The sequence below is a fragment of the Streptomyces broussonetiae genome, assembly GCF_009796285.1.
Classification (GTDB): Bacteria; Actinomycetota; Actinomycetes; order Streptomycetales; family Streptomycetaceae; genus Streptomyces; species Streptomyces broussonetiae.
This window is the reverse complement of sequence record NZ_CP047020.1, coordinates 397098-623618: the sequence shown is the minus strand read 5'-3', so window position 1 is coordinate 623618 and position 226521 is coordinate 397098. Positions and strand designations below refer to the sequence as shown.

Genomic DNA, 226521 nt, shown 5'->3' with positions numbered 1-226521 from the left:
GCAGCGGCCCGCCTCGTCGCCGCCGACGAGGGTGTCACCTGGACCGACCTGGCCGCGCGCTGCGCGCCCGGATCCGAACCGCGGCTGCGCACCTTCGTGTGGCGGCTGCTGGTCAACCGGCTCCTGTCCGTCGAAACGCCGGACAGGTCACGCAACCCACTGGCCGAGAGGAGGTGAACCGCATGGCAGAGGAGCAGCTCAACACCGCGGAGGCGGAGGCGGAGGTGGAGTTCGAGGACGACGGATTCTTCGAGCCCACCATCGAGGAGGCCATCATGGCATCCGGCCTGCACAAGCAGTTCGTCGTGGACTGACCCGCCCGCACGGGCCGGGGCCGGTGCACCGGGGCCAAGCCGGTGCACCGGACCCGCACCCATCATCGCGCACACCACGCCCCGAGGGCGCGCACGGAAGGACACCGATGACGCAGAGCCCCGCCCGCCTGCCGCTGCTGCCGGTGGCCCGCACGGCACCCGCGGCGAACGTGGCCGTGATCTCGCTGCCCTTCTTCACGCCTTTCGCGACCTGTTATCCGGGCGTCCTCATCACCCGGCGGCTGCGCGAACTGGGCTGCCGGGCCCGGTTCCTGCCGGCCCACATGGAGTTCTACGCCCACGCCCGGAGCCGGGGCCTGACGGAGAACGCGTACAAGCTGTTCACCAACCGGCACTTCGCCGCCGACGTCGCGCTGCTGCCGCTGTGGTCGGTGCCGACCGCCGCGCTCCGGGCGGAACGCGAGGACCTGGCCCACAAGGAGTTCCTCGCCCCGGCCGAGGACGAGGCGCGGCTGCGGGAGCTGTTCGACGGCTACCTCGACCGGCTTGCCGAGCGTGTCGTCGCAACCGAGGTGCTCTGCCTGACGAGCACGCATTTCCAGCTGCTGTCCAGCCTGTTGCTGGCCCGCCGCGTCGCGCGCCTGGCACGGGAGAGGGGTGTGCCCCGGCCGCGTGTGATCCTCGGCGGCTACTTCGGCTCCCTCCACATCGCCCGCGACATCCTCACGCTGCACGAGGAGGTGGACCTCGTGGTGTACGGCGAGGCCGAGGACGTACTCGGCGACGCCGTACACCACGCCCTGGACGGCCGGCGCCGGCTCGTCACCGGACGGGCACACACCTTCAAGGACGCCTACGCGGAGCAGTCCGCCCTCGTGGAGGCGGGCCTGCGGCGGCCGTGGCTGCGCGACCGGCTGGTGGTGAGCATGGAGGTATCGCGTGGCTGCTACTGGGACCGCTGCGACTTCTGCAACTTCAACGACTCCTACGACGCCCGGTTCAAGATGCACGACCCCGGGCGCGTCCTGGCGGAGATGGCACATCTGGCACGGACCTACGGGCAGCGCCGGTTCCAGTTCCTCGACACCGCCCTGCCCCCGCGACTGGTCCAGGCGGTGGCCGACACCGGAGAGCGGCACGACTACCGCGTGTTCTGCGAGATCAGGCCTGACTTCGGCAGGGAGCGGCTGCGCCGCCTGGCCGCGCTGGGCCGGGTGACCGTCCAGCTCGGCATCGAGACCCTGCTCGATGACCACCTCGACCTGATGAACAAACGGCAGACCGTCGAGGAGGGCGTCCGCATGCTCCATGCGGCCCGGGAGTTCGGGATGCACAGCGTGTGGGGCGTGATGATCGGACACCCGAAGGAGACGCCCGACCACCGCCGACGGCTGCTCGGCGAGATCCGCGCCCACCGCAGGGCGGGGCTGCCGGCGCCCAAGTACCTCACCGAGTGCGAGCTGCGTCCCGGCAGCGGACTGTGGGACGAGCGCGCCGACCTCGGGCTGAGCGTCGAGTTCCCCTGGCGGATGTTCGACAGCCTCCTCAGCCCGCAGGAGCATGCCTGCTCCCTGATTCCGAGCCGGGTCCGGGGCATGCCCTTCGAGGAGCCGGACTACCAGGCGGACCGGCGGGAAATCAGCGAGGAACTCACCGCGTGGCAGCGGGAACAGGGGATGGAGGTCGGCCTCGATGCCTGATCACGACGGCACGGCCGTGCTCGCCCGATTCCTGGACGTCACCGTGGAGTTCCGCTGCCCGGACCCCGCCGACGCCGCCCACCTGCGCTACTACCTCAGCGATCACCTCGTACCGGAAGACTCCCGCGCCGCGCTGACAGTGCATCTGGAGACCGAGGACGGCCGTGCCTTCACCACTGCGCTCGGTACGGCCACCACCAAACGTGTCCGGTGGCGCACGCCCCCCGGTCCGTGGCGGCTGTACGAGGAGTGGGGCACGCGTGCCCGGCTGCCCTCACCCGTGCCGCCCTTCGGCCTGCCCCCGCTGCGCGACCTCGTACGCATCCGGCACGGGGCCGCACTCGCCGCACCCGACGGCAGCGCCCGAGCACTCGCGGTCACCGGGGCCAGCGGAGCCGGCAAGTCGGTGGTCCTCGTGCATCTCCTGCGCCGGAATTGGCAGTTCGTCTCCGACGACCTGCTGGTGACGGACCGGCGGGACCAGCGGCTGTACTACTACGGCCGACCGGTCGGCGTGCGCGAGCGCAGTCTGCCCCTGCTGCCGTGGCTGGATGCCGCCCAGCTGGCCGACGCGCCGCGCCTGCCCACCCGGTGGGGCCACACCTGGATGGTGCGGCCCGAGCGCCTCGGCCGGTGCGCCCCGGACGGCCGACCGCTCCGCCTGGCCTGGCGTCTGCACCTGACGCACGGCGACCGTTTCACCGTACAGACCGACGGCCCCACCTCGCGCGTCACCTGGAATCCCCACCGGCACCTGGAAGAACTCCTGGCCGTGTGCCGACAGCACACCGGAGACGGAGACGCCCATGCCGCCTGATCCGCCGCGGGACCCCTGGGGCGCCGAGCGGCTGCTCGACTTCTTCGGCACCGTGGTGTGCGTCCGATGTGCCCCCGCGGACGCCACCGACCTCGACTTCTTCTTCGGTCCGCATCGCGCGGAGCCCGGCGCGCGACCGCGGTGCCGGGTCGAACTGTCCGCCGGCGAGGGCGGCTTCCTTCGGTCACTGCTGGCCAAGGACGACGCGCCCAAGTCGTTCCGGTTGAGCGCCGAGCCGGGTGGCGAGCTGATCGAGGAGCGGCGGTTCACCCGCTGGTCGTCGGTGCCGTCACCGCTGCCGCCGTTCCGGGCCATGCGTGAGAGCGTCGCCGCCGTACAGGCCACCGTGCTCGAGCGCGAAGGGTGCTGTCTGGCCTTCCACGGCGAACCGCACAGCGGCAAGACCAGCCTCGGCCTGGCGCTCCTGGCCCGCGGATGGGCCCTCGCCTCGGACCAACTGCTCGTCGTGGAGCGCGCCACGGGTGCGGCACGGCCGTATCTCACGCCGACCGGGGTGCGGGGCCGTACGCTGGCCGCGATGCGCGAGGGGACACTGGCCGGGCTGGAACAGCGCCGCTCCTTCTGCACGGTGAGCGGCGAAGTGGTGCTCGCCCGGCCGGAGAGCCTGGGTGCGGTGGTGCCCGTCGGACGCCGTCTCCAGCCGGTGCGCCTGGTCGCGGTACGGCGCTCGCGCGCGGCGGCGCCGGCCCTCACCACCGGCGGCCCCGCACCGCGTGTGTGGCCGGCCGGGGCCTGGTCCTGGCTCAGCGGCGCGCTCGCGCCCGACCGAGCACGGAGCCTGCTGACACTGCCCGCCGAGGGCGGCGAACAGGCGGGCGCTGACCTTGTGGAGGAGTACTTCGGTGCCTAGCCTGACCGTCGATCAGATCACCAAGCGCTACCGTACGGGGACGGAGGCCCTGTCCGGCGTCTCCTTCGCCGTGGAACCCGGCACCCTGCTGGCCGTGGTGGGCCACAACGGAGCGGGCAAGTCGACGCTGCTGAACATCGTCTCGGGGCTGATCCGTCCCACGTCCGGCACGGTCGCCACCGACATCGGGCGTGGCAGGCTGATGTGGTCACCGCAGCGCACCATGATCGACTGGTCGCTGACGGTCCGGCAGAACATCGAGCTGGTCGCCCGGCTGACCGGCACGCCGTCGTCGTCCATCGACCGGGTGCTGGAACTGCTCGACCTGGACAAGGTCAGTTCCCAGCAGGCGGAGTACATCTCCGGCGGGCAGCTGCAGCGGGTGCAGATCGGCCGCGCCCTGGTGGCCGACGCCGCGGTCTATGTGCTGGACGAGCCGACGGCGGGCCTGGACCCTGCGGCCGGTGAGGTCGTGATGGAGTATCTGCGCGAGCGCGCCGCCGCGGGTGCCACGGTGCTGGTCTCCTCGCACGACCTGGATGCCGTCGAACGCACCGCTTCCGACCTCGTGCTGCTGGACGAGGGCCGGCTGCGCGCGCATCTGCCGATCCAGGAGTTCGTTCGCCGGGCGGGGGCCACCATGAAGGTGAGCGTGGTGTTCGCCGAGCCGATGCCGGAGCCGTACCCGGACCGACTCGCCCGCGACCTGCCCCCGCAGTGGACCCTGGAGACCGACGCGGACCGGGCCGGCCTGTCCGTGCAGGTGCCGCTCGCCACCGGACTGCGCCCGGTCCTCGCCTGGCTGCCGTCCGAACTCCAGGTGCAGGACCTCAGCGCCGAGAAGCAGTCCCTGCGCGATGTCTATCTCGCGCGCTACGCCGAACGGATCCCCGCCCCCGAGAGTGTGATGGTGCAGCAGTGAAGACGTCCCTGACACTGGCCCGCTTCCACCTGCTCAGTGTGTGGAACTGGCGCACCAGCCATCTCAGCCGGGTCATCGAGGCCCCCGCCTACTTCCTGTTCATGGTCACCGGCCTCAACACGCTCGTGGCCGGCGCCCGCATCGACGGCATGCCGTACGACGACTTCGCCTACGCGGGCGTACTCGTCGTGATCGCCATCCGCGCCCTGTTCTGGTGCATGGGCGATGTGGCCAACGACCGCAAGTGGGGCGTGTACGCCGTCGCCCGGACCACCGATGTCTCGTTCCCGCAGTACATCGGCTCGATCCTCGCGGCCAACACCCTGGTCGCCACCGTGCAGATCGCGGCCATCCTCGTGCTCAAGCAACTGCTCGGACGGGGCAGCCCCGTCCAGGACCTGCGGATGGCCGGCCTGGCCGTGCTGGTGTGCGTGCTGACCGTGCTGACGGGCTGCGCCCTGGGGTTCGGAATCAACAGTTACAGCAAGCGTGACCTGATGACGTCGTTGTTCAGTCTGCCGCTGGTCATGACGGCGCCCCTGTTCTACTCCCTGGACGACCTTCCGGCCTTCATGCGGGTGCTCGCGGCCGTGAACCCCTTCACCTACTGTGTGCTGCTGGTCCGTTCCCCCGCCACCGACAGCTTCCCGGGACAGGCCGTCGCGGGGTGTCTGGCGGCCGCGCTGCTGGTGGCGGGCGCCCTGCGTCTGGCCTCCGGGCGGCACGAACTGGCCTCCAACGAGCAGGGGTGAGCGGGATGCGGGCGATCGACGAGAGTCCCGGCGGGCCGGTGGCCGTGCACGGCCTGGTGACCGTCGGCACGGCGGGCTACTGGTGGCTGGACACGCACGCGGGGGCCCGCCTGCTGCGCGGGGACGCGACGGGAGTCCACGCCGTCGACCTCCCGGAGGGGCCCGACGGCCTCACCCCGCTGGCCGTCCACCCGGCCGACACGGGTCCGTCGGCCGTCCTGTACGGCCATCCCGGCGGAGACTACGGCTACCTCCGGGAGCCCGCCGCCCCGGACGCAGTGCTCGCACGCCGCCCCAGCCTGGTACACCTGGAGCGCGTGCCGTCGGCCACCGGCGGTACGGCGGGGCCCGGGTTCGTGTACACGGGCTTCGCACCGGGTGCCCGGCTGGACGACCCTCCGGTGGACGGGCTCAGGGTGGCGGTGCACCGTACCGGTGAACCCTTCGCGTACGACCGCGCCGTGGCCCTGGACGACGGCCCCCTTGCCCTGGTGAGCGTGGAGGCTACGGGGGATCCCGCAGCCGTACTGGTCCGCTCGACCGCGCACGGCCGCACGACGCAGCGCCTGCTGCGTCTGGACCCGGCCACCGGACGGCCCGGACTCACCACTGTGTCGGCGGCGTCGACCCCGCGCACCCGCATGCTGCCGGGCGCGGACCGCTGGTGGCACGGTGAGGCGCTGGGCACGCCCAGGGCCGTACTGCGCGCGGGGCTGCCCGGCGGCAAGGAGGGAGGCGAGCGCGTCGTCCTTCCCGAAGGGACGGCAGTGGCCTGGGCCTGGGCCACGCGGCGCGCCCTGCTCGTCCGCACGGTCGCCGGGCGCGGGGCGGAGGCCCTGTACCGGGTCGACGGTGACACGCTCCAGGCGCGTCTGGTGGCCGGAGGGCGGCCCGGTGACTCGTTCCCGGAGGTGGCCGCCTCGCCCGCCGGGGACTGCGCCCTGTGGCTGCGGGTCTCCCGGCGGCCGGACGGCACCGCGGAAGGCAGGATGGAACTGTTGCTGGACGGCGAGGACCGGCCGCGCGCGCTGAGTGCGACCGAGTGGCCCGCACCGGTGCCGCGCACCACCCGGTACTGCCGGGCGGGCGACGGCAACCGGCTCCCGGTGCAGCTGTCCGGCACCGCGGGCCCCGTCCTGCTCCTGGAGCACGGCGGGCTGACCGCTCTGGCCAACGCGCCCCTGGAACGCGCCCTGGAGGAACTGGCCCGCGCGGGGCAGCTGACGCTCGCCCGGGTGGGCACACGGTCGCTGGTGCCCGCCCATCGGGTTCCCGGCGGGGAACGCGGCTACAACGACCTCCTGCACGCGGCCCGTCTGCTGCGTGAGGAGAGCGGGGCGCGGCGCCCGCTTCTGGTGCTCGGGCACAGCATGGGTGCGGTCGGGGCCGCACGCGCGGTGTTGCTGGAGCCCGAACTGTTCGACGGCTGGATCCTGCGCTTCCCGGTCACCGACCTGGTGGGCTTCCCGTATCTCGGCATCGGCCGGCACTGGACGGGCATGCTCGGCGACCCGTCCCGCACCGACCAGCTGAGCGCGCTCACCGCGCTGTCCCCCCTGCATCTGCCGCTGCCCGCCGGCCCGTTGCCGCCGTTGCTGATCCAGACCGGAACGTACGACACCCGGGCCGACGCCCGGCACGGCCTGCGGCTGGCCGACCGCCTGCGCGAGCTGGCGGCCGTGACCCACAGCAGTTACCCGGTCGGCCATGTGGAGCGGTTCTGCCAGGCCGCCTCCCGCCGGGCCGTGGCGGAGGTGACGGAGTTCATCCGCAGGTGCCCGGCCGTCGTCGTCCATGACCTCGAAGGAGCCTCGCAGTGACCGTCACCGGCATCGACCACGCCTCCGTCGTCGTCGTGGACGACGTGTACGCCGATTTCGACCGCGCCCGGGCGGCCGCCCTGGGCTGTGACTTCACCCCGCGGACGGACAGCGCCTTCGCCTACCGCACGGCGCAGGCACCCCGCTGGATGGAGGAGGCGGCCATCGGCCGGATCTGCGAGGTGCTCGGCCCCGGGAGCCGGAAGGAACTGATCGCCAACCATCTGCACATGTCCTCGGCGATGGACTGGAAGGTCAACCTGCACCGAGGTGCCCGCATCCACGTGGACGAGGCCCGCTGGGCGGGTGTGCTGTATCTCAACACGGCGGAACAATGTCGCGGCGGCACCTCCCTCTATGCCCACCGGCGCACGGGCGTACGGCACTTCTTCGAGCTGCGGGGCCGTCCGGACGCCCAGGAGATACTGGCCGATGGCGGGGACGTCGCCCGCTGGCGGGAGCTGGTCTCGGTGGCGATGGTGCCGAACCGGCTCGTGCTGTTCGACCCCGGCCAGTTCCACCAGGCCCAGGAGTACTTCGGGGACAGCAAGTCCTCGGCCCGCCTGATCCACAACTTCTTCTTCCGGCACATCCCGGCCCACTTCGACCCCGACCGCAAGGGCACCGGCGCGCCCGGTGTCATGGGACAGGCCGCGAACAGCTGATGCCCGGGCCGGAAGGCGCCGACAGCGGTCGTCAGCGCCCGTACCCAGCTACAAGCTCCCATTGTTTTGATCTGGGACGATCTCAACACCCGCCGGCCGCCGGGACGTGAGACCACGCGGCCGCACACGACTGGCCGGCCATCGTCCAACTCGCCTCGAACACACCGGCGTCGAACTCCGTCGAGGGCGTCCGGTCGCTGTTACGGCACAGCCCACTGGCCAACACCGCGTTCAACGACGACGAGCACCTCGAACGCACCCTCCGCCTGGGCCTTTGCCACATCCAGCTCCACCCCGAACGTATCGCCGGCCGCCCCACCGGCACCGGACCCGCACTCACCCAACGGCCGACATCAATCCTGGGAACTCAGCAGGGAGTCGTCGCCGAACCGCTACCACCAACGCCCCGCCCACCGTGCGAGTTGAATCCGGACCGCGCTCACGGTGCAGCACGCAGCCGGGCATACAGTGCGCTCATCCTGTTGCAACCGAATCCAGAAGGGACCAAGGTGAACAGACGCCTCAGACAGCTGGTCGTGACGGCGGGGAGCCTGGCTCTGGCCGCGGTGACGCCCGCCGTGCCCGCGCAGGCCGCCACCACGTCGGCGAGCGCCTGCCCGTCCGGCTACCTGTGCGGGTGGAGCGGTACGAGCGAGACCGGCTCCATGGTGAAGGCCCGCGCCGACATGCCCACGATGGGCTCGTGGGACAACAGAATCCGCTCGTTCTGGAACCGCACGCCCAGCTTTGCCTGCCTCTACACCGACCCGAACTTCGGCGGCGCCGGCACCTTCTTCAGCGACGCTCCGGGCCAGGGCGCCACCAGCTACTCTCAGGACCTCGACAGGAACATCAGTTCCCTCAAGTTCGTTCCCAACGAGCGGGAATGCGACGACACCCCCTACGCCGGGTGGTACGCGGAGCCCGCCCCGAGCGCGCCCGGGTTCGGCGACCTGAACGGCGACGGCCGCGCGGACCTGCTGTCCCGGGACCGCAGCGGCCGGCTCTGGTTCGTCTCCGGCACCGGGGACGGCGCGCTGGTCAGCGGCGGCTGGAACTCCATGACCGCCCTCACCCGGCACGGCGACCTCAACGGCGACGGCACCGAAGACCTGATAGCCCGCGACTCCTCGGGCACGCTGTGGTTCTACCCGGGCACCGGCAAGGGCAGGTTCGGCGCCCGAAAGGACCTCGGCGGCGGCTGGAAGTCGATGGCCACCATCACCGCCACCGGCGACCTGGGGCACGATGGCCACGGCGACCTCCTCGCCCGCGACTCCTCCGGCACCCTGTGGCTCTACCCGGGCACCGGCCACGGCACCTTCGGCACCCGTACGTCCATGGGCGGCGGCTGGAAGTCCGTCAACGCCTTGACCGCACCGGGCGACCTCAACGGTGACGGCCACGGCGACCTGATCGCTCGTGACACCTCGGGCAGGCTGTGGCTGTACCCCGGCAACGGACGCGGGTCCCTCGGCACCCGGAAGCTCATCGGCAGCAGCGGCTGGGGCCAGATGTCGGCCCTCCTCGGCATCGGTGACGTCGACGGTGACGGGCGACTTGACCTGGTCGCCGCCACTCAGGACGGATTCGAGAACCCCGACGCCGGGCCGACGTCGAACCAGCTGCGGCTGTACGTGGGCAATGGCAAGGGCTCCCTGGCCAAGTACCGGGTGCTGCAGCGGGACTGGTACGACCTCAACGGGGGCTTCTGACCCAGGACTGGGCCAACGGCGAGGCGGGTTTGATGCTCCGGCGCAGCTTTTCCCGGCCCGCATCGCGCTGTCTCGGGGCGGGGGATGAGGTAGAGGCCTTGGGTGGCCGGTCCCGCCGCACTTTGCTCGGGGCCGGGGCGCTCGGCGAATCAGTCCTCGGACAGGAGCCAGCCGATGTGCAGTTCTTGCGCACCCGGGCGGAACGTCCGCATGAGCTCGGCGCGTTCGGGGTCGTCTTCGGGGAGGTTGTCGGTGAGGAGAGCCTGCGCGGCGATTGTCCGGGGCCGGGCGCCGAGCGCGGCGCGCAGGTGGAGTGAGCGGCGCAGCATCGCGATCCGCCCGGCAGGGTCCTTGTGGGGTGCGAGGTGCCGGATGATGTAGGACTCGAAGTAGCCGTCACCGGACTTCGTAGCGATCTCGAGAGCTGTCTCGTAGCGAGGGAGGGCGCCGGCGGGGTCCTTGTCGATGTCGTCCAGCAGGACGGCCCAGTGGTACTCGGCCCAACCGCGGGCGGTACTTGTCGAAGTCGTAGCCCCGGTCGGCTTGGAGCCGCCGGGACTCGGGTCGGGGGCACCGCACTGCGGCTCGCCTGCGATGTGTGCCGCCCGGGGGTACGGCTGTGGTGGCGCTGCTTCTGAGCTGCGGCGTGGAGCCGAGGCCGGCTCAGCTGTCGGTCATGCTCCGGGGCTCAGCGGCCGTTCGTGCCACTGGCCCACAGCACTTGGTGGGAGGAGCCGTAGATCACGAGGTTGCCGTCCTGCTGGAAGGCGAATGTCGAGCCAGGGTTGCCGTAGGTACCCGAGGCCCACAGTGCCGGGCCGCCGTTCGGTGCGTAGACGACGAGGTTGCCGTCGGTCTGGAACGTGGCGGTCGCGCCGGAGTGGTTCCAGGTGCCTGAGGCCCAGATGGGGCTGGCGTTGCGGTTGTAGAGGACAAAGTTGCCGTCGGTCTGCGTGGCGAGTTCGTAGGTGTCGTTGACGCAGATGGTCTCGCCGGAGGCGGTCCCGAAGCCCCCACTGAACACCCAGTCGCTGTTGTACTTGCTGTACTGGCACTGGTAGGGGAACGGGTATCCGGCGTACGCCGCGGGCGCGACGAACATCGCGGCGACGCTCGCGGCGATCGTGAGGCCGGCGGCCAGGGTTTTACGCATGCGCATGACGGGTCTCCGCGGTCAGTCACGTACAGCAGACGGCATTGTCATGATCATATATGCGTGCCTGGCTCTCCAGGGAGGTCGACCTGAAAGCCCGTCGGTTCTTGGCGGGTGTCCGGTCGGCCGCACCGGTCAGTGCTGGGACAGTGCGCTGGCCGAGTCGTTCTTTGCCACCCTCAAGAACGAATTCAACGGCGAACGCCCCTGGCCGAGCCGGGCCGTCGCCCACACCGCGGTGTTCGAGCGGATCGAGGGCTGGCGCATCGTGCAGCCACTGGACAGCAGCCTCGGATATCGCAGTCCCTCCGACCGCGAGGCCACCTTGGCGGCCTGTCGCTGAAGCAGCCGGGAACGACCGTTCAGAGCAGGCGAGTGGAAATCGAGGCCGGCTTCAGCGGAACATGGATCAAGAACGAGCCGCGGCGCTATCGTTACTCGCCGTTCGCACCCGTCTGGGGTGTGCTGACGGAAGGCCCACGGTGTTCACGAGCGTTCTGATGGTCGAGCAGCCGGTGTCCGCAGCGGATGTCGAGTTCGTCACCACCCTCCACGACGACGAAGTGTCCTTCGTCGTCCTGATGCAGCCACGAGGCGCCGAGGACCGGTTGCTGCGCGCCATTGACGACGTCGCGCTCGGAGAACTTCAGCAAGCGATTCATGAGGCTGATGAACCCGAAGGCGAGGAGGCCCGCCGACCCGCCGCCCTGGCTCTGGAGCACACGCTCCTGAGCCTGCGGGCTGCCGGCAGCGAGGCCGTGGGCCAGCTGGTCGACGGCCACGCCCTGGATCTCCTCAGGTCGGTGGTGGAAGAGACGCACGCCGACGAGGTGATCGTCCTGACCGCCCCGCATCTTGTCGAGGAGTTCTTGCATCGGGACTGGGCGAGCCGGGCCCGCCACAAGGTCGGCGTTCCCGTGCTGAAGGTCTACGCCCACAACGACGAGGAGCAGTGATCCGCTTGGACGGAGTGGGCCACGTGATCTCCGCTGGGGAGCCGTGCACGGTTCAGTGATGACTCTGCGGGTCCCTGAACTCCGGGCCGGGCGCCACGAGCAAGAGGCCAACGCACCGCCGTTCAGTGGCAGCTGCCGCTTGGGGAACGCCGCTGGCGACGAGCAGCCCGCCGCGCTGGGGCCAAGCACTGGGGGAAGGGCGCAGCCATGTCGAGTTCCGCATCCGCAACACCGCCGGCAGTGGTCGCCCGGTCTGGTCGTACGACAGGACGGTTGACCGAGTCCGGGATCGCGTGGGAACGGGGAGGGGCCGTCCTGCACCACATCCCGTACGGCTCTGTCCTCAGGGTGTCGGCCGTGCGTGAACGCGGCCTGAGGTACACCCTGCGTGTCGAGTCCACCGTCCCCGAGTCCGAGAAACCGTCGGTGTTCGTCCTGCGCTGCAGAAGCAACGACGCCGTCGCCTTCGCGACTGCCGTCAACCGCCACCTGGCGCCCGCCACGGCAGTGGAGGCGGTCTCTGCCACGCCCGAGAAGGTGCGGAGCGCTGTGGCCGTATGGTGGTCGGCGGGCGGACTGGTGGCGGTCTGCCTCACGCAGTTCGTATACCTGCTGTCCGTCCACCGTGGCGCAGCGGCCCTGGTGACCGTGATGGGCCTCGCCCTCTGGTTGGCGACCGGCACGATGCTCTTGGGCGCCGTCAGTCTCCTGAGCAACATGTGGCGGGCGTGGCGGCACGGCGTCCACTTCGAGGCCCGCTATGTGAACGCCGAGATGCGCACCACCGTGCCTACAACGCCTCCAGCCACTCCTACCGAACCACGACCTCGACCGTCCACGTCTATGAGTTCACCGATGTGCAGGGGCGCGTGCGGTACCACGAGAGCACGGAGAAGCCCAGACCGAGCCGCACGGTCTGGGCGGTGCCCGGCGAGGGGAACACCACGGACACGTCTCTCGACGCGTTCCTGATACCCGTGGTGCTGGTCGTGGTTGTGTCCCCCGTCGCATGCGCGCTGGCCGGGTTGGCCGTGCTGTGCGTGCCGGGACTCGCATGCGGATGGTTCTAGCATCCCGCGAACGGAGGCTGGGCCGGCGCCTGGCGGCCGTTCAGGGCGGCATGGGCGAGGTGGAGTGCCCGGAGCGCGGGGCTCGGTGGATGGCCGGCGTCGACCACTGCTCGGACGCGGTGTTCTGTTCGCCGCGGTGCAAGGTGAGGGGCCGACCCGGGACCACCTTCGGCCCCGGGAGTCCGTGGTCGGTGTGTGAAGCAGCGATCTCGACTCCCTAGCTACCGCTGTGCATGCGAAGACCGGAGACCTGTTGAATGTGTCGCCGCAACTCGCCCCCTGGCACGTGGAACCGTTCCGGGACCCGGGTGGCGATTCAGGGAGCGACGGGCCTGTGAATGAAGCCGGTCAGCGGTGCGAGGACCTTCCAGTCGAGCGTTTCGTAGAGCGCCCGGCCTTGGACGGTCGCGCCCAGGAGGCCGGTGGCCACACCGTTCTCGATGGCCGCGTTGGTGAGTGTGCCCATCACGACCGTCCCGAGGCCGAGGCGCTGGTGAGCCTCCTCGGTGATGATCTGGTCGAAGACGCAGGCGGTGCCTGTCAGGCCGATTTGACCGCGCGCGGCGAGCTTCCCGTCGGCGGTCAGAATGCGCACGCTTGTGACATCGTCGGCGGTCTCGGTGGTGGCTGTGTAACCGCCGGGCACGCGCACGGCGGACGGGCGCAGGTCGGCGGCCATCAGGAAGCCGGGATCGGTCGGCTCCCACTCGGGCGAGAACCACGGCTCCATGACGTCCGGTTCCAGAAAGGCCTTGATGCAGGTGGTCGGTTCGGTGATTGCGGCGACGAGTCCGCGGGCGGTCTCGACATCGGCGTCGAGCAGGACGTGACGGACCGCCTGGGCCGGCAGCCCGACCCGGATGCTCAGCCCCCACGGCTCGTCCACCGGCTTCGGTGCTCCCCGCGAGACGGTCCATCCGTCGACCCATGAGCGCGCGAGTTCCAGCATCCAGACACCTCTCCGAGTAATGACCAGTGACCGCATTTGGATATTACACAAGCGTGGTGACATCCATCGACGGATCGTCACATGAGTCCAAGCCGGTGTTGTCGCTGCGACGGGCTTCGACGTGGACGCCGTAGTGGGCGGGGATCACGCCGACGTTCTTGGGGAGGGGGCAGGCCGGTGACGGCGTGGGGGAGTATCGCGTAGGCGGGCTGCCGGATGCCGAGGATCGTGGCCGTCTCGCAGCGCGGCCAACCCTTGGTGGTGTAGCCGAGCTTGTCGCCGTGGAGGTAGGCCTCGGCGTGCAGGGCATCGGGGCGGACCAGGGCGACGGCGATCGGGTCGGGGCCGTGGTCGTCGCCCGGGGAGGGGGTGCGCGCGCTCGATGAACGGGTCGACGCGTACGGCGACGTCCTGGTTGCGGCTCGGCGTCCACGGCCGCCGGTTGTTGCGGGCGGCGAACATCGTGCGGACTGCGTCGACGACGCTCGATCCTCGGGGGGCGCCGGGCGCGTTGGCGCAGCGGCGAAAGAGGGAGGGACGATTCATGGGGTGGGCTCCTGTTCGCGGGTGGGGTCGGTCCAGGGAAGGGCGAGGCCGTCGCCGGCGGCGCGGGGAACGAGGTGGCCGTGCTGGTGTTCTTCGTGACGTACATGTCTCGCGAGACGGCTCCTTTGAGGTGGGCGACCTGAAGCTGCAGTGGCCGAAATTCCGCCCTCTGAGGTACTGACGAGCCGGTTCAGCGGCATCGCGCAAGACAGCCACCCGCCGGGACGCACGACAGGAATCGTCCGCCCTGGTCGGCCTGGCTCCGCTGGCCGCCACGACGGTACGGGGCCTGCTCACCGAAGCCGCACCGCCCGTGATCATCGTCGGCACCATGTGGCCGGACGTCTACGAGCGGCTGCGCGCGGTCGGCCCGGGGCCCGAGGGCGGCGGCCGCGGCGACGACCCGGCCGGGAGCCTCCTGGAGGAGGTCCGCGCGTCCTCCCGCAACGCCCGCGAGGTACTCGCCATGGCCCAGCGGTTCGACCTCGCGGCGTTCCGGTCGGCCGAGTGGGAGCGAGCCGCGGCCGCGGCCGCCATCGACCCGCGTATCGCCAACGCGCTACGGCACAAAGGCGACTTCAGCCTGCCCCAGGCCCTCGCCGGTGTCCCGGAACTGCTGCACCGCTGGAACACCGCCGACCAGCCATGCGGCAAGGCGCTGATCACGGCGGCCGTCACCGCCCGCAGCGCCGGGCACCGGCTCACTGTGCCCGCCGGCTTCCTGGAGGCGGTGGCGCCCGCGTTCCTCAACGGAAGGCAGCGGGCCGCGGCGGACGGCGCCTGGTTCGATGACGCCCTCGCGTGGGCGTGCGAACCCGTCTTCCCGCACACCGAAATCGCGCTGCTGAGCCCGTACGGGCAGGCCATGGGCCGCGTCGACGCCTACCGGGCCTCCGATGTCCTCGCCGGCCACCTGGACATCAACTGGGGCACTATTCCGCCGGAGGTCTGGCCGGTGATGGTCGCGGCGGCCGACCTGGGGGCGCGTCGGCAGATCGGCTTCAACGCCGAGCAGGCGGGCTACCCGGACGTGGCCCGCGCCGCCTGGCAGGACGAGGCGGACCAGGGCAACCTCAACGCCATGTTCGACCTGGGACTGCTCGCCTCCACATCCTGATCGAGCCGTACGTTCTGCGGCTCCTCAGCTCAACCCCAGACAACTGCCTCATCTGGAGGTCTCGTTGGTAAGCGCAGCTTACGGGCCACAGGTATGACGCGACCGCTGCGCTCGCGTCGGCGTTGCCGGGCCTTGGTGCGGACCGAGCCGGGCGCGTTCAGCGTCGAAAGGGTCATCCGCTTCGAGCGAGTCCTGTCACGGTCATGCGCCTTGCGGCACACACGCTTCCGAATGCGGGGTCGCGAGTACTCCGCATCCTCTCGACGACCGGCCGACGGCGGTGCCACGCCCATCCCGCGCCCAGCTCCGTGGACGCGGTGCTCTGCCACCTGTCCTGGCCTCGTCAACGCCCGCTGCACCGCGTGATCAACGACCACCCCACCTCTGGTCACTGATCATGCAGCTTCTCCTCCCGGTGATCGGCCGTCGGGACGAGGACTGCTGCCACGAGTTGGCGGGCGTACGCGGCGTCGAGTCCGTCCGGACGGAAGAGGATGCGGTACATCAGGGGGGCCACAACGTGGTCCATGACCGTCTCGACGCCCGGTGCCTCCTCCCCGCGCGCGGTCGCGCGGCTGAGGATGACGTCGACCTGTTCGGCGGCGTAGGCGGAGCAAAGACCGGCGTTGCCGCCGTCCGGGTCGCCGAGCAGGGCGTCGCGGATGTAGGCGCGGCCGGAGGGGGAGGACATCTCGTCGAGGAACTGTTCGGCCCAGGCCGCCAGATCGGAGGGCAGCGCACCGTGGTCCCCGGGTGCGGTGTCCGGCCGCAACCGCTCGACCGCCACGTCCGACAACAACTCCTGCAGGTCCCCCCAGCGACGGTAGATGGTCGACGGGGTCACCCCCGCGCGCTGGGCGATCATCGGTACCGTCAGCGCGTCGCGGCCCACCTCCGAGGCGAGTTCGCGCACGGCGGCGTGCACTGCCGCCTGGACCCGGGCACTGCGCCCACCGGGGCGCACCATCTGCCTGCTCATGGGACCCACCTTAAAGCAAAGACATTGCGTCTAGCGATCCGTGCACCCCTGTGTGACCAACGGGCCACCCTCCGGCGGCCTTCCCTTCGTGTGTCGTCTTCTTCCGTGCCGCCTCGGTACGCGCCCGTGCAGGCTCCCTCGTCGAGGGCGGGCGGCTGCCCGACGGCTGTGTCAGAGCTGTCGGGCACCTTCCTCTTGCTTCAGGTGGAGCCGGCGGCGCTGTCGAGCCGGTCGGAGTGCTGCTGCCGGGCTTCGTCATTCGTTCATGCGGCGTGCGCGAGGTCACGGGCGGGCTGGGTCTGCTCGTAGGCGTGGCCGACGCGCAGGAGCGTGCTCTCGCCGAGCGGTCGCCCGAGGAGTTGCATGCCGATCGGCAGGCCCGCCGTGTCGTGGCCCACCGGTAGGGACAAGGACGGCACTCCTGTGATGTTGGCGGGGGACGACAGGCGTACGTAGGCGTCGGAGACGCTCTCGACGGTGCCGTCGGTCCAGGTGATCGTCTCCTGGCCGGCCTCGACGGCGGTTGCGGGGACGGAGGGGGCGGCGATCACGTCGACCTCCCGCAGCATGCGGGCCCATTCCTGCCGCATGAGGGTGCGGGAGCGCTGGGCGCGCAGGTAGTCACCGGCGGGCATCAGTTCGCCGGCCTCCAGGAGGATGCGGACGTCGTCCCGGTAGAGCTCGGGGACCGTGCGCAGAGTCGCCTCGTGATAGGCGGTGGCCTCGGGCACCATCAGGCCCCACTGGGTGGCCTGGACGTAGCGGGTCATGGGGATCTCGACCTCGACGATGCGTGCGCCGAGGGCCTGGAGCTGGTCGATGGCACGCCGGACGGAGGCTTCGATCTCCGGGCCGATGTGGTCGAAGTAGTAGTTGCGTGGCACGCCGACCCGCAGCCCCGTCAGGTTCGTGCCTGCGTCCGGCCGGTAGTCCCTGACGGGTGTGGTCAGGGAGGCGGGGTCGCGGGGATCGTGTCCGGCCAGGGCGGTCAGGACCACGGCCGCGTCCTCGACGGTGCGGGCGATCGGGCCGACGTGGTCCAGTGACCAGGACAGGGACGTGACGCCGTGACGGGGTACGAGGCCGTAGGTCGGCTTGAGGCCGACGACCCCGTTGAGCGCGGCGGGCACCCGGATCGACCCGCCCGTGTCGGTGCCCAGGGCGAAGGTCGCCATGCCCGAGGCCACGGCGACGGCTGATCCGCCGCTGGAGCCGCCGGCGACCCTGCTCCGGTCCCAGGCGTTGTGGGTCTGCGGGGTGGTCAACCCGTAGGCGAACTCGTGGGTATGGGTCTTGCCGACCAGGACGGCTCCGGCCTCCTCCAGGCGCGCGGCGACGGTGCTGTCCGCCTGCGCCCGATGGCCGGCTCTGACCCGGGAGCTGGCCGATGTGGCTGTGCCGGCGACGTCGATCAGGTCCTTGAGTCCCATGGGGATGCCGTGCAGTGGGCCGCGGTGACGACCTGCCGCGATGTCGCGTTCGGCCGCACGCGCGGCCCGGCGGGTGTGCTCGGCGGTGACGCTGACATAGGCCTGAAGGTGCGGCTCCGCCTGGGCGACGCGCCGAAGGACGGAGTCCGTCAGCTCGACGGGGGACAGCTGCCGTTGCCGGATCGCGTCGGCGGCTGCGGTCAGGGACAGTTCATACGGCTGCATCGTGCTTCTCCTGTCCCGCGCGGTAGGCGGGGGCGGGCGGGGTGTCCCCGAGGTCCAGCTCCCGCAGGACCGCGACGACGGAGCGGATGTGGTTGGCGGTGGCCGCGACCGCGGCGTGGCGGCTGGCAGGTAGTTGGAGCCCGGCGCGGGCGGTCCAGCGGGCCGCCTCCGGCGGGGTGAACTCTGCGGCGGACATGGACATCTCTCTCCTCCGGCTGAAGTGGCGGAGCGCACCCTCCAGCCCAAAAGCCAAGGGTTTGCGTTAGGTGACTGTAGGGTCTACGGTGACTTAAAGCAAACCAATAGCGTTTAGTGCTGCGGAGTCCCATGTCGACCGTCACACCCCGAGCCCCCGCTCAGTGCCCCTACCAAGCCGTCCGCACCTGCAGGACCGACCACGCGGCGCCCTTCGTGCTCAACGCCTCGATCCTGGCCGCCCTCCTTGCGGCATCCAGTGCACCCACCCCGCTCTACCCCCACTACCAGGACGCCTGGCACCTGTCCGCGCTCACCATCACCGTGGTCTTCAGCGCCTACTCCCTCACCCTGCTGCTGGGCCTGCTCACCACCGGGGCAATCTCCGACCACCTGGGACGACGCCCCGTCCTGGTGGGCGCCCTGCTGGTGGAGGCCGCCTCCATGGTGCTGCTGGCCTCGGCGGACGGCGCCGGTGCACTGATCGCCGCCCGCGTCCTGCAGGGAGCGGCCACCGGCGCGGCCACCAGTGCCGCGGGCGCGGCCCTCCTCGACCTGGAGGACCCCCGGCGGCCGGGCCGATCCGCCCTGACGAACAGCATCGCTCCGGTGGCGGGCATGGCCGCCGGCGTCCTGGCCTCCACCCTCCTCATCCGTTTCGCACCCGCCCCCACGGTCATCACGTACGTCGTTCTGGCGATCCTCTTCGCAGCCCAGGCGATCGCGGTCACGTTCACCGCGGAGACGGCCCGCCCGCACGCCGGCGCCCTGCGGTCGCTGCGCCCCCGGCTCGCCGTGCCACCGTCGGCGCGTCGTGCCCTCCTGGCGGTCGGCACCGGTGTCGTCGCCATCTGGGCCCTGGGCGGCTTCTACTCCTCCCTCGGGCCGTCGCTCGTGCACCTCGTGGCGCCCGGCGCCCCGCAGGCGGCCGGTGGAATGGTCTTCTTCACGCTCACCGCCGCGGCCGCGCTCACCGTGTGGACCCTGCGGCGCACAGCGCCGCACGCCGCCGCCGGCGGCGGAAGCCTGACCGTCGTCCCCGCCGCGGCCTTGACGCTGAGCGGTCTGCACGGAGCCGGCCTGCCTGCCGTCTTCGGCGGCGCGGCGCTGGCCGGGACCGCTTTCGGCGCCGTCTCCCAAGGGGCGTTGCGCATGACACTCGCCTCACTCGCCGCCCAGGACCGCGCCGCGACCTTGGCCGCCTACTACGTCCTCAGCTACCTCTCCATGAGCCTGCCCGCCATCGCTGCGGGCGCCGCCACTCAGCAGTACGGGCTGCGCACCACCGCCCACGCCTACGCTGTCGCGGCAGCCCTGCTCGCCGTCACGGCTGTGGCAGCACTCGCCGTGTCAAGGGGCAGGACAGCGCACAGCGCACACGACGACCTTCCATAACGAGACCAAAGGGAACGACTGATCATGAGCACTCCGCCGGCCACCGCCCCGACCGCCACGCCTTCCTGGACCGTGGGCGACGTCACCGTCCACCGCATCGACGAGGTCCCCCTGCCGCCCGCCACCGGGCCGTGGCTGCTGCCCGGCGCCACCCCGGACGTCGTTGCCGGGCAGGACTGGCTGCGCCCCCACTTCGCCGACGACGAGGGCACCCTCCGCATCGACAGTCACAGTTTCGCGTTCACCATCGGCGGGCTGCGCGTCCTGGTCGACACCGGCATCGGCAACGGCAAGGAGCGGGCCAACCCCGCCTGGCACGACCTGGATACCGACTACCTTCGGGGCCTCACCGCCGCCGGGTTCCCCCCGGACTCGGTCGACCTGGTGATCCTCACCCACCTGCACGCCGACCACGTCGGCTGGAACACGCAGAAGGTGGGCGGTGACTGGGTGCCCACCTTCCCCCACGCCCGATACCTGACCTCGCGCACCGAGCGGGAGTTCTGGGCCGGGTACGACATGGAGGAAGCGCGCGTGCAAATGTTCCGGGACTCCGTGATCCCCGTGGAGGAGGCGGGGCTGCTCGACCTCGTCGACGTTCCCGCCGAGGGCGCCGACGTCGTTCCGGGCCTGCGTCTGCTCCCCACGCCCGGCCACACGCCCGGCCATGTCGCCGTCGAGCTGACCAGCCGCGGCCGGACGGCTGTGATCACCGGCGACTGCATTCACCACCCCGTGCAGCTCGCCCACCCCACCATCGGAGCCTGCGTCGACATCGACCCGCAGCAGTCCGAGACCTCGCGCCGGACACTGCTCGGCTCACTCGCCGACACGGACACTCTCGTCCTGGGCACCCACTTCGCACCGCCCACAGCCGGCCATGTCGTTCTCCATGAGGGCGGCTACCGGCTCTCGCCCGTCCGCACAGGCTCGTACTGACCGCCGACCGTCCGCGCCATGTCAGGACCGTGCTCCTGTGGCGATCTGAACTCCTCGCGCTTGCCGTAGGGACCTTCTGACACGGCGATCGCCGACGTCACCGGTCAGGTCCAGGTTCGCTACCTGCCTCAGACTGCTCGAACAACGTGACTGCGCCCCTCCGACGCGGACTACTTCTTCGTTGCGCCGGACAAGGTCCGCCACCGCGAGCCGGTCGTACCCGGTGTAGAGCTGGATTGGGGCTGGTGGCGCATCCAGCGGCCCTGCCTGAGGGGACGCCGTTCTTCATTGGCCCGGACATGAGACCGCGGAAGCCGCTGACGTCGTACTTCTTCGATCTTTCGAAGTACGTCGGCGCGTCGAGTCTGCAGGACCACACCTATGACTTGATGGCGCTGGAGTCGTTCCTGGGCGCGGTTTTGGAACCACCGACCGATCTCCTGTCCGTCACCGAGGAAGACTTGGTCGCGTACCGGCGATCCCGGACCTCACTTCAGTCAGTGCCCGTCGGTGCGGCGACGTGGCGGCGCAATCGGGTGTCGATCGACGGCTTTTACGACTGGACTGTGGACTGCGGGCTGCTTCCGCAACGACCCTGTCGGCCGCGTCGGAACGGTCGCGATGCACTGTCCCGGGAATCTGCGCAGGACCTGGATGTGCGCCATCTGACCTACCGGCAGTGGCAGTTGCTGCACCGGGTCGGCCTCGGCGGCGATCTGCCGGATGGCAGTCCGGATCCACGGTTTCGGGGGCGGGACCGCCTACGAAACATGTCGGCCGCCGAGGCGACAGTGACGAGCGGAATGCGGCTGCGGGAGTTCAGCTGCCTGTTCGACATTGAGGTCCCCGGGACGCGACCGGGAAGGGAGCCGGCCGCAGTGCAGTTGCAGGCGGTAGCCAAGTACGGTTTCGCCCGCGAAGTGTGGCTACAGCATGCGGTGTTGCGGTCGATTGACCTGTACCGCAGGACGGAGCGGACCACGGTGGTGGCCCGTGCGCACCGCACGTTGTGGCGACGGCGCGCGGAGTGTTCGTGGTGACCGATGTTGCTCTGCAGAGGATGCGGGTGGCGGGGTGGCTGCATGGGCAGCGTCGTTCGTACGCGGTCGCGGCGATGCCTCCGCCCCTGCGCCGGATCACCGTGCGGGAGGGCTGCCGGGGACTGGAGCCGATGGCTTTGTTCGTGGGGCGGGGAGGGCTCATGCTCGGCAAGTCGCGGTGGGAGCAGGTCTTCGGTGATGCCGCGCAGCGCGCCCGGCAGCTGTCGGCCGAGTTCGAAGACGTGGTGATGCCGCGGTGCTCAGCGGGCGGCCGGGGATCCGGACGTGCCCGAGACGTTGCGGGCGTAGGCGGCTGCCCCCGCCACCATGTCCAAACCGATCTACGGCTGGGCACCTTGAACCACTGCCAGCGGCAGCCGGAGACGGCCGCCTGCCAGGATGTCCTGCCGCCCGTACAGAGAGGGCAAGAACCGCTGCTCGGCGCCTGCCAGCCCGCCCGGTGCCGCAACTCCGTCGTCACCGAGGCCCACGCCCCGATCTGGCTCGCCGAGCAAGCAGACCTCACCCGCACCCTCGGCGACAAACGTCTTGCCCCGGCCCGGCGAGCTGCCCTGCGCGAACGCCTCGCCGAGGTCACCCGGATCTCCACCAACTCACCCAGGAATCCTGATGGCCGTCTCTTCCCGCACCGAGACCAAACTCCGTCAGGCCATGGACCGGCTCCTGGCCGGGACGCCTCTGCACACCGACGGTGCCCTCACCAAAGCGAACCTCGCCCGCGAAGCCCAGGTCAGCCAGCCACCGTTCACCGCGCTCAGCAGATCCTCGCAGAATGGGACACCCGCGTCCCGCGCCCGGTCCGACGCCGCGCGCCACCGCTCAAGACACCGAACTCGCCGAGTTGCGGCGCCGGCTGCGTACCGCGAACAGCCGGATCACCGCCCTCGAAGGACAACTCGACGCACTCGCCACGGTGACTGCGAATCTCTACCGCGAGAATCTCGAGCTGAAGCGGAAGGCGACTGCACGGCCTCAGGGACGAATCACAGCCCTACCCGCGCCCGGCCCCTGGGCGGAGTGACTACCCGCCTGCTCAGAGCGCCTTCAGAACCGGCGGGACGGAGTCACACCTCTCTATGCCACGCGCTCCACCGCACAGGCGGCCACCGCGAGTCATCATCGACCAGAACCCGGACAGGTACTGCTCCTCCTTGCCGGCCGTGAGCATGGCCGCCAGCTCGCTCTGCGCGTGAAACCGAAGTGCCATGAGCCACCGGCTGTCCGGCTTCATATACGGCGGCCCGGTCAGTACTTCCATGACCGGGCAGTGGTTCGCCGCCGCCGGGGCAGGAACCGCTGTCTGACACGGCCAAGCGGTGGAGCTGGGTCCATGTCGACGACCTCGCCGACGCCTACGTCCGCATCCTCGACAACCCCCGGGCCGTCGACGAACGGACGTTCGCCGTCACCGACGACCAGTCCATCAGCGCACTGGACATGCAGCGCACGGCCGTACGGACTGCCGGCTGCACCGGTGAGATCATGCTGGAGAGCGCGGAGGCGGGCGGCATGATGCAGATGGCCGCCGACCAGGACGAACTCGTCAGCAGCGCCAAGGCCCACCGCCTGCTCGGCTGGCGCCCGCGTCACCTCGCCTTCGCCGACCACCCTGAACTCCACTGCCAGCACGGAAGTCCGCCCAGCCCTCTTCCTGACCCGCCCCGCCGCGTCAGCCGCCTGTCGTCAAACGATGGCGGGTGACGCGTCCAATGCGCCTTCAGTGAAGATCCGACTGGACCTCGGTCAGTCGATGCCTTCGACGATGCGGAAGTCGCGCTCGACGCCGTCGGAGAGGGCGACCAACGCCTCCTGGTAGGCCGCACTCTCGTGCGCCGCGACGGCCTGCTCGAAGCTGTCGAACTCGATCAGGACGGTGCGCTCGGCGATTCCGGCGTCATGCGTCACGACCCGACCGCCACGGACGAGGACCCGGCCGCCCCCGGCCTCGACGGCCAGGCGGGCCAGCTTGTTGTAAGCAGCCAGCTTCTCAGGGTCCGAAATGGTGCGGTAGACGCTGACCCAGTAGCCCTGGGGCATGGGACCTCCAGTGTTGGGATGAGTGCATCTGACTTACGGGTTGGTCTCGGACGAGAGCCCTCGGCCGGCCGAGAACGGCGCTCGATCTCGGACCGGCCGAAGGCGAGCATGCCGCCTACCTCGCCCGCGCCGGCGTCGGGTGAGCGTGGTCGACTTCTCGCCGGTCGAGATCGAGTGCCCCTGGGATTCTGGGCCGACCTGCCCTACCTCCACGACGGTTCACCATCGCCCATGGGGGCGTGGGCGTCCTGGCCGTACACGTTCGGGTTGTTGTAGCCGCGACGAGAGCGGGAGACATCGTTGTCGAAGGCGCGGCCTGCCAAGTTGCGGGCCTACGGGGTGCAGCAAGCGCCAAGGGGGCACCGGACGCCGGGGGCAGCGGTCGGCCTACGGCGTGTAGACGGCGTCACTGCCGTACAGCTCCCTGGTGAACGCGGAGACGTCGGCGCTGCGGTCGGCGCCGTCGAGGTTGTACGTCAGATAGACGCCGTACCCCTCATCGACCGTGCGGCGGGCTAGGTCGGCGGCAGTGCTCTGCGAGGTCCCGCCGATTTCGACGGCCGCCGGCGACAGCTTCGACTTGGGCAGTGCGATGCCGGGGACCTGCCAGGTGCCGTAGTACGGGTTCCAGGCGTAGTCGAACTTGGACGTGACGTCGACGCCGCCGTAGGACAGGCGCGACGCGGCCGGGCCGATGTTGTAGAGGCTGATGATCTTGTCCGGCATGTCGGCGCGCAGTGCCGACACCAGGTACACGAACGAGCTGTCGTTGGGCTGGCCGGTGCCGTTGTTGCCGTACTCGGCGTACTCGTCGTCGAAGTCGATGCCGTCGAGGCCGTACTTGGCCACGGTGTCCGACAGCTGTTGTGCGAACGCCGAAGCCGCCTGCTGGGACGGGAAGTTGGCGAAGCCCGCGCCCTGGTGGTTGCCGAGCACCGAGAGGACGACCTTGATGCCCTTCTGCTGCAACGGCCGTATCTGCGTGGCGGCGTTGTCGAGGACGCGTTGCACGTTGTCGTTGAAGTACAGGGTCGCCGCCTTCGTGCCCGTGTCGTAGTTGATGTTCGCCGCGAAGATCACGGCGACGTCGAAGACGTTGCCACCGCCGTTGGCGAGGGTGTACTTGCCGACGTTCAGCATGCTGTTGTTGTTCACCTCGACGTACGCCACCGAGGTTGGTCCTTGTTTCGCGGGAGCGGAGGCCGCTGCCGCGCCGGTCGCGGCGGTCACGCCGGAGGCGAGGGCCGTAACGGCCGAGAGCGCGAGCACGGCCGTCCGTACTCTGCTCCGCACAAGAGTGAACATCGTTGATCGGTCTCCCATCGCATGGAGCGGCGCCCGGCCTGTTCGCAAGCGCCGAGTGAGCCCCCGATCTTTCCCCTCCCGTGACCGAATCCCCAGAACCGTGCGAGAACTCTTCACGACTCCCACGCACGTCGCGCCGTAACCTTCGGCGCAGGGCCAGATGACCTCAGTAGACGAGTAGATCCGATTGTCCTGATGGAGTACGAGTGAAGCCAGCGCGGTGGGCTGCGCCGCGTCGGAGGCGGTCGAGCCCAGCAGCAGGCCGGCCAGGTCATGGGCTTGTGCCTGCTCGCTGGTCGGAGCCGCCGCTGTGATGCGATCCAGTCGGAAGCCTCGGCAGGCCCGCCGGGTGCGGCACCAGGCGATGAGGTACCACCTGCCGTCGGCGGTGAGCAGCCCGGCCGGCTCCACTACGCGGTCGCTCTCCTGTCCTGCCGCGTCGACGTAGGACAGTCGCAGCACCGTGTTGTTGGCGAGGGCCTGTTCCACTGCGGTTCGGACCGAATCCGCGATCCGGTCCGGCAGCGTGACGATCCGTGCGGCAAGTCTCTGAGCCGCTACCGCGACGGGACCGGTCATCGAGGCCGCGATCTTCTGGGATGCCGTGCGGGCTGCCCCGGCGTAGGGGGCCGAGGCGTCGGCCATGGCGAGCGCGGCGACCAACGCCGATGCTTCATCGGCGGTGAGACGGATCGGGGGCAGAGTCATCGCCGGATCGATCGACCAGCCCCCGCCTCGCCCGGGTGTGGTGCGCACTGGGACGCCGGCCTCCATCAGTGCCTGAAGGTCACGCTGCACGGTGCGTGTGCTGATCTCGAACCGCGCAGCGAGCGCCGCGACCGTCCGCGGTCGCGGCGCTGCCGCGCGCAACTCTTCCACCAGGGCATATAGCCGAGCAGTGCGGTTCACCAGGTCGACGCTACCGTCAAGCGCCGGCCAGGAAGTCCCGCTCCCGCTGCAGTTCCCGCTCGGTGATGGTCAGGGGGAACAGGGTGAAGCCGTGCATTGCGCCGGCGACGACGCCGAGCTGCACGGGCGCCCCTGCCGCCTGCCACCTGGCGGCCAGGAACAGCGAGTCGTCCAGCAGCGGATCCTCGGTACCGACGATGATCCGGGCGGGCGGCAGGCCGGCCAGATCAGCGAACAGCGGCGAGACCCCGGGTTCGCGGCGCTGCTCCGTCCCCATCTTCGGTGTGAAGAGTTCGTAGCTGCCCCGCACCGAGTCGGTATTGCTCAGCAGCCGCCTGGAGCCGAACAGCCGCTGGCTCGGTGTCATCGACAGGTCGTACGGGCCGAAAAGGAGGTTGGCCGCCCGGAAGGCGCCGGTGATGCCGTGCCGGTCGCGAAGGCGTAGGAGTGTCAGGACACTCAGGTGGGCACCGGCCGATTCTCCTCCGATCAGCAGCCGTCGGGTACCGAACTCCGCTGCGGAGTGGTCCACCAGCCACCGGGCGGCCACTTCGCAGTCGTCGGGTCCGGCCGGGAACGGGTGCTCAGGCGCCAGGCGGTATTCCACGCTCACCACGGCCAGCCGTGCCTGCACGGCGAGCCGCCACAGCCTCTCATCCTGCCCGTCGGCAGAGCCGAACGCCCAGCCACCGCCGTGTATGTGCAGGTACACGCCGTCGACCTGATCCGGCACGAACACCCGGACGTTCACCCCGCCCGCGACGAGGCGCCCCTGGCCCTGAGGCAGTTGCACGGGGGGCGTGTCGCCGCCGAGCCGGTTGCGCCGCAAAAGCGCCAGCACGTCTGCATCCGGCGCCTGCCCTCGAGGTGGACGGCTCGCGGCAGCGGCCTCGAACTGGGCGTTGAATGCCAGGGTCTCGGCGAGGCAGTCCTCGTCTGTCATCGTCATACGCTGACGGTCGCAGCTGTCCGCGACAACACCCTGTCACCCTTTCCTCGTGAACTGCATCACGTCCCTGCCCTTGCACCCGCCCCCCGATGTCCTGGACGCGCAACGCCATGAGCGTGCCCGCAGCCGCAAGCGAAAGGCACCTGATCGCTGGGCTGACCGCTCGCTGGCGCAGGCGTCTGCTGTGCTTACGCTGTTACGCCTGTTGCCGACGAGCGACCGGGCCAAGGACGTCGGGATTCTGGTGTTGCGGCTGCCGGCCTGGGGCTTCTCAGAAGGGCATCAGAAGGGCATCAGCTTCAGTACTCCTCGGTCTCGGCGAAGCCCGTGTCCGTGTCGTCGCCGCCGAAGGCGGCGGCAGCGGCCGTGGGGTCGAATCCGGGCGGGCTGTCCTTGAGCGCCAGGCCCATCCCGGCCAGCTTCGCCTTGACCTCGTCGATGGACTTCGCACCGAAGTTGCGGATGTCCAGCAGGTCGGCCTCGGAGCGGGCCAGGAGTTCTCCCACGGAGTGGACGCCCTCACGCTTGAGGCAGTTGTAGGAGCGGACGGTGAGTTCCAGCTCCTCGATCGGCAGCGCGAGGTCGGCGGCCAGGGCGGCGTCCGTGGGGGACGGGCCCATGTCGATGCCCTCGGCGTCGATGTTCAGCTCGCGGGCGAGACCGAACAGCTCGACCAGGGTCTTGCCGGCGGACGCCATGGCGTCGCGCGGGCGCATGGCCTGCTTGGTCTCGACGTCGACGATCAGCTTGTCGAAGTCGGTGCGCTGCTCGACACGCGTGGCCTCGACCTTGTACGTGACCTTGAGCACCGGCGAGTAGATGGAGTCGACCGGGACACGGCCGATCTCCTGGCCCACCTGCTTGTTCTGCACGGCGGAGACGTAGCCGCGACCGCGCTCGACGGTCAGCTCCATCTCCAGCTTGCCCTTGCCGTTGAGCGTGGCGAGGACGAGGTCGGGGTTGTGCACCTCGACACCGGCCGGGGGCGCGATGTCGGCGGCGGTGACCAGACCCGGACCCTGCTTGCGCAGGTACATCACGACCGGCTCGTCCTGCTCGCTGCTCACGACCAGCTGCTTGATGTTGAGGATCAGGTCGGTGACGTCCTCCTTGACGCCGGGCACGGTGGTGAACTCGTGCAGGACACCGTCGATGCGGATGCTGGTGACAGCAGCGCCGGGGATCGAGGACAGGAGGGTACGGCGCAGGGAGTTGCCGAGGGTGTAGCCGAAGCCGGGCTCCAGCGGCTCGATCACGAACCGGGAGCGGAACTCGTCGACGACCTCTTCGGTCAACGAGGGACGCTGAGCGATCAGCATGTGTGGATCAGATCCTTCTTTCGTGGACGCCCGCCATTTGACGTCGTAGACACCACGAAGAGTACGGGCGTTTCGGCCTCCTGCAAGGCCGACCCGCCCGGCCGCCTGTTCGTCGTCCGGCCGGTAGGTCGACAGCAAGCGCCGCGGCAGCGCGGATGCTCCGTAGTGGGTCCGGGGCCCGGGGATCTGCGGCTGCGCCGTGTGGGCGGCGAGTGACCGGAAGCGATGCCACGCGCAGGCAGGCAGCGGCGGGGGCCCGAGGGCCCCGGCTGCGTGCCCGCCGGGACGGTGTGTCAGAGCCTGGCGAGTCGGTCCACCAGCAGCTCCAGCCTCCGCTCGGCGTACTCCGGCGGTAGCCGTCCCGCCCGGGTCAGGGTCGCCAGCCCGTGCAGAGCCGCCCAGAACACCTCGGTGAACAGTCCCGGGTGGACGCCGTCCCCGGCGACCTCGCCGAGGCTTTCCAGCAGGGCGGCGAAGGCGTCTTTCAGCGGCTCCGGGGTGTCCTCGTGCGCGAATGCCAGGCCGCCGTCGAGCTCGAACATGGCGTCGTAGACCGCCGGGTTGCGCTCGGCGAAGTCGAGGTAGGCGCGGGCGAGGGCAGTGACCCGGGCGCGCGGGCCGCCCGCGGCGGCGGTCGCGGCCCGTAGCGCCGCGGCCATCTCGGTGGCGCCCTGGAGGGCGACGGCGCCGATGATCTCGCGTTTGCCGCGGAAGTGGCTGTAGAGGACGGGCTGGCTGTACTCGATGCGCTCGGCGAGCCGGCGAGTGGTGACTGCGTCCCAGCCCTGCTGCTCGGCGAGTTCGCGGGCCGTCGCCACGATGAGGCGTTCGCGCTCCGCCCGTTCGCGCTGCTTGCGTTCCTGTACCGACATGATTCGATCCTAGCATCGCTAGACAATCGAGCGGCAGTAGTACTAGCGTTGCCTCATCGGCTAGCGGCGCTAGATCCTAGGAGGGGTCATCATGCTCAACGCACTCGAGGTCTTCACCACCGTTGTCGTCGGCCTGATGGTGGGGGTGGAGTTCTCCGTCGCCTTCGTCCTCAATCCGATCCTCAACGCGCTCCCCGAGGACAGTGGCCAACTCGGCCACGCCCACGGGGGTCGGATGCTCGGCGCCGTGATGCCGGTCTGGTACATCGGCTCGCTCGTCCTGAGCGCGCTCTGGGCCATCGCCGCATGGCATCACCACGGCGTCGCCCTCGTCGTCATCGCCGCCGCGCTGCTGATCCTGAGCGTGATCATGTCGCTCCTGTTGCTCGTCCCGATCAACAACCGGAACAAGACGTGGACCCCCGAGAACCGGCCCGAGGACTGGAAGGAGCAGATGAACCGCTGGGAGCGCTTTCACTACGTCCGCGTCGCCGTCATCATCGCCGCCTTCGCCCTGCTGGTCGCCGCCCTCGCCTGAGGCCGCGGGCCGACACCGCGCTGGTGGCGCACGATCCCCACTCCCCGGGCGGCAGCGGGCCACCGAAATCCCGGCATCCGGGAATGCGGCTGCCGCTGAGGGCCCGCAACTGCGATCCCGACACGCTACGTCCCTCGATGACCTGCGCGGCTCTCGGCTCTGGTTCGGGCGGGGTCTTTGATCCAGATCGCCGAGGCACGCAGGTGAAGCCCGGCGAGGTAGCTATCCGGGTCACCGCGGAACACCTCCCGTCACCGACTGGACAAGGGCGACAGGGCGAGCGTTGCCGAGGCCGTTCACCGCAGGGATCTGCGCACGACGCCAGGCCACTGAGTTGGCGTCCTTGACGCGGATCGCGGCACCGGTGCTCTCACGGGGTACGTCGTCCGGTCCGGGCGGTGCGCCGGCGGCGTACTCGTCGGTCAGTGGCGGCGGCGGAACGAACGGTGCGACGCGGTGGTCATGCTCGGCGCAGAGCCCGATGGGGGATTCCCTGCCCAGCGGCTTGGCCACCTCCTCTGCGAAGAACTGGGGCCGTCCCGGGTTCCCATTCGGGGTCCTGCGTAGCTAGCTCTATCGTCACGTACCTCCACCGTCACGTTCTCCCAGTCGTAGAGGTACGTGACCGCCGTCAGCCCGGACGGGTCCGGCAGCCCCGCGGTATGGGACAGCACGTGCCGTACCAGCACGTCCTCCTTGCCGGTCGCGGCGAACTCGGGCCAGTAGGCGGCGACCCACGGTCCCTGTCCGAGCGCGCTCCAGGAACTGTGGCGGGACGTGTGCACACAGTGGTTCCCCTCGAACCCCTACACGCGCCGGCCAGGTCCGGAGTTCCTTCGGACGCAGCCGGTGGAGATCGGCCCGGAGACCGACTCCCGGCTGTGGATCCCGGTCGAGCGGGGCAGTGGGCGCGCCGGGGCGTGAACACCGGTACCTGGACGTTGCCCTCCGCGCGGCCGGGCCGCCCGCCGGTAGAGGACGGTGAGGGCGCCGCGCGGGGAATTTAGCGCCACACTCAAGGAGCGTCCCGTTGCCCACGCGCGCCGGGAGTCAAGGGTGCGTCAGCCCGGGACGTTCTCGTCGTTGCAGCCCCCGTACGGGCCCGCCTCGTCGTACCCGTTGTAGTTGTGCAGGGTGCCCCAGGCGACGCAGCCGGACTCGTCGAGCATCGCCCCGGCCCGCCAGTCGTCGTTGCCCGCCCACCCGTGGTAAAGGCCGTAGTTCTCGCCGGGCTCGTTGATGAACCACGCATCCTTGCCCTGGCTGGGGGTGACAATGTCCGTCCAGAACGGGAGATCGTACTCGTAGGTGGGGGAGCCGACGGCGACGCGAAGCTTACGGCCGGGGAAGCGTTGCATGAAGTCGTTGCTCCACTGCCAGTGCGCGTACACGTCGCCGTTGCACGAGTCATAGACCTGTTCGACCTGCCCGGCGTAGCCGTCGGGGGTCTGGTAGTTGCCGGGCGAGCCGATGTTGAGCAAGCAGTCGGCGGCGACCTTCGGGGCGGTGTTCCCTATGGATGTGAGGTGGAACCCGGCCGGGGTGGCGTGCCCGGTGGCCACCGGGGTGGCCTGGGAGTGGATCGCCTGCGCCGCGTTGGACGTGCCTGCGGTGCCGAGCGTCAGTGCGGCCGCTGCGGTGGCGACGGCCGCGATGGTCTTGATGCGCATGTTTCTCCTTGTGAGAGTGGAAGGTTGGTGGTCCCGGCGACCTTCTCGACACCGAGTTGGTCGCAGAGGCCGTGTCGCTGGGGGGAGAAGTCGATGAGCGACACCTTCTGGCCTGCTCCAACGAAGGCCTGACCGGCCCCAGCTGCGACGGAGGTCTTGCTCATGGAAGTTCCGGATCGGCGCTAGGCCACCCAGAGTTGGTCGAATTCGAGGTTGGGGCCCGCGAGGTGATCGAACGCGCAAGAGAATGTCGAGTACTTGCCGCTGGCGACGGCCTGGTTGCCGAGGTAGTAGCACTGCGGCTCTGTGTACACGCCGAGTTCGATACCGCCGCCGCCTCCAGGGCCGACCGCCGAGGCGCTCGCGGAGCCGGCGAACAGGGTGGTTGCGCAGGCGGCAAGCAAGCCTGCGGCGGCGAGGCGGACGATGCGCGTTTTCGGCTTCATCGCTCTTACCCCTTCCTGACGTCCGAGGTTGGGGCTTCCCCGAACTCACGGACGAGCATGCGTTGCTGCTCATATGTGATCTGCGGCGAGTTGAGCGGAAACGAGTAGAACCTCCCCGCTGCTTCAGGCTCATCTTCGCCGCCGAGTCGGCCGGCGGACCATGACGTTGACCTGACGTTAGCCCGACGCTCTTGATACGAAGCGGCAGCACCGGGGCCCTCGCTGGGGGTTGTCCCGGAATTGATTTTCGCGTTTGCTTGGAGGCCTTGGGGGAACCTGCCCCGGCGGCTCAGCCGCCCTGATTGTGGAGGCCGGCCTTTTCGAGGACGGCGTGGTGCACGCCGCCTCCGTGCCGGCGGCAGCGAGAGCGGTCGACGAAGCCGCAAGCCCCGCATGCCTGGTGCTCGGCCCCGATCAGCCCTACCTCCACCACGTGTTCGGCCGGGAGCCGCTCGCCGGAATCAACTTCCACCCCACCTGCCGCGGCATGGCAGGCGTCGGGCTGACCAGTGCAGGTGAACCGGCCGACTCGATGGCACAGCAGCCCTCCGGAGTCCTTGTCGTAGCCCGGTACCACGAGCCGATCTCATCGCGCCCGCAGCCACCGCGACCACTGCCTGCCCCCGTGGGAGCACCACCTTCGACCGGGTGGGGCTCGGGCGCGTAGGCGCCGACGATCTAGGCCCCGAGCGCCGCCGCGGAGCTACCGCCTGCGGTGAGGTCTCCTTCCCCCGGCCGTGGATTGCCTCCTCGTCGCGTTCGACGGCCCCTCTGGCCGGCACCTGAGGGGAGAAACCGTGCCGGATCAGCAGCTTGCGCATGCCCTGGAGGGTGTAGCTCTCGTGGAAGCGCCGCCCGATCAGGGTCTTGACTCGCGCAGGCGTTCACCGCTGATCGGCGCAGCCACGCGCGATGGGGCCCTTGGTCGACTCAGGCTCCAGTACGGCAAACTGGGCATCGCTCACCCGGAGAAGCGAGGCCGAACCCGCCGACCGCAGAGCGCGCGGGCCGCCCCCGTCCCAGGCCCGCCACCGCTGGACCGAGCGGACGCCGACTCGTAACTCCCTCGCGATTGCTGAGCCGGGCTCGCCCACGGCGAACCGCTCGGTGGCCATCCTGCGGATCCCCTCGCGGAACTGTCAGCGCTCCTTCGTCAGCCCGCCGCCCCGCGCGTACCTCCACCGCCGCCTTTCAAGCTGTCTCGTCTCGAACGACCTGGCCCGGCCGGACCTTTGGCCGGACCTTTGACCTGGAGCGATCAGGTCAGTCAGACGTGGGCATGCCGAGGTTCTCGATTGTTCAGGTCCTGGGTGACCGGATGCCCGACGTTGTCTCTCAGCTGACCTGGTTCGGTCCCATGGGTCCGACGGCGCGGTTGACGACAGCCGTGGGCGGGGAGGAACTGCACCGCTACCTCACCACCCTGGCAGGGCGATCCCGAAGCTGATGGACCACTTCCTGAGCCACCTGTCCACCGAGAACGGCACGGGGAGGCTTGCACTGCGGTCCCGCGGTTGCCGAGCAGGACCTGTCACGAAGCGATCGGAGTCATCACTGTGCGCGGCAGAGCAGTGCGATCCCGTGTGACCAGGTTGTTGTGGGCGGTCTCCCTGATCATTGTTGCGGTCGCGGGGTGTGCGTCACCGAAGGTGTGCAACGGGCCGAACAAACCAGCTCCGGACGTACTGTTGGAAGTCGCACCGTGGACGGCCGCACATCAACAGGCCACCGTGCGGGCCTGCGTCAACGATCGGTGCCAGGCGACATCGGGCGTGTCTCCCTACGCACACTCCCTCTTCCTGCCAACACCGGCCGGGCCGGACGCCGGACGTACCGTCACGGTGACCGTCACGGCGGACGAGAGCGACAGGCAGGTACTCCGGGTGAGCAGACGCGTCCGGCCAGTGCATCAAGCGGAGAATGGGCCGTGCGGCAGGGTCACGTGGTGGCAGACCCCCATGACACTGACGGCTGCCGGGGAGCTTGAGGTGCACTCACGATGATTCGATCGGGACGCGGACTCCAGCGTTCGGCGAACCAGATCACCTGGCACGAACGAGTGAGTCGGTCCAGATCACTTGAGACGGAGACCGGCTCGGCGGAGACGGGACACAAGCGGCAGTCGTGAAGGATCTTTCGGCTCTCTGCCCTCTGACGACGAAGTTGGCTTGCCCGCCATCGAAGTCGGACCGTTCAGACGGTTGCAGTGAGCCGTGACGCGCTGGTTGGAACCTTGCCATGATTGCTGGAATCGCATCCGCCTCCGAGCGAGGGTGGGTGCGGGCACCGGTTGCAGGAGTTGAGCTGCGATCGTGCCGGCGTGGGTATCGACACAGCGTTCCTCATCGCTCCTGACGACGAGACCGCCGCCGCGACGCATCGAGGAGGCCCTGGGCATGTCTTCATGTCTGCGACCTGCCATGACTTCGAACTGCGAGGACGGAGACGACATGACCGACGATGATCAGCCTCTCGCGAAGGGGCGGCCCACATGCGTCCACCGACGGGATTCCACCTCGGCCGGCCCTGGTGACTCGCAGGGCCGGTAAGGGGTGGCGGTCACAAGCTGTGGCCCCGTCCAGGCCGGAGTGCCCGGGCGGCCCCATGGTCAGCCGCGCCAGCCTGTGCCGGCACGCCTGGTCGGCGAGGCCATCAGCCAGCCGTGCGAGACTGTCCGGTACCGGACCACGCCGCTGCCGGACCACCAGCGGGTCAGGGAACCGATCAACCCACACCCTCGCCCGGGCCGCGATAATCCGGCTGACGGCCCCACCCGCGATTGATCGTGGATGCTGCGCCTTGAGGGGCGAGGGCTAGGCTCGTGGCTGATCACGGTTACTGACGAGGGGGTTCCGAGGCATGAGCGGGAGAGTGACGGCGGTCAGCAGCAACGGGGAGTACTCGTTCACCAAGCCGAACCGGGACAGCGTCAGACTGCTCGTCGGACTCGGTGTGGAGGGGGACGTGCACTCCGGTGTGACGGTCAAGCACCGCTCACGCGTCGCGCAGGATCCCACCCAGCCGAATCTGCGCCAGGTCCACCTCATTCATGAAGAGCTCTTCGCCGAGGTCGGCGAAGAAGGGTTCAAGGTGGCGCCCGGCGAACTCGGCGAAAACATCACCACGCGCGGCATCGATCTGCTCGGTCTGCCGGTCGGCACATTGCTGCGCATCGGCGACTCCGCGGTCCTGGAAGTCACCGGCCTCCGCAATCCCTGCCTGCAGATCGACAACTTCCAGGACGGGCTGCTGAAGCATGTCGTCGGCCGCGACGAGGCGGGGAACATCGTGCGCAAAGCCGGAATCATGAGCATCGTGAGGGAAGGCGGCGTGGTGCGCCCTGGCGACACGATCGAAATGGAACTTCCCAGCGGTCCGCAGCGACCTCTGGACCGGGTCTGACCGTCCTCCCGGGCAGGCCGTGACATGGCGATGGCCGCGCGGGTACTTGAGGTGTGAAGATCAAGCAGGCCCGCGCGGCCATGGCCCATCCTGCCTTCTGTGGCGTCGCGCGCCAACATCTCGGCGAGTTGATCGAAGAACTCGCGCCGCGTTGGGAAGCGCGCTGCGAGTCCGCGCGGCACGAGCGGCGCCGGGGCGCCCGCCGACGGCAGGCCGGGGCGGGGCCGAAGTACGAACTGGTCTTCACCGACCGGCTGCTGGCCACCCTGGTTCACCTGCGCACCGGCCTCACCCACGAGGCCCTCGGCGTGATCTACGAGGTGGACTCCTCCACCATCGGCCGCGCCATCAGCGAGATCCGCCCGCTCCTGGCGGAGCGCGGATTCGCCGTCCCAGACCGGCCCGGCCCGGCCCGGCCTGCGACTGCACACCCTGGAGGACGTGTTCGCCTACGCCGCCGCCGAGAACATCACCCTGCGCATCGACGGCACCGAGACCCAGGTCCGGCGCTCCAGGGCCAACCGGCCCGGCAGGCGGGCCTTCGTCTCCGGCAAGCGCAGGCAGAACACCATCAAGACCACCACGATCAGCGATCACCAGGGCTGCACCCTGTGGTCCGGCGCGATGCGTCCCGGCCGGATGCACGACCAGACCTGTGTGCGCACCGAGGGCATTGCCGAGCAGTTCCGCTTGCAGCCCAGCGTGAAAGCCGAGGTCGACGAGGGTTACCGGGGACTGGCCAACGAGTTCCCCGACCAGGTCAGCGCCCCGCCGAGAAAACCGAAAGGCGTTGACGAGGCGCCACTGACCGAACGGTACGGGTGGCGCGAGCAGCGGCGTCGTCAGTCCTCCCGACGGATCTGCGTCGAGCACGCCAACGCCGAACACCGGCAATGGCGCACGCTGCAGCGGTACACCGGACGGCGCGACACCGGGCCATCGCCGGCCTGGTCTCCGACCGCGCCGCCAAGCGCGCCACCCGGCACAAGCCGAGCACCGAACTCGTGCTCGTCCGCACAACGGCCTGCTGAATCACCCACCAGCCGAACCCCCAGGCCGGCACGGCCCGCCACCATTCGTGGGGCAGCCCGTAAGCCGTCGTGAGATCGGCCGTCGTGCTGTTCGAGGTAGAAGGTTGCTGCGGCCGGTACTGGGCCAGACCGCCCGCTCAGCGGTGAGTTGGCGGGGGCGAAGGGGGCGGCGAGAGCGGTGCGTGCGGCGCACTCGGATCGTGCGTGTGGGCCGTCCGGTGACCGGCTGGGCAAGTTCCGACGCCCCCGGTCAGGCTCGGAGCAGACCGGCATCCGTCACTGACGTCAACGGCGCCAGACGGGGGAAGCGGTGACGGTCCGGTACGACCAGGGTCACCGGCCCGGGACCACCCTCACCAGGGCGTCCGTCGTTGTGATGAGAACACGCCGATGCCACACCCGGTGAATCCGCGGACGAAGTGAAGCGTGCGGGCTGGATTGTTGACTCCAACCCTGATAGATGACTTTGTCATGGCCATGAATGCGATTGAACTGCACAGTATCAATCGTTGGGAGGCGTCCTTCCTCCGCGAGGAGGTTGGCGGCTACTTCGCCCATGGCGTCGAGTGCATGCCGGGCGCGACGGTACTCGACGTGGGCGCCAACATCGGTGTGTTCTCGGCAGCCGTCTATGAGCGGTTGGACGGGGACGTGCGGATCTACGCCTTCGAGCCGGTGCCGCCACTCCACGCGACGCTTGAACGCAATGCTCGCGAATTCTTCAACGGACGCCTTACCGCGCTCCCTTACGGCCTGGCGTCCCGTGACGACGAACTCGATTTCAGCTACGTACCGGCTGCCACCATCTTCTCGTCCTCCTCGCGGGATCAGGGGAACATCGAGGCAGAGCGGAGGCGGGTCACCGCCAGCGTTGTCGAAATGATCCGTCAGGGCGGCCTGGGACCGGTCCTGCGCCGCGTACCCGCTCCCGTCCTCACTCTCCTCGTCGGCCGCAAGCTGCGGGTGATGCGGCGGCTCGAGACGCACCGGGTGGAGGTCAGGCCGCTGTCATCAGCGCTCGACGAGCATGGCATCGACCACATCGACCTGCTGAAGGTCGATGTGGAAGGCGGCGAACTCGACGTACTCAGAGGCATCGAGGGACGGCATTGGCCGCTGGTCCGCCAGGCCGTCGTCGAGGTGGAGCGCTGGCAGCAGAACGGCGACGCGGTCTGCGAGGTCTTCCTCACGCACGGCTTCACGGTCAGCACCGAGCAGGACCCGGTGCAGCGGGCCGGTGACATCGGCATGGTGTTCGCGGTCAGGCCCTGACCACGCGCAGCCCCCGGCACTCGATCGCGCCCTGCAACCTACCGTCCCGGCCGGACTTGAGACCTGGCCGAGGACGTATCAGAGATCGGCCACCCAGCCGGAGAGCCCGACGGCCTCCGGCACCGGCACCGGCACCGGCACCGACATCGCGTTCGTCCACTCCCTCTGGCAGAGTGCATGGATGATCGGCACTGCGCTGTCGACGCCATCCGGAGCGTCAGGGGCGATGTGTTGTCGTCCATGGTCGAACCGGAAAGCGTGCAGTCGCCTGCGGCACCGGGTCCGGGCTGAGCCGATCACTTCGGCATCCGCAACTGACGAGCGCGCCGCCAGGCCCCCGCACTTTCGCGGATCGAGAACGTCGGCACCGTGTCGGGACGTTTACCCGACGCGTTCGGTGGAAGAGTCGAGTCCAGCGACCGGCCGATCCCGCCGCGGCAACGGCGGCCCGCCCGGTTGGAGCCTGCCCTCTCCGCTCCATCACCGGAACAGGAGTACGCCCATGCGCCTCTACGCTCAGACTCCGGCACGCAGGAGCCGGCAGGTGGTCGCTGACCTGGTGGCCTTGGCCCTCATCGCGGTGGCGGTGGCGTTCGCGTTGACCGTGCACGGCGTGATCATGCGGCTGGCCGAGCCGGGGCGCCAGGCGCAGAACGCGGGCGTCAGCCTCTCCTCCAGCCTCCAGGACGCCGGAGCCGCGGCCTCGAAAGTACCGCTGATCGGGGGCTCCCTGAAGAAGCCGCTCCAGGCCGCCGCCGGGGCAGGTGACGGCCTGTCCGACGCCGGGCAGTCGCTGCAGCACGTCGTGGGCCAGGTGGCCGACCTCACCGCGCTCGCCCTGATCGTTCTGCCCGTGGCCTTCGTCCTGGTGTTGTGGCTCCCCCCGCGCCTGTGCTGGATCAGGCACAGCGCCACCACCCGGGGCCTTTTCGACGGCCCCGGCGGCGCCGACCTGCTCGCCCTGCGCGCTCTGACGGGCCCACAGCGTGACCTCGCAGCAGTGCCGGTCCCGCCGGGTGGCCTGGCCGACGCCTGGCGTCGCGGAGACGAGGAGGCCATCGCCGCGTTGTCCGAGGTGGCTCTCAGGCGGGCGGGACTGCGGGCCTGACGGGCAGGCGGGCGTGACGGCCTCTGGCGGCCCCGGCCACGGAGGGGGCAGGGCCCGGTGGCTGTCTTCCCGATTGCAGGACATCGCCTCGGCGCGACGACCGAGGCGCCGGTGGCTCGATTCGCGCAAACTGCACGTCAGTCGACGGCACACCCGAACCGACGATCCGATGATCTGGACGAAACTGCCTGGTCCATGTTCTGGTCCGGGCGCCCGATTCGAGAACGGAGTCCTTGTCGAGCGACCCGATGAGGAAGCCGCATGAACAGGTATCGGCCCGGCTCGTCGCCGTTGCGGAGCCCGCGAACGGGTAGGCTCGCACGTGGATCGGTCCGGCGGAGGGTGAACGATCGTGTCCAGTGGGAACATGTTCAGTGTCTACGGACGAATGACCGCACTGCCTGGTCGGCGTGACGAGTTGATCACCCTGCTCCTTGATGGATTCCGTGCCGGCGGCGAGGACAGCGGCCTACTTGCCTACAGCGTCAACACTGCCCTTGACGAGCCGGACACGGTTTGGCTGACCCAGCTGTGGATCGATAAGGAAGCACACGACGCCGTCACCCGTTCCGAGCCGGTCGCGGCGGTGACTCGCCGGGTGTTACCACTCCTGGCTCAGCAACCCGAGGGCTCCTACGGCCACGCCGTTCATGTGCACGGCCGAATCACAGAGTCTTGAATCATTACTCCGCACTTGTCGCACGACCGGTCGACCCGCCACCTGCGGAAGAAGCCGCTTGAAGCCAAGCTGTCCAAAGGTCTTGTCGCAGAAGTACCGGCACACCCGCAGCCGGACCATGATCCGGCGCGAGCCCAACGGCCACTCGCTGAAGGGGCGTTGGCAAATGCTGTGTACGTGCCTCGCCTGCTTCCGGCAGTCCGGGCACCGACACGGCCGAGCGGTGGACACCACCTCCACCACCAGGACGACGCCGGAGGCATCGCCCACCCGCTCCACGCGCACACCGATCCCGGGGAAACAGCACATCCTCGACCGCTTTGCTCGCCACGGCGGGGAACACCCCGCTCGTCCAGCGCACCGCGGAAGCCCTCCGCGGCCGCCTCGATGTTCCGGGCGACGAGGGTGTGGGCGCGCGTCCGCTCGTACCAGTGGCCGATGCTCTTCTGGTCTGTCTCAGCGGCGTTGCCCGCATGGACGCGCGGCGAAGCGCTTCGCCTGATCAACTGCCTGGCTGTCAGCCTCCCCATGCTCCAGGGGTTGAGAGTGCCGGTCAGAGTCTCCCGGCCGTCATGGCCATCAGGCGTGACAGCACGACGTCCCCCGATGCGTTCACACCGTCGTGCTCCCACTCGTTGGTCACCCACGCGCGAGCCGACCCCACTTCTCGAAGGGTGCGCAGGGACAGTTCGGCGTCGACGTACATGTCGTCGTGGTAGATGGCTGCCGCCAGCGGTACCTGGTTGGTGGCGAGCCTGGCCGGGTCGTACAACGGGGGCCACTCGGTCCACGCGGCGAGGGTCTCGGCGGCCTCGGCGAAGGGGCGCAGCGCTCTGATGTCCTCGAACATCCACGGGTAGATCATCTCGCCGGTGAACAGCAACGGATCGGCGTCTTCCGCGAACCTCGGATGCTCGATCGCGATGCGTTGCGCGGCCCAGTTCGTCGGCGTCGAGTCGTGGGCGAAGCACGGCTCCTGGAGGATCGTGAAGAGTGGGTTGTCCACGAACCCGGTCTGCTGCATGACCTGGAGCAGGAAGGTGTCGCTGAGTCGTCCGGCCGCGTCGAACGCCTCGTCGAGCATCCAGTGGACGCGTTCGTAACCGTCGCTCATCCCGAACGCCAGCCCGAGGGTCCGCAGTCGCCGTGATGTCAGCCTGTCACCGTCGGGAAGCAGGACGCGGCCGCTTTCGGCGAGGTCGGCGATCTGGTGGGCCTTCTCGACGTCCCCCGGGTAGCGGTCGTAGTACTCGCCGTTCTTGGCCTCGACACGGGGATAGGTGAGGCGGTAGACGTCCTCGGCCCTGGTGTTGAGGCCCGGGAGACCGCCGGTGACATGGCAGGCGCGCAGTCCCTCGGGCGCCAGGGACAGATAGGTCAGGGTGGTGAACCCGCCGTAGCTCTGGCCGAGAGTCTCCCATGGTTCGTCGGCGCACAACTGCCGCCGGATCAGCTCGGCGTCGCGGACGATGGCGTCGGCCCGGTGCAGCGAGAGGTAACGGGCGAGGTCCTTGCCCGAGCCGAACGCCGCGGCGAAGGCCGGTGTCACTGGAGTGCTGCGTCCGGTGCCGCGCTGGTCGAGCAGCAGTACCCGGTGGGTCTGTAGCGCCCGTGCCAGCCAGCCGGGGGCGCGCCCGCTCGGCCGAGGGGATTTGCCGCCCGGTCCGCCTTGCAGGAACACCAGCCACGGCAGCCTCTCCGCGGCGCGGGGCGGGTCGACGACCTCGCGGGCGAACACTTCGATGGTTGCCCCGGTGGGATCGTCGTGGTCCAGGGGAACAGTGAAGACGTGGTCGGTCATTGCCATGCGCGGATTCATGGAGACGGTTCACCTCAGGTGGATTGGCCGAGGGCCGTGCCCGGTCGGCCTGTGATCGACCGGGCACGGCCCGCAGCGGCGGGTCAGTAGGTGGTGGTGACGGTGACTCCGCTGAAGCTGGTCGCGGCGTACAGGCTGATGTACCGGTAGCCGGCCGCGGTGTTGGTGACGCTGATGCTCTCGGTGTTGCCGGAGTTGGTGGACTTGTCGGTGTAGGCGGATGGGCCCGCCCACGTGGTCGGGTTGTAGTAGAGGTCGGCGTTGCCGGTGCCGCCGCTGGTGGTGACCTTCAGCGTGGTTGTCCCGGCGGGCAGGTAGATCCACAGGTAGTCGGTGTCACCGGCGGCCGCGGACTGGTTGGCGCGGTAGCAGTTCTGGCCCATGGCTTGGGTGTTGGAGTCCGTGCACGCGGTGGCCGAGCTGCCACCGCCGCCCCGGGCGAGGTCGGTGAGCCAAGCGTCGAAGTCGGCGTCGTAGCGGGTGCCTATGGTGGTGTTGTAGATGGCGTACGCCCCGCTGTAGTCACCGGTGCGGAACTTGGCGAGTATGGCCTGGATGTCCGACGGGTGCTTTTCGGTCATGTAGCGGACGGCCAGGTAGCCCCACGGGTAGGTGCGGGTCACGTCGTCGATCGCGTAAGTGTTCTGCCACAGGTCGCTGAGCTTGTACGTGTGCTTCGCGGCCTCGGCTATCGCGCCGTCGTCCGTGATTCCGCGGTAGCTGTACGAGACGTACTCCGCCTGACCCTCGATCCACCAGACGTCCGGAACCGAGATCTGGGTGCCGAAGTCGCCCTTCATGTCGTAGATGGACTGCAGGATGTGCGCGAACTCGTGGTTGAGGTTCCAGGCGTTGGCGGGGAACCCGTCGTCGGACGGCTTCTGGTAGAGGATGGAATAGGCGACGTTCTTCGGGTCCGTCGGATTGCCGGTCAGCGTCTCGCCGCCGTTGTCGGTCGAGTTGCCGAAGATCGCCCAGGAGTAGGTCGCGTAGTCGGCCTTGCTTCCGTAGATGACCATCTTCACGTTGAAGTACTCGCCCGGGATCGGCCCGTTGTCCTTCACCAGGCTGTGGTAGTACGGCACTTCGCCCTTCAGGCTGTTGCACACGTCGCTCTGCTGCGCCGCCGTCAGCGACTGCGCCATGATGGTGAAGTTGCCGCAGCCGTACGAGATCGGCAGCGAGGCCCTGGTGAGCTGCGCGGCCAGGTCGCAGACGCCGTAGTACGAGCACTGTGCCGCGTCGTCGTTGTCGGCCCGGTAGGCGACGTGGACCCACAGGCTGGCGGTGGGCCCGGTGATGGACGAGGCGTCCATCAGCCCCTTGATCAGCGGGCGTATCCTGCCCTGCAACGCCGGTATCTGGACCAGGTGCGCCAGGTCGTTGCCCGCGTTGGAGTCCAGGACGTCGTTGTCCCCGCCGAGCAGGTCGCGGTGGTTGAGCGTGAACGTGTACAGCGTGTCGGCGATGCTGGGGTCGGCGGTGACCGCGGTCACGAAGTCCGTGATGCCGGGGCCGCGCCACAGCGGTGTGTAGATCGCGTTGAGCGCCCGGTCCATCGCCGGGTACGCGTCCCACGCACTGCTGTAGGCAGTGAGGTACCGCTTGTAGACGCCGAGGAGGCTGCCCTGTATTTGCGCGCTGTCGGAGGTGACGAACGCCTGCTCCAGGATGTCGCCGTTGCCCGCGCTGACGTCGTTTGAGTGGGAGCTGTTGAAGAGCGTGGTGAACCCGGACCCGACGGCGCTGGTGAGCGTGGAGTCGTACGTGCCGACGTCGGCGGGGTGCAGTGACTGCACGTAGTAGCCGGCGCGCAGGAAGTACAGCAGTTCGTGCAGGCCGCCGGAGTCGTCACCGGTGTACGAAGCGGCCGTACCGGCGAAGCCGTTGGCCACCGCGAGCATCTGCGACTCCTTGAACACCGCGTTCGCGTTCGCGCCGGTCAAGTCGAACAGCGGGTTGATGCAGGTGTGCCAGTCCACTGTCTTGATGTACGCCACCAGCGCGGCGCCGGTCCGGCCGGCGAAGTCCGCCGTTGTACACGACGTCACGGCCGCCGGCGCCCTCTTGGGTTCGGCGCGGCCGGTCGTCGCGGGCTTGCTCCGGGGCGTCCGTGCCGGCGAAGCGGCAGGCGCCACATCGGCGGGCGCGCCCCGCAACGCGGCCGGCAGCGGCTTGGACCGCGCGGCGGGGAGTTCGGTGCTCGGGCCGGTGTCGGCACCGGACGGCTTGGCGACCGCGGTGGTCGCCTGGGCGTGGGCCGCCGGACTCTGCCCTGGATGTGGCGCCGCGGTCGCCTGAGTGGTCAACAGACCCAAGGCCAGGCTTCCGGCCGCCAGGCCGACGGCTAGGAATTTGGGCAGGGGTGGTCTGAGGAGCATTGCATCTCCCTTGGTGGGGGTGGGGAGCCGCCCGAGCCCTACGGGGCGGTGCAATGCAACCTGGCACTGGAGTTGACGGGTGAGCAACGCCCTGGGGTACTGCGTTTTCACTGAAGGGTCCACAACATCAGAGATGTTGGTAAAGCCTTGTTGATTGGTTCGTATAGTGGACTGTTCAGCGCGAAGCCGGATTCTCAGGATCGGCTTGGTCGATACACCCTCGACAGCCACGCCTGCGCGTGTGGCGACGACGCGATCAGATCCCCGTAGGCCGCCGAGGCAACACTCAGGACCAGGTCCACCAACTGCTCGGAGAGGCTCTCGCGCCGCCAGGCCAACAGGTAGCGGCACCACAACGGCGTACCGGCCAAAGGTTTCACCAGCACGCCGGGACTCGGCCGAGTCGTCGCCTGAACCATGGACACCCCCAGCCCATTGGCGATCATCTCCTGGAGTTGTCTCCGATCGCCGAGGTATTCGTGAACCGTGGTCGGAGTGAATCCTGCGGTATGGCAGGCGGTGTAAAACACCTCAGGCCAGCCCGCACCGTCATTCGGCGTCAGAAACCATGCCTCATCGGCCAGGTCACCCAGGACGATCTCGCTTCGGTGCCCGAGTCGATGACCCGTCGGCAGCGCGACAAATGTGGGTTCTGTGACGATTCCCCGATGCGCTACGGCGTCGGAGTGCTGCAATTCCATGCCTGGGTAGTCCACGCCGAGCGCGATGTCCAACTCGTCCCGCTCCAGCAGTTCCACGATCTCCGAGGACGAGTAGACACTGCTGACCTTGATCGCCACGCCCGGTAGTCGCGTCTTGAGCCGCGCCACCATGCCCGGAAGGATGGGTGTGTTGGTGGCGGCCAGTCGCACAGCCGACGGCAGCGGGTCGGCATCCTTCGGGCAGTGGCGTCCGAGCACCTCCATCCGGGCCAGCACGTCCCTTGCCTGGGACAGGACGTCGACACCGAACGAGGTCGGCTCCACACCCGACGACCCGCGCGCGAACACCGGCAGACCGAAGTGCCGCTCGATCCGCTGAAGCTGCGCGCTGACCGACTGCTGCGAGTAGCCGAGGACCGCGGCGGCGCGACTGATGCTTCCCACCTCGGCGACCGTGCGCAGCAAGCGAAGGTGACGCAGTTCCAGTTCCATCTGCACTCCTCGCGTATCACGGGCAACCACCCGGTTCCTAAGCTGAGGTGCTGCGACAGCGCATCGCAGAGGGGCTGGGCACATGGAGTCGCCGGGTGCGAAGTCCCTCGGCCTTCGCGTGGACCGCCGCTTCCCAGCGTTCCAGCTCTTCACTCAACGACCCATCACCGCACCGTGGTTGTCTACTCGAAAGATAGAAGACACGACGACCACCAGCCACAGGCCCCCGGCACAGCCACCGAAGCGATCACCAGACCGGCCGCTCTCACCCGACCGAGACAAAGGTGAGGTTGCGTCCAATTCGCCGAGGACAACCTCGCCGCGGCGAGTCCCGATCTGCTGCGCGCGACGATCGCGACATTCACCGAGGCGCTGATGTCCGCGGAGGCCGACACCCTCTGCGGCGCCGAGGCCGAGCAGGCTCTCGTTCCGGTGGTCGCGACCGACTGTCTGCTGGGTGTCTGCACTCGCCGGGTTGAGAAGCTCACCGAGTCCCTCGACGCGATGCCGGGCCGTATGCGTTCGTCCGGGTGGACGCGCTGACCCGGAAGGTCCGCGAGGGCAGCCGCACCCACTACGCCGGAAACCTGCTGAGTCAGGTCCCCGAGTCGGCCCAGTCATGGGCGGCCACCCTGCCGGGGGCCGTCTTAGGACAACCCGACGCCGACGCCGTTCAGGCCCGGATGTGGCACGCCCTGGACGCGCTGGAAGCCAAGTTCCCCAAGGCCGCAGGCCACCTGGTCGCCGCCCAGCACGACCTACTGGCCTTGACCGTCTTCCCGCGCGAGATCTGGTGCCTGATCTGGTCCAACAACCTGTGGGAACGAAACCTACGAGACCGCCCTGCCCACCGAACTCACGGAACTCACCGAACTCGTGATCACGGCCGCGCCGAGTGCCGGCGTCCAGCTGACCGGCGCCGAAGGGTAGGCGAAGATCACGGTGGCGTCCAGGCCCGCGGCGCAGGCGAGCGCGGCGAGGAGAGGGGGTGGATACCGCACCGAAACCGACGAATTGGTGCGATGTAATGCGCCCCGACTACGCCCAGGACGGTCAGGGCGAGGCACGCGCCCATGCTCCCGAGGATCATACTCAGGCTGAGCAGGTCCGAGAACGTGCCATGGACATTCCCCGGTCGGGCACCGAGGTCGGGTCGGCTCGGGGCGAAGATGACCGTGACTTTGTCACTCACTGCCGGCGGGTCGAACTGGAACCACTGGTTCTTGTGGGTGAGCGGGCGTGGGCCGGAGCGGTAGGGCACCTCGACCTGGACGTCGGCTGCGTACGTCACCTTGTGGTTCCTGGTGACCTCGGCCTGCCGCGGTGTCGTGAGCATCTTCGAGACGGGAAGGTCGTGCTCGCCGCCACCGGCCCGCTGGATGCCGGCCCTCTAGCGGACGTCGTCGCCGTGCGGTCCGAGAGCCGGCGCCGGTGCGGCCATGCACAGCAGGCCCAGGGTCAGTGCGAGTACGGCTGCGACGAGGCGGGCGTCGCGGCGCCCGGGCGGGCGAGGCTGATGGCGGGTGGCCAGTGACGCCAGGATCCACAGCAGAGTGCAGCCGGCTGCTCCGGCGACGGCCCACGAGGCCGGCCGTACCCCGTGGGGAAGTTGGCCGCGGGCTCGGGCAAGAGCAGGAGGCGGGCCCCGAGTCCGGTGAGGACAGCGAGCCAGCCGAAGAGTGTGGTCAGATGCCGGGCCGCGCTCACCTCGCGGCCTTGGGACCCCGGCGAGTCACGAGGGAAGCCTGCAGTCCGCAATCACTGTTGTGGACCCCGGCCCTGCCACCCTGTACGGCCATCGCGAATCCCCCATCCCTCGTGGCTCCTTGAAGATCTTGGTGAAGGCCATGCGCGCGAGGTCAGCGCGATGGCCTCGGCGGGTGATCCGCCTGGCTGCGGGCGGCTGCCGCGCGTCCGCTGTGGTTCCGTTTCCTGCTCGGCCGACCGGGCAGGCCAAGGGCGATTGTGTTGCCGGGGATCATCCGGCTGGTGACTGGATGTAGTCTTCCAGGCGCGCTACGGCGAATCCCTGCTCCTGGATGCGCCTGAGCAGGTTGGCGAACATCTGCGTCATCGTGGCACCTTTGAGTTCGCTGGGCCCGCGGAAGTGGGCCAGGATGATGTCACCGTCATGCAGCTTCTTGTCCCCTGCCTGGTACTGCATGTTGCGGATCTGCATGGATTCTCGCCACCACACGATCGCACGCGGTCCGCACTCACCCACCGCGATTTTGGTGTTGCTGTTGTACGCGCCGTACGGCGGGCGGAACAGCAGCGGTGCGGTGCCGTATTCCTTGGTGAGGATCTTCTGGTCACCGCACACCTCCTCCTTCTGGCGGGCCAGGGGGATGGTGCTCATGACGGGGTGGTGCAAGGTGTGGTTCTGGATGTGGTTGCCGAGCGCCTGCAGGGACCTGAAGTACGCGTAGTCCGGCTTGATGGCGTCGTTCATCAAGAACATGGTGATCGGGATCTTCAGATCCCGCATCATCTCGATGAACTTCGGGTCCTTCTCCTGTCCGTCGTCCACAGTGATGAAGACGACCTTCTGCGAGGTCGGGAGGTGGGTGAAGACCGGAACGGTTCCGGTGGCGGAGAGTTTCACCGGCTTGTCGGCCGGCGGCTGCGGGGGGACCGGCAGCGGCGTCAGGCCCCACTTGTGCCAGAGCGCGGTGTCACGAGCACCGGCCGCGGTGCTGGTGGCGCCGCTCGGCGAGGCAGAGGTGGCAGCGGTATGACCGGTTCCGCTGCCGCTGCTCGAGCTGCACCCCCCGACCGCCAGGACTGCCGCGACCGTTCCCATCACCGGCCGGTACCACCGGCCCCGACCCGTATTCCGCTTCATTGCGCCGACCCCAGTTGACGTATGACCATGATCCACTGAGAATTTAACCTGATCGCGTATAAAATCCGGCAATAGCCAGGTGTGAATTCAGTACGCAGTGCGGAGCTGCAGTCGGTGGGACGGTGAGCCGTGCCGTCGTGTGAACCGTCGGTTCGGCCCGGATGGGGGCGTTGCCGGGGACGGAGATCATGCCGGGTGCGGGGGGGGGCAGCTTCCTGGTTCTGGGGGCCGACAGGCGTCAAGCGGCATGTCGTGCTCGTTCGTCTGCCGGGGCGGCCCTGTTCGGACCGTCCTTCAACTCGGTGAACTGCCCTTTCGGCCGTGCTTCGTGGGTGCATCGACAAGAACGTCGATCTTTGCTTCGGATGACGGTTCTGACGCGGTGGTGGCTCAGGCTGCGTCGTCGCGGTCTCGTTCGATGGCAGCGGGCCGGTTCTTGAGGCGGTACCTGGGGCCGTTGACGGAGATGACGCCGCAGCGGTGGGGGAGGCGGTCGAGGATGGCGGCGGGCGGGACCTCATCGTCGAACACGTGTCGGCAACACCCACATCGCTCAGGCCCTCGGTCACCTCGCCGAATGCCAGGGCGCCCACGTCCGTTTCGCCAAGACCAGCCGCACCCTCGCCGACCTCGCCGGCGGCCATGCCGACCGCGCCTGGGGGAGACGGATCCGCGAACCTGTCCGATCCGACGTCTTCATCCTCGATGACTTCGCCATGCGTCAGCTCTCCGTGGCCCAGGTGGGCGACCTCGACGAACTCGTCTCCGAACGGCAGGGCAGGTCCCCGGTCATCACCAGCAACCGGGCGCCCGGCGACTGGTATCCCCTCTTCCCCAACCCTGTCGTCGCCGAGTCCGTCCAGGACCGGCTCATCAACGCCAGCCACCAGGTCATCATGAACGGTCCCGGCTACCGGCCGAACAAACGACCTGGGAATCCCGCAGGCAAGAACGGAACGGCAAGCTCGCAGGGCGGCTGGCCATAATCATCGAGTCGGCGCCTGGGTAACGCCCGGGCTCCGACCCCAGCCGACTTCGCCGACGCTAGTTGATATCGATGTTGAAGGTGGAGACGCTGCTGTCCGCATTGGTCAGGGTGACCGGTCCAAAAGTGATGATCACGGAGGAGCTGCTTCCCGTGCCTTTGTAATAGCCGGTCGCCTCGGTGACCCGGACGGCCAAGGCCACGAGGGTCGAAGCAGCCTGGGCATCGGCGTTGATCTCCGGCTGGGCAAGGGCGGGATGCCCGTTGGCTTCTGCCCAGTCCCGGAAGCTGCGGGCGTCGCGGCTCATGTCAGGGAGGATGCTCTTGTTGGCCCAGGCCCACACCCATGAGCCCGAGCCCGGGCTGAAACTTCCGAGAATCTGCGCAGGTGCCGTCGCAGTCTTATCGGGGAAGGTCCAGGTGATGATGCCGGTCGTCTGGTCCAGATCCCAGCGGTCCGCCGATCCCAGCCCCCAGGACATGTGCGCACGAGCCAGCCGCCCGATCATGTCTTCGCCCTGCAGCAGTAGCACGCTCAGGTCGGCTCTCTCCCTGGCCTGGCCAGCACTCTCCGCCTTGTCGGCCCGCTTGGACATTCCCATGCCGCGGAGTTTGCCAGACGCTCCTGACCAGTCGACGATGCCCCCTCACTCCGGTCACCTTGCCACCGACAAGGTGGGGAATTACGTGACCAACCGGCTGGGGAATCCTGTGATCGTCCATAGTTGGCCTGCTTCGCGTACTCGCTGGTCTGGAACCTTGGCCGGACGCGGCCGAGGTAGGGATACGATCACGCCCTGAGCGTGCGGGGTTAGGGGTGGGACCTGGTGAAGCGGCAGCTGATTGGGATGACCTGCGGTGGAATTTCGGCTCTGGCGCTGCTGGCGGGTTGCAGCGACGCCCCCGCTGAGCCGAATCCTCACCGAGCCGCTTCACCGGCCGCGTCCGCAGGCCAGGCGGAGGCTCCCCAGTCTTCCAAGGCGGCTGTGGCCGATCATGTCAAGACGGTCATGGAGGGCCGGCTCTCTCCTGACGAGACGCGGTTCGGTTCGGGCACGGGATCGCCCTGCTCAACCTCGTCAGCGGGGATGTTCACTGCCAAGTGCGGCTCCGCAGCAAAGGCTACGGGAGCGGATGCATCGTTTGCTCTGGAGCAGATCGAGCGGCACGAGGGCTTTGCGACGCTGCGCGATGTCGCGGAGAAACTCCGGATCGCTGTCACCAGGTATCAGCAGCTTGGCTGCGCTGACAACCCGACCGAAGCGGCAACTCGTCATGCCTGCCTTGAGCCCGCGGCCCTCATCGCTCAGGGTTTCCCGGATCTTCGCGGCGGTGCCAACCTCGGCCTGCGGGGTGCATAGGATACGTATGCCTGGTCCCTGGGCCGTCCGGGGCTGCTCACCTCCTCGGCAGAGGTTGTGGTCGGCGGGGTCTTTACTGGGAGTTGCCGCTGGAGGAGCCAGGGGCAACCAGTGCCGCTGTAGCAGGGCGAAACCCCTCTTGGCGGCGAGTGGATGGGTCCCGGCAAGGACGCAGGCGGCTCGCTGTACTACTCGGCATCGAAGTCGAAGGCGGCGACGTATCGGTGTGGGGCGGCTTGAGCGTCGAGATGCTTCGCGTTCACGGGATGCCAGGTGAAATAGACGGCCTGGGTCATTTCGTCGTTCCTGAACGGCTTGCTGCCGGAGTAACGGGTGGTGCAGTCCTCCCAGTTGTGGCCGGTGCTCGGGAGCGCGGGCGTCTGCTGGACCGTAATACTCAAGCGGGGTTGTGCGGCGTGCCCGCGGGTGACATGCACGTCGACCAAGGCCGGCCTCGCTGCGGCCTCCGTCGACTGTGAGGGGTTGGCGTCGTCGGGCGGCTGGTGCATGTAGGTTCCTGGGCGACCAGCCCTGACGGTCCCGGAGATGTCCGGCCGAGCGAGGCGATCGTCTTGTCGAGATCAGCCAGGCGCGCATGGGTGTCGTCGTCGAATGCGACATACATGACGGTGGTCCGTCGGCAGGTCACTGGCGGCCAGTGCGGTAACGCGCCGAACGAGCCCGGGAGGAGCCGGGATTGGCACAGGTCGACGACAGAGGTGCCGAGTCGGTCGACCCGGGGCGTCCGCTCACGCAGTCTCGTGAGCTGGTTGACCGTCAGGTGGCCGGCTGCCCGGCCCGCCGCTCTCGTCCCAGGCGCGTTCGCCGGCGCCGCGATGTCCCGGGGCGTGGGGCGCATGCTCAGGTCAAAGGACCACGCCCACCACCCAAGCACCGCGACCACCATCGCCGGCGCTCCGACCACGATGCGCACCGCAAGGCCCGTCGGCCTGCTGCCCTGCGCCTGAGCCATGGCTGAGGCGCTCGTGAGCAGTGGCCCGCGAAAGCGCATCCAAGGAGCCAGACATCATCGCCTCCAGCGCAGCTGACGGCCTCGTCAGTGAGAGAGGGGAGACTCGGCGCCCCACGGCACCAATCAGTTTGTGAAGCGTCGGCAGGGTCACGTCATGCCGTCCCCGACAGCCCGCCGCTGTCTCCTGTCTGCCCCACCGGTCGTGGCGCTGATCGCATTCGGCTACTACGCTCTGCAGCCCTTTCGAGAAGCCTGCGCGCTCGAATCCGGGCGCCGCCGGCCGTCCCCATGGCTCCACCTTCACCCGATACAAGGTCTACGTTTCCGGCGATGGCCAGTGCGATGAAGAGCGCACGCGGTTCCTGACCTGGCTGGGGCGATAGGCGCCCGCGACCGGTCGAGGCCGACGGCTTCGGATTGCCACTGGGCAGGCACTGTTTGACAGCCGCTGTATGCCGGTGGGTGGACCCTCGATTCAGTGGCTCCGTGGCTCGTGACCTTCACGCCGCCCTGACAAGGCGGTTGGCGAGCGTCGACATCGTGTACGTACCGACGCCCAGGACGACTTCCAGTGCGTTGCGCTCGGTGTACCCGTGTGCCAGCAGGGCCTTGAGGGTGTCATCGTCCACTCCGCCGGCGGTGGACAGGACGTCGAGCGTGAACGTACGGATTGCTTCGAGCCGTTCGTCGGCCAACTCCCGCCCCTCGCGCAAGGCAGCGATCAGGTTCGTTTCCGCACCGAGTTTGCGGAGCTTGCCGGTGTGCATGGCGACGCAGATGTGGCACTGGTTGCGTACGGCGACCGTCATGATGACGACCTCCCGCGCCAACGGATCAAGCGTGCAGCGCTCGAAACTCGCGCTCAGGGCCAGGAATCCGTTGAGCAGCTCGGGCGATGCAGCCAGCCGCGCCACCGCGTCCGGCATCGTGCCGCCCGATGCTTCGGCCACGGCCAGCATCGCCGGTTGCGACGCCTGCGGAGCGCTCTCCATGCTGTGCGCTTCGAACATGACACTCTCCTAAGATGGACAACATGGTTGACGATAAGATGGTAAACCAGGTTGCCTTTCCGGCCAAGGGTGCTGGAGCGAAGGGAGCGGACCCCAGCCCAGCCAGGGCCGGCTACGAACTCCCGCTGCTGCTGTTCGCGGGATTCCGCACGCTCATCGACGAGGTACACATCGAACTGGCCCGGCAGGGCCATCCGGATGTGCGTCCGGCGTACGGCTTCGCCCTGCAGGCGATCGGCCTTGAAGGCAGTGCCGCCAGCGACATCGCACGACGACTGGGAATCTCCAAACAGGCGGCGGGCAAGACCGTCGACCGCCTGGTCGCTCTCGGCTACGCCGAACGCGCCGACGACCCCGCCGACGCCCGGCGCAGGCTTGTACGGCTGACCGAGCGAGGGCGCGACCTGCTCGCCCGCTCAGCTGCGATCTTCGACCGGTTGCGGGCGGATTGGGCCGCCATCCTGGGCGAGGAACGCCTGCGCACAATCGAGGACGGCCTGCACGCCGTAGCAGCGCCGGGAGCGTTCCGGCTCGACGCAGCAGGATGGATCGGTGGAATGGGCTGACCAGGGCTCCCGGACGCCTTGAACCGAACCAGGAACACGCCCTTCTCGCATCCGAGGCCTGAGAACTGCCGTGGGCTACGGCAGCACGCTGTCCAGCCCCTCGTCCCGGTCGGCCAGCCATCCGATTCCCTCACACACAGGCACCCCCACACGCACAGCGAAGACCAACGCCAGGCAGCGTATCCGCGGCCACTGACAACCGCTGCCCGCCGTATCGCGCCGCCTGGCCCCAGAAGGCCTGCCTCAGCACTCATGAAGTCGGAAGGCGTTCAGTCGCTGCACCACTCGGCGGGACGCCCCCCTCACAGTCTCCGATGTCAATGAACGCAGAACTCGTTGCCCTCTGAGCCGTGCATCACGACGAAGGAGGAACCCGAACCCTCCGAGTCCTCGATACGCAACCGGTGTCGGCGGTCTTCGAAAGCTGACCCGGTGCTCGACTCCGAAGATGGACCCCCGCTGCGTCAGTTGATGTTGGTCATTCCCCGGTGTTGGCCGCGGGAACCCGTCCGAGGTCGCGGCCGCGCATGCGGTAGCTGTCGCCCTTCAACGAGATGACCTCTGCGTGGTGGACGAGGCGGTCGATCATCGCGGCGGCAACCGTGTCGTCGCCGAATACCTCGCCCCAGCGTCCGAAGGGCTTGTTGCTGGTCACGATTACGGAGGCGCGTTCGTAGCGGCCGGAGATGAACTGGAAGAACAGGTTCGCGGCCTCGGGTTCGAAGGGGATGTATCCGACCTCGTCGACCACGATCAGGGGGATCCGCCCGAGCCGGGTGAGTTCGTCGCTCAGGCGGCCGGCTTGATGGGCGTCGGCGAGGCGGGCGACCCACTGGGCGGCGGTGGCGAAGGCGACCCGGTGGCCAGCCTGGCAGGCCCGGATCCCGAGCCCGGTGGCGAGGTGGGTCTTGCCGGTGCCGGGCGGCCCCAGAAAGATCACGTTCTCCTTCCCGACGACGAAGTCCAGCGTCCCGAGATGGGCGATGACCTCGCGTTTCACGGACCGCTGGTGATCGAAGTCGAAGTCCTCCAGCGACTTGCGGGAGGGGAAACGGGCCGCCCGGATGCGTCCCTCGGCGCCGTGACTGTCGCGGGCGGCGACCTCCCGCTGCAGGCAGGCGGCCAGATACTCCTCATGACTCCAGCCCTCATCCCGGGCCCGATCGGCCAGCCGCACGGCTGCGTCCCGCAATGCTGGGGCCTTCAACGCCTTGGTGAGATAGGCCAGTTCGGAGGAGACGTCGCGGGCTTTCGAGGTCTGCTTGCTGGTGGCCATCAGGCGACTCCCTCGCCCGTGCTCAGGCCGCCGTCGATGACGCCGAAGATCCGGTCGTAGGTGTCGAGCGGTCGCTGTTCGACGTCGAGCTGGTCGGCTGCGACCGGCTGCTGCCGGGCCCGTTCGCGGCCGGCCTTCGCGGCGGCCGCGTGGGAGGGGTCGGTGAGGGACTGGTGGCGGGCCCAGCAGCGGGCATGCCGGGCGACTTCGGTGCCCTCGCAGAAGGCCAGGACCTGGTCCAGGTCGGCCTTCACCTCGATGCGGCGGCCGATCGCCAGGGGATGGATGGAGTAGTCGTTGGTGTCGATGCGGACGTAGTGGTCGCGTGGCAGTCGGAGCGAGGTTCGCCACCAGCCCGGTGGATCGACCGGCGGCAGCGACAGCATCCTGGCCTTGTCCGTCTCGACCCGGTCGGCCGGGCGGGCCTGCAGGGTGCGGTGGATGCGCCGGTTGGCCTTGGTCAGCCAGTCGGCGAGCTGGATGTTGAAGTCGGTCGGCGAGGCGAAGATGCGGCCGGGCAGGAAGCTGGTTTCCAGATAGCCGTTGGCCCGCTCGACCAGGCCCTTGGCCTCCGGGTCGCCCGGCCTGCACTGGATGATGTGGATGCCCAGCAGTCCGGCGAACGCTGCGAAGTCTTCGGTGAGTTGGGGCCGTCCGCCCCGCCAGGAACCCACGGCGGCTTCGTTGTCCCAGACGAGCGCCTTGGGCACCGCCCCGAGCCCGGTCAACAGCCGCCAGTGCCCGGCAATCAGGTCGGCCGCGGTCTTCGTCGGCAGCATCCTGGCCGTGATCCAGCGCGAGTAGCCGGCCACCATCACCAGCACCGGCGGGCTGCCGGTCTGCCCGAACCCGAGCGGGATCTCTGCCGGCGGGAACCACAAGTCGCACTGGGCCAGCTCGCCCGGCTCATAGCCGGTCCGCGAGACCGGGTCCGCCGCCTGATAGACCGGCCGCAGTTCCCGCACCCGCCGCCGGACCACCGCATAGGAGCGACTCCAGCCGATCCGTTCGGCAATCACCGTCGCGGGCATCTCCGGGAACCGCTGCAGCAGCTCGCGGATCTGCGGCTCGACCGCATCGACGATCGAGCCCTTCGGCTCCCGCTGATACTTCGGCGCTGCCTCGCTCTTCAGGGCCCGCCGCACCGTGTTCCGCGAGATTCCCAGATGCCTCGCGATCGCCCGGATCGGCATCTGCTCGGCCCGGTGCAACCGGCGGATCTCCGCCCAGTCCTCCACGTCGATCACCCTTCCTCCCGGCCTGACTCAACGAGTCAGACCACTGGAGGGGGTCAACATTCAAAGTCGGAGAGTGGTCCCCTTTTCGAAGTCCACCGACAACCGGGATGCCCCCGCGGTCTCCAGCCGCATCACCTCGGCGGGAACTCGCTCCTTGCGAGTGGCAAACGGGACGCTACGCCCTCCGCTCACGCCCAGATCAAGGTGGAGCCGATTCTTGACGACCTTCAGCTCGGGTACCTGCTGGAACCAGATCCGTGGGCCGGTGCCATCCGGATCGATGACGGAGTCACTGCAGTCACCTTCGCCCAGCTCTTCCTCCGGCAGGCCTTGGTCCAACCAGTACGCGCGCCAGGTAGCGAACGGTGCAGACGGCGGCTCGACTTTGTACCCCAGTGCAGCGGCCCAGAACGCCGCGAGCCGCTCGGGCTCAGCACAGTCAATGGTCAGTTGGAGTTTGGGATCAGTGATCACCAACTGACTGTCCTGCCATATGAGTGCTGGGTCTCCGCCTCGTGGCCAAGGACTGGCGGGTGCCGCTGGACACCAGAACGGGCTCGCTCGTTGAAGGGCTGAATCGACGTCAAGAAGCTCGGCCGGATCCCCGACGGCGGCGGTCACAGGGTCGCGGTTGCCCAGGTCCGCGACGAAGCGGTGGACGTGCTCACCGCGTAGCACGGACGGATCGTGCCCGCCGCCCGGCGCCTCCGCCTCCAAGAACGCGGCGGACGCGTGCGACCGAGCCTGCCGACTCCGCCCCGCCACCCCGGCATCTGACCAAACGCCAGCCACTGCACCGACCGAATGTCCGCCCCCGAAGGACTTCTACGGACTCGACCACTAAGTGACAGGTGCTGCTCGACTCGGCGCGAACGTCTCGTCAACCCCAACGCCGAACAGGGCAACCACGTCATCCATCGGTTCGCCGCCTGGGCAGTAGGCCGTTCGTTTCGGACTGGCGGAACTCCACCACGGCCCCACCGTGCTCGTGGGCCCACTCGGTCAGCACGGCGATCGGCCTCACCAACGTCCGGCCCAGGTCCGTCAGTACGTACTCGACCTTCCCGGCCTCGGCATGACGGCCCACGAGGCCATAGCCCTGCAATCGCCGCAGCGTCTGAGTCAGCACCTTCCGGGAGATGCCGCCGATCAGGTTGACCAACTCACCGTGCCGGCACGGTTCCCGGCTCAACGCGAACAACACGACCACCGCCCACTTGTCGGCGATGATCTCGACCGCCAGCCGAGCCGGGCAGTCGGCGAGGAAGACGCTGCCGGAGTACTCACCCACGCCCCGATGCTAGCCCGCTGTCAGGAACCTGGAGGTACCTACCGCCTCACTAGCGTCCACGGCGGAAGCCACCGAAACAGGGGAACCGAATGAGTACAGAGATCGACTGGCCGGGCGGACGGAAGATCGCCGCGCTGGTCACCGTCGCGTTGGAGCTGTGGTCACCAGGACACCGGCCCGCCTACGCGCCGATGGCCGCGGCGTGGCCGCTGCCCGGCGCCGACGACACGCACAGCACCTCCTGGGTGGACTACGGCCTCACCACTGGTATCTGGCGGCTGCTCGACGTCCTCGGTGACCTGCCCGCCACCGTCGGCATCAACGGCCTCGTCGCCGAGCGGCACCCCGACACAGTGGTGGCCGTACATGATGCGGGGCACGAGATCGCGGGACACTCCTGGACCCAGGACGTCGTACCCGCCCTGCTCGACGTGGACACCGAGCGGGACAACATCCGCCGCTGCACCGACGTCCTCGAGCGGGTCACCGGCGTTCGCCCGACCGGATGGATGAGCCCACGCGCCACCGGTTCGAAGCACACCTCCGATCTGCTCGCCGAGGCCGGTTACCGCTGGACCGGCGACCACAGCGACCACGACATCCCCCAGATCCTGTCCACCGCCCACGGTCCTCTGGTCTCCCTCATGCACAGCGACCACTCCGACGTCCGCAGCGCCGCGGCAGGCCCGTACGCCTATCGGGACCTGCACCTTGCCCTGCTGGACCAGTTGTTCGCCGCCCCCGGCCCAGCCGTCTTCCACTTCACCGTCCACGCCCACGTCGCAGGCCGACCGCTCCTCGCGGGCATGGTCGGCCAGGTGCTCGACCACATCCGTGAGTCCGGCGACGTCTGGGTCGCCACCCACGCCCAGGTGGCCGAACACGTCCTGACACACCAGGGAGGAACGCCATGACCCACGTCCTGGTCGTCGGCGGCACCGGAGCCATGGGCCGCCACGTGGTCCAGCACCTGTTGGCCACCACCGACGCCATCATCACCGTCCCCACCCGCCACCCGCAGTCCGCCCACGCCACCGAACTCGTCGCCACCGCACCCGACCGCGTGGGACTGGTCCGCTCCGACCCGGCGGCCCTCGAGGTCCTGATCGGGCGGGCCGAACGCGTCTACGCCAACACCGACTTCTTCGCGACGGGCAGCGCCGTGGGTGAGTACCGGCAAGGGCTCGACTTGCTGGCCGGCGTGGAGCGTTTCATCTGGTCCTCGTTGGACAGCGCGGCGTCCCTGACCGGCCACCCCGTCCCGCACTTCGACAGCAAAGCCGCCGTCGCCGCCCACATCGACCTGATGCGGTCGGAGGAAATGCTCCGCAAGGAGACCGACGGCTGGTACACGGACCACGTCTCGGTACTGACCACGGCGCCGTACTTCGAGAACCTGCGGGACCGACTCACCCCGCGACCGGAGGGCCGGGGCGGCCTGACCTTCAGGCTCCCGCTCGGCGCCGCCCGCTACCCGCTCGTCGCCCTCGACGACATCGCCTGGTTCGCCTGCCACATGTTCGACAACTGGCAGTCCTGGGGCACCCGCGACCTCGCGGTGATCGGCGACAGCCTCACCGGAGACGAGATCGCCGCCACCTTCGCCCAGGTCACGGGCACCCCCAGCACCTACGTCCCGATGCCGCATGACGACCTGCGTGCCGCCGTCCCCGACTTCGGCCACGACTATGCAGCGATGTTCCAGTTCTTCGCCGACCGTGACCTCTACGCCCGAGACCGGGACATCCCCCTTCTACGCCGCCTGCACCCCGACTTGATGACCTTCGAAGACTGGCTGCACCACACCGGATGGACGGGATGACCACCCACCACGGATCCATGAGCGGCGCTGAGCTTGAGCGAGTCCTCAGCGGGCCAGCGGCGCACCATGGAGTTCGACACGAACGCGGCGATGCCCCGCTCGGAGTGGCCTGCCAGGTCCGCACCGACCAGTTGGCGAGCGGTACCCCGCTTCCGGCCGGAGCGCGGGGCCGGCCGCGCACCGTGCGCGAGTTTGACGTTCCGCATCGAGCACAGGCCGCACCAGGGGCTCGCGAACGCCCGCCCCCTCCACCCACTTCCCCCCGATAGAGGACCCGGACAGGATCACCCGCCCGAGCATGCGACGACGAGCGCGACTCGGCGGCACCCTTCACGCGTACCAACTTGCGGCCTGAGCAGCATGGATGAGGTATTCGGCAGCCATTGTGACCGCCCTTCGACAGATCACGATCGTGGCGTAGGTCGAAGCCTGAGCAGCGAGCAGCAGTGCTCGTGGTCGCTTCTACGACCGTGATCGTGCCGAAATCTCCGGGGCGGGCATACCGTAGTCGGCGACACGTTCACCGTCGTCCTGGCAATCGACGGCCCAATGGACATTGCCGTTGTGAACGGCGGTGATTTCGTGCGGGCCGGGAACACCGAACGCCGTCGTGATGGTCCCCGGTGGTGGTGGCCGTCGGTGACTCACCGCCGGCGGGAGATGGCGATACCGGTAAGGCAGAGCACGCCGCCGAGGAGCCCGTACGCCGTCGGGATCTCGGCGAGCAGCAGCCACGACAACAGCACCGACACAGCCGGAACGGCGTACGTCACCGCGGAGAGCCGACCGGCGTTCATGCGGCGCAGTGCGTAAGCCCAAGCGGTGAAGCCGATCGCTGTGGGGAACACGCCCAGGTAGATGGCGCCGAGCACCGCTCCGGTCGACGCTACCTGCACCTGGGCGACCAACTGCGGCGTCCAGGGCAGCAGGACCACGGTGGCGATGACACAGCCGAGCCAAATCGCGGTGAGCCCGTCGACGTGACGCAATGTGACCTTCTGGATCATGACGCCCGCGGCGTAGAGCACGGCGGCCAGCAGGCACAGCAGAACGCCTGCCCAGTCACGCTGTGCGGTGGCCCCGGTCGCGATGATCGCGGTTCCGCCCAGCGCGACGAGCGAGCCGACGATGAGAGATCGTGAGAAGCCTTCACCGAGAAACCTCCCGGCAGTGACAGCGACAAGCAGCGGCGCGAGGTTCACCAGCAGTGCCGCGGTCCCGGCGTCGACGTGCCGTTCCCCTGCGTTGAGGGCGACGGTGTAACCGGCGAGCCACAGTACGGCGTACGCCGCGATCAGCAGGAAGCCCTTGCGGGACAGGCGGACGCGGACCGCCCGTTTGGCCACCGCGATCACTGTGAGCGTGACGGCCGCGACGCCCAGCCGGAGCAGTGCCAGGGGCGCGGGGGACAGCGCGTTCCCAATGCCGCGGATGGCGACGAATGCCGAGGCCCACAGCACTACCGCGAGCCCGGCGGAGGCTGCGATCTTGCCAATGTCTGTTTTGCCGGCGCCGGTGGGCCGGGCGGTCTGAACTAGATCGGTCACCCAGGTATCGTCATGCCGCTTTCTGTACAGCACAAGCGACGAGTTCTATACGTACGTTAAGCATGGCTGTACATTCACAGCATGTTGGACATTCCACGGCTCCGCGTCCTGAGGGCGGTCGTCGCGACGGGTTCGATCCGCGCGAGCGCCTCCGCGCTCGGCTACACACCGTCCGCGGTGAGTCAGCAGCTCGCCACACTGCAACGGGAGACCGGGCTGCAGTTGTTCGAACGATCCGGTCGCGGCATCGAGCCCACTGAGGCCGGCCGGACCCTCGCTGCCGAGGCCGACACGTTGTTCGAGGCGTTCAGCCACGTCGAGCGGGTGGTCGGCGATCTGCGCGCCGGCCGGGTCGGCAGCCTTTCCATCGGCTACTTCGGTTCGGCCGGCGTGGCGTGGCTGGCGCCGACCGTTGCCGCGCTGCGTGCAGAGTTCCCGGACCTCCGGCTGGACCTGCTGCTGACCGAGTTCACGCCGGGCGACCCGGACGTTGACATCTTCGTGGAGGAGGCGGGTGTCGAGCGCTCCGGGTCCGTCGATGTGCACAGGCTCACCGAGGACCCCTACCTCGCCGTCGTCCGCGTCGACGACCCCCTCGCCGAGATGGCGAAGGTGTCGTTGGCGGATCTCGCCGAGAGGCATTGGGTGGACAACGACCTCCGTGAAGGGGCGTGCCGCCAGGTGCTCCTCAACGCCTGCGCGCAAGCCGGGTTCTCCCCGAGTTTTGTGGTGGAAACACACGACTACCGGACTGCGATGTCCTTCGTGGCAACGGGAATCGGGCTGACGGTGGTGCCGGCGCTCGGTATCGGTGAGCTGCCGGAGGGCCTGACGACGGTCGCACTGGTGTCCCCCACCCCAGTCCGGAAGCTCAGTCTCGCGGTGAAGAAGTCGATTGCCCGGCACCCCGCCGCCCAGCGTGCTGTCGAGCTGCTGGAAGGCCTGGTGTTCGCGGGCAAATCCCGAGCGGGCTGACGGGCCTTGAGGCTGCCCTTGCCGATAACCGCATCGTCCTGGTGGAGGCGCCACGGCACCGTTCGGGGGGCACGGCGTGCCGACCTCGTCGGTCGGGCCGGTGCTCTGGCGGGGGAGGGTTCATCAGACCACGGTGCTGAGGCGACAACTCGGAATGGACCGGGACCGGTTCACTCCGAGTGATCGAGAGTTCCTGGCGGCATTGCTGCACCGGCTCCCGGGCGATGCACTACGTCGACTGCGGCTGCGGCTGCGGCTGCTGGGTGCGCGCCGATACGGTGCTGCGATGGCACCGCGACCTGGTCGCGCGTCGGCAGGCGGTCGTTCCCGGCCGAAGCGATTGGGCCGACCCAGCACTGTGCCCTCCATCCGCGTCGTGGTGGTGCGCCTGGCTCGGGCGAATCCCACGTGGGGCTACAGAGGGTGCATGGCGAACTGCTGGTGCTGGGGATCGAGATGGCCGCTTCCACGGTATGGGAGACCTTGGGGGAGGGCCGGGATCGGACCCTCGCCCGAAGGCAGCTCCGGATCCTGGGCGCTACTGCGCACCCGTCAGCAGCCTGGGCGGTCCAGGCCGCGAAGAGTCTCGTCATGGACATCGAGGAGGAGGGCTGCCGGGCAGGATTCCTGATCCGGGACAGGGCGGCAAGTTCCCTGCCCTCTTCGACGCCCTGCTCAACGATGCCGGCATCGAGGTCGTGCTCAGCGGTATCCCCATGCCGCGCAGGAACGCGTTCATGGAACGCTGGGTGCAGACCTGCCGCCCTCAGCGCCTGAACCGCCTGCTGGTCTGGAACCACCGCCACCTGCTCCACGCCCTGCGCGAGTTCGAGTAACGGCGACGATGCGGCGCAAGCTCGGCTCCGCACTGGTTCCGCCAGGTCGATGTTCCGCCCGTCAGGCTGCAAAGAGCCAGCAAAGACGTGACCCGCAGTTCGCGTGGCGCCACGGAAACCCAACACCTCGAAGACGGCCACGGATCGGAACCTGCCTGCGATTTGCAAGGTCAACACCGCTTCATTGCTTCGGATTTCGTTGATCCTCAGGGGTTGTGGCCATGTTTTCGTCATGCCACGCTCCACCACGTCGCGACACCGGAATCCATCGCCTGACCAGACGCAACCGCGAAGGGCCATCGTGTATTTCGAGACGCTCAAAGCCAAGATCCACCGCGCCACCGTCACCCAGTCCCACCTCAACTACGTCGGATCCATCACGATCGACCTCGATCTGATGGAGGCGGCGGGCCTGCGCCGCCACGAGAAGGTCGACCTGGTCAACGTCACCAACGGCGCCCGTCTGTCGACCTATGTGATCGAAGGGCCCAGGGGCTCCGGCGTCATCGGCGTCAACGGCCCGTCGGCGCGTCAGGCCCAGGTGGGCGACCTGGTCCTGATCGTGTCGTATGCCGCTGTCACGCCGCAGGAAGCCGACGAGTTCGAGCCGAGGGTCGTCTTTGTCGACGGCAAGAACAAGATCACCGGATTCGGCGGGGACGCGGCCGAAGTGCCGCCCGGGAGCGGCCTCGTCCGCGGAGACCGGGTAGCCGGCGCCTGACCGGACGGGCCCCGGGGCCGCACCCCGCGCCGGGGCCCGTGCCGTACTCCCTCTCCCCTCACGGAGATCTCCCCGCCTCCCCGCTCCTCTTCGGCTGCAACTCGACCTGAACGGTAATGAATTGACCACCGCGCTCTCCGCATCCACGGTCCTCACGAACGCCCTCACGCACTACCACGAGGAACTGCAGCACGCACTGTCCGCTCTCGAACGCGACCGCGCCGGCAGCGGAGAAGCGTTCTCGCCCGCGTTTCGTCTGCCCGAGCCCAGCCTCGCCCTTGAGGAGTTCTTCTCGGTGTCGGACATCGGCATCGCCGAACTGGGCACCTATCGCGGTCACTTCCTGCGCCTGCTCGACCTGATGCGGAACCCCGGCACGCGTACCACCAAGACGTTCGCCTCGCTGACCATCGTCGCCCGGGCGGTGCGGCACATCACCGAGACCGGCGAGCGCATCCTGATCGTCACCCCCTCGTCCGCGAACAAAGCCACGGCTCTGCGCGACGCAGTGCATCGAGCCATCGTCGCCGGTCTGGTGACGGCGGGTCAGCTGCAGATCACCAGCGTTGTTCCCGATGTGTCCGCCGCCAAGCTGTGGTCGTCACCGTTGAGCGAGGACGCCCTGCTCCGGCGCCGCAACCCGCTGGTGGTGCACGGTTCCGCGGAGCCGGCCTCGGTCAAGGAACTGGCCGCCGCGTTCACCGCCGAGCACGCCGAACGCCTGTGGCGGCAATACGGGGTCCGTGTCTGGTACACCCTGGGGCTGGACAACTACCGGGCCGCGGACATGATCCGCGCATTTGCCGAACGGGACCTGTTGCCCGAGACGGACAGCGGCACCGGCACCCGGACCCATGTGCACTCCGTCTCCAGCGCCTTCGGGCTACTCGGTCACGACCTCGGGCACCGCGGGGTCACGGAGAGCGGTGGACGAACACTGCCACGGGCCCGCTACTTCCTCGTCCAGCACCTCGGCACCCCCGACATGGTGCTCAGCCTCCGCCATGGCAGCCACGACCGCGGAAATCTGCCCGCCTACCGCTTCGTACCGTCCGAGGGACTGTACCGGCAGGAGGACGACCCGCACTTCCCGGCGACGACCTTCGATCCCGAGGAACAGCTCGATCCCACCTTCTACACCCGCCGCCCGGTCACCTCCGCGCAGATGGATCCCCTCATCACGACGCAGGGCGGAGGCGGCCTCGTCGTGTCGCTGCACGAGTGCCTGAGCCGGTACGCCGAAGTGCGCGGCCTCCTGGCTGCCGCCGACGTCTCGCTGCCCGCCGATCCTCGGCGCCTGCGCGAGTGGTCGCTCGTCATGGCCGTCACCGGAACCCTCAACGCCGCCGATCGAGGGCTGCTCCCGGACAGCGAGGACGTACTGATCCACGGCTCCGGCAGTTACGGCGACCAGGACTACCGCCCGGTGCCGGACCATCACCGTCTCACCGCCGCCGACGCGAGCGCCCTCGCCGGCCACGTGGAGGACGCGGTACGCGCAGCGACCAGCCACTGACATCGCCCCGCCTGTCGGAACCAGGAACCCGTACGAACAGGAGCAGTCATGCCCAGGCACCCGGACAGTCTGCTGTCCCTCACCGACTTCAACGGCGCACCGCTGGCCGACGACATGGTGTGGAAGAGCTTCCACGGCCTGATGGAGCGTCACGGCTACGTCTTCATGAGCAGCGTGCCCGAAACCTTCGACCCGGTGGCCTTCTGCAAACGGCTCGGCGATTTCGTGCCCCAGTACACCGGGGTCCTGGTCGGCGACGTCCGGCCGGAGCCGGGAATGGAGGAGTTCTACCACGCGGGCAACACCAAACCCCTCTATCCGCACTCCGAAGGATATGACTTCGAGGGGCTGCCCCCGCGCTACCTCGCCCTGTGGTGCGAAACCCCCAACACCGGCGCGGGGGGCGAAACCACGATCGCCGACGCCCGCGCCTGGGCCGAGACGCTGGCCGAGGCCGACCGTGCGTACCTGCGCGAGCGCATCTGGCGCTGGGAAACCACCGACGCGATGCGGCACCTGGGCCTCGACCTGCACCCCGAGCATCCGGTCATCGAGGACCACCCCGACGGCACCATCGTCCGCTACTCCTTCAACAACCTGGTGCGCGGTGAGGACGACCGGATCGGACCACTGCTCGAAGATGCCAAGAACCACTTCGAGCGCGAGCACGTGGGCATCCAGTACGAGCGGCGGGACATGCTCGTCTTCGACAACTGGCGCATGCTGCACGCCCGCAACGCGTTCACCGACGCCGGCCGCCACCTCCGCCGCATCCAGATCGCTCATCGGGTCACGCAGTGACCGCTACCGCACCTGCGGGCATCGTCGTGCTGGGCGGCGGCTCACTGGCCCGCAGCATCTGCTATTCGCTGGCTGTCGCTGCCCAACCGCAGCCCGGCACGGTGACCGTGCTCGCCCGCTCCGTCCGGGCGGCGGACGAGATCGCCTGCATCGCGAGCGCACGTGCCGCGACCTCCGCTTCCACCACCCGGTTCACGGCCGAGGCCCTCGACGTCTCGGACCGAGGCGCCGTCGCGGGGGTACTGCTGCGGATACGGCCACGTGTCGTCATCAACTGCGCCTCGATGCAATCGCCGTGGGAGAGTACACGCGCTCCCTCGGCCTGGACCGCGCTGCTCACCGCCGGCGGGTTCGGTATCGGTCTGCCGTTGCACGCGGTACTCGCCCGGGAAGCGGCCCACGCGATCCAGGACAGCGGCAGCACGGCACTGTTCGTCAACGCCTGCTATCCGGACGCGGTCAACCCCCTGCTGCATGCCGAGGGTCTGCCCGTGTTCTGCGGCGTGGGTAACTCCGCCACGCTGTCCGCCTCGCTCCACGCCGCCGTGCGACCACAGAACGGTGAGCGACTCCGGGTCCTGGCCCACCACGCCCACCTGTACGCTCCCGCCCACCCGTCGGACGAGGCCCGGGTATGGCTCGACGACCGGCCGTTGGAGGGCGTGGGGGAACTGCTCGCCGGTCACCGTGCGTGCTCCCGCGAGGAGCTGAACGCGGTGACCGGCCATACCGCGGCCGTGCTCGCCGCGCGCCTGGCCGCCGGTGCCGAGGTACGCGCCGACCTTCCCGGGCCTCTGGGGCTGCCGGGCGGCTACCCCGTCCACATCCACGGCGACCTGATCGCACTCGACCTGCCCGACGGCCTCACCACCGAGGACGCGGTGGCCTGGCAGATGCGGATGGCCGAGCGTGACGGCGTCGTGGTCACGCCCTCCGGCGACGTCCGCTTCGGCGAGCGGGCCCGTCACGTCCTGTCCGCACAAGGTGCCGACATACCGCGGGTGTACGAAGCGCAGGACATGGAGGCACTGGCGCGGCAACTGCTCGGCCTTCGCGAGAAGTTGCGGGCAGTGCCGACCGCTTGAGACAGCCGGGCTGCGCGCCGGACGGGGCGCGCGGCCCGGCGCCACACCCATCGCCCGGATCGAAAAGCCCGTGCGCCATGCGACGTACCGACGCTCAAGGAGGCCACCCATCAGTCAGCTTCACACCCGCCGTGAGCACGCTGTCGCAGCGATCAGCCGAGGACTGGGCGCCGTGCCCGCCCCCGGGCTGGTCATGGGCGGCGTGGTCGGCCTGCAGTGCGGGGCCGCCCTCACCACCCGGCTCTACCCGACCGTGGGGCCGGCGGGAGTGGTGACCTTGCGCCTGTGCATCGCCGCAGTCGTCCTCACCGCCCTGTGGCGGCCGGGACTGCGATGGGACCGGGCCACCCTCGGCACCGCGGCCGCCGCCGGCACCCTGCTCGCCGTCCATCACCTCAGCTACTACGAAGCGGTCGACCGCATCCCGCTGGGTGCCGCCACGACCATGGAGTTCCTCGGCCCCTTCGCCATCGCGCTGTTCGGCTCGCGCCGTGCCACCGACCTGCTGTGGGCCTGCCTGGCCGCCGCCGGTGTCGTGCTGCTCAGCCACTCCGGCATCCCGCTCAACACCTCGGGACTCGCCTTCGCCTCTCTCGCCGGGTGCTGCTGGGGCGGCTACATCCTCGTCGGCAAACGTCTGGCCGAACGCGTCCCCGACGGGCGCGGACTGGCCCTCGCCGTCATGTGGGGATCCCTGCTGAGCCTGCCCTGCGGCATCGCACAGGCCGGCACCCGGCTCCTGGCCCCTGGCAGCCTCGCCCTGGCCACCGCCGTCGCTGTACTCTCCAGCGTCTTCCCGTACACCTTCCACCTCGAAGCCCTCCGCCGCCTGCCACCCCGCACCTTCGGCATCCTTACGAGCCTCGAACCCGCAGTCGGAGCACTTGTCGGCCTGCTCCTGCTCGGCCAGCACCTCGCCACCCCGCAATGGGCCGGGGTGCTCGCCGTAGCCCTCGCTTCCATCGGCGCCACCCGCACCCCGGGCCGCCCCCGCAAGCCAACCACGCCCGGCTCGCCGAACGACACGTCACACGAGCCGACGGCCGGAGCACCTGCCGACTAGCTGGTGCGAATTCCGTCAGCTACCCGGTTGAGCAGAGGCTGGGAAGGCCGACGCCGTGAGCCGGGCTGGTTCCCAGCTCTCCTGGGAACCAGCCCGGCTCACCCCGGCCGCTGGCTGCGCGTCGGCCTGCTGTGTTGCCGGCCGGTGGGTGCGCGGCCGGTTGCTCGCCTGCTCGGCGATTTTCGCCTACTGCCGTGAGGGGCGAGCCGATGGCGAGATGCCCTGGGGCGGGGCCGCACCCCGCGAAGGTGCTCCACGTCCGTGATCTGCACGAGTACCTGGTCAGAACTCCTGATCGCTGAGCGCTTCAGTTGGCGCGTGAGCGGTGATGTCGGTTGCGGCCCGGGCCGCAGACCGACAAGAGCCGGGGGCGGGTCGGTGGCTATGCCGAGACAGCGCCCGGGCGGGCACGGGCATACGCGGCCCGCAGCCGCCGGCACTCGTCCCCGCCCCGAGCCTGGCGTCAGCGAAGCGTGGCGGTCATCGCCGATCTCGGACAGTACCCGGGCGCTGGACGCCGAGGCCCGGGAGGCTCAAGGTCACTTCAGCGTCCGGGTGCTGAGGGAAAGCCTCTTCAACCGCCCTGGCAAGGTCGTCGGCAGCGCGGCAGGTCGCCCCCAACTGACCCAGCAGAGCGTGCATTTGTCTGTCCAAGGAGTCCTCGGCCAGCGGCGGCTGGTGGTCATAGTCGCCGAGGAGTCATGCCAACAATGTCAGAGGACGGCCGGATGCAGGAACACCGGACCAGCGCACTGATGCGCCGGCGCGGTCCGGTGGGTGGGCTCGCCGAGCGTACTCAGCGGCACAGGGTGTGCAGGGCGGTGAGGCAGTCCGTGGCCCGGCGCTGCGGGTCGGTGTCGGTGCTGGCCCAGGCGATCCGGGCGTCCGGTCGGATCAGGACGGCGGTGACATCGCGCCAGATCTGATGCGAGGCTGCGGTGTTGACGGTGACGGCCCGCTGTTCCAGGGCGTCCGCGGAACACGGCGTCCGTGTCCCGTCGAGGTCCAGAAGCAGTGGCCGGCCGCGGTGCATCAGCGGGTGGGCGGTGGGTGCCTCGGCGGTGGCCAGGGCGAGGCCGGCCAGGCGCGTGCCGTCCAGCGGGTGCGCGCCGGGTGCGGTGTCGGCGGAGAGTGGGTCGTCGAAGCCGGCAATCCTCCTGGCCCACTGGCGGTTGGTCTGCGGTTCGGCCAGCGCGGTGGACCAGACCTCGCGCAGCGCGATCTGTTCCGGGCTCGCCGCGGCGAACAGGGCGAGCTGTGCACGGGTGTTGTCGATGACGGAGCGCGCGGCCGGCCGGCGCTCCGTGTCGTAGCTGTCGAGCAGTCCCTCGGGCGCCCGGCCCTGGAGAGTGGCGGCCAGCTTCCAGCCCAGGTTGGTGGCGTCCTGGATTCCGAGGTTCATGCCCTGCCCGCCGGCCGGGAAGAACATGTGCGCCGCGTCCCCGGCCACCAGCACCCGTCCGGCCCGGTACCGCGCGGCCTGGCGGGTGGCGTTGCCGTAGCGCGACAGCCAGTGGGGGTTGCGCAGGCCCAGGTCCCGTCCCAGGAGCGTACGGGTCTGCTCGCGTACCTCCTCCAGAGTCAGCGGTTCGCCGGCGCCGCGGTGCATGGTGGCGATGGACAGGCCCGCCAGCCGGTGGACACCGTCGCCGATCGGGGCCGCCAGGAACGAGCCGGCCGGCCCGGTGGCGGCGAGCGGGGAGGTGGGCGGATCGTCGAGTTCGACGTCGGCGAGCCACCCGGTCAGGGTGGTGTCCTGACCGGGGAAGTCGATGCCGGCCGCCTGGCGCACCGCGCTGCGGGTGCCGTCGCAGCCCACCACCCAGCGGGCCCGCACGGTCCGGTGGGTGCCGCCGGCCCGGACCACTGCTTCGACGGCGTCCGGCCCCTGGGTGAGCGAGACGACCTCCTCCCCGCGCAGCACCCGGGCTCCCACGGCCAGCGCGTGCTCCTCCAGGAGTTGTTCGGTGACGGACTGACCGAGCGCCAGCATGAACGGGTGCACCGCTCCGACCGTGGAGAAGTCCAGCCGGGTGGTCGCCGCCCCGAAGTGGCCGGTCGGCACCGAGGTGCCCCGTTCGATGAACCGCTCCGCGAGTCCGCGGGTGGCGAAGGTGTCCAGCGTGCCGGCCTGCATACCGACCGCGCGCGACCGTCCGTCCGGTGCCGCCCGGCGTTCCACGACGGTCACCTCCACCCCATGCAGGCGCAGCTCTGCGGCCAGCCAGAGCCCCACCGGGCCGGCCCCGGCGATGAGTACGTCGAGCACAACGATCACTTCCTCTCGCTCTTGTCCGTTGGACAAGAGCGAGCATGCCCTAGAATTGTCCATTGGACAACACGGGTTGGACAACAGGGCGCGGAAGCCGACCGGAGAGGCGCATCGGATGGGTACGACACGGGGCGAGATCGTCGCCGCCACACTGGCAGTCCTCGACGAGCACGGGCTGGACGGCGTGACCATGCGCGCCGTCGCGGCCCGGCTCGGCGTGCAGCACAACACCGTCCGCTGGCACGCCTCCAGCAAGGGCCGCCTGCTCGAACTGGCCTCCGACGAACTCCTCGCGCACTGTCTCGACGAGCCGCTGCCCGAGGCGTTCCCCGACCGGCTCAAGGAACTGAGCCGCCGCTGCCGCACGGCACTGCTCTCCCACCGCGACGCTGCCAGGATGGTCGCGGGCGTCTTCGCGGCCGAGCCCCGCACGCTGCGCTACGCCGACACCGTGATCGCCACCCTGCTGGCGGCCGGCCACTCGCGGCGCACGGCCGCGTGGACCCACTGGACGATCTTCTACCTGACCCTGGGTCTCACCCAGGAACAGCAGGCCGCCCAGGAAACCGCACCGGCTCTCCTTCCGGACCAGGTCGCGGCCGACAGCTACCCGGCCCTGGCCGAGGTCCTCCCGTACGTCGGCCCCGACAGCTTCGACGAGCGATTCGAATTCGCCCTGGACCTGTTCATCGCCGGTCTTCCCCGGGTCGAGGAGCCCCTCGGCCCGGGGCGCCAGCGGTGATCTGGTTGGACTTCAGGCCGGTCGACACGGCGATCGCACTCGACGAGTCGCCGCAGGCCGAGCAGGGTGCCCGCACTCTACGGGGATGACTTGCTGTCAGTCCCGCGCGCCGCTGACCTGCTGCTCCGCTGCCCGGTCGTACGCTGCGAAAGGGACCCACTGCTGACGGCCTGTCGGAGATCGACGGTCGTCGCACCATGCCTGACCTGCGGGGACGTGCGCTCGCCTGGGCCTGCTCGGCGAGGCCGCGCAGGGCGGTGATGGCCTCCTCGTGACCGCCCTCCGTGAGCCGGACCCGGTTGCGCAGCGTGTTCGACAGCCACGGCGGCGTCTACGAGGTCGACAGCCTCACCCGGCGCTCCGCTTCACTCTCGAGGACGTCAACGTGGACGACACGGTACAGGGCACCGTCGAGGTCCGACCGAGCCTCGCGCACAAGGTGGTCCGGGCCGGACTCATAGGTAATGAATCCGGCCCGGCCGCTTTGGACGGTACGGGCGCGGCTACTCGTCGTCGCCGTCGTCCGTAGCGTCGTCGCTGTTCAGGTTGCGCAGGTGCCCCAGGCCCGGCCCCGGCGCCGGGTGACGCCGCCGCTGTTCGGGGGCGGCCTCGGCGGTTCGGCCGGCGAGGGTCAGTTGACGGTGTAGCTGTAGGGGATCGCCGCCAGCACCGAACCGGTTGTCCCGATCTGGTTGTTGGCGGTGGCCACGCCACCCGGAGCGGTCACCAGGTACAGCACGCCGTGCACGGTGCTGCCCTTCGCGCCGCGCGGGGTGATGGTCACCTCGAGCGAGCCGGTGGCGCCCGGCCTGACGGTGACCGGGCTGAGCCTCGGGGCCGAGGCGTTCACCGCGAGCGTGAACGGGTCGTTGGTGCTGGAGGTCAGCGCCGGGTCGAATGCCTGGGTATGGGCGCTGGTGGTGATGGTCGACGTACCGGCCGGAGCGCCGGCGGCCGGGAACGGGCCGATCTGCTGGACGTAGCTGCTCCAGAAGCCCGGGACCACCGGCTGCGTGGCACTGCCCTGCGCCTTGACGACTGAGACGGTGGAGCCGTCCTGCGCCTGCCTCAGGTCGCCGAAGGAGTCCGGCGAACCGGCGGTGGCGCTCAACTCCAGTTGCGCGGGCGTCGAGGAGGCCGCGACCGAGGTCAGACTGTCGGTGCCCGGGGGCACCAGGAAGCCGGGTGTGGTCGACGTCGGGTGCAGCGGCAGCGCGACGGTGGCCGAGGCGCCCTGCGGAACCAGTGGGACGTCCACCTTCTCGGTGAGCCGACCGTCGGCCTGCACCAACTGGGTGGCCGCGGTGTTGTTGGTGTACGTCACGCGCACCGTGGTGGGCTTGTCCGCCGCCAGCTTGGCGCTGGTGCTGTTGGGCAGGCCGGTGGCGGTCGCGCGGTCCTGGTCCAGGCCGACGGTGCCGCGGAACGGCTCGTTCAGCTCGGCGCCGCTGACCGGGTTGAGGACGATCAGCACGAACCGCCAGCGCCCGGCCGCCGGGTTGACACCGGTGGCCGACACGCCGGGCGCGGTACCTGTCAGCGCACCGGAGGGGCCGAGCAGCGCATTGCTCTCGATGTCGACGGCAGTGCCGTTGGGGCTGATCAGCGCCCCCTGCACCAGCACGTTCGGGTCGCTGAGGGTGACCCCGGCGCGGATGTCGCGGTGACCGGACGGGACGTCGAAGGCGTAGCTGAACGACTGCGCGGGCGAGGCGTCACGGGCGTTGCCGCCGGTGATGGTGCCAGTGAAGGCACCGCCCCAGCGGGAGAGCGGGACCACGCTGCGCAGGATCACCGGAACGCTGGTGGTGTGACCGCTGGACCCGGCCACGGTGATCGACTCGGCGCTGTCACCGCTGGTCTTCGGGGTGGTGAGGTGGACGTGCAGGGTGGTGCTGCGGCCCGGCGCCAGCCTGGTCACCGGCGGGCTGACCGAACCGGCCTGCACCGCGCGCTGGGTGGCGGTGTCCAGCAGCACCGGACCGGTGAAGCCGTTGTTGCCGGCCGGGGTGTAGAGGATGCCGGTCCACTGACCCGCGACCGGGTGCGGTACGTCCACGATGCCGAAGTTGGCGGACACCGGGCCCCCTTGCGGGCGGGTGTTGGTCTCCAGCCGCCCGGACGGATCGAGCAGGGTGAGCCGGACCACCGGGGTCACGGTGGCCGAGCCGGACTTCTGTGGTCTGCCCTGCCATGCGATCGAGGCGGCCAGCCGGTCGGCGCCCGGCGGCACCGTGAACTTCACCTCGTGGTGCACCCAGGTCGCGCCGTTGGTGGCGTACGCGAACTGCGGGTCGGTGGCGGAGTTCAGCCGCACGGTCTGCCGGGAGTTCGCCAGTGGCGCGAAGATACGGGTGGCGCCGGTCACCGTCTGGGTGGTGTGCCCGGTGTTGACCACGGTGACGTTGGCGGTGTGGCTGGACCCAGGGTTGCCGGAGATGTCCTGCTGGCCGGTGGTGACAGCGAGGGTGTCGCTCTGCTTGGCGCCCGAAGGGCTGTGGTAGCCGCGGGCGGCCTCCACCGCGCCGCGCACGTTCAGCAGACCGGCACCCTGCTCCTGGGCGGGCAGGCCGAGGTCCTGGGCGCTGCCGGTCAGGAACTGCTTCACCAGCACGGGAGTTGGCGACTGGCCGTGGTGGCCGTCCCGGTAGGCCTGGATCACCAGGGCGGCCGCACCGGCGGTCAGCGGGGCGGACTGGCTGGTGCCGCCGAACGGCTGGACCGGGCTGCCGGTTCCGTTGTAGTTGGTGCACTCGGTGTACTCGCTGATCTTCGGCGAGCACAGCGCCCAGTCCGCCTCACCCGGGGCGACCAGGTCGACGGTGCGTCCGGCCTGGGTGAAGCCGCCGGAGGACAGCGCCGAGATGCGGTTGTCGGCCCAGGTGCCGTTGGAGAACTGGGACGCCGCGTAGCCGGTTTGCAGATAGCTCTGGTTGTCCGTCGAGGCGCCCGTGGAGATCACGTGCGGGTCGGTGGACGGGGTGCCGATGGTGCTGTTGATGCCGGCGTCACCGCTGGAGACGGTCACCGTGACACCGGCGGCCGCCGCCTCGTCGTTGAACAGCGTGATCGTGTCGTGGGCACCGCTGTCCGGGGTGATGTTGCTGCCGAACGACTCGTTGAGCACGTCGACATGGGCGACCGAGACGGCGTAGTCGATGGACTGGAGGATCGCCGAGTTGGGGAACGTGGTGCCCCCGGCCTTTAGCGCCACCAGGGACGCGTCGGGCGCGAAGCCCTCGATCCGGATGTTGCATCCGGCGGGCAGCGGGTGGGTGGGGTTGACGAACTTCGACAGGTCGTAACTCTGCCGGCCCTGCGCAATCATCGCCGAGGCGTCCCCGAACGCCTCCGCGGCGCCGCTCGGCGCGTCCCAGCCGTCGCCCGAGAAGTCCTGATGGTCCACGACCGCGTGCGTGCCGTCGGGGCGTATGAAGTCAGGGTCGTCGGGGTCGAGGCCGTCCGCGATGTAGGCGACCTTCACGCCCTTGCCGGTGGCGATCTGATGGGCGCCCGGCGAACCCGGGGTCCCCTCGACGTGCGTCGAGTAGAGAGCCTCGGGCTCCAGCAGTGGCTTGGACGGGTCGCTGGGGCAGATGGCGTACGGGTTCTTCCCATTGCCGTCGCCGCGGGCGCCGGGCGTGACGGACTTAGGTCCCTTGGCGCCGCCCTGGGCGCCGGGTTCGGTGGCGCCCGGCGGGGTCACGGTCACCGTCTCGTCCGGGACGACCGAGGCGACCGCGGGGTCGGCGGTCAGGGCCGCGCGCAGTGCCGGACTGACCGTCGCGGCGAAGGCGTTGCCGACCACGAAGCTCTTGATGTGCGTGCCGCCGTCCGCCCTGACCTTCGCCAGCAGCGGGGCCTGGGCGGCGGTGGCCGCCTTGGCCCGGGCCTGCAAGTGCCCGGAGTCAGCGGGGGTGGCGGGTATCTGGTCCTTGAGAACAACGATCACAGGTGTCGGCGCTCTGTTGTCCGAGAGCGCCTGTGCGTTCGGTGCAGAAGTCAACGGTGTGCCGTTCGCGGTGGTCCCGAAGGTCAGGACCATGCACGCGGCGGCCAGGGTGACGCCTGCCAGCTGCGGGTTGCGCCAGCTGAACATCGACATCCTTTCGTCTGATGAGACGTCAGGGGGCACGCCAGGCACACGCGTTCCGGTGTCGGACGCGTGCATGCCGCTGGAACACCCGTCCCGACAAGCTCACGCATTCCAACGCATCGCCGCCTCCCCGACAAGGGGGAAATCGCGCAGTTGTGCCGCGACCAGTTCCACCACACGGCCCAGCGCTTCACCCGCCTCACCGAGCGCGACGTCCTGGATGTCATCCCGCTCTACCACCCCATCCGAGCCGATGCCGATCCCGACGACATCGCCTTCGCTGACCATCGCGCCGTTCACGGCAACTTCCGTAACCGGGCCCGCCCGACCGCCCACTCGTACAGGGTGTGAGGGTGTTCTGCGGCTGGTGCTGATGGGGCGGGGGTAAGGCCTACGAGACAGCCCGGGGGCGCGTGCTGCTCACGGAGGTCCGCCGCCTGATCACCGGCGCCATCACCCCGTACGCCGCCCCGGGCCCGGACGACAGACGCCTGCGCCGCATCGTCGCCCAGCTCAACTCCGGCGAGTCCACCTTCGACCTGGTCGCCCCGTGTCCGGATCCTTCACCAGGGGTTCGTCGTTCTGCTGAGGCGTTGCGTGGTGGAGAGGTCACCCGGGTCCGGAAAGGTGGACCGTCCGTGGTCGGTATCGACCCCACCACTGCGCGCGCCCACCACGAGGTCGCCGGGATGCACTTGGGTGAAGACCTCCTGACCGCTCGCGGCGAGTGCCGAGGCAGCATCGCGGAGTCCCACGCGTTGTGGCAGGCGTGGAGCAGCCAACTACCTCGCCGGCCTCCACTTACGCGCATCGATGATCTGGATCAAAGAACGTGCTTTCGCCACTCATTGATCACGACTCAATGCCCACCCTGGTACGGGCCTACAGCCAGCGGTCATACCAGGCGCGGATACGCCGGAGGGCGTCGAGTTGATGGGCGCGCTCGTGAAGCCCGTGGCCCTCTCGGGGGTAGACGACGAACTCGTGCTCGACGCCGAAGTGGCGCAGCGCGCGATGGAAGTGGACCGCTTGGCCGAGTGGGACGTTGGTGTCCTCCTCGCCGTGCAGGATCAGGACCGGGGTGCGGATTCTGGACGCGTAGGAGATCGGGCTGTTCCGGTCGTGGACGTGCGGTCCCGGCCCGTTCCATCCGGTGCTGCCGCCGAGCGCCGCGTCCATGATTCCCCACTCGCCGGTCCCGGCCTGCATGCCCCAGTCGCTGATGCCGGCGCCCATCATGGCGGCCTTGAACCGTTCGGTTTGGCCGATGGCCCAGGCCGCCATGAAACCGCCGTGGCTCCAGCCGGAGATGCCCAAGCGTTCGGGATCGGCGACTCCCTCGGCGACCAGCAGGTCGATCCCGGCGAGGACGTCGGTCCACTCGTCGCCGCCCACCGCGCCCGTCACCACGGCGGCGAATTCATGGCCGTGGCCCGACCCGCCCCGGGGATTGGGCAGGAAGACCGCGTATCCGGCGGTCGCCAGCCACTGGCCGCAGTCGACCGCATTGAGCGTGAACTCGTCGGCATGGCGGAAGTAAGGGCCGCCGTGGACCATGGTGACGAGCGGGAATGGACCCTCGTCCCGAGTCCGGCCGGCAGGCAGGACCAGCAGGCCGTCCAGCTGGAGTCCGTCGGACGCCTGGTAGCTGAGCCGTTCCTGGACACCCCAGCGGATCCTGCGCAGTTCGGGACTGGTGTCGCTGAGCCGGAGCAGTGGCCCGCCCGTGACTCCCGCGTGGACGTTCTTGGGCTCGCGCGCGGTGCCCATCAGCACAGCGACGGTCTCTCCGGAGTGACTCGCAGTGAGCCCGGCGAGCGTGCCGGGCGCGCGGGACAATCGGTGGAACCGCAGAGACTGCGGATCGAGCCGGTAAAGCGCGGTATCCAGCCCGTCGGCGAACAGCGCCAGCGGCGGCCCGTCGGCAACCTGCACCAGTTCGGTGGGGCAGGCGGACATGCCGACCGTGAGATTGCGCTGTTCGACGGTCTGGCCGGTCGCCGGCGGGACCGTGTCGATCACGGCGAGCGCGCCTACCAAGTGCCCAGGGGTCACCGCAAGGTGGGCCAGATGCCATTCACCCTGGTGATTCCACCAGACCGGGGACCGGGCCTCGAATCCGACTGGGCCCAGGTCCTGGACGGCTCCCGTCTCCGGGGTGACCAGATGCAGTCTTGCCGTCGTGACGCCGGGGTCGAGTTCGGGGGTGGCCCAGCTCAGCACGGCCAGCGGGCCGCCGTCCGGACGCTGGGTCACCTCCGCGACATGGCGGTCCCCGAGGCTGTCCACGGTGCGGACCACGCCGGTCGCCAGGTCGAGCAGGCGCAGCCGGCTGACCGGGAGGTGCCGGCCCCAGACCTTCGCGTCGTCACCCTCGGCCGCCCGGCGTTCGTCCTCCGCGGTGGGCTCGTCCTCGGCGAGCAGCGCGACGGTGCGGCCGTCGGCTAGCGGATAGTGGTCGCAGATGCCCCCGCGCCACCTGGTCATGGACTCCGGCTTGGCGATGTCCTCGCTGCCGTCCGGAAGGATCCGCTGGAGTTGAGCGGTGCCCCGCTCCTCGCGGTCGGAGGTGAAACACAGAAAGGCCGAGTCCGGCGCCCACTTCGGGGCGGCGTCGCGGGCCGTGCCGTCGGTCAGCCTGCGCGGGGCTGCGCTGCCATCGGTGGCGGCGACCCAGACAGAGCTGTGCGGACGTCCGTCCCTTCCGTTGTTCGCGACCACGCCGTACGCGACCAGGCGACCGTCCGGCGAGATGGCCGGCGCCACGGGGGCGGCCATGTCCACCACCAGTTCCGCGGTGAGCAGGTCGGTCGTCTCGGGAATCGGTCGCGGTGCAGGGTGCGGCATGCGGACTGCCTTTCACTCGCCAGTACAATAAACGGACATGCTGTCGCACTGACGAGGCTGTGTCAGGCGGGTTTCGGAGAGTCGGGCCGCACGCGACCCTGCCCCGAATGCCTGCCGCAGCCCATGGCCGGCACTGGACACGTCCCGTCGGAGGGATGCGAGCTGCAGGCTTGATCATCAGTTCTAGACCTAGCCGCGATGAGTCCTGTGGCGTTCGGCGGTCCTACTGTCGAACCCGTTACCGAGGAGGGCTTCTGATGCGCAGCGTGACCTATTCGATGAACGTCTCACTCGACGGCTACATCGTTGGGCCGGACGGCGGCTTCGACTGGACGGCGCCCAACGACGAGGTGTTTCGCTTCTGGATCGACGAGATCCGCGAGATCGGCGTCCACCTGTTGGGACGACGGCTGTACGAGACGATGCTGTACTGGGAGACCGCCGATCAGGATCCATCGCTCGACGACTCCATGCTCGAGTGGGCCGCGCTCTGGAAGCCGCTGCCAAAGGTGGTGTTCTCCACCACTCTGTCGGCGGTGCAGGGCCATGCCCGTCTGGCTTCCGGCGGTCTGGCGGAGGAGATCGAGCGGTTGCGGGCCGAGCAGGGCGAGGGCGACATCGCGATCGGCGGCGCGACCCTCGCCGCCGAAGCGGCCGCATTGGGTCTGATCGACGAGTACCGGGCCATGGTCCACCCGGTGCTGGTTGGCGGTGGCATTCCGTTCTTCCCTCAGCACGAGCGCCGGGTGGATCTCGAACTCGTCGAGACCCGCACGTTCAGCTCAAGAGTCGTCTACCTCCGCCACCGCGTGGCGCGCTAGGAGTTGTCGTCAAATGTCACGCCCACATCAGGAGTGATGCGAGGGTGACGGCTGCTTGGTAGGACTCGGCGGTCTTGTCGTACCGGGTCGCGATGCCGCGCCACTGCTTCAAGCGGGTGAAGCACCGTTCCACGATGTTGCGACGCTTGTAGAGTTGCTTGTCGAAGGCCGGCGGCCGCCCGCCGTGGCTGCCGCGCCGGAGCCGGTTGCGGACTTGGTCGGCCCGCTCGGGGATGGTGTGGCCGATGCCGCGCCGTCGCAGCCAGGTGCGGATGGCTTTGGAGCTGTAGCCCTTGTCGCCCAGGACATGGGCGCGCCGCGCGCACGGCCGTCCCGGGCCGATACGGGGCACCCGTATCGCTTCCATCACGGCGGTGAACTGGGTGCAGTCGTTGGTGTTGCCGCCCGTGACGACGAACGCGAGCGGGCGGCGGAACGCGTCGCAAGGGAGATGAATCCTGCTGGTCAGGCCGCCTCGGGAGCGTCCGAGGCCGGGGCTGAAAAGCCCCCCCTTTTCGGGCCCCGGCGGCGTGCTGGTGGGCGCGGACGATGGTGGAGTCGACCGACACCAGCCAGTCGACCTCCCCCCACTGCGTCCGCCTGCGCCTGGGCGGCCTTGAGGGGTCCGCTCGAAGGTGCCGTCTGCCGCCCACCGCCGGAAGCGGGTGTGCAGCGTGGCCCGCGGCCCGTACCGCTCGGGCACATCCCGCCAGGCTCCCGGTGCGGAACTTCCACACGATCCCGTTGAGGACCCTTCGGTCGTCCAACCTCTTCCGCCCCCGCAAGGACGCGGGCAGCAGCGGTCGGACGAACTCCCACTCGGCATCGGACAGTTCATGGCGACGTATCACCCAACCGTGATCCACTACTCAAGATCATTTGAAGACGCGACCTGGCAGGCTCGTCCGCCGAGCCCCGGGAAGAACGGGTCGGCCAGTGAGGTTCTCTCGGAGATCATTTCCACTGGCCGTCGAGAACAAGTGCGGCGCGGGCTATGTCGCCGATTGTGCTGGGGCTGAGGGTGACGTGCTTGAGGGCTCGCCGGCGTTCCTCCAGTTCCGCCGCGGTCCGCTCGCCGCGCGCCCTCACGTGTCTGATCAGCGCATCCGTGGAGCGGGTTCCTCGATCCAGGGCGGTCTCGGAGCGGCCTTCGGGGCGGCGTACGGGCGCGCGAATGCCGATGCCAGGGCCGGTGTAGGCCTTGTCGGCGAGCGCGGGAAGCCCGTCGGCGGCGGCTTTGTACGGCGCGGGCAGCACGTGGATACGGACAGAGGTGATGTCCGGGGTGGAACCCGGCTCGACGTCGGAGACCCACAACGGGGTGCCGTCCGGCGCGGACAGGAACTGAATGTTGCCGCCGAAGCTCTTGTGCTTCTGGGAGAACCACAGGTCGTTGCCGTTCTCCCGGCCCCCGGGCCCCGGCCAGCCGGCCGCAGGCGATCAGCGTGCCGTCCAGCACCACGTGTGTCATCCCCCTGGCGCGGCAGAGGGCCAACACCTCGTGCAGTTCAGGAGCTTGGGTGGTCAGCACACCGATGCCCTCATGGAGGGAGCGGTAACCGGTGGCCTGCGAGGTCCCGGCGTCCCGGGCCAGGCAGTACATGCAGCCGTGTTCCCGGAACCGGCGCAGCACCAGTACCGCCTGGTGGAACGGGCCCAGGGCTCGAGAGCCCTTCGGCGTGCCGATCCCGCGCCGATGGGCGGCCGGCAACCGGGCGAGGAACTCGACGACGTGGTGTGGGACGTGGAGCGCGGCAGCACAGGTGACGAACGTGAAGCCTCTGATCCGAGCGGACATGGTCTTGGCAGACCAGTCCTTGGCCAGCGCGATCTCCAGGTTGATCGCGCCCATCTGCCGACCCGGCCGGACACGCGCTCATGGACCTGCCGACCCCGGTGTGACTCCCTACCGGCGAAGGACGCGCGTACGCGAAGTGGTCCACGCCTGATCCCGCAGGGACGTTGAACTTACTTTACTGAGATGGAACCCGCGATGTCGGCGATGGTGCTCCTGCGGCCGTCGTCGACATCACGTGGAGGCCGCCGGGATCGGTGTCAGTGGACCGGTTCGAGATGGTCGGCGCCCGGGCGCCGGGCGCCCAGGTGGGTGGTGAGGAAGCGTGCGGCGCGGTCGAGTGCGGCGTCCGCCTCGTCGAGGCGGCCGTAGTGGTGCTGGAAGACGTGGGGGAGGCCGGGGCCGACTTCGAGCGTGACCTCGACGCCGTCGGCGCCCGCGCGGCCGGCCAGCCGGACCGCGTCGTCGAGGAGTACTTCGTTCGCCCCGACCTGCACGAGGAGTGGGGGCAGTCCGGTGAGGTCGGCGAACACCGGGCTGGCCAGAGGATGCGCCCTGTCGCCTGCGCCGACGTAGAGATCGGCGTAGTCGCGCACGTCGGCTTCTGTGAAAATGGGGTCGGCGCTCTCCTTGGAACGGATGCTTCCCCCAGCGAGGGTGAGGTCGACCCAGGGGGAGAAGACGACCACGGCGGCTGGTTGCGGCAGTCCGGCGTCCCGGGCTGCGAGCAGCGTGGCGATGCTCAGTCCGCCACCGGCGGAGTCACCGGCCATGACGAGGTCCTGTGGGTCGGTGCCCGACGCCAGCAGCTCGCGGTAGGCCGCGAGCCCGTCGTCGACAGCCGCGGGGAAAGGGTGCTCGGGCGCCAGCCGGTAATCCACCGACGTCGTGCGCAGCCCGGCGCGGCGAGCCAGTTCACCGACCAGTCCGGCGTGGGTCTCCGGTGAGCCGATGACGTAGCCGCCGCCGTGCAGGTAGAGCAGTCGGCCGCGGCCGGAGGCTTCGGCCGGCTCCAGCTCCAGTATCGGCCGCCCGCCCAGGACGGTCCTGCGGGTGACCACGCCCTCCGGCGCGGGGCGGGTGACAGTCGCGGCGAAACCGCTGCGCTGCTCCTCGGGAGCGGGCCGTATCTCGCTGCGAGGGGCGGAGCGGAGTAGGGCGTCCAGGGCGTCGCGCTGCTGTCGGGACATGTGGGGCCTCCATGGGTCGGGGTGCGAGGATGGATTCCTTGGAATCCACCTGCCTGACCTAACCGGATTCCAAGGAAGATGATTCCCAGGAATCCACTGGAAGGATAATGTGAGTCACGTCACTCCGATCTTCACTGATCTGGTCCGCGTCGAGACCCGGCTCTACAACGCGGTGAGCGCCCGGTTGCGCGCCGAACAAGGGCTGGGGCTGGGGCAGTTCGAGCTTCTGGAGATCATCGATCGCGTGCCGGGGTGCCGCGTGCTCGACATCGTCGGCGAACTGGCGATCACCGTGGGGGCCGTCAGCAAGGCGGTCGACCGGCTGGTGGCTGCGGGCTGGTGCCTGCGGGTCGCGCACCCCCATGACCGCCGCTCGTCCGTCCTGCGCCTCACGTCCGCAGGTGAGGAGCAGTTGTCCGCTTCCCGCCCCATCGTCGAAAGCGAGCTGATCTCACTGACCGCGGCGGTTCCCCCTGACGACCTGGCCCGCATTGCCTCAACCCTGGCCACCCTTCGCGCAACCCTCGAGGCGGGCTCCCACGGCCGGCCGGGATGAGGGGACATGCCCGCCGATGGCTGACGTGACGACTACACCGCCTGCGGGTGCAGGAGCCCTGCCCAGGAGCGCGACTCAGCAAGCCCGGTTGCGCTCGGTGGCCGGACGGCCCGTCGCTGTATCCGTGGGGGTCTCTCGGATGATCCGGAGCGCGGGCTCGGCGGACGCACCGCCATCCTCGGCGGCGGAGGATCGGATAACGTCCTCGCCCTTCATGGCCTTGGCCCCGCTCTTGAGGCTGCGTAGAGACCTGCCCAGTCCGCGCGCGGTCTCCGGCAGCTTCTTGGCCGCGGAGAGCAGGATGATGGCGACCGCTACGAGCAGAAGCTGCCAGGGTTGCAGCCCATTGCGGAACATCTCACCAACCTCTTCCTGGATTGCGGCCTTGCGCAACTGTATAACCGATGGATGGATTCGTCGCCGGTCTCTCAGGAGCTGGAGTCCGACACATTCCGTGCCGCCGCGTACGCCTGGGATGGCGTCATGGACACGCCGTTGAGGCTGACGGTCCTGTAGGGGCTGACCTTGGTACAGGTCTTGGCCTCGTCGGCGGTGGAGGCGTGCGCGTTGGAGACCGCGGCGTGCGTGTCGGCGGGCGCCGGCGAGGAGGTACCGGCCGGGAAACCGGTGCCGCTCGGCCAGTCGGCGCCGATCACCAGGGTCAGGCCCGTGCCGGTGCCCTGCTTCAGCTGCGAGGAGGGCAGGCCGAGGGCCTTGGCGACCGTCTGCGCCTGCGCCTGCCGGCCGGTGCCGTACGTCAGCGTGGTGGTGGTCGCGGGGCTCGGGGCGTTGGCCGTGGTCGTCGCGGAGCTGAAGCCCTGGTCGGTCAGGGCGGTCGCGATGTCCGAGGCCCGGCCGGTGACCGTGGTGCCGTTCTCCACCGTCACGGCGATCTGCGAGGCGGGCACGGCCGCGGCGGTGGCCATGGTTTCCGCGGCCTTCTTGCCGTCCCCGGTGGTCAGGGACTGGTCGTTGGCGATGGACGAGAACAGCGACTTCGCGCCTGGGCCCACCACCACCCGGTCCTTGTTGTGCGGGTCGGGTGCCGTCTGCATCGTCGTGAACGTCATCCGCTTCGCCGGCACCTTGTTCACGTCCGAGGCGAGCGAGATCAGCTTCTTCACCGTCCCCAGACCGTCGTCCACCGTCAGCGCCTTGGTGGCCGCGTCGGCCAGGCCGTAGACCGCCGTCGGGTCGGTCAGCGTGCCCGCGCTCTTGAACTTGCGGATCATCGCGCTGAGGAAGATGTGCTGGGTCGTGGTGCGGCCGAGGTCGCTGCCGTCGCCGAAGCCGTGCCGGGAGCGGACGAACTCCAGCGCCGCCTGCCCCTGGAGGGTGTGGTCGCCCTTGGACAGCTTCAGGTGCGAGTAGGTGTCGTAGACGTTGTCGCTGACGCAGACGGAGACACCGCCGACCGCGTCCGACATCTTCACCACGCCGGAGAAGTCGAGCTTGACGAAGTGGTCGATGGGGATGCCGGTGAGCTGGTGGACGGTGGCCACCTGGCAGGCGGGGCCGTATGCCAGGGCGCTGTTGATCTGGCCGTAGTAGCCGGGCGTGGACTGGGCGGAGGCGGCGTCCGTGCAGGCCGGGACCCTGGTCATGGTGTCCCGGGGGATGCTCATCACCGTGGCGTTGGAGCGGTCGGCGGAGATGTGCACCACCATCTCGACGTCCGCGTTCCCGTTGCCGGTCTGCACGCCCGTCCTGGAGCAGCCGCCGCCGAGCTTGCAGTCCTCCGCGCTGGTACGGCCGTCCGAGCCCATCACGAGGATGTTGATCGGGGTGCGGCCGAAGGCGTCGGCCTTCTCGGTGCCGCCCTTGCCGTCCAGCGAGACGCTGTGGATGTTGCCGTTCAGGTGCTCGTAGAACCACCAGCCCACACCGGACGTGACCAGGATGAGCGCCGACAGGCTGGTCGCTAGGAACTTCAAGATCCGTTTACCGCGACCCGTCGGACGGGCCCGGCGCCGTGACGTTGCGCGCCCCTGACGCGAGCGAGAGGCCGCACGGGTGGCCGCCCGACCGCCGTGAGGACCCCTACGGTCACTCTCAGCCGTCCGCTGTCCGAGCACCGGGCTTGTGCGGCTACGCGTGGTTTGGCCGCCTGCGCCGTCCCACGGGTCGCTCATCTCCCACTCCCATGAACGGTCGGGCCCGTCATGTCAGGCCGCCAGGGGCATGACGACCAGGCACACGCGGCGGTGTAAGGGCAGATGCGGTATCGCCCCATCTCAGTTGCGTGATTGCGCAATCTAGCAACTAATCGAACCGGAAGCATCAACTCCGGGTGATTTCACGGGTGAGGGATCGCATGGGAGGCCGGCTAACGCACCGTCCGGTCCGGCCCGTCCTCATGGCTCACTCCGTCCGTACCTGGCGATGATCCACGCAGCACCACGCTCAGCCAGGGCCCGTCGCCGACCTCGGCGTGAGCGTTGTGCGACAACGGGCAGGGACGGAGTCTCCGTCGGCAAAGCCGCCAGAGCCGCAAGGCGCCCGGCGGCGCGTGCCAGATCGGCCTGAAGTCTTGGGCGCGCTTGGGAGGAACCTGCTCTCAGCAACGCCGCGTAGACGCCTTCGACTTCAGCCAGGGCGGCGCCCAACCGCAGATTCGCATCACGCACTCGCCGAAAGTCCCCGCGCGGCATGGACAGCCTTCCTCCCTGGATACCGGGGCATCGCCCCCGCTAACTTTCATTATTGCGCAATCCCGCAAACCACTGTCAGTGCTCTGGAGAACCTGCCGTTGCCAGGCCCGGAGCCGACGCGGATGCCGAGCAATGGTCAAGAACTGTGGATGAGTTGATCGAGGTGTTCGGCGCCCCGAGGCTGTCGATCAGTAGAGGAACGGTGGTGTGGGTAGCTCCGAGGCTCCGTTGACGACAAGGTCGGTGCCTTGGGCGCGTCCCATCAACCAGGCCAGGAGTGAGGTCTGTGGGCCGCGGATGATCGGCGCCGGTCGTGCGGTGCCGATGTCGTAGCTGATCTCGGTGTCGGTGGTGTGCAGCCGCATCGCGGGAGCGTCGCCGCGAGCGGTGAAGGACGCCACTACCCGGCCGAGCATGTCCCGGACGAAGCCGGTTGGCCACTGGGCGGGCGTGTAGTCGGCGTTCAGGTCGACGTTGATGAATCAGCACCTCGCACAACCGGGAGTCGGCGGCACGCACGGCGGCTCGCTCCTGGCCGCGAGTCCAGCGCACCACCCGGTTCCACGCCTCGGGCGGCATCCTGCGGTACTCCGTGGCGAACCGGGCGGCGGCACTACGCAGGTCGGCCACGAGTTCGGCGGTACTGCGGCCCGCTCCTGCCTCGATCTGCTCGTCCCGGGCGGCCAGACTCGGATATTCCGGCGTCTCCTGTCCGGTCCGGGCCCAGACCAGCAGGTTCCGGCCGCCGTCGGCATTACGGGCCAGGTGGGTCAGCACATGCCCGCGTGACCAGGCCGGCAACAGGGAAGGCGCGCGCACGTCGGCGTCAGTGAATCGGGCCGCCGTCTCCATGAGGTGCTCGGTCGCGGCATTGATCTGATCGAGGGTGGTCGCGGGGTCGAAGCTCGTGTGGTCATCAGCTGTCATGCTGCCTCCTGGATTCGTTCGACGAGCTGGCCGCGTTCGAAGCGGGCTCCTGCGCGGACTAGGGCGACGAGGTGGGGTGCGTTCACGGCTCGCCAGCGGGCCTGTGCGGACTCGACGAGCTTGAAACCATCGCCAGGGCGGCGGCCCGGGAGCCGGCCCCCTTGGTTACCTTGGTCCGCAGCCGGACGGACGCGAAGGTCGACTCGATGGGGTTGGTTGTCCGGAGGTGGATCCAGTGCTCGGCGGGGAAGTCGTAGAACGCCGGCAGCTCGTCCTCGTCATCGACGATCTTCTTGACGGCCTTGGGGAACTTTGCCCCGTACTGCTTGGCGAACGCCTTGACCGCGGCGGCCGCGTGCTCCTTGTCCTCGGCGTTGTAGATGCCCTGGATGGCCTTCTTCGCCGCGGGCTGGGCCGACTTCGGGAGGCTGTCGAGGCAGTTGGCCGTTTTGTGAACCCAGCATCTTTGGTGCCGGGTTTCGGGGAAGACCTCGTTCAACGCGTTCCAGAAGCCGAGGGCGCCGTCGCTGACGGCGAGGACGGGAGCCCGCATGCCACGCCGCTGGCAGTCCCGCATCAGGCTCGCCCAGGACTCCGATGACTCACGGTAGCCGTCGGCCATCGCGATCAGCTCCTTGGTGCCGTCCGCGCGCACGCCCATGACGACCAGGACCGCGGCCTTCGCCTCCTCCAGGCGTATCCGCAGGTGAATGCCGTCGGCCCAGACGTAGACGTAGTCCGTGGCGGACAGGTCGCGCTCGCTGAACGTCTTGTGGTCGGCCTGCCACTGGGCGGTCAGCCGAGTGACGGTGGCCGGTGACAGGCCGGCCGAGGAGCCGCGGAAGTGCTCGAGCGCGGGCACGAAATCCCCGCTGGACAGCCCGTGGAGGTAGAGGCGCGGCAGCACCTCGCTGATCTTCGGGGACTTGCGGCACCACGGCGGCAGGATCGCCGAGGAGAACCGCTTGCGCTCGCCGGTTGCCTCGTCGATGCGCTTGTCGTTGATGCGCGGGGCCTTCACCTCGACCGTCCCGGCCGCGGTGGTCACCGAGCGGGGCTGGTGATAGCCGTTGCGGACCACCAGGCGGCGCCCGTTCTCGTCTCGCTGGTCGGCCAACTAGGCTACGTAGGAGTTGACTTCAGCCTCCAGGGCAGCGGCAAGCATCCGCCGTGCGCCCTCGCGGACGATGTCGTCGATCAGGGAGCCGGTCTCGGTCGTTCCATTGGCATTCACTACGCTCAGCACTGGCGTGCCTTCCCGACCGACGGTGCAACGTCGGCCTGCTCGATGACCAGAAGTCGATCACTCGGGAAGGTACGCCCTTCGCGTCCCACCCGAGGCCGATCCACAGGTCATGAGCATTGCTCCGCGGAATGCTTCACCGCACTGCACTGGATCGTCGACGGCTACGCACTGGTCGTGGGCGGCGCCGTGCTGACGACCGGAGCCCTCACGGACTGCACCGGCCGCACAAGCGCCCTCGTCACCGGCCCAGGCTCTGTCTCTCCGACCACGACCGGCGAGACAGCGCTCAGCCATTCCCTCCGAGGGTTGACCTTGCCCCTGGGGCAAGTCCCATAGTGGCGCCATGAACACCGGATCAGCTCAGGAACGGCTCCTGTCCGATCAGTGTGCCTACTACAGTGCCCTTGCCCCGGACTACCTTGACCAGCTCCTCGATCTTCCCGGCGGCGCTGAGCTTGCTGAGGCCCTCGACGTGTTCCGGCCGGCGGGCAGCGTGCTGGAACTGGCCTGCGGCCCCGGCACCTGGACCTCTCAGCTGCTCCGCCACGCCAGCGACGTCACTGCCGTCGATGCGTCCCCGGAAATGCTCGCGATCGCCGCGAGCCGCGTCGCTGATGGCGCCCAGGTGAGATTCGTCGAGGCTGACCTGTTCGCCTGGGAACCCGACCGCCGTTATGACGTCGTCTTCATGGGATGCTGGCTCTCGCACGTGCCGGCCGGGCGATTCGACTCCTTCTGGTCTCTGGTGACCGCCGCCCTCGCGCCGCAGGGCCGGGTGTTCTTCGTCGATGACCACTACCGAACGCCTGAGGAACTCGTCGAGGGCCCGGCATCGTCCACCATCCAGCGGCGCACCCCTGATGGGACGGCCTACCGCATCGTGAAGGTTCCCTATGAGCCAGCAGAGCTGGAAAGACGGCTTCGCGAGCTCGGCTGGGACATCACAGTTACGCCGACAGCTGGCCCGTTCTACTGGGGCTCCGGCAACCGGACTGGGGAGTCCTGATCACGATCGGAGCCAGATCATGACGGCGGCAGCGGTATCGGTGCCTAAGAGATCCCCACTAATGGGGCGCCGGAAGCATCTTGGTGCGGTTGTCCACATTTAGGCAGCTGGGACGGCTAGCTAGGTGGACGTTCCGGAAGCGATGGTCCTCTACGGGAACCGCCATTTTTGGTGGACACGGCGCTCGCAGCCTGAAACGGCAGCGGGTCCTGGCCGCGCCGGCGGCCAGGTTCAAGTCGTCGGTTGCGTCCATCACGACCGGCCCGACTGGCGCCAGCAGGCAGTGAGGCAGCGGATGGGTCATGCATCGGCCAGGCCGAGCTGACGCAGCATGCCGAGTTCGTCGCTGCTGCCCCAGCGCTCGACGAGCTTGCCGTCGCTGTCGAAGCGGCTGATCTGCATGCCGCGGTAGCTCACCTTCTTGCCGGTCGCCGACCGTCCCATCAACGGTCCCAGATGCGTCCCGCTGATCATGTAGGCGAAGGCCACCTCGTCGTCGGTGGCCAGCAGGTGTTCCACCTCGACGTGCAGGTCGGGGAAAGCGGCTCGCAGCTCGTTGAACATGGCTTTGTAGCCTTCGGGTCCCTGGGCCTGTCCTGGAGCGGGGTCATGATCGACAGAATCGGGCGCGACGAGGGCGTCGAGGGCGTCGAGGTGCCCGGTGATCACGGCCTCTGCGAATGCGGTCTGTGCGGCGATGTTCGCTTGCTGCGCCATGGGCACTCCCGGGCGTGTACGGGACACCGGCTCGTTCGCTGGCTGAGAGGTCCGCACCTACGCCGTAAATCGACCGTACATCCGACGCTCCCACGCAGCATGTCTGGACGGCAGGCCTGCGCCTCCGCCCGGAGCGGGGCCGCCGGTCCCCAGCGCGGTGACCCGGCGCATGCCCGCGAGACGCCGGCCGTGTGGGGCCGGGATCGGGCAGGGCAGGTCCCACCGCAGCCTCCGCTCGTCAATTCAGCTTCGACATCTGATAGTGGGTGATGAGCCACTCATCGGCGACACGCCTGAGGACCACGCTGAGGGTGACCTCGAGGGTCGGCCGGTCGGTGAAGGAGAAGTCGACGCCCAGGTAGCCGAGCAGGACACCCTCGGCCAACTGCCGTGCTTCCAGTGCCCGATACTCCGCCGTTAGGTCGAGAGGCTGGGAATCGTAGTACGCGGTGACCCCCTGACGGCCGACGGCGTAGGGATGAAGCCCCTGGAAGACAGCGTCCTCGGTGAAGTACGAGGCGACTTCCTGCGGCTCGCCGCTCGGAGAGTGGGAGCAGATGCTCGAGGCCAACGTCCAGGGCCTGCTCTACATTACTCACGCCGCGTTGCCGCATCTCCTGCGCGCTGGGGAGGACTTGCCGCGAGGCGTGGCGGACCTGGTCAACATCAGCTCTACGGCCGGCCGGGTCGCACGGCCCGGCACGGCTGTTTACAACCTGACGAAGTTCGGCGTCAACGGATTCACCGAGGCCCTGCGGCAGGAGGTCATGCAGAAGCACGTGCGAGTGAGCGTGGTCGAGCCCGGCACGGTGGACACCGAGCTGAGCACCCATCTCCGCGATGGCGTGCGGCAGGCCATCGAGCGTCAGATCCAGGGCGTGGAACTGCTGCGCCCCGAGGACATCGCCGACACCGTGTCCTACATCCTCACCCGGGACGGCCGGGTCGCCGTCAACGAGGTCCTCGTACGAGCCAGCCAGCAGACCTGGTAGCAGTCGACGGATGGCCTGCATGACCGCTCGCTCCTGCATTACCGCTTCACGGGATCCCGGGCCGACGGTCGCCGACCCCGGGATCTGCTTACACCCGAGGATGCCCTGAGGAGCAAGAGGTCGGTACCGCCTCCACCATCAGCTTCACGACGTCGCACTGTGGTACCACCACACCACGTACGACCGTCACTTCATGGAACGCTCCGCAGTCCCCATAGGGCCATGCGCCTCGACACATGCCGGCGAGGCCTCGCGGCCGCCGCACGAAGCGTCATGTCAGAGGCAGTCCCCGTCCTTCGCGCAATGCTGCAAGCCGGGCCATTTGCTCACCCATGCCGCGTGTTCCGGCCAACGGCGTGTGGACGTGCGGCCAGACGGAGCGCACGAGGCTGATGTGTCGTGCACCGCCGAGGGCCACCACCGGGTCAAGGCCCACGATGTCACGCACGGTTGCCTGTTCCAGCAGGACCTGGCTCGTTACCGCGTCGGCTGCGCCATGAGGTGTGTCGTACGGCTCGATGACGTCGTCGAGGTCGAGGAGCCCGTGGCGTGCGGAGAGAATGAGCAGCAGGTCAGGTTGCAGTGCGTCGGCCGCCTTGCGGCATGCCCGGTGGTAGGAGCCCAGGTACATGTCTGCGGAGCGCGCGGGCGAGCCCAGTTTGCGGCTGCCGCACGGGATGACGACGAGTCGTGACTTGAAGTAGTCGAGATGGTCGTTCGTGGTCATGTCTGTCGTCCTGCCTGTGCGTGTGATGTGAGCACTGGTCGTGTGCGCGCCCGGCATGTTCTGGTGGAGACCCGCCTGCGGGGCGGCCGAGCCGGGGGGGATGGCGATGTCGGAGTGGAATTTCGAGAAGAACAAGGTCATGCCGGATGACGGGCTTGAGGCGTCCACGGGAGGGAGCAGGGGAGGCAGCCGATGGAAGCTCAGACCCGGCAATGCCGCCGTCGCACGAACAGCTGGCGCACAATCGGCCTCTTCGAGCGGGGCCCACTATGTCCCCTGACACGCAGCGGCAGCACCATTCCGCCAGGCCCGCCGCGGCCGGCCGCCAGGCCCGCCGCGGCCGCAGCCCCTCGCTTTCGCCGCCGGCGGCACGTCAGACCACGCGCTCCTTGGCGTTGGTCCTCACCGTCGAAGTCTCGGCCGGTGTCGGGTGGATTCCGGCGAAGCCGAGGAACGCACCGAAGGCCGTCAGGCCGGCGGCGATGGCGAAGCTGAAGGCGTAACCGTGCGCGGCGGCGGTCACCGGGTCGGTGCCCGCACGCTGTAGCACGGCGGCGTGGCCGGTGCCCAGTGAGACCAGGGCCGCCAGGCCGATGGCGCTGCCGATCTGCATGGACGCATTGTTCATGCTGGTGGCGATGCCCGCGTCCTCACCGGTGGCGCCGTCCACTCCGGCGACAGTGGATCCGACGAGGACGAGGCCGCCTCCCAGCGGCACGAGGATCAGTCCGGGCAGTACGTCGGCCGCATAGGTGCCGTGGCTGCTCAGCCCGGCAAGGAGGAGGTAGCCGACGGTGGTGACCGCAACCCCTCCTCCGTTCAGGGCCCGCAGACCGAACCGGGGAAGGAGGCGTGGTGCCATCACGGTGGCGCTGAAGAGAATGACCAACCCGAACGGTACGAAGGCGAATCCGGAAGCAGGTGCGTGGCCCGCCCGACGTACAGCGCCAACGGGTGCGTGCGGCACTGGCGGACTCCTCGGCCGACAGCCGGACGCTCGACGAGCTCGCCACGTTCGTCGTCGCCACCAACCAGTCGCTGGCCGTACTGAGCCGTGCCGGCACCTCGGACGCCGAACTGCGCTCCGTGGCCCGACTCGCATGCACAACGGTGGAGGACACCATCGCCCGGGCGGCATCCAAGGACGTCGGCCAAGGCACGGGCACCGGCCGCGCCGGGACTCGCCCTCTGCGACCCGGCATCCCACAGGTACTGCCGCCGGCGCGATGCCGAGACGGTCGGCGCTCTCGCGGACGGAGTGCTCAAGGGCGCTTGCGACCCAGTGACTGGCTCGCCGTCGGTCCGCTGCCCAGCCGACGCCGTGGCGAGCCTGGACCATGGTCTACCGACTGGTGGGCAGAGGCGGGAGGCTGGAAGAACTTGCCCGTGCGACCTGTCAGGAGCCTGGCACTGGCCGATGCTGACTCTCGATTGACGCCCATGTGGCCGGTGAGGCGCAGGTGCAGGGCGGGCAGATGCCGCATGACATGGTCTTCGCGGACGTAGGTGTTGGGGATGCGGCCGGGGTCGGGGCGGGTGGCGCTGGTGTGACCGTGGCGGCACCGGTAGCCGGGACGGTCGTGGCTCCAGTGGGACTCCATGCGCCGACCGCGGATACCGCACAGCACTCCGGCCAGGAGATAGGTGCGTCCGGGTACCGTCTCCCGGCGGATGCGCAGGTTTTGGGCGGTGATGAAGTCGACCTCGCTGACTAGCGCCGGGTGCGCTGGGCGGGCGGAGATGACCCAGTCGCTGGGAGTGTTGTACGGCCGGAGCGCCGTCTACGCCGACGTCTCGCCCCCAGCTGAGCATCGGCGTCTCCACCACGCGTGCGGCGCAAACCCCGACCGGGGCGGCGGCGCACGCAGTGGCCGTTCCCCGGCCGATCCGGGCATGCCTCATCCCTTGCTGACCCCGGCGGTGATACCGGCGACTATGTGCCGTTGCAGCACGAGGAAGACGATGAGCAGCGGGACGGTGCCCAGGACGACGGTGGGCAGGAGCTGGGAGGTGCTGTAGGCGTGGGTGCCGATCGTGGAGTACACGTCCAGCGTCATCGTCTGCTTGGCGTCGGAGGTCAGCAGGACCAGGGGGATGACCAGGTCGTTCCAGATGGCCAGGGTCAGGGTGATGACGAGGGTGGCGGACGCCGGGCGCAGGACGGGCAGGATGACGTGCCAGTACGTGCGCAGTGGACCCGCCCCGTCGATGGCGGCGGCCTCTTCGAGATCGACGGGTACGGATCTCAGGAAGCTGGTGAAGAAGAGCACGGCGAAGGGGAGGCTGATCGCGGCCTCCGCGAGGATCACCGAGGCGTAGGAGTCCAGTAGTCCGAGGTCCCGCATGAACATGTACAGCGGAGTGATCATGACGAAGACGGGGACCGTGAGGCCGGCCACGAAGAGCTGGTAGACCGTCCTGGTCCAGCGGCGGGAGATGCGCGACATCGGCCAGGCCGCGAGTGATCCGGTCAGGACGACCAGGGCGGCGGCGCCGCCGGTGATCAGGACGGTGTTGTAGAGGCTGCGCCCGTAGTTCATGGCATGCACCGCGGCCACGTAGTTGTGCAGGCTCCAGTGGCTGGGCCAGGACAGCGGGTGGGCGGCGAAGTCGGCGTCGGACTGCAGCGAGACCTTCACCATGAGCAGGATCGGGGCGACGACGACCAGGGTGACCATGAGCAGGCCGATGTGCGAGCCGGCACTGCGCAGCCTGCGCCGGCGCCGCGGGGCGGTGTCCGCCGGGGCGGGGCTGACGGCTCTCGTGGTGCTGGGGGCGGTAAGGGTCATGCGGCGACCTCCCGGCGGCGCAGGACGGTGGTGAGGAGCACACCGACGATGACGGTGATGACCAGCAGGAGGACGGCCACCGCGGTGCCGTAGGCGAAGCGGAAGTCCTTGAAGCTGTCCTCGAAGACGACGTAGCTCAGGGTCTGGGTCGAGTTGGCGGGGCCGCCGTCGGTCATGATGAAGGGCAGGTCGAACACGCGCAGTGAACCGATAGTCGACAGGGTCATGTTCACGGTGAGGGACGGTGCGAGCAGCGGCCAGTCGATGCGGCGGAACCGGGTCCACCCGCGGGCACCGTCGAGGGCCGCCGCTTCCATTAGATCGGCGGGGATGGACAGGTAGTTGGAGAGGTAGATGGTGGCGGTGTAGCCGAGGTACATCCACATGTAGGACACGGCGATCGCCATCAGGGCGGTGTGGGTGTCACCGAGCCAGGAGGTCTCCAGACCGTGCAGGCCGAGGGCGTTCATGACGGCGTCGAGCGGGCCGCCGACCGGTGAGTAGAGGAACGACCACAGGTAGGATACGGCGACCAGGGCCATCATCGCGGGCATGAGCAGCCCGGTGCGGGCGATGCTGCGGACGGCGGGTGAGTTGTAGAGCCAGTAGGCGATGCCGAGGCCCAGCGCGTTCTGTACGACGACCACCACGACCGTGTAGACGAGGGTGTTCTTGAGCGCGGCGAGCACCTGCGGGTCCTGGAAGGCCTCGCGGTAGTTGTCCAGGCCGACGAACGATCCGCCGATGACGCCGTGGGCGTCGGTGAGGCTGAGCAGAACGGACCTGATGGTGGGGTAGATGACGAACAGGGCGTACAGGGCGGTGGCCGGAAGCATGAGCAGCGCGGCGGATCGGGTGGTGAGTCTCACGGCGACCTCATCGGGGGCGCGGACCGCAGGGCCTGTCGCAGGGCAGGCCCCGCACTGGTTCTGGGACGGCTGGGGTGACTATTTCTTCGACGGGGTCTTCGGGATTTCCTTGTCGAGTTGCTTCAGCAGCGCGCCGGTGTCCATGGACGGGTTGTTGAAGAGCGCGTTGAGCTGAGCGGTGAACTTGTCCTCTGAGTTCGGGTAGTTGGGCACCTCGACTTGAGAGGGACTGGTGTTGCCGGCGGCGAAGGCGGCGGCGACCGGGGCGGACTGGGTGACCTTGGGGCTCGGCACGTCGGTCAGCGTCGTGAAGCAGCTCTCGGCCTTCAGATAGGCGCTGTCCTGCTGCGGCTGCGACATGAAGTCGACGTAGCTCTCGGCCGCGTTCTTGTGCGAGGAGGCGCCGTTGACCGACCACCCCGAGCCGATGAAGGTGAAGGTCTTGGGCTTGCCGCCCGCCGGGCCGCCGGGGAAGGGGTTGAGCGTGAAGCCGAACTTGGCGCTCTGCTGGTAGTGGCTCAGGTCCCAGGCGCCGTCGACGTAGAAGGCCCACTTGCCCGCGGTGAACTGCGAGACGCCCTGGCTGAAGGGGTCCAGGCCGTTCATGGTCTTGCCGTCGACGAGACCGCTGGTCAGCAGCTGCTTGAGGTGGTCGATCACCGGGCTCCAGGTGGCGGCCCAGGTGGAGGTGCCCTTGTCGTAGCCGCTGCCCCAGGAGGGGTCGATGAGGTTGGCGGCCAGGGCGAGGGAGACCTGTTCGGCGTCCCAGCCCTTGAGGTTGGGTATCTCCAGGCCGCCCATGTTCTTCGCCCTGAGCGTCTTGAGATCGCTGATCAGTTCGGGCCAGGTCTGCGGCACCTGCTTGATGCCCGCCTTCTTCAGCAGGTCAAGGTTGGCGTACAGGCCGATCGGGATGTTCTGCTGGACGAAGTCGTAGGTCTTGCCGTCGACCTGCGTGTACGGGGCCAGGTTGGGGAGCATCCGCTTGACCCAGGGCTGGTCGCTGAGGTCGGCGAGGAAGCCCTGCTGCTGCCAGGTGGTCAGGCGGTCCTTGTTGACCATGAGGACGTCCGCGGCGGTTCCCGCGGCGAGCCGGGTGTTGTTGTAGGCGTCGTACTCGGTGTTGGCGACGTACTTGTAGTCGACCTTGATGTTGGGGTGAGCCTTCTCGAAGGCCGCGTTGATGGCCGGGATGTCGGCGATCTCGTTGCCGCCGCCCTCGAACCCGACCACGGTGAGGACGGTCTTTCCGTCGGCGGTGGTGCCGGAGGAGGAGGACGAACAGGCGGCCAGGACGAGGGCGAAGGCCGAGGCTGCCGCCGCTGTGGTCAGTCGGCGAAGGCGAGTTCTCAATGCGGGTTCCTTGGATGGTGGGTGGGGCGGGCGAGACAGTTGCTTGGGCGCACGGGCACGCGTGTGCTGTCGCCGGTCAGGGCTGGTCGAGTTCGTAGGCCGCGGTCCGGGTCTGGATCTTCCGGATGCGTGCCACGTCGAGCTTCTCGGTCCGGTCGAACCGGTAGATGCCGTTCTGTTCCTGGAAGACGTCGGTGAGCTGCGTGTAGCAGTAGCCGAACATCAGGGGGTCGTCGATCAGGGCGCCCACCAGGCCGGCGAAGCGCTCGTACCAGGCCTCCTCGCTCGCGGGCGTGCTGCCGTAGCCCCACGAGCCGGTGTCGGGGAGCCCTGCCTGGTCGGTCGGCCAGTGGATACCGCCGAACTCGCTGCAGAAGTAGGGCTGTCCGGCGTACGGCAGGGACCAGGCGCTGCCGTCCGGTGCAGTGTTCACGAACGGTTTGCCGTCGGCGAGGCCCGCCATGTCCTGGGCGAAGCGTTCGGGGTCCTGCTCGTAGTTGTGGGAGTCGTAGACGTCGGTCTCGGGCACCCGGTGGGAGTATCCCGAGCTGTCGATCACCGGCCGGGTCCGGTCGGCGGTCTTGGTGGCGAGGAACATGCCCCGGGTGACGTCGTCGAGCACGGTGATGCGGTCGGTGATCTTCTGGAAGGTCTCGTTGAGGGGGCACCAGCCGATGATCGAGGGGTGCGAGTAGTCCCGCTGGAGGACTTCGAGCCACTGGGTGATGAACGAGGCGGTCGGAGCCTGGCGTTCGGGCCGCGTTCCGGCTCTGGCGCCCCAGTCGCCGAACTCGCCCCACACGAGGTAGCCGAGACGGTCGGCGTGGTGGAGGAACCTCTCCTCGAAGACCTTCTGGTGCAGGCGTGCGCCGTTGAAGCCGGCGGCCATCGACAGTTCGATGTCGCGTACGAGGGACTCGTCGTCCGGCGCCGTCATCAGGCCGTCGGGGTACCAGCCCTGGTCCAGGACGAGACGCTGGAAGACGTGCCGTCCGTTGAGCAGAACGGCGTGGCCGTCGATCGTCACGGACCGTAGCCCCGCGTAGCTCGCGACCGAGTCGACCAGTTCGCCCTCGGCGGTGCGTACCTCGAGGGTGAGTGTGTACAGGTACGGGTGTCCCGGCTGCCACAGTCGGCGCCGTTCGGCGGGGATGTCCAGGACGAGGTGTGCCGTACGGTCCGCATCGAGCGGAGCCGTCGCCTCGGTGATCGTTCCCTCGTCGTCCGCGAGGACGGCGCGGCAGTGGTGGCCGGGGGCGTTGGCGGAGATCGGGAGGTCGAGTAGGAACCGGCCACCGGCCGCGTCCGGGGTGATGCGCGGCCGGAGCAGGTGGACCCGGGGGACGGGCTCCAACCAGACGGTCTGCCAGATGCCCGTGGTCCGCGGGTAGAACGCCTCGTAGGTGTCGTACCGGGTGGACTGCTTGCCGCGGGCCTGGACGCCGGCTCGGCTGTCCCGCGCCCGCACCACGAGGTCCGGGGCGGTGCCCGGGGCGGCGAACTCGGTGATGTCGAGGGTGAAGCTGCTGAAGCCGCCCCGGTGGCGGCCCACCTCGTGCCCGTCGATCCACACCGTCGCGTCGTGGTCGACGGCCTGGAAGTGCAGCAGGATGCGCTGCCCGGCCCACTCGTGCGGGATCGGAAGCGTCCGGCGGTACCAGACGGCCTCCAGGAAGTCCTGGCAGCCGATGCCCGACAGCGGAGCCTCGGGCGCGAAGGGGACGGTGATGGTGGAGGCGAGTTCCCGGTGCACCAGGCCGCGCTCCAGACCCGTGTCGGCTTGGTCGATCTCGAACTGCCAGGTGCCGTTGAGACAGAGCCAGTCGCGGCGCACGAACTGCGGTCGGGGGTACTCCGGCCGGGGCGGGGCCGCGGGGGCGGCCGCGGCGGTACCGTCGTCGTCCCGGGGTCCAGGACCGTGTCCCTCTGGGGAGCCGCCGTTTTGCATCGATGCAAAATCGTTCACGCCCCGGAGTATGAGGCGACTCTTTGCAACGATGCAATCAGCCGTCCATAACGAAACGGCATCGAGGTCACACGGGCTGGCCGACTGCCCCGCCGACCGTGCTCTCCCTGACGACCAGTCGATGGGAAGCCGTGATCTCCACGGGTGCGTCGTACGCGTCGGACTCGATCCTGGCCAGGATCCCCGCCACCGCGGCACGCGCCAACTGGCGCTTGTCGGGGGCGATGGTGGTCAGGGTGGGGGTGCTGTAGCGGCCGTCCTCGATGTCGTCGAAGCCGGCCAGAGCCAGGTCCTCAGGGATGCGCAACCCCCGGGAGAAGGCCACACGCATGGCGCCGAGGGCCAGCAGATCACTGAAGCAGAACACCGCGTCCGGCGGTTCGGGATGGTCCAGGAGCTGGGCCATCGCCGCGGCTCCGTGCCGGCGTTCGTAGTGCGGCGTCGGCACCATGAGCGATTCGTCCACAGTGAGGCCGGCCTGTGTGAATGCCTCCCGGTAACCGCGGGTGCGCAGGACGGCGGTGCCGTCCGTGGGGTCCTGGTGGACGCCGATGGCGGCGATTCGCCGGCGTCCCAGACCGATGAGATGGGCGGTCATCTCCCGCGCGGCGGTGACGTTGTCGATGGCGACGTGGTCGGCGCTGGAGTCGAAGATCTTCTCACCGAGCAGGAGGATGGGCGCCGAACCGTGGCGGGATTCGAGATCGGCGGCGGTCAGGGAGAGCGGGCTGGCGATCACGCCGTCGAAACTGACCGCGCGCGACGCCTCCATGATCAGTTCCCGCTCCCGTTCGACGTCGCCGTCGGTCTGGTCGATGAGGACGGCGTATCCGCGGGCGCGCGCCTCACCGATGATCAGGCGCACGAGTTCGGCGAAGTAGGGCACGTCGAGTGCCGGCACCACCAGCGCGATGATGCGCGTGCGTCCCTGTTTCAGGTTGCGCGCCATCAGGTTGGGGCGATATCCGAGCTCGTCGATCGCCGCCTGGACCCGCACCTTGGTGGCGTCGGTCACCCGGGCGTAGCCGTTGACCACATTGGACACCGTGCGGATCGAGACGCCGGCACGCTCGGCGACGTCTCGGAGCGTGGGGGCCGTCATGATGTGTTGACCTCTCTGGCCGGGCGGCGTGCGGTGTGGTTGCCGCGACACGGATACCGTGCCGGTACCGCCGTGTCGCCACTGCGGTTCACGACGCGGACGGTGCCGTGTGCGGTTCGTACAGTCTAGGCGATTGCATCGATGCAAAAACCTGCTGCCGAAGCATTGTGAAAGGCCGCTTCGCGCCTCCATACTCCCCGACTGCGGGCTTTTCCATCGTTGCAAACGGCGCCCGCCGCACCCGCCGCCTCCGCACGGACGGGCCGCGTCCCCACCCGTCACCGCACAGGGAGCCGCCATGGCCACATCGCCACCGCACGACCGCCGCAGACGTCGTGCGCGCCTCCTGCTCAGCCTGCTCGCCTCGGTCCTTCTCTGCCTGCTCGCCCTGCCGACCAGCGCCTTCGCCAACACCCCGGGCAACGTCCTGTACAGCCCCGCCTCCAGCACGGAGGGCATGGCCTACACCCGCATGATCCGCCTGCAGAACAGCGGATCGGCCAATGGAACACTGCTCGCGAGCTTCGAGCACTGGAGCACCGACGGCAGCTCCAGCTCGTATGTGATCCGCCGCAGCACCGACGACGGTGCCTCGTGGTCCACCCTGTCGACGGTCCCCGGCGACACCTTCTCTTACCAGCCCTTCCTCTTCGAATATCCGCGGACCCTCGGGGCCTACCCGGCCGGAACCCTGCTGCTGGTCGGCGCCACACTGCCCGCCGACCGATCCGGAGTGACGTTCCGCGAATGGCGCAGCACCGACCACGGCGCCACGTGGACCTACGTGGGGGCCCCGCAGACCGCGCACGGAGCCGACGGCAGCGGAATCTGGGAACCCTTCATCGCCCTGGACTCCGCGGGCAAGATGCTCATGTACTTCTCCGACGAGCGCCAGAACACCACCTACAGCCAGTTCCTCGGGCACATCGTCTCCGCCGACGGCGGCGACACCTGGAGCGCCAACCCCGACGGCAGCCCGCGTGTGACTCCCGGCGAGGTCAAGGACGTCGCCAGCACCACACAGGCCGACCGGCCCGGCATGATCACGGTGGCCCGAATACCGTCCACCGGAACCTACGTGGCCAGCTATGAGGTGTGCGGTCCGCAGAACTGCCTGGTGCACACCAAGACGTCCTCCGACGGTGACACCTGGGGCGGCGGCCCCTCCGACCTGGGCACCGTCCCGAAGACCGACGACGGCCGGGAGTTGTACGGCACCCCCGTCATCGCCTGGAGCCCGGCCGGCGGCTCCAAGGGCGAGCTCATGCTCACCGGCCACACGGAGTCACGCCTGGCCGGTGGGGCCCCCGAGAACCAGCAGGTGGTCCTCCTCAACACCGCCGGCGGCAGCGGGTCCTGGTCCTGGACGCCCTCCCCCATCGCGGTGCCCACCAGCGGAGCCCCGTCCAGTTGCGGCACCAACTACAGCCCTGACCTGCTGCCCTCGGCCGACGGTACGAGCGTGCGCTACAGCGCGGCGGGGGCCGCCGGTCCGTACAACTGTGAGGAGCTCACCGGCTCGGGCAATGCCGGCGTCCTGCCGTACACCGCCGACTTCTCCTCCAATGATGGTGGTTGGACGCAGTACGGCGGCAGCTGGTCGGCTTCCGGCGGCACCTACACCGAGTCCGCTGCGGGGACCGGCGGCAACAAGGCAGTCACCGGCTCCACCGGCTGGACCGACTACACCCTCCAGGGCGATGTCCGCCTCGGCGACACGAGCGGCAACAGCAACGCCGGCTTCCTCGTCCGCGCCACCGACCCGACCGCCGGCACGGACAACGTCGACGGCTACTACGTGGGCGTCACCGGCTCCAACCTCGTGATCGGACGCGAGAACTACGGCTGGACCCAGTTGGGCAGCACGCCGATACCCGGCGGTCTGACCGCCGGCACCTGGTACCACCTGACCGTCCAGGTCACAGGCTGCGTCGTCTCCGTCCAAGGAGCACCGTCCGGCTCCTGGAGCAACCCCGCCTACCTCAGCCTGAACGACTGCGCCTTCTCCCACGGCTCGGTCGGAGTCCGCGACTACGACACCACGGCAGCCTGGCGCAACATCACCGTCCGCACGGCGGCCGCCGTCACCGGCCCCGGCGCCACCGGCAAGTGCCTCGACGTCAACACCAACACGAACACCAACCAGAACGCGGCCCAGCTCTGGGACTGCAACCAGGTCCCCGGACAGCAGTGGACGGCCGCCGCCGACGGCACCCTGCGCGCCTTCGGCAAGTGCCTCGACATCGACAAGAACGCCACGGCCGACTTCAGCAAGGTCCAGCTCTACGACTGCAACGGCGTGGGCGGCCAGCAGTGGGTCCCCCGAGCCGACGACAGCCTGTACAACCCCCAGTCCGGACGTTGCCTGGACGACCCCCAGGGCAACACGGCGAGCGGAACACAGCTGCAGATCTACGACTGCAACGGGCTGTCCACCCAGGTGTGGCACCTGCCCTGAACACGCAGGTGCGGATGAGCGCGGGGGCGGGCCCTGTGCCACGCCCGCTCCTGCGCACCACACGGCAGGAGGTACCGCGCTGCAGCGACCACGGGGTCTACTCTCCGCCCGGTGCCGGGATGGCTGCGGAAGAAGTCGATGGCGGCGCCCTCGGGCGTCCTCGGCTTCCCGGCCGGAGAGGAAGCGTTCACCAGTGAGAACAGGTTGGCGGCGGTCGCCACGCTCTGTAACCGCTCCTCCAGGAACCGGCACCGCTCCCCGCGGCGGAACGGAACGAGGGTGATCAATACACCGAACAGGCCCATACCGGTCGCGGTCGCACCGTCGGCCCGCATGAGCTGCTCGTCGTCGGCCCCCGGTGCGACCGCGGCGACGACACCGAAGATGAGGATGCCGGCACCGACGACGAGTAGGCAGATCCATGCTGCCTTCAGGCGTGCGCTGTTGTGCTGCATGTGCGTTCGTACCCGCTTCCGGTGAAGGGGACGCAGAGCGTCTGCCGTGGCCGAAGGTGCCGAGGCCGGACGAGGCGGTTGGGGCGGAGTGGCGCAGGCTTCCGGATACGGAGGAGGTGGCCGAGCCACTTGTCGGCGTGCGCTGAAAGAGGTCTCAGGGGCCGAGTCTGCCTTGAGCCACGACGCCCGTATCGCCAGCCGTCAACTCGCCCCGCCGATATTCCCGATACACGCCCTGGCCGTCTGCGGCACCGCATCCGTCCTCGGCGCCCCCGCCCCTGCACCCTGGCAGGTCATCGCCTCGCGCTGCGTCCTGGTCGCCGGAGCCGCCCTGCTCATGCCCGCCACTCTCGCCCTGATCTGCCACCTCTTCCCCGAACCGCAACTACGGCGCCGTGCCATCGCGGTGTGGACGACCGTCGGTGGGGGCGACGGCCTCGGCCGGACCGGGCGTCGGTGGCCGGCTCGTCGAACACTGCTCCTGGCGCGCCGTGTTCTGGCTCGATCTGCCTATCGCCGCCACCGCCATCACCCTGGCACCTTGGCTTGTTCCCGAGGTGCGCAGCACCCGGTCCGAACCCGTCGACGTGCCCGGCGCACTGCCGGCCGCCTCCGGCCTGCTGGCCCTGGTCGCCGCCATGGCCGCAAGCCCTCAACTCGGCTGGAGCAGCCCGCCGGTGCTCACCGGCTACGGCCTCGCCGCCTTCCTGTTGTCGGTCTTCCTCCTTTACGAACACCGGTGCCGTCACCCCCTGTTGCCGCTCACCCTGCTGCGCGACCCCTGCATCGGCATGAACGCCGCCACGCCGGCACTATGTCCTTCAGCCTCCTGGGTGCCCTGTTCGTGATGACGCTCTACCTGCAAGGCGTGCTCGGCTACACCCCCTTGGAGGCCGGACAGCGTGCGCTCCCGCTTCCGGCCTCTTCGGCTGTCGGCGCCGCAGCGTCCCAGCCCGTGGCCGTTCGCGTCGGCGCGAACCGGACCGTGCTTCTGGGCCTCGCCCTGGTCGCCTCCGCCTGCACGGTCCTGGCCACCACCAGCACCACGTCCGGCTACGGCCACCTCGTCGTCCTCCAGATTCTGGCGGGACCGGAGGGAGGGAGTGGTGTTCTCCCCGGCGACTGCGGCCGTCATGGAGGCCGCCCCGACCACAGTGCAGGGCTTGGCTCCGCGATCGACGATGCGACCCGACAGGTGGGGCAGCGCCGGGAGTCGCCGTACAAGGGTCTGTCCTGGCCGGCGCCGACACCACCCACGCCCGGAACAACGTCGCCGACGCCGGGCTTCCTGTCCCAGTCCGTGACGCGGCCACCGGCAACATCCTCACCGCAGCAGCCGCCCTGCCCCGGCCTCCCACCCCAGGCAGCCCCGCCTGGCCGAAGCCGAAACCGGAATCTTCTGGTGCCGCACCTGGTCGGCTCCCGCCGTTCCGTCGCGGACCCTCACCGCTGCTCGTGCCGCGGCCGCGCCGAGTGTCGCCCATGGCGCCGGTGCTGCGTTCACACTCAGTCTATTGCAACGAACGAGGCATAGAGGTGTTGCGTTATCGTTCAGATTGTTGCAACGATTATTCTGCCTCTACCTGCGGTAATGGTGACTGCATGCAACGGGGTGGTTGTCGAATCCGTGAATGCAACGTAGCGTTTCTGTTATCGGAAACAACGGGCCGAAGGAGCACGTGATGCAGAAGAACCAGGGCGCGATGCAGAAGGTCGATACCCCCGCCCCGATCTCCGCCATCCTGGACATCCCTGCCGGGCGCATCCAGTTCATCGCCGCCGACCGCGGCGACACCACCGTCGAGGTCCTGCCCGCCAACCCCTCCAAGAGCCGCGACGTCAAGGCCGCCGAGCAGACCGCTGTCGCCTACGCGGACGGTGTCCTGCGGATCCAGAACCTCGAGCCGAAGAACCAGCTCTTCGGCTCCTCCGGGTCCGTCGAGGTCACCGTCCAGCTGCCCGCCGGCTCCCGCGTCGAGGCCAGGACCAGCGCCGCCGAGCTGCGCGTTGTCGGTCGCCTCGGGGACGTCGTCTTCGAGGGCGCCTACCGCCAGATCAAGATCGACGAGGCCGCGAGCGTCCAGCTCACCGCGGTCGACGGCGATGTCGAGATCGGCCGGCTGGGCGGTCCCGCGGAGATCAGCACCGCACGGGGCGACATCCGGATCGCCGAGGCCGTGCGCGGCACGGTCGAACTGCGCACCCAGTCCGGCGACATCACGGTCGGCGCCGCCCGCGGCGTCTCGGCCGCCCTGGACGCCGGCACCGCCCATGGCCGCGTCAGCAACGCCCTCAAGAACGACGGCACCGCCGCACTCGACATCCGCGCCACCACCTCCAACGGCGACATCACCGCCCGCAGCCTCTGACCTTCCGGCTGCGAACCGGCACCCTCAACACCAATCCGGCCGGCGGGGCGACCACGAACTCGCGAACGCCATGGATGCAGAGCCGGGGAAGCCTCCCGCACGGTGGTCGCACCGCGGCCACCGTCCTGGCAGGCGCCCGGCGGCAGCCACACCTCACCGCGTCACGCACTCACCCGCACACCCCACAAGGAGCACACCGTCATGGCACTCGACCTCACCGACCAGCGCAGCAGCTTCTCGGAAACAGGGCTGCGCAGAATCCGCGACGTTCTGGCACGGCATGTGGAGTCGGGAAGGATTCCCGGACTCGTCGCCCTGGTGAGCCGGGGCCGTGAGACGTACGTCGAAGCGGTCGGGGCGATGCGTCATGACGGTGGTGCGCCGATGCGCCGCGACACGATCTTCCGGATGGCTTCCACGTCCAAGCCGGTCACGATGGCGGCGGCGATGGTCCTGCTGGACGAGTGCAGGCTGCGGCTGGACGATCCGGTGGAGCCGTGGCTGCCCGAGCTGGCCGACCGGCAGGTGCTCAGGCGGGCCGACGGCCCGCTGGAGGACACCGTCCCGGCGCGGCGGCCGATCACCGTACGGGACCTGCTGACCTCGACTTTCGGGCTCGGCATGGATCTGACGGCGCTGGGCACCCCGATCATGGACGCGGTGTTCGAGCGGGGCGTTTTCAGTCAGAGCGCGACAGGGCTCGGCGCGCCGGATGAGTGGATGTGCAGACTGGGCACGCTGCCGCTGATGCACCAGCCCGGAGAGCACTGGCAGTACCAGATCAGCAACGACGTGCTCGGCGTGCTCGTCGCCCGAGTCACCGGGCAGTCGTTCGAGTCGTTCCTGGGTGAGCGGATCTTCGGCCCGCTGGGGATGGAGGACACCGGTTTCCATGTGCCCGCCGGAAAGATCGACCGGCTGCCGACCTGCTACACGCCGGACCCGCAGACCGGGGAGTTCACCGTGTGGGACGAGGCGGTGGGCGGGCAGTACAGCGCGCCTGTGGCGTTCCAGTCGGGCGGCGGTGGTCTTGTCTCCACCGTCGACGACTACCACGCCTACTTCCGGATGCTGCTGAACCACGGGACGCACGAGGGTGAACGCATCCTGTCGAGGCCGGCCGTGGAGCTGATGACCACCAACTGTCTCACCCCCGAGCAGCAGGCGGCCCGTAGTGCCCTGGCCCGCAACAACGTTCACATTTCCTTCGGTCAGGGACAGCACGGTGGCTGGGGCTACGGCATGGCGGTACGCACCTACCGCGGCGACTACGCGCCGATCGGCCAGTTCGGCTGGGACGGTGGCACCGGCACCACGGCCTACGCCGACCCGCGCAACGGGGTCGTCGGCGTCCTGCTCACCCAGGTCGGGCTGTCCCTCCCGGCCCCGGCACAGCTCATCCACGACTTCTGGACCACGCTTTACCAGGCAATTGACGACTGACACCGGGCCCACGCCCTGGTGCGCACCCCCGACACGCGACATCCGACCTCGACGAGGACGGCGTGCGCGGTGCATCACGGAATCGCCGCGCACCAGGCTCAGACGTTGAGGGGGCCATCAAGGAAGTCGAGTCGGAATCCCCGGAAGGCGACACATCCACCGGGGAATGTCGTTGGGACTGCGAGGAGCGGTTCTCGGCCAACGACGCTGCCGGATGGTTCGGCGGTCTTCGCGTTATGGGTAATCTTCAAAAGATGATCTTGTAAGGCGCGCCTTTCGGCGCCTGCCAGAATGCGAAGAGAAGTGACTTTCCGTCAACTCCGCCGTCCCTTGCGTGTCGCGGCCCGCGTCGTTGCCTGTTCTCTGGTCCTCGCGGGCCTGCCCGCCGCTCCAGCCCTCGCGGACTCCACCGGTCCGTCGTCGGCCACCCCGCACCTCGACGCCGTGGAGCAGACACTGCGCGAGGTCTCACCCGGCCTCGAAGGCAGTGTCTGGGAGCGCACCGCGGGCAACCGGCTCGACTCCTCGACGGCCGACCCCTCGGACTGGCTTCTCCAGACCCCCGGCTGCTGGGGAGACGCCACGTGCGCAGACCGGCCCGGCACCAAGCGGCTGCTCGCCAAGATGACCGAGAACATCTCCAGGGCCACGCACACCGTCGACATGTCCTCCCTCGCGCCGTTCCCCAACGGGGCTTTTCAGGACGCGATCGTCGACGGCCTCAAGGCGTCGGCCGCCGCGGGCCACAAGCTGAAGGTCCGTCTCCTCGTCGGCGCCGCGCCCCTCTACCATCTCAATGTGGTGCCGTCGAAGTACCGCGACGAACTGACCGCCAAGCTGGGCACGGCGGCTGCGAACATCACGCTGAACGTGGCATCGATGACCACCTCGAAGACCGCGTTCTCCTGGAACCACTCCAAGCTGCTCGTCGTCGACAACCAGTCGGTGGTCACCGGCGGCATCAACGGCTGGAAGGACGACTACCTCGACACCGCCCACCCGGTGACGGACGTCGACCTTGCGCTGACCGGCCCCGCCGCCAAGTCCGCGGGCAAGTACCTGGACACGCTGTGGTCCTGGTCATGCCAGAACAAGTCGGACATCGCCGACGTCTGGTTCGCCTCGTCGAACGGTGCGGGTTGCATGCCGTCGCTGACCGGGGACACCGGCTCCCCGAGGTCCAGCGGAGACGTCCCCGCGATCGCTGTAGGCGGCCTCGGTGTCGGCATCAAGAGCAGCGACCCGGCATCGGAGTTCCACCCCGCCCTGCCCACTGCTGCCGACACCAGGTGTGTCGTCGGGCTGCACGACAACACCAACGCCGACCGCGACTACGACACGGCCAACCCCGAGGAGAGCGCCCTGCGCGCCCTCGTCGCAAGCGCCCGCGACCACATCGAGATCTCCCAGCAGGACCTCAACGCCACCTGCCCGCCGCTTCCGCGCTACGACATCAGGCTCTACGACGTGCTCGCGGCGAAGATGGCCGCGGGTGTGAAGGTGCGCATCGTGGTCAGCGACCCCGCCAACCGGGGCGCGGTCGGCAGCGGTGGCTATTCACAGATCAAGTCCCTCTCGGAGATCAGCGACACCCTGCGCGACCGCCTCGCTCTGCTCACCGGCGACAAGAACACCGCCCGCACGACGATGTGCTCCACCCTCCAACTGGCCGCCTTCCGCAGCTCGGACAGCGCCACATGGGCCGACGGCCACCCGTACGCCCAGCACCACAAGCTGGTCTCGGTCGACGACTCGGCCTTCTACATCGGCTCGAAAAACCTCTACCCATCCTGGCTCCAGGACTTCGGATACGTGGTGGAGAGCCCCGAAGCGGCGGCCCGGCTCAAGGCGAAGCTGCTCGCGCCGCAGTGGCAGTACTCGCAGACGGCGGCCACGTTCGACTACGCACGCGGAGTCTGTCAGGGATGAGCCCCGCCGACGGCTGTGGGCAAGAGCCCGATCCGTCATGTATCCCGTTCGGGAACGACGCTGGATCGCAGAGCGCCTGCCGCCCTACGGTGGCGCCATGGGTAATCACTCGCAAGGACCTGTCGGGCCCGTCGGGGCCTGACAACCTCCCTAGTGCGTGGCTGTCCTCACTGCGGTGCGAACCGAGGGCCACAGCGGCTGCAGCAAGACCAACGCATGCAGGGAAGTCCTGGTGAAGGACGTCCCTGGGCTCCTGGGAATGGACCACGCGCAGGCTCCCGGCGGGCTGGGCATCACCGTGGGGACTGCCGCGACACCGACACCCCACACGGTGGCGGAGCAACGCCGAGCACCGCGCGGCGCAGAAGCGTGGGCAGGCCGAGTGGTACCAGAGCTGCACGCCGCATGCGGCTGAAGCGGAGCGAAGTACGGGTTCCCACGAGCGTAGGTCCTGCAGAGCCCGGCAGCAGGCCGACCGGCCGAAGTCGCCTCCTGGCCCGGCAAGCGCCGTCCGGCCGGGCTGTCCGGGTGGCAGAGCGAGTACGCGTCCGAGAGGTCGATGACGGCGAGGGCAAGCGCCTGCTGCGGATCATCCGCAGGGCACCGGCTCGGTGGTGACCTGGCGACGGGCTCCCGGCTGCGCCGCCAAGAAGGTTCGCATCGAGTACCTCTATGCGATCGCGGTGCGGGCCGGGAACGCATCTTGGCGGGGCACGGCTCGGTGGTCGGCTCCCGCCGCACCGACGTGGTCGGCTTCTTCGCAGGCCGCACCCCTCTGATCCGCCTGGTCGGCGCGGTGCCGGCCGACCAGAACGACGAGTGGACCGAGGCCCGCCGCTCCATGGGACTCGACCTGCTCACCGAGGCCTGCCTCCACCCGATCGAGTCAGAGACCGACGGGATCGTCCCGCCCGCCGAACTCACCGCATCGCCTCAAAGAAGCGATCCCCGAGTGGCCGTCGATGCATGACTCCAGCGGACGTGACCATGTTCAAAGCATGGGCATGGAACTCCGCCGGCTGGTGGCCGAAGGTTGCCCCTGTGAAGCCACGGCTTCGAAGCGGCGTGTTTGGATGTGCTGGTGATCGTTAACGCACAGGAAACATCCGAGCTGCGCACGTACGTGGACCGGATTCTGGAGCACTGGTGTAAGGACGAGGACACCGAGGCGCTCGTCCAGGGGGCGCAGCGGCTGACCAGAGGGGAGGCTCGGCGGCGGCTGTTCAGGTTGGGGCATGCGCTGCAGGGGCTGGGTCTCAGGCCCGGCGACGGAGTGGGTCTGTTCCTGGCCAACCGTGTGGACTCCGTCCTGGTGCAGCTCGCCGTCCATCTCATCGGCTGCCGCGTCGTGTTCCTGCCGCCCGAGCCAGGGCCGGGCGAGCTTGCCGCGCTGGTCGAGCAGTCCCGGGCGCGCGCCGTGGTCACCGACCCCCTCTTCGCGCAAAGGGCCGCCGATGCGGCCGGCCGCAGTGTCCATGCCCCTGTACTGCTGAGCCTCGGGCCCTGTGAGCAGCGCTGCACGGACCTGTTGGCTCTGGCGGCCGAGTGCCCGGCCGTGCGCCCCTGCGGCGTGCCCGCCTTGGGAGCGGACGAAGCCGCCACCGTCCTCTACACCGGTGGAACTCTGGGCCGTCCCAAGCTCGCCGCGCACAGCCACCGGCTCTACGACGCGCTGGTGGACCGAGTGGAAGACACCACACACAAGTCTCGCCCTGCGGTATTCCCGGCCATGGACCAGGACACGGACAGGGTCCTCGCCTCCACGCTGCTGACGCACGGCAGCGGCCACCTCACTTCGGTCCAGGCTCTGGTGACGGGTGCTGTTCTCGTCGTGCTGCCCGAGTTCGAGGCGGGCGCGGCACTGAGGGTACTGCGCGAGGAGCGGATCACGGCCACCATGTTCGTACCGCCCATGCTGTACGCGGTTCTCGACCACCCGGAGTGCGAGCCGGACGTCCTGCCCGCGCTGCGGCGGATCGTTGTCGGCGGCGCGGCCACGTCGCCCAGCAGGCTGCAGCAGGCGGTCGAAGTGTTCGGGCCGGTGCTCAGCCAGGGCTACGGGCAGTCGGAGGCGCTCGGTATCACCGCGTTCGGCGCGGAGGATCTCGCCGCGGAGGGAGCCCGCCGCCCCGAACTCTGGAGCAGCTGCGGTCGCGCCATATCCGACGTTGAGATCGAGATCCGTGGGGAAGACAGCGCGGCGGCACTGCCCGTCGGGCAGGTCGGTGAAGTGTGCGTCCGTGGCGAGACGGTGATGCTCGGCTACTACGAGGATCCGGAGCGCACCGCGGCGGTGCTGCACGACGGCTGGTTGCGCACCGGGGACATGGGCTATCTCGACGCCGAGGGGTACCTCTATCTCGTCGACCGGGCCAAGGACATCATCGTCACCGGCAGCACCAGCGACAACGTCTACTCCAGGGTCCTGGAGGACTTCCTGCTCACGCTGCCCGGTGTGCGCAACGCGGCGGCGCTGGGTGTGCCGGACGAGGAGTACGGGGAAGCCGTACAGGTCTTCCTGGCCACGGCCGAGGGCGCCGACGTCGACCCGCAGGCGGTCGGCGCGGCGGTGACCGCCGAGTTGGGAGAGTTGTACACGCCCCGCAAGACGGTGCTGCTGGACCATCTTCCGACGACCAAAGTGGGCAAAGTGGACAAGAAGGCGCTGCGTGCCGCGTGGACGAGCGGGGCCTTGGGCAGGCCGTAGGCGCCGTTGCTGTGGAGGTGCGTCGGTCGATGCGACGTCAGGTGCGGCCGGAGGACAGGATCTTTGCGGTCCACCTCGACCGGCCGCCCTTTCCTCTGCGAAAAGGCCGAAGAAGTGCGGCACCGCTGTCCTCTGGGTGCCCTGTCGGGAGGAGGCAGGGGCTTGTCCGCGCAGGGCGGCCCGGTTCCAGTCGGCGGCGGTCCATCGCCCGCGAAGGCCTCGGCCTCCTTGACCAAGTGATGGAAGACCAGCGTCCGGCGGAAGTCCTCCTCGGTAGCGGCCTTCGCCAGTGCCGTATGCAGCGCAGCGAGCCGGGCCCCGCGCACCTCGCCCGACCGGGTGTCTTCGCCCAGGAGTTGCGTGGCCTGGAGCCGGGTGTCCCCTCGACGCCACGCGTGGTGTCGGACAGCCGGCCTCGTTCCCGCGCGGCAAGGACACCCCGATCATCGGTCCCGTACGGCCCCCCGCACGCCACTCGGCCTCCGGCTGCGTGCGCAGGTCCAGCGAGGGCGCGCAGGACTGCGTCGACGGCCTCGCGCCGGTGAGGTCGGAGGGCCCTCGGCACGCTGGGCCACTGCCTTTCTCGGGCGGTCCTGACGGCGTCGTCGGGAGTGTCCCGGCGTTGGTCCTCCTCCCACGCGACGAGCTGCCGTGCCCGCTTGATCTGGTGGGTGGCGGGGTCGCCGGGGAGCATCAGCCGAAGCCATCGACGCCACCGGGCTCACAAGCGAGCGAAGCTCGTGGCAGAGAAGGCTGTTCGTGTCTGACAACCCATCTACCAGGAGCTTCGCCGTTCTGATATGCCAACCCGCCAGCTTCATGAGCAGGTTGAAAATCCTCGTTCATTCGGCACTGCGGGCGGCTATTCGGTTGGTGAGAAGAGTTGATGGTCGGACATTCCCGTGGGTGGCGGTCAGCAGGTGAGGTTGGAGCCTGCGGGGACGCCGAGGATGGAGGTGAAGGAGAGGTAGTCGTTGACGCGGTCCTGCATCTCGGCGGTGTTGCCGCCGTTGCACTCGATGCTGCCGTTGATGCTGCGGATGGTCTCGCCGAAGCCCGCACCGTTGACCATGGCGTTGTGTCCGGTCATCGTGCCGGGGCCGGTCTGGGTGTTCCAATACCACAGGCCGGTCTTCCAGGAGATCGCTGAGTCGGAGGCAACCAGGCCGGGGTTGTCCAGCAGGTCCACGCCGAGGGCGTCGCCGGCGGCCTTGTAGTTGAAGTTCCAGCTGAGCTGCATCGGGCCGCGTCCGTAGTAGGCGTAGGTGCCGGCGGGGCAGCCGTAGGGCTCGTTCGCGCAGTAGTTCCCGGACTGGTCGACCTCGTTGATGTAGACGAGGCCGCTGGTCTCGTGGTCGACGTTGGCCAGGAACGCCGCGGCCTCCTGCTTCTGCACGGTGGTGCTGCCGGTGGTGGCGAATCCGGGGTAGGCGCTGAGCGCGGCCACCAGGCCGCTGTAGGTGTAGAAGGGGTTCCGGTTCGGGAACATCTGGTTGAACTGGGTTTCGCTGACCACGAATCCGCTGGTTCCCCCGCCGGTGCCTCCTCCACCGGAGCCTCCGGTGCAGGTGTAGGGGGACCAGTACCAGGTGCTGATGGTGGGGTCGTATCCGGGGTTGTCGTGGGTGGCGATGTAGTACTGGCCGTTGGCGGTGTACTGCACGATGGCACCGGTCGCATACGACTGTCCGGCCACCCAGGCGGGGTAGTTGCAGCTGCCGCCAGTGCCTCCTCCGCTGGAGCCACCGCAGGCTCCTTGGTCGGCCCAGACTGCGGCGACGCCGGGCGTCTCGCCCTGTGTCCACCACTTGGCCTGCCAGTTGTCGCCGTTGTAGGAGGCGGTCATGCCGCCGGTGTAGACCGCGCCGGAGTTCCACGCCGCGGCGCAGTCCGCCGCAGCCGCGGGGCTCGAGGCGCCGAGGACGGTGAACGCGCTGAGGAGGCCGGCCAGGACGGCCAGCAGTGCTGTCATGCGCCTGCCAAGGGCGGGCTTGCGAGGCCCACTGGGCATGGTTGTGCTCATGCGCCACTCCCGAGGTGGGGGTGAATAGTGACCCCAGCAGCAAAGCGCGATTGGTCCAGACCAGTCAAGGGTCAGGTAAGGACTTTTGTCAGGGCGTGAGCAATAGTCACTTCCCATGCCCCGCGGCTGGTCCGCCAGCAGAGCGCGGACGGCTCGGGATCCGGGCTGTCTCCGGACGCCGCCGAGGGGCTCATGGGGGGGGTGTCTCATGGTCAGCGCGGGCGATCCCTGTCAGGTTGCTGGACGCTGCCATGCACACCACGACGCCGTGCAGCCATGGGCTCCCTGGAACCCTGTCCGGTTGCCCGACTCACTGGCGTATCAGTGGCGCGGAAGCTGTTGTCAGTCTCGTCTACTCGAGTTTCAAGTCGCGGAAGTCTGCTGAGCACACCACCAGCAGCTTCCGTAGGGCGCGAGCACAAGGCTCACCGGGGCAGGCAGCCCCAAGAGCGGCCGCAAGCGGACCGGTTCGACTGGACCGGCGCCGGAGCCGGCGTCGTCGGGGATGCCTGTGTCGAGGGAGCAAAGGTCAGTGAGGGCGCTTCAGCTGAAGTGCGCACTGGTGGGCCGCGGTTGGGCAACATTCCCTCTGGCCGATGAATCTCGCACGGCATCCGTGACCGCCAGTTACTGCACTGACGCGTTGGCGGACCTCGTCGCAAGTACGGGGGAGCAGTACGGGCAGCAGCGCTCAGCCCGGTACTTCTTCGACGCCGAGCCCGAAGAGCTTTGCTGGGTACTCCGCACGACGGATGACGCAGCCAAGGTGACGGTCTACGAACTCCCCGACATCGCCGTCAGCCGCGACTCTCCGGACTCGGACGGCACGGTGGTTCGGCAGTCGACCCATGCTCGTCCGGTGTTCGCTCACGTGCACGTCCGGTGTTCGCACACGCTGTTCGGTATGCCGCCGACGCTGTGCTCAGGGAGCACGGCGAGACCGGCTGTCCCGCCAAGTGGGCGATGCGTTCCTACCCCTTCGGACTGGTCCAGGACCTCCGCAGACTCCACATGCGCGACGACGTCCACGATCTGCCCCACGACCTGTCATACATTTAGGCGAGCAGGGACCTTCGCACCCGATCACACCCAGCGGCTTGAGGCCGCCCGGGAGTGCTCCAGCCGTAGCCGGCCCGCGCGGCACCCGCCGTCGTCTATCCGAGCGCGAGCATCGCCTCGGTGACCTCGCCGACCGCCGCATCGGGTATCGCGATGGCGGCCTCCTTGAGGACGAGCAGCCGTGCCCCGGGGATCTCTCGCGCGATCGCCTCGCCGTTGCCGACAGGGAAGAACCGGTTGCGGCGGCCGTGGACGACGAGCGTGGGTACCTCGACCTCGGGCAGGCGCTCGCGCCAGCGGGGTTTGCAGTCGAGCCTGGAAAACACCATGCCCATCTGGTTGGCCATCTGGACCGGGGGTGCGGTGCCGGGCGTGCGGTCCCAGATGCGTGCAGCGATCGCGCGTGCGGCGACGGGGTCGTCGCCGAGGATCTCGGCGCCTGCGGCGGCGAACTCCGCAACCGCCTCGCGGTCGGTCCAGTCGGGCATCGGACGTGCGAACAGCCGGCTCGTCGTCGCCTGGTCATGGTCGGGAAGGTCATCGTCGGGCGGCCCTGGGGCAACCGCGCGGGTGCCGACCAGGGTGAGCGCCGAGAACGCGCCTGGATGGTCGAGCACGGCCACCTGGGCGACCATCCCGCCGACGCCGATCCCCGCGAGGTGCGCAGGCCCTCCGCCGAGCGCGTCGGCAAGGGCCGCTGCGTCGGCGGCGAGGTCGCGCAGGGTGTAGGCGGGCGCCTCGGGATCCGCCGCCGTCGACTCCCCGCTGTCGCGCAGGTCGTAGCGCACCACATGGCGCCCGCCCGCGGCGAGGCGCTCGCACAGCGCGTCCGGCCAGGAGAGCATCGTCGCCCCGCCCGCAAGCAGGACGAGTGGCGCGTCGTCGTCACCGAACGACTCGATGCCCAAGGCGATCTCATTGGCGTTGACAGTGGTCATCGGATCACCGGGAGACGTCGTAGGTCAGATGTGTCGCGGTCGATGTCGAGATCACGCTCCGCTGCACCAGCGTGCGCGGCGCTGCGCCGGTGAACAGTGGTGTCCCGGCGCCCAGCACGATGGGCGCGAGGTGCAGCGTCAGCGCGTCGACCAGCCCGGCGTCGAGCGCCGAGCCGACCGTGACGCCGCCGCCCATGAGGATGACGTCGAGGTCCTTGCCGCTGTCCGACGCCGCCGCCTCGGCTCGCTCGCGCGCGGCGGTGACGGCGTCGGGCAGACCGGTGGTGACGAAGGTCCAGTCGAGGTTGGTTGTCCGCACCGACACTGGCGGCGAACTCGTCACGACGACGAACGGGGGCCTGCCAGCCTCGCCGGCGCCGTAGCCGGACGTGTCGTCCCAGCCTTTCGGCCCGTCGACAATGTCGAAGAGGCGTCGGCCGAGGACGACGGTGCCCGAGCGGGCGGTCCCCTCGCGCAGGACCCGGCGGTCGTCCGGGTCGTCGGAAAACGCCCACGTGTGCAGGGCCTCGCCTCCGGTTCCCAGACCGTTGTCCGGGCCGGGGTCGGGTCCGGTGACGAAGCTGTCGAGAGAGGCCGAGATGTCAGCGATGGTTCGAGTCATGCCAGGGCAGACCCGATCCGCCGCCCGAACTCATCGCTCACGCACGAAGCGTGTGGCAGATGCGGACTCGACGGCACGACGCGCGAGACGGCACGTCGGACGTACAGCGGACGATCGCCCCCGGATCTGCCGGTCACCGGTCTCCCGGCAGCAGATGCTGGTCGACCTGTGTGAACGACCAGGATCCGGACCGGCGCCGGAAAACCCACACGAGGTCGAAGCGGTCCGGCCAGGTGGCCGGCGTCCCGCGGGCGTTCGCCGCGCCGAGCCCGGCCACGATGGCGGGGATCCGGCTGTGCTCCCAGCAGATCAGTACGGGGCCCGGCGCGGTCAGCGCGGCCTGTGCGAGCCGGCGCTCGGACCCTTCGGCGAGGTCGGTGTCGACGGTCAGCCCGAGGTCCTTGGCCAGCGGGGTCACGGTCTGGCGCATGCGATGGGCGCCCGCGTTCGGGCCCTTGTCGGCGGCGGCGAAGACCGTTGCCGGTCGTGCCAGTCCCGCTCTGGGCGGCGAGAACAGCTTCGGGAGCGCGTGTGCCCGCTGCCAGCCCCGGGCCGTCAACGACTTGCTGTCCGGTCGCCCTGAGTCGTCCAGCCCGCTCTGCCCGGAGGTGGGCTTTTCGCCGTGCCGGATCACCATCACCACAGTCCCGTCAGTGGCATTCACCGTGGGCGAACCGGCTGCTTTGGCTTTCTTGTGTGAGTCGCCACATCCGACGCCGAATTGCGCGACCGACGCAAGGCCCGCGCCCAGGAGTAGGCGACGACCCACAGGGGCGGAGGACAGAGAGGGGGGCTGACCGACTGCATGCACGAGCCGACCTTACGCCGACGACGGCGTGATTTGCTCGTGCATACGAGGAGATTACGAGGAGTTGGCGGGCTGTTGGCCTGTGCCGACGGCCCGCCGGTCGGCCCCTGTGGGATCAGTACATCTCCACACAGTCGTAGCTCATGCCCGGGCTCGGACAGCGAGGTCATCGTGTCGATGCCGGCGATGGATGCACTGGCCGCGACAGCGTAAGTGAACAGTGAGCAAGTTGCTGCTGCTGCGATAGGTGCCGATGGTCGGGCTTCGGGAACTCGTGACATCGGCCCGCTGGAGGCGCCGTGCGAGGAGGAGGTCCAGTCGTTCACCGTGATCTGGGGGGCGGCCTCCGGCGTACGCGGCAGTGATGCCGATGCGGACGGTGCGGGCGGCGATCTGGGTGGCGGTGAGGGTGAATTCCACCGTCGTCGGGTCGTTGACGTCCTTCCACTCGTCGGCGGGGAGGTCACCGGCGGAACTGCTGCCCGCGGAGTAGGTGGTCGGCCCTCAGTTGCGCATCCGTGCGTCAGAGGGCTGCGGGAGTTCCGCAAGGAGCCGTACGTGAACGACGTCGGCTTGCCTTTCCACTCGCCGATGCGGAAGCGCGCTGACGCAGTGTCCCAGGACGAGGTGATGTGCTGGCCGGTGGCGGTGGTGTCGGCCGTCATACTCACTGTCCGTGCGGCGATGGCCAGTTCGTCCTGGGAGAGGGGCTGGGTGCAGGTACCCGGCTTCAGGATCGGGCTGCTGAAGGTGTCCGTCGACGCGTCGGGCGTGCACCAGTACTGCGCCGTGCTGTTGGCGAGGCCGACCAGGGCGGTAGAGCCGTTCGCGACGCCGGATGCCTTGGCACTCGCGAGCCATGGCCGACCCACGGTCCGTGAAAGTGAAGTTCCTGCCGCCGGCGGCGGGGCGTTCGCCGTAGGCGACCACGTCAACTGCGCCGCCAGCCGGTCCTCGGACCGCACGGAGGCGAGTAAGGCTCGGAGCACGTGCTGGCCCGCGGCGCCGATGCCGCCTGCGAAGTGCTGCAGAACCTCACCCCGAGTAACACGGTGAACTGGAGCCTGCGCTCTGTGATGACGTTCGGCCGGGGGTACCCCGCTGCCTTCAGTCAAGGGAAACGCGGGTGCCGTGGGTCGGTGAGCCAGGCAGCATGGCCGGGTGACCGAGCTGCTGTGGGACGACATGAGGTGCTTCTTCGACCCGGACCTGATCGGGGCCGGCTTCGCGGACCACGCCGGAGGCCAAGGCCGGCCCCGAATCGTCTCGTGGACCCGGTTCTGCCTGGGTCAGCGCTGCCGGGCCGCGGGTGCTACGACCGCCGTCAGCAGGCGGTTGGCCAGCGGGGTCGGAGCCCCGAAGTCGAGGCTCAGGTTGGAGACCGAGTAGATGCCGCGCAGGGACAGGTCACGGGCCGCGAACATACCGTTGGCGTAGCCGAGGTCGTGGCCGGTCTTGCCCCAGAGCACGCCCCCGCCGGGCAGCGGGGTGGACATCAGGGCGGCACCGAAGCAGGCCACCTTGTTGCAGCTGGTGCCGATGAACGGGACGAGTTTGCCCTCGTTGTCCTTCGGCAAGGTGAACATCTCGTTGAGCTGCGCGGGCGGCAGCAGGCGGCCTTGGAACAGGGCGGTGATGAAGCGGTCCAGGTCGGCCGGGGTGGAGATCATGTTGGAGGGGTCACCGCCCTGCTCGCTGACGTCCACTGCCTGGCCGTGGCTGTCGGCCACGTATCCATGGAGATAGGGCCGTGGCATTACGGGGTTGTCCTCGGGCACCGAGGTCTGTTCGAGTTGCATCGGCTTCAGGATGCGTTCGGTGACCTCCCTTCTGAACGAGTGCCCTGTGATCTGTTCGATGAGCCTGCCCGCGATCCGGAAACCGAGCGAGTTGTACTCCTGCTCGGTGCCGGGTACGAAGTGCGGACCGGGCCAGGGGCGGCCGACGGGGCGCAGGGTGTTCCTGATGATGTCGTCGAAGGTGCGGTACTCGTAGCGGTTGGCGATCGTCTCGTCGGCGCTCTGCGCGGGTTTGCCCTCGTCCACGTCCGGAAGCCCACTGGTGTAGTTGATGAGTTCACGGATGGTGATCTGCTGGAAGGTGTCCGGGAGCAGACCGGGCATGTACTGCTGAACGGTCCGGTCGAGGTCGATCCGGTGCTCGGCGGCGAGTTGCAGGACCACGGTGGTCTCGAAGACTTTCGAGATGCTGCCGATGTGAAAGTGCGCGTTCGCCGGGATCTTCCGTCCGGTCTGGCTGTCGAGGGTCGATCCCTTCCACAACTGGCCGGGCTCGCCGACCCGGGCGATCGCGCCGGAGGAACCGTCGGCCGGCCGCGGTTCGATGGCGGCCTGGAGCGTGGGCGGATCCAGCGACGGGAAGACCTTCGCAGCGCCGGTGCCGGCGTTACTCACGGCGACCGCCTGCGCGCCCGAGCCGGCACCTATGCCGATGGCGGCGGAGCCGACGAGGCCGAGGGCGGCGACGCGGCGAGCCAGCAGCTTCATATGAGACTCCGTGAGATTCGTTGTGCTGAACGGCCTGTATCCATGCCATCGATCCTGCTCGGCACCCGTGCAGCCAGGCATCGGGACCAACCCTGATCCGACCCTGAATTCACCCCAGGTGCCGCGTGCGCCATCGGCCCGCATCACAAGCGCACCAGAACTAGGGCCTGTGTGGTGTCGTGATCAATCTTGCCGATCCAGGTCCCCGGGAAAGGGGATCCGGTAGGAAGACGAACGTGACATGCAGTCAACTCGTCAACATCCAGCCGAAGTTGGTCGAGCCGCTCCTGCCGACAGGCGAGTACGGACCGTACCCCGCACGGCTGCGGGATCAGTTCGAGAGGGTGATCTGGCGCTTCCGCACCAGCAGCCAGGGGCGGGAGATGCGCGGCGAGTTCGGCCTGTGATCGGCTGTCTACGGCCGCTTCCGGGTGTGGAGGGACGCCAGCGTCTTCACCGCACTGCGCGAAGGTCTGATCGCCGAGGCCGCCACCCGCCGGTCGGCCCCGGACCCTGCCCGACGCTGTCGCCGCGGACAAGGCCTGTTCCAGGGCAGCCGCGGCGACCGCCCCATACGTCACGACGCACCGATCTCTACAAAGAACGAAACACCGTCGAGAGCCTGATCAACAAGCTGAAAGCCTGGCCGGGCATCGCGACTCGCTACGACAAGACACCCGGGAGCTACCTTGCCGGCCTTCATCTGCGTGCCTCGATGTTGTGGACCCGGCGCTGGGCGAGCAGGCGTTGGCCGAGCCGGCCGCTCTCGATGACCTCTGCCTGGTCCCGACGGTCATACCCCGTCGGGTGGGGGCGGGGGCGATGCGGCGTTCGTACTCGGACGTGTAGTCGCGGACGTAGGCTCACTCCCGGGAGGGTGTCCCGTAGTAGCGTTCGCCCTTCCCGTTGGTGCGCGGGGTGTAGGGACGGGTCCGCTTGTGCTTGGTGCCGGTCGCGGCGAGTGCGTCGGCCCAGGTCGCGGAGCGGTAGCAGGCGCGACCGGTTCGGTCTCGGCATCATCGGCCCGGCTGCCGTCTTCCGCCGTGCCTCAACACGCGGGACGACCATCACCACGTCGCGCGAACGGCGTGCGCGGCCTGCTCCACTCCGTCGTGACGGGTGAGCTGGCCGCGAGGAAACGCTCAGTGCCGGTCATGGGCCTGAACTGCGGCGCGGGCGTTGGTGATCCAGATCTTGGTGATGGCCTGCGCGCGGCGGAGCTGGGTGCGGTTGTGGGCGATGGCGGCTTCCTCGAAGTGGGTGACTGCAGCGCTCCACTTCTCGTACAGCCCTGTCGTGGCGCGGCAGTGTGCGTCGGCGGTGGCTGTGGCGATTTCCTTGGCGTTCGGGTTCGTGTGGAAGCGCCCGTCCATGTACGGGGTGCCAGCAGCATCTGAGACGGCATCCTGAGGCGTGTTGTAGGAGTAGCCCGCGTGCTCCATGCAGGCGCTCCAGTCGCTGACGGCCGCAGTCACGGAGGCTGCCTGGTCGGCTTGGGCTTGCGCTTGGTCGCTGAGCACACGTGGATCGACGGGTAACTGGGTAGGTGCGCCGCGCTCCAGGTCCCGCTCGGACTGAGCGTTGCAGCCTCCTGAAGGGACAGCGCGGCTGTGGACGCGTGCGACCTTCCCGAACATGGCGGCGATCTGCAGGTGAAGGGCAGATGCTGGTACTGGAGGGGTGGGCGTGGTACTCGGTTCGCTCAAGGGCGCGGCTGTGTCGCTGGCGGTGTGGTAGCCGTGGTGGCGTGCCTGTCGCACGGTGAGCGGCCGGAGGTGCCGGCTCTTGGCGGTTTCGTCGAAGGAGTCGTAGGTCAGGCCGTAGAAGGTGTTGCCAGAGAAACCGAGCTTGTTCATGCAGCGAACCTCAAAGATCTTCCGCGCTTTCATGATCTTCGTCATGTCGGCATCCGAAGGCCCGTAGGAGCCGAGGGGCTGCGATGTCGCAGCGGGGCTTCGGCGTCCGCCGGGAGCTGCAGGATCTGCGTCGGGGCTGGAGGAGTCGAGATGGTGGGTGACGATGAGGCTGATGGCTGCGCCGCTGACAGCCACGGCGGCAACGTAGGCGCGTGCGCCCTTCATGGATGTCCCTTTCTCGAGCGCCGGCGGCGTGTGCCCCAGGACGATGACGCTTCGGGGCACACGCCGCCGGCGCGATCAGCTACTTCCAGGCGATCCCGTCGTGGTTCAACACTGAGCCGCAGCCCCATCCGTCGTCGAAGTCGCTTACTCCCACCAGGTCTCCGGTGGCTGCATCAGCGTCGACCAGCTGGTCCGTGCGGACGTTCTGCAGATTCCAGCAGCTGTTTCCCGGGACGCCCGCCTGGTGCTCGTCCCACTGTTCGTTCGACTGGTTGCTGAACGCACAGCTCCAGGTGTCGAGGTTGCCGTTGGAGCCGTTCACCTCCATGCACTGGGTCCCGTTGTAGGGGACCTCCAGCCAGTGCCCGTTCGACAGGTGGACGTCGTAGATGTTCTTGGCGCTGTTGGAGGTGAGGCCGAAGCGGGCGCCGTTCCCGTTCGCGCGGCTGTACAGGTACTGGCCGTACTTCTCGCTCTTCCAGTGCACCCAGCCGTCGGCGGAGGCTGCTGTGGTGGTGGCCATTGCGGCGACGGCCAGAACGCCGCAGAGTGCCAGGCGGATCGATATAAGCCTTCGCGACCGTTTCATTTTCCGTTTCCCTTCGCTGGTGACGAACGCCGAGCCGGCGCGCCAGCCACCCCCGTGGGAGGCGCGCCGGTCCGGGCCAGACGGGCAATTGCCCCGTCCGGGGCGCAGGCCCTGTGGGGAGCGATCGACCGCCTCGCATCACCGAGTTCAGTCGTTGGCAGATTGAATGGGCAGCCGTGTTTGTCACCCTGATCATTGGCCGCACCGCAGGTCACAGGGATCGACGTGCCCACTGCGCCACAAGAGCGACAAGAAATGGCGCGGCGATTACCACACGCCGGCGTGCGTCACCGACCTGATGGCCAACATCCTTGTCGTCAAGGACTTCACCCAGCCCGGCATGGCCTTCTGCGAGCCCGCCATCGGATCCGTGGCCGACCAGGAGACGGTGGGCGGCGGCCAGCGCGGTCCTCCAAGGCCTACGGCAGGTCCCAGCGGTGGGGAGTTCTTCCGGCGTGCTGTGCGGATAGCGCCGCCGGGTGAGGCGGGCGGTGTGCGTGCCCCGTTCGTTGACCGGGTAGGACCTGGTGCTCGACCAGCGGGAGAGCGGTAGCGAGGCGGTGGGTTCCTCCACGATGAACTCGGCTGTCGTCAGGCCGCGCAGGGGCTCCGCGCCTCGTCTCGCCACGGGCAGGTCGAGCAGCAGCCCTCTGTCGCCCGGCCGCAGATCGCCCTGCCAGGCACCGAAGACGACGGTGTAGCCGAGGCGCATCAGATAGCCGTTACCGGCGTCGGTGAGGCTGCGTGGCCGGTCGGTGTGCGGGGCGTCGCAGAAGTACTGGAGCGCCCGCTTGTTGCCCCGGTTGCCCCTAGTCGAAGAACAGCCGCCTGCGGCCGCCGTCGACCGGACGCAGGATCTCGACGTCCCCGCTGAAGCACACCTTGCCGGTGACGTCGGGCGGCACGAGGTCGAGATCGGGGATCGCGCGGTTGGCGGCTGCCTTCGGGCCCACGGCGTAGTGGGCGGTGGCGGTGAGCACTTCGTACGCCCCGATGCCGGGGAAGCGGTGGCCTGCGGCGAACGGCTCGCGGGCGTGCACCTCGAGCCGGACCGGGCGCTCCGGGACAGGACTCACCGGCCCGCCTTCTGAACCGTCGGGGAAGCGGAGCGCCAGCCCAACTCCGGTGCGATCAGGTGGCGTACGTCGTGCAGGATCTGTTCGTACTCCTCGCGATGGAACTCGTAGGGCAGCTCCAAGCGCAGCTCGGACACCTGCGTGAGGACGGGATCGGCCGCCAGCTGTTCCAGGATCTGTTCCGCGGTGCCGACCACGTCCGGGGCGAACAGGAACCGCTTCGGGCCCAGTGCCGCCAGGGTCTGCGGTTTCAGGGTGCGCTCGTGCCGACTGGCCGCGTAGTCCCGGTAGCGGGCCCGGGTGGCCGCGTCGGCGCTGTCGAACGGCACGATCACCCGTCCGAGCGCTACGCGCGCCGCCGGCCGGTCCTCGCCCAGGCTGCGCCGGTACTCGGAGAGCAGGTTCAGCTGGGCGGTGGTGAAGTCGTCGGTGTTCTCGCCGGAGACGATGTTGCCGGACAGCAGGTTGAGACCGTTCTCGGCGGCCCAGCGGACCGAGCGCACGCTGCCTCCGCCGTACCAGATCCGCTCCACCAGACCGGGGTTGTGCGGCTGCAGCCGCGGCCGCTGGATGTTGCCCGGTGAGTGGATCACCGTGTCCGGGCCGCCGAGATAGTCGCCGCGCAGGTTGTCGACGAGGCGGGCGATCCTGCCGTACGACAGGTCGAAGCCTCGCCAGTCGCCGTCGTACACCAGGTCGCCCAGCAGTTCGGCGTGCGGCATGCCGGTGCTGAAGCCGACCTGGAGGCGGCCGCGGGACAGGACATCGGCAAGCGCCAGGTCTTCGGCCAGGCGGAAGGGGCTCTCGTAGCCGATCGGGATGACCGCGGTGCCCAGCTCGATCCGCTCGGTGCGCTGTCCGGCCGCGGCGAGGAATACGGCAGCTGAGCCGACGCCGTGTTCGAGGTGGCGCTGGCGGATCCAGGCGCCGTCGTAGCCGAGCCGTTCGCCGTACTCGAAGAGCTGGAGTGTCTCCTCCAGGCCGGTGTACGGGTCGTCGTCGGCGAAGTTGCCCGGAGTGAGAAGAGCTAGTGAGGTGATGGTGGGTGTGCTCATGCGACCGTGGTCCTCAGCTCGTGGTGGTCTCGGCGCCGGGGGTGGGGACGCGGCCGCCGGGGATGGCCGCGAGCAGTTGTCGGGTGTACTCGTGGCGGGGGCTGGTGAACAGTTCCTCCGGCGGGCCTGTCTCGACGACGCGGCCGGCCCGCATGACGGCGACCTGGTGTGCGATCTGCCGTACGACGGCCAGGTCGTGCGAGATGAACAGGTACGCCACGCCCGTGTCGGCCCGCAACTCGGCCAGCAGGTGCAGGACTTGGGCCTGCACTGATACGTCGAGGGCGGAGACCGGCTCGTCGCAGACCACCAGGTCGGGGGAGAGGGCGAGGGCACGGGCGATGGCAACTCGCTGCCGCTGTCCTCCGGACAGTTCCGCCGGGCGGCGCTCCAGCGTCGCGGCCGGAAGGGCCACCCGGTCGAGCAGATCACGAGCCCGGGTGAGCCGGGAGGCGCGGTCGCCGACCTTGAAGGCGCGCAGCGGTTCGGTGATCACCTCGGCGATGGAGAAGCGCGGGTCGAGCGAGGCGTAGGGGTTCTGATAGACGAGCTGGGCGCGGCGGCGCAGGGCTCTGGCCTGGTCGCCCTTGGCGGTGGTGACGTCGGTGCCGTCGAAGAGGATCTGTCCGGCGGTCGCGTCGGCGAGCCGGAGCACCAGGCGGGCGGTGGTCGACTTGCCCGACCCCGACTCTCCGACCAGGGCGAGGGTCTGGCCTCGGTGGAGGGTGAAGCTGACGTCGTCGACGGCGCGCAGGGTGCGAGGACCGTCCCCGGTGCGGGGCAGCCTGAACTCCTTGACCAGGTTGCGCACTTCGACCAGGGGCGCCGTATGCGCTTCGGGGCTGGAGACCGGGGTGCGGGGCCGGGCGGTGGTCAGGCTCGGGGCGCTGGCCAGCAGGTGCCGGGTGTAGTCGTCCTGCGGGTCGGCGAGGATGTCATGGGTGGGACCTGCCTCGACGACCTTGCCCTGGGACATCACGACCAGCCGCTGGGCCCGGTCGGCGGCGACCCCGAGATCGTGGGTGACGAGCAGGACCGCGGTGCCCGACTCCTCGGTGAGGCGCTGGAGATGGTCGAGGATGACCTGTTGGACGGTGACGTCGAGCGCGCTGGTGGGCTCATCGGCGATGATCAGCTCGGGTCGGGCGGCGATGGCAATGGCGATCAGGGCGCGTTGCCGCATTCCGCCGGAGAGTTCGTGCGGATACTGCCGGGCCCGGACGTCCGCGTCGGGCAGCCCGGCCCGGTCCAGCACGGCGACCGCCTCGGCGGGAGCCGAGCGGCGGGTCGCCAGACCGTGGATGCGCAGCGCCTCGGCGACCTGGTCGCCGATGCGCTTGACCGGGTTGAGGGAGACGGTCGGGTCCTGGGGGACCAGTCCGATACGTGCTCCGCGTACGGTGCGCAGTTCCGCCTCCGACATGGTGGTCAGGTCGTGCCGGCCGAAGCGGACGGTGCCCGCGTCGATGCTGCCGTTCGCCGACAGGAGCCGGGTGATCGCGTGCGCGGTCGTGCTCTTGCCGGAGCCGGACTCGCCGACCACCGCCGTCACCTGTCCCGGCCACACGTCGAGGTCCAGGCCCCGGACAGCCTCGACGGTGCCGCCCCGGGTGCGGTACGACACCGACAGGCCGCGTATCTGAAGCAGTGGTGTGCTCACGTCCTCACCGTTCTCACGTTCGTCGGTCATCGCTGCCGGGACCATTCGCCGTCCAGTGCCCGGGCGATGCGGTTGGTGGCCAGTACGGTCGCGGCGATCGCCAGCCCGGGCAGAGCGGTCAGCCACCAGGCGTTGGCGAGGTAGTTGCGACCGTCGGAGATCAACGTCCCCCACTCCGGGGCCGGCGGGGGCGCCCCGTAGCCGAGGAAGCTCAGCGCCGACACGGCCAGGATGGCGGAGCCGAAGTCGAGGGTGGCCAGCACGATCACCGGGCCCGCCGCATTGGGCAGCACATGCCGGCCCAGCACCGAGTACCAGCGTGCCCCGCCGGCGCGTGAGGCCTCGACGAAGACGGCCTGCCGAACCCGCAGCACCTCCGAGCGCGCCACCCGCGCGAACGCGGCCACACTGGCGATGCCGACCGCGACCGCCACCTTCACCGTGCCGTAGCCCAGCGCGGTGACCAGGGCCAGGGACGTGAACAACGCCGGGATGGCCAGCAGCACGTCGACGAAGCGCATCAGCACGTCGTCCACCCAGCGGCCCACGAACCCGGCGACCACCCCCAGCAGCCCGCCGACCACGAACGCCACCAGTACCGCGATCAGCGTTGCCTTCAGGGACAGTTGGGCTCCGTGGACGACCCGGGAGAACACATCGCGGCCCAACTCGTCGGTGCCGAACCAGTGACTGCCGCTCGGGCCGCGGAAGTTCTGCGACGGCACGCCCTTCAGCGGGTCCTGCGAGGTGAACAGATCGGGCCAGAACGAGGCCAGCACCACCAGCACGAGGACGACCACCGACAGCAGCAGCCCCGGGCGGCGCACCACGAACCGCAGCAGCCGCCCTACGTCCACGCGGCGCCCGGGATCAGGTTCCGGCCCCGCCGCGACGGGGCGGGCCGGTCCCAGTGCCGCTTCGGCGGGGTCGTCGACAAGGCTCTGGCTCATGCGAGGGCCGCCTTTCTGTCCGAGGTCACCACGATCCGGGGGTCGAGGAGTGGATAGACCAGGTCGATGACCAGGTTCGTCGTCACGAAGATCAGTGCCCCGAACACCACCACCCCCTGGACCAGCGGGATGTCCTGGGCGGTGACTGCCGCGGCGGTGACGCGGCCGAGGCCGTCGCGGGAGAACACCGTCTCGACGACGACCGAACCGGCGATCAGTTGCCCCACCAGCAGGCCGACGACCGTCAGCGCTGGGAGAGAGGCGTTGCGCAGGGCGTGCCGCAGATGGACCCGCCACCGGTCGGCACCCTTGGCCCGGGCAGTCTCCACATACGCTTGGTCCAGTGCGGTGAGCAGGCTCTTTGCGAGCACCTGCGCGATCTGCGCACCGGTCGGCACCGCCAGAGTCAGCGCAGGCAATACCAGCCCCTTGAATCCGTCGTTGCCGAACGCGGGGAACCAGTGCAGCCGGAAGGAGAACGTCTCGACGAGCAGCAGCCCCACCCAGAACGTCGGGACAGACACCCCCAGCGGCGGCAGCGACAGCAGCAGCTGCCGCAGCCAGCGCCGAGAGGTATAGGTGGCCAGCACCGCCAGACCGCCGCCGAGGGCCACCGCGAGCAGCAGGGCCGCCCCGGTCAGCTGGAGGGTCTGCGGCAGCGCGTCGGCCAGTGTCGAGGTGACTGGGCGGCCGGTGGACACCGAGTCGCCGAAGTCCCCGCGCACCGCCCGGCCGAGGTACTCGGCGTATTGCACCAGCACCGGCTTGTCGAAGCCGTACTCGTGCCGCAGGGCGGCGATCTGCTGCGGGTCGACCTGCCCCGAGTCCATTCCGGCACTGGCCATTGCCGTGACCGGATCGCCCGGCAGGTAGTCCAGCACCAGGAACGAGACCGTGTAGGCCGCCCACAGCACCCCGGCCGCCTGGCCGAGCCGTTTGATCACATAGCGGCGCATGCGCTACCCGATCCAGGTGTCGTGCAGCTGGATCCGGCTGGAGGCGTCGAAGTTCAGGTCGTGCACCTTCTTCGACACCCCGAGCTGGGTCTGGAGTTCCACCACCGGCACGTAGTAGGCGTTCTGCACGAGCGACTGCTGTGCCTGGGTGACCAGTTGCCTGCGCTTGGCCGGGTCGACGGTCGCGGCCTGTTCGGAGAGCGCCGTGTCGAGGGAACTCGCAGGCAGGTGGTAGAAGTTGGCCAGCTTGGTGGAGAAGGAGCTGCGCAGGATGTCCGGGTCGGCGCGGGTCACGTTCCCCCACGCCGCGTCGAAGTCACCCGACTGGAGGGTTGGGGCGAACTGCGTGACCTGGAGCTGCTTGAGGGCCACGTCGACACCGACGGCCTTGAGCTGCTGCTGGATCAGCTCCAGCGCGGGCTGGTTGGTGGAGGCGTTGGGGAACCACTTGACGGTCAGGCTCAGCTTCTTGCCGTCCTTGGTGCGGATGCCGTCGCTGCCGGTCTTCCAGCCGGCCGCGTCCAGCAGGGACTTGGCTTTGGCCGCGTCGGACGCCAGGTCGGAGGCGAGGCTGGTGTGGTCGGGTGTGGTGTGGGCGAGGACGCTGGTCGCCGGCTGGGTGCCGGTCGGGAACACGGTGTCCGCGATCTGCTGCCGGTCGACGGCGTACAGGATCGCCTGGCGCACTCGCGCGTCCTTCAGGGCCGGCCGTGAGTTGTTGAGGCCGAGGCCGAACACGACGCCGGGGTTGGCCCGTCGCTGCAGGGTGACCTGACCGCCCTTGAGCGCCGCCTCGTTGGCCTTGCCGACGCTGCTGATCGCGTCGACCTGGCCGGACTGGAGACTTCCGGCCCGTACGCCCGCCTCCTGGACAACCTTGAACACCAGCTTGTCCAGGTACGCCTCGCCCTTCTTGCTCCACCGCGAGGAACCCCACGTGTATCCCGTGCGCTTGGTCAGGGTGATCGACTGGTTCTGCACGTACTGCTTCAGCACGAAGGGCCCGGATCCGATCACCCCGTCGCTGCACTTCTGCTGCGGGGTCTCCTTCACGCTCGCCGACGACTCGATCCCCAGCGAGTGGGTCGAAGTCGCCTGCAGAAACTGGGCGTTGGGCTGGCTGAAGGTCACCTTGACGGTGAGCGGGTCGACCGCCGTGGTGCTCTTGACGCCGCTCAGGTAGCCCTCGGCGAGCGTCCCCAGGGCGCCGAGCTTAGGCACCGCGTCGAAGTTGTCCTTGACGACCTGCGCGGTCAGCTTCGAGCCGTCGCTGAAGGTGACACCCGACCTCAGATGGAACGTGAACGTCGTGGCGTCGGAACTGACCTTCCAGCTCTTCGCCAGCCACGGCACGATCTTGCCGGTCTTCGGGTCCTGGTCCGTCAGGGAGTCCACGATCTGGCGCACCGAGTAGATGGTCTCGTTGCTGGCGACCTGCTGCGGATCCACGCAGCCGGCGTCCGAACCCACCGCGAAGGTCAGGGTGCCGCCGGACTTGGGCTGCCCGGCGCCGCTGCCGGAACCGCCGCCGCCGGAGCCGCAGGCGGTCAGCAGAACACTGGTGGTCACAAGGGCGGTCAGTGCCGCCCACCGGGAGGTTCTGACATCGGAAAGTGCAGTCACGGAGGGCTTCTCCTACTCGTGTCACCAGGCACGGGTGTGGTGCAGGGCACGGCCGTGCGTGGGCGTGCGGCCCCGGCCGGCGCGACGCCGGTGCCGAGGGAGCGCTGTGCAGACGGGGAGCAGAGCGAAAAGGGGGGATCAAAGACAGACGGAGATCAGGCGCAGGCGGGTGCGACGACAGATGCCGTACTGCGACCAGCGGCGGGAAGGCCCGTCAGGCCTGACAGAGACAGCTGGTCGAGCGCTTGAGGTCGATGTGACGCCGGCGCGAGAGCCGGGAGAACACGGTGGCGCCGGTGAAGCGGGCGCTGAGGTCACCACCGTGCCGCATATCGGTCCTCCACATATCCGGCCCCGGTCACGGGGCCACGCGCTTGCGGACATCATCGGTGATCCCGCCGGGCTTTCACCTGGAGCACCCCACCGCGTGGGAGGGTTGCCGGTCAGCGAGCCAGGGCTTGACGCTGACACTCAATGCCGTTCGTGATCGTACGGAGCGGTCTTGTCGTACGTCAATGGCGCAAAAGGACGCCTTGTATGGGGAGTCGGGGCGAGAGTGCGTCCAGCTCAGGAGCCGCCGCGCTCGCGGGGGATCTTCTGACCGGCTTCGATCGCCACCGGCAGCCGGTTCTCGACTGGGGGCAGCGGGCAGGTGGCCAGGTCCGTGTAGGCGCACGGCAGGTTGGTGGCACGGTTGAAGTCCAGGGCGACCGTACCGTCGGCGGCGGGCGGATCGAGGGCCAGGGCCCGGTTGGCGGCGTAGGTGGTGACCCCGGAGGTCTCGTCGGTGAACAGCACCATCAGCCGTCCCGCACCGTGGCCGGGGAACGCGGTCAGCGACAGCGGGCGCCCGTCGAGTTCGAACTCGACTCTGCCCGGGGCGTCGTAGACATGCTCAAGGCCCTCGACCGCGGCGCCCACGGTGGTCGGCCGCGGAGTGTCGAAGGGGATGTAGCGGCCCGTCACGGCCCAGCGCGGGTCGGGGGCGTAGGCGGGCGTTCCGGTGAAAGCCGTGCGCAGCGGCGCGTCCGGGTGCCGGGGGCGCACGATGTCCTGGCCGCCGCGCCTGGCGACCTCGATGACGGCGTCTCCCCAGAGGGCGTCGACGCCGCCGCGCTCGGGAAGCACGCCGAAGCGGTGCTCGCCGCGCACCGGCGCCCCGTCGACGACCAATTCCTCGGCGTCGTCGAGGTCTACGACGACGCCTTCGGGGCCGGTGCGCCACGCGCCGGGCGCGTCCGGGAAGCGCTGGGGTCGGTCGTCGAGCCAGTGCAGGCCGGTGATCGCCAGGAACCCGTGCGGGGCGGCGAGCCGGGCCTCCTGGGCTCGGTACCACTCCAGCCAGGTCTCGGTGAAGGCGTGGAGGTCCGTGGTGGCGGCCTCGGTGGTCATGGGGAATCTCCTTTGTGCCGGGGGGGGGGGCCTTCGGGCAGGGGATACAGGGGGTTGTCGAGCGGACGGGTGTACTCAGCCGGCCAGTTCGCCGAGGAGTCGCCAGGTGCGTCGGCGATCGCCTTCTCCCGCGATCTCGGTGCCCGAGAACACGACCTCGGTGGCGCCGGCGTCGCGGTAACGGCGTACCTCGGCCTCGACCGTCTTCTCGTCGCCGATCACGGCCAGGTCGGCGGCCCGCCGGCCGCCGGAGAGTTCGATGACTCGCGCGTAGGACGGGATCTGTTCGTAGAAGGCGAGGTTCTCGGCGGCCTTGGCCCGCACCGCATCGACATCGTCCGTGACCACGCCGGGCACCAGGGCCACGATCCTGGGCGCGGGGCGGCCTGCGGCCTCGGCCGCGGCGTTCAGGGCGGGCACGATGTGGTCGGCCAGGGCGCGCGGTCCTGCCAGATAGGGCAGGATGCCGTCGGCAAGCTCGCCGCTGGCCCGCAGAGCCTGCGGCCCCATCGCGGCGACGAGTAGGGGGACGCCGTTCTCGGCACCTGGTACCCGCGCCGGGATCGGTGTGGTGGCGGTGAGCAGCTCGCCGTGAAAGTCGGCCGTACCGGTCTTGGTCAACTGCCGCAGGGCGGTGAGGAATTCGCGCAGCCGGGCGATGGGCCGTTCGAAAGGCAGGCCGAAGCCCGTCTCCGTCAGCAGTTTCGTGCCCAGAGCCAGACCGAGGTGGTAGCGGCCGTGGGTCGCGGCCTGGGCGGTCTGGGCCTGGCTGGAGACGAGCAGCGGGTGCCGGCCGAAGACGGGGATAGCGGAGGTGCCGACCTGCAGTCCGGGCACCTCGCGCCCGACGATCCCCGCGAGCTGGGGTGAGTCCGCGCCGAAGGTCTGCCCGAACCAGGCCGACGTGACACCGAACTCCGCGGCTTCCTTGGCCAGTTGGACGGTGGCGTCGACCTGGTTCGGCGCGTCGGACGCGTTGAGCGCTACTCCAACAGTCATGTCAGTCAGAACGGGCGTCGGCCGAACCCGCATTCCGGTCGGCGTGTGACAGCTTCTTGTCAGTCATGTGTACAAGGGCCGGCTCGGGGGCTCAGCCCGCCTGTCGTCGGTCCGGTGCGGACCTGTGGATGAGGGGTGCGCGCAGGCCGAGGTGCTCGCGCAGGGTGGTGCCGGTGTACTCGGTGCGGTAGATCCCGCGTTCCTGCAGTTCCGGGACGAGCAGGTCGACGATGTCGTCGAGGCCGTCGGGGATGAGGTAGGGCGTGATGTTGAAGCCGTCGATCGCGCCGTGCCGCACGAAGTGGGCGAACTTGTCGGCCAGGCCGGACGGGGTGCCGACGTGCCCGCGCTGCGGGCCGAGCGCGATGACGGTCTCGCGCAGCGACCAGCCGTGCGCCTCCGCCTTCGCCCGCCATTCGGCCATCACCGTGCGCGGGTCGGTGATGCGTCGGGCGCCGAAGGAGCCGTCGTTCTCGGTGACGACCGGATCTTCCTTGGGCAGCGGGCCGTCGGCGTCGCGGTCGGACAGGTCGATGCCCCACAGCAGTCCGGCGATCCCCAGCGCCGTGGCGGGTGTGACCTGCTGGAGCCGGATCCAGCGCTTCTTCTCCTGGGCCTCCTCCTCGGTGGCGCCGATGATGATCTCGGTGCCGGGCAGGATCCGCAGGTCGTCGTCGGGTCGGCCGACGCCGCGCAGGCGGGTGCGGATGTCCTCGGCGAAGGCGAGTGCGTCGTCGAAGTCATTGCCGTGCGCGGAGAAGATGACGTCGGCGTTGCGGGCGGCGAAGTCGCGTCCCTCGCCGGAGTCACCGGCCTGGAAGATCACCGGGTGGCCCTGGGCGCTGCGCGGCAGGGTCGGGGCGAGGTCGACGTCGAACTGCGGTCCGCGGTGCCGTACTCGGCGTACGGCACCGGGCACCGACCATTCCCGTGCACCCGCGGAGTCGGCGATTGCTCCGTCCCCCCAGCCGTCCCACAACGCGCGGGCCACGGTGAGGAACTCCTCGGCGCGCCGATAGCGGTCGGCGTGGTCGAGGTAGCCGCCGCGGCGGAAGTTCGCGCCGGTCCAGGCGTTGTCGGTGGTCACCACGTTCCAGCCGGCGCGGCCCTCGGAGAGCAGGTCGAGTCCGGAGAGGCGGCGGGCCAGATCGGCGGGTTCGTTGAAGGTGGAGTTGGAGGTGGAGACCAGGCCGATCCGGCGGGTGACCGCGGCCAGCGCCGCGAGCTGGGTGATGGCGTCCGGCCGTCCGGCCACGTCGAGGTCATGGATTCTGCCGTCGACCTCGCGCAGCCGCAGCCCCTCGCCGAGGAAGAACGCGTCGAACAGGCCCCGTTCGGCGGTCTGGGCGACCCGGCGGAAGGAGGCGGGGTCGATCTGGGAGCCGCTGTCGGGGGCGGACCAGATGGTCCAGTGGTTGACGCCCTGGAAGAACACTCCGAAGTGCAGCTGGGCGTGTGGCCGGGGGACGTCGAGGGGGTCGGTGCGGGTCATCGGGCATCCTCCTGGGCGGCCACGGCCGCGGCTGCGAAGCGATTGGCGGGGCGCTCCAGACCCAGGGTCGAGCGCAGGGACGTGCCGGGCAGCGGGCGGGCGACGAGGCGTCGCTCGGACAGGGCCGGCAGGACGAGGCGGGAGAGGACGGGCAGGTCCTCGTCCAGCACCAGCGGGTGCAGCCGTACGCCGTCGACGTGACGGCTCAACTCAGCCAGCAGTGAGACCAATTGGTCCGCCGAGCCGACGTGACGCAGCCACCTCCGGCCCCTCCACGACGCGTGCCGTTCCAGGTCGGCGACGCGCTCGGCGGCCGTGGCCTGCGGGGTGTCCAGCGCCACGTCGACCTCGGCGAAGACGCGGGGCGTACCGGCGGCAGCAGCGGCCGTGGCGACTTCCGCGAGTTCGCGCCCTTCGACGAGAGCGACGTCGAGATGTGCGGCGGGAACCCGGTCCGGCCTGCCCAGGACGACAAGCTGCCCCTGGGGCGGGCGCGGCACGATCGCCGGGCCCTTGACGGCATACGCCTCGCCCGTGAAGTCGATGTAGTGCAGCCGCTCGCGGTCGAGGTAGCGGCTGGTGGCCACGGACCGGATGACCGCGTCGTCCTCCCACGAGTCCCACAGGGCGCGGGCCACCTCCACGCCGTCACGGGACTCCCGGGCCCGTGCGGCGGCGTCGGCGATCAGCTGCCGCCCCCAGGCACGCGCCGCCTCGGGACGCTCCTCCTCCGTCACCACCCACCCGGCGCGACCGGCGGAGATGTGGTCCAGGGACGCCAGCTGGCCGGAGACATGGAAGGGTTCGGCATACGTGACCGGGACGACGGGCGCGATCCCGATGGTGCTCGTGGACGCCGCGATGAAGGCTGCCCGCTCCACCGCGCCGATACGGCCCACCGCATCCGGTGAGGCGCCGGGCGGCAGCACGCCGTCGTCCAGGGTGATCAGCGTGAACCCGGCGTTCTCGGCGATGGCGGCGACCTGGGCCACGCGGCGCGGTGTGAGCAGATGATCGGGGGAGTGGGCGGCGCGGCGCCAGGCCGCGGGGTGGGCGCCGTCGCCGTCGATCTCGACGGCGAGGTGCAGGGCAGGGCCGGACAATGGGAGTTCCTTCCGGGAAACACGAGAAACTCGCGGCCACAGGGCCACGACGAGACAGCCGGCGGGACGGCCGGCAGGGGTCAGGCGTGTACGGAAGGACAGACGGCGGAGGAGGTACGGCAGTAGTCGACATGCCGCCGGGTGACGAGCCGCGCACCGGTGCACGCACCGCGCGGTGCCGCGCCCAGTACGTGCATCAAAGCCTCCACCTGTCAGGAACTTTCCCGTTCAACGTACGTCGCCCGCCCCTGTGAGTGTCAAGGTCCACCATGGCGGAGGGGCATCTCATCCGCTGGGACGCGTGGTGGACGCATCTTTCCCGTTGTGCTTTGATCCGGCCATGAAGACCACTGGCCCGGCGCACACGGTGCTGCTCGACCCGTTCTGGGTGAGCCGCCGCGCCGATCAGTTCGACCAGGTCTGTTGCTGATCGCCGTTCGACGGCTCGCGATCAAGCTCTTCTTCTCTCTGCCTGCAGTTTCCTCTTGCCCTCAGACGGCCGCTCTCCGGGCGCAGTTGTGAGGTGCACGCGTCCGCCCTGCCGTGAAGGAAACCCCCATGGCGCAGTCCACAGCGCTGCCTGTCATCGACATCTCTCGCTTCCACGCCCCGGACGCCGACCGCGACGCCTTCCTCGCCGAACTCCGCTCCGCCGCACATGAGGTGGGCTTCTTCTACGTCACCGGGCACGGCGTCCCCGCAGCACTGCGGGAGGAGGTGCTGAGCGCGGCACGCCACTTCTTCGCGCTGCCGGAGGAACAGCGGCTGGAGATCGAGAACCTCAACTCGCCTCACGCCGGTGTGGCGGGCCGCACTGCCGACGGGCGTGCATGTGAGAGACGTGCCGCCGGAACAGCGGCCGGCGACCGGCTATCCCCTGGAAACCGGGCAGAGCGGCGACTGGTGTTCGGCCCCACCACCCCGGGGAGGCCGGGCACACAGGGGGGTGACGGGCCGGGGAGGCAGTGCCGGAAGTGGCCAGGAGGGTGGTGGGGTGAAGTTGCACCAGGTTCCGTCGAACGGGAAGACACCGGTTTCCGCCAGCCGGGCCACCCGACGCCCCTCCTCTCGGATGTCCTCGGCCTCGCGCGACGTCCAGTAGGAAGGATGCCCGGTCTTGTCCGCGAAGGACTCCTCGTCCTTCCACTGCCAGGTTCACGCTCGACGGCAGCGGCGGCGAGGTACGCGGAGCGTGAGCCGCCGCCCTTGCTGCCTACGCCTGCCTCGTGCGGAGGATCAGGTCCGGCCCGTCCGCTGCGCCAAGAGGGTGCGCAGGCGGGTCAGACGGTCGATTTCGGCGTCGATGGCCGCGAGCCGGTGTGCGATCACGTGGGAGCCGGGGGAGGCCGAGTCGGTGTTCGTGCAGCGCGGTTGTGGGTCCCCGGCCAGGAGGGGGATCCGGTCGGCGATGCCGCGCAGGTCCTCGACGGTGAGGCCGAGGCCGAGCAGTTCGCGGATGGTGCGGACGTGGGCCACCTCGTCCGGCCCGTACCGGCGTTGGCCGGTGGCCGTACGCTGCGGTGGGGGCAGCAGGCCGCGCTCCTCGTAGAACCGCAGGGCCCGTGGGGTGGTCCCGGCCGCTGCCGCCGCGTCTCCGATTCGCATCCCGACCTCGCCTCGGTCCGTGTCACTGGGCCGGCAGCTCCACGACGACGGTGCCGAAGTGCCGCCCTTCGAACAGTTCCTGCAACGCCTGAGGGGCCCGTTCGATGCCCGGGATCCGTACATGCGGAAAGGAGATCTCACCGGAGCGCAACCAGCCACCGAACCGCTTGGCCCACTCCTCCGCCACCTCGGGATGGTCGATGCCGCTGTAACCGCGCAGCGTGATCCCCTGGTTGATGACGCGGAAGGTGTCGATCTCCGCCGGAGCGCTGTCACCGTCCCGGTGCGGTGACAGTTGGCCGGACAGCGCGCCGACGAGCGCGAAGCGGGCGCCGCGGCGCGCCGCTGTGAGCGCTGCTGTCAGCTGCTCGCCGCCCACGGTGTCCACCAGGACGTCGATGCCTTGGGGTGCCGCAGTGCCCAACTGCCGGACGAGCGTGGGGGATTGGTCACCGGACACCACCACCGAGTCGTAGCCCAGTTCGGTGCGTAGCCGCTCGGCCTTGGCCGGGGAGCGGGTACTGCCGATGACCTTCCCGGCGCCCAGCAGCCTGGCGACCGGACCGGCCAGGGTCCCCACCGCGCCCGCCGCCCCCGTGACCAGGACCGTGTCGCCGGGACGGACGTCGGCGAGCCGGGTGAGCGCACCGTAGGCGGCCGACCCCGACGACAGGTGGGCGACCGGGTCCGGCAGCACATCGCCGACCGGGGTGCAGTCGCCTGCGGCCACCAGCGCGTGCTCGCGCCACCCGAGCAGGTGCGTGACGGTGTCTCCCGGCTGCAGCGGACTGCCCCGGCCCGCGCCGACGACCTCGCCGACAGCGGGGCCGAAAAGCACGTCACCGGCGTTGACCGGCGGCAGCGGTACTCCCTCGAGTGCGCCTCCGATCAGGGTGCGCAGCCCGGGGAACACAAGGAAGTACCGGTTGTGGACGAGGACTTGACCGGGGCCGGGCGTGGGCAGTGGCTGCGAGACGACGGCGAAATGCTCGGGGCCGGGCAGCCCCTCAGGGGCAGTGACAAGCCGGATCTCGCGGGTGGCGGACGGCAGGGTAGTGGCCATGGGGGGCTCCTGTTCGGGAGAAGCGAAGCGGGCCGAGCGGGACGAACGGCCGGTGCGGGCGCGCAGACGTTAGCCCCTGACGCGCGCGTCAAAGGCAAGTACGGCTGCCCGCAGCGTTCACGCCGGTCCCGTGTCCGCTGTGCAAGACCTGTCCGGAAAGTTATTGACCAACGTGGTGGACCTCTGCTGAACTCCCGTGCCATGAACCCGCGCGTGGAACTCACTCGGCGGCGCCCCATCGATCTGGCGCACGTCTCCAGCGCGTTTTGTTGTCGCTGACCCGGTAAGTGGTCCCCGGCGGCAACCGGTGCGCACCGACGGTGCGCGTCGTGCGGAGGCGGTCCGAAACCGCCCGTAATGCAGCGCCGTCCTGAGGGATCGCGGTGTCCGCCTCCTGAGTGACTGCTCCTCCGGCCTCACCTCTTCCGCGCGCTCCGCACAGGCTGAGGTTCGGTCTGCCCTGCGTCGCCATCGCACCGACTGCCCGATCTCCCGTCGATCGGCTCGCGAGTCGGCCGTTCACTCACGCTCTCCGCTCTCCGCTCTCCGCTCTCCGCACGGAGCACCCAGCTCTCGGCTGTGCGCCCACTTCCTCCCGAGAAGGACTCCCTCATGCCTGTGTCCATCCGTAAGCTCACCGGCCGCATCGGCGCGGTCGTTGAGGGCGTCGACCTCACGGCGACCCCCGATCTCTCGACGGTCACGGCGCTCCGTGACTCCCTCAACGAGCACAAGGCGATCGTCTTCGATGACGTCAACCTCGACAACGCCGGCCAGGAGCGCGTGGCCCGGTGGTTCGGCGAACTCACCACCGCCCACCCCAACGTGCCGGCCGCCGACGGCACGACGAACGTGCTCGCCGTCGACAGCGAGACGTCCAAGGCCAACGAGTGGCACACGGACGTCACCTTCGTGGCCAACCCGCCTCAGCTCACCACGCTCCGGTCGATCGTGACCACGCCGTACGGCGGCGAGACGCTTATCGCCAACGCCGCCGCGGCCTACCGCGACCTGCCCGAACCGCTGCGCGCCCTCGCGGACACGCTGCGCGTCGTGCACACCAACCAGTACGACTACGCCCGACCTTCGGCCACGTCGGCACAACGGCAGGAGTACGACCGCATCTTCGTGTCGACGCCGTACGAGGCGGAGCACCCCGTCGTGCGGGTGCATCCGCTGACGGGCGAACGCGGGCTGTTCATCGGCGGGTTCGCCAAGCGGATCGTCGGCCTGTCGAGCGGCGAGTCGGCCGATCTGCTGCGCCTCCTCCAGTCGTACGTGACGCGTCCGGAGAACATCCTGCGCTGGACCTGGTCACCGAACCAGCTGCTGATCTTCGACAACCGGATCACCCAGCACTACGGGGTGGACAACTACGACGACCACCCGCGCCGCCTCAACCGGGTGACGGTCGCCGGCGAGGTGCCGGCCGGTGTCGACGGCCGCCGCAGCGAGCAGCTCGTCGGCGATGCCTCGCACTACAGCAGCGTACTGGCGGTGGCCGCATGACGGAGTTCAGCCTCAAGGCGCCTGGCGTCACCAAAAGCTCCGACGCCGAGACGGCGAGCGCGCGGGAACGCGAGGTGTTCCTGCCGCGCGACGCCCACCGCCGGACGCCGCTCAGCACACTACGCGAGCGCCTTCGCTGGCCCCTCGGGGTCTATACGACTCCGGTCGTGATCCTCCTGGCCTGGGAGGTACTCGCCCGGGCCGGAGTGGTGTCGAAGACCTACGCTCCGGCGCCGACCTCGATCGTGAAGTCCGCCGCCGACCTGTGGCAGCAAGGCGTCCTTGGGCCGGACCTGGCCATCTCGCTGCAGCGGGCCGGCATCGGTCTTGCGATCGGGCTGACGGTCGGCCTCGTCACCGGAGTGCTCGGTGGGCTGCTGCGCAGCGGTGAGTACCTGTTCAACGGCCTCGTGCAGGTGCTCAACACCATCCCGCTCCTCGCGGTGCTGCCGCTGATGATCGTGTGGTTCGGCATCGACGAGCTCACGAAGGTACTGCTGATCTCCTTCGGAGCCGGTGTCCCGATGTATCTCAACCTGTTCGCCGCGATCCGTGGCGTCGACCAGCGTCTGATCGAGATGGCGCGGACGACGGGCGCGGGCACCTGGCGCCTGGTGACGCGCGTGCTGGTGCCGGGAGCCCTGCCGGGGTTCCTGGTCGGCCTGCGGTTCTCTCTCGCGTACAGCGTCCTGGGCCTCGTCGCCGCCGAAACCGTCAACGCCGACAAGGGACTTGGCTTCCTCATCACTCAGGGGCAGACCTATCTGCAGACCAACCAGGTCTTCGTGGGGCTGGTGATCTACTCGTTCCTCGGTCTGCTCGCCGACCAGTTCGTCCGGGTTCTCGAGCGGGTGCTGCTGCGGTGGCGACCCAGTTATGAGGCGTCATGAGCAGCACGATCGCGACCGAGCCCGGTCGGTGGACAGGGGTCTTCATCGAGCAGGTGGTCCGTCGGTTCGGTGACCGGGTGGTGCTCGACCACCTCGACCTCACCATCGCCGACGAGGAGTTGGTGATCCTGCTGGGCCCCTCGGGCTGCGGCAAGAGCACCCTTCTGCGTCTACTCGCCGGCCTCGACCGGCCCGACGGCGGGCGGGTCGAGGTCCCGGCGCGGCGTGCGATCGTCTTCCAGGCCGACCGGCTGCTGCCGTGGCAGCGGGTCCTGCGCAACGTCACGCTCGGTCTGCACGGACCCGACGCGGAACAGCGGGCCCTCGACGTGCTCGCCGAGGTCGGACTCTCGGGCCGTGAGAAAGCGTGGCCCAAGGAGCTCTCCGGCGGCGAGGCCCAGCGGGTGTCGCTCGCGCGGGCACTGGTCTCGGAGCCCGAACTCGTGCTGCTTGACGAGCCGTTCGCGGCCCTCGACGCCATCACACGGCTGCGCATGCACGACCTTGTACGGGCCCTGCGGACCAAGCACCACGCGGCCATGCTGCTCGTCACCCACGACGTCGACGAGGCGATCGCCCTGGCGGACCGCATCGTCGTCATGAGCAACGGCCGCATCGGCACCTCGCACGAGGTGCACCTCTCCGCCGCGGACCGCGAAGCGAGCGTCGCACGCGAGGAACTGCGCGCCCGACTGCTGGACGACCTCGGACTCGCCGGCCAGCACTGACCTTCCCCCATAACCCTCACTCAGCACAGAAAGCACACCACATCCCATGCGTAAGAGAACCAGCAGACTCATCGGCGCCGTCGGCTCGCTCGCCCTGGCGAGCACCCTCGTCGCCTGCGGATCGTCCTCGTCGGACACGGCCGCGCCGCTGAGCAACGCCGCCGACGCGAGCGACGCCAAGCACCCCGAGTGGAGCAAGTACACCTTCACCATCGGCGACAACGGCGGTGACGGCAGCCAGGAGCTGGCAAAGATCACCGGCGTGTTCGACAACGCGCCCTACAAGGTGAAGTTCGCCCGCTTCACCTACGGCCCGCCCCTCGTGCAGGCCGCCGCCTCGGGCGACATCGACCTCGGCAGCGTGGGCGACGTACCGCCGATCACCGGTGCCGCGAAGGAATACGGATTCAAGATCGTCGCCGTCAACCGCTCCCTCACACCCGACCAGGCGGTGGAGAACATCATCGTGCCTAAGGGCTCGAAGCTGAAGACGGCCGCCGACCTCAAGGGCAAGAAGATCGCTGTTCCCCAGGGCAGTTCGGCCCACGGCCTGGCCCTGAACGCGCTGAAGAGCGTCGGCCTCACCCTCAAGGACGTGAAGCTGACCTTCCTCGACCCGGCGGCGGGCGCCACGGCGTTCAGCACCGGCAAGGTGGACGCCTGGTCGATCTGGAACCCGCAGTCCGCGATCGCGGTCAGGAACGGCGCGCGGATCCTGGTGAAGGGGCTCCCGCCCATCGACCAGACGAGCAGCTACTACGTCGCAAGTGACACCTCGCTCAAGGACAAGACCAAGCGTGCTGCTCTCACGGACGTCCTGAGGAGGCTCTCGCGGGAGTTTGCCTGGGCCGTCAAGAACCCCGACACATACGCGCAGGCGCTCTCGAAGGAGCAGGGCATCCCGCTGGCCGACGCCAAGGCATCCCTGGCCGCCTACTCGAACCGGGTGACCCCGGTGGAGCAGTCGGACATCGAGCTGGAGCAGAAGCTCGCCGACGCCTTCCTGGAGGCGGGCCAGATCACCGAGAAGGTCGACGTCAAGTCGATCACCGACAACCTCCTCCCGGACGGTTACGACAGCTCCAAGCTGAAGGTCACCTCATGAGCGGGGGACGACGGCGGAGGCTTCACCTCAACGCCTTCCTGATGGAAGCGGGCCATCACGAGGCGGCGTGGCGGCTCCCGCACAGCAACCCCCGGGCGGACTTCGACCTGCGGCACTGGATCGAGCTGGCGCAGCTGGCCGAGAGCGCCAAGTTCGACTCGCTGTTCCTCGCCGACGGCCCGGCCCTCATCGGCACCGGCGAGTTCCGGCCCCCGGGCCGGCTCGAACCGCTGACGCCGCTGACCGCGCTGTCTCAGGCGACAGCAGGATCGGGCTCATCGCGACCGTGTCGTCGACGTACAACGAGCCGTACAACCTCGCCCGCCGGCTCGCGTCCGTCAACCACGTCAGCGGCGGCCGCGCCGGCTGGAACATCGTCACCTCGGCAGGGGCGGACGAGGCGGCCGACTTCGATCTCGACGACCGCCCCAGTCACGCCGAACGCTACGCCCGCGCCGACTAGTTCCTGAAGGTCGCCAAAGCGCTGTGGGACAGCTGGGAGTCCGAGGCGGTCGTCGCGGACAAGTCCACCGGACGCTACGCCGTCCCCGAGCGGCTGCACCGGCTCGGCCATCAGGGCCCGTACTTCAAGGTGGCCGGCCCGCTCAACGTCGAGCGTCCGCCGCAGGGTTACCCGCTGCTCGTCCAGGCCGGCTCCTCCGAAGACGGAAAGGACTTCGCGGCCCGCCACGCCGAGGCGATCTTCACCGCCCACACGACGTACGAACGCGCGGCGGCCTTCTACGCCGACATCAAGGCACGGACCAGGGCCGCCGGGCGCGATCCGGACGGAGTCGTCGTCCTGCCGGGCATCGTCCCGTACATCGGGTCGACCGAGGAGAAGGCTCGGGCGCTTGCGCAGCAGTTCGACGAGCTGCGCGTCCCGGAGTATGGGCTGCGCCAGCTGGCCGCCGTGTTCGAGACCGAGCCGTCGGTCTTCGAACTCGACGAGCCCCTGCCTGAGTTCATCCTCGCCAGGCCGAAACTGGAAGGCTCGCAGAGCCGGTCCGACCTGATCATCGAGCTCGCGGTGCGCGAAAAGCTGACGGTCCGGCAGATCATCTCCCGGCTCGGCGGCGGACGCGGCCACTTCGAGTTCGTCGGCACGCCTGAGCAGGTCGCGGACACGATCATCGCGTGGTTCGAATGGGACGTGGTCCGCGACCCGCGAAGGGCTGGGGGCGAGTGGCGAGGAGCTCTTCCGGGTCAGGGAAGCGGCCGCGATGGTGGCCCACGGACGTTGGATGTACCACGCGGCACTGCAGCGCACCGAATCGCGCGGTATGCACAAGCGGGCCGACCGGCCGACGCAGGACCCGGTCCAGCACTACCGGCTGCTCACCGGTGGGCTCGACCAGGTCTGGAGCAGTCCCGAGCCGGCGTCGCGGGCGCTGGTCACGGTCGGAGGCCGAGCCGCATGATCGAGATCGTCGAGCCGGACCGCTGCATCGCCTGCGACCGGTGCATCGAGGTGTGCCCGACGCGCGTCTTCGACCGCGGCGCCGACGGCGCTCCGGTGATCGCGCGACAGGACAGCTGCCAGACCTGCTTCCAGTGCGAGGCGTACTGCCCGACCGACGCGCTCCTCGTCGCCCCGCTGGTGACCGCGGTCGCTCCGGGCTCGCGCTTCCTTGATGTGACACAGCTCGAGGAATCCGGTCTGCTCGGCGGATCCGGCGTGAACTCGGCTGGGGCAGGGGAAGGACGCTCGGTGCCCGCACCGCGGTCGGACCGGAGTATCCGGACTGACCGGCCTGAGCCGGCGCAGGTTCAACACCCGGACTCCTTACTCGGCCGAGGACGCTGGACACCGACCTCGAAGGTTGACTTGTCGCACGCCACTCAGAAGCTCCGCAAAAATGGCAAAGGTCGCAGGTGTAAATCTTATGGTTTCGGCGGCGCGAAGGGTCCTCGCGGGCGAGAGCCTGCGGGGCCCTTTTGTGTGAGCCTTCAGCAGTGAGCACGCTGCTCGTCGGCACGTCACCCACGCCGACTCGTCCGACGCCGGATACACCGCGCACCACGGGATGCCCTCGGGCGCCCCGACCCGGCCGAGGGCATCGGTACGAGTTCCATCGCAGGAGACCGTCGCCTCCCGACGGTTGCAATGGGAAACCTGTGCCCTGCGCTCCGCCGTCGATGTCGAGTTGTGGGTCGACCTGGTCCAGCTCGACACCGTCCACCGCGACCACCTGGAGGCCGCCGCCGTCCAGCGCGTCGCCGACCATCCCGCGCTGTGGGTCCACGGCCGCCGCCTGGCCGTTCACCCGGCCCTCGGCGGCCACCTCGACCTCGACGGCATCGAACGCCGCCACCGCGCCTGCTGTCAGGACCTGGAGGACGCCGGAGCGGCCATCCGTATCCTGGACTGGACGGCCTACGCCGCCCCCTGGCCGTTCCATCTGGTGGACCGCCGTTGACATATGTTCGGGCCGTTGTCTTAATTACGGCTCAGAACGGTCATGAGCGTCAGCGACAAGCCCTGGCTTGCTGACCGGCAACCCTCGCGCCGCGGTGGGGTGCCCCAGGTGACGACCGGACCGGATGACGTTTCGGTAAGCGCGAGGCCCACAGGGCCGGAACAGTGACGGTGACGCCATGTACGCAGCTCCCAGGACGGCGACGCGCCGCCCGCAGGGCTGCGTACGGCCGTACGTGAACCTGCTCGTCGCCGACCGTGCCGTCGATCTGCTCCGCGTGAACAGCGCACTGTGTACCGCACCGGGCCGCGCCCGCTGTCGGGGCTGACCCCTCCCCGCAGCCCCCGCACTTCCTGACGAGCACCGCGCCCGCGGTGTGCCGTTGCCCTCCTCCGCCCCCGGTACCTCGCCGTCGTGTGCGCCGCCGCATGCCGCCGTGCTTCCGGGGTGTTCCCACCCAGCCGGAGCCCACCATGAGTGAACCCCCTGGTGCCACCGTCACCCTCGCCGAGGCGCCGACCACCGACGAACCGGCAAAAGCCCTCACCGCCCAGCGTGTTCTTCCGCTGCGGCGGCCAGGTCGCTGGATCGTCACCGCGGTCGTGCTGGTCCTCGTCGCCCAGTTCGTGCACGGACTGGTCACCAACCCCTTCTACCAGTGGGACCGCTGGAGCTACTGGTTCCTGCGCCCCACCATCCTCGACGGCCTGCTGATCACCCTCCAAGTCACCGCCTACAGCGCGGTGCTGGGCCTGATCGGCGGCATTCTGCTCGCCCTGGCCCGGCTGTCGAAGAGCCCGGTGTTGCGCGCGGTCAGCTGGACCTACGTATGGGCGCTGCGTTCCATCCCGCTCATCGTGGTGCTGATCTTCCTCTACAACTTCAGCGCCCTGTACATGACGTTGAGCGTCGGCATCCCCTTCGGCCCGGCCTTCTTCTCCTTCGACGAGTCGAGACTCGCCACCGACATGGTCGTCGCCGTCATCGGCCTCAGCCTCAACGAGGCCGCCTACGCTGCCGAGGTGGTCCGCGGCGGGATCCTCTCCGTCGACCAGGGGCAGCACGAGGCGGCCGCGGCGCTCGGCCTGCCCAAGGGCTACCAGTTCCGCAGGATCGTCTTCCCGCAGGCGCTGCGCTCGATCATCCCGAACTACGTCAACCAGCTCATCGGCCTGATCAAGGGCACCTCGCTGGTCTTCTACGTCTCCCTGCTCGACCTGTTCGGCTCCGCGCAGACCATGGGCTCCACCTACCCAGGCGACATCGTGCCGCTGCTGCTGGTCGTCACCGTCTGGTACCTGATCCTGACCAGCGTCGTCTCCGTCGTCCAGTTCTACGTCGAGCGGTACTACGCCCGCGGTGCCACCCGCAGCCTGCCGCCGACGCCGCTGCAGAAGCTCCGCACCGGTCTGACCGACCTGCGGGCCCGTATCCGCCGGGAGGCCGCCGTATGACCGCCGACACGCTCGAAGCCCTGGCGGACGTCGAGGCCGCCACCGTCGAGGTGCACGACGTGCACAAGTGGTACGGCACCCACCGGGTGCTGGACGGCGTCGACCTGACCGTCCGCCCCGGCGAGGTCACCGTCATCCTGGGCCCCTCCGGCTCCGGCAAGTCCACCCTGCTGCGGGTCATCAACCACCTGGAGAAGCCCGAGATCGGCTACGTCAGTATCAACGGCGAGCTGATCGGCGTGAAGCGCCAGGGCGAGCGGTTGAAGGAGCTGAGCGAGCGAGCCATCCTCACCCAGCGCGGCCGGATCGGCTTCGTCTTCCAGAACTTCAACCTCTTCCCGCACCTGACCGTGCTGGACAACGTGGCCGCGGCCCCGGTCGCGACCGGGAAGCTCACCAAGCCCGAAGCTCGGGAACTGGCCCGAGAGTTGCTCGTCCGGGTCGGCCTCGCCGACAAGACCGCCGCCTACCCGCGCCAGCTCTCCGGCGGCCAGCAGCAGCGCGTCGCCATCGCCCGAGCCCTCGCCCTGCGCCCCGGAGTCATCCTCTTCGACGAGCCCACCTCCGCCCTGGACCCTGAACTGGTCGGCGAAGTCCTCGCCGTCATCAAGGACCTGGCGACCAGCGGCACCACCCTCGTCATCGTCACCCACGAGATCGGCTTCGCCCGTGAGATAGCCGACCGGGTCGTCTTCATCGACGGCGGCAAGATCGTCGAGCAGGGCCCGCCCTCCGAGGTCCTCGACAAACCGCGGCACGAGCGGACCAGGGACTTCCTCAGCAAGGTCCTCTGACCCTCCGCACCCCCCAGACCTCCCCCCACGCCACCCTCATCACCTTCAGCGACAAGGAACGGCCATGCCCACCCAGTTCACCCGACGCAGCCTGATACGCGGCATCACCGCGGCGACCGCCGTCGCCTCCCTGGCCACCGGGCTCGCCGCCTGCGGTGGCAACAGTGACGCGGCCACCACCACCGACAGCGCCAAGTCCGGCGAGGTCGTCATCGGACGGGTCTCCAACGGCGCCGCCACCCAGACCACCATCAAGGTCTCCGAGGTCAAGTCCATCAGCGCCGAACTGCCCGCCGCCGTCAAGAAGAGCGGCAAGCTGGAGATCGGCATCGGTGCCCTGCCCACCGGGTTCCCGCCGCTGGCGTACGTCGGCAACGACCAGAAGACCCTCACCGGCTCCGAGCCCGACCTCGGCCGCCTGGTCGCCGCGGTGTTCGGTCTCAAGCCCGAGGTGAAGAACTCCACGTGGGAGAACCTGTTCGTCGGCATCGACAGCGGCAAGGTCGACGTGGCCTTCGCCAACGTCACCGACACCGAGGAGCGCAAGAAGAAGTACGAGTTCGCCTCCTACCGGCAGGACAACCTCGCCTTCATCGTGCCGAAGAAGAGCGCCTGGAACTTCGACGGCAACTACGAGAACCTCGCCGGCAAGACGATCGCCGTCGCCTCCGGAACCAACCAGGAGAAGATCCTCCTGGAGTGGAAGGACAAGCTGGCCAAGGAGGGCAAGAAGCTCACCGTCAAGTACTTCCAGGACAGCACCAGCACCTACCTGGCCCTGAACAGCGGCAAGGTAGACGCCTCCTTCGGCCCCAACCCCGGTTTCGCGTACCACAACCGTCAGGTGGCCAACACGCCCAACGCCACCCGCACCGCGGGCACCTACTCCGGCGCGGGCGCGAACCTGCAGGGCCTGATCGCGGCAACGGCGAAGAAGGACAGCGGACTCGCCAAGCCGCTCGCCGACGCCATCAACTACCTGATCAAGAACGGTCAGTACGCCGAGTGGCTCAAGGCGTACGACCTCTCCAACGAGGCCGTCGCCAAGTCCGAGGTCAACCCGCCGGGCCTGCCGCTCGACAACTCCTGACCACCGCGTGCCGGGGATTCCGCCACTGCCCCACGGTGGAATCCCCGCGCGCCGGACACCCCGAGCCGCACCCCGGAGACCACCACACCATGTCCGTCACCACCCTCGACACCAGCTCCTCGCACATCCTGGACAACCCCGCCTGGGCCGCGCTCACCGGCCCCCACGCCCACTTCGCCGAACGAATCGGCCACGCCGCCCGCTATCACCAGGACGTGGCTCCCTTCTACGCCGTCTCCGACGAGGACGACCCGCGCGCCTGGGGCGACCTTGCCGCGCTCGTCGGCCCCGGCGGCACCGCCGCGGTGCGGGGCGTGACCGAGGCGGCGGAGGGCTGGGAGGTCGTGCGCACGGGGCACGGCGTCCAGCTCGTGGACACCGCACTGCGCGCGGAGCCCGACCCCGAGGCCGTACGGCTCGGGACCGACGATGTGCCCGAGATCCTGGACCTGGTCGCCCGCACCGAGCCGGGCCCCTATCTGCCCCGCACCGTCGAACTGGGCACCTACCTCGGCATCCGTCACCAGGGCCGGCTGATCGCCCTGGCCGGCGAGCGACTGCACCCGCCCGGCTGGACGGAGATCAGTGCCGTGTGCACCGACCCCGCGCACCGCGGCCGGGGCCTGGCCACCCGGCTGGTCCGCGCGGTTGCCGCCGGGATCAAGGAGCGCGGCGAACGCCCCTTCCTGCACGCCGCGGCCACCAACGCGAACGCGATCCGGCTGTACGAGTCGATCGGGTTCACGCTGCGCCGCCGTACCGCCTTCTCGCTCGTCCGGCACACCGGGGCCGCCGCGCTGGAAGAAACGGCATAGCAGTGCCGTTGTCCTTAGTCGACGGTGAGTGCTTGCCCCACTCGGACGGAGGTGCGACACGTGACACGTGTACTCCGTGCCGTGCGCCTCCACTCCCGGCCCCACATCGACCTGCAGCGCGTGGCCGGCTCCCTCTGTAGCTCCTGACCCCGTTTCCCCAGCCGCCGTGCGCCCCGACTCCCGCGGGCCGGCGATCTCGTACGGACCTCCAGGAAGGCACCTCGTGTCCTCAACTCCCGCTTTTCCTCTGCACCTTGCCGTCGCCCTTGAGGGCACCGGCTGGCACCCCGCCTCCTGGCGCGAGCAGGTCGCCCGTCCCCGGGAGCTGTTCACCGCCGGCTACTGGGCCGACCTGGTCGCCGAGGCCGAACGCGGCCTGCTCGACTTCGTCACCTTCGAGGACGGCCTGGGCCTGCAGTCCTCCCTCCCCCAGTCTCGACTTCGCTCGACCGGGGGGACCCCCATCGGCGAGTTGGACGGCCGCACCGACCAGGTCCGCGGCCGACTCGACGCCGTCCTGACCGCCTCCCGCGTCGCGCCGCTCACCCGGCACATCGGCCTGGTGCCGACCGTGATCGCCACCCACACGGAGCCGTTCCACATCTCCAAGGCGATCGCCACCCTCGACTACGTCAGCAACGGCCGGGCCGGCCTGCGCGTCCAGATCAGCGCCCGCCCGCACGAGGCCTACCACTTCGGCCGCCGTACCTTCCCGCCGATCAACCTGGACGAACTGCGGACCCCGGCCGGGCAGGAGCGTCTCACCGATCTGTTCGACGAGGCCGCCGACTACGTCGAGGTCGTGCGGCGGCTGTGGGACAGCTGGGAGGACGACGCCGAGATCCGGGACGTGGCCACCGGCCGCTTCGTCGACCGGGACAAGCTGCACTACATCGACTTCGAGGGCCGGTTCTTCAGCGTCAAGGGCCCGTCCATCACCCCGCGCCCGCCGCAGGGCCAGCCGCTGGTCACCGCCCTCGCCCACCAGACCGTCCCGTACCGGCTCGTGGCCCGCCAGGCGGACGTCGGCTACGTCACCCCGCACGACGCCGAGCAGGCCCGCGCGATCGTCGCCGAGATCCGTGCCGAGCAGGAGGCGGCCGGACGCACAGGCGAACTCCCGTATGTCTTTGGCGACTTGGTGGTCTTCCTGGACGACGACCAGGCCGCTGCGGAGGACCGGCGCGCACGCCTCGATGCGCTCGCGGGAGAGCCGTACACCAGCGACGCCCGGATCTTCACCGGAACGCCCGCCCAACTCGCCGATGTGCTCCAGGAGCTGGCGGCGGAGGGGCTGAGCGGCTTCCGGCTGCGGCCCGCCGTCGCCGGACACGACCTGCCGGCCATCACCCGGGGCCTCGTCCCCGAACTCCAGCGCCGGGGCGCCTTCCGCGCCGCCTACGAAGCCGACACCCTCCGCGGCCTGCTGGGCCTGCCCCGCCCCGCCAACCGCTACGCCGCAGCGACCGCCTGAGCCAAAAGGACCCGCACTGACATGACCAGCAAGCCGCTGAAGCAGATCCATCTGGCCGCGCACTTCCCGGGCGTCAACAACACCACCGTGTGGAGCGATCCCAAGGCCGGCAGCCACATCGAGTTCAGCTCCTTCGCCCACTTCGCGCGCACCGCCGAACGCGCCAAGTTCGACTTCCTGTTCCTCGCCGAGGGCCTCAGGCTGCGCGAACAGGGCGGCAAGATCTACGACCTGGACGTGGTCGGCCGCCCCGACACCTTCACCGTCCTCGCCGCGCTTGCCGCCGTCACCGAACACCTCGGCCTGACCGGCACCATCAACTCCACCTTCAACGAGCCGTACGAGGTGGCCCGCCAGTTCGCCAGCCTTGACCATCTCTCCGGCGGCCGCTCCGCCTGGAACGTGGTCACCTCCTGGGACGCCTTCACCGGCGAGAACTTCCGCCGCGGCGGCTTCCTGCCCCAGGAGGAGCGCTACTCCCGCGCCAAGGAGTTCCTGGCCACCGCGAACGAGCTCTTCGACTCCTGGCACGGCGACGAGATCCTCGCCGACCCGGCCACGGGTGTCTTCCTGAGGGACGCGAAGGCCGGATCCTTCGTCCACAGCGGGCAGCACTTCGACATCCACGGCCAGTTCAACGTCCCGCGCTCACCGCAGGGCCGCCCGGTTATCTTCCAGGCCGGTGACTCCGAGGAGGGCCGCGAGTTCGCCGCCTCCTCCGCCGACGCCATCTTCAGCCGCCACGCAACCCTGGAGGGCGGCCAGGCCTTCTACACGGACGTCAAGAACCGCCTCGCCAAGTACGGCCGCCGCCACGACGAACTGCTCATCCTGCCCGCCGCGAGCTTCGTCCTCGCCGACACCGACGAAGAGGCCGGGGAACTGGCCAAGGAGGTGCGCCGCCAGCAGGTCAGCGGGGCCACCGCGCTCAAGCACCTGGAGTTCGTCTGGAACCGGGACCTGTCCTCCTACGACCCCGAGGGCCCGCTGCCCGACATCGACCCGGACGTCAGCGCCGACCACATCTCCAAGGGTCGGGCCCAGGTCCGCATGTACCGCGACCCGCTGGCCACCGCCCGCGAGTGGCGTGAGCTGGCCGCGGCCAACAACTGGTCGATCCGCGACCTGGTCATCGAGACGGGCAACCGCCAGAACTTCATCGGCTCCCCGGCGACCGTCGCCCGCACCATCAACGAGTACGTCCAGGCGGACGCGAGTGACGGCTTCATCCTCGTCCCGCACATCACCCCGACCGGCCTCGACGTCTTCGCCGACAAGGTCGTACCGCTCCTTCAGGAACAGGGCGTCTTCCGCACCGACTACGAGGGCCCGACCCTCCGCCACCACCTCGGCCTCGCCCTTCCCCACTCTCGGCTTCGCTCGAGCGGGGGGACCCCCATGGACGATCTGCGGGACGAGGAGCGGGTGGTGTCGTGAAATTCCTCGCCATCACACTCATCGTGCACCGTCCGGATCCCATCACCGGGGTACAGAAGCCGACCCACGACCGCTTCCGCGAGGTCCTCGACAACGCGCTGCTCGCCGAGGAGCTGGGCTTCGACGGCTTCGGCGTGGGGGAGCGCCACGAACGGCCGTTCATCTCCTCCTCACCGACCGTCGTACTCAGCCATGTGGCCGCCCTGACGAAGCGCATCCGCCTGTTCACGGCCGTCACGACGCTCAGCCTGCTGGACCCGGTCCGGGCATACGAGGACTACGCCACCCTCGACCACCTGTCCAACGGGCGCCTCGACCTGATCATCGGCAAGGGCAACGGCGCCGCCCAGCGCGACCTGTTCCACGTCACGCCCGAGGACCAGTGGGACCGCAACGCCGAGAGTTACGAGGTCTTCCGGAAGATCTGGCGCCAGGACAAGGTCACCGCCGACACCCGCTTCCGTCCCCCGCTGACGGACGCCGAGGTGTGGCCGCGGCCGTATCAGCGGCCGGTCCGGGTCTGGCACGGCAGCGCGACCAGCAAGGAGTCGGTCGACCTGGCCGCCCGCTACGGCGACCCGCTCTTCTCGGCGAACGTCACCCACCCCATCGAGCCGTACGCCGAGTTGATCCGCCACTACCGCGAACGCTGGGAGCACTACGGCCACGACCCGGCGAAGATCGCCATCGGCGCGGGCACGGCGGGCGTCCACGTCGCGCCCACCTCCCAGGAAGCGCTGGCAGCGTACCGGCCGGTCTTCGAGTCCAATCTGGCGTTCTTCAAGAAGGCCGGACTGCCGGTCGTCTTCGAGACCCTGGAGGACTTCGTCGAGCGCAGCTCCGCTCTGATCGGCAGCCCGCAACAGGTCATCGACAAGGTGCACCGCTACCACGAGCAGTTCGGCCACACGGTGGTGCACCTGCACGCGGACGCGAGCGGGCTGACGGAGTCCCAGCACCGCGCCTCCCTCGAGCTGTTCCAGTCCAAGGTCGCCCCCGTGCTGCGCCGCGAGATCCCGGACCCGCCGTTCGTGTGGGGCCCCGTGCTTCCGGCCCCACCGCTCACCCAGGAGTCCGTCCATGTCTGATATTGCCCTCGGTGTTCTGGACCTGGTCCCGATCCCCTCCGGCTCGACAGCGGCCGATGCCCTGCGCAACTCCATCGACCTCGCACAGCAGGTCGAGCGCTTAGGATATGCCCGCTACTGGTTCGCCGAGCACCACCTCAATCCGGGCGTGGCCGGCACGTCCCCCGCAGTCGTCCTGGCCCTGACCGCATCCGCCACCTCCACCATCCGGCTCGGTTCCGGGGCCGTGCAGCTCGGGCACCGCACGGCGCTGTCCACCGTGGAGGAGTTCGGCCTGCTCGACGCGCTGCACCCGGGCCGCTTCGACCTGGGCCTGGGCCGCTCGGGCGGCCGCCCGCCGGAACAGCCGGCCGCACCGTTGCCGACGGCGACCCCGGTCGTCGACGGCCGCACCCCGAACGGCCTGTTGATCCCGCCCCGCTTCTCCTTCGGGGTGCTGTGCCAGCCCGGAACGGACGATCGCCTGCTCGATGGTGTCGACCCGCAGATGCACCGCACCGATCCGGGCCGCCAGCAGACGGGCGAGCGTGGTCTTGCCGGTGCCGGGCAGGCCACCCATGACGATGAGCACAGGATCACCCCTCCGTCAGCCGTCGCGAAGAAGCGCCGTACGCCTGAGCGTTGCGCACGAAGAGTTCGTGCAGGTCGCGGACCGCCCGCGGAACGGAGCCGGAATGGCGGCGCTGCAGTACCAGCAGTACGTCGGTCGCATCCCCCGCGAGCGGCCGCACAGCGATCGCGCCCCGTCGTTCCAGCGGGTCGCCGACGACGCTGAAGTCCGGCAGCACTGTGGCCCCCAGCCCCTCGGCCACCATCAGTTTGCCCATCTCCGCGCCGTCGGTGGAGTACGAGAAGGACGGAGTCCGGCCGCGCAGCAGCCGGTGCACGAAACGGTGCATCACATAGCCGGACCGCATCACGACCAGCGGCTCGGCCAGGAGACTGTCCGCGTCCACCGCATCCATGGCCGCCAGCGGACTGTCCGGACGCACGCACACCACCGGCCGGCCGCAGAGCAACTCCGTCGTCTCGAAGCCGGGCGGCATGTCGTCGCCCCGGAGGTAGTTCACCAGTCCCAGGTCGAATGCGCCCTCCAACAGCCCGCGGTGGATGTCGGCCTGCTGCGCGCCGACCAACTCCACCTGGGTGACCGGGTGCGAGGCCCGGAACTCGCGCACGGTCGGGATGACCAGCGGGACGGTGGCTGTGTTCACCGTCCCGAGCCGGACCATGCGGCTGATGCGGTGCTGGTCGCCGGCAGCGCCGCGCAGCCGGTCGACCGCGTCCAGCACGCTCATGATGTGCGGCAGCAGCTCGCGTCCCTCGTCGCTGATCTTCGCGCCGGACCGCTTGCGCTCCAGCAGGTCCACGCCGAGCTCGCGCTCCAGATTGCGTACGGTCTCGCTGAGCGCTGGCTGGGACAGGTGCAGTTCCTCGGCGGCGCGCCGCAGCGAACCGAGCCGTGTGACGGCAGCGATGTATTCGAGCTGTTCGATACGCACGTACAGGAGACTGCGCCCTCCCGGGACCGGGTTCAAGGGAATCCCTGTCACAACCTCGTGAATACCGACTCTCACCATGTGGAATCACATCCGGGCATTCTTGACCGGCCAGACTCCTTCCTGGTTCGATCGGTGGCATGAAGCGACAGGACCTCACGCGGCGACGCCACGTCGACCTTGCGCGTGTTTCCAGCGCCTTCTGTCGCTGTCGGGTCTGAGCGCACCCGAGGGAAATCCTCTCACCCGCTCCGTCTGTGACTTCCTTCCATGAATTCCGGTCCCGGCCCATTTCCTTCGTGACGACGGCTTTCCCGGAGACCCCGCTCCAGCGTGCCTGAATTCCGCGGAACTCATTCGTCCTGCCCGCGCAGCATTCTCCTGCCAGGAGTCCCCGTGCCCGCATCCTCCGCATACCCCGGATCCGATCCCGTCCGCTTCGCCTACTGGGTGCCGAACGTCAGTGGCGGCCTCGTCACCAGCACCGTCGAGCAGCGCACCGACTGGGGCTACGACTACAACCGCGAACTCGCCGTCCTCGCCGAGAACAACGGCTTCGACTACGCGCTCAGCCAGGTCCGCTACATGGCCAGCTACGGTGCCGAGTACCAGCACGAGTCGACCACTTTCAGTCTGGCCCTGCTGCTCGCCACCCAGCGGCTCAAGGTCATCGCCGCCGTGCATCCCGGCCTGTGGCACCCGGGCGTCCTCGCCAAGCTCGGCGCCACCGCCGACCACTTGTCGCACGGCCGCTTCGCCGTCAACGTGGTCAGTGGCTGGTTCAAGGGCGAGTTCACCGCTCTTGGCGAGCCCTGGCTGGAGCACGACGAACGCTACCGGCGCTCCGAGGAGTTCATCCGCGCTCTGCGGAAGATCTGGACCGAGGACCACGCCGAACTCGCCGGTGACTTCTACCGGTTGCGCGACTTCTCCCTCAAGCCCAAGCCGCTGAACACCCCCGAGCGCCCGCACCCGGAGATCTTCCAGGGCGGCAACTCCAGCGCCGCCCGCGCCATGGCCGGCCGCGTCTCCGACTGGTACTTCTCCAACGGCAAGGACTTCGACGGCGTCACCGAGCAGATCCAGGACGTCCGTGCCTCCGCCGCCCAAGCGGGCCGTACCCCGCCGAAGTTCGGCCTCAACGGCTTCCTCATCGCTCGCGACACCGAGGCCGAGGCCCGTGAGACTCTCCGCGAGATCGTCGCCAAGGCCGACACCCAGGCCGTGCACGGCTTCCGCGACGCCGTCCAGCAGGCCGGTCCGTCCACCGGCGACGGCAAGGGCATGTGGCAGGACTCCACGTTCGAGGACCTCGTCCAGTACAACGACGGCTTCCGCACGGGTCTGATCGGCACCCCCGAGCAGATCGCCGAGCGGATCGTCGCCTACAAGCGGCTCGGCGTCGACCTCTTCCTCCTCGGCTTCCTGCACTACCTGGAGGAGGTCGAGTACTTCGGCAGGAGGGTGCTGCCCCTGGTACGCGAACTGGAGGCACAGGAAGCCTAGTCCGAGCCCGCCGCCGCCCACGCCTGACCGCGGCCCGCACACGAAACGACGAACCGAAAGGTCCTCCCATGGCCACCATCCTGTCCATCTCCGGAAGCCCCTCCGCCACCTCCCGCACCGCTCGGCTGCTGCGCCACCTGGACGAGCGGCTCATCGCGCAGGGACACGAGGTGATCGCGCTGGACGTTCGTACCCTGCCTGCCGAGGCGCTGCTCGGGGCCGACTTCGGTCACCCGGCGATCGTCCGGGCCGCCGCCCTGTTCGAGCAGGCGGACGGGGTGGTGATCGGTACCCCCGTCTACAAGGCCGCCTACTCCGGGCTGCTGAAGTCCCTGCTCGACCTGCTGCCGCAGTACGCCCTGGCGGGCAAGACGGTCCTGCCGCTGGCCACCGGCGGCACCACCGCCCACGTCCTGGCCATCGACTACGCCCTGCGCCCGGTGCTGGCCTCCATGGGCCCCGCGCACATCACGCCGGGCTGGTTCACGCTTGACAAGGACATCACGGTGGGCGAGGACGGCAGGCTGACCGTCGCGCCGGGATCGGCCGAGGCGCTGGCGCAGGTCACGGACCAGTTCTCGGCCGCGCTGGGCGGCCGGACGACGCTGCTGGCGGCCGCCGGATGAGCGCCGCGCACGTCATCGCGGACGACGCCGAGGCCCTGGCCGTGGCCGCGGAGCTGGCCGGGGACTTCCGCAAGGGGGCCGCCGAGCGGGACGCGCGGCGCAGGCTCCCGCACGCGGAGCTGGAGCGGCTGTCCGCCTCCGGGCTGCTCGCCGTGACCGTGCCCGCCCGGTTCGGCGGCGCGGACATCCGTGCGGACACGCTCGCCGAGATCTTCCGACTGCTGGCCGCCGCCGACGCCAGCCTGGCCCAGATCCCGCAGAGCCACTTCGTGTACGTGGGCGTGCTGCGCCGGCAGGGAACCGACGAGCAGCGGGAGTTCTTCTTCGGCGAGGTCCTGGCGGGCGGGCGGTTCGGCAACGCCCAGTCCGAGGCGGGCACCCAACACGTCCAGGACATCCGCACCCGCCTCGCCCGGCTCCCGGACGGGTCGTACGTCCTGGACGGCGTCAAGCACTACTCCACGGGCGCGCTGTTCGCCCACTGGATCCCCGTCCTCGCCCGCACCGAGGACGACACCCTGCAGGTGGCGTACGTACCGCGCGACGCGCCCGGCCTCACGGTCGTGGACGACTGGGACGGCATGGGACAGCGCACCACCGCCAGCGGCACCGTCCGCCTGGAGTCGGTGCCCGTGCCCGCCGACCGCGTGGTGCCCCACCATCTCACCTTCCAGGGACCCCAACTCCACGGTGCGGTAGCTCAGTTGCTGCACGCGGCCATCGATGCCGGGATCGCCTCCGGGGCGCTGGCCGAGGCGGTGGAGTTCGTCCGTACGAAGAGTCGCCCCTGGTTCGAGAGCGCTGCCGAAGGGCACGCGACCGCCGCGGAGGATCCGCTGCTGATCCAGCGGTTCGGCGAACTGGCGATCAGACAACGGGCTGCCCAAGCGTTGCTCCGCGAGGCCGCCCGCGCGGTAGACGACGCCCGCGCCGATTTGACTGACGACTCGGCCGCCGAAGCCTCGATCGCGGTGGCCACCGCGAAAGTGACGGCGGCCGAGGCCGCCGTGGAGGTCGCCAGCGCCCTGTTCGAGGTCTCCGGCACCCGCTCGGCGCTCGACTCCCTGGGCCTGCACCGCCATTGGCGCGACGCGCGCACCCACACCCTGCACGACCCGGCCCGCTGGAAGGTCCAGCACATCGGCCGCTACGTGCTGGGCGGCACCAGGCCGCCCCGCCACGGCCTCCTCTGACGAACGCTGACGAAATCCGATCGGAGCCCCCACGTGTCCCTCACCTTCCACTGGTTCCTGCCCACCAACGGCGACAGCCGCCACGTCGTCGGCGGCGGCCACGGCACCCCCGCCACGGAGTCCGGGCGGGACCGGCCGCCGACGGTCGCCTACCTGAGCCAGATCGCCCGCGCCGCCGAAGACCTGGGTTTCGTCGGCGCGCTCACGCCGACCGGCGCGTGGTGCGAGGACGCTTGGCTGACCACCGCCATGGTCAGCCAGAACACCGAGCGCCTGAAGTTCCTCGTCGCCTTCCGCCCCGGCTTCGTCTCGCCGACGCTCGCGGCCCAGATGGCCTCCACATTCCAGCGGCAGACCGGCGGACGGCTCCTGCTCAACGTCGTAACCGGCGGCGAGAGCCACGAACAGCGGGCCTACGGCGACTTCCTGGACAAGGACGCGCGGTATCGCCGTACCGGCGAATTCCTGGAAATCGTCCGGGGGCTGTGGCAGGGCAAGACCGTCGATCTGCACGGCGAGCACCTCCGGGTCGAGGACGCCAGGCTCGCCCGGCTGCCCGACCCCGTTCCCGAGGTGTACTTCGGGGGCTCCTCGCCCATCGCGGGAGAGGTCGCCGCCAGGCATGTCGACGTCTACCTCACCTGGGGCGAGCCGCCGGCCCAGGTCGCCGAGAAGATCGCCTGGATCAGAGGGCTCGCCGCGCAGGAGGGTCGCAGCGTCCGCTTCGGCATCCGGCTGCACGTCATCACCCGCGATACCTCCGAGCAGGCCTGGGCCGAGGCGGAGCGGCTGCTGGCGGGCTTCGACGCGGCGACCGTGCGGCAGGTCCAGGCCGGGCTTGCCCGCAGCGAGTCGGAGGGCCAGCAGCGGATGCTGGCCCTGCACGGGGGCGGGAGCGGGGACGGGCTGGAGATCCACCCCAACCTGTGGGCGGGCATCGGCCTGGTGCGCGGCGGCGCGGGCACGGCTCTGGTCGGCAGCCACGAGGAGGTCGCCGAGCGGATCAAGGAGTACGCGGCCCTGGGCATCGAGGAGTTCATCTTCTCCGGGTATCCGCATCTGGAGGAGGCGTACTGGTTCGGCGAGGGCGTGCTGCCGAAGCTTCAGGCGCAGGGTCTGTGGAGGCACCCGTACGGGCAGCAGGTGGGCCCCGCCGCCCAGGTCCCCTTCGCCGGTGCCGGGACCGCGTGATGACCTAGGTGATCGCCGACGACGCCGAGGTTCGAGGGCTTCAATTCGCCTACGCCGCCACCCTCGGCACCTTCGCCGACTTCCTCGACCTCGTCGTCCCGGCGCAGCCGCGGCAGGATCCCGGCTCCGTCCGGCGGCGCCACGCTCCGCGAACGCCTCCACGGCGCGGTCGGCAGCCCCCGGGTCAGGGCCGACCAGCCGGCCGCCCGCCATCGCGAACTCGCCATCCGGGAGCGCGAATCAGCCGGAAGACCCCGGGCTTTCCTAGTTTTCCTATCGAATTACTAGGAAAGTGTTGACCGTGGTCGAAGAGGAGAGTGAGGATGAGGAAGCCGACGCGTCACTGCGCACCGCTGTACTCCCACGCCGCCTCGCCGGGCACCGCGTCGTCCTCGGTCCCCTGAAGGAAGACGCCATGACCACAGCACTGAGCTGTAGCGACGGTCGCAGTCGCAGTCAGATGAAGCGGGTGAGGGCATGACGGTGACGGCGGGTGAGGCTACCGACGCGGGAGCCGGGCAGGTCGACTGGCTGCACATAGCCCGTGAGTTGGCCGACGACCTGGCCACGGACGCCGTCGAGCGCGAACAGGCCGGCAAGGCACCGCTCGACGAGGTGGCGCGGTTGCGTGAATCGGGACTGCTGACACTGCCGGCCCCGGCCGAACTCGGGGGCGGCGGCGGGGACTGGCGCACGGCCTACGCGGTCATCCGGACCGTCGCCGCGGCCGACGGGGCCATCGGCCATCTGCTGGGCAACCACTACTTCCTGTCCTGCAGCGCCCGGTTCTTCGCCGACCGCACCCGTGCCGCCCGCATCGAGGGGGAGTCGACGGCGGGCCAGTGGTTCTGGGGAGGCGGTATCGCCTCACATGAACCACCACTCATCCTGACCCCCACGTCGGGCGGCTATCTCCTCAACGGCTACCAGAGGTATGCCACCGGAGTCGGGATCGCCGACCGGCTGGTGGTTCGAGCCGCCAAGTACGGCACCGGTGAGCCGTGCGCCGTCCTGGTCGACCCCGCCCGCTCGGGCGTCGTGAGCGGCAGCAGCGGGGACGCCTTCGGCCAGCGGCTGGCGGCCGGTGGCGGCGTGGAGTTCAATTCCGTGCGGGTCGCGGCCGACGATGTGCTCGGCTCCCTCTCGCCGGACGAGAGCGTCCTGTCACCCTTCGCCTCTCTGGCCGCGCCGACCGCGCGTCTGGTCTCCGTCCAGTTCTGTCTTGGCGTGGCAGAGGGCCTGCTGGCCGAGGTTCGCGAGTGCGGAAGGGGCATGAGGTCCCCCTGGCAGCCCTTCTCGCCTCAGCCCTGGCCGGACAGCCCGTCGCAAGGTCCGTACGCGCTGACCGTGTACGGCGAGCTCACCGTCGTCGCACGTGCCGCGTCCGCCCTGGCCGAGCAGGCGGTGGATGCCCTGGTGCGCGGCCTCGTACAGGGCGAGGATCTCGACGACGAGGAGTGCGCGGAGATCGCCGTCCTCGCGAGCGTGGCCGAGTCCGCCGCCTCCCGGGCCGCGCAGGAGATCACCACCCGTGCCCTGGACGTCATGGGCGCCGACGCCGCCTCCGCGCGGCACGGCTTCGACCGCTTCTGGCGCAATGCCCGGACACACACCCTGCGCGAGCCGGTCGCCCACAGACTGCGCGAGGTGGGCGACTACTTCCTCAACGGCGCGCACCCACCCTTCGCCCTTCCCGCCTGACCGGGAGGGCGACCCGTGCAGGGGGGCCGATACGACACTGATGGATAATCTCGGCATGCGTATCTCGGCGCGGGCGGATTATGCGGTGCGGGCGGCACTGGAGCTGGCCGCAGCAGGAAGCGGGGCCTCGCTCAAGGCCGAGGCGATCGCCGCGGCGCAGGGCATTCCGCACAAATTCCTTGAGGGCATCCTCGGCGACCTGCGCCGGGGCGGTCTTGTGGTCAGTCAGCGGGGCGGCAAGGGCGGCTACCGGCTCGCCCGCCCGGCGGAGTCGATCGCCATCGCAGACGTCATCCGCGTCGCGGACGGCCCCCTGGTCTCGGTGCGGGGAGTGCGCCCACCCGAGCTCTCCTACTGCGGTCCCGCGGAGTCGCTGCTGCCGCTGTGGATCGCTGTACGCGCCAACGTCCGCAAGATCCTCGGCGAGGTCACCCTGGCCCACGTGGCCGCGGCCAAGCTGCCCGACGAGGTTATGAGCCTCGCGGAGGACCCCGAGGCCTGGACGAATCCCTGACCGACACCACCCCGGCGCATCCGGACTGCCCGAGCGGCCACAACACCTGCGCGGGCGCCGCGCAGACCGTCCTGTCGGCCGCTCGTCGGACCGCGCACCGCCCCGTTCGCACTGACCAGCCCCACCGCGCCGGGCGTGACCCGGACCTACACCACCTGTAAGAACCCATCCTTGGACCTCTGATGATCTCGTCCTCGGGGCCCGGCCCGTGGTAGATCGAGGCCGTGCGCGACCTGGTCGTTGACCAGCAGGTCGCGGCCCAGGTGGCGACCGACCTTCTGCGACGCCCCTCGGTCGCCTTCAAGGCCATGACCGACAACACGGCTCGGCATCAGGTCAACCACGTCCAAGTCGAGCAGGCACGGCCTGCTACGTGAGGCGGACGAGCAGCAACTCACCGGCTCGGTAGGCCCGTTCGAGCCTGACGTGCGGCGGATCAACCACGCGCTGGAGTTCTTGGACCTGGTCGGGGCCTGTCAGCGGTTCGTCGCGGCTCAATGTCGCCAGGGGCAGTGAGGGCGGTGGGCGCCATCGGGGTGACTGGCGTGCCCGGACACGCGGGGGACCATCGTCCGGCTGAATCCCCGCATAACGTTTCGCCGTGTAGGCGGCCGCCCATGACGGTCACACCCCGATGCTTCATCCTCGGTCAACACTGCTTGGCTGATCAGGCTGCCGGCCGGTGGCTCCTCTGGCCCTGCGCGAGAGGGCCAGGCCCCATGGTCGACGGTGCCCCCTTCGGCCGAGACAGAGCCGAAGGGGGCGAAGGTGGCGGGAGCCGCGCGCGCCGCCGGCACCCGGCGGCGCGCGGGCCGTCGCGGTCAGGCGGTGGCGAACTCGGGGGCGATACGCGCGGCTGCGGCCACCGCGTGGCGCTTGACCTCCTCATCGTCCAGGTGGTCCAGGCCGAAGTCGACCACGAGCCGGTCGGCCTGCTGGCGGGCCAGCGCCTCCAGAGTGTGGGCCAGGCTCTGGGTGTCGGTCGGCTGTCCGGACTTCTTCAGCTTCTGGGTGGCCTCCCAGGCGGCCGCGTGGCCGGCCTGCTCCTCGGTGACGTGACGGTCCAGGCTGGTGCTGCCGTAGATGACGGTGTGCGCGTCCTTGTACTGCTTGATGCTCTGGGACACGGTTTCTCCTCGCATAAGGGCCAGACCGGGCTCTTGCGCGCCGGCCGGTTACCAAACCAGACAAACCCGACCCGGCCCGCTCGCGCCCGGCAGCGACCTCCGAACGGGTGGTCGGCAGGGCGCTACGCGGTTGGGTCGGTTCTGCCGCCACCTGGCACTTCCCCAACCCGACCTGAGGAAGGGACGCAATAGCGCCGACCTGCTCAAGCATCCGCGGGGCGGGAGTCCCGCGGTGCACCACCATCACTCCAGCGGTCTCTGCGCTCCGAACCGTGATTACCACTGCGCCACGCCGAGCAGTGCTGCACATCGGACGCTGTTGTCGAACACCGCTTGCTTCAGGGGCGCGTGAAAGCCCAGTGGCGGTAGCGCGTACTTCGTGCGCCGGGCGAATACGCCCTATAAGACGCCCACCACGATCCTTACGATCCGTATCGGATCAAACACGATACGCGTTCGCGTGTCGTGGCAACGCCCAAGGGAGCACCCGTTGCGTCACAAGCCCCTCGCCGCTCTGGCCGCGCTCATCGCGGCTACCGCTCTCACCTCCACCGCCGCCATCGAGCCGTCCTCCGCCGCGCCCCGTTCATCCGTGCACTATGTCGCGCTCGGCGACTCGTTCTCCTCCGGTTCCGGTGCCGGCGACAACGACATGTCCAACTACTGCCGCCGCAGCCCCAACTCCTATCCCGCGCTGTGGGCACGCGAACACCACCCCGAGTCGTTCCACTACGCCGCGTGCGGCGGAGCCGTCACCGGCGACGTGCGCGCAGAGCAGGTGGCCGCGCTCGACCGCGACACCACGCTCGTCACGATCACCATCGGCGGCAACGACGCCGACTTCGAGGGCGTGATCCTCGGCTGCATCCTCCAGCCCGTCAACGCCGAGAAGTGCGACGCGGCACTCGACCACTCCGAGTCGGTCATCCACCACGAACTGCCCCAGCGGCTCGCCGACACCTACCGGGACATCAGGGCCCACGCCCCCCACGCCCGCGTGGTCGTAGCGGACTACCCACACCTGTTCGACGCCACCACCGTCTGCCTGGCCGCCACCAAGCCGCGCCGGGAGCGCATGAACAAGATGGCCGACGACGCCGACGCGGTGATCGAACGCCAGGCGCACGCGGCAGGCTTCCACTTCGCCGACGTACGCGGCGCGTTCCGCGGACACGAAGTCTGCAATCCCGGCGGCCTCGCCAACGAGTGGATCCTGCGCATCAAGAACGACTGGGAGTCCTACCACCCGACCGCCACCGGACAGCGCCACGGATACCTTCCCCCGGTGAGCGAAGCCATCGGCTGAACACGCAGACCGCCGCGCCACGCCGCCCGTCCTGAAGGCGGGTCGTCGGATTGCCGCTGCCCGTGTCCTCGGCCCGGTCATGCACGTTGAGCGGCCGAGACCACGCGTGCACCGTGTCTCTGCGGCCCGATCCGCGCCATCTCCATCCCCGGCGCGGGCCGGGCCCACCTACGCCTGGCGAACCACCGGTTCGGATGGCCCCGGCCACGTCATGGCCATGAGTCCCCAGGCCGCCGGCCAGCCGGCGACAGCCTGCCGGGCCTGGACCTTAGTGTCGGCGAGGTGGTAGGACTCGGTGCCGCTCTGGATGACCGCGCCGTGCAAGGTGAGGCAGTCGACGATGGCGCGCAGCGCCGCGGACAGTTGGCGGCGAAGCCGAAAGCGAGTCCCCGGCCCGCGTGCCGAGCCCGAGACCGTGCGGTGAGCACGCCCCCTTCGCTACGGCTACAAACGCGGCGTGACCTGGCTCAACGCTGTCAATGACCAGGTCGCGGGGATCGGCGCGATGGTCGTGCGCGGCACCCCGCGCGACAGCCTCTACACGCTGGACACGCTGCTGAACCTGGACGGCGGGGTGAAGCCGGAGATGGTGGCGACCGACAACGCCTCGTACTCGGACATGGCCTTCGGCCTGTACAAGATGCTGGGCTTCCGCCTCGCCCCGCGCTTCCGCGATCTTCAGGACCAGAGGTTCTGGCGGGCCGACCTGCCCGACGGCCAAGCGCCGGCCGCCGGGTACGGGCCGCTTCAGGCCGTCGCCTGCAGCAAGGTGAACCTCAAGCGGAACGCCACGCACTGGCCGGACATCCTCTGCGTCGTCGGGTCGCTCATCGCCAACCAGGTCCGTGCCTACGACGCTGCGGATGAGTCGGCGGTGTACGGCGGGGACGGCGGTGACGCGCAGGGTGTAGCCCTGGCCGCGCCGTACGGTCACCCCTTGGTCGAGCCCGGCCCGCTCGGCGGCCTCCAGGCCGGACGTGCGGAGGAAGTCGGCGACCTTGCCCGGCATGTCGAGGGTGACCGGCAGCTCCGGAGCGGGGGCGCCCTCCTCGATGGCGGTGTGCTCGGGCAGGAGGTCGGCGACGGCCGTGCGGATCGCGCCGCGGCTGACGCCGTGGTCACGGGCGAGGGCTGCGATCGAGCGGCCCTCCAGGTACGCGGCGCGCACGTCTTCGAGTCTGTCGGCCGGGACGGCGGGGCGGCGCCCGCCCTTGCTGCCCTTGGCCTCGGCGGCGCGCAGTCCGTCGTAGGTGAGTTCGCGCTGGAGTTCGCCGGCGGCGAGGGTCTGCACCATGAACTTCACGGTGGACAGCAGCTCGCCGGTGCGCGGGTGGCGGGCGGCGAGGTCCATCGCGGAGAACGCGCCGTCGTGGATGCGCAGCGCCAGCTGGTCGTGGTGGAGGACGTCGAGCACGTCGAGGATGTGGCCGGTGCCGCGTACGAGGCGGAACATCTCGGAGATGTGCACGGTGTCGCCCGGCCGCGCGTACGCCAGCAGCTCGCCGAACTTCCGCCGTTGGAGGGGGTGGAGGCGGCTGGAGTGCCCCCGTTCCTCCTCGAAGACGACCGGGTCCTCGATCCCGGCCTCGGCCAGGACGAGGTTCTGCCGGGTGGTCGACTGCTGGTCGGTCGAGACCCGCTTGTAGACCAGGTTCGCCACCGAAGGGCCCCTTCCGTACGGAGGAATGGACCCCATCTGTCGTCAAACCCTGTCAACAATCGTCATCGGATCTGATTGGATTCGAGCCGCCGCCAACCCCCGGATTTCACGGGTTCATTGGACGCGTCGCCTGCCGGTCGGCAAGGGTGCCATCGTTTGCCGACAGGGTGAGGAGCGGCAGCCGGGACGGTGAAGAGGCGTGGGCCACCGGTACCGGGCCCGGAGGGCGGCTTCCCGAGCGACCACTATCCCAGTCGAGGCCCGCCTTCAACTCCCCTGGAAGGACCATGCCGTTGGGTAGGGGCTGCGGCCGTGCGGGCATCCGCTGCCCGCACGGCCCACGGTGTGCACGTCATCCCGGCCCCGAGGCTTGGACCACCCGGATTCCGTTTCAAGTCCTGCTGTGTTGCATGGGTGCCCCGGGGCCTGCTTCCGGCACCAGCCCCTATGGCTCGGCTCAACCTTGCTTGAGATCTGCCGTTGCTTGGACGTCGAGGTCGAGAATTGCTCGTCGAATCGCGCGAAGGTCCTGGACCGAAACGTCGAGCCTGATGTGTTGCTCCTCGCTGTCGTCGCTTTTGAAGGGCAGGAGACCTTGGGGAGCGTAGTTGGTGTGGAGCAGATCGACGTAGGCACCGTAGTCGATCACCCGGACGTCAGTCGGTCCGGCTCGGGATACGCGCGGAGAGCACGCGCCTTGTCGGACTGATACCAGGCTCGCGCTGCGTCCTGGACGATCGGAACGGAGATCTTGCGGTCTCGGGCCTGCCTTGCGGCTTTCGCTGCGATGCAGATTGCATCGCGAGGAACGCCCCCGGAGGCCCGAACAAGTTCGCCGAAGGCGGGCTCGGACGAAACCCCGGAGCCGGCCTGGCAGGGTCAGGTGCCGGCGCTCAACGCGGGCTGCGCCGGCTCCGGTAGGCCGCGACGCTGGCCCGGTGTGAGCAGGTTCGGGTGCAGTACTGCTTCGAGCCGTTGCGCGAGAGGTCCACGAAAGTGGCCCGGCAGGTCGGCCCGGCACATACGCCGAGACGAGCCGGACCGAGCGTGGCGATCACGGAGGCCAGTGCGCTGAGCGTAGTCGCGGCAAGGTGCGCCGAGCAGCGGTCGGTGTCGGAGGTCACCTCGGTCCACCAACGGTCGTCCTCGTGGCGCAGTACCGGGGTGGCGCGGCTGCGACGCAGACCGTCGTTGATCAGAGCCGCAGCTTCGACCGCGTCCGCGTGGGCCCGTTCGAGCACCTCACGCACCGTCTCGCGCAACGCGCGGACTTCCGCCAGGTCGGCGCGGGTGAGATGCCGCGGACCGGTCCTTTGGCTCGCGGCCGAACTCGGAGGCTCAGCCGCGGGATGGTCGTCGAGGAAGTCCCGGAGCTGCTCCACGGTCTCGAGCGCGTCTTCTCCCTTGATCGGCCTCAAGGTGTTGGCCAGGTCGACGGCCGTCTGGACCACCAATGGGCTGTAATACGCATCCCGCATTTGACGTGTCTCCTCACTGCCCCATAATGTTACACGCAAAGGAGCTTTAGCATGTCACAGCATATTCGGCAGGGGGCGACGCCGCAGACGATCCCGTCCGGAGGAGCCCCGTCACCGGAGCGAGCCGACGCCCCGGACGGGCGTCGGCTGGGGCTGGCTTTGGGGATGCTGGTGCTGCCGATGTACGTGGCACTGGGAGCGCCGTCGGTGGCCCTGCCGGCCATCGGCCGCGCACTCGCGGTGCCGTTCGGGGCCACCGCATGGATTCTCGCCGCGTGGTCGCTGACCTCCGCGCTCGCGATGCCGGTCGCGGGTCGGCTGCTGGTCCGCTGGAGCCCCTTCCAGGTCCTCGTCGCCGGGGTCGTGACGCTCGCCGCGGGCTCCGTGCTCGCCGGAGCCGGGCCGACACTGTCCGTCGTGATCGTCGGCCGACTGATCGGCGGCGCCGGGGCGGGCGCGACCGTGATCGCCGTCTTTGCCGCGGCCACCGCCCTTCCCGGGCGGCAACGGATCCGCGCCCTGGGAATCATCGCGGCCGCCGGCGCGACGGCGTCGGGGTGCGGGACACTGTTGGGCGGGGCGGTGACCGCATGGCTCGGGTGGCGTGCCGTGCTCGCGATCCCGGTCCTCGCGCCGCCCCTCCTGCTGGCCGCATTGCCGAGTAGGCGCGCGCTGACGCGGAGCGGTAGCGGCGAGCGAAACGGCTCGACCGGGCGACTCGATATCGTCGGCGCGGCCGTGCTTTCGGTACTCGCTGGCTCCTTGATCACGTTGCTGCAGGCACACTCGGTCGGCCTGCCCGCTCCGGTCACGCTCGTCGTGGCTGCCGCCGGGGCGCTCGCCGCCGTGGGACTGTGGTGGCGCGTGCGAAGCACGCCCGACGGGTTCGTGCCTCGGCGGGTGATCGCATCCCGCGGCTTCCTGGCGGCCGGGCTCATCGGCGGGACCGTCTTCGCCGGCTATTACGGGGTGCTGTTCCGCGCCCCGTCCCTGATCGAGCAGGCCACGGGTGGTGGCCCCCTGGAAGCCGGCGTGCTCCTGGTCCCGGCCGCCGCCTGCTCGGTGCTGGCCGGGCGGCTGGTCGGCACCTTGACCGATCAGTTCACCGGCTGGCAGGTGTCGGCCGGGCTTGCGGCACTCACCGTCGTCGGTGTGCTCGTGGTCGCGATCTTCCCCGGGGCGATCCCGATTGTCGTCGGCACGGCGTTGACCGTGTGCGGGTTCGCCGGCACCCAAGCCGTACTGGTGAGCCTCGCGCCGGACCTGGTCGCCGCGGACGACCGCGACACCGCACAGGGCCTGCTCAACTTCATGAACGCCTTGGGTGGCGGCGTCGGACCGGCCGCTGTCGCGGGTCTGTCCGGCATCGTGCCGGTGCCGGTGGCCCTCGCCGTGCTCGCGGCACTCCCACTGGCCGGACTCGTCCTCGGCCTGACCCGGCGCCCTACCGCCGACCGCCGCCGCGAACCCGACGCCACGCGTGGGAGCGCGCGATGACGGTCCACCTGCATCTGATCCGATAACGCCTTGACCAGTAAGGAGCCTTGCCATGGCCGCCGAGCCATTCGAGGTCAGCATCACCGAAGCCGAGATCGCGGACCTGCGTGAACGATTGCGCCGGACACGGTGGCCCGAGGGCGAGCCGGTGGACGACTGGTCACAGGGTTTGCCGCTGGCGTATGCCCAGGAGCTTTGCCGCAGCTGGGCCGAGGACTACGACTTCGGGTTCGCCGAGCGGCTGAACGTGTTCCCGCAGTACCGCGACACGATCGACGGGCTGGGCATCCACTTCCTGCACGTCCGCTCGCCGGAGACGGACGCGTTCCCGCTCGTGCTCACGCACGGGTGGCCGGGTTCGGTGCTCGAGTTCCTGGAGGTCCTCGGCCCGCTGACCGACCCGCGCGCGCACGGCGGTGACCCGGCGGACGCGTTCCACGTGGTCGCGCCGTCGTTGCCCGGGTACGGCTGGAGTGACAAGCCGTCGACGACCGGGTGGGGCATCACTCGCACCGCGCGCGCCTGGGACACGTTGATGGTCTCGCTGGGTTACGAACGGTACGGCGCGCAGGGTGGTGACTGGGGTTCGGCGGTGTCCGCGGTGCTGGGCGAGGTGGCGCCCGAGCGGGTCGCCGGCGTGCACCTGAACCTGGGATCCGTGGCGGCGGGCACGTTCGACGACCCGACGCCCGCGGAGCTGGCGAATCTCGAGGCCGAGAAGGAGATGCAGCGCACCGGCCGGGGGTACTCGGCGATCCAGGCGACCCGGCCGCAGACGCTCGGCTACGGCCTCACCGACTCCCCGGCGGGGCAGGCCGCCTGGATCGCCGAGAAGTTCTGGGCGTGGACGGACAACGACGGCCATCCCGAGGACGCGTTGTCGCGGCAGACGATCCTCGACGAGATCTCGGTCTATTGGTTCACCGCGTCGGCCACGTCGTCGGCGCGCCTGTACTGGGAGAGCTTCGCCAACTTCCGGGACGAGGTGACCGCGCCATCCGGGCTGTCGGTCTACCCGCGCGACATAACCCGCCCGTCGAGGCGGGAGGCCGAGCTGCGGTTCACCGACCTGCGCTGGTTCGAGGAGCTACCGCATGGTGGCCACTTCGCCGCGCTGGAGCAGCCGGAGTCGCTGGTCAAGCAGGTGCGCGGGTTCTTCCGCCTGTTCCGCTGACTGTCCGTGCCACAGCCTCCAGGACCTTATCAACATGGTCGCCGAACTGCGCGACCGAGGAATCGGCTTCACCTCACTGCACGAGAACGTCGACACCACCACCCCCGGCGGTCGACTCGGCTTCCACGTCTTCGCCGCCCTCGCGGAGTTCATCCGTGAACTCATCGTCATCGGCACCAACGAGGGCCTGGCCGCCGCCCGCGCCCGCACCGGCGGACGCCCCAGCGTCGCCACCGAGGAAGTCATCCGCGCCGCCCGCGCCCTTCTGCCCGACCCCGGCCGCTCCATCACCTCGATCGCCAAGCTCCTCGGCGTCCCACCCGGCACCCTCTACAACCACATCCCCGACCTGCGGGAACTACGCGCCGGCGCCGTACCCCGGCAGCTCGAAGCCCCTACGAGGTGGGCGATCCCCAGCAAGATCGTCCTCACCGGGATTTCCTGTACGCGAACTACTCACACCCGGACACGCTCGTTGCACAGACCGATGACGGGACAGACGGCGTCGTGGCAGCGCTGCTGGCACAGGCCCGCAACGGCGGGGACGGCGAGTGATCCCGGGCGGTCCGCCCTCGTTCGGCCGACAGCGGTCCGCCCTCGTTCGGCCGACAGCGCGGGCGGCGCCTGGCTCGTTGTGCGGATGTGGACGACGGACGGACGGTTCCTGGACCGGTGGCCACACAGGGCGGGGCAGCACCGTCGCGCGCTACGGTTCCGCGCCGAGGCCGCCCTCGCCCGGCGCCTGGGAGTGATGACAAGGCCGTCGGTGTGGCCGACCTGGTGAGCTCCGGCGGGGACCAGGCGGTGCGACTGCTGGTGCCCGCTCGTAGGCTGCCGACATGAGCGAGATCCAGAACCCGATGCCCCGCGACGCCTTCGAGCTGCTGCTGGCCGGTAACCAGCGCTTCGTGGCCGGCACCCCCGAGCACCCGAACCAGGACGCCACCCGCCGCGCCGAGACCGCACCGTCCCAGCAGCCCTTCGCCGTGCTGTTCGGGTGTTCCGACTCCCGGCTGGCCGCCGAGATCATCTTCGACCGAGGTCTGGGCGACCTGTTCGTGGTGCGCACTGCCGGCCACGTCATGGGCCCGGAGGTGCTGGGCAGCATCGAGTTCGGCGTGGACGTGCTGGGCTGCCCGCTGGTCGTAGTCCTCGGGCACGACTCGTGCGGCGCGGTCGGCGCCGCGTGCGCCGCGCTGGAGAACGGCGTGTCGCCGGCCGGGTACGTCCGGGACGTCGTCGAGCGGGTGACCCCCAGCGTGCTGGCCGCCCGGGCCGCCGGACGGGTGGAGCCGGAAGAGATCCTCGCCGAGCACATAAGGCACACCGCCGACCTTCTGCTGGACCGCTCCCGGGTCCTCGCCCGCAAGGTCGCCGCCGGCCAGACCGCCGTGGTGGGCCTGCGCTACCGCCTGGCCGACGGCAGTGCCCAACTCGTCGCCTCCCGCGGCCTCGACGCGGCGGTGCCCACCGCGTCCTGACCACCGCGGCGCGACCCCTCAGCGTGATCTGCCGCGGTCGGCCGTCAGGAGAGGGGAGGCACAGCGCGGGTCAGGGGCCCCAGGTCTCCGTATAGGGCGGCATGGAGTGCAGCCGCCAGTTCGCGGGCCCGGTCTTCGCTCCGCACGCCGTGCATCATGAAGTAGATCGGTCCGGCATAGGCGTCCAGGTCGATCTCACGGTTTTCGACCAGGCAGGTGATCGCGGCCCGGACCGCATCGTTCACGGCATCGTCGACAGCGTGGCCGGAGCCGACAGTGAGCGTGTCCGCCTTCACGGTCCACCGCTGCCGCCTTTCGGATTCGATGGCGACGAACACAGCCTGCTGCGCCATGGCCGTCCGGTACACGTCGTGGAAGGCGTCGGTGCCGGTGGCGTCCGGAATGAGGTGGGCGGGGCAAGGAATGGGCAGCAGCTGCACGAGTGCATTGTGCACAGAGGAGCAGAACAATCGCGTCCGGTGACGCGAGATGTCCACCGTTGGTGCTGGTCACGTGGTGGGACGGGGCCCCGCGGCACGGCGCAGCCGGTTGGCGATCGCCAGTCCCAGCCCCTCCTCCACCGGCAAGGAGGCGACGATGAGGTCGCACCCCCGGTGGTCGAGTTCGCGCAGGAACCCGTACAGCTCGCGCGCGTAGCCGGCCAAAAACGCTGGGACATCCACCACGGCGTGCGCCTTCACCGGGGTGTCGGCGGGGGATGGGGGAAGAAGGACGCCGACCTGGTGCCCCTGCTCCTGCGCGAGCCGCGCCTCGTCGACGACCTTCTCCGGCTCGACCAGGACGACCCGAGCAGACGGCGCGTAGTGCGACGGGTGCTGACCCGGCACCCGGACATGGCTCGTGGACGGGACCTCGATCGGATGCCCCAGCACCGCTTCGAGGTCCTCGCGGGTCACTCCGCCGGGCCGGAGGATGGCCGGGGTCTCGACCATGACGTCGATGATGGTCGACTCGACGCCGACCCCGCAGGGACCGCCGTCCAGGACGAAGTCGACGGCATCCCCGAGCCGAAGCGATTGGCGGACGGGACCGTGACACCGCCGCCGAAGGCCGAAAGCACCGCGAGGGCAACGGGGTGGTCGGGCACACGCACGGCCACCGTCTCCAGGCCACCCGTGGCTTCCAGGGGCACCCGGCGCCCGCGCCGCAGAACCAGCGTGAGCGGCCCCGGCCAGAAGTGCTGGGCCAGCAGGCGCGCCGTCGCGGGCACGTCCTGGACCCAGTCGTCCAGATGACCCGCGCCGCCGATGTGGACGATCAGCGGGTGCGAGGGCGGGCGCTCCTTGACCTGGAAGATGCGCGAGACGGCGGCGAGGTCCTCGGCGTTGGCGCCCAGCCGGTAGACGGTTTCGGTCGGGAAAGCCACCAGGCCGCCGGCACGCAGCACACCGGCCGCCTTCTCGATGTCACTGGGTCGCGATCCCGCGCAGGCGCCGCTCCACCCTGGCGGGAAGGCCGCGCCGGGGGTCCGTCCCACTGGAGCAGGTCGGCGCCGGCACGATCACCTCATCGAGACCCTCGCCGGCCAGCAGGTCGAGATTGGTGTCCGACCAGGCACAGCCATCCACGAATCGGTGACCATTGATCTGTACGGGAGTAAACCACGCGGGGATGGCACAGGAGGCCGTGACCGCCGAGGCGAGGTCGGTGGGAGGCGCCACCCGGTGCCCCGAACACCACGCGGGTACCGCTGTCGAGGTCCGCCGCGACCACGCGCAGAGCGGGGTTTTCGGGCCAGTGATCGACTGTGTCGAGCCGACGGATCAGCTCGCGGACACTGTCCAGGCTGCCCGGCCGGGTGGTACGCAAGCGGCGAGCAGCATGGTGAACGGCAGCTGGTGTGGATGCCTGGCCAGATCCCCGAGCAGTTTCAGCGACCCGATCCCCGGCTTGGGAACGTGCGGCCGCGCGTCACCCACCCAGGTGTCGTAGTCCACAAGGACCCCGCTCGCGGGACCGGATGCCACCGCGATGCCGCGCTGATGGTTGCGCAGATCAACTGGGCGCCACCCGATCGCCGGCATCGAACCCACGATGGCTCCCGCGGAGGTGCCGAGCCGGGGCGCCGCCCTGTGCCTGGATCGCGGTGATGGCGACAGTGTTGACGATGTCCTGGACGAGGGCGCCGCGCGACAGGTCGTTGACCGGCTTGCGCAGACCCTGCAGGACCGGTCCGACGGCGATCGCACCGGCCGAGCGCTGGACGGCCTTGTAGGTGTTGTTGCCGGTGTTGAGGTCCGGGAAGACCAGCACGGTGGCGCGGCCTGCGACCTTCGATCCGGGTAGCTTCGCCGCCGCGACCACGGCGTCCACCGCCGCGTCGTACTGGATCGGGCCCTCCACCGGCAGGTCGGGGCGGCGCTCGCGGACGATCTCGGTCGCGGCGCGCACCTTGTCGACATCCGCACCCTGCCCCGAGGTCCCGGTGGAGTAGGAGAGCATCGCCACTCGTGGTTCGACGTGGAACTGTGCAGCGGTCCGCGCCGACTGGACGGCGATGTCGGCCAGCTGTTCCGCGTCCGGGTCGGGGTTGACCGCGCAGTCGCCATACACCAGCACCTGGTCCGGCAGGCACATGAAGAAGACCGAGGAGACGAAGGAGACACCCGGCGCCGTCTTGATCACTTCGAATGCCGGCCGGATGGTCGCCGCTGTGGAGTGCGCCGCCCCCGAGACCATGCAGTCGGCGAGGCCCTCGTGCACCATTGGCGTGCCGAAGTACGAGCCCTCCACGACCACGTCGTGGGCCAGCTCGACCGTCATGCCCTTGTGGGCGCGGAGCGCGGCGTAGACCTCGGCGAAGTTCTCTCGCAGCGGCGAGGTCTGTGGGTCGACGATCCGGCACAGGGCGCCCCCTTTGTGTACGCCCGCTGCGGGATCGTCGTCGTCCAGGCCGAGGCCCACGCCGAGGTCGGCAACCCGTCTGCGGACCGAGCTCTCCTCGCCCAGGAGCGTCAGATCGCAGACGTTGCGGTGGAGCAGTACCTCGTCGGCGCGCAGGATGCGTTCTTCGGTACCTTCGGGCTGGACGACATGGCGCCGGTCGGAGCGGGCCCGTTCGAGCAGTTCGTGCTCGAACATCATCGGGGTGACCCTGGTGCTGCGGGCCACTGCCAGGCGGCCGGTGAGTTCGCGGGTGTCGACGTGCGTCTCGAACAGGCCGATCGCGGTCTCGGCCGCCCGGCACACCAGTGATCTCGGTGCCGGGCGGCTCCTTCCCGACTGCCGCCGAGCTGTTCGCCCTGGAAGGCAAGCTGACCGCGGCCACCCCGCGCAAGCCGACCGAGTGCGCGGCCAGCGCTCCCACGATGAGGTCGGCCTGGTCGCCAGGGGTGACCACCAGGCAGCCGGGGGTCAGGGCGGGCAGAAAGGTGGTCAGCATCGCGCCGCCGAAGACGAAGTCGAGTACGTCGCGAGCGAGCCCGGCGCCGTCACCGAGCAGCACGTCGCCGCCGAGCGTCTGGACCACTTCTGCCACCGTGGGCGGCGAGCACGGTGTCCTCGGGGAGCACGTAGACGGGCACGGGCAGCCGCCCATTCAGCTGCGTGGCGACCTTCGTGGCGGCGTCGGGAGGGACGCGGTTGGCGATCGGGGCGACGACGTCGCAGCCCTGAGCGGTGAGTGCCAGGTGCGCGTTGTGGACCTCGTCGACCGCCGTCTCGGCAGTTTGGCGCAGGCCCCCGACCACGATGAGCACGTAGGCGCCGAACTCGTTCGCCAGTGTGGCGTTGAGCGTCAACTCCGCAGGCAGCTGGGTGTCGTGGTAGTCCCTCCCGAGAACCAGTACGAACATGAGGTCCGGACCCTCATGCGCCAGCGGACGGTAGACGCCCACCCGGTCCACGTGGCGGGTCAGCAGCTCCATGATGCCCAGGTCGACGACCTGTCGGCCGTCCCCGCGACCGATGCCCGTCATGTACAGGCTGCGGGTCACGTGCCTGCCCCGCTCTGCGTTGTGGGCCGGTTCAGCGGTTCGGTGAGCCTCATCGTCGTACTCCTCGTCGCCCCCGCAGGAAGGGGCGGGGTCAGTGCGGCCATGTCCAGTCGGCGACCTCCGGCAGGTCGACCCCGTGCTCGCGGATCCAGGAGTGGTGGCGGGTGCGAGTGTCGGCCATCTCCTGGCGGACGGCGGCAGCGCGTACGGCGAGGCCGGGGACACGGTCGATGACGTCCATGACCAGGCGGTAGCGGTCCAGGTCGTTGCGGACCACCATGTCGAAGGGCGTCGTGGTGGTGCCCTCCTCCTTATAGCCGCGCACGTGCAGGTGCGGGTGGCCGGCGCGGCGATAGGCGAGGCGGTGGATCAGCCAGGGGTAGCCGTGGTAGGCGAAGATGACGGGCTTGTCGCGGGTGAACAGCGCGTCGTACTCGCTGTCGGGCATCCCGTGCGGGTGTTCCTCGGCGGGCAGGAGGCGGGCGATGTCGACGACGTTGACCACGCGCACCGCCAGGTCGGGCAGGTGGCGGCGCAGCAGGTCGGCGGCGGCCAGCGCTTCCTGGGTGGGCACGTCCCCGGCGCAGGCCAGTACCACGTCCGGCTCCCGGGTGCCGTCCTCCGTGCCGGCCCAGTCCCAGATTCCCGCTCCGCGCGCACAGTGTCCCAGGGCCTCGTCCAGCGTGAGCCAGTCGAAGCACGGCTGCTTGCCGGCGACCACGACGTTGACGTAGTCCCGGCTGCGCAGCACGTGGTCGGCGGTGGCCAGCAGCGTGTTGGTGTCGGGCGGCATGTAGACCCGTACCGCCTCGGGGCTCTTGTTGAGGACGTGGTCGACGAAGCCGGGATCCTGGTGGGAGAAGCCGTTGTGGTCCTGGCGCCAGACGTGCGAGGTGAGAAGGTAGTTCAACGAAGGGATGGGGGCCCGCCAGGGCAGGCGGCGGGTGGTGCGCAGCCATTTGATGTGCTGGTTCACCATGGAGTCGACGATGTGGATGAAGGCTTCGTAGCAGGAGAACAGGGCGTGGCGGCCGGTCAGCAGGTAGCCCTCCGACCAGCCCTGGCAGGTGTGTTCGGAGAGGATCTCCATCACCCGTCCGCCGCGTACCAGGTGCTCGTCGGTGGGCAGTACCTCGGCCTCCCATGCCTTGCCCGTGGCCTTGTACACGGCCTGCAGCCGGTTGGAGGCGGTCTCGTCCGGGCCGACGATCCGGAAGTCGCGGCGTTCGGCGGTGTCTTCCATGACCTGCTCCAGCAGGTCCCCGAGGACACGGGTGGGTTCGTGGAGGTTGGTGCCGGGCTTGTCGACCTCGACGGCGTACTTCTCCAGCGGTGGGACCGGCAGTTCACGGGTGAACAGTCCGCCGTTGGCATGGGGGTTGGCGCCCAGGCGGCGCTCGCCCTGCGGCAGGCAGGCGAGCACCTGTTCCCGGGGGCGGCCGTGCTCGTCGAACAGTTCCTCGGGGCGGTAGGAACGCATCCAGCCTTCCAGCTGCCGCAGATGCCCGGGGTTGTCGCGCACTTCGGCCAGCGGGACTTGGTGGGCCCGCCACGTGCCCTCCACCGGGACGCCGTCCACCTCGCGTGGGCCTGTCCAGCCCTTAGGTGTGCGCAGCACGATCATCGGCCAGCGGGGCCGGTCGATGGCGTGTTCCTCGCGGGCGGAGCGCTGGATGGCAGCGATCATGTCGAGTGCCCGGTCCATGGTGTGGGCCATCGCCCGGTGGACCGCGTGCGGGTCGCTGCCGGTGACGTGGAGGGGATGGTGCCCGTATCCGCGCAGCAGCTCGTCCAGCTCCTGCTCGGGGAGGCGGGCGAGTACCGTCGGGTTGGCGATCTTGTATCCGTTGAGCTGCAGGATCGGCAGGACCGCACCGTCGTGGACCGGGTCGAGGAACTTGTTGGAGTGCCAGGAGGCGGCCAAAGGGCCGGTCTCCGCCTCGCCGTCGCCGATCACACAGGTGACCAGCAGGTCGGGGTTGTCCAGGGCGGCGCCGTAGGCGTGGGAGAGGGAGTAGCCGAGCTCCCCGCCTTCGTGGATGGAGCCGGGCGTCTCGGGAGCGACGTGGCTCGGGACGCCGCCGGGGAAGGAGAACTGGCGGAACAGCCGAACCATGCCCGCCTCGTCGCGGGTGATGTCCGGATAGGTCTGGGTGTAGCTCCCGTCCAGCCAGGAGCCGGCCAGCACGGCAGGCCCTCCGTGGCCGGGGCCCCAGATGCAGATGGCGTCCAGGTCGCGCGCCTTGATCACCCGGTTGAGGTGCGTGTAGACGAGGTTCAGCGCCGGCGAGGTGCCCCAGTGCCCGAGTAGCCGGGGTTTGACGTGCTCGGGGCGCAATGGCTCGCGCAGCAGCGGGTTGGCCATGAGGTAGATCTGCCCGACCGTGAGGTAGTTCGCAGCGCGCCACTGGGCTTCCAGTTCGGTCAACTCGCTGTCGCTCAGCGTTGCGACAGCGGCGGAGTCCGCGCCGAGTGCGGTGCCGTCGTTGGGCTCGGCGTGCATGAAGAATCTCCCGCCCAGGAGGTGGTGATTGCAGTTACTGGAAGTGATAAGGGGGGTTCGACCCATACGGGCTTCTACCGTTTTTTCAGTCTTTCACCCGCATTGGTGCGGGGCATTTCGGGCGAGCAGCCGAGGTTCGTTGCCTTCTGCCGCCGTGGTGACAACCTCCCTTCACCCTGAACGGGCTCCGTTTGAGCCTGGTCTGGTACCCACTTAGCCTGACAACATGCGCACGCCGCGGTTGACGGTCGTCTGCGCGGGGTCGTGGGGAGCCACGATCGCTTCGCTGGCTGCCCGCAACGGCCCGGTCCTGTTGTGGGCGCGCAAGCCGGAACTGGCCGAGCGCATTACTGCGGCGCATGAGAACCCGGACTACCTGCCGGAGCAGCCGTTGCATCCGGATTTGCGGGCGACATCGTCGCTGCCGGATGCCGCCGAGCAGGCGGACGTGATTGTCATGGCTGTGCCGACGCACGCGTTCCGGCAGGTCCTCGCCGAGCTGGCGCTGCATATCCGTCCCTGGATCCCGGTGGTGAGTGTCGCCAAGGGTTTCGAGGAAGACACCGACAAGCGGATGACCGAGGTGATCCAGGAGGAGCTTCCCGGTCACCCGGCGGGCGTCCTGTCCGGGCCGACCCTGGCCAAGGAGGTTGTCGAGGGGCTGGCCGCCGCGGCCGTCGTCGCGATGCCTGATCTCTCCGTGGCGCAGCGTCTGCAGAGCTTGCTGCGGACCAGGCGTTTCCGCGTGTACACGGCCACTGACGTGATCGGTGTGGACGTTGGCGGAGCGGTCAAGAACGTCATTGCGATCGCCGCAGGCATGGCGGACGGCCTGGGAACCGGGGACAACACCCGCGCCCTGGTGATCAGCCGTGGAGTCTCCGAGATGACCCGCCTGGGAGTCGCCCAGGGCGGCAGGCCGGCCACCTTCGCCGGCTTGACCGGCCTCGGCGATGCCATAGCGACCAGCATCAGCCCGCTCAGCCGCAACCGGAGTCTGGGGGTGCGGATCGCGCAGGGCAGGACCGTCGACGAGGTGACGCAGGGATCACGCATGGTGATGGAAGGCGTTCGCGCCTCCCGGGCGGCGTACGAGATTGCACAGAAATGCGGTGTGGACGTTCCCATCATCAGTGAGCAGCCGAGGGCCGGCCTCCAGGCGCCACATCGTCCCGTCTCGACCGCGCTGTCCGGCAGGCCGCCGCTCTCGGAGTCGACGAGACGGAGACCGCGGCATGGCGGAAAGCCGCGGACGCGATGACCCTGCCGTACAACAGCGAACTGGGCGTCCACGAGCAGTCCCGGGGCTTCACCAGTCGTCGGCCCTGGAACTTCGCGGACACCGATCCCGACGGCTATCCGCTGATGCAGCACTTCCCCTACTTCGCCCTCTACAGCCAACAGGTCATCAAGCAAGCGGACCTGATCCTGGCGATGTACATCTTCAGCGACGCCGTCGACCAGGAACAGAAGGCACGCAACTTCGCCTACTACGAGCCGTTGACCGTTCGGGATTCCTCGCTCTCCGCCTGTGCCCAGGCAGCCCTGGCCGTCGAGGCCGGCTACCTGCGACTCGCCTACGACTACCTGGGCGAGGCTGCGTTGATGGACCTGGCGGACGTGGAGAACAACACCAGGTACGGCCTGCACATCGCCTCCCTGGCCGGCAGCTGGATCGCCCTGGTATGCGGCTTCGGCGGCGTGCGGTGGCGCGCCGACACCCTGCACTTCGCCCCCAGACTGCCCGGAAAACTCAGTCGCCTCGCGTTCTCGGTACACGTGAGGCAGCGATGCCTGCGGGTTGAGATCACGGGCGGGCAAGCCTCGTACACCCTGACCGAGGGAGAGCCGATACAGATCCAGCACTACGAAGAGCCCGTGACGGTTTCACGGGGCACGGTGCAAAGCTGCCCCCTTCACCCGCCGCCCCCCCCCCGGCCCGAGCCCACCTCACCCCCAGGACGCCGCCCGCAGCGTCCGCGTTGACGCCGACGCGAGGCGGGGCGTCGCACAGCGCCCCGCCCCACGGACCGGGGACCACAAGCGCCTCTTCCGGATTCAGCCCTTGATCTCGATATGGCGCGGCTTAGCGGCCTGGGACTTGGGTGCGGTGACCGTCAGTTCGACGCCGACGAGGGACAAAGTGATCTTGCCGACCGCAGGGCCGGGACAACTACTGCCAGGACCTCGGTGGTCAAACGACGTCGAAGTCGTCAACAGAAACCCGGATACTTGTGCGTTTCACGCCGTGAAAAGGCGTTGGGTGGTCGAGCGAGGTTTCGGTTGGTTCATGATGTACCGCCGTCGGGCCCGCGACTGCGAGACCCGCACCGTCAGCTCCGAATCGGTGATCCATGTCGCTTCGGTCGACAACTTCACCAGGCGCATAACGGACGGGACCACCCCCACCTGGCGAGGAGCTTACTGGGTTATCAAGGGCAATCCACGTACTTCAAGCGCCCCCTCAGGGAGAGATGAGCTGCTGGCCGCCATCGATGTCGTACGTCGCGCCGGTGAGCGCGTCGTTGCACATGATGTGCACGGCCAGTGCGGCGACGTCGGCCGGGCCGACGACCCGTCGGATGGGCAGTGTGGCGCGCAGCTGCTGGCGCCGGGCTTCAAGCCGATCGCCCAGGAGCGAGGCCGACAGAGGGGTGTCGACGAATCCGGCAGCGATGAGGTTCACGCGGATGGGCGCCAGTTCTAGCGCCAGGTTGACGATCAGAGCGGGCGAAGCCGCGGTGAGGGCGGACGCGATGGCCAGGCCGACACCGGGACGCCGAGCACCGGTGCCGCCCATGAACAAGAGCGTGCCTCCGGGGCGGACCTTGTCACGGCCACAGAGGGCGACCCCGAGCGTCAACGCGAGACGCCGGCCGAAGTCGCCGCAGGCGGCGGCTAGGTCCATCTCCGCCAAGGGCACGTAAGTGGGGCCGCCGCCTGTGACCATCACGTGGTCGATCGGTCCGGGCAGATCGTGGAAGAACTGCTTGAGGCGACCGGTGTCGGTGGCATCGAACGCCGCGGTGCCGACAGGCTCGATCTCACGCGCAGCTCGCTCCAGCTTTTCGGAGTCGCGGCCGACCAGAACCACCTGGCCCCCGTCAGCGCGCACCTGGCGGGCTGTTTCGAGTCAGATGCCCGCGCTGCCGCCGATCACCACCACCGTCTGGTCCGAACGTCCGAACGTCCGACGCACCGCGGTCGCCGCGGCCTCGAGCGGGCCGCGGCGACCGGTTCCCGGGCGGTTCCTCACACCTGGGGGACGCCTCCGGTGGCGGGGGTGCGGGTCGCGCGCAGGTGCTGGGCGAGCAGGGCGAGGGCGCAGAGGGCGGCGACCGTCGCCGCGTAGGTGACGAACGTGTCCTGCAGGCCGGCGTGTGTGGCGGCGATGCCGGCGATCACGGCCGGGATGCTGAAGGCCAGGTAGGAGATGACGAAGGCGACGGAGAGCAGCTCGCTGCGTTCGGCGGGGCGGGCTATCCGGGCCAGGGTGCCGAAGCTGGCGAGGGCGGAGCCGCCGAAGCCGACGCCCGCGATCGCGGTTCCGAGGGCGGCCGCGGTCAGGGAGTGCTCCTCCACACCGGTCAGGGCGACGGCCGTGCCGACGAGGAGCAGGGTCGCGCTGACGGCGAGGGTCCGTCCGACGGGCCAGCCGCGCAGGGCGAGGGCGGTGAGGAAGGCTGGGCCGGTGAGCAGGGTGACCACGAGTCCGCCGACGACGTGGCTGGAGAGACCGAACAGGCCGACGGCGACGGACGGGCCGAGCGAGAGGTAGAGGCCGCCGAGCGCCCAGCTCGCGATGAGGATCGGGACCAGGCTCAGCAGGTCGGCCCGCAGGTGGGGGGCGACCCGCAGGCGGGGCTGGAGCGAGCGGGCGGCGCCCGGGCGGCGCAGCGAGGTCTCGGGCAGGGCCGACAGGAGGGCGCCGGCCACCACGAGGGCGAGGAGCAGCAGCACGTAGACGAGGCGGGTGGGGTGCGGCCCGTACTCGATGAGGAGCCCGCATCCGAGCGAACCCAGTCCGAGTCCCAAGGTGGGCGCGGTGCCCGTGACGAGGCCAGCCCGGTGCGGGGCGTGCGCGGGATTGAGGTCGGACAGTGCGGCGCCGAGCGTGGTCATGGCGGCCCCGGTCGCGATGCCCTGGATGAAGCGTGCCGTCAGCAGCAGGCCGACGTTGCCCGCGGTGAGGAACAGGACCATCGAGACCGCTTCGAGGGCGATCGCGGAGAGCAGGACCGGACGGCGGCCGAGGTGGTCGGAGAGGGCGCCGAGGATGAGCAGCGCCCCGATCATGCCGAGCACGTAGACGGCGAAGACCGTGGTGAGGGTGGTGGCGGAGAAGTGCCATTCCTGCTGGTAGACGACATAGAGCGGGGAGGGCGCGCTGGAGGCGGCCATGAACAGCACGAAGACGACCGCGAGGGAGGCGAAGGCGACGGGACGGCTCAGCCGTCGTCGCCTCTCCTCTGGTGGCGCCATCCGGTCGGTGGGCGGCAGGGAGGGCTGGAGCTGGGACGGGGCGGGACCGGACACGACGCGACTCCAAAAAGCAGTGATCGATGCGTTTAGGACGCTACCACTAACGCAACGATCGGTGCGATAATTTCCCCATGGCTGACTCATTGACCCAGGTACGTCCCGGCGGCCGCTCCGCGAAGGTGCGGGCGGCCGTCCATCGCGCCGTCGCAGAACTCCTCGCCGAGGAGGAAGCGGAGACACTGACCCTGCCCGCCGTGGCCGCGCGCGCCGGCGTGCACCCCACCACCCTGTACCGGCGCTGGGGGTCCACCGCCCAGCTACTCAACGACGTCGCCACCAGCCGCTTCACCGACGACCTGGTCGTCCCCGACTCCGGCTCCCTCGTCGGCGACCTCCAGCGCTGGCTCGCCGAAGTGGCCACCGACGTCGCCGACCCGGACACGCTTGCCCTCATGCGCGCGACGATCGGCTCCGGCCCGGCAGGCGGCTGCGCCTGCGTCGAGGACCGCCACCGCCAGCTCGGCGCGATCATCCGGCGTGAACAGGACCGCGGGGGGACGGCACTCGACGTGGAGACCGCGGCGGACTTCCTCCTCGGCCCGCTCTACTATCGCGCCATTTTCACCCCCGAGCCCGCCTCCGCCGACTGGGCCCGCACACTGGTGTCCACCTATCTGGCGACGCTCCGGACGCCCTGAGCCGCACACGGATCGCGGGGGCGCGGCGTGGCACACGCACATGCGTCTCGCCTGGGCGGTCCCTTCGGCATCGCAGGCCTGCTGCCGTCGTTCGGCACCGTTGGGACGGCCTGGTCAACGCGATGATGGAGTCGTTCTGGTCCTCGATGCAGATCGAGCTGCTCAACCGCAAGCGCTGGAAGGCCCGGGTCGAACTGGCCAACGCGATCTTCGAGTTCATCGAGATCTTCTACAACCGCCAGAGACGACATTCAGCACTGGGCTACCGCACCCCCATCGAGTACGAACTACTCTCCGCACAAGACACCATCCACGCGGCCAGTTGGCCACCGCAGCTGGAACCCAAACTGTGGGGCAGGTCAACCTCACCCGAACCTGCAGCAGACCCTTTGGAGCGTTCGCACAGTGAAGACACCTCGGTGGTGGACAGCTCGCGAGGGGGGAAGCGTCGTCGTGGGCGATAACGGTCGTACGATCAGGGCGGTCGAGAGCTGGGGTTCGTGCGAGAACCGCCCTCGTGTCGAAGCCCGTGAATCCACTCACACCGTGACGCTGTTATTGAAACGGACGTGGCCTCTGTGGGGAGGACGTGGCGACGAGGCCACCTGTCGCCACAACGCTGGTGAGAAGATCAGCGTCCGCTTGGACGCTCCACTTGGCGACAGGACCTTGACCGATAGGTTCACTGGGTGTCCTATCCCCTTCAGGACCACCCCCTGACCGCTTTGGCCTCCGCCTCGCCGTGCTTTCAGCACGGCGAGGCGGAGGCCAAACCCCCGGTGGCGTGCATGGCCTGGACGTCTCAGGCCGGAAAGCTTTGGTTCCGGGGCACGGGCTGTTTCAGGGGTAGCAGGGCCTGGAGCTCGCGAGCGACGGCGTGATCGAATAGGGGATGACATCGTTCTGGACCGGTAAGCGGGTACGCCTGCGCGGTATCGAGCCCGACGACTGGACGGCGTTCATGCGCTTCGCCGCGGACGAGGAGGGGCTGGGAGACCTGCTGCAGCCGCCTCGTTCCGCCGAGGGCTACCGCGCCTGGGCGAGGGAGCAAGCCGCTGCCACATCCGATGGTGACTGCTTCCAGTTGGCGATCGAGGCCGTCGAGACGGGCACGATAGTCGGTGCGGTCGGCTCGCATGTTGCTGACAGTCGTGCCGGCTGGTTCGAGTACGGAGTGACGATCGGTACTGACCACCGGCGCAAGGGCTACGCGGTTGAAGCCGTCGTGCTGCTGCTGCGCTTCATGTTCGCCGAGCGGCGCTGTCACCGGTGCCAGGCGCGGATCTTCGCCCACAACGAAGCGTCGCTGACACTCCATCAGCGGCTCGGATTCACCGAGGAAGGCCGCCTGCGCGATCACGTGTTCGCCGCCGGCCGGCATCATGATCTCGTCATGATGGGCGTGCTCGCCGATGAGTTCGCCCAACTGCACCCGATCAGCGAACTGTGAATTGATCGGCTAGTACTCCAGCAGCACTTTGACGTTTTCCCTGTTCAGGGGCGGTTTGGGTGAGTGTAGTGGGCTGGTTGGCGGCCTGTGTTCTCTTTCCCGGGCCGCCCCTCGATCGTGTGCAGGCGCCGCTGATAGTGGCAGCGGCGCGGGCAGCCTCCCGGCGTGATCGACGAGCGTGCAGTTGAGATCTGGAACGACGAGCTCGAGGAACTCTTCCTGCGTACCGGCCACCGCTTCAGGCGTGTCGAGCCGCGTCGCAGGATGCGTGACTACATCCGTGGACTGCTGGGCCCGGTCGGCCGCAAGAACGGCTGGCAGCTGGCCGAATACGCCGGTCACCGCACACCCGACCGCCTCCAGCGGCTCCTCAACGGCGCCCGCTGGGACGCCGATGAACTCCGCGACGACCTGCAGCACTACGTGGCCGAACGGCTCGGAGAGCCCGACGGGACTCTCATCCTCGACGACACCGGCTTCCTCAAGAAAGGCACTACCTCGGCCGGCGTGCAGCGCCAGTACTCCGGCACCGCCGGCCGCACCGAGAACTGCCAGATCGGCGTGTTCGCCGCCTACGCCACCACGCGCGGACGCGCCCTGGTGGACCGGGAGTTGTATCTGCCCAAGTCCTGGACTGACGACCGCGACCGCTGCCGCGCCGCCCACATTCCTGACGAGCGGGCCTTCGCCACCAAGCCTGACCTGGCCAAGGCCATGGTGCTGCGGGCGATCGCCTCGCCGCTGCCGATCGCCTGGGTGACCGCGGACTCGGCCTACGGCCAGGAGTGTCGGCTGCGCCGCATGCTGGAGGAGACCGGCCTGGGATATGTGCTCGCGGTCCCCAAGTCCCAGCAGGTGCCGCGCTTCGGACGCATCGATCACCTCTTCTCCCAGGCACCCAACGAGGCGTGGGAGCGACGTTCGTGCGGTGACGGCGTGAAGGGCCCGCGCGTCTACCACTGGGCCGCCCTGCAGATCGCGTCCATCGAAGACTTCGACACCGAGATGCCCACCCACCAGCGGTGGGCACTGGCACGCCGCAGCATCAACAAACCCGAGGAGATCGCCTACTACCTCGCCTACGCCCCGCTGGGCACCACGGTCGAGCACCTGGTCCGCGTCGCCGGGGTGCGCTGGGCCATCGAGGAAGCCTTCCAGGCCGCGAAGAACGAATGCGGCCTCGACCAGTACGAAGTCCGCCGCTACACAGGCTGGATGCGACACATCACCCTGGCCATGCTGGCGCATGCTTTCCTCGCCGTGATGGCCGCCGACGCCGCGGCAAAAGGGGCAGCAGAAACGGTTCCTGCCTCGCGCCCCTCACCGTGGCAGAAGTTCGGCGGCTCCTGGCAACTGGCCACTCACCCATCACCGCTCACCAGCCCCTCATCAGCGCACGCGCACTGAGATGGTCACATTGGCGCAGACGACGCCAAGCCGTCGCTCGCCGCTGCCACTATCAGCGGCGCCTGCACACGATCGAGGGGCGGCCCGGGAAAGAGAACACAGGCCGCCAACCAGCCCACTACACTCACCCAAACCGCCCCTGAAAAGGGAAAACGTCAAAGTGCTGCTGGAGTACTAGTGTGATGCGCCAGAAATCCTGAGGATTAGCTACTACCCTGTTGTCATGTCGCATCCCGGGCCTTCTGCTGTGGAGATCACGCTGTCCGAGGCCGAGCGCGTCGAGTTAGTGCGCCGGACGCAATTGCCGCACCGGCGCTCAGCTGAGAAGGCTCGCATCATCCTGGCGTGCGCTGACGGGATGTCAAACGCGGGTGTTGCACGGATCGTCGGTGTCCAGGCCAAGACGGTGGGCAAGTGGCGTCGGGCTTTCGCCGCGGAGCGGATGGCGGGTCTTCAGGACGCCGGCTGGATTGGCCGGCCGAAGGCCGACCTGGTCCTCGACGATGCTGAGCGTAGGCAGTTGACGCAGTGGGCACGGCAGGCGAAGACCGCCCAGTTCCTCGCGTTGCGAGCTAAGATCGTGCTGCGCTGCGCGGAGGGCGGGACGAACCAGCAGGCCGCTGCCGACCTCGGTATCGACAGGTCGACCGTGGACCGCTGGCGGGCCCGGTTCATCGCAAAACGCCTCGATGGTCTGCATGACGAGCCGCGCTCGGGCCGGCCGCCTTCGATCCTCCTCGACCAGGTCGAGGAGGTCGTCGTGGCCACCCTGGAGTCGGTCCCGGGCCAGGACACGCAATGGTCACGGGCCTCGATGGCCCAGCGCACCGGCCTGTCGAAGTCTTCGATCGGGCGGATCTGGAAGCGGTTCGATCTCAAGCCCCATCTGCAGGACTCCTTCAAGCTGTCCACCGATCCGCAGTTCGTCGCCAAGGTCGTCGACGTTGTCGGCCTGTACCACCACCCGCCCGAGAAGGCGGTCGTGCTCTGTGTGGACGAGAAGTCCCAGATCCAGGCGCTGGACCGGTCCCAGCCGGTGCTGCCGATGATGCCGGGCATGCCCGAACGGCGTACCCACGACTATCTGCGGCACGGCATCACCAGCCTGTTCGCCGCCTTCAACATCGCCGACGGCACTGTCATATCGGCACTGCACCGCCGCCACCGGGCGATCGAGTTCAAGAAGTTCCTGACCCGGATCGACAAAGCGGTGCCCGCCGGGCTCGACGTGCACCTCGTCTGTGACAACTACGCCACCCACAACACCGCCGAGATCAGGACGTGGCTCGGCAAACACCCCCGCTTCCACGTCCACTTCACCCCCACCGGATCCTCCTGGATGAACCAGGTGGAACGGTGGTTCGGCCTGCTCACCGACAAACTCATCCGCCGCGGCGTCCACACCTCCGTGAAGGCAATGGAAGACGACATCACCGCATGGATCAACACCTGGAACGAGAACCCGCGACCCTTCACCTGGACCAAGACCGCCGACGAGATCCTCAAATCCCTCGCCGACTACCTCGCCAAGGTCGGAACCACCGGCCAGAAAACAGAGCAGAACTAACCCTCAGGATTTCTGGCGCATCACACTAGTTCTGTGACCGGAAACGATCACCGGGGTGCGCAGGCGTGCCAGCTGTGGATGGCCGGTCTGATGGGAGGCCCTGGTGATGGGCAGCGGTTGAGGCGGCGGCACAATGACGTCGTGGAGCCCACCAGCCAGATCATCGTCGCCTTGGATTGTGACAACCGTGCAGCCGCTGACGACATCGTCGAGCGGCTGGGGGACGAGTGCCGTTTCTACAAGGTCGGCCTGGAACTGCTCACCGCGGTTGGCCCGGACTTCATCAAGCATCTCGTTGCGCAGGGCAAGGAGGTCTTCCTGGACCTTAAGCTCTTCGAGATCCCCAACTCGGTTGCTGGTGCGGTCCGTGCCGCAGGAACTCTCGGTGTCTCCATGGTGACCGTGCACAGCATGGGCGGTGTGGGCATCATGACTGCCGCCGTCGATGCCGCCCGCGACTTCCCTGACCTGCGCGTGCTTGCCTTGACCGTGGTCACCAGCATGACCGACGGGGATCTTGCCGACATCGGCGTCGGTGCTTCGACGCAGGAGCAGGTGCGCCGGTTGGCTCAGTTGGCGGCCAGGGTCGGCTGCCACGGTCTGATCGCCTCACCGCAGGACGTGGCAGCCTTGCGGAGCGCGCTGGGTGCCGACGGCCTGATCGTCACGCCGGGAGTTGCACTGCCCGGTGAATCATCGTGCGAGCATGCCCGCTCCGGGACGCCGCGTGCTGCCATTGCTGCCGGAGCCTCCCATGTCGTCGTGGGCCGAACGGTCACGCGCGCCACGGACCCGGCGGCCGCATTCCGTCTCGTTCGCGCCGACCTCGGTTCGTAACGGGCGCATCCCGCAATGGGCGGGGTCAAGCCGGGATGGCCAGTGGTCGGCCGCCCCACCGGATGCCTTTCTCGCTGCGGACGCGGGCGCGTTCGCGCCGCTGGGCAGCCAGGACGGCGGGGTGCCGCGCATTCTGGTTGCGCCAGCGCAGATAGCGGTGCAACTCCCGTGTCTGAACAGTGTGGTTGGGATGGTTGGAGTTGGCGAGGGTGAACTGCCGCGCCGGTCCTGAGTGCGCCTCGATGGGGTTCGCCCAAGACGCGTTCGTCGGCGTGAAGCACGGCTTGACCTTGTTCTCAGCTGCCCAGCGGCGAATCCTGGCGCCCTTGTGGGCTGACAGGTTGTCCAGGATCACGTGGATCGGGGCACCGTCCGGACGTGCGGCGCGGATCGACTTCAGCGCAGCCCAGCTGGAGCCGATGCCCTTGCGGCGTCGGTCGACACCCCACAGGGTGTCGTCGCCGACCGAGTAGCAACCATGGAAGTACGTGGTGCCGTGGGTGCGGTGGTAAGTCGCCGGCAACCGGTCGGGCCTGCCCCGCTCGGCCCAGCACGAGCCGGAGGCCGGGCGGATACCGAGCGGGCCGAACTCGTCGAAGGCGAAGGTCCGCTCAGGCCGGTGGGTCAGCGCGTACTCGATCCGATCCAGCTTGGTGTCGAAGTCCGGGTCGCTGAGTGAGGACGGCGGGGTGCGAAGAGCACACCCGGCCAAGCGGGGCCAATGCGGCGGGACACGATCGCTGGAAGCTGGCCTCGCCTGCGGGGACCGCTGTCGTGCTTCGACTTGATCAGTGGGGTTCTGGTCGCGCGGCCCTGGCAGCGCGCTCGATTTCTGTGCGCCGGTTGTCCCAGAACGTGTCGTCCTCTTCCTGCTGGGCGGCGCTGGCCGCGTCGACTCCCACCGTGCCGTCGAGGTGCTCGCGCAGGATGTCGGCGTGACCGGCGTGCCGGCTGGTCTCGGTGAGGACGTGGACCAGGATGTTGAACAGCTTCACCTCGGGGCGTGGCCACCACGGCACGTGGCCGGGGGCGTCGATGGCCAGGGCGTCGATCGTCGCGTCGGCGTGATCCCACACTCGCCGGTAGCGGTCGACGATCTCCGCGCGGCTCTCGTGCTCGGTCACCCACATGTCGGCGCCGCGCTCAGCCTCGTCGTCCCACCGCGGCAGGGGCTCGGGGAACGGCCGGTCAAAGACCTCGCCGAAGTACCTGGCCTCCCAGAACGACAGATGCTTGATCAGGCCGAGAAGGTTGGTCCCGGTTGAGGTCAGCGGGCGGCGAATATCGTATTCGGAGAGCCCGTCGAGCTTGGAGAGCATCGCCTCGCGGATCCAACGCAGGTCGTCGTGCAGGTAGTTCTTCGCATAGGCATCGATCACGGGACGTGAGCCTGCCAGCTGCTTTTGGTGGGCTCAACCTCACACCGCGCCTCGGCCGTTGCCGGCAGAAGCTGTCGAACGCGGGGGTCACCGTGGGCGCGGGCCGGGTTGGGAGACGTTCGGCCCGGCCCGCGTCGCCTGTGGCAGTGTTCGGTTCAACGAGTCGTTGGCCTCTTGGTCACCTGGCACTCCGGCCTGGACTGCGTGAGTTGTCCATGAGGCGGTGCCAGATGTACCTGAGCCGCCACTGGCGGCCCTTCTCCGGCTCCTTCGGCTAGGCCCAGCGCAGGCCGATCGCGGAGAGCTGTTCCACCCGCTCCGGTGACAGGTTCGCGGCCCTGCTGCGCTGGTTGCCGATCCACGCTCCCAGCTTCAGGTGCCGCTCCTACTGGTCCCCGCCGTCGGCGTCGCCGATGACGATCCGTTCGGTGTGTCCCCTGGGTACGTGGAGGTGTCCTCGCGTTCGTAGTACTGGCAGGCGGCGTCGTAGTTCATCGCCCACCGGTCGGAATGCGCCCGGCGAGGCTTCGGCTTCTCCTCCTCGGCTGCGGGCTCGATCCCGAGGACGTGCTCGCACATCCACTGCTGGACGACGCTGAGCGTGTCGAAACCGAGCCGCTGCTGGCCCACCCACCGTCTGAGGTCTTCACCCTGGTCCACGGCCTGGCCCGGCACGGTGGGCAGTGTGCCGCCGGCCAGGTGCCGACGGACGAGGTGGAAGATGCGCTGCCACGCCACGGGCCAGGTCGGGCACCACGCCGGGTCGACGTCCTCCAACTGCTCGCGCCGCTCCGCCGACAGCGTCCCGGCACGGACGTCAGCGCGCTGGTTCTTCAGCCAGATACCGACCTTGTGGCCCCGGTGGACGGCGTCCAACGGCGCCACAAGGTGCCCGTTCTCCGTGGCCCACCCGCGTGCCGCGGTGAGTCCTTCTTCCCACGCGACGTCACGGTGTGACCAGACCATGCCCAGCTGCTCGAGTTGCTGGACGCGTTCGCCGTCGAGGCGCTCGCGGGCGTAGTGCCGGCGGGCGTCGGCGATCCACTGCCCGGCGCGAAGCCGGCGAGCGAGGCCGGCCACACCTCACGCACAACCTCCTCGCCCTCCGCCCTCGGCTTCCTGCTCCCGGCCATCGGGAACGCGGAAGGTGAACGGGACCTTCAGATCACCGTGTTAGCGGGCGTAGACGCCGGAGGCCTCCACGCCGCGCCGCCAGTGTTCCTTTTCGGGGTTGAGGACGCGCAGGTTGATGAACGCGGCGAGGGCGGACGGGGCGCGCGGGGTGCTGAATTTCAGCAGCACCGAGACGAAGACGCCGTCTTCGCTCTCGGCGTGCTCTTCGTCCTGGCCTCCCTTGCGGCTCTGGACGCCTTTGGATCGGCTGGGCGCCTGTGGCACGGCCAAGGCCTCCACGATGCGGGTGTCGTGCGCCCGCAGGGCGTCCAAGAGCTTCGCCAGGCCGCCGTAGGCCTTGCTGGTGAGCACGTTGTCCGCACTCTCCCCGGGCCCGAGCAGGATCGGCACCACCAGCGAGGCCACCTTGCCCTCGCCAGGCTGGATCCGCAGCGCCCGGCCGACGGCCTGGACCAGGTCGGGCATGGACCCGCGTACGTCGGCGAAGTACACGCTGTCGCAGTTCTTGGTGTCGATACCCTCGCCCAGGACCTTCGCCGACCCCAAAAAGCGCCTTGCCTCGTCCGTGTCGCCGCCGGCGAACTCGCTCAGCACGCGCCGCCGGTGGACCGCAGGATGGTCACCGCACAGCCAGTCCGCCCAGATCTCGGGCGGGTACAGCTGCGGGTCGCCTGCGTGCAGTTGCACGGCGACGTCCGGGAGGGCTGGCCGCGAAAGCCTCGGCTTCCTTGACCAGGTGGTGGAAGACCAGCGTCCTACGGAAGTCCTCCTCGGCCGCCGGCTTCACCAGCGACGTCTGCAGAGCCGCGATCCGGGCCCCGCACACCTCGTCCGACCGCGCGTCCTCGCCCAGCAACTGCGCGGCCTGGAGCCGGGTGTCCGTGATGTCGACGCACACCACCTGGTACGGCGCGCAGATCCCCCAGTCGATCGCCTCGGACAATGTGAGCGTGCAGCAGCGCACCCCGAAGGGTCCGTCCGGATCGTCCATATGGTCGACCTGGGCTCCGAGTGGGGCCAGTACGAGTACGTCACCAACATCGGCTTTGTGGCCTGAGTCCGCGCCCTGGCGACCACTCTTGCATGGTCCCTGGTGCGGCAACGACACGGTGAACCGCTGATCCGAGTCGCTTGAGGACGCGCCGGCCGAGACGAGGGGGAGAACCCCGTGCCCGTACGATGCCGGTGTGACCGCTCGCCGCATCCTTGGCGTCGGCCCGGAGGCCGCGCACGGCATCCGCGCCCCGCAGGCCGACTTGCTTGCCTCTCTTCCCTCAGTCCGTCTCCCCGACCTCGACGGATTGAGGGCCTGGGGTGTTCTCGGTAATCACCGGGCGGTGTCCCCGGCCCCGCGGCGGACCCTCGGAGCAGGCGGCCGCGCGGACGAAGCCGCGCCATCCGGTCCTTCTTCCTGAGGAGTCCGCAACAGCGGAGGACCGGAAACCTCCCACCATCGGGGGCGGGTAGAACCGAAAGAGCCCCAGCCGGTGGGTATCCCGGCTGGGGCCTCTTTGCGCTCGGCGTTACGCGGGGCGGATGTTCTCGGCCTGCGGGCCCTTCGGGCCCTGCGTGATGTCGAACTCGACCTTCTGGCCCTCCTGGAGCTCGCGGAAGCCCTGGGCGGCGATGTTCGAGTAGTGGGCGAAGACGTCCGGGCCGCCGCCTTCCTGCTCGATGAAGCCGAAGCCCTTTTCCGCGTTGAACCACTTCACAGTGCCCTTGGCCATGTGCTGTCTCCTTCGAGGGGACTCGTGTCGGGTCCCGCACCGTGCGGCCCCGGAGGTGATCGCCCTGGTCCGGAGAGGCGTTGAACAGCAAAAACGCCCGCGATGGCGATCACGGGCGAACGGAACTTCGGAACCACGACTGCTGATGACGACGCTACACCGGCTGGTGGCACTCGGCCGGAAAGCACCACGACGAACGCGTTCCGTGGGGTGACCGGCCGCCACTGGCAGCCGTCCCCCAAGCGCGCCTCACCTGGCGCTGGGTGAGACTGAGGCTATGGCTGAGCGTCGCGTGATCGTGGATCCGCCCGGTGAGGGCGGTGGCCGGCAGGTCCGTGTCGACGCCGAGTTCCTCGGTAGGGCGTACAGCCTGCACGATCTGAGCGTGTTCCTTCAGCGCGCCGGGTTGGAAGGCGTGGATGAGGTGGATGTGATGGAGCATCCGCTGATCGAGTGGCATGGCGGCGGTCCGGAGGTGTGGGAGCACTGAGTGCTCCGCCGCGACTCTGGCGCCGGGTGTCACCCGTTTGTCGCACGTGGGTTCGGGTTCGCTGGCCAGTGCGCCCCGACCCGTGACTCGGGGCCTGTCGGCATCTTCGAGAGAAGGAGACACGGTCATGCCTTGAGGAAGGATCCAGGTGTGGGACCGGATGCAGGGGAAGATCCGAGATGATGAAGGTGGGCCCGTGCTGGACTTCACCGTCGGCGACCTCCTGAATCCCAGCGAGGGCCTGGGGTTGCAGAAGGGGGACGCCGTCGAGCTGCACTTCGACCAGGAACAAGAACGACATGCGGTCGAGGCCGAGACGGCCTGAGGCCCGACAGCACCGTGAGACAGGCACCGCCCCGCTGACCTCGGGGTGGTGCCTGCGTGGGCTTGTGAGTCACGGTGGTCGGCGTAGAAGGTGCCGGGGCCCATCGGGGGCGTCCCGAGCTTCCGTGGCACTCCGTCCCCGGGCCCGGCCGGACCACTGCGAATGACCGGCTGCCAGGCCCGCGTCTGCCTCCACTCCGCGAGTCCGCGTCCGGCTGCGGGGAGTGCGCGGTCGCGCTCGTCAAAGGAGGGCCGCTTCTGTGGCGGGCCGTGTCGGTGGGCGTTCTTGGTTACAGTCCGCAGGAGCCGCGGTCGAGGTGGAAGTAGCGGGCGTTGGCCCAGCGGCACAGCCGGATACCGACGGTGACGCCGAGGATGGTGACCAGCGCGGGCAGGTATCCGCCGGCGACCTGGACGATCGGTATTGCCGGGCAGCCGCCGGAGATCGCCCATCCGGTACCGAACAGGACTGCGCCGGGGACCACGCCGGCGTGGATGCGCCCGGGGATGCGGGGGACCCGCAGCAGGGCGAATGCGCAGACGATGATCACGACGGCGCCGGCGAAGGACAGGAGCATGCGCAGGTCCTGGAAGGTGAACATGCGGTTCAGCTCGGTGTAGTCGCCGAAGCCGATGTTGGAGACGGTGTAGCCGAGAGTGAGGCCGGTGAGGATGTTGGCCACGAGAATCGCACCCCGGGTACGCATCAGATCACCTTCCACAGCAGGAACGACACCGCGACGGCGGTGCCGAAGAACACGGCGGTCGCAACCAGGCTGACCGGGCGCAGACGGCCGCAGCCGCTGAGTCCGTGGCCGGAGCTGCACCCGCCGGCCAGCCGGGTGCCGAAGCCGACCAGCACGCCTCCGACGAACAGCAGGACGACCATGGTGGTCGGATCGGCGGTGACCACGTTCCTGAATCCCGGGCCCATGTCGAAGCGGAGGTGGAACCGCCCGGAGGTGACCGCGGCGATCAGTCCGCCGAAGAAGATCGATACCAGCAGGGCAGCCTGGGTGGCCAGCGGGGCAGGGGCCTGGCCCGTGACCGAGGTGTCCTCACGCACCGTCGGTTCGGCGTCCGTCTCGGGCAGTTGCGGTGTCCCGTGCGGAGCAGACGGCACGGTGGGTGCGGCGGGGCTGGTGCCGAAGTGCTCCGCTGTGGCTGCGGCGAGAGCGTCAGCCAGGGCACGCTCGTCGGTGAACTCCTCGTCCATCCGCTCGAGGCGGCGTTCCCTGCGCCAGTGCAACACGCGGTCCCACGCGGACGACACCCCGAAAGACCGGTCCGTGGCGAGGGTGTAGTTGATGGTGATCAGAGCGAGCCCGGCAGCGCCGGCCCACCAGGGCCAGTAGCCGCTCATGCGGGGCCTCCCATCCATTCGGTGAATCGAGCCCACCAGCCGCGCTTTGAGTCGGGTCCATGCTCCGTGTGCCGAGATGGGTGGTCTGGAGGCTGGGGAAACGGTGGCGGTGGTGACGGTCGGTAGTGCGAGACCGGTATCGTCGGAGATGCCGCCCGGAACTGAGCCATGGCCTCGGGTGTCGCGGCCACTGGTTCTGACGGCTCTGGTGGCCAGGCAGATGCCGGCTGCGACCAGGTCGCGCTCTGCGGCGGCCAGGGGTTGTGTTGTGATGGAGGGGCCTGCTGGGGTTCCTGCACCGGGTCGGCGGCGCCGGACCGGTCCTGGCCGGTGGGTGTGTCTTCAAGGTGCCGTGCGCGGGCTCCGTTGGGCAGCAGGCTGATCGGCACACGCTCGCCGGTGAGTGACACCTGGTAGCGCGCACAGCCGAGCCACTGGTCCTCGCTGTCGCAGTAGTAGTCGCGCCAACCCTGCAAGCTCGCCCTGAGCAAGGGGAAAAGGGGGCATCCTGGGGCGTGCGAGCAACTCACGTTGCTCCCTTCTGACCGGCGCACACCACCCGTTCCGTGAGGGCGGTTGCCGTTCTCGGTCTCTCGCCCTCGCCGCGCCCGGGTCGACCATCTCAATGGGCGCGGTGATGGCCTGTCACGATGCGGAGCAGTGCCTTCCTTTCTCGACCGGGCGAGATGGAACCATTGTTTCGGTGTTCCGAGCAACTTCAGGGGGATTCCGGACGTGACCGCTTGACATCGCTGAGTGAGGTACGCCATGCCATATCGGGGCGTTATGCACCCTCTTGGCTGTTCTTTCTGTCGGCGGGAGTCAGTTGTTCGTGGAGACAGTGCACGGACAGGGGTTGGTTGTGGCGAAAATGTGAATTCGGCCGTGACGAAACTGTTGATATTACTGGTCCGTTAATGAGGGCGCCGAGGAAGGGGAATCATGTGCCGACGTGCTGTCTGCCAGTCGTGCCGGAAGGTGACCTATGAGGGCTGTGGGAGACACGTGGAGCATGTGCTCGCCGACGTGCCGACACCTCACCGATGCAGGTGCGAGTCGGCGGAGCGCAACCCCGCACCGGCAGGGGAGTCGGTGACTCGAACGGAGCCGGGCCGGCCGGGCGGGGCGGTGCGACGCATTCCTCGAGGCGTGGACGGTTCGGCGGGCCGGTCAAAGGATGGCTGGTGGACGCGGCTCATCGCGTGGATGAAAAGCCCAGCGTGAAGTAATCCGCGTGCACTGCAGCGCTACGCCGGCGTCCGTGATGTCCCGAGTATGGCTGCCTGTATGGGAACCTGGCCGCATGTTCGCACGTCGGGGCAATTTTCCGGACGGAATGGGTGAGAGCGATTCGGGTACCGCAACAGCCCCCGACTGCCGGTGCTCGCGTGATTCGTGACCAAGTTATGCAGGAGAACATGGCGCTCCTTCACAGAGTTGTTGGTCTCGCAACGGTACCCATTTCCCTGTGACATTCCTGACCTGCGGCGCGCTGTTGGAAGTGACCCCGTGCGGGGTCATGGCGCCCATCCTCCAGGGGGAGGCTCTGCAGGCGCCGACGTGCTGGGGCAGGTTCGGTTCCCCCCGTGCCGGGCCTGCCCCGCTCCTACAGCCCCGAGAGTCGGGTGGTGTTGGGTGCTCCAGGGGTGCGACGGCCCGGCACTCCGGTGCGCTGTAGGAGTGGTTCCTGGGACCCAGGGGCCTCGTGGCACCTGCTCGCCCCCAAATTCTGAGCGGGTAGTCGCGCAATGAGGGGCAGGCGGGTGAACCCCCGTTGTCTGCCTGCCCCATGCGCACCCCGGCGCCCGGTCCGAGAGGGAGTGCGCGTCGGTTTCGGCAACCAGGACTGCGAACCACCGGGCGCGGGGGAACAACGAGCAACACGATGATCGGGGTGGGTGTGCAGGGTCTGCTGGCGGACCGCTATGAGCTGCAGGAGCTGCTGGGACGCGGCGCGATGGGCGAGGTGTGGCGGGCCCGTGACCACCTCCTCGGGCGGCCCGTGGCCGTCAAACTGCTGCATGCCCAGGAGGCGGAGGACGCCGAGCGATTCCGCCTGGAGGCGCAGATCGCGGGTCGGCTCAACCACCCCAACGTCGTGGGCATGTACGACTTCGGCTCCCACCATGACCAGCCCCACCTGGTCATGGAACTCGTCGACGGCCGGAACCTGGCCCAGGAACGCTCCCTGCGCCGCGTTCTGGCGCCGGCTGAGGCGGCGGCCATCACGGCCCAGGCGGCCGCCGGCCTCTGCGCGGCACACCAGCAGGGCGTGGTTCACCGGGACGTCAAACCCGCGAACGTGATGCTGACCACCGACCGCACGGTGAAGATCACCGACTTCGGCATCGCACGCTTCGCCGAGGAGGCCGCCAGCGGCCTGACCGCCACAGGCAAGATCATCGGCACCGCCGACTACCTGGCTCCCGAACGCGCGTTGGGCCGCCCCGCGCAGCCCGCGTCCGACGTCTACTCCCTCGGTTGTGTCCTGTACGAACTGCTCACCGGGCGGCCCCCGTTCACTGGAGCCACGTCACTGGCCGCGGTCCAGCAGCACGTCAGTGCCACACCACAACCGCCCGACCGCCTGCACCTCGGCATACCGCAGCCTCTCTCCGACTACGTGCTGCGCATGCTCGCGAAGGACCCGGCCCACCGGCCCACCGCCGAGCAGGCAGCCGCCTGGCTGGCCGCGCAGGGCGGAACGCCGCGGCCGGCCGAGCCCGACGGCACCTCCCTCATGCCCGCCCCGGCAATTCCATCGCCTTCAGCCCCGCACGCCGGTGAATCCGGCGCGGGCATCCACTCCCACTCCGGCAGTCGCCGCAAACTGGCCTCCAAAGCCGTTCTCGGCGGCGCCGGCCTCGCGCTGTTCGCCGGCGCCACCGCCCTCGGCGCCTCGCTCAATTCCGGCGCCACGACACCTACGTCTCCAGCCTCTCGCTCACCCACGCACATCGCACCAACACCCGCCGGACGGACCCCTGCCACGACGCCGTCGCCTGCCCCTCCGTCCGCCATGACGTCACCCAGGCCGGAGCGCGGCGGCGACAAGAGCGGCGAGTGGTCAGGCAAGCACAATGACGGGACAGGAGGAAAAGGACGGCAACGGCACTTGGGTGACTGAGCCGCCGGGAGATGCCACGTACAGCCGTGAGGGCAGACAGAAGCGAGGACTGACGAAGGCCTTCGAGCAGGCCGTTGGATGGCGTCCCGTGCTCGGCCTCCGGTAGCGGCTGGGCCGAGAAGCACGCCGAGCGCACCCGCGTGCACGCCACCGGTGGTGAGCGGGCCGAGATCACCGCCGTCTGCCTGCACCACGGCCTCTACACGGTCACCGTCACGCCGGCTGCCGGCGGCTACCTCCACCTCGCCTACCGGAACATGGTCAAAGAACTCGCCGCCACCGGCACGCACAAAACCCTGTACGTGATGGTGAAGGGTGGCGGCTGAGTATTCGACTCCCACCTCGTCGACGGCGCCCTACAAGCCGTGGGCCTCACCACCGGGCAGCTCCCCTCCCGGCTGTCCTGCCCGCAGATCGTCAGCGACACGGGCGCTCACTGCGGCACCGATCACACCAACAGCCGGGCCGCAGCCCGGTGCAGCGCCCTTCCGTCCAGGGCCGCCTGATCCCAATGGTGCGCAGCACGGCTGTGCCAACGGCGGCGGCCTCGGGGGGGGGGGGGGGCTTGCCGCGGTCAGGCGAGGGCGCCCCGGAGATAGCCCGGCAGGGCTTGGCGGATGGCGGGGTCTGCCGTCCAGCCAGGGCCCGTGAGTTGACTGGGTGTGGTGATGGACTGGCTGCCGTTGTCCGTGCGGACGATGACACGGAACGTTTCACCCCTGGTGGGCCGCTCGGCAAGGTATGCGGCCAGGACGGTCCGACCCCACTCGGCGGGGTCCGCGCCGGTTGTCGCGCGGCCGTAGTCTTTGCAGATCCATACGCGGCTGAACGGCTCGTGCATCTGGATCTCCCACCTCAAGCAGCGGGTCATGTCTTCGCGGATCACGACCGCGATCATGCCCCCCGAGCGGACCTCACATACCATTACCTACGGGTACTGGCTGGAATCGGGCCTCGTCCACGGCCGAGACGGCCGGTTCGGCTCTGCGCACATGCGCTGCCACCTTGCCCTGGACGGTCTCTCGCTCTCCCTCCACGGGGTGCGGTGCATCGCGGTCCGGCTGCTGCCGAAGGAGTACGGAGAGCGGTTCCCCGGCCACGGCGACCCACCGATGGAGCACGGTGGCCAGGATCTGTTCGGGGAACGCGAGCTGGGGCGGACGGCCGCGAGAACAAGCCGAAACGGCCCGTCACCTGCACTGACGAGCCGTCACGCAATGCCGACATTGGGGGAAAAGCAGTCATGACCCTCACCGGGCGCCGCACCGATCCCGCCCGCGCCACCCAGCTCGTGCGCGCTCTGCTCGTCATGACGAACCTCGAAGTCAACCGCTGACAGACGATCTACTCCGCAGACAGCCGCCCACAACCAGCGTGAGCGCACTCCGAGCACCAGTCACACCAGCCCGTTCACCAGCGATTTCAAGTAGGCGGAGGCTCAGTGGTGACTGCACATCCTCAGCGGTTTGCGTAGGTGTGCCGAACCTGCCGTGCTCGCCGGACTCGGCTGCGTGACCAGGCGTGCACCTATGCGCCGCTGCCTCGAGGAGTAGCCGGGCGCGGGAGTGGGGGAGCATCTGCTCAGCTGCTGCTCGTCCGTGAGGGCACGTCATGAGTGTGTTGTGTCGCGCTGTTCCGTTGGTGGCGCTGTCCTGCCTTGCGCTGGCGGGGTGTTCGTCTTCCGGAACGCATTCCGGTGGCGGTGCGGCGGAGAAGAACGGTGCGTCGGCTGCCGGGCCGTCGGGTTCGGCCCCAGCCGCAGGTTCGGTGGGGGAGATCCCGGTGGGTGCGGGGCCGCAGAAGACGTACACGGTGCAGTAGCAGCCGCCCGCGGGCAGCTGTCACTACCGGTACGAGAAGGGCGAGCCGCTGCTGGACCTGAAGTGCACGCCGGGTGCGACGTCGCCGACGGTGACGCAGGCGAATCTGGCGCAGACGATCTGCCGCAAGGGCGGCTACACCAAGGGCATCCGGCCGTCGGCGGCGGTCACCGGGAAGGAGAAGTAGCTGAACGCCGCCTCCTACGGCTACACCGGCAGTCTCGGGGACGCCGAGGAGGACCACGACATCAGCCTCGAGCTCGGTGGCGACCCGAACGACGCCCGCAACCTGTGGGTGGAGCCGCCGGACCCGGGCCACAAGCCGGGCTCCGGGGTGAACAACCTGAAGGACCCGGTGGAGACGAAGCTCCACACTGCGGTCTGTTCCGGCAGGGTCACACTGAGGGCGGCGCAGCAGGCGATCGTCACCGACTGGACCACCGCGTTGAGCAAGCTCGGACTGACCTGACAACCGGGCCTGCGAGCTGTGGAGTGAAGCGAGTGGAGGGGAACGGGTGTTATGGGGTTGAGTCGGCGGTGCCCGGCCCCGTAGGGCGAGGCTGGTCGGCGGCCTTCACGTGCTGATCCTGTGGCTGGGGTGGGGAGGTGGGGCGTACGGCGAGCAGGGCGGTGTCGTCGGTGGCGTCGGCGGTCAGCCCGCTGAGCAGCTCGTCGCAGAAGACGTCCAGGGGTTCGCGGGCGAGGGCGGCGGCGTGCTGGCGCAGCCGGGTCAGTCCGCGGTCGATGTCTTCGCTGCGGCGCTCGATCAGTCCGTCGGTGTACAGCAGGACGGTGCAGTTCGTGGGCAGGTCGTCGATGGCGGTCGGGCGCCGGTGCCCGGGGTCCAGACCGATCAGCAGTCCCGCGCCCGTCTCCAGGTAGCGGGTGTCGCCCTCGGCGGTGGTCAGCAGCGGCGGCAGATGCCCGGCCGCGGCATGGTGCAGAACCCAGGGGCCGCCGCCCTTTTCGGGGCCTTTCACCAGGGCGTAGATGCACGTCGCGGTCGCCTCCGGGGTCAGCGTGTGGCTGGCGATGTCCAGGCGGCGCAGGACTTCGCCGGGGGGCTCCTGGCGGTCCACGGCGATACCGCGCAGCATGTTGCGCAGGGCGCTCATGGCGACAGCCGCCTGCAGGTCATGGCCGGTCACGTCACCGATGGCCAGCACCGTGTCGCCCTCGGGCAGGACGAAGGCGTCGTACCAGTCCCCGCCGACTTGCGCGATCGTCTGCGCGGGGGCGTAGCGGGCGGTGATCTGCAGCTGCTCGACCTCCGGCAGCTTCGGCAGCAGGGAGCGTTGGAAGCGCTCGGCGATGGCCCGGGTCTGCTGGTACAGCCGGGTGTTGTCCACCTGCAGCGCCAGGCTGCGGACCAGGTCCTCGAACAGTGGGAGATCATCGTCGGTGAACGGGTGGCCGGCATCGGTGCGCGCCACGGTCAGGGCGCCGAGGACCTCCCGGCGGGCCCGCAGCGGGGTGATGACGGCGCTGCGCGCATCCAGCTGCTCGAACAACTCCAGCTGCCGGGCGTGCAGCGGGTTGTCCGCTCGGCTCGGCGGAAGAAGCTCGGTGAGCAGCAGTGGGCCCGCGCCACGCAGCACCCGCGGCAGCGGCCCGTCCGCATCCTGCGGCACCGGCGGCAGAGGCCCTTCGAATCCCCCCGGCACCAGCTTCTCGGGGGTGCGGTGGACCACGACGGCCCGCTCCAGCCCGCCGGCCTCGTCCAACAGGTCGACCACGCACCAGTCTCCCAGCCGCCCGGCCAGCACCCGGCACGCCCGCCGCAGCCCCTCCCGCAGGTCCAGCGTGCTGGCCAGCGCCGCCTGGGCATCTGCCAGCAACGACAGACGGTCCACCAGCGCCTTGCCGCCCTCGTCATCACCCATGCCTTACGCCTTCCCTGGACGGTCTTCGGCTGACGGCCAGGGCTCGGTAATGCCACCGTTCAGGCGATCAGCCCAGGCCACGCGGTCACCGGCGTGCGTCGCCGGGCGCGAGCAGACCGGTGACCTGGGTGAGGGACACGTCGAAGAGGCGTACCTTCGTCGACGCCGCCGGACGGCCGCCTGTTGGCTTCACACAGGCGGTGCCACCAGGTCCGCGGGCGTATTCCCGTTGTGGGGCGGCGTGCGCTTGTGTGCCCGGCCCCCGGTGAGCAGTGGCGTGTGAAGACGGGGGAAGCTTGCGGGGCTGAGCCGGTGGTGCCCGGCCCCGTAGGGCGAGGCTGCCCGGCGGCCTTCACGTGCTGATCCTGCGACTTGTTTGTAAGCACCTCATTGGGCTCCACGGCACGGCTCAGAAGTGGCTCCACGCGTAAGAAGTTGATCTGGCCCCACCCCGGCGGTCAGAGAGCCGTGGAAGGCTCGACGGATGGACTACGTGTTCGATGCCCCTCCCGTTGATCGGGAGCTTCTGGACTTCGCTGTTCGCCTGGCCGGTCGTGCCGGGCAGATGTCGGCGCAAGGTTTCTTCAGCGATGACTGGCACAGCCGTCTCAAGGAGGACGGCACCGAGGTCACCGAGATCGACGTGGCGGTTGAAGAGCTGATCAGGGATGAGCTGAGACGGCGGGTGCCGGACGACGGGATCTTCGGAGAGGAGGGAGGCGCGACCGGCGGGTCATCTGGGCGGCGTTGGATCATCGACCCGATCAACGGCACGAAGTTCTTCATGCACCGGGTGCCGCTGTTCGCGAATGATCTCGCTTACGAGGACGAGCACGGGCCTGCTATCGGCGTGATCAACATGCCCATGAGTCAGCAGATGATTGTGGCGGGTTGTGGTCTGGGCTGCTGGGTGCTGCCCGGCCCGGAGCCTGACTTGCAGTCGGGCCGCCGTGCCCGGGTCACGGAGCGGACGGCTCTGGGAGGGGCGAGGACGCTGATGCACAATCCGGCTGGATGGCCGGAGGAACTCCTTTGTGCTCTTCACCGCCGGGTCCTCCTGGTGCCCTCAACACGCATGATCGTGGCCCTGGTGACGGGCCGGGCCGATGCCGGTGTCATCGCCGGTCCGCCGATGGGCTATGAGGACGTCGCTTCGATGCCGGCCATCGTCACAGAGGCGGGAGGCCGGGTGACCGACCTGAGCGGAACGTCCGTACTGGAAGGCGACATGTCGGTGCTGGTCACCAACGGTCGGCTGCATGAGGGGTTCTTGCAGTTGGTGAAGGGCTTGCCTCGCAGTCGCGACTATCGGGCTCTCGACGAGAGTGAGTAGTACGGCGGACCGCGCGACAGGCTGGTGACGTTCGCGCGAGTAGGCCGACATGCAGGTCCGCGACGTGCCCTCTTTGGAGTGAATGCACTGCTCCGTCCGCCCGGCGACGGCAGGGTTTGTGCGTCGATCACGGTCATGTCGGAGGCCGTGGTGCTTGATCACGGTCGTGTCGGGAGGCCGGGATGGGTTTGTCGCGGACGGAGCTGTTCGCTGCGATCCGGAGGGATAAGCGTCTTGATCCGGAACTGTCGCAGCGGGCTCTGGCGGAGAAGTACGGAGTGCATCGTCGGACGGTGCGGCAGGCCCTTCTGTCTGCTGTCCCGCCGCCACGGAAGAAGCCGGTGCCGCGGGCCACGGTCCTGGACCCGGCCAAGCCGTGGATCGACGCGATGCTGCGGGAAGACGCGAGTGCGCCGCGCAAGTAGAAGCACACCGCCCGCCGGATCCATCAGCGTCTTGCCCAGGAGTACGACTTCGACCTGGTTTCCTACTCCACGGTCTGCGACTACGTGCTGGCCAGGCGTCCGCAGATCGAGGCCGAGGTGCTGGAGGGCCGCCGGCACCTGACGGGCATGGTCCCGCAGGTCCACCTGCCCGGCGAGGAAGCCGAGGTCGTTCGCCGATGTCTGGGTCCGCCTGGCGGGCGAGGTCGTCAAGTGCCACCTGTTCACGCTGCGGCTGTCGTACTCCGGCAAGGCCGTCCACCGTGTCTATGCCTCGCAGGCCCAGGAGTCCTTCATGGAAGGGCACGTCGAGGCGTTCAACGTCCTGGGCGGAGTGCCGACCAAGCACATCCGCTACGACAACCTGAAACCGGCGGTCAACCGCATCTACTGGTCGCAGCCGCATTGAGTCGGAGCGATGGGTGTCCTTCCGGGGAGCACGTGCTGGCGCAGGCTGCGGGACTGGCAAGAGGCCGGGGTGTGGCAGGCTCTGCACGAGTTGCTGCTCGCCGAGTTACGGGCGGCGGGCCTACTGGACTTCTCCCGGGCCGCGGTCGACGGCTCGCATGTGCGGGCGATGACGGGCGGCCAGAGGACAGGACCGTCCCCGGTGGACCGGGGCATGACGGGCAGCAAACACCACGTGATCACCGATGCACACGGCATTCCGCTCGCCGCCACGCTGACCGGCGCAAACCGGCACGACGTCACCCAGCTCTTGCCCTTGGTCCACGCTGCCCCCCGGTCAAAGGCAAGCGCGGGCGTCCCCGCCGCCGCCCCACGACGCTGTACGCCGACCGCGGCTACGACTACGACGTCTACCGACGCCGGCTACAGCACCTGGGCATCCGCCCGATCATCGCCCGCCGCGGAACCGAGCACGGCTCCGGCCTGGGCATCCACCGCTGGGTCGTCGAAGCCGCCTTCGCCCTCCTGCACCACTTCCGCCGTCTGCGCACCCGCTGGGTGTCTGTAAGCACGAGTTCTGGGGTCTGGCACAAGTTCCGTGAACAGTAACGTAGCGTTACGAGTCGAGGTCGAAGAGCGGGACGTCAGTGGATGCTGATGGCGGGGCAAGTACTCCGCAGAGGTGGCTGATTGTTGTGAGCCATCGGCGCGCATCAGCAGGCTCGACCCAGTTCGCGGCCAGTTCAGACTCGTCATCCAGGATGCGGGTGAGGGCTTCGGCCGCGAGCGTCCGAAGATCGACGGGAAAGACTGGCATGGGCTTCTCAGGGACGTAAGCTGTGTCAATCGGTTCGCCGCCTGGGCACTGTGTCGCGATCAACGCGGCGGCGGCAACCGCTTCTTCTGCTTCCGTGAGGTAGCCAGTCGCCTTGGCCGTTCGGGCGAGGGCACCCCGGATCAGGAATTCGCGTTGTTCGGGCTCCGCATTGTCAAGCGCGATAGCGAAGTCCGAGGCCGTGTCGTTGTCGAAAGGGCCGGTGCCCCAGGTACCCACGATGATCTCCTTTTAGCGAGTTGTGCGGCGATCCTCGCATCAACCACTGACAGCACGATCATGTGGCGAGCAGGACTCGCTTGCGCAGGAGACCAAAGCCAGCCCGGCCGAACATCTGCCGTTTGAGCATCTTGATCCAATTGACTGCTCCTTCGAGCGGCCCGGAGTTCCAGTCGGTGGTCAGCCCTGCGGTCACCGCGTCGAAGTCGTTGCTCAGTCCGGCGGCGAAGCTGCTGACGCCAGCCAGGTCGGTGCCCGTGGCCTCGGTGCTCCAATTGGGCAGGCGGTCGCCGCTGAGAGTGGTGAGCATCTCTGCGAACGAGCTGGTCAGCTCTGCGGCAGACGCCAGTTCCGGGCAGCGGTCGAGCACGGCCTTGCGGTGCAGTTTCTCGACTTCGGTCAAGGTGGCGGGGTGGCGGGTGAGCCAGCCGGTCACCTGGCGTACCGAGGGCGGTGGCGCTGCGGGTGTGAAGCCTTCCCGTTGCGGCAGGTCGCGCCGGATCCAGTCGCGGGCGGTGGAGTAATGACCGCGGAATCCACGTTCGGTGATCTCCCGGTGGAGATCGAGGATGGTCACGTTCCCTTCGGTTTCGGCCCAGCGCCCGGCCCGGTAGCGCTTGAACGGAGCGAGTTTGCTGGGGAGTTGTCGCTTGCGGCCTTTGACCATGTCCTGCCAGCGGGCCGCACGGGCGTACCTCTGCACGGTGTGCCGCCCCCAGCCCAGGTGGTGGGCAACGCCCCTCAGGCTCATGCCCTGGGCGAGGAGATCGTGGACGAGGGCGTGGTGGGCGCGGGCCTGTTCGGCGAACCTTCCGGTCGGGTCATTCGTCTCGGCGCCCTGGCCGGGTGCCGAGACGGCGGGCGTCTCCCAGGCGGGCTCGGGTTCCAGGGTGAGCGGCGGCAGGTCTCGCAGGCAGGAGCGGTGGTCGGCGACGGTCTTCTCGACCGCGGAGGCAAGGTTCTGCCAGAGGTGGAACCGGTCGGCGACCTGGAGGGCCTGGGGCGCGGCAGCATCGGCGGCCTCGGCGTAGGCACCGGCGCGGTCACGGCAGATCACCTCGATTCCGGGGTGGGCCGCGAGCCACGGGGCGAGCGTGGCGGCGTCGCGTTCGGGCAGCAGGTCGAGGACCTGGTGAGTCTCGGCGTCGATCACGACCGTCCCGTAGACGTGGCCGCGCCGGAGCGCGAAGTCGTCCACGCCGACGGCGCGGGCCTGCGTCGTTGCCGGATCGGGCAGGTCCATCACCCGCCGCAGCAGCGTGGCGCGGCTGGTCGCGATGCCCATGACCCGGGCGAGGCGGGCGCCAGCCCGGCCCGCCAGGGCCAGCCCGATCTCACTCATCGCCCGGCGCAGCCGCTCGGTGACCCGGCCGTGGCGGCGGGGCAGCCCCGGCACTTGCTCGACGAACGTCCGCCGGCCGCAGGCCGAGGCCGTGCAGAAGAACCGCCGGACCCGCAACGCGAGCTGTGCTCGTCGCCCGGCAGCAGGCAGATCTGCCGGAAACCGCAGGTAGGAGCTGTGGACCCGTTCCGTCCAGTGGGCGCAGTCGGGACAGGCGGCCCCGGCGGGTGTGCACCGGGCCACGACGCGTATCGCCTCGCCGTGCGTATCTACAGCCACGACGGCGACGCCGGGGACCGACGGAAACAACAACTCCTGGAGCCGGGACAACACCTCGTTCACGGCCACCGAATGTCGGCCGTGCCATCCACACGAGGAACGATTTCAGGGCGGCTTCCGCACCCACCGCAAGGAGATCAACAACTACAACGCGTGCCCGGCTCACGGAACTTGTGCCAGACCCCGAGAGTCGACAGCGTTTGTCCCCGAGTTTGGGCAGTGCTTGGCCATCGCAGAGCCGGAAAATGTTGGTGCGAACTGACACTGGTGCATGTCGCCGTGGTGCGCGGCTTTTGCTGAAGGGGCACGTCACATAGGGAGTGAGAACAGCCGTACTGGCCCTGAGGGCCACCGGGCGTCGTCGCGCAGGGGCGTCACCATGGTCCGCAGCGGCATGGTCACGAGGCGGCCTTCGGGTTGTTCGACGAGTACGTCCTTGTCGAACGGGTGCCATCCGAGGCGCTGGTAGAGCGACACGAGGGGAGGCCGGCAGAAGAGGAGTGCGTGTTGAGGACCCATCGTTCGGGCGTGCTCCAGGGCAGCTGTGACGACGAGGCGAGCGAGGCCCTGACCTTGCATGCCGGGTGAGACGGCCACCCCGCCGACGCCCACCACCTCTGTCTCGGCGTCGCCGATCGCAACAGGCAGTCGCAGCAGGCCGGCGTGTGCCACGAGGCGGCCGTCGTGCCGGATGCCGAAGTGCTCTTCTTTCGGCAGCCAGGTCAGACCTGTCCAGGCGACACCGAAGGGATCATCGCTGTTGCCAAGGATCTCCTCCTGGTCCGCCTTGGTGTACTGGGCGAGCCGCAGGTTGTGTCCCTTGTCGTGGTGTAGCCGATCAATCGGCGGTTGTGTTGGTGGTGTTGGGTAGCTCGGGGGCGCTTTCGGGGAGCTCGGCGGGGTAGATCTGGTCCATGCTGCCCTCGGGGAGATAGCGGCGGGGGAAGGCGATCCACTCGTCGTGCATCTCGAAGAGCACGGCGGTGACCAGCCGCAGCAGCGCGTCGTCGTTGGGGAAGACCTGGACGACATCGATGCGACGCTTGATCTCTCGGTTGACCCGCTCCAGCGGGTTCGTGGACTGGATCTTCTTCCAATGTCGTTCGGGGAAGGCTGCGAATGCCGTCAGGTCGTCCTTGGCTTCCAGGAGCATCTGTTTGACCTGCGGGAACTGCGCGCCGAGCATGTCGGCGACCGTGTCGAGCTGGCGGCGAACGGCGGCCTGGTCGGGCTGGGCGAAGATGGTGCGGATGGTGGCGGCGACCATCTCGGCGGCGTCCTTGGGGATCACGCCGAAGACGTTGCGCAGGAAGTGCACCCTGCACCGCTGGTAGGCCGCACCGATGATCACCTTGCGGATCGCCTTGACCAGGCCCGAGTGGTGGTCGCCGAGCACGAGCCGGACCCCGTTCAGGCCGCGTTCGCGCAAGGAGCGAAGGAACTGGGTCCAGAACACCTCGGTCTCGCTGTCGCCGACCATCACTCCCAGCACCTCGCGGCCGCCGTCCTCGGTGATACCGGTGGCGATCACCACGGCCCGGGAGACGATCTGGTGGGCGACCCTGGCCTTGCAGTACGTCGCATCCAGATACATGTAGGGGAAGCGGACATGGTCCAGCGACCGGGTGCGGAACGCGGTCAGCTGGGTGTCCAGGTCGGCACAGATCCGCGAGACCTCGCTCTTGGAGATCCCGCTGTCCGCACCGAGGGCCTTGACCAGCTCGTCGACCGAGCGGGTGGACACCCCGTGGACGTACGCCTCCATCACGACGGCGAACAGGGCCTGGTCGATGCGCCGGCGGCGCTCCAGCAGGCTGGGGAAGAAGCTGCCCGAGCGCAGCTTGGGTATGCCCAGGTCCAGGTCGCCGGCCTGCGTGGTCAGTGTCTTGTCCCGGTGCCCGTTGCGCAGCGCGGTGCGGGTGTCGGTGTGTTCGTTCCACTCCGCGCCGATCCTCGCGCTCGCCTCGGCCTCGATCAATTCCTGGAGCATCCGCTCGGCCACCGAACGGACGAGTTCGAGCCCGTCCGCCGAACGTAGTGACTCCAGCAGGCGGAGTAGGTCAGACTGAGACAGGGCCACCGTGCACCTCCCGGGTTGAACTGGCCGTTCACCAAGGAGAGTTGCAGGTGGCCCGCCTGCTGGGCAGGGAGCGGAATCCCCATCACCACACGCCCCGGGGCGTACGCCCTAGCCTTGATCGGCTACACCACAAAGTGGGACGCCATCGAGCCGCACCACAGTCGGTGCCACAGTGGATCGGTTCTCAGTCATTCCCACATGATGATCTCTCCGCCGAGCACTGGCCTAGTGCTGTGAGCGCGCAGGTTCACCGGGTTCGCTGGCCGCTGCGACCGCTGGACTGGTTGGATTACGGCCGACAATGAGGTGTTCGGTCCGGGGCGTGCAAGGTTCCCCCGCGATCCTGCGTCGGGAGGGCACATGCAGCGCGGCGAGGTCTGGTTGGCGGACTTTGACGAGCGGCGGCCGGTAGTACTGCTGTCAGGAGACGAAGCGTCCGGGTTCCGAGCGATGCAGGTCGTCGCTCCTGCGGGGACCGAGATCAGCGGTGTGGCCGTCGAGGTGGCAGTGGGGGCGCCCGAGGGGCTGCCTGTCGAGGGCGTCCTTCGAGTGGCGCTGCCACGTCCCGGTCTTGTCCCGTGCACTTGGCTGGTCACGCTGGCCCAGGAAGATCTGACCGAGCAGGTGGGAGTCTTGTCGTCAGCGAAGCTCGGCGAGATCGAGGATGCCCTCCGTGCCGGTGGACTCGGGCAGGCTGCGCACTAGGCTGCTTGATCAGGCAACGAGCGGGGGTCGGCCTCCCCAGCGAAGGCTCTTCTCGCTGCGGATGCGGGCGCGTTCCTTGCACTGGGCGGCCAGGACGTCAGGGTGGCGGGCATTTTTGTTCCGCCAGCGCAGGTAGGCGTGCAGGGTCCGGGTCTGGATCGTGTGGTTCGGATGATGCGAGTTGGCCAGGGTGAACTGCCGCAGCGGCCGAAGTGAGCCTCGAAGCAAGCCCCCAAGTGGTGTCAAAACTCGGCGATATCACTCTCCGCCAACATCGGGCGGTGTCGCCGCCGATCGACAACCGGTGTCAGGACTCACCGATAAAGCCAACGCCCCGAGCCCCCGGAACAAAAGGGTAAGAAGCCCTTGAAGTGGTCCCGGCGCAAACCAACCCCCGGGGCCACTTGAAGACGTCACGGAGACACAGGACCTTCATCAACTGGGGCCGCTGGAAGACGTCACGCCGGGGCCGCTGGACAACGTCACAGCCACGCGAAGATCGCCGCGGCCCGCAAACTGCTCACCCTGGTCTCCTACGGGCTGCGCGACGGGCACATCCGCGCCCTGGCCCGCAAGGCCGCGTGAGCAGCTCGGTGGCGGCAGGCGCGCGGTCGGGTAATTGTCTGACCCCCACCCGGCGCGGTCGCGGTTTTGATTGACCCCGCCTGCCGCACGTCGCACCGCTCCATGCGGCTTCACGCCGCGAAGGAATGACCGGCAGGCGAGACCTGGCCCTGCCCTCCTGCATCACACAGCGGAGACGAGCGACACCCACAACCCCACAGTACACATACACGCTCGCCGACCTCACCCGTTGCCCGCGAGCTGGTCAACGCTGCCCAGAACCATTAACAACCAGCAGATATACCACCCTTGACGGAACCCACCCCTTCAGGAATGACAAATACTCCCAGGTGCAGCGCGTCACGCGCATCGGTCTTGACCCGCTCCGCGGCCGGACGCTGCAACCGTGAGGGAGCGAGCACCTCGCAGCGCACCCGGGCCGCCGAAAGCGCTCGGGCCAGACCGAACCCGGTCGGGCCGGCCTCGTAAGCCACCGCGACCGGACCGGGCAGCCGCCCGAGCCAGTCGAGGACGTCAGCATGCTGCGGCGTGAGCCGGGAACGGGTCAGCTCCCCGGTCACCGTGTCGATCGCGCACGCCACCACGCTTCGCGCGTGCACATCGAGCCCCACGCTCGTACGCTCAGAAAACACCGGGCCTCCCGCACATGTAGGCACTACTGGCCAGGGTGCGCCAGGCCGGCAACCCACGACAACGTGCGAGCGAGGCCCGGCCCAAACCGGCACCTACATACCGTCTAGTTTCCCCAGCCACAGTGCTGGAGCCCGGCGTGGAATTCCTTGTTGGAGTCGACGTAGTCGCCGTAGAGGTATCCGCTGTGGTACTGCCAACCTTCCCAGCTGTAGTACACCCGCTCGGTGTAGTACCAGACGTTTCCGCCGTTATCGATGTCGTCGCCTCTGACCCAGCAGTACGCGATGATGGCGTCTTGGTGGTCGTTGGGGCCGGGGCACAGGTCGGGCACGCCGGTCTTGCCCATGTCGACCTGCCACGACTTGTAGACCCCGGCGCAGTGGCTCGGGCTGCTCAGCCAGACGATAGTCTCCGCGTGGGCGGGTGCGGTCGTGAGCGCCGCGACACCGGTGACGGCGGCGACGAGGCCGACGGCCTTAGCCGCGAGTCGGCCCTTGATGATCTGCATGGGTCCCCTTCCATGGTGCAAGCCTTCCGAGTACGCGAACGCCTGCTCCGCCGTCTGCTGACCCGACGCGGTCATCGGGCGCGGGCTGACTGTGGAGCAGCGGTATCACGGTGCCTTAGGGGGATGCGTGGAGTCTAGTTTCCCGGACGAGCCCGGACGGACGAGCCCGTACAGCCCTAGCCCCGTCGCATCCGTCGTGCCCGGCCCAAACCGGCACCTACATACCGTCTGGAATCCGCACCTCTCCCCTCTTGCAGTTCAGCCAGGCCACCGCTTGACCCCGCGGTCCGCCGAGATTGATGTAGAGCCGATCCTGCCCGTTCTTCCGCCACCGACTGACGTGCAAGTCGTCCATGCCGCCCCCTGATCCGCATGCCTCACAGACTCAGATCAGCACACGCCGCTTGGCCTCACGGTCAAGCGGCGGGGTGGTGGGCGTGGACTTCGGCATGTGGATCTCCGTAGTGATCGGAGACCCAGGTGTCAACGATGAACGTCAGTTTTAGAAGGCCAGGCGACGGCTGTCGGATCCCAGCTGATGCCTGACGTTCTGGTCCCAGGTGATGCTTGACGGTGGACCTAGACAACATAGGGAGCCCCGTGGGGCTTGTTCGCTTTCACGTTACGGACCGGGACGTCGGTCGTGCGCCGGATCACCCGGACCTGGCCGTCCAGCTCGACACTGATCGTCGTGTCCGACACGTGCACGGTCACGGTCTGCCCTGCGTACGGGCGGCCGAGGGACACGACCTGCCGGCAGACCATGACCGTGCCCACCGCGCTGACCCGCCGCTGCACACGCACGGGCTCGATACCCGGCCGCGGCGGCGGTCCGGCCGGACGCAAGCCCCGCAGCCTGCGCACTTCCTCGCCGGTCAGCGGGTTGGGCCGCACCCTCAGCAGTTCCCGCGAGGACGGATCGAAGAACGACAGCGTCTCGTCATCGATCCGGATGCCCACCTGGCGGCCGCCGAGGATCTCCGCTGCCAGCACCTGGTGCCCGCCCAGGCCGACCAGGCCGCTGTTGTTCACGACCCGGTCCACCTCGAACGCCGCCCCCTCACCGGCCGGAAGCGGTGCCGGCCCGGCCGCACGTCCGCCCCGGGCGGCCAGCCGTCCCAGATCCGCCACAGACAAGTGCGACCGCACGGTCTTGATCCGCGCCCCGGCGATCAGCAGATGGATCACCGAGGTGTCCGCCCAGAAGGTCACCGTCAGCCCTGAGCGGGCCGGTCCAAGCCAGAACTGCTTGCCCGCGACCTGCAGATTCCCACTCGCAGGCACCACCCGCTCGAACTCCACCGGCCCGCCCTCGTCCACCTGCACCGCCTCGGGAAGAGGGGCAGGGGCAGGCGGCGCTTCGGCCGGCTCCGACGTCACCGCAGGGGCCGTCCGCTGGTGCGGCACCAGCGCGAGCACTCCGGGCACCCTCAGGCCCAGGACGTCCCGCTCCTGCTCAGCAACCGGGGTAAACCGGTCCGCCGGGAACTGCATGTCCAGCGCCTGGTGCGGCCGCATGGAGTTGTATTCCTCCACCCACGCATCCAGCGCCGCCTGAGCCGCTTCGATGCTCTCGAACGCACCGCAGTCGTCGAGGAGTTCACGCCGCAGCGTCTGATGGAACCGCTCGACCTTGCCCGTCGTGGTCGGCGACGCCGGCTGGGTGAGCCGGTGCGCGATCCCGTTCTCCCGGCAGATCCGGTCGAACAGCACCTCACCGCCCTGCCCGAACCGGTCGGTGAACTGCTTGCCGTTGTCCGTCAGCACCTCCTCCGGCACCCCGAACGCCTGCAAGGCCCGGGCGAAGGCCGCACACACCGCCCTCCCGGTCGCCCGCTCGACCACCGACGCGATCACGCAGTACCGGGAATGGTCGTCCACCCCGGTCACGACCTTGGCCTCGGTCAGCTCCCCGGTCACCGGGTCGACCAGCATCACGCCGCCAACGATGTCCATCTGCCACAGCTGCATCGGCCGGTCCCGCTGCCAGCGCTTGTAATCCGACCGCTTCCGGCGCCGCACCCCCGGCTCCACCAGGCCGTGACGGACCAGGATCCGATACACAGTCATCCGCGACGGCACCGGGCTCACCGCCCCGGACCGCTCCAGCACATGCGCGATCCGCCGCGGACCCCACTTCGGGTGCTTGCGCCGCAGCTCGCACACGGCCGTCTCCACCTCGGCAGAGGCCTGATGCGGACACGACGCCGGCTTGCGCGAACGATCCGCCAACCCGGCCAGACCGGAGGTCTCATAGCGGGACTTCCAGCCGCTGACCGTCTGCCGGGACACCCCAAGCGACGCGGCGACCTCGGTCACCGTCGCTCCCGCCAGCACGGCCAGGACAGCCCGGTATCTCTGCTCGACAACCGACAACTCCACCAGCGCCAATCCCGGCCTCCCCACACGCGCCGCAACGACACGCACAGAAAAGCCGATCACGGCCACTGTCAACCATCAGCTGGGACCGAACTGTCAAGCATCTACCGGGATCGGACATCACGAAGTCCCACCGGACGGTTGAACGTCTCCGTAGATGCGAAAGCCGTGAAACCTGCGGTGTGGGAGTGCGGCGTAGAACTCTTCTGCGGTGTCCGTGACCAGGTCCATGCGCATGGCTCCGCAGCGGCGAAGAGTCTCCTGAACCAGACTGCGGCCGATACCTTCGCGACGGTGATCGTGAGCCGTGGCAAGCAGTGACAGGTGTGCCTGTGCGACACCATCGGTCAGGGCTTGCGCAAAGCCGACAACTCGCGTGCCTTCAACCGCGACGAGCGCCAGCACGCCCGGTGCCGTCAGGCTGGCCTTGGCCCGCTCGGGGTTGGCAGGGAAGGTGGACCATCCCTCACTACGACACAGGTCGAGGACTCCAGAGAGGTGAGCGGGATCGAAGAGGACGACGTCAGCCATGAGCGCGATTGTCCTCCTGCGGCGGCCTGCCCAATATTGGGACAGCCCTTAGTCTCTTACTCGATCTCTCCGGAACGCGTGCTCAGGTGCTCCATGGCGCGTCACAGCGCTGCGCTGTTGATCTCCCAGCGGGCGACTCGCTGCGGCCGCCGGAGCAGTGAGCGCGTCCCGGTTACGTCCCAACGGCTACCTCAGAAGAGCGGTATGGGTGGGGTCAAGCACGGGGGCAGTGTTCACGCGAGTTCTCCTTAAACGGTGGTGTGCCAGGTCGAAGCGGACACGCACCGGCGGACCGGCTGCGGTCTGCGGGTGGCAAGTTGTGGTGCCTCATGAGTGGCTGCGGGACAGTTCGGGCTTGTGCTGCGACGTCTGGTCCTGTCGGGGAAGCAGGAGCGGTGTGGTCAGGATGAGCAGTCCTGCGACCGTGAGAGCGGTGCGTGGGCTGGTGACGTCGGCGAGCAGCCCGGCGAGTGCGGTGAGGATGGCGATGGAGGCCTGCTGGCCGATCGACCAGGCCGACAGGGTGCGGGCGACGAGATGCTTGGGGGTGTGTTCGAGCCGGTAGGTGGCGAGCACCGGGCTGTACAGGCTCATGTTGATGATGATGGCCAGCTCGACGGCCATCACAGTGACGAGACCGACGACGCCGGGACGGACAAAGGCCAGGCCGATCAGCCAGATGGCGCGCAGGGTGCCGACGATCCGGAAGACCGCGTGCTGGCCGTAGCGGACCACGACACGGTGGGCCAGCCGGGAGCCGATGAGTCCGCCGACACAGGGCGCGGCGAAGGCGAGGCCGTACTGCCAGGGCGGGAAACCGAGCTGGCGAAGCAGGAGCACGGCCAGCAGCGGCTCGGTGGCCATGATCAGACCGCCGACGAGCATGTTGTTGAGGTAGAGCGCCCGCAAACCGGGATGCCCCATGAGGTGTCGCCAGCCGTCGAGCAGTGCGCCCGCCCGGACCGGGCCCTTGTCGGTCGTTCGCGCTGCTTCTTCCTGGCCGCGGATCGCGGTGATGCCCAATGCGGAGAGCAGGTAGCTGAGCGCGTCGGCCACCACGGTCGTGACCGGCCCGAACAGGCCGATCGCCGCCCCGCCCAGCGGTGGCCCCACCGCGATGGAGCTCCAGTTCGTGGACTCGAACCGCGCATTGGCGACGAGCAGGTCATCCGGCCGGACGAGGGCCTTGAGGTAGGCGCCGCTGGCCGCGTTGAAGGCGATCTTGGCTGCGGCGACCACGGCCGAGATCACGAGCAGTTGGACGAAACTGAGCCATCCGAGGGCGTAGGCGACGGGGATCGTCGCTATGGCCGCAAACCGGGCCAGGTCCATCATGATCATGACCGGGCGCTTGCGCCGGAACTCCACCCACGGCGCGAGCGGCACCGCGATCAGCGCACCCACCGCAGGCCCCACCGCGGACAGCGCAGACACCTCAGCGGATCCGGCATGCAGCACCAGCACAGCGATCAGCGGCAACGCCCCGAACCCCAGACCGGACCCATATGCGCTCACCGCATATGACGCCCACAGCCAGCCGAACTGCCGGCCCAACCGTCTCCTGCCCACCATGCTCAGCGCACTCCCCTTGAGGTCCCACCCGAACAAACTGACGTTGACGGATGAGAGATAAGCGGGCAGGACAACAGCAGGTCAAACAACTGACCCGCCAGCAATCCACAACAATCAGTTGTTCACTAAGGTGGGTCGGCGTGGATCTCGAAGCAGTACGTACCTTCGTCGCCGTCGCGGAAGCGGGCCAGTTCCAGAAAGCCGCCACCGACCTGTCGATCACCCAGCAGGCCGTCTCCAGACGCATCGCCACGCTGGAGCGCACCCTCGGCGTGCGGTTGTTCACCCGCGCCCCACGCGGCGCCGAGCTCACCATCGATGGGCAGGCGTTCCTGCCCCACGCACGCGAGCTGCTGCGCGTCGCCGAGCGCGCGGGCGCGTCCGTGCGCCCTGGCCGCCGCCCGCTGCGCGTCGACGTGCTCGCCTCGCGCAGCGCGCAGTCGGGCCTGCTGCGCGCCTTCCACCGGGCACACCCCGAGATCGACCTCGATGTGATGATGCTGTTCGACATCGAGACGGCCGTCACTGCCATTCGCTCCGGTGCGATCGACGCGTCCTTCCGCGCCGTCGCCGCGCCCGGCCGACCCCTTCCCGAGGACATCGCCTCCGTCCGGGTGCTCGACGAGCCGCTCCAACTCCTCACCGGCCCCGCCCACGCACTGGCAGGCGCCCGGTCGGTGACCCTCGCCCAACTCGTCGGGCACCGGATCTGGATGCCCGGCATCGCCCCCGGCACCGAGTGGGCCGCCTACTACGACGACCTCGTCGCCGAGTTCGGCCTCACCATCGAGGCCACCGGCCCCAACTTCGGCACCGACGCGCTCCTCGACACCATCGCCGACACACCGGCCCTTGCCACCTTCATCGGCGAGCCCACCCGCCTCATCTGGCCCGCCGACCACGGCCTGCGCCGCATCCCGGTGACCGACCCGACGCCCGTCTACCCGCACTCGCTCCTCTGGCACCGCGACAACCCCAACCCAGCGCTGGCCACCCTCCGCACCCACCTGGCCGCCACGACGGCCGCCCACGACGCCGCCGGGACCTGGGCACCGGGCTGGGTGATTCCGCGCTGAACGCCCCGCCCCTGCGGGCCGGCCCTACCCTGCCCTGCACAGGCGGTCAACGGCGGGCGTCGCCGGGGGCGAGCAGGCTGGTCAGCTCGGAGATCGCCTCCGGGGACGGCTTGAAGTAACGGCGGATGTTCTCCGGCTTCTTGTGCCGGGACTTCGCCATCAGCATCAACAGCGAGGCACCCTGCTCGCCGAGGTGGGTCAGGGCGGAATGGCGGTACTCGTGCAGGTCCCAGCCCGTACCCGGCCCGCACAGGGCGGTGTGCTCGTCGAGCAGGGCGCGGGCCTGCCCGTACGAAAGCCGGGCCAGCCCGGGGTGTCCGGGCATACGTCGCGGGGCTGACGACCTTGCCCGGCCCCGGGCGGCGGTGGGTGACAAACACCGGCCCGCGGGTGTGGCCCTTGAGCAGCCGGGGCAGCAGCCGGGCGGTGCCGGCGTCCCAGTACACGGTCTCCAGCACGTAGTCCTCGCGTGACTGGCCCCGGCGGCGGGCCTTGGTCCGGGCACCGTTGGCCTTGACCAGGCAACGACGCCCGGCGTAGTCCAGCTCCTCGATGTTGACGCCTAGGATCTCCTTGGACCGCCCGGCGGTCTCGTAGAGCATCCGCCACAGCGTCTGCTCCCGCAGGTGCACCTCCCTGCGCGCGATCAGCCGGTCGACGGCCATCTTCGAACGGGCCGGGGTCTCGGAGTCCGGCACCGCCAGCCGCTTCGCCCAGGCTGGGACCATCGGCCCCTCGTAGCCTCGCTCACGGCACCACCCGAGCCAGGACAGCACCCCCGACCGGCGGGAATTCCAGGTGTTGACCGCCGCGCCCCAGAGAAGTTCGAGGGCCTCGCCGATCTCGTCGTCCGCAACTGACGACAGTGGCCTGGCTGTTGCGGGACATGACGTTGGTGACACAGGCCAACATCGATGAAACCAAGGTGCCTCGACGGACAGTGGTCGGGTAGCGTGCAGGTCATGTCGAGTCCTGAGTCAGACAGGGTGGGGGCTTTCGGTCACATGCCGTCAGCCCCCTGAACCACTGAGCTCCTAGACGTGCCGTCGCGCCGCGTTCTGCGGTGTAACGAGGGCGCCCTTGAGGGCTGGCCGCGGTGACGAGATGACCTTGTCGTGCTTCTCCTCGCCCCGGAGCCACTCGATGTCTCTTCCGCTGTATCTGCTTGCCGTGGCCGTCTTCGCCATGGGCACCTCGGAGTTCATGCTCGCCGGCCTTTTGCCGGACATCGCCTCCGATCTCAACGTCACTGTCGGGACAGCAGGCGTGCTCACCTCGGCCTTCGCAATCGGCATGATCGTCGGTGCCCCTCTTGTGGCCGCACTTGCCCGTAGGTGGTCCAGGCGCTCCAGCCTGCTCGGGTTCATCCTCGCTTTCGCGGCAGCCCACGCCGTGGGCGCCATCACCACCAGCTTCCCGGTCCTGTTTGCCACTCGGTTCGTCGCCGCGCTCGCAAACGCGGGGTTCCTCGCCGTCGCCTTGGCGGCTGCCACCACCCTGGTCTCGCCTGACAAGAAGGGGCGTGCGCTGGCCGTGCTGCTGTCAGGCACGACGACCGCCACGATTGCCGGTGTCCCGGGTGGGTCGGTGCTCGGCACGCTGCTCGGCTGGCGTGCCACATTCTGGGCTGTCGCCGCTCTCTGCCTGCCTGCAGCTCTCGGCATCCTGAAGGGAATCCCAGCGGGACGGGCGAAGGAACGGATGCCTGGCGGACCAGCCCTGCGAGCGGAACTCGCCCAGCTGGCACGGCGTAGGTTGCTCCTGGTGATGCTGCTCGGTGCGCTGGTGAACGCGGCCACCTTCGCCGGCTTCACTTTCCTCGCCCCCGTCGTGACCGGCACCGCCGGGCTCAGTGAACTGTGGATCTCTGTCGCCCTGGTGCTCTTCGGTATCGGTTCCTTCGCCGGAGTCACGGTCGCCGGTCGGCTGTCCGACCAGCACCCCGGTCCGGTCATCGCGGTCGGCGGCCCGCTGCTGCTCGTCGGCTGGCCGGCCCTGGCCGTGCTGGCCGACAAGCCGCTCGCCCTGCTCGCCCTCGTGTTCATCCAGGGAGCCCTGTCCTTCGCGCTGGGCAGTACCCTGATCACGCGGGTCCTTTACGAAGCCGCGGGAGCCCCGACCTTGGCCGGCTCGTACGCGACCGCGGCGCTCAACGTGGGCGCCGCCGTCGGCCCTCTCATCGCCGCGACCACCCTCAGCACCGCGGCCGGGAACCTCGGGCCTCTGTGGTCGAGCGGATTCCTGGTCGCCGTTGCGCTGCTCCTTGCGTTCCTCTTCCGCACCGTGATCGCGGCTGGCCGAAGCACCGAGGTGCTCCAGTGACGCATGCGAACGCCCTTTTGACCGTCGAGGGACGCCGCCTCACCGGCGAGACCACCATCTCCTGGCGCGACCCGACATCACCGGATGAAATCCGCATCCCGGGATGAAATAACGGGAGAAAACGATCTCTTAGAGGCCATTTTCATCATTAATATGACGATAGGTCGATGTTTGCGCGGGGCAGGGATCTGGTGCTGACGAGGATGCTGAACCGGTCGTGGTTGTCGGTGTAGATGGTGTGCCGTGCGGGGGCGGTGTTGTCTTGCGCCTGTCTCATCCTGGACGCCCCCGTCTGTGCCGTGCTTCCGCGGGGCAGGACGCACGCCTGTGCGCACGCCCCCAACGGGCGGTACGTCCAGGTCATGACGGATCGTCGCGCGTACCCGAGTGATCTGTCCGATGCCCGCTGGGAGTTGATCGAGCCGGTACTGTCCGCCTGGCGCTTCGAACGCCGGGGTAGGGCCCTGGACTTCGGCCGGCCACCTCGGCACGACCTCCGCGAGATCATGAACGCGATCCTGTACGTGGACCGCACCGGCTGCCAGTTGGCCTATCTCCCGCACGACTTCCCGCCCCACCAGACGGTCTACGGCTACTGTGCGCCGTGAGGCGCTTCGTTGTATTCCTGACTCACTCGGGAGGAACTTGGAGGAATGTTCCTGGGTCACCTGAATTACCTGGAGGCGAAAGCCGAAGGGGACAACAGCATGTCAGGAAAGCGGTGGTAGCCCGGAGGTGTCCAGGACCTCGCGCCGCAAGACCCGCGCGATATGGCCAAGGCTGGATTGCTTGAAGCCTAATCCCCAGCGGCAAAAGTAGAAACTCATCGGAAGGACACCTGAAACCGATGCCTTCACCTTGCCCGGTCATGAAGAAACTGACCAGGCAACCTCCGAGGCGAAGGGCGTCGCCCAGTGAGGGCGGTCAAGGGGACGAGTGGGCGGCCTAACTCGCGCTCGATACGTACAACGAAGACGTACCACGGGATCGCCTAAGAAGCCATCTCATTTGGTGAGCCTGCGGTAGCAGATGAGGGTGCAGGCGATGCTGGTGAAGGCCAGGAAGTGGTCGGCTTTGCGTTCGTAGCGGCGGTGGAGGCGACGGCAGCCGGCGAGCCAGGCCATGGTGCGTTCGATCGTCCACCGGTGTCTTCCGAGTCGCTGCGAGGTCTCGACGCCCTTGCGGGCGATGCGGTGCCGGATGCCCCGTTGGGATAACCATCGCCGCAGGTGGTTGTAGTCGTAGCCCTTGTCGGCGTGGAGCTTGCCTGGCTTGCGCCGCCGGGGGCCTCGCCGGGAGCGGACCGGCGGTATCCCCTTCACGAGCGGAATCAGGGCCTGGCTGTCGTGAACGTTGGCGCCCGAGATTCCGACGGACAGGGGCAGGCCGGTTCGCTCGGTGAGCAGGTGGATTTTCGAGCCGTACTTGCCCCGATCCACAGGATTCGGGCCTGTCAGGTCCCCTTTTTCAGGGCCCGCACGTTCACCGAGTCGATCGCGCACCTCGACCAGTCCAGGTCCCCGCGCGAGCCTAGTTCGTCGAGGACCAGGCGGTGCAGCTTGGCCCACACCCTAGCCTTCGTCCACTCGGTGAACCTGCGGTGAGCCGTTGCCCCGGACGGCCCGAACGACCCCGAGGGCAGTTGCTGCCACGTGCAGCCCGACGTGGCCACGAACACGATCGCAGCCAGCACCTCACGGTCACCATGCCTCCGTCGGCCACCGCCCTGAGGCCGCGTCGGCGCCTCTGGCACCACCCGCTGGAACAGCTCCCACAACTCATCCGGCACCAGCCGCTCAACGATCCCCACCACGGCTAACAGCCTACCGAGCCAAATGAGATGACGTCTAAGGGCTTGTAACACGATCTTGGTCGTGTCGTCGAGGCATCGCGTTCGTCGGATCCATGCTGGGCCGCTCTGGCGAGCTGCCAAGCCACGGACTGGTCCTGGAGGGCGGCGCTCTCTGGCAGCCTGATTGTCTCTTGGCGATGCGGCTCGGGCTTCCGATACGTTCTGTGGCATGAGTGGCAGCTTCGACGTAGCCCACGCTCTGGATGGCGGGATTTCCGATCGGGAGCGGGCCTGGCAATTCATCCGCACCTTTGCTGCCGCTTGGGGCGATGCGCTGGCCGAGGACGACGGCACGCCCCAGGCGGAACTGGCGCAGACGGAGGCGATGCTCGGCCGCTCCCTGCCGACTGCGCTGCACGAGTTCTATACGCTCGCGGGTGGCCGGCCCGACCTGGTTGCCAACCAGGACCCGCTGCTGCCGCCTCGCGAGGTGTTCGTGCATGACGAGTGTGGCGGTGTCCTCGTCTTTCGCAGTGAGAACCAGGGCTGTGCCTTCTGGGGAGTGCGCCTTACCGACCTTGACCGGGACGATCCTCCGGTGCTGGTTCAGGCGCGGGACGGCTGGGTGCCGTTCTTGGACCGGGTGTCCTTGGCCTGTGTCGAGCTCGTACTGAGCGAGGCGCTGTTCGGCGGCGGAGGGCGGCTGTACAACGCGTGCGAGCTGCCCGCGGACCTACTTGGTGCGGTGCCCGAACACTTTCAGCGGGTCCAACTGCCGGACTATCCAATGTGGACGGGTCCGGAGGAATTCCCCGTGCGTTGGTTCTCTGCCCCGGGCAAGCTGCTGCGCCAAGATGGCCTGGGCGTCCACAGCTGGCTTCACGTCCGGGGCCGGACCCGCGCCGATCTGGATGCGATCTGCGCCGCCGTTCCTGGGCGGTGGTCCCTGGGATATACCGAGTCACTCAGCTCCGAGCCGCTGCCCTTCTGATCTGCTGCGGACCTTCTTGAGGCGTCTCCAGCAGATGAGGCCGCAGGCGAGGGAGACGAGAGCGTCGTGCAGGTCGAGGCGCCGTTCCCAGCGGACAGCCAGGCGCTTGAAGTGGTGCAGGAGCGAGAAGGTCTGCTCGACGACGTAGCGGAGCTTGCCCAGGCCCTTGATGTTGGGGGCGCCCTTGCGGGAGACCACCGGCAGGATCCGGCGCTTGCGCAGCTCGTGCCGGTTGGGGTTGCTGTCGTAGCCCTTGTCGCCCAGAAGGGCGTCGGGGCGCCTGCGCGGCCGACCGGGCTTTCCGGCGACGGGCGGGATGCCGTCGACCAGGGCCAGGGTCTGAGTGACGTCGTTGACGTTGGCTGCGGTAGTGATGACCTTGAACGGGGTGCCCTTCCCGTCGCAGATCAGATGGTGTTCACTGCCCGTCTTCCCGCGGTCGACCGGTGACGGGCCGGCCGCCTCGCCCCCTTTTTCGCGCGGATGTGGAAGGCATCCACGCAGGCCCGGGTCCAGTCCAGGGCGTCGGCCGCGTGCAACTCGACGAGCAGGATGCGGTGCAGCGTCTCGAAGACGCCGGCCTCGTGCCACCGACCTAGCCGGCGCCAGCAGGTCTGTCCGGAGCCGAACCCCAGCTCCAGCGGCAGCAATTGCCAACTGACGTCGTTGTAGAGCACGTACAGGATGCCCTGCAGGCACCGCCGGTCATCCACCGGCCTCGGGCCGGGAGCCTTCCGCGGCCACGGCGGCAGCAACGGCTCGATCAGCTCCCACAGTTCATCCTCCACGATCCACGGCCGATTCCCCACACCTCACGAACGGCGGAATCGTCGTACCGGTCACGCCCGACCAGCACACATCCACAAGATCGTGTTACGAGTTCAAAGGAGTCAAGGGCTTCGTCGTCTTGCCCCGCCGTTGGAAAGTCGAGCGCACGATCGGCGGGTGCATGAACGCCCGCCGCAACGCACGCGACTGCGAACGTCTGCCAACTCCGAAGCCCACCTGAACTGGGCACTCATCACCATGATGACCCGACGCCTGACCCGCAAAAGCCACCGCACCAGCCAGTGGACGAAGTCTGGGTGACCGAAGTCAAGGGAGCATCGCTCAGCCCGGATCCACCGGCTTGATGCCGGTGGATGGTTCACCCAGAAACGAAGAAGTGCCTTGCGACCTGCGATGATGGGGTTTCTCTAGGACCACATCAGGCACGATCGACAAGGCACTTCCGAGATGCAGTCTTCCCATGCCGCGGCGGCGGTCTCATCCGCGTTCGATGATCCGAACCTGATGGTGTACGGCGGGCTGGAGCCGGTGGTGCGGCTGGCCGAGCGGTGTGGTCTGCCCGCGCTGGTCGGGGAAACGGACCCTAGTACGGCTGAAGGGGTTGGACTATCCGTTGTGTGCTTCGAGCTCGGTCGCCAGCGTCTGTTGGGTGGCCGCCCACGACGCCAAGAGCGCCAAATTGTCAGCGGTCGGTGTGCCCGCGGGTGCGGTGTAGATGTTGAGGTACAGGCCGGGTTCGGCGGGCAGTTCCAGGGACTCGACGTCCAAGTCGAGCTGGCCCACGGCCGGATGGTGCATACGCTTACGGCCGGACCGGTGCAGCCGCACGTCCTGAGATGCCCACCGCTGCCGAAATAGCTCACTGCACGTTGACAGTTCGCCGACCAGGGCGATCAGCTCCTCGTCGTGCGGATTGCGGCCGGCTTCCATGCGCAGCTTCGCAGCCACGGCACCGGCGACTTGGTCGTAGTCAACAAAAAAATCTCTGGCCGCCTCGGGCTTCAGATAGACGAACCGCGCTGTGTTCGCAGGCCGTCGCGAATCGGCCAGCACCGGCGAATACAGCGCGCGAGCGAGTTGATTCATGGCGAGCACGTCATAACGGCCGTTACCGATCCAGGCCGGCGCATCGGAGATCGCGTCGAGCACCTGCTGCAGCGTCGAGCGCACCGCCACGGCAGGCATGCGCTGGCGTGGGCTGCGGGGCGCCCTCGATTGGCGCGCGAGGTGGAACAGGTGGTCGCGCTCGGCCTCGTCGAGTTGCAGGGCAGAGGCCAACGCGTCGAGCACTCCGTCGGAGGCACCGGCGAGGCTGCCGCGCTCCATGCGCACGTAGTAGTCGACCGATACCCCCGCGAGCAGCGCGACCTCCTCGCGGCGCAGACCTTTGACCCGGCGGTTGCCGCCGTAAGCGGGCAGGCCCGCCTGCTCGGGTGCGATGCGGGCGCGACGCGAGCTGAGAAACTCCCGGATCTCGGTGCGTGGATCCATCGTGGCCATCTCCGTACCATAGGCCCGTTCGCCGTACTAGTCAGTGGCCCATGACGGGGGGAGTACCCGTTGCAGTCGTCGCGGTGCCGCCATCTACCGGGATGATGGCGCCCGTGAGGTAGGACCCAGCCCGGCTGGCGAGAAACACAGCGGCACCCGCCATGTCGTCGTCGCGGCCGAGCCGGCGCAGTGGGGCCGCCGCCGCGATCTTGTCGCCGATGGCATCGAGCGTGGCCCCCATCATCTGCGACGGGAAGACTCCCGGTGCTACCGCGTTCACCGTGACGTGCTGTGGACCCAGCTCCCGGGCAAGCACTCTGGTGAGCTGATGGAGAGCCGCTTTGCTGCTGGCGTACGAGTAGGTGGGCGCCTGGGCGACGTGAATGGCGGCGATACTGCCGATGTTGATGATCCGTGCCGGATCATCGGCGGTTCCCGCCCTGCGAAGTGCGGGAAGCAGTGCCTGCACCAGCCAGAACGGCGACTTGAGGTTGAGGTCGAGCACTGCATCCCAGGCCTCGTCCGGGAACGTCTCCAGCGGCTCGCTACGCATCGCTCCCGCGTTGTTGACGAGGATGTCCAGGCGTTCCGAGTCGGCCATGACGAGATCAGCGAGGCGCTGGCACTCGTCGTGCCTGGACAGGTCGGCGGGAATTGCCTGGACGTCGCCGAATTCGGATAGCAGCTGCTGTGCCTCCGCGCACGTGTCCGCATTACGTGAGCTGATGACGACGCGGGCGCCCGCCTGGAGAAGGCCGCGCGCAATCATCATCCCAATGCCCTTGGTGCCGCCAGTGACAAGTGCGTACTTCCCACTCAGATCGAAAAGTTCCGCGTGAGTGGTGAATTGATTGTCCGTCATTGGTATCCGTTCCTTCTGTCGTGTCAGAATGCGCCGACACGGTCACGCATTCGGGGCAGCAGCTGAATTGAGCTGACGGAGGTAAATCTGCAGTGCGTGTCCATGAAGTGCTGTCGGCGCTTTCGACTCACGCCAGGCTGACAGGCGTTGTGCACATCTGGGAGGCCCTGGTGATACAGGTACTGTCAGAACCCCCCTTTCCTGGTGCGCTGAGCCCGGATCACCCCGGCTTGATGCCGGCGGATGGTTCACCCAGAAACGAAGAAGTGCCTTGCGACCTGCGATAATGGGGTTTTTCTAGGACCACATCAGGCACGATCGACAAGGCACTTCCGAGATGCGATCTTCCCATGCCGCGGCGGCGGTCTCATCCGCGTTCGATGACCCGAACCTGATCGCGTACGGCGGGCTGGAGCCGGTGGTGCGGCTGGCCGAGCGGTGCGGTCTGCCCAAGCTGGCCGGCGAGCACGTCCGGCTGCCCGCCTCGAAGGACGGCACCGGCGCCTTCCCAGCGGCGAAACTGATGTCGCTGGTGGGCGGCATGGCCGCGGGCGCCGACAGCATCGACGACATGGACCGGCTGCGGCACGGCGCGATGGGCCGCCTGTTCACCGGTGTGCGGGCCCCGTCCACGCTGGGGTCGTTCCTGCGCTCCTTCACCCACGGGCATGTGAAGCAAGTGCACGCCGTGGCCCGCCGGTTCCTGCACGAACTGGCCCGTCACACCCCGCTGCTGCCCGGCGCGGACCAGGCCGCATACGTGGACATCGACGACACCATCCGCCGCACCCACGGCTACGCCAAACAGGGCGCCGGCTACGGATACAGCAAGGTCAAGGGCCTGAATGCACTGCTCGGCGTCGTCTCCACACCCCTGTCCGCCCCCGTGATCGCTGCCACCAGGCTGCGTAAGGGACCCGCGAACTCGGCGCGCGGGGCGGCAGCGTTCGTCGCTGAGACCATCCGCACCGCACGCGCCTGCGGCGCCAGCGGCCTGCTGGTGCTGCGGGCGGACTCCGCGTTCTACGGCGCCGACGTCATCAACGTCTGCCGGGCCCTGGGTGCCCGCTACTCCATCACCATGCGGATGAACGCCTCTGTCAAGGCCACCATCGCTCGCATCGACGAGGACGCCTGGACACCGATCAAATATCCCCAAGCGGTCTGGGACGATGAGGGCCAGTGCTGGATCTCCGACGCCGAGATAGCCGAGATCCTCTACACCGCTTTCACTTCCAAGCCGAAGAAACAGCAAGTTACCGCCCGACTGATCGTGCGCCGCGTCAAACGCCTGAGCGCCGGCACCGTCCCCGCCGGACAGGGCACGCTCTTCGATACCTGGCGCTACCACGCCGCGTTCACCGACTCCCCGCTCGCCGTGAGGGATGCCGAGCGTGATCACCGCCGGCACGCTGTCGTCGAGCAGGTGATCGCCGATGTCAAGAACAGCGGCTTCGCCCACGCGCCGTCCGGTCATTTCCAGGCCAACGCCGCGTGGCTCGCCCTGGCGGCCCTGGCACACAACCTGACCCGCGCCGTCGGCGCCCTGGCCTCCGCGTTCCATGCCAGGGCGACCACCGCCACCATCCGTGACCGCCTGATCAACGTGCCCGCCCGCCTGGCCCGCTCCGCCCGCCGCCTCACCCTGCACCTGCCCGAGCGCTGGCCCTGGAGCGAGGACTTCACCCAGCTGTTCAGCACGGTGCATGCACCGCCAGCCCTCTGACGCTCCCTGACCGACCTGCCCGAAAGGGCCCGAGACCTGTGGACAGAGTGGAAGAGCTGGGCAGACCAGCGGCCACCCCATGCCCGAAACCGCAACTCAGCCCCAACACGGCCTGCACGACCCCGAAACGATCAACCGGGAATCAAGCCGGTGGATCCGGGCTCAGTCGACCGTGTCGACGAAGCCCATCTTCCGGTTCATGGCAATCGCGCTCGCGTTGGCCGGATGATGAAAGGTGCGGACCCTGCTCGCTCCGCACTCCTCTATGAAAGCCATCCCGAATGTCTTCATGGCAATCGAGATACCCCGGCCTCGATACCCGGCTCTCACACCAGTCATCTCGTTGAACATGAAACTCTCATGCCTCGACGTCGCCGCCATACCGACCCAAGCCTCGCCGTCCAAGGCGATCACGACGCCCCGCGGGTCGTAGGACGCCACCTCGAAGCGCCGCTCGACATACTCATCAAAAGAGTAGAACTCTCCCCTTTCCGGTATATCGGCCGCACACTCCTTGTTGAGCTCATACAGCGCCCTACGATGCTCCGGCGTGTCTCCCAGATCCGCGAGAGTCATGAAGCGCAAGCCCCGGGACTGACACTTCGTCACATACTGCTCGAAGCGGTCCTGATCGAATCCGGCAACGTCAAGTTCGAGTTTCACCCAATGACCAGCCACAGCTGCCTGCCCTTCCGCTGAGCTCTGCCAGGCCCATCCTGCTGGCAGTCCTCAACCTGTGTCAGTGGCCAGTTCACATTCCCCACCGTCGGCCACCTGACGGGGAGTCGCCTGGCCGTGGCCCCGTCACCTTCCGTGACCACTGGATCGGGGTCAAAATCGGAGGGAGACCAGGGCCTCCTCCGCCTGTCACTCCAGTTGGTTGAATGCCTCGTCTGCGTCGGCTACGGCCTCGGGGTGAACGTCGCTGGCGGTTCGACCGTCGGCGATCTTCTGCCAGTTGGCCCGGGCGAGCACCCGCTGTATCGCGAGCACCTGAGCGGCTTGCACGTGTGCCTGGATGCCTTCGCCGAGGGCGTCCGCCAGTGCCTCTTCGTCCTCGAGCTGGTACCGCGTGAGTCGTCCCGCCAGGCTCGGTGTGGAGAACACCAGCCGATGGAAGGCCACCACCTGCGGGTGGTCGTTGAGGCCGGTGACGGGGTCGTAGCGGTCGAGGGCGGCCTGAAAGTGCCGGCGCAGCGCTGTCACCGGCTTGATACCGGACTCGCGGCCACGTACGACGCGGGCCGCCTCGCCCTGATGGTTCGCGAAGCGGTGCAGTACCAGGTCTTCCTTGGTGGGGAAGTACCGGAAAAGGGTCGGCTTGGAGATCTCGGCTGCCGCGGCGATCTCATTGACCGAGACGCGGTCGAAGCCGTGCTCCAGGAACAGCGATACGGCCGCGTCGGCGATGGCGTCGCGTGTCCGCTCCTTCTTGCGGGCCCGCAGACCCGTCGACTCGCTCATCTGACCACCATAACATCCATCATTACTAGGTTGCTTTTTTAACCGAGTTACGTTTTCATGGGCGGCATGAGCAAGACAGACAGTCCCCCCGTGCTCGTGACCGGGGCGACGGGCCGGATCGGCCGCGCCGTCATCGACCAACTCCTCGACGCGGGCGTGCCGGTCCGCGCCCTCACCCGTCGTCCGGAGGCAGCTGCGACACTGCCGACGAACGTGGAGGTCTTCACCGGCGACCTCACCGCGCCCGACTCGCTCGACCCGGCATTGAAAGGCGCCGGCGCGGTCCTCCTCGTCTGGACCGCTCCGCCCCAGACCGCCGCCGAAGTCGTGGCGCGCCTGGCAGCCCACGTGCGGCGGGTCGTCTTCCTCTCCTCCCCGCACCAGACGCCGCACCCCTTCTTCCAGCAGCCCAATCCCATGGCGGACCTGCACGCCGGCATCGAGCGACTCATCGCGGCCACCGGACTCGAGTCGACGATCATCCGGCCGGGGATGCTCGCATCGAACTCACTGGCCTGGTGGGCGCCCGCGATCCGCGCGGGCGAAGCCGTCCGTTGGCCGTACGGCGCCGCCCAGACGGCTCCCGTCGACGACCGCGACGTCGCAGCCGTCGCAGCACAGACGCTCCATCAGGACGGATACACAGGGGACTACGTCCTGACGGGACCCGAATCGCTGACCCAGGCCGCGCAGGTGGGCCTCATCGGCGACGCCCTGGGGCGCCGGATCGCATTCGAGGAGATGACACCAGATGAGTTCCGCAACCTGTCGCAGGGCACGGCGCCCAACTCGGTCATCGAGATGCTGCTCGCCGCGTGGAGCGCGGCGGTCGGACAGCCCGCCTACGTCACCACGGCGGTGCGCGACATCCTCGGGACTGCGCCGCGAACGTTTCGCCAGTGGGCCGCCGACCATGGCAGCGCGTTCACGAAGGATTCGTAAGTTCGCCGGCGCGGCCTACGTCCCGGACCTCCGCCTCGGCGGCATGCCGGGCGCGCGGGCACGGGAAGCTCGTACCGACAGGAAGCGACACGCCCCGAACCAGCAACCGAGCCCCCGCAGCTGGCGTCACGGTCTGTGACAGAACTTCCCCGTGTGCCACTTCAACTGGCCGTTGGGACGGGCGCTGGCCGGCATCGTCGAGAGCCGCCTCGAGCTTGCAGGACAAGGTTGTTTTGCCGATCCCGCCGACGCCGTGCAGGACGATCACGTTGTTCCGCGACGCGTCGAGATCTTCGACGTCGAAGGCGGGGGAGGAGATCCGCCGTGGGTGCTCGGCGAGCGCGTCGGCCACCAGGTCCCACTGCGCCTGCCGGTTGGTGAACGCCTCTTCCGCCGTCACCGTGCGGTCGTTCGTACTGAACAGGGCCCTCAGATCACGGCCGCCGGTCACGTCCACCCCCGATAGATGATCACTTGGGCTCCACCTATGCCCCACTTGGCGCTCTTGGGGAAGCATCCCCCGGATGGTGCGGGGCGCGAAGGTGCCGACTCGACAGACGCGAAAGGTCGCGGCACTGTGCCACCGGAATCGGCCAGGGAGACAATGGCCGTTTCCCATCAAGATCAACACGAAGGTGGTGTACGTGTCCGACATCCCCAGCCCCGACTTCTCCGGCCTGGAGGGCGGCGAGGAGCAGGCGGCGGAGGACGCCGTCCAGGAGGTGGCGAACTGGTACATCGCCCAGATCATCACGGAACGCCGCGCAGCGGTGCCCGACGAGGAGCGGATCGAGCAGCTCAAGGCCGGCCGTGAGGCCGCGCTCGCCGACCGGGTGCAGCTGGCGACCGCCGGTACGGAGGAGGCGTCCCAGATCGCCGCCGGCTACGCAGCCCGGCTGAAGGAGCTCAAGGAGTCGTAGCCCCGGTTCCTGCGCAGTACGGGCAGGGGCCCCCGGGCGGGTGCGGCCGGTCGATCCGGGCCGGCTGCGTCCCGGGCGGCATCAGGGGCCGGGCGAGCGCGGCGATGTCGTCCAGCTCGGCCCGGTGCCGGGGCAGCGCCCGGCGCAGCGCCTGGTGGAGCCGGAGGAACGCGATGGCCTCCTGCTCGGTGTACGGGCGCAGGCGTTCCGCAGCCAGTGCTCACGACGCCTGGCCGGAGCGGCGGATTCGTGGCGGAGCAGGGCTTGTCCGTCCCTGCGGATCACGGTGATGGCCGCGATCTGCGGGTGGCGTTCGGCGGCGGCGTCGATTTCGGCGAGCGCGTGGAAGCAGGTGTCGTGCCCGGAGCGGCTCGTGAATCGGCCGGTGCCGCCGATCTGCAGCGCCCGGGCGTAGCGCAGTGCGGTGGCGAGCCGGCTGTCGGCCTCGCGCACGGCCAGGACGACGAGTTCGACCGGGTAGCCGTCGGCCGCGTACGGCAGGGCGCTGTCGAGGAACTCCTTCACGCTGCCGGCGGCACCTTCGATCAGGACGTCGCCGCGCCGACGGCGTACGTACTCCTCGGCCTGGGCGAACCAGGCGCGGGAGTCGGCGCGGATCGCCGCGTCGGCGTTGCGGGGATCGTCACGCAGCAGCTGGAAGTAGTCGGGGTGCGAGGCCTTGAAGTCGTCGCCGACCAGCCGGGTCGTGCCGGCCCGCATCGCGCGCCGGACGAGCCTGGCGGCCAGCAGCTTGCCCGCGCCGGGCTGGCCCAGAACATAGACGGCGCGCGGATCGTCGCGGGAGACGACGTGTGCCAGCACCGTCGGGTTGATCAGCTCGTCGAAGATCCAGCGGTGTTCGGTGTCCGACAGCCGGTGATACGCGACCCCGGGCGGCACCGACGTGGGCTGTGCAGTGCGGCGGGCTCGGACCAGGCAGCTGCGCGCTCGCTATCGCGCTGTAGGACCAAGCGCCGGTCCTCGTCCTCGAGTTCCGCGTGCACGAGTCTGTCGGTGTGCGCGAGTTCACGGCGGAAGACGGAGGTCTCGGGAGCGGTCCACGGCCGTGACCGCTCCCTTCGCACCACCCTTTCCGCCGCAGGCCGCCGCAGGCCGCCACTCTGAGTGGTGCGCTCGTTGGTGTACAGAACGGTGCCGTCACGCCGGACGATGGTGATCCGCTCGGCGAGCTCCTCGGCCTCGATGACGGCCAGGGTGCTCAGCATGTTCTTCGCGCAGGTGTCGTGGTTCTCCCACGACACGGCCCCCGTCCTATCTCTGACCCCAGCCGCAAACCAACCGCGGGATAGCTCTGGGCGTTCAGGTCTCGCGGGCGGGAGTGGAACCCGGGACTCAGGTGCCGTCGGGTTGGGTCCACATGGTGGCGAGAACGGTGAGGCCTTGTTGCTG

General features: G+C 69.0%; 199 protein-coding genes, 33 pseudogenes and 2 riboswitches (2 of these 234 running past the window's edge). Of the genes and pseudogenes, 109 read left to right on the top strand and 123 right to left on the bottom strand.

The genetic code is table 11. The annotated features are described in order from the left end of the window. The 10 genes from GQF42_RS03115 to GQF42_RS03075 all read left to right on the top strand — a co-directional run. Positions 1-177, top strand: the final stretch of a protein-coding gene (locus GQF42_RS03115) for a B12-binding domain-containing radical SAM protein (protein WP_158917389.1). Its footprint begins 2160 nt before the window's first position; the window shows 177 of its 2337 coding nt (coding positions 2161-2337); the start codon falls outside the window, past its left edge; it ends in the stop codon at positions 175-177. Positions 178-182: 5 nt separating this feature from the next. Then, positions 183-314, top strand: a complete 132-nt coding sequence (locus tag GQF42_RS46840) for a hypothetical protein (protein WP_267906118.1) — start codon at positions 183-185, stop codon at positions 312-314. A gap of 107 nt (positions 315-421) precedes the next feature. Further along, complete coding sequence (locus tag GQF42_RS03110; RefSeq protein ID WP_158917387.1) at positions 422-1975, top strand: B12-binding domain-containing radical SAM protein; 1554 nt, start codon at positions 422-424, stop codon at positions 1973-1975. Then, a complete protein-coding gene (locus tag GQF42_RS03105) occupies positions 1968-2792 on the top strand; it encodes a phosphoenolpyruvate carboxykinase (ATP) (protein ID WP_158917385.1) in 825 nt (274 codons plus the stop codon). Before GQF42_RS03110 ends, GQF42_RS03105 begins: the two co-directional genes overlap by 8 nt. Beyond that, positions 2782-3663 (top strand): hypothetical protein, encoded by an 882-nt coding sequence (locus GQF42_RS03100; protein WP_158917383.1) that lies wholly within the window; start codon positions 2782-2784, stop codon positions 3661-3663. The genes GQF42_RS03105 and GQF42_RS03100 overlap by 11 nt, the downstream gene beginning before the upstream one ends. After that, positions 3656-4585 carry an ABC transporter ATP-binding protein gene (locus GQF42_RS03095; RefSeq protein ID WP_158917381.1) on the top strand — a complete coding sequence of 310 codons (930 nt, stop codon included), beginning with the start codon at positions 3656-3658 and terminating at the stop codon, positions 4583-4585. The genes GQF42_RS03100 and GQF42_RS03095 overlap by 8 nt, the downstream gene beginning before the upstream one ends. Further along, the gene (locus tag GQF42_RS03090; RefSeq protein WP_158917379.1) at positions 4582-5337 is read left to right on the top strand and encodes an ABC transporter permease; all 756 of its coding nucleotides are present in this window, start codon (positions 4582-4584) and stop codon (positions 5335-5337) included. The genes GQF42_RS03095 and GQF42_RS03090 overlap by 4 nt, the downstream gene beginning before the upstream one ends. Before the next feature lie 5 nt (positions 5338-5342). Next, positions 5343-7157: an alpha/beta hydrolase family protein gene (locus tag GQF42_RS03085; RefSeq protein WP_158917377.1), complete on the top strand. Its 1815-nt coding sequence runs from the start codon at positions 5343-5345 to the stop codon at positions 7155-7157. Further along, positions 7154-7822 carry a DUF6445 family protein gene (locus GQF42_RS03080; RefSeq protein ID WP_158917375.1) on the top strand — a complete coding sequence of 223 codons (669 nt, stop codon included), beginning with the start codon at positions 7154-7156 and terminating at the stop codon, positions 7820-7822. Before GQF42_RS03085 ends, GQF42_RS03080 begins: the two co-directional genes overlap by 4 nt. Positions 7823-8331: 509 nt before the next feature. Further along, positions 8332-9537 carry an FG-GAP-like repeat-containing protein gene (locus GQF42_RS03075; protein ID WP_158917373.1) on the top strand — a complete coding sequence of 402 codons (1206 nt, stop codon included), beginning with the start codon at positions 8332-8334 and terminating at the stop codon, positions 9535-9537. A 149-nt stretch (positions 9538-9686) separates the two neighbouring features. Here GQF42_RS03075 and GQF42_RS44745 read toward each other — a convergent pair whose 3' ends face one another. Together GQF42_RS44745 and GQF42_RS03065 are read right to left on the bottom strand one after the other, a co-directional pair. Continuing rightward, a complete protein-coding gene (locus tag GQF42_RS44745; protein WP_199272550.1) occupies positions 9687-9866 on the bottom strand; it encodes a hypothetical protein in 180 nt (59 codons plus the stop codon). Positions 9867-10225: 359 nt separating this feature from the next. Continuing rightward, positions 10226-10696 (bottom strand): hypothetical protein, encoded by a 471-nt coding sequence (locus GQF42_RS03065; protein WP_158917371.1) that lies wholly within the window; start codon positions 10694-10696, stop codon positions 10226-10228. On the opposite strand from GQF42_RS03065, the gene GQF42_RS45550 reads away from it, so the two are divergent. Beyond that, the gene (locus tag GQF42_RS45550; protein ID WP_158917369.1) at positions 10689-11033 is read left to right on the top strand and encodes a hypothetical protein; all 345 of its coding nucleotides are present in this window, start codon (positions 10689-10691) and stop codon (positions 11031-11033) included. The two genes, GQF42_RS03065 and GQF42_RS45550, sit on opposite strands and share 8 nt — an antisense overlap. A gap of 139 nt (positions 11034-11172) precedes the next feature. Further along, positions 11173-11646 carry an indole-3-glycerol phosphate synthase gene (locus GQF42_RS03055; protein WP_158917367.1) on the top strand — a complete coding sequence of 158 codons (474 nt, stop codon included), beginning with the start codon at positions 11173-11175 and terminating at the stop codon, positions 11644-11646. A gap of 1386 nt (positions 11647-13032) precedes the next feature. On the opposite strand, the gene GQF42_RS03050 is transcribed toward GQF42_RS03055, so the two are convergent. Next, the gene (locus GQF42_RS03050; protein ID WP_158917365.1) at positions 13033-13665 is read right to left on the bottom strand and encodes a GNAT family N-acetyltransferase; all 633 of its coding nucleotides are present in this window, start codon (positions 13663-13665) and stop codon (positions 13033-13035) included. An 859-nt stretch (positions 13666-14524) separates the two neighbouring features. Between GQF42_RS03050 and GQF42_RS03045 the strand changes: the two genes are divergently transcribed. Then, a complete protein-coding gene (locus GQF42_RS03045; RefSeq protein ID WP_158917363.1) occupies positions 14525-15328 on the top strand; it encodes a hypothetical protein in 804 nt (267 codons plus the stop codon). Between the two features lie 388 nt (positions 15329-15716). On the opposite strand, the gene GQF42_RS03040 is transcribed toward GQF42_RS03045, so the two are convergent. The 3 genes from GQF42_RS03040 to GQF42_RS03030 all read right to left on the bottom strand — a co-directional run bounded on the left by GQF42_RS03040 (position 15717) and on the right by GQF42_RS03030 (position 18158). Continuing rightward, on the bottom strand, positions 15717-16307 hold the full coding sequence (locus tag GQF42_RS03040; protein ID WP_158917361.1) for a TetR/AcrR family transcriptional regulator: 591 nt from the start codon (positions 16305-16307) through the stop codon (positions 15717-15719). 263 nt (positions 16308-16570) lie between these two features. Further along, positions 16571-17962 carry an amidase gene (locus GQF42_RS03035; RefSeq protein WP_158917359.1) on the bottom strand — a complete coding sequence of 464 codons (1392 nt, stop codon included), beginning with the start codon at positions 17960-17962 and terminating at the stop codon, positions 16571-16573. Continuing rightward, positions 17949-18158, bottom strand: coding sequence for a hypothetical protein (locus GQF42_RS03030; RefSeq protein ID WP_158917357.1), 210 nt, complete (start codon positions 18156-18158; stop codon positions 17949-17951). Before GQF42_RS03030 ends, GQF42_RS03035 begins: the two co-directional genes overlap by 14 nt. Before the next feature lie 131 nt (positions 18159-18289). On the opposite strand from GQF42_RS03030, the gene GQF42_RS03025 reads away from it, so the two are divergent. The 4 genes from GQF42_RS03025 to GQF42_RS03010 all read left to right on the top strand — a co-directional run bounded on the left by GQF42_RS03025 (position 18290) and on the right by GQF42_RS03010 (position 22573). Further along, complete coding sequence (locus tag GQF42_RS03025) at positions 18290-19552, top strand: MFS transporter (RefSeq protein WP_158917355.1); 1263 nt, start codon at positions 18290-18292, stop codon at positions 19550-19552. A 24-nt stretch (positions 19553-19576) separates the two neighbouring features. Further along, positions 19577-20491, top strand: coding sequence for an MBL fold metallo-hydrolase (locus GQF42_RS03020; protein ID WP_158917353.1), 915 nt, complete (start codon positions 19577-19579; stop codon positions 20489-20491). A gap of 245 nt (positions 20492-20736) precedes the next feature. After that, positions 20737-21531 (top strand): hypothetical protein, encoded by a 795-nt coding sequence (locus GQF42_RS03015; RefSeq protein ID WP_158917351.1) that lies wholly within the window; start codon positions 20737-20739, stop codon positions 21529-21531. A 793-nt stretch (positions 21532-22324) separates the two neighbouring features. After that, positions 22325-22573, top strand: a complete 249-nt coding sequence (locus tag GQF42_RS03010; protein WP_158917349.1) for a hypothetical protein — start codon at positions 22325-22327, stop codon at positions 22571-22573. A gap of 12 nt (positions 22574-22585) precedes the next feature. Here GQF42_RS03010 and GQF42_RS03005 read toward each other — a convergent pair whose 3' ends face one another. Continuing rightward, positions 22586-22759 carry a hypothetical protein gene (locus tag GQF42_RS03005; protein ID WP_158917347.1) on the bottom strand — a complete coding sequence of 58 codons (174 nt, stop codon included), beginning with the start codon at positions 22757-22759 and terminating at the stop codon, positions 22586-22588. A 230-nt stretch (positions 22760-22989) separates the two neighbouring features. On the opposite strand from GQF42_RS03005, the gene GQF42_RS03000 reads away from it, so the two are divergent. Beyond that, positions 22990-23253 (top strand): hypothetical protein, encoded by a 264-nt coding sequence (locus GQF42_RS03000; RefSeq protein ID WP_158917345.1) that lies wholly within the window; start codon positions 22990-22992, stop codon positions 23251-23253. Between the two features lie 42 nt (positions 23254-23295). Here GQF42_RS03000 and GQF42_RS02995 read toward each other — a convergent pair whose 3' ends face one another. The 6 genes and pseudogenes from GQF42_RS02995 to GQF42_RS02970 form a co-directional block, all read right to left on the bottom strand. Next, positions 23296-23589 (bottom strand): DUF1330 domain-containing protein, encoded by a 294-nt coding sequence (locus GQF42_RS02995; protein WP_158917343.1) that lies wholly within the window; start codon positions 23587-23589, stop codon positions 23296-23298. A gap of 387 nt (positions 23590-23976) precedes the next feature. Next, a complete protein-coding gene (locus GQF42_RS02990; RefSeq protein WP_158929705.1) occupies positions 23977-24894 on the bottom strand; it encodes an endo-beta-N-acetylglucosaminidase H in 918 nt (305 codons plus the stop codon). A 315-nt stretch (positions 24895-25209) separates the two neighbouring features. Beyond that, positions 25210-25803, bottom strand: a pseudogene (locus GQF42_RS02985) (helix-turn-helix transcriptional regulator); the annotation flags it as partial. Between the two features lie 16 nt (positions 25804-25819). Beyond that, a complete protein-coding gene (locus GQF42_RS02980; protein ID WP_158917341.1) occupies positions 25820-26752 on the bottom strand; it encodes an alpha/beta hydrolase in 933 nt (310 codons plus the stop codon). Between the two features lie 299 nt (positions 26753-27051). Next, entirely contained in the window at positions 27052-28071 is a 1020-nt protein-coding gene (locus GQF42_RS02975) for a DNA-directed RNA polymerase subunit alpha (RefSeq protein WP_158917339.1), read from the bottom strand. A 293-nt stretch (positions 28072-28364) separates the two neighbouring features. After that, entirely contained in the window at positions 28365-28943 is a 579-nt protein-coding gene (locus GQF42_RS02970; protein ID WP_158917337.1) for a TetR/AcrR family transcriptional regulator, read from the bottom strand. Between the two features lie 91 nt (positions 28944-29034). Here GQF42_RS02970 and GQF42_RS02965 point away from each other — a divergent pair, with 91 nt between their 5' ends. After that, the gene (locus GQF42_RS02965) at positions 29035-29481 is read left to right on the top strand and encodes a DUF1772 domain-containing protein (RefSeq protein ID WP_158917335.1); all 447 of its coding nucleotides are present in this window, start codon (positions 29035-29037) and stop codon (positions 29479-29481) included. 252 nt (positions 29482-29733) lie between these two features. Here GQF42_RS02965 and GQF42_RS02960 read toward each other — a convergent pair. After that, positions 29734-30215, bottom strand: a pseudogene (locus tag GQF42_RS02960) (serine hydrolase domain-containing protein); the annotation flags it as partial. A gap of 1 nt (position 30216) precedes the next feature. On the opposite strand from GQF42_RS02960, the pseudogene GQF42_RS02955 reads away from it, so the two are divergent. Beyond that, positions 30217-30405: pseudogene (locus GQF42_RS02955) on the top strand (GyrI-like domain-containing protein); the annotation flags it as partial. Positions 30406-30542: 137 nt separating this feature from the next. Here the strand turns inward: GQF42_RS02955 and GQF42_RS02950 are convergent. From GQF42_RS02950 to GQF42_RS47185, 3 genes are all read right to left on the bottom strand, one after another. Next, positions 30543-31151, bottom strand: coding sequence for a hypothetical protein (locus GQF42_RS02950; protein WP_158917333.1), 609 nt, complete (start codon positions 31149-31151; stop codon positions 30543-30545). Positions 31152-31333: 182 nt separating this feature from the next. Beyond that, positions 31334-31597, bottom strand: coding sequence for a hypothetical protein (locus tag GQF42_RS02945; RefSeq protein ID WP_158917331.1), 264 nt, complete (start codon positions 31595-31597; stop codon positions 31334-31336). A gap of 461 nt (positions 31598-32058) precedes the next feature. Continuing rightward, positions 32059-32457 (bottom strand): helix-turn-helix domain-containing protein, encoded by a 399-nt coding sequence (locus GQF42_RS47185; RefSeq protein WP_446447344.1) that lies wholly within the window; start codon positions 32455-32457, stop codon positions 32059-32061. Positions 32458-34456: 1999 nt separating this feature from the next. On the opposite strand from GQF42_RS47185, the gene GQF42_RS02935 reads away from it, so the two are divergent. The 6 genes and pseudogenes from GQF42_RS02935 to GQF42_RS02910 all read left to right on the top strand — a co-directional run bounded on the left by GQF42_RS02935 (position 34457) and on the right by GQF42_RS02910 (position 39089). Then, the gene (locus GQF42_RS02935) at positions 34457-34999 is read left to right on the top strand and encodes an MOSC domain-containing protein (RefSeq protein WP_199272549.1); all 543 of its coding nucleotides are present in this window, start codon (positions 34457-34459) and stop codon (positions 34997-34999) included. Positions 35000-35079: 80 nt separating this feature from the next. Then, positions 35080-35370: pseudogene (locus GQF42_RS47575) on the top strand (helix-turn-helix domain-containing protein); the annotation flags it as partial. A gap of 70 nt (positions 35371-35440) precedes the next feature. Next, positions 35441-36103: a transposase family protein gene (locus tag GQF42_RS47570; protein ID WP_375994806.1), complete on the top strand. Its 663-nt coding sequence runs from the start codon at positions 35441-35443 to the stop codon at positions 36101-36103. Positions 36104-36501: 398 nt separating this feature from the next. Continuing rightward, positions 36502-37302, top strand: coding sequence for an FkbM family methyltransferase (locus tag GQF42_RS02920; RefSeq protein ID WP_158917327.1), 801 nt, complete (start codon positions 36502-36504; stop codon positions 37300-37302). Positions 37303-37804: 502 nt separating this feature from the next. Beyond that, positions 37805-38410 carry a hypothetical protein gene (locus tag GQF42_RS02915; RefSeq protein WP_158917325.1) on the top strand — a complete coding sequence of 202 codons (606 nt, stop codon included), beginning with the start codon at positions 37805-37807 and terminating at the stop codon, positions 38408-38410. Positions 38411-38777: 367 nt separating this feature from the next. Beyond that, positions 38778-39089 carry a putative quinol monooxygenase gene (locus GQF42_RS02910; protein ID WP_199272548.1) on the top strand — a complete coding sequence of 104 codons (312 nt, stop codon included), beginning with the start codon at positions 38778-38780 and terminating at the stop codon, positions 39087-39089. 553 nt (positions 39090-39642) lie between these two features. Here GQF42_RS02910 and GQF42_RS02905 read toward each other — a convergent pair. From GQF42_RS02905 to GQF42_RS02895, 3 genes are all read right to left on the bottom strand, one after another. Next, a complete protein-coding gene (locus GQF42_RS02905; RefSeq protein ID WP_158917321.1) occupies positions 39643-40908 on the bottom strand; it encodes an alpha/beta fold hydrolase in 1266 nt (421 codons plus the stop codon). Positions 40909-40991: 83 nt separating this feature from the next. Further along, complete coding sequence (locus GQF42_RS02900) at positions 40992-43289, bottom strand: M9 family metallopeptidase (protein WP_158917319.1); 2298 nt, start codon at positions 43287-43289, stop codon at positions 40992-40994. A gap of 194 nt (positions 43290-43483) precedes the next feature. Then, the gene (locus tag GQF42_RS02895; RefSeq protein WP_158917317.1) at positions 43484-44443 is read right to left on the bottom strand and encodes a LysR family transcriptional regulator; all 960 of its coding nucleotides are present in this window, start codon (positions 44441-44443) and stop codon (positions 43484-43486) included. A gap of 303 nt (positions 44444-44746) precedes the next feature. Between GQF42_RS02895 and GQF42_RS47950 the strand changes: the two are divergent. Beyond that, a pseudogene (locus GQF42_RS47950) lies at positions 44747-45270 on the top strand (transposase); the annotation flags it as partial. Between the two features lie 3 nt (positions 45271-45273). Here GQF42_RS47950 and GQF42_RS44735 read toward each other — a convergent pair. The 3 genes from GQF42_RS44735 to GQF42_RS02880 form a co-directional block, all read right to left on the bottom strand. Further along, entirely contained in the window at positions 45274-45444 is a 171-nt protein-coding gene (locus tag GQF42_RS44735; RefSeq protein ID WP_199273168.1) for a hypothetical protein, read from the bottom strand. A gap of 977 nt (positions 45445-46421) precedes the next feature. Further along, positions 46422-47246: a polysaccharide deacetylase family protein gene (locus GQF42_RS02885; protein ID WP_325100290.1), complete on the bottom strand. Its 825-nt coding sequence runs from the start codon at positions 47244-47246 to the stop codon at positions 46422-46424. A 432-nt stretch (positions 47247-47678) separates the two neighbouring features. After that, positions 47679-47819, bottom strand: coding sequence for an ATP-binding protein (locus tag GQF42_RS02880; RefSeq protein WP_233273202.1), 141 nt, complete (start codon positions 47817-47819; stop codon positions 47679-47681). Positions 47820-47821: 2 nt separating this feature from the next. On the opposite strand from GQF42_RS02880, the pseudogene GQF42_RS02875 reads away from it, so the two are divergent. Beyond that, positions 47822-48274, top strand: a pseudogene (locus GQF42_RS02875) (ATP-binding protein); the annotation flags it as partial. A gap of 58 nt (positions 48275-48332) precedes the next feature. Here GQF42_RS02875 and GQF42_RS02870 read toward each other — a convergent pair. Beyond that, positions 48333-48875, bottom strand: coding sequence for a DUF6882 domain-containing protein (locus tag GQF42_RS02870; protein WP_158917315.1), 543 nt, complete (start codon positions 48873-48875; stop codon positions 48333-48335). Between the two features lie 225 nt (positions 48876-49100). Here GQF42_RS02870 and GQF42_RS02865 point away from each other — a divergent pair, with 225 nt between their 5' ends. Continuing rightward, a complete protein-coding gene (locus GQF42_RS02865; protein ID WP_158917313.1) occupies positions 49101-49634 on the top strand; it encodes a hypothetical protein in 534 nt (177 codons plus the stop codon). A gap of 188 nt (positions 49635-49822) precedes the next feature. Here GQF42_RS02865 and GQF42_RS02860 read toward each other — a convergent pair whose 3' ends face one another. Together GQF42_RS02860 and GQF42_RS02855 are read right to left on the bottom strand one after the other, a co-directional pair. Further along, a complete protein-coding gene (locus tag GQF42_RS02860) occupies positions 49823-50143 on the bottom strand; it encodes a hypothetical protein (protein ID WP_158917311.1) in 321 nt (106 codons plus the stop codon). A 964-nt stretch (positions 50144-51107) separates the two neighbouring features. Continuing rightward, the gene (locus tag GQF42_RS02855) at positions 51108-51617 is read right to left on the bottom strand and encodes a carboxymuconolactone decarboxylase family protein (RefSeq protein ID WP_158917309.1); all 510 of its coding nucleotides are present in this window, start codon (positions 51615-51617) and stop codon (positions 51108-51110) included. A 14-nt stretch (positions 51618-51631) separates the two neighbouring features. On the opposite strand from GQF42_RS02855, the gene GQF42_RS02850 reads away from it, so the two are divergent. Further along, complete coding sequence (locus GQF42_RS02850) at positions 51632-52183, top strand: MarR family winged helix-turn-helix transcriptional regulator (RefSeq protein ID WP_158917307.1); 552 nt, start codon at positions 51632-51634, stop codon at positions 52181-52183. A 478-nt stretch (positions 52184-52661) separates the two neighbouring features. On the opposite strand, the gene istB is transcribed toward GQF42_RS02850, so the two are convergent. The 4 genes from istB to GQF42_RS02830 all read right to left on the bottom strand — a co-directional run bounded on the left by istB (position 52662) and on the right by GQF42_RS02830 (position 55988). After that, on the bottom strand, positions 52662-53459 hold the full coding sequence (gene istB, locus GQF42_RS02845; protein WP_158917305.1) for an IS21-like element helper ATPase IstB: 798 nt from the start codon (positions 53457-53459) through the stop codon (positions 52662-52664). Then, positions 53459-54706, bottom strand: a complete 1248-nt coding sequence (gene istA, locus GQF42_RS02840) for an IS21 family transposase (RefSeq protein ID WP_199272547.1) — start codon at positions 54704-54706, stop codon at positions 53459-53461. The genes istB and istA overlap by 1 nt, the downstream gene beginning before the upstream one ends. A 51-nt stretch (positions 54707-54757) precedes the next feature. Then, a complete protein-coding gene (locus GQF42_RS02835; RefSeq protein WP_158917304.1) occupies positions 54758-55171 on the bottom strand; it encodes a VOC family protein in 414 nt (137 codons plus the stop codon). A gap of 436 nt (positions 55172-55607) precedes the next feature. Further along, positions 55608-55988 carry a winged helix-turn-helix transcriptional regulator gene (locus GQF42_RS02830; RefSeq protein WP_158917302.1) on the bottom strand — a complete coding sequence of 127 codons (381 nt, stop codon included), beginning with the start codon at positions 55986-55988 and terminating at the stop codon, positions 55608-55610. A gap of 89 nt (positions 55989-56077) precedes the next feature. On the opposite strand from GQF42_RS02830, the gene GQF42_RS02825 reads away from it, so the two are divergent. Together GQF42_RS02825 and GQF42_RS02820 are read left to right on the top strand one after the other, a co-directional pair. Further along, positions 56078-56902 carry a polysaccharide deacetylase family protein gene (locus tag GQF42_RS02825; RefSeq protein ID WP_158917300.1) on the top strand — a complete coding sequence of 275 codons (825 nt, stop codon included), beginning with the start codon at positions 56078-56080 and terminating at the stop codon, positions 56900-56902. Then, positions 56899-57810, top strand: a complete 912-nt coding sequence (locus tag GQF42_RS02820) for an NmrA family NAD(P)-binding protein (protein ID WP_158917298.1) — start codon at positions 56899-56901, stop codon at positions 57808-57810. The genes GQF42_RS02825 and GQF42_RS02820 overlap by 4 nt, the downstream gene beginning before the upstream one ends. A 644-nt stretch (positions 57811-58454) precedes the next feature. Here the strand turns inward: GQF42_RS02820 and GQF42_RS02815 are convergent. Further along, a complete protein-coding gene (locus GQF42_RS02815) occupies positions 58455-59357 on the bottom strand; it encodes a DMT family transporter (protein ID WP_158917296.1) in 903 nt (300 codons plus the stop codon). Positions 59358-59438: 81 nt separating this feature from the next. Between GQF42_RS02815 and GQF42_RS02810 the strand changes: the two genes are divergently transcribed. The 6 genes from GQF42_RS02810 (at position 59439) to GQF42_RS02780 (ending at position 66354) form a co-directional block, all read left to right on the top strand. Further along, entirely contained in the window at positions 59439-60332 is an 894-nt protein-coding gene (locus GQF42_RS02810) for a LysR family transcriptional regulator (RefSeq protein ID WP_158917294.1), read from the top strand. Positions 60333-61469: 1137 nt separating this feature from the next. Continuing rightward, the gene (panD, locus tag GQF42_RS02800) at positions 61470-61889 is read left to right on the top strand and encodes an aspartate 1-decarboxylase (protein WP_158917292.1); all 420 of its coding nucleotides are present in this window, start codon (positions 61470-61472) and stop codon (positions 61887-61889) included. Positions 61890-62010: 121 nt separating this feature from the next. Beyond that, positions 62011-63405, top strand: a complete 1395-nt coding sequence (locus GQF42_RS02795) for a DUF6002 family protein (RefSeq protein ID WP_158917290.1) — start codon at positions 62011-62013, stop codon at positions 63403-63405. Positions 63406-63453: 48 nt separating this feature from the next. Then, positions 63454-64206 carry a TauD/TfdA family dioxygenase gene (locus tag GQF42_RS02790; protein ID WP_158917288.1) on the top strand — a complete coding sequence of 251 codons (753 nt, stop codon included), beginning with the start codon at positions 63454-63456 and terminating at the stop codon, positions 64204-64206. Next, positions 64203-65291 carry a potassium transporter TrkA gene (locus GQF42_RS02785; protein WP_158917286.1) on the top strand — a complete coding sequence of 363 codons (1089 nt, stop codon included), beginning with the start codon at positions 64203-64205 and terminating at the stop codon, positions 65289-65291. Before GQF42_RS02790 ends, GQF42_RS02785 begins: the two co-directional genes overlap by 4 nt. A gap of 172 nt (positions 65292-65463) precedes the next feature. After that, positions 65464-66354, top strand: a complete 891-nt coding sequence (locus GQF42_RS02780) for an EamA family transporter (protein WP_233273201.1) — start codon at positions 65464-65466, stop codon at positions 66352-66354. A gap of 456 nt (positions 66355-66810) precedes the next feature. Here GQF42_RS02780 and GQF42_RS45535 read toward each other — a convergent pair. Together GQF42_RS45535 and GQF42_RS02775 are read right to left on the bottom strand one after the other, a co-directional pair. Then, positions 66811-67044: pseudogene (locus GQF42_RS45535) on the bottom strand (IS110 family transposase); the annotation flags it as partial. Between the two features lie 106 nt (positions 67045-67150). Next, positions 67151-68623 carry an FAD-dependent monooxygenase gene (locus GQF42_RS02775; protein WP_158917284.1) on the bottom strand — a complete coding sequence of 491 codons (1473 nt, stop codon included), beginning with the start codon at positions 68621-68623 and terminating at the stop codon, positions 67151-67153. A 118-nt stretch (positions 68624-68741) separates the two neighbouring features. Here GQF42_RS02775 and GQF42_RS02770 point away from each other — a divergent pair, with 118 nt between their 5' ends. Further along, positions 68742-69368, top strand: a complete 627-nt coding sequence (locus GQF42_RS02770) for a TetR/AcrR family transcriptional regulator C-terminal domain-containing protein (RefSeq protein ID WP_158917282.1) — start codon at positions 68742-68744, stop codon at positions 69366-69368. A gap of 631 nt (positions 69369-69999) precedes the next feature. Here the strand turns inward: GQF42_RS02770 and GQF42_RS02765 are convergent. The 3 genes from GQF42_RS02765 to GQF42_RS02755 form a co-directional block, all read right to left on the bottom strand. Continuing rightward, on the bottom strand, positions 70000-73467 hold the full coding sequence (locus GQF42_RS02765) for a S8 family serine peptidase (RefSeq protein ID WP_158917280.1): 3468 nt from the start codon (positions 73465-73467) through the stop codon (positions 70000-70002). A gap of 99 nt (positions 73468-73566) precedes the next feature. Then, a complete protein-coding gene (locus tag GQF42_RS02760; protein ID WP_158917278.1) occupies positions 73567-73764 on the bottom strand; it encodes a hypothetical protein in 198 nt (65 codons plus the stop codon). A 582-nt stretch (positions 73765-74346) separates the two neighbouring features. Then, entirely contained in the window at positions 74347-76311 is a 1965-nt protein-coding gene (locus tag GQF42_RS02755) for a S9 family peptidase (protein WP_158917276.1), read from the bottom strand. A 257-nt stretch (positions 76312-76568) separates the two neighbouring features. On the opposite strand from GQF42_RS02755, the gene GQF42_RS02750 reads away from it, so the two are divergent. After that, on the top strand, positions 76569-77132 hold the full coding sequence (locus tag GQF42_RS02750) for a dihydrofolate reductase family protein (RefSeq protein ID WP_158917274.1): 564 nt from the start codon (positions 76569-76571) through the stop codon (positions 77130-77132). 16 nt (positions 77133-77148) lie between these two features. Here the strand turns inward: GQF42_RS02750 and GQF42_RS02745 are convergent. The 3 genes and pseudogenes from GQF42_RS02745 to GQF42_RS02735 form a co-directional block, all read right to left on the bottom strand. After that, positions 77149-77983: pseudogene (locus GQF42_RS02745) on the bottom strand (IS5 family transposase). Between the two features lie 103 nt (positions 77984-78086). Continuing rightward, a pseudogene (locus GQF42_RS47565) lies at positions 78087-78930 on the bottom strand (transposase family protein). A gap of 257 nt (positions 78931-79187) precedes the next feature. Continuing rightward, positions 79188-80117, bottom strand: coding sequence for an alpha/beta hydrolase (locus GQF42_RS02735; RefSeq protein WP_158917272.1), 930 nt, complete (start codon positions 80115-80117; stop codon positions 79188-79190). A gap of 109 nt (positions 80118-80226) precedes the next feature. Here GQF42_RS02735 and GQF42_RS02730 point away from each other — a divergent pair, with 109 nt between their 5' ends. Next, positions 80227-80673 carry a MarR family winged helix-turn-helix transcriptional regulator gene (locus tag GQF42_RS02730; protein WP_158917270.1) on the top strand — a complete coding sequence of 149 codons (447 nt, stop codon included), beginning with the start codon at positions 80227-80229 and terminating at the stop codon, positions 80671-80673. A 75-nt stretch (positions 80674-80748) separates the two neighbouring features. Here GQF42_RS02730 and GQF42_RS02725 read toward each other — a convergent pair whose 3' ends face one another. From GQF42_RS02725 to GQF42_RS02710, 5 genes and pseudogenes are all read right to left on the bottom strand, one after another. Beyond that, entirely contained in the window at positions 80749-81066 is a 318-nt protein-coding gene (locus tag GQF42_RS02725; RefSeq protein ID WP_233273199.1) for a twin-arginine translocase TatA/TatE family subunit, read from the bottom strand. 35 nt (positions 81067-81101) lie between these two features. Continuing rightward, positions 81102-82805: an LCP family protein gene (locus GQF42_RS02720; protein WP_407699477.1), complete on the bottom strand. Its 1704-nt coding sequence runs from the start codon at positions 82803-82805 to the stop codon at positions 81102-81104. 707 nt (positions 82806-83512) lie between these two features. Further along, the gene (locus GQF42_RS47560; RefSeq protein WP_407699528.1) at positions 83513-83791 is read right to left on the bottom strand and encodes a DinB family protein; all 279 of its coding nucleotides are present in this window, start codon (positions 83789-83791) and stop codon (positions 83513-83515) included. Then, positions 83706-84251: pseudogene (locus GQF42_RS47555) on the bottom strand (maleylpyruvate isomerase N-terminal domain-containing protein); the annotation flags it as partial. The gene GQF42_RS47560 and the pseudogene GQF42_RS47555, both read right to left, overlap by 86 nt. Beyond that, a pseudogene (locus GQF42_RS02710) lies at positions 84248-85497 on the bottom strand (IS256 family transposase). The pseudogenes GQF42_RS47555 and GQF42_RS02710, both read right to left, overlap by 4 nt. A 343-nt stretch (positions 85498-85840) precedes the next feature. Between GQF42_RS02710 and GQF42_RS02705 the strand changes: the two are divergent. Then, positions 85841-86503 carry a class I SAM-dependent methyltransferase gene (locus GQF42_RS02705; RefSeq protein WP_158917266.1) on the top strand — a complete coding sequence of 221 codons (663 nt, stop codon included), beginning with the start codon at positions 85841-85843 and terminating at the stop codon, positions 86501-86503. Between the two features lie 300 nt (positions 86504-86803). Here GQF42_RS02705 and GQF42_RS02700 read toward each other — a convergent pair whose 3' ends face one another. Both GQF42_RS02700 and GQF42_RS02695 read right to left on the bottom strand, forming a co-directional pair. Next, on the bottom strand, positions 86804-87220 hold the full coding sequence (locus tag GQF42_RS02700; protein ID WP_158917265.1) for an ester cyclase: 417 nt from the start codon (positions 87218-87220) through the stop codon (positions 86804-86806). 238 nt (positions 87221-87458) lie between these two features. Then, positions 87459-87791 carry a nuclear transport factor 2 family protein gene (locus GQF42_RS02695; protein WP_158917264.1) on the bottom strand — a complete coding sequence of 111 codons (333 nt, stop codon included), beginning with the start codon at positions 87789-87791 and terminating at the stop codon, positions 87459-87461. Between GQF42_RS02695 and GQF42_RS02690 the strand changes: the two genes are divergently transcribed. After that, positions 87778-88212: an SDR family NAD(P)-dependent oxidoreductase gene (locus GQF42_RS02690; RefSeq protein WP_233273198.1), complete on the top strand. Its 435-nt coding sequence runs from the start codon at positions 87778-87780 to the stop codon at positions 88210-88212. The two genes, GQF42_RS02695 and GQF42_RS02690, sit on opposite strands and share 14 nt — an antisense overlap. 271 nt (positions 88213-88483) lie before the next feature. Here the strand turns inward: GQF42_RS02690 and GQF42_RS02685 are convergent, their stop codons facing one another. The 7 genes from GQF42_RS02685 to GQF42_RS02650 form a co-directional block, all read right to left on the bottom strand. Continuing rightward, on the bottom strand, positions 88484-88939 hold the full coding sequence (locus GQF42_RS02685; RefSeq protein ID WP_158917263.1) for a DUF6884 domain-containing protein: 456 nt from the start codon (positions 88937-88939) through the stop codon (positions 88484-88486). A gap of 373 nt (positions 88940-89312) precedes the next feature. Further along, positions 89313-89801: an MFS transporter gene (locus GQF42_RS02680; RefSeq protein WP_158917262.1), complete on the bottom strand. Its 489-nt coding sequence runs from the start codon at positions 89799-89801 to the stop codon at positions 89313-89315. A 1036-nt stretch (positions 89802-90837) separates the two neighbouring features. Continuing rightward, the gene (locus GQF42_RS02670) at positions 90838-91728 is read right to left on the bottom strand and encodes a carbohydrate ABC transporter permease (RefSeq protein ID WP_158917261.1); all 891 of its coding nucleotides are present in this window, start codon (positions 91726-91728) and stop codon (positions 90838-90840) included. Next, positions 91725-92597, bottom strand: coding sequence for a carbohydrate ABC transporter permease (locus tag GQF42_RS02665; RefSeq protein WP_233273197.1), 873 nt, complete (start codon positions 92595-92597; stop codon positions 91725-91727). The genes GQF42_RS02670 and GQF42_RS02665 overlap by 4 nt, the downstream gene beginning before the upstream one ends. Before the next feature lie 78 nt (positions 92598-92675). Further along, positions 92676-93950: an ABC transporter substrate-binding protein gene (locus tag GQF42_RS02660; protein ID WP_158917260.1), complete on the bottom strand. Its 1275-nt coding sequence runs from the start codon at positions 93948-93950 to the stop codon at positions 92676-92678. 76 nt (positions 93951-94026) lie between these two features. Next, the gene (locus tag GQF42_RS02655; RefSeq protein WP_158929689.1) at positions 94027-95898 is read right to left on the bottom strand and encodes a glycoside hydrolase family 2 protein; all 1872 of its coding nucleotides are present in this window, start codon (positions 95896-95898) and stop codon (positions 94027-94029) included. Between the two features lie 85 nt (positions 95899-95983). Then, on the bottom strand, positions 95984-97018 hold the full coding sequence (locus GQF42_RS02650; RefSeq protein WP_158917259.1) for a LacI family DNA-binding transcriptional regulator: 1035 nt from the start codon (positions 97016-97018) through the stop codon (positions 95984-95986). 298 nt (positions 97019-97316) lie between these two features. On the opposite strand from GQF42_RS02650, the gene GQF42_RS02645 reads away from it, so the two are divergent. Next, positions 97317-99476 (top strand): ricin-type beta-trefoil lectin domain protein, encoded by a 2160-nt coding sequence (locus tag GQF42_RS02645; protein ID WP_158917258.1) that lies wholly within the window; start codon positions 97317-97319, stop codon positions 99474-99476. Here GQF42_RS02645 and GQF42_RS02640 read toward each other — a convergent pair. Next, positions 99431-99931: a hypothetical protein gene (locus tag GQF42_RS02640; RefSeq protein WP_158917257.1), complete on the bottom strand. Its 501-nt coding sequence runs from the start codon at positions 99929-99931 to the stop codon at positions 99431-99433. The two genes, GQF42_RS02645 and GQF42_RS02640, sit on opposite strands and share 46 nt — an antisense overlap. Before the next feature lie 422 nt (positions 99932-100353). On the opposite strand from GQF42_RS02640, the gene GQF42_RS02635 reads away from it, so the two are divergent. The 6 genes and pseudogenes from GQF42_RS02635 (at position 100354) to GQF42_RS02610 (ending at position 108379) form a co-directional block, all read left to right on the top strand. Then, positions 100354-100779 (top strand): efflux MFS transporter permease, encoded by a 426-nt coding sequence (locus GQF42_RS02635; protein ID WP_158917256.1) that lies wholly within the window; start codon positions 100354-100356, stop codon positions 100777-100779. Positions 100780-101634: 855 nt separating this feature from the next. Continuing rightward, the gene (locus GQF42_RS02630) at positions 101635-102300 is read left to right on the top strand and encodes a DUF4097 family beta strand repeat-containing protein (RefSeq protein ID WP_158929687.1); all 666 of its coding nucleotides are present in this window, start codon (positions 101635-101637) and stop codon (positions 102298-102300) included. Positions 102301-102501: 201 nt separating this feature from the next. Beyond that, entirely contained in the window at positions 102502-103743 is a 1242-nt protein-coding gene (locus GQF42_RS02625; protein WP_158917255.1) for a serine hydrolase domain-containing protein, read from the top strand. A gap of 303 nt (positions 103744-104046) precedes the next feature. After that, a complete protein-coding gene (locus tag GQF42_RS02620) occupies positions 104047-105672 on the top strand; it encodes a phospholipase D-like domain-containing protein (RefSeq protein WP_233273196.1) in 1626 nt (541 codons plus the stop codon). Between the two features lie 733 nt (positions 105673-106405). Further along, positions 106406-106642, top strand: a pseudogene (locus GQF42_RS02615) (hypothetical protein); the annotation flags it as partial. 111 nt (positions 106643-106753) lie between these two features. Further along, the gene (locus GQF42_RS02610) at positions 106754-108379 is read left to right on the top strand and encodes a class I adenylate-forming enzyme family protein (protein WP_233273195.1); all 1626 of its coding nucleotides are present in this window, start codon (positions 106754-106756) and stop codon (positions 108377-108379) included. 913 nt (positions 108380-109292) lie between these two features. On the opposite strand, the gene GQF42_RS02605 is transcribed toward GQF42_RS02610, so the two are convergent. The 7 genes and pseudogenes from GQF42_RS02605 to GQF42_RS02580 form a co-directional block, all read right to left on the bottom strand. Beyond that, entirely contained in the window at positions 109293-110402 is a 1110-nt protein-coding gene (locus GQF42_RS02605) for a glycoside hydrolase family 19 protein (RefSeq protein ID WP_233273194.1), read from the bottom strand. A 1154-nt stretch (positions 110403-111556) separates the two neighbouring features. Beyond that, on the bottom strand, positions 111557-112399 hold the full coding sequence (locus GQF42_RS02600; protein ID WP_158917249.1) for an alpha/beta fold hydrolase: 843 nt from the start codon (positions 112397-112399) through the stop codon (positions 111557-111559). A 4-nt stretch (positions 112400-112403) separates the two neighbouring features. After that, positions 112404-113021: a dihydrofolate reductase family protein gene (locus GQF42_RS02595; RefSeq protein WP_158917247.1), complete on the bottom strand. Its 618-nt coding sequence runs from the start codon at positions 113019-113021 to the stop codon at positions 112404-112406. A 133-nt stretch (positions 113022-113154) separates the two neighbouring features. Then, entirely contained in the window at positions 113155-113658 is a 504-nt protein-coding gene (locus GQF42_RS02590) for a hypothetical protein (RefSeq protein ID WP_233273193.1), read from the bottom strand. Positions 113659-113970: 312 nt separating this feature from the next. Further along, a pseudogene (locus tag GQF42_RS47550) lies at positions 113971-114318 on the bottom strand (hypothetical protein); the annotation flags it as partial. A gap of 164 nt (positions 114319-114482) precedes the next feature. Beyond that, a pseudogene (locus tag GQF42_RS47545) lies at positions 114483-115016 on the bottom strand (hypothetical protein); the annotation flags it as partial. 102 nt (positions 115017-115118) lie between these two features. After that, the gene (locus GQF42_RS02580) at positions 115119-116336 is read right to left on the bottom strand and encodes a serine hydrolase domain-containing protein (protein WP_158917241.1); all 1218 of its coding nucleotides are present in this window, start codon (positions 116334-116336) and stop codon (positions 115119-115121) included. A gap of 236 nt (positions 116337-116572) precedes the next feature. On the opposite strand from GQF42_RS02580, the pseudogene GQF42_RS02575 reads away from it, so the two are divergent. Continuing rightward, positions 116573-117060, top strand: a pseudogene (locus tag GQF42_RS02575) (transposase); the annotation flags it as partial. A gap of 142 nt (positions 117061-117202) precedes the next feature. Here the strand turns inward: GQF42_RS02575 and GQF42_RS02570 are convergent. The 15 genes and pseudogenes from GQF42_RS02570 to GQF42_RS02505 all read right to left on the bottom strand — a co-directional run. Further along, a pseudogene (locus tag GQF42_RS02570) lies at positions 117203-117331 on the bottom strand (IS481 family transposase); the annotation flags it as partial. Positions 117332-117478: 147 nt separating this feature from the next. After that, on the bottom strand, positions 117479-118237 hold the full coding sequence (locus GQF42_RS02565) for a hypothetical protein (RefSeq protein WP_158917239.1): 759 nt from the start codon (positions 118235-118237) through the stop codon (positions 117479-117481). Between the two features lie 259 nt (positions 118238-118496). After that, a complete protein-coding gene (locus GQF42_RS02560; RefSeq protein WP_158917237.1) occupies positions 118497-118940 on the bottom strand; it encodes a hypothetical protein in 444 nt (147 codons plus the stop codon). A gap of 277 nt (positions 118941-119217) precedes the next feature. Continuing rightward, positions 119218-119718, bottom strand: coding sequence for a hypothetical protein (locus GQF42_RS02555; protein WP_158917235.1), 501 nt, complete (start codon positions 119716-119718; stop codon positions 119218-119220). A 97-nt stretch (positions 119719-119815) separates the two neighbouring features. Next, positions 119816-120082: a hypothetical protein gene (locus GQF42_RS02550; protein WP_158917233.1), complete on the bottom strand. Its 267-nt coding sequence runs from the start codon at positions 120080-120082 to the stop codon at positions 119816-119818. Beyond that, the gene (locus GQF42_RS02545; RefSeq protein WP_158917231.1) at positions 120079-121137 is read right to left on the bottom strand and encodes an LLM class flavin-dependent oxidoreductase; all 1059 of its coding nucleotides are present in this window, start codon (positions 121135-121137) and stop codon (positions 120079-120081) included. Before GQF42_RS02545 ends, GQF42_RS02550 begins: the two co-directional genes overlap by 4 nt. Before the next feature lie 13 nt (positions 121138-121150). Further along, complete coding sequence (locus GQF42_RS02540; protein ID WP_158917229.1) at positions 121151-122827, bottom strand: dipeptide ABC transporter ATP-binding protein; 1677 nt, start codon at positions 122825-122827, stop codon at positions 121151-121153. Continuing rightward, positions 122824-123747, bottom strand: a complete 924-nt coding sequence (locus GQF42_RS02535; RefSeq protein ID WP_158917227.1) for an ABC transporter permease — start codon at positions 123745-123747, stop codon at positions 122824-122826. The genes GQF42_RS02540 and GQF42_RS02535 overlap by 4 nt, the downstream gene beginning before the upstream one ends. Next, positions 123744-124703 (bottom strand): ABC transporter permease, encoded by a 960-nt coding sequence (locus GQF42_RS02530; protein ID WP_158917225.1) that lies wholly within the window; start codon positions 124701-124703, stop codon positions 123744-123746. Before GQF42_RS02530 ends, GQF42_RS02535 begins: the two co-directional genes overlap by 4 nt. A 3-nt stretch (positions 124704-124706) precedes the next feature. Next, positions 124707-126326 (bottom strand): ABC transporter substrate-binding protein, encoded by a 1620-nt coding sequence (locus GQF42_RS02525; protein ID WP_158917223.1) that lies wholly within the window; start codon positions 126324-126326, stop codon positions 124707-124709. Positions 126327-126540: 214 nt separating this feature from the next. Beyond that, a complete protein-coding gene (locus GQF42_RS47180; RefSeq protein WP_312846984.1) occupies positions 126541-126657 on the bottom strand; it encodes a putative leader peptide in 117 nt (38 codons plus the stop codon). Positions 126658-126691: 34 nt separating this feature from the next. Beyond that, positions 126692-126805, bottom strand: a riboswitch (SAM riboswitch). 88 nt (positions 126806-126893) lie between these two features. Continuing rightward, positions 126894-127718, bottom strand: a complete 825-nt coding sequence (locus GQF42_RS02520) for a DUF1684 domain-containing protein (RefSeq protein WP_158917221.1) — start codon at positions 127716-127718, stop codon at positions 126894-126896. 75 nt (positions 127719-127793) lie between these two features. Beyond that, positions 127794-128717, bottom strand: coding sequence for an LLM class F420-dependent oxidoreductase (locus GQF42_RS02515; protein WP_158917219.1), 924 nt, complete (start codon positions 128715-128717; stop codon positions 127794-127796). A gap of 91 nt (positions 128718-128808) precedes the next feature. Continuing rightward, complete coding sequence (locus GQF42_RS02510; RefSeq protein WP_158917217.1) at positions 128809-130209, bottom strand: NtaA/DmoA family FMN-dependent monooxygenase; 1401 nt, start codon at positions 130207-130209, stop codon at positions 128809-128811. Next, positions 130206-131312, bottom strand: coding sequence for an LLM class flavin-dependent oxidoreductase (locus tag GQF42_RS02505; RefSeq protein WP_158917216.1), 1107 nt, complete (start codon positions 131310-131312; stop codon positions 130206-130208). The genes GQF42_RS02510 and GQF42_RS02505 overlap by 4 nt, the downstream gene beginning before the upstream one ends. A gap of 558 nt (positions 131313-131870) precedes the next feature. Here GQF42_RS02505 and GQF42_RS02500 point away from each other — a divergent pair. Continuing rightward, positions 131871-132053, top strand: a pseudogene (locus tag GQF42_RS02500) (2-oxoglutarate and iron-dependent oxygenase domain-containing protein); the annotation flags it as partial. A gap of 495 nt (positions 132054-132548) precedes the next feature. On the opposite strand, the gene GQF42_RS02495 reads toward GQF42_RS02500, so the two are convergent. Continuing rightward, positions 132549-132917 carry a MerR family transcriptional regulator gene (locus tag GQF42_RS02495; protein WP_158917214.1) on the bottom strand — a complete coding sequence of 123 codons (369 nt, stop codon included), beginning with the start codon at positions 132915-132917 and terminating at the stop codon, positions 132549-132551. Positions 132918-132939: 22 nt separating this feature from the next. Continuing rightward, positions 132940-133980 (bottom strand): MDR family NADP-dependent oxidoreductase, encoded by a 1041-nt coding sequence (locus GQF42_RS02490; RefSeq protein WP_158917212.1) that lies wholly within the window; start codon positions 133978-133980, stop codon positions 132940-132942. 612 nt (positions 133981-134592) lie between these two features. On the opposite strand from GQF42_RS02490, the gene GQF42_RS02485 reads away from it, so the two are divergent. The 17 genes and pseudogenes from GQF42_RS02485 to GQF42_RS02405 all read left to right on the top strand — a co-directional run. Beyond that, positions 134593-135489: a TauD/TfdA dioxygenase family protein gene (locus GQF42_RS02485; RefSeq protein WP_158917210.1), complete on the top strand. Its 897-nt coding sequence runs from the start codon at positions 134593-134595 to the stop codon at positions 135487-135489. After that, complete coding sequence (locus tag GQF42_RS02480) at positions 135486-136379, top strand: ABC transporter permease (protein WP_158917208.1); 894 nt, start codon at positions 135486-135488, stop codon at positions 136377-136379. Before GQF42_RS02485 ends, GQF42_RS02480 begins: the two co-directional genes overlap by 4 nt. Continuing rightward, complete coding sequence (locus GQF42_RS02475; RefSeq protein WP_158917206.1) at positions 136376-137107, top strand: ABC transporter ATP-binding protein; 732 nt, start codon at positions 136376-136378, stop codon at positions 137105-137107. Before GQF42_RS02480 ends, GQF42_RS02475 begins: the two co-directional genes overlap by 4 nt. 46 nt (positions 137108-137153) lie before the next feature. After that, on the top strand, positions 137154-138212 hold the full coding sequence (locus GQF42_RS02470) for an aliphatic sulfonate ABC transporter substrate-binding protein (protein ID WP_158917204.1): 1059 nt from the start codon (positions 137154-137156) through the stop codon (positions 138210-138212). Further along, positions 138209-139359: pseudogene (locus tag GQF42_RS02465) on the top strand (LLM class flavin-dependent oxidoreductase); the annotation flags it as partial. The gene GQF42_RS02470 and the pseudogene GQF42_RS02465, both read left to right, overlap by 4 nt. Before the next feature lie 270 nt (positions 139360-139629). Continuing rightward, positions 139630-140172 (top strand): 4Fe-4S dicluster domain-containing protein, encoded by a 543-nt coding sequence (locus GQF42_RS44725; protein ID WP_199273019.1) that lies wholly within the window; start codon positions 139630-139632, stop codon positions 140170-140172. A gap of 169 nt (positions 140173-140341) precedes the next feature. After that, positions 140342-140632: pseudogene (locus GQF42_RS02450) on the top strand (glutathione S-transferase family protein); the annotation flags it as partial. A gap of 38 nt (positions 140633-140670) precedes the next feature. Further along, a riboswitch (SAM riboswitch) is annotated at positions 140671-140780 on the top strand. A gap of 30 nt (positions 140781-140810) precedes the next feature. Further along, positions 140811-140960, top strand: coding sequence for a hypothetical protein (locus GQF42_RS02445; protein ID WP_158917202.1), 150 nt, complete (start codon positions 140811-140813; stop codon positions 140958-140960). Positions 140961-141105: 145 nt separating this feature from the next. Further along, positions 141106-142086 carry an amino acid ABC transporter permease gene (locus tag GQF42_RS02440; RefSeq protein WP_158917200.1) on the top strand — a complete coding sequence of 327 codons (981 nt, stop codon included), beginning with the start codon at positions 141106-141108 and terminating at the stop codon, positions 142084-142086. Further along, positions 142083-142880, top strand: a complete 798-nt coding sequence (locus GQF42_RS02435; RefSeq protein WP_158917198.1) for an amino acid ABC transporter ATP-binding protein — start codon at positions 142083-142085, stop codon at positions 142878-142880. The genes GQF42_RS02440 and GQF42_RS02435 overlap by 4 nt, the downstream gene beginning before the upstream one ends. A 64-nt stretch (positions 142881-142944) precedes the next feature. Continuing rightward, positions 142945-143970, top strand: coding sequence for a transporter substrate-binding domain-containing protein (locus GQF42_RS02430; RefSeq protein ID WP_158917196.1), 1026 nt, complete (start codon positions 142945-142947; stop codon positions 143968-143970). 89 nt (positions 143971-144059) lie between these two features. Then, positions 144060-144785: a GNAT family N-acetyltransferase gene (locus tag GQF42_RS02425; RefSeq protein WP_158917194.1), complete on the top strand. Its 726-nt coding sequence runs from the start codon at positions 144060-144062 to the stop codon at positions 144783-144785. A gap of 24 nt (positions 144786-144809) precedes the next feature. Then, positions 144810-144932, top strand: a complete 123-nt coding sequence (locus tag GQF42_RS47540) for a putative leader peptide (protein ID WP_372506417.1) — start codon at positions 144810-144812, stop codon at positions 144930-144932. A gap of 76 nt (positions 144933-145008) precedes the next feature. Further along, positions 145009-146259 (top strand): LLM class flavin-dependent oxidoreductase, encoded by a 1251-nt coding sequence (locus GQF42_RS02420; protein ID WP_158917192.1) that lies wholly within the window; start codon positions 145009-145011, stop codon positions 146257-146259. Positions 146260-146280: 21 nt separating this feature from the next. Continuing rightward, entirely contained in the window at positions 146281-147696 is a 1416-nt protein-coding gene (locus tag GQF42_RS02415; RefSeq protein ID WP_233273192.1) for an NtaA/DmoA family FMN-dependent monooxygenase, read from the top strand. Further along, on the top strand, positions 147693-148784 hold the full coding sequence (locus GQF42_RS02410; protein WP_158917190.1) for an LLM class flavin-dependent oxidoreductase: 1092 nt from the start codon (positions 147693-147695) through the stop codon (positions 148782-148784). The genes GQF42_RS02415 and GQF42_RS02410 overlap by 4 nt, the downstream gene beginning before the upstream one ends. After that, positions 148777-149070 (top strand): annotated as a pseudogene (locus GQF42_RS02405) (LLM class flavin-dependent oxidoreductase); the annotation flags it as partial. The gene GQF42_RS02410 and the pseudogene GQF42_RS02405, both read left to right, overlap by 8 nt. 9 nt (positions 149071-149079) lie before the next feature. On the opposite strand, the pseudogene GQF42_RS45515 reads toward GQF42_RS02405, so the two are convergent. Continuing rightward, positions 149080-149343, bottom strand: a pseudogene (locus GQF42_RS45515) (AAA family ATPase); the annotation flags it as partial. 16 nt (positions 149344-149359) lie between these two features. Next, on the bottom strand, positions 149360-150286 hold the full coding sequence (locus GQF42_RS02395) for a LysR family transcriptional regulator (RefSeq protein WP_158917188.1): 927 nt from the start codon (positions 150284-150286) through the stop codon (positions 149360-149362). Positions 150287-150423: 137 nt separating this feature from the next. Here GQF42_RS02395 and GQF42_RS47535 point away from each other — a divergent pair, with 137 nt between their 5' ends. From GQF42_RS47535 to GQF42_RS47530, 9 genes are all read left to right on the top strand, one after another. After that, on the top strand, positions 150424-150504 hold the full coding sequence (locus GQF42_RS47535) for a putative leader peptide (protein WP_351225063.1): 81 nt from the start codon (positions 150424-150426) through the stop codon (positions 150502-150504). A gap of 175 nt (positions 150505-150679) precedes the next feature. Then, complete coding sequence (gene sfnG, locus GQF42_RS02390) at positions 150680-151789, top strand: dimethylsulfone monooxygenase SfnG (RefSeq protein ID WP_158917186.1); 1110 nt, start codon at positions 150680-150682, stop codon at positions 151787-151789. A 68-nt stretch (positions 151790-151857) separates the two neighbouring features. Beyond that, the gene (gene ssuE / locus GQF42_RS02385) at positions 151858-152415 is read left to right on the top strand and encodes an NADPH-dependent FMN reductase (RefSeq protein ID WP_158917184.1); all 558 of its coding nucleotides are present in this window, start codon (positions 151858-151860) and stop codon (positions 152413-152415) included. After that, positions 152412-153608, top strand: a complete 1197-nt coding sequence (locus GQF42_RS02380) for an SfnB family sulfur acquisition oxidoreductase (protein WP_158917182.1) — start codon at positions 152412-152414, stop codon at positions 153606-153608. The genes ssuE and GQF42_RS02380 overlap by 4 nt, the downstream gene beginning before the upstream one ends. A gap of 33 nt (positions 153609-153641) precedes the next feature. After that, positions 153642-154799, top strand: coding sequence for an LLM class flavin-dependent oxidoreductase (locus GQF42_RS02375; RefSeq protein ID WP_158917180.1), 1158 nt, complete (start codon positions 153642-153644; stop codon positions 154797-154799). A 477-nt stretch (positions 154800-155276) separates the two neighbouring features. Next, a complete protein-coding gene (locus GQF42_RS02370) occupies positions 155277-156500 on the top strand; it encodes an acyl-CoA dehydrogenase family protein (RefSeq protein WP_158917178.1) in 1224 nt (407 codons plus the stop codon). Positions 156501-156555: 55 nt separating this feature from the next. Beyond that, entirely contained in the window at positions 156556-157014 is a 459-nt protein-coding gene (locus tag GQF42_RS02365) for an RrF2 family transcriptional regulator (RefSeq protein ID WP_158917176.1), read from the top strand. 224 nt (positions 157015-157238) lie between these two features. Further along, positions 157239-157391, top strand: a complete 153-nt coding sequence (locus GQF42_RS46835; RefSeq protein ID WP_158917174.1) for a DUF6192 family protein — start codon at positions 157239-157241, stop codon at positions 157389-157391. Continuing rightward, entirely contained in the window at positions 157345-157530 is a 186-nt protein-coding gene (locus GQF42_RS47530) for a DUF6192 family protein (RefSeq protein WP_407699527.1), read from the top strand. The genes GQF42_RS46835 and GQF42_RS47530 overlap by 47 nt, the downstream gene beginning before the upstream one ends. Positions 157531-157835: 305 nt before the next feature. On the opposite strand, the gene GQF42_RS02355 is transcribed toward GQF42_RS47530, so the two are convergent. Further along, positions 157836-158141 carry a DUF3759 domain-containing protein gene (locus GQF42_RS02355; RefSeq protein WP_158917172.1) on the bottom strand — a complete coding sequence of 102 codons (306 nt, stop codon included), beginning with the start codon at positions 158139-158141 and terminating at the stop codon, positions 157836-157838. Between the two features lie 490 nt (positions 158142-158631). Here GQF42_RS02355 and GQF42_RS02350 point away from each other — a divergent pair, with 490 nt between their 5' ends. Continuing rightward, positions 158632-159447 (top strand): SGNH/GDSL hydrolase family protein, encoded by an 816-nt coding sequence (locus tag GQF42_RS02350; protein ID WP_158917170.1) that lies wholly within the window; start codon positions 158632-158634, stop codon positions 159445-159447. 430 nt (positions 159448-159877) lie between these two features. Next, positions 159878-160303, top strand: a pseudogene (locus tag GQF42_RS45505) (Tn3 family transposase); the annotation flags it as partial. 417 nt (positions 160304-160720) lie between these two features. On the opposite strand, the pseudogene GQF42_RS45500 reads toward GQF42_RS45505, so the two are convergent. From GQF42_RS45500 to GQF42_RS02330, 3 genes and pseudogenes are all read right to left on the bottom strand, one after another. Continuing rightward, positions 160721-161143, bottom strand: a pseudogene (locus GQF42_RS45500) (recombinase family protein); the annotation flags it as partial. A 421-nt stretch (positions 161144-161564) separates the two neighbouring features. After that, entirely contained in the window at positions 161565-161756 is a 192-nt protein-coding gene (locus GQF42_RS02335; RefSeq protein ID WP_158917168.1) for a hypothetical protein, read from the bottom strand. Positions 161757-162000: 244 nt separating this feature from the next. Beyond that, entirely contained in the window at positions 162001-162585 is a 585-nt protein-coding gene (locus tag GQF42_RS02330) for a CGNR zinc finger domain-containing protein (RefSeq protein WP_158917166.1), read from the bottom strand. A 51-nt stretch (positions 162586-162636) separates the two neighbouring features. Between GQF42_RS02330 and GQF42_RS02325 the strand changes: the two genes are divergently transcribed. Genes GQF42_RS02325 through GQF42_RS02310 form a run of 4 tightly spaced genes read left to right on the top strand, consistent with a single transcriptional unit; the run spans position 162637 to position 166737 of the window. Beyond that, complete coding sequence (locus tag GQF42_RS02325) at positions 162637-164082, top strand: MFS transporter (RefSeq protein WP_158917164.1); 1446 nt, start codon at positions 162637-162639, stop codon at positions 164080-164082. Between the two features lie 52 nt (positions 164083-164134). Further along, complete coding sequence (locus tag GQF42_RS02320) at positions 164135-165256, top strand: epoxide hydrolase family protein (protein ID WP_158917162.1); 1122 nt, start codon at positions 164135-164137, stop codon at positions 165254-165256. Beyond that, on the top strand, positions 165177-166040 hold the full coding sequence (locus GQF42_RS45495) for a recombinase family protein (RefSeq protein ID WP_267906116.1): 864 nt from the start codon (positions 165177-165179) through the stop codon (positions 166038-166040). Before GQF42_RS02320 ends, GQF42_RS45495 begins: the two co-directional genes overlap by 80 nt. A gap of 55 nt (positions 166041-166095) precedes the next feature. Beyond that, the gene (locus GQF42_RS02310; RefSeq protein WP_158917160.1) at positions 166096-166737 is read left to right on the top strand and encodes a carbonic anhydrase; all 642 of its coding nucleotides are present in this window, start codon (positions 166096-166098) and stop codon (positions 166735-166737) included. 44 nt (positions 166738-166781) lie between these two features. Here GQF42_RS02310 and GQF42_RS02305 read toward each other — a convergent pair whose 3' ends face one another. The 5 genes and pseudogenes from GQF42_RS02305 to GQF42_RS02285 form a co-directional block, all read right to left on the bottom strand. Beyond that, positions 166782-167177, bottom strand: a complete 396-nt coding sequence (locus tag GQF42_RS02305) for a hypothetical protein (protein ID WP_158917158.1) — start codon at positions 167175-167177, stop codon at positions 166782-166784. A gap of 69 nt (positions 167178-167246) precedes the next feature. Then, positions 167247-168145: pseudogene (locus GQF42_RS02300) on the bottom strand (L-threonylcarbamoyladenylate synthase). 19 nt (positions 168146-168164) lie between these two features. Next, a complete protein-coding gene (locus GQF42_RS47175; RefSeq protein WP_325100287.1) occupies positions 168165-168419 on the bottom strand; it encodes a patatin-like phospholipase family protein in 255 nt (84 codons plus the stop codon). 334 nt (positions 168420-168753) lie between these two features. Further along, a pseudogene (pta, locus tag GQF42_RS02290) lies at positions 168754-170693 on the bottom strand (phosphate acetyltransferase). A gap of 91 nt (positions 170694-170784) precedes the next feature. Further along, positions 170785-173196 carry a phosphoketolase family protein gene (locus GQF42_RS02285; protein ID WP_158917154.1) on the bottom strand — a complete coding sequence of 804 codons (2412 nt, stop codon included), beginning with the start codon at positions 173194-173196 and terminating at the stop codon, positions 170785-170787. A gap of 226 nt (positions 173197-173422) precedes the next feature. On the opposite strand from GQF42_RS02285, the gene GQF42_RS45490 reads away from it, so the two are divergent. From GQF42_RS45490 to GQF42_RS02275, 3 genes and pseudogenes are all read left to right on the top strand, one after another. Then, entirely contained in the window at positions 173423-174457 is a 1035-nt protein-coding gene (locus tag GQF42_RS45490; protein WP_233273190.1) for an NAD(P)H-dependent glycerol-3-phosphate dehydrogenase, read from the top strand. After that, a pseudogene (locus GQF42_RS02280) lies at positions 174358-175182 on the top strand (glycosyl hydrolase family 65 protein); the annotation flags it as partial. The gene GQF42_RS45490 and the pseudogene GQF42_RS02280, both read left to right, overlap by 100 nt. A gap of 214 nt (positions 175183-175396) precedes the next feature. Further along, positions 175397-175621 (top strand): annotated as a pseudogene (locus tag GQF42_RS02275) (transposase); the annotation flags it as partial. A 39-nt stretch (positions 175622-175660) separates the two neighbouring features. Here GQF42_RS02275 and GQF42_RS02270 read toward each other — a convergent pair. After that, a pseudogene (locus GQF42_RS02270) lies at positions 175661-176314 on the bottom strand (SDR family oxidoreductase); the annotation flags it as partial. A gap of 134 nt (positions 176315-176448) precedes the next feature. Further along, positions 176449-177732: an MFS transporter gene (locus tag GQF42_RS02265; protein WP_158917152.1), complete on the bottom strand. Its 1284-nt coding sequence runs from the start codon at positions 177730-177732 to the stop codon at positions 176449-176451. A 77-nt stretch (positions 177733-177809) separates the two neighbouring features. On the opposite strand from GQF42_RS02265, the gene GQF42_RS02260 reads away from it, so the two are divergent. The 6 genes and pseudogenes from GQF42_RS02260 (at position 177810) to pyrF (ending at position 183637) form a co-directional block, all read left to right on the top strand. Next, entirely contained in the window at positions 177810-178376 is a 567-nt protein-coding gene (locus GQF42_RS02260; protein WP_158917150.1) for a TetR-like C-terminal domain-containing protein, read from the top strand. A gap of 72 nt (positions 178377-178448) precedes the next feature. Further along, positions 178449-178666 (top strand): annotated as a pseudogene (locus GQF42_RS45485) (integrase core domain-containing protein); the annotation flags it as partial. Between the two features lie 602 nt (positions 178667-179268). Beyond that, positions 179269-179826, top strand: coding sequence for a GNAT family N-acetyltransferase (locus tag GQF42_RS02250; protein ID WP_158917148.1), 558 nt, complete (start codon positions 179269-179271; stop codon positions 179824-179826). A 165-nt stretch (positions 179827-179991) separates the two neighbouring features. Next, complete coding sequence (locus tag GQF42_RS02245) at positions 179992-181233, top strand: IS701 family transposase (protein ID WP_456115196.1); 1242 nt, start codon at positions 179992-179994, stop codon at positions 181231-181233. A 247-nt stretch (positions 181234-181480) separates the two neighbouring features. After that, positions 181481-182800 (top strand): IS630 family transposase, encoded by a 1320-nt coding sequence (locus GQF42_RS02240; protein WP_158929679.1) that lies wholly within the window; start codon positions 181481-181483, stop codon positions 182798-182800. A 141-nt stretch (positions 182801-182941) separates the two neighbouring features. Continuing rightward, positions 182942-183637 carry an orotidine-5'-phosphate decarboxylase gene (pyrF, locus tag GQF42_RS02235; protein ID WP_158917146.1) on the top strand — a complete coding sequence of 232 codons (696 nt, stop codon included), beginning with the start codon at positions 182942-182944 and terminating at the stop codon, positions 183635-183637. Positions 183638-183662: 25 nt separating this feature from the next. Here the strand turns inward: pyrF and GQF42_RS02230 are convergent. The 7 genes and pseudogenes from GQF42_RS02230 to GQF42_RS02215 form a co-directional block, all read right to left on the bottom strand. Then, positions 183663-184307, bottom strand: a pseudogene (locus GQF42_RS02230) (transposase); the annotation flags it as partial. Between the two features lie 118 nt (positions 184308-184425). Further along, on the bottom strand, positions 184426-185016 hold the full coding sequence (locus GQF42_RS02225) for a DinB family protein (protein ID WP_158917144.1): 591 nt from the start codon (positions 185014-185016) through the stop codon (positions 184426-184428). Positions 185017-185290: 274 nt separating this feature from the next. Then, positions 185291-185374 (bottom strand): hypothetical protein, encoded by an 84-nt coding sequence (locus GQF42_RS47170; protein WP_325100407.1) that lies wholly within the window; start codon positions 185372-185374, stop codon positions 185291-185293. Positions 185375-185388: 14 nt separating this feature from the next. Beyond that, positions 185389-186096 carry a helicase associated domain-containing protein gene (locus GQF42_RS47165; protein WP_325100286.1) on the bottom strand — a complete coding sequence of 236 codons (708 nt, stop codon included), beginning with the start codon at positions 186094-186096 and terminating at the stop codon, positions 185389-185391. Between the two features lie 93 nt (positions 186097-186189). After that, complete coding sequence (locus GQF42_RS47160; RefSeq protein ID WP_325100285.1) at positions 186190-186837, bottom strand: helicase-related protein; 648 nt, start codon at positions 186835-186837, stop codon at positions 186190-186192. After that, a complete protein-coding gene (locus tag GQF42_RS47155) occupies positions 186770-187141 on the bottom strand; it encodes a hypothetical protein (protein WP_325100284.1) in 372 nt (123 codons plus the stop codon). Before GQF42_RS47155 ends, GQF42_RS47160 begins: the two co-directional genes overlap by 68 nt. A gap of 532 nt (positions 187142-187673) precedes the next feature. Next, complete coding sequence (locus tag GQF42_RS02215) at positions 187674-187877, bottom strand: cold-shock protein (RefSeq protein ID WP_158917142.1); 204 nt, start codon at positions 187875-187877, stop codon at positions 187674-187676. A gap of 277 nt (positions 187878-188154) precedes the next feature. Between GQF42_RS02215 and GQF42_RS02210 the strand changes: the two genes are divergently transcribed. Then, positions 188155-188367, top strand: coding sequence for a hypothetical protein (locus tag GQF42_RS02210; RefSeq protein ID WP_158917140.1), 213 nt, complete (start codon positions 188155-188157; stop codon positions 188365-188367). Positions 188368-188563: 196 nt separating this feature from the next. Continuing rightward, positions 188564-188692 carry a hypothetical protein gene (locus GQF42_RS46825; RefSeq protein ID WP_267906115.1) on the top strand — a complete coding sequence of 43 codons (129 nt, stop codon included), beginning with the start codon at positions 188564-188566 and terminating at the stop codon, positions 188690-188692. A 289-nt stretch (positions 188693-188981) separates the two neighbouring features. On the opposite strand, the gene GQF42_RS02205 is transcribed toward GQF42_RS46825, so the two are convergent. Together GQF42_RS02205 and GQF42_RS02200 are read right to left on the bottom strand one after the other, a co-directional pair. Continuing rightward, positions 188982-189398 carry a YeeE/YedE thiosulfate transporter family protein gene (locus GQF42_RS02205; RefSeq protein WP_158917138.1) on the bottom strand — a complete coding sequence of 139 codons (417 nt, stop codon included), beginning with the start codon at positions 189396-189398 and terminating at the stop codon, positions 188982-188984. Continuing rightward, the gene (locus tag GQF42_RS02200; protein ID WP_158917136.1) at positions 189398-190054 is read right to left on the bottom strand and encodes a YeeE/YedE family protein; all 657 of its coding nucleotides are present in this window, start codon (positions 190052-190054) and stop codon (positions 189398-189400) included. Before GQF42_RS02200 ends, GQF42_RS02205 begins: the two co-directional genes overlap by 1 nt. A gap of 1885 nt (positions 190055-191939) precedes the next feature. Here GQF42_RS02200 and GQF42_RS02195 point away from each other — a divergent pair. Together GQF42_RS02195 and GQF42_RS02190 are read left to right on the top strand one after the other, a co-directional pair. Further along, a complete protein-coding gene (locus GQF42_RS02195) occupies positions 191940-193181 on the top strand; it encodes a serine/threonine-protein kinase (protein WP_158917134.1) in 1242 nt (413 codons plus the stop codon). A gap of 74 nt (positions 193182-193255) precedes the next feature. Further along, entirely contained in the window at positions 193256-193507 is a 252-nt protein-coding gene (locus GQF42_RS02190; protein WP_325100283.1) for a hypothetical protein, read from the top strand. 248 nt (positions 193508-193755) lie between these two features. Here GQF42_RS02190 and GQF42_RS02185 read toward each other — a convergent pair whose 3' ends face one another. After that, positions 193756-194079 carry a hypothetical protein gene (locus GQF42_RS02185; RefSeq protein ID WP_158917132.1) on the bottom strand — a complete coding sequence of 108 codons (324 nt, stop codon included), beginning with the start codon at positions 194077-194079 and terminating at the stop codon, positions 193756-193758. Positions 194080-195296: 1217 nt separating this feature from the next. On the opposite strand from GQF42_RS02185, the gene GQF42_RS47150 reads away from it, so the two are divergent. Then, on the top strand, positions 195297-195470 hold the full coding sequence (locus GQF42_RS47150; RefSeq protein WP_325100282.1) for a hypothetical protein: 174 nt from the start codon (positions 195297-195299) through the stop codon (positions 195468-195470). Between the two features lie 49 nt (positions 195471-195519). On the opposite strand, the gene GQF42_RS02170 is transcribed toward GQF42_RS47150, so the two are convergent. Further along, the gene (locus GQF42_RS02170) at positions 195520-196884 is read right to left on the bottom strand and encodes a PP2C family protein-serine/threonine phosphatase (RefSeq protein ID WP_158917130.1); all 1365 of its coding nucleotides are present in this window, start codon (positions 196882-196884) and stop codon (positions 195520-195522) included. A gap of 484 nt (positions 196885-197368) precedes the next feature. Between GQF42_RS02170 and GQF42_RS02165 the strand changes: the two genes are divergently transcribed. From GQF42_RS02165 to GQF42_RS02155, 3 genes are all read left to right on the top strand, one after another. Next, a complete protein-coding gene (locus tag GQF42_RS02165; protein ID WP_158917128.1) occupies positions 197369-198217 on the top strand; it encodes an inositol monophosphatase family protein in 849 nt (282 codons plus the stop codon). 293 nt (positions 198218-198510) lie between these two features. Then, positions 198511-198642: a hypothetical protein gene (locus tag GQF42_RS47145; protein ID WP_325100281.1), complete on the top strand. Its 132-nt coding sequence runs from the start codon at positions 198511-198513 to the stop codon at positions 198640-198642. 436 nt (positions 198643-199078) lie between these two features. Further along, a complete protein-coding gene (locus GQF42_RS02155) occupies positions 199079-199636 on the top strand; it encodes a transposase (protein WP_158917124.1) in 558 nt (185 codons plus the stop codon). Between the two features lie 48 nt (positions 199637-199684). Here the strand turns inward: GQF42_RS02155 and GQF42_RS02150 are convergent, their stop codons facing one another. The 4 genes from GQF42_RS02150 to GQF42_RS02135 form a co-directional block, all read right to left on the bottom strand. Then, a complete protein-coding gene (locus GQF42_RS02150; protein ID WP_158917122.1) occupies positions 199685-200122 on the bottom strand; it encodes a DUF4259 domain-containing protein in 438 nt (145 codons plus the stop codon). Positions 200123-200180: 58 nt separating this feature from the next. Continuing rightward, the gene (locus tag GQF42_RS02145; protein ID WP_158917120.1) at positions 200181-201806 is read right to left on the bottom strand and encodes an ISL3 family transposase; all 1626 of its coding nucleotides are present in this window, start codon (positions 201804-201806) and stop codon (positions 200181-200183) included. A gap of 246 nt (positions 201807-202052) precedes the next feature. Further along, a complete protein-coding gene (locus GQF42_RS02140) occupies positions 202053-202553 on the bottom strand; it encodes a GNAT family N-acetyltransferase (RefSeq protein WP_158929677.1) in 501 nt (166 codons plus the stop codon). A gap of 28 nt (positions 202554-202581) precedes the next feature. Next, complete coding sequence (locus GQF42_RS02135) at positions 202582-203823, bottom strand: IS256 family transposase (protein ID WP_067049883.1); 1242 nt, start codon at positions 203821-203823, stop codon at positions 202582-202584. A gap of 360 nt (positions 203824-204183) precedes the next feature. On the opposite strand from GQF42_RS02135, the gene GQF42_RS02130 reads away from it, so the two are divergent. Further along, positions 204184-204528 (top strand): type II toxin-antitoxin system PemK/MazF family toxin, encoded by a 345-nt coding sequence (locus tag GQF42_RS02130; protein ID WP_158917118.1) that lies wholly within the window; start codon positions 204184-204186, stop codon positions 204526-204528. Between the two features lie 9 nt (positions 204529-204537). Here the strand turns inward: GQF42_RS02130 and GQF42_RS45480 are convergent. The 6 genes and pseudogenes from GQF42_RS45480 to GQF42_RS02105 form a co-directional block, all read right to left on the bottom strand. Further along, positions 204538-204735 (bottom strand): annotated as a pseudogene (locus GQF42_RS45480) (IS630 family transposase); the annotation flags it as partial. A 641-nt stretch (positions 204736-205376) separates the two neighbouring features. Then, positions 205377-205724 (bottom strand): transposase, encoded by a 348-nt coding sequence (locus tag GQF42_RS02125; RefSeq protein ID WP_199272545.1) that lies wholly within the window; start codon positions 205722-205724, stop codon positions 205377-205379. A gap of 125 nt (positions 205725-205849) precedes the next feature. Further along, the gene (locus tag GQF42_RS02120; RefSeq protein ID WP_158917116.1) at positions 205850-206254 is read right to left on the bottom strand and encodes a hypothetical protein; all 405 of its coding nucleotides are present in this window, start codon (positions 206252-206254) and stop codon (positions 205850-205852) included. A 579-nt stretch (positions 206255-206833) separates the two neighbouring features. Next, the gene (locus GQF42_RS02115) at positions 206834-208645 is read right to left on the bottom strand and encodes an IS481 family transposase (RefSeq protein ID WP_158917114.1); all 1812 of its coding nucleotides are present in this window, start codon (positions 208643-208645) and stop codon (positions 206834-206836) included. 108 nt (positions 208646-208753) lie between these two features. Further along, positions 208754-209164, bottom strand: a complete 411-nt coding sequence (locus tag GQF42_RS02110; RefSeq protein ID WP_158917112.1) for a GNAT family N-acetyltransferase — start codon at positions 209162-209164, stop codon at positions 208754-208756. Between the two features lie 327 nt (positions 209165-209491). Further along, positions 209492-210736: an MFS transporter gene (locus tag GQF42_RS02105; RefSeq protein ID WP_158917110.1), complete on the bottom strand. Its 1245-nt coding sequence runs from the start codon at positions 210734-210736 to the stop codon at positions 209492-209494. Positions 210737-210876: 140 nt separating this feature from the next. Here GQF42_RS02105 and GQF42_RS02100 point away from each other — a divergent pair, with 140 nt between their 5' ends. Continuing rightward, positions 210877-211812 carry a LysR family transcriptional regulator gene (locus GQF42_RS02100; RefSeq protein WP_158917108.1) on the top strand — a complete coding sequence of 312 codons (936 nt, stop codon included), beginning with the start codon at positions 210877-210879 and terminating at the stop codon, positions 211810-211812. 46 nt (positions 211813-211858) lie between these two features. Here GQF42_RS02100 and GQF42_RS02095 read toward each other — a convergent pair. Beyond that, positions 211859-212687, bottom strand: a pseudogene (locus tag GQF42_RS02095) (tyrosine-type recombinase/integrase); the annotation flags it as partial. 268 nt (positions 212688-212955) lie between these two features. Here GQF42_RS02095 and GQF42_RS02090 point away from each other — a divergent pair. Together GQF42_RS02090 and GQF42_RS02085 are read left to right on the top strand one after the other, a co-directional pair. Further along, positions 212956-214134 carry a Cmx/CmrA family chloramphenicol efflux MFS transporter gene (locus GQF42_RS02090; protein WP_158917106.1) on the top strand — a complete coding sequence of 393 codons (1179 nt, stop codon included), beginning with the start codon at positions 212956-212958 and terminating at the stop codon, positions 214132-214134. Positions 214135-214496: 362 nt separating this feature from the next. Further along, positions 214497-214736 (top strand): annotated as a pseudogene (locus GQF42_RS02085) (transposase); the annotation flags it as partial. Between the two features lie 402 nt (positions 214737-215138). Here the strand turns inward: GQF42_RS02085 and GQF42_RS02080 are convergent. Continuing rightward, positions 215139-215938 (bottom strand): IS5 family transposase gene (locus GQF42_RS02080; RefSeq protein ID WP_233273738.1). Its coding sequence is split into 2 segments (ribosomal slippage): positions 215139-215600 and positions 215603-215938, totalling 798 coding nucleotides; the frame shifts between segments, so codons are not numbered across the junction. Positions 215939-216155: 217 nt separating this feature from the next. Here GQF42_RS02080 and GQF42_RS02075 point away from each other — a divergent pair. Next, positions 216156-216917, top strand: coding sequence for an SMI1/KNR4 family protein (locus GQF42_RS02075; RefSeq protein WP_158917104.1), 762 nt, complete (start codon positions 216156-216158; stop codon positions 216915-216917). On the opposite strand, the gene GQF42_RS02070 is transcribed toward GQF42_RS02075, so the two are convergent. The 3 genes from GQF42_RS02070 to GQF42_RS02060 form a co-directional block, all read right to left on the bottom strand. Then, positions 216888-217726, bottom strand: a protein-coding gene (locus tag GQF42_RS02070; RefSeq protein ID WP_233273188.1) for an IS5 family transposase whose coding sequence is annotated in 2 segments (ribosomal slippage) — positions 216888-217406 and positions 217409-217726 — 837 coding nt in all. Because the reading frame shifts where the segments join, the coding sequence is not laid out codon by codon here. The genes GQF42_RS02075 and GQF42_RS02070 overlap by 30 nt on opposite strands. Before the next feature lie 586 nt (positions 217727-218312). After that, positions 218313-219197: a helix-turn-helix transcriptional regulator gene (locus tag GQF42_RS02065; RefSeq protein WP_199273016.1), complete on the bottom strand. Its 885-nt coding sequence runs from the start codon at positions 219195-219197 to the stop codon at positions 218313-218315. A 40-nt stretch (positions 219198-219237) separates the two neighbouring features. Continuing rightward, positions 219238-220059 carry an SDR family oxidoreductase gene (locus tag GQF42_RS02060; protein ID WP_119987691.1) on the bottom strand — a complete coding sequence of 274 codons (822 nt, stop codon included), beginning with the start codon at positions 220057-220059 and terminating at the stop codon, positions 219238-219240. A 337-nt stretch (positions 220060-220396) separates the two neighbouring features. Here GQF42_RS02060 and GQF42_RS02055 point away from each other — a divergent pair, with 337 nt between their 5' ends. Next, positions 220397-221785 carry an IS1380 family transposase gene (locus GQF42_RS02055; RefSeq protein WP_158917100.1) on the top strand — a complete coding sequence of 463 codons (1389 nt, stop codon included), beginning with the start codon at positions 220397-220399 and terminating at the stop codon, positions 221783-221785. A gap of 162 nt (positions 221786-221947) precedes the next feature. On the opposite strand, the gene GQF42_RS02050 is transcribed toward GQF42_RS02055, so the two are convergent. Beyond that, positions 221948-222448 (bottom strand): GNAT family N-acetyltransferase, encoded by a 501-nt coding sequence (locus GQF42_RS02050; RefSeq protein WP_233273187.1) that lies wholly within the window; start codon positions 222446-222448, stop codon positions 221948-221950. A 204-nt stretch (positions 222449-222652) separates the two neighbouring features. Continuing rightward, a complete protein-coding gene (locus GQF42_RS02045) occupies positions 222653-223249 on the bottom strand; it encodes a TetR/AcrR family transcriptional regulator (protein ID WP_158917097.1) in 597 nt (198 codons plus the stop codon). 66 nt (positions 223250-223315) lie between these two features. On the opposite strand from GQF42_RS02045, the gene GQF42_RS02040 reads away from it, so the two are divergent. Next, positions 223316-224191, top strand: a complete 876-nt coding sequence (locus GQF42_RS02040; RefSeq protein WP_233273186.1) for an SDR family oxidoreductase — start codon at positions 223316-223318, stop codon at positions 224189-224191. Here the strand turns inward: GQF42_RS02040 and GQF42_RS47140 are convergent. After that, complete coding sequence (locus tag GQF42_RS47140; protein ID WP_325100280.1) at positions 224175-224648, bottom strand: P-loop NTPase family protein; 474 nt, start codon at positions 224646-224648, stop codon at positions 224175-224177. The genes GQF42_RS02040 and GQF42_RS47140 overlap by 17 nt on opposite strands. Before the next feature lie 187 nt (positions 224649-224835). On the opposite strand from GQF42_RS47140, the gene GQF42_RS02030 reads away from it, so the two are divergent. Continuing rightward, positions 224836-225111 carry a hypothetical protein gene (locus tag GQF42_RS02030; protein ID WP_158917095.1) on the top strand — a complete coding sequence of 92 codons (276 nt, stop codon included), beginning with the start codon at positions 224836-224838 and terminating at the stop codon, positions 225109-225111. A gap of 81 nt (positions 225112-225192) precedes the next feature. On the opposite strand, the gene GQF42_RS45470 is transcribed toward GQF42_RS02030, so the two are convergent. The 3 genes from GQF42_RS45470 to GQF42_RS02020 all read right to left on the bottom strand — a co-directional run. After that, positions 225193-226011 carry a zeta toxin family protein gene (locus GQF42_RS45470; RefSeq protein ID WP_233273185.1) on the bottom strand — a complete coding sequence of 273 codons (819 nt, stop codon included), beginning with the start codon at positions 226009-226011 and terminating at the stop codon, positions 225193-225195. Further along, the gene (locus tag GQF42_RS45465) at positions 225945-226373 is read right to left on the bottom strand and encodes a zeta toxin family protein (RefSeq protein ID WP_233273184.1); all 429 of its coding nucleotides are present in this window, start codon (positions 226371-226373) and stop codon (positions 225945-225947) included. The genes GQF42_RS45470 and GQF42_RS45465 overlap by 67 nt, the downstream gene beginning before the upstream one ends. Before the next feature lie 91 nt (positions 226374-226464). Further along, positions 226465-226521, bottom strand: partial view of a helix-turn-helix domain-containing protein gene (locus GQF42_RS02020; RefSeq protein ID WP_158917093.1) — the 3' end only. 1200 nt of this gene lie beyond the right edge of the window; 57 of the gene's 1257 nt are visible here — the last part of the coding sequence; its start codon lies beyond the right edge, outside the window; it ends in the stop codon at positions 226465-226467.

What these genes read in the sequence shown, in the direction of transcription:
- GQF42_RS02040 (WP_233273186.1), top strand. Translation starts at nt 223,316, where the DNA reads ATGAGCAAGACAGACAGTCCCCCCGTGCTCGTGACCGGGGCGACGGGC.
- GQF42_RS03065 (WP_158917371.1), bottom strand. Translation starts at nt 10,696, where the DNA reads ATGCGCATGCGTAAAACCCTGGCCGCCGGCCTCACGATCGCCGCGAGC.
- GQF42_RS02045 (WP_158917097.1), bottom strand. Translation starts at nt 223,249, where the DNA reads ATGAGCGAGTCGACGGGTCTGCGGGCCCGCAAGAAGGAGCGGACACGC.
- GQF42_RS02670 (WP_158917261.1), bottom strand. Translation starts at nt 91,728, where the DNA reads ATGACCCTTACCGCCCCCAGCACCACGAGAGCCGTCAGCCCCGCCCCG.
- GQF42_RS44725 (WP_199273019.1), top strand. Translation starts at nt 139,630, where the DNA reads ATGATCGAGATCGTCGAGCCGGACCGCTGCATCGCCTGCGACCGGTGC.
- GQF42_RS02995 (WP_158917343.1), bottom strand. Translation starts at nt 23,589, where the DNA reads ATGCCCCAGGGCTACTGGGTCAGCGTCTACCGCACCATTTCGGACCCT.
- GQF42_RS03000 (WP_158917345.1), top strand. Translation starts at nt 22,990, where the DNA reads ATGCAGCGCACGGCCGTACGGACTGCCGGCTGCACCGGTGAGATCATG.
- GQF42_RS02770 (WP_158917282.1), top strand. Translation starts at nt 68,742, where the DNA reads ATGGGTACGACACGGGGCGAGATCGTCGCCGCCACACTGGCAGTCCTC.
- GQF42_RS44745 (WP_199272550.1), bottom strand. Translation starts at nt 9,866, where the DNA reads ATGCTGCGCCGCTCACTCCACCTGCGCGCCGCGCTCGGCGCCCGGCCC.
- GQF42_RS47535 (WP_351225063.1), top strand. Translation starts at nt 150,424, where the DNA reads ATGAAGCGACAGGACCTCACGCGGCGACGCCACGTCGACCTTGCGCGT.
- GQF42_RS02415 (WP_233273192.1), top strand. Translation starts at nt 146,281, where the DNA reads ATGACCAGCAAGCCGCTGAAGCAGATCCATCTGGCCGCGCACTTCCCG.
- GQF42_RS02765 (WP_158917280.1), bottom strand. Translation starts at nt 73,467, where the DNA reads ATGTTCAGCTGGCGCAACCCGCAGCTGGCAGGCGTCACCCTGGCCGCC.
- GQF42_RS02370 (WP_158917178.1), top strand. Translation starts at nt 155,277, where the DNA reads ATGACGGTGACGGCGGGTGAGGCTACCGACGCGGGAGCCGGGCAGGTC.
- GQF42_RS02555 (WP_158917235.1), bottom strand. Translation starts at nt 119,718, where the DNA reads ATGCGCCTCGGCTACACCGTCGTCTTCGGTGCCTGGCAGGGCGATCTG.
- GQF42_RS02470 (WP_158917204.1), top strand. Translation starts at nt 137,154, where the DNA reads ATGCGTAAGAGAACCAGCAGACTCATCGGCGCCGTCGGCTCGCTCGCC.
- ssuE (WP_158917184.1), top strand. Translation starts at nt 151,858, where the DNA reads ATGGCCACCATCCTGTCCATCTCCGGAAGCCCCTCCGCCACCTCCCGC.
- GQF42_RS02120 (WP_158917116.1), bottom strand. Translation starts at nt 206,254, where the DNA reads ATGCAGATCATCAAGGGCCGACTCGCGGCTAAGGCCGTCGGCCTCGTC.
- GQF42_RS03035 (WP_158917359.1), bottom strand. Translation starts at nt 17,962, where the DNA reads ATGCAGCCGTATGAACTGTCCCTGACCGCAGCCGCCGACGCGATCCGG.
- GQF42_RS03040 (WP_158917361.1), bottom strand. Translation starts at nt 16,307, where the DNA reads ATGAGCAGGCAGATGGTGCGCCCCGGTGGGCGCAGTGCCCGGGTCCAG.
- GQF42_RS02440 (WP_158917200.1), top strand. Translation starts at nt 141,106, where the DNA reads ATGAGTGAACCCCCTGGTGCCACCGTCACCCTCGCCGAGGCGCCGACC.
- GQF42_RS02075 (WP_158917104.1), top strand. Translation starts at nt 216,156, where the DNA reads ATGAGTGGCAGCTTCGACGTAGCCCACGCTCTGGATGGCGGGATTTCC.
- GQF42_RS02895 (WP_158917317.1), bottom strand. Translation starts at nt 44,443, where the DNA reads ATGGAACTGGAACTGCGTCACCTTCGCTTGCTGCGCACGGTCGCCGAG.
- GQF42_RS02625 (WP_158917255.1), top strand. Translation starts at nt 102,502, where the DNA reads ATGGCACTCGACCTCACCGACCAGCGCAGCAGCTTCTCGGAAACAGGG.
- GQF42_RS02910 (WP_199272548.1), top strand. Translation starts at nt 38,778, where the DNA reads ATGTTCAGTGTCTACGGACGAATGACCGCACTGCCTGGTCGGCGTGAC.
- GQF42_RS02690 (WP_233273198.1), top strand. Translation starts at nt 87,778, where the DNA reads ATGCTCGAGGCCAACGTCCAGGGCCTGCTCTACATTACTCACGCCGCG.
- GQF42_RS02475 (WP_158917206.1), top strand. Translation starts at nt 136,376, where the DNA reads ATGAGCAGCACGATCGCGACCGAGCCCGGTCGGTGGACAGGGGTCTTC.
- GQF42_RS02215 (WP_158917142.1), bottom strand. Translation starts at nt 187,877, where the DNA reads ATGGCCAAGGGCACTGTGAAGTGGTTCAACGCGGAAAAGGGCTTCGGC.
- GQF42_RS02205 (WP_158917138.1), bottom strand. Translation starts at nt 189,398, where the DNA reads ATGCGTACCCGGGGTGCGATTCTCGTGGCCAACATCCTCACCGGCCTC.
- GQF42_RS02580 (WP_158917241.1), bottom strand. Translation starts at nt 116,336, where the DNA reads ATGAAGCTGCTGGCTCGCCGCGTCGCCGCCCTCGGCCTCGTCGGCTCC.
- GQF42_RS02980 (WP_158917341.1), bottom strand. Translation starts at nt 26,752, where the DNA reads ATGACGATGACAGACGAGGACTGCCTCGCCGAGACCCTGGCATTCAAC.
- GQF42_RS47155 (WP_325100284.1), bottom strand. Translation starts at nt 187,141, where the DNA reads ATGGACGATCCGGACGGACCCTTCGGGGTGCGCTGCTGCACGCTCACA.
- GQF42_RS02185 (WP_158917132.1), bottom strand. Translation starts at nt 194,079, where the DNA reads ATGATCGCGGTCGTGATCCGCGAAGACATGACCCGCTGCTTGAGGTGG.
- GQF42_RS02445 (WP_158917202.1), top strand. Translation starts at nt 140,811, where the DNA reads ATGTACGCAGCTCCCAGGACGGCGACGCGCCGCCCGCAGGGCTGCGTA.
- GQF42_RS02330 (WP_158917166.1), bottom strand. Translation starts at nt 162,585, where the DNA reads ATGCGGGATGCGTATTACAGCCCATTGGTGGTCCAGACGGCCGTCGAC.
- GQF42_RS02155 (WP_158917124.1), top strand. Translation starts at nt 199,079, where the DNA reads ATGGGTGTCCTTCCGGGGAGCACGTGCTGGCGCAGGCTGCGGGACTGG.
- GQF42_RS03030 (WP_158917357.1), bottom strand. Translation starts at nt 18,158, where the DNA reads ATGTCCGCCGCAGAGTTCACCCCGCCGGAGGCGGCCCGCTGGACCGCC.
- GQF42_RS02905 (WP_158917321.1), bottom strand. Translation starts at nt 40,908, where the DNA reads ATGAATCCGCGCATGGCAATGACCGACCACGTCTTCACTGTTCCCCTG.
- GQF42_RS03105 (WP_158917385.1), top strand. Translation starts at nt 1,968, where the DNA reads ATGCCTGATCACGACGGCACGGCCGTGCTCGCCCGATTCCTGGACGTC.
- GQF42_RS02900 (WP_158917319.1), bottom strand. Translation starts at nt 43,289, where the DNA reads ATGCTCCTCAGACCACCCCTGCCCAAATTCCTAGCCGTCGGCCTGGCG.
- GQF42_RS02515 (WP_158917219.1), bottom strand. Translation starts at nt 128,717, where the DNA reads ATGACTGTTGGAGTAGCGCTCAACGCGTCCGACGCGCCGAACCAGGTC.
- GQF42_RS02790 (WP_158917288.1), top strand. Translation starts at nt 63,454, where the DNA reads ATGCCCAGGCACCCGGACAGTCTGCTGTCCCTCACCGACTTCAACGGC.
- GQF42_RS02090 (WP_158917106.1), top strand. Translation starts at nt 212,956, where the DNA reads ATGTCTCTTCCGCTGTATCTGCTTGCCGTGGCCGTCTTCGCCATGGGC.
- GQF42_RS02565 (WP_158917239.1), bottom strand. Translation starts at nt 118,237, where the DNA reads ATGACGAAGATCATGAAAGCGCGGAAGATCTTTGAGGTTCGCTGCATG.
- GQF42_RS02165 (WP_158917128.1), top strand. Translation starts at nt 197,369, where the DNA reads ATGGACTACGTGTTCGATGCCCCTCCCGTTGATCGGGAGCTTCTGGAC.
- GQF42_RS02825 (WP_158917300.1), top strand. Translation starts at nt 56,078, where the DNA reads ATGAGTACAGAGATCGACTGGCCGGGCGGACGGAAGATCGCCGCGCTG.
- GQF42_RS02250 (WP_158917148.1), top strand. Translation starts at nt 179,269, where the DNA reads ATGACATCGTTCTGGACCGGTAAGCGGGTACGCCTGCGCGGTATCGAG.
- GQF42_RS02260 (WP_158917150.1), top strand. Translation starts at nt 177,810, where the DNA reads ATGGCTGACTCATTGACCCAGGTACGTCCCGGCGGCCGCTCCGCGAAG.
- GQF42_RS02380 (WP_158917182.1), top strand. Translation starts at nt 152,412, where the DNA reads ATGAGCGCCGCGCACGTCATCGCGGACGACGCCGAGGCCCTGGCCGTG.
- GQF42_RS02210 (WP_158917140.1), top strand. Translation starts at nt 188,155, where the DNA reads ATGGCTGAGCGTCGCGTGATCGTGGATCCGCCCGGTGAGGGCGGTGGC.
- GQF42_RS02425 (WP_158917194.1), top strand. Translation starts at nt 144,060, where the DNA reads ATGTCCGTCACCACCCTCGACACCAGCTCCTCGCACATCCTGGACAAC.
- GQF42_RS02510 (WP_158917217.1), bottom strand. Translation starts at nt 130,209, where the DNA reads ATGACCCGCACCGACCCCCTCGACGTCCCCCGGCCACACGCCCAGCTG.
- GQF42_RS02540 (WP_158917229.1), bottom strand. Translation starts at nt 122,827, where the DNA reads ATGACCGACGAACGTGAGAACGGTGAGGACGTGAGCACACCACTGCTT.
- GQF42_RS02630 (WP_158929687.1), top strand. Translation starts at nt 101,635, where the DNA reads ATGCAGAAGGTCGATACCCCCGCCCCGATCTCCGCCATCCTGGACATC.
- GQF42_RS02970 (WP_158917337.1), bottom strand. Translation starts at nt 28,943, where the DNA reads ATGTCGGTACAGGAACGCAAGCAGCGCGAACGGGCGGAGCGCGAACGC.
- GQF42_RS02700 (WP_158917265.1), bottom strand. Translation starts at nt 87,220, where the DNA reads ATGGCGCAGCAAGCGAACATCGCCGCACAGACCGCATTCGCAGAGGCC.
- GQF42_RS03050 (WP_158917365.1), bottom strand. Translation starts at nt 13,665, where the DNA reads ATGCTGGAACTCGCGCGCTCATGGGTCGACGGATGGACCGTCTCGCGG.
- GQF42_RS02480 (WP_158917208.1), top strand. Translation starts at nt 135,486, where the DNA reads ATGACGGAGTTCAGCCTCAAGGCGCCTGGCGTCACCAAAAGCTCCGAC.
- GQF42_RS02495 (WP_158917214.1), bottom strand. Translation starts at nt 132,917, where the DNA reads ATGCGAATCGGAGACGCGGCGGCAGCGGCCGGGACCACCCCACGGGCC.
- GQF42_RS02170 (WP_158917130.1), bottom strand. Translation starts at nt 196,884, where the DNA reads ATGGGTGATGACGAGGGCGGCAAGGCGCTGGTGGACCGTCTGTCGTTG.
- GQF42_RS02365 (WP_158917176.1), top strand. Translation starts at nt 156,556, where the DNA reads ATGCGTATCTCGGCGCGGGCGGATTATGCGGTGCGGGCGGCACTGGAG.
- GQF42_RS02820 (WP_158917298.1), top strand. Translation starts at nt 56,899, where the DNA reads ATGACCCACGTCCTGGTCGTCGGCGGCACCGGAGCCATGGGCCGCCAC.
- GQF42_RS45490 (WP_233273190.1), top strand. Translation starts at nt 173,423, where the DNA reads ATGCGCACGCCGCGGTTGACGGTCGTCTGCGCGGGGTCGTGGGGAGCC.
- GQF42_RS02490 (WP_158917212.1), bottom strand. Translation starts at nt 133,980, where the DNA reads ATGGCCACTACCCTGCCGTCCGCCACCCGCGAGATCCGGCTTGTCACT.
- GQF42_RS02640 (WP_158917257.1), bottom strand. Translation starts at nt 99,931, where the DNA reads ATGCAGCACAACAGCGCACGCCTGAAGGCAGCATGGATCTGCCTACTC.
- GQF42_RS45550 (WP_158917369.1), top strand. Translation starts at nt 10,689, where the DNA reads ATGCGCATGACGGGTCTCCGCGGTCAGTCACGTACAGCAGACGGCATT.
- GQF42_RS02105 (WP_158917110.1), bottom strand. Translation starts at nt 210,736, where the DNA reads ATGGTGGGCAGGAGACGGTTGGGCCGGCAGTTCGGCTGGCTGTGGGCG.
- GQF42_RS02065 (WP_199273016.1), bottom strand. Translation starts at nt 219,197, where the DNA reads ATGGATCCACGCACCGAGATCCGGGAGTTTCTCAGCTCGCGTCGCGCC.
- GQF42_RS03025 (WP_158917355.1), top strand. Translation starts at nt 18,290, where the DNA reads ATGTCGACCGTCACACCCCGAGCCCCCGCTCAGTGCCCCTACCAAGCC.
- GQF42_RS02810 (WP_158917294.1), top strand. Translation starts at nt 59,439, where the DNA reads ATGTTGGACATTCCACGGCTCCGCGTCCTGAGGGCGGTCGTCGCGACG.
- GQF42_RS02645 (WP_158917258.1), top strand. Translation starts at nt 97,317, where the DNA reads ATGGCCACATCGCCACCGCACGACCGCCGCAGACGTCGTGCGCGCCTC.
- GQF42_RS02990 (WP_158929705.1), bottom strand. Translation starts at nt 24,894, where the DNA reads ATGTTCACTCTTGTGCGGAGCAGAGTACGGACGGCCGTGCTCGCGCTC.
- GQF42_RS03110 (WP_158917387.1), top strand. Translation starts at nt 422, where the DNA reads ATGACGCAGAGCCCCGCCCGCCTGCCGCTGCTGCCGGTGGCCCGCACG.
- GQF42_RS02855 (WP_158917309.1), bottom strand. Translation starts at nt 51,617, where the DNA reads ATGTTCGAAGCGCACAGCATGGAGAGCGCTCCGCAGGCGTCGCAACCG.
- GQF42_RS02600 (WP_158917249.1), bottom strand. Translation starts at nt 112,399, where the DNA reads ATGACCACTGTCAACGCCAATGAGATCGCCTTGGGCATCGAGTCGTTC.
- GQF42_RS02945 (WP_158917331.1), bottom strand. Translation starts at nt 31,597, where the DNA reads ATGAAGCCGAAAACGCGCATCGTCCGCCTCGCCGCCGCAGGCTTGCTT.
- GQF42_RS02325 (WP_158917164.1), top strand. Translation starts at nt 162,637, where the DNA reads ATGTCACAGCATATTCGGCAGGGGGCGACGCCGCAGACGATCCCGTCC.
- GQF42_RS02605 (WP_233273194.1), bottom strand. Translation starts at nt 110,402, where the DNA reads ATGAGCACAACCATGCCCAGTGGGCCTCGCAAGCCCGCCCTTGGCAGG.
- GQF42_RS02590 (WP_233273193.1), bottom strand. Translation starts at nt 113,658, where the DNA reads ATGGTGATCCGGCACGGCGAAAAGCCCACCTCCGGGCAGAGCGGGCTG.
- GQF42_RS03010 (WP_158917349.1), top strand. Translation starts at nt 22,325, where the DNA reads ATGGGACACCCGCGTCCCGCGCCCGGTCCGACGCCGCGCGCCACCGCT.
- GQF42_RS02850 (WP_158917307.1), top strand. Translation starts at nt 51,632, where the DNA reads ATGGACAACATGGTTGACGATAAGATGGTAAACCAGGTTGCCTTTCCG.
- GQF42_RS02965 (WP_158917335.1), top strand. Translation starts at nt 29,035, where the DNA reads ATGCTCAACGCACTCGAGGTCTTCACCACCGTTGTCGTCGGCCTGATG.
- GQF42_RS02750 (WP_158917274.1), top strand. Translation starts at nt 76,569, where the DNA reads ATGCGCAGCGTGACCTATTCGATGAACGTCTCACTCGACGGCTACATC.
- GQF42_RS02530 (WP_158917225.1), bottom strand. Translation starts at nt 124,703, where the DNA reads ATGCGCCGCTATGTGATCAAACGGCTCGGCCAGGCGGCCGGGGTGCTG.
- GQF42_RS02060 (WP_119987691.1), bottom strand. Translation starts at nt 220,059, where the DNA reads ATGACGGACAATCAATTCACCACTCACGCGGAACTTTTCGATCTGAGT.
- GQF42_RS02195 (WP_158917134.1), top strand. Translation starts at nt 191,940, where the DNA reads ATGATCGGGGTGGGTGTGCAGGGTCTGCTGGCGGACCGCTATGAGCTG.
- GQF42_RS02870 (WP_158917315.1), bottom strand. Translation starts at nt 48,875, where the DNA reads ATGGGAATGTCCAAGCGGGCCGACAAGGCGGAGAGTGCTGGCCAGGCC.
- GQF42_RS02915 (WP_158917325.1), top strand. Translation starts at nt 37,805, where the DNA reads ATGCGCCTCTACGCTCAGACTCCGGCACGCAGGAGCCGGCAGGTGGTC.
- GQF42_RS02885 (WP_325100290.1), bottom strand. Translation starts at nt 47,246, where the DNA reads ATGGGAACGGTCGCGGCAGTCCTGGCGGTCGGGGGGTGCAGCTCGAGC.
- GQF42_RS03020 (WP_158917353.1), top strand. Translation starts at nt 19,577, where the DNA reads ATGAGCACTCCGCCGGCCACCGCCCCGACCGCCACGCCTTCCTGGACC.
- GQF42_RS02935 (WP_199272549.1), top strand. Translation starts at nt 34,457, where the DNA reads ATGAGCGGGAGAGTGACGGCGGTCAGCAGCAACGGGGAGTACTCGTTC.
- GQF42_RS02975 (WP_158917339.1), bottom strand. Translation starts at nt 28,071, where the DNA reads ATGCTGATCGCTCAGCGTCCCTCGTTGACCGAAGAGGTCGTCGACGAG.
- GQF42_RS02735 (WP_158917272.1), bottom strand. Translation starts at nt 80,117, where the DNA reads ATGTCCCGACAGCAGCGCGACGCCCTGGACGCCCTACTCCGCTCCGCC.
- GQF42_RS02055 (WP_158917100.1), top strand. Translation starts at nt 220,397, where the DNA reads ATGCGATCTTCCCATGCCGCGGCGGCGGTCTCATCCGCGTTCGATGAC.
- GQF42_RS02755 (WP_158917276.1), bottom strand. Translation starts at nt 76,311, where the DNA reads ATGCCGCACCCTGCACCGCGACCGATTCCCGAGACGACCGACCTGCTC.
- GQF42_RS03005 (WP_158917347.1), bottom strand. Translation starts at nt 22,759, where the DNA reads ATGGCACTTCGGTTTCACGCGCAGAGCGAGCTGGCGGCCATGCTCACG.
- GQF42_RS02485 (WP_158917210.1), top strand. Translation starts at nt 134,593, where the DNA reads ATGCCTGTGTCCATCCGTAAGCTCACCGGCCGCATCGGCGCGGTCGTT.
- GQF42_RS02535 (WP_158917227.1), bottom strand. Translation starts at nt 123,747, where the DNA reads ATGAGCCAGAGCCTTGTCGACGACCCCGCCGAAGCGGCACTGGGACCG.
- GQF42_RS02720 (WP_407699477.1), bottom strand. Translation starts at nt 82,805, where the DNA reads ATGAGCGACCCGTGGGACGGCGCAGGCGGCCAAACCACGCGTAGCCGC.
- GQF42_RS45495 (WP_267906116.1), top strand. Translation starts at nt 165,177, where the DNA reads ATGGTGGCCACTTCGCCGCGCTGGAGCAGCCGGAGTCGCTGGTCAAGC.
- GQF42_RS02520 (WP_158917221.1), bottom strand. Translation starts at nt 127,718, where the DNA reads ATGACCACCGAGGCCGCCACCACGGACCTCCACGCCTTCACCGAGACC.
- GQF42_RS03085 (WP_158917377.1), top strand. Translation starts at nt 5,343, where the DNA reads ATGCGGGCGATCGACGAGAGTCCCGGCGGGCCGGTGGCCGTGCACGGC.
- GQF42_RS02110 (WP_158917112.1), bottom strand. Translation starts at nt 209,164, where the DNA reads ATGGCTGACGTCGTCCTCTTCGATCCCGCTCACCTCTCTGGAGTCCTC.
- GQF42_RS02595 (WP_158917247.1), bottom strand. Translation starts at nt 113,021, where the DNA reads ATGACTCGAACCATCGCTGACATCTCGGCCTCTCTCGACAGCTTCGTC.
- GQF42_RS03100 (WP_158917383.1), top strand. Translation starts at nt 2,782, where the DNA reads ATGCCGCCTGATCCGCCGCGGGACCCCTGGGGCGCCGAGCGGCTGCTC.
- GQF42_RS02130 (WP_158917118.1), top strand. Translation starts at nt 204,184, where the DNA reads ATGCAGCGCGGCGAGGTCTGGTTGGCGGACTTTGACGAGCGGCGGCCG.
- GQF42_RS02950 (WP_158917333.1), bottom strand. Translation starts at nt 31,151, where the DNA reads ATGCGCATCAAGACCATCGCGGCCGTCGCCACCGCAGCGGCCGCACTG.
- GQF42_RS02685 (WP_158917263.1), bottom strand. Translation starts at nt 88,939, where the DNA reads ATGACCACGAACGACCATCTCGACTACTTCAAGTCACGACTCGTCGTC.
- istB (WP_158917305.1), bottom strand. Translation starts at nt 53,459, where the DNA reads ATGGCCACCAGCAAGCAGACCTCGAAAGCCCGCGACGTCTCCTCCGAA.
- GQF42_RS02560 (WP_158917237.1), bottom strand. Translation starts at nt 118,940, where the DNA reads ATGGCCACCACCACAGCAGCCTCCGCCGACGGCTGGGTGCACTGGAAG.
- GQF42_RS02650 (WP_158917259.1), bottom strand. Translation starts at nt 97,018, where the DNA reads ATGACGGCCCCCACGCTCCGAGACGTCGCCGAGCGTGCCGGCGTCTCG.
- GQF42_RS02705 (WP_158917266.1), top strand. Translation starts at nt 85,841, where the DNA reads ATGAACACCGGATCAGCTCAGGAACGGCTCCTGTCCGATCAGTGTGCC.
- GQF42_RS47180 (WP_312846984.1), bottom strand. Translation starts at nt 126,657, where the DNA reads ATGCGGCACGGTGGTGACCTCAGCGCCCGCTTCACCGGCGCCACCGTG.
- GQF42_RS02200 (WP_158917136.1), bottom strand. Translation starts at nt 190,054, where the DNA reads ATGAGCGGCTACTGGCCCTGGTGGGCCGGCGCTGCCGGGCTCGCTCTG.
- GQF42_RS02680 (WP_158917262.1), bottom strand. Translation starts at nt 89,801, where the DNA reads ATGGCACCACGCCTCCTTCCCCGGTTCGGTCTGCGGGCCCTGAACGGA.
- GQF42_RS02320 (WP_158917162.1), top strand. Translation starts at nt 164,135, where the DNA reads ATGGCCGCCGAGCCATTCGAGGTCAGCATCACCGAAGCCGAGATCGCG.
- GQF42_RS02310 (WP_158917160.1), top strand. Translation starts at nt 166,096, where the DNA reads ATGAGCGAGATCCAGAACCCGATGCCCCGCGACGCCTTCGAGCTGCTG.
- GQF42_RS02285 (WP_158917154.1), bottom strand. Translation starts at nt 173,196, where the DNA reads ATGCACGCCGAGCCCAACGACGGCACCGCACTCGGCGCGGACTCCGCC.
- GQF42_RS02860 (WP_158917311.1), bottom strand. Translation starts at nt 50,143, where the DNA reads ATGCACCAGCCGCCCGACGACGCCAACCCCTCACAGTCGACGGAGGCC.
- GQF42_RS02435 (WP_158917198.1), top strand. Translation starts at nt 142,083, where the DNA reads ATGACCGCCGACACGCTCGAAGCCCTGGCGGACGTCGAGGCCGCCACC.
- GQF42_RS02655 (WP_158929689.1), bottom strand. Translation starts at nt 95,898, where the DNA reads ATGCAAAACGGCGGCTCCCCAGAGGGACACGGTCCTGGACCCCGGGAC.
- GQF42_RS46840 (WP_267906118.1), top strand. Translation starts at nt 183, where the DNA reads ATGGCAGAGGAGCAGCTCAACACCGCGGAGGCGGAGGCGGAGGTGGAG.
- GQF42_RS02430 (WP_158917196.1), top strand. Translation starts at nt 142,945, where the DNA reads ATGCCCACCCAGTTCACCCGACGCAGCCTGATACGCGGCATCACCGCG.
- GQF42_RS02545 (WP_158917231.1), bottom strand. Translation starts at nt 121,137, where the DNA reads ATGAGCACACCCACCATCACCTCACTAGCTCTTCTCACTCCGGGCAAC.
- GQF42_RS02920 (WP_158917327.1), top strand. Translation starts at nt 36,502, where the DNA reads ATGGCCATGAATGCGATTGAACTGCACAGTATCAATCGTTGGGAGGCG.